At 59.3% G+C, this 229,099-nt stretch carries 206 protein-coding genes and 5 pseudogenes (2 of these 211 running past the window's edge); 96 read left to right on the top strand and 115 right to left on the bottom strand.

Annotation, left to right across the window (positions count from 1 at the left end; all coding sequences use genetic code 11):
- A protein-coding gene (locus AC1RPZ_RS04790) for a glutathione S-transferase family protein (RefSeq protein WP_493135358.1) crosses the window boundary here: on the bottom strand, positions 1-350 show its 5' portion. 310 nt of this gene lie to the left of the window's left edge; 350 of the gene's 660 nt are visible here — the first part of the coding sequence; its start codon is at positions 348-350; its stop codon lies beyond the left edge, outside the window.
- A 124-nt stretch (positions 351-474) separates the two neighbouring features.
- Here AC1RPZ_RS04790 and AC1RPZ_RS04785 point away from each other — a divergent pair, with 124 nt between their 5' ends.
- From AC1RPZ_RS04785 to AC1RPZ_RS04775, 3 genes are all read left to right on the top strand, one after another.
- A complete protein-coding gene (locus AC1RPZ_RS04785) occupies positions 475-774 on the top strand; it encodes a hypothetical protein (protein WP_493135356.1) in 300 nt (99 codons plus the stop codon).
- A 127-nt stretch (positions 775-901) separates the two neighbouring features.
- Positions 902-1,147 carry a TIGR02647 family protein gene (locus AC1RPZ_RS04780; RefSeq protein WP_493135354.1) on the top strand — a complete coding sequence of 82 codons (246 nt, stop codon included), beginning with the start codon at positions 902-904 and terminating at the stop codon, positions 1,145-1,147.
- A gap of 184 nt (positions 1,148-1,331) precedes the next feature.
- Complete coding sequence (locus AC1RPZ_RS04775; protein WP_493135353.1) at positions 1,332-4,181, top strand: class I adenylate cyclase; 2,850 nt, start codon at positions 1,332-1,334, stop codon at positions 4,179-4,181.
- Between the two features lie 6 nt (positions 4,182-4,187).
- Here AC1RPZ_RS04775 and rnk read toward each other — a convergent pair whose 3' ends face one another.
- The 3 genes from rnk to cyaY form a co-directional block, all read right to left on the bottom strand.
- On the bottom strand, positions 4,188-4,598 hold the full coding sequence (rnk, locus tag AC1RPZ_RS04770; protein WP_493135351.1) for a nucleoside diphosphate kinase regulator: 411 nt from the start codon (positions 4,596-4,598) through the stop codon (positions 4,188-4,190).
- A 297-nt stretch (positions 4,599-4,895) separates the two neighbouring features.
- Entirely contained in the window at positions 4,896-5,120 is a 225-nt protein-coding gene (locus AC1RPZ_RS04765; protein ID WP_493135349.1) for a DUF1289 domain-containing protein, read from the bottom strand.
- A 4-nt stretch (positions 5,121-5,124) separates the two neighbouring features.
- Positions 5,125-5,457 carry an iron donor protein CyaY gene (gene cyaY / locus AC1RPZ_RS04760; RefSeq protein ID WP_493135347.1) on the bottom strand — a complete coding sequence of 111 codons (333 nt, stop codon included), beginning with the start codon at positions 5,455-5,457 and terminating at the stop codon, positions 5,125-5,127.
- Between the two features lie 234 nt (positions 5,458-5,691).
- Between cyaY and lptM the strand changes: the two genes are divergently transcribed.
- From lptM to AC1RPZ_RS04730, 6 genes are read left to right on the top strand one after another with little or no spacing between them, the layout of a single operon-like run.
- Positions 5,692-5,865 carry an LPS translocon maturation chaperone LptM gene (lptM, locus tag AC1RPZ_RS04755; RefSeq protein WP_019694236.1) on the top strand — a complete coding sequence of 58 codons (174 nt, stop codon included), beginning with the start codon at positions 5,692-5,694 and terminating at the stop codon, positions 5,863-5,865.
- Positions 5,866-5,874: 9 nt separating this feature from the next.
- Positions 5,875-7,122 (top strand): diaminopimelate decarboxylase, encoded by a 1,248-nt coding sequence (lysA, locus tag AC1RPZ_RS04750; RefSeq protein ID WP_493135345.1) that lies wholly within the window; start codon positions 5,875-5,877, stop codon positions 7,120-7,122.
- A 4-nt stretch (positions 7,123-7,126) separates the two neighbouring features.
- A complete protein-coding gene (dapF, locus tag AC1RPZ_RS04745) occupies positions 7,127-7,957 on the top strand; it encodes a diaminopimelate epimerase (protein ID WP_493135343.1) in 831 nt (276 codons plus the stop codon).
- 13 nt (positions 7,958-7,970) lie between these two features.
- Positions 7,971-8,696: a DUF484 family protein gene (locus AC1RPZ_RS04740; protein ID WP_493135342.1), complete on the top strand. Its 726-nt coding sequence runs from the start codon at positions 7,971-7,973 to the stop codon at positions 8,694-8,696.
- A gap of 2 nt (positions 8,697-8,698) precedes the next feature.
- Positions 8,699-9,598, top strand: a complete 900-nt coding sequence (gene xerC / locus AC1RPZ_RS04735) for a tyrosine recombinase XerC (RefSeq protein WP_493135340.1) — start codon at positions 8,699-8,701, stop codon at positions 9,596-9,598.
- Entirely contained in the window at positions 9,595-10,302 is a 708-nt protein-coding gene (locus tag AC1RPZ_RS04730; protein ID WP_401119933.1) for an HAD family hydrolase, read from the top strand. The genes xerC and AC1RPZ_RS04730 overlap by 4 nt, the downstream gene beginning before the upstream one ends.
- A 146-nt stretch (positions 10,303-10,448) precedes the next feature.
- Here the strand turns inward: AC1RPZ_RS04730 and sutA are convergent, their stop codons facing one another.
- The 4 genes from sutA to glnK all read right to left on the bottom strand — a co-directional run bounded on the left by sutA (position 10,449) and on the right by glnK (position 13,226).
- Positions 10,449-10,775, bottom strand: coding sequence for a dormancy-specific transcriptional regulator SutA (gene sutA, locus AC1RPZ_RS04725; RefSeq protein ID WP_019694242.1), 327 nt, complete (start codon positions 10,773-10,775; stop codon positions 10,449-10,451).
- 103 nt (positions 10,776-10,878) lie between these two features.
- Positions 10,879-11,304 (bottom strand): secondary thiamine-phosphate synthase enzyme YjbQ, encoded by a 426-nt coding sequence (locus AC1RPZ_RS04720; RefSeq protein WP_493135337.1) that lies wholly within the window; start codon positions 11,302-11,304, stop codon positions 10,879-10,881.
- Between the two features lie 212 nt (positions 11,305-11,516).
- Positions 11,517-12,854, bottom strand: a complete 1,338-nt coding sequence (locus AC1RPZ_RS04715; protein ID WP_493135335.1) for an ammonium transporter — start codon at positions 12,852-12,854, stop codon at positions 11,517-11,519.
- Positions 12,855-12,887: 33 nt separating this feature from the next.
- Positions 12,888-13,226 (bottom strand): P-II family nitrogen regulator, encoded by a 339-nt coding sequence (glnK, locus tag AC1RPZ_RS04710; RefSeq protein WP_002555808.1) that lies wholly within the window; start codon positions 13,224-13,226, stop codon positions 12,888-12,890.
- Between the two features lie 414 nt (positions 13,227-13,640).
- Here glnK and AC1RPZ_RS04705 point away from each other — a divergent pair, with 414 nt between their 5' ends.
- On the top strand, positions 13,641-13,898 hold the full coding sequence (locus AC1RPZ_RS04705) for an accessory factor UbiK family protein (RefSeq protein WP_493135333.1): 258 nt from the start codon (positions 13,641-13,643) through the stop codon (positions 13,896-13,898).
- A gap of 244 nt (positions 13,899-14,142) precedes the next feature.
- Positions 14,143-15,636 (top strand): YifB family Mg chelatase-like AAA ATPase, encoded by a 1,494-nt coding sequence (locus tag AC1RPZ_RS04700; protein WP_493135331.1) that lies wholly within the window; start codon positions 14,143-14,145, stop codon positions 15,634-15,636.
- 6 nt (positions 15,637-15,642) lie between these two features.
- Here AC1RPZ_RS04700 and AC1RPZ_RS04695 read toward each other — a convergent pair whose 3' ends face one another.
- Both AC1RPZ_RS04695 and AC1RPZ_RS04690 read right to left on the bottom strand, forming a co-directional pair.
- A complete protein-coding gene (locus AC1RPZ_RS04695) occupies positions 15,643-16,857 on the bottom strand; it encodes an aldose 1-epimerase family protein (protein WP_493135329.1) in 1,215 nt (404 codons plus the stop codon).
- A gap of 154 nt (positions 16,858-17,011) precedes the next feature.
- Positions 17,012-17,932 (bottom strand): LysR substrate-binding domain-containing protein, encoded by a 921-nt coding sequence (locus tag AC1RPZ_RS04690; RefSeq protein ID WP_477769180.1) that lies wholly within the window; start codon positions 17,930-17,932, stop codon positions 17,012-17,014.
- Positions 17,933-18,090: 158 nt separating this feature from the next.
- Between AC1RPZ_RS04690 and AC1RPZ_RS04685 the strand changes: the two genes are divergently transcribed.
- Positions 18,091-19,488, top strand: a complete 1,398-nt coding sequence (locus AC1RPZ_RS04685; protein ID WP_493135327.1) for a NorM family multidrug efflux MATE transporter — start codon at positions 18,091-18,093, stop codon at positions 19,486-19,488.
- Between the two features lie 48 nt (positions 19,489-19,536).
- On the opposite strand, the gene AC1RPZ_RS04680 is transcribed toward AC1RPZ_RS04685, so the two are convergent.
- The gene (locus AC1RPZ_RS04680) at positions 19,537-21,207 is read right to left on the bottom strand and encodes a putative bifunctional diguanylate cyclase/phosphodiesterase (protein ID WP_493135324.1); all 1,671 of its coding nucleotides are present in this window, start codon (positions 21,205-21,207) and stop codon (positions 19,537-19,539) included.
- 265 nt (positions 21,208-21,472) lie between these two features.
- Here AC1RPZ_RS04680 and rep point away from each other — a divergent pair, with 265 nt between their 5' ends.
- A complete protein-coding gene (gene rep, locus AC1RPZ_RS04675) occupies positions 21,473-23,482 on the top strand; it encodes a DNA helicase Rep (RefSeq protein WP_493135322.1) in 2,010 nt (669 codons plus the stop codon).
- 56 nt (positions 23,483-23,538) lie between these two features.
- The gene (locus AC1RPZ_RS04670) at positions 23,539-24,111 is read left to right on the top strand and encodes a xanthine phosphoribosyltransferase (RefSeq protein WP_493135320.1); all 573 of its coding nucleotides are present in this window, start codon (positions 23,539-23,541) and stop codon (positions 24,109-24,111) included.
- A gap of 168 nt (positions 24,112-24,279) precedes the next feature.
- Here the strand turns inward: AC1RPZ_RS04670 and AC1RPZ_RS04665 are convergent, their stop codons facing one another.
- The 6 genes from AC1RPZ_RS04665 to dadA all read right to left on the bottom strand — a co-directional run bounded on the left by AC1RPZ_RS04665 (position 24,280) and on the right by dadA (position 30,410).
- Positions 24,280-26,205, bottom strand: a complete 1,926-nt coding sequence (locus AC1RPZ_RS04665) for an acetyl-CoA hydrolase/transferase C-terminal domain-containing protein (protein ID WP_493135318.1) — start codon at positions 26,203-26,205, stop codon at positions 24,280-24,282.
- 134 nt (positions 26,206-26,339) lie between these two features.
- Positions 26,340-26,756, bottom strand: a complete 417-nt coding sequence (locus tag AC1RPZ_RS04660) for a c-type cytochrome (RefSeq protein WP_493135698.1) — start codon at positions 26,754-26,756, stop codon at positions 26,340-26,342.
- A 183-nt stretch (positions 26,757-26,939) separates the two neighbouring features.
- Positions 26,940-27,488 carry a cupin domain-containing protein gene (locus AC1RPZ_RS04655; RefSeq protein WP_493135316.1) on the bottom strand — a complete coding sequence of 183 codons (549 nt, stop codon included), beginning with the start codon at positions 27,486-27,488 and terminating at the stop codon, positions 26,940-26,942.
- Between the two features lie 127 nt (positions 27,489-27,615).
- A complete protein-coding gene (gene alr / locus AC1RPZ_RS04650) occupies positions 27,616-28,689 on the bottom strand; it encodes an alanine racemase (RefSeq protein WP_493135314.1) in 1,074 nt (357 codons plus the stop codon).
- Positions 28,690-28,780: 91 nt separating this feature from the next.
- Positions 28,781-29,134 carry a RidA family protein gene (locus tag AC1RPZ_RS04645; protein ID WP_493135312.1) on the bottom strand — a complete coding sequence of 118 codons (354 nt, stop codon included), beginning with the start codon at positions 29,132-29,134 and terminating at the stop codon, positions 28,781-28,783.
- The gene (gene dadA, locus AC1RPZ_RS04640) at positions 29,106-30,410 is read right to left on the bottom strand and encodes a D-amino acid dehydrogenase (protein ID WP_493135310.1); all 1,305 of its coding nucleotides are present in this window, start codon (positions 30,408-30,410) and stop codon (positions 29,106-29,108) included. The genes AC1RPZ_RS04645 and dadA overlap by 29 nt, the downstream gene beginning before the upstream one ends.
- Positions 30,411-30,566: 156 nt before the next feature.
- On the opposite strand from dadA, the gene AC1RPZ_RS04635 reads away from it, so the two are divergent.
- On the top strand, positions 30,567-31,055 hold the full coding sequence (locus AC1RPZ_RS04635) for an Lrp/AsnC ligand binding domain-containing protein (RefSeq protein WP_003206849.1): 489 nt from the start codon (positions 30,567-30,569) through the stop codon (positions 31,053-31,055).
- 163 nt (positions 31,056-31,218) lie between these two features.
- On the opposite strand, the gene AC1RPZ_RS04630 is transcribed toward AC1RPZ_RS04635, so the two are convergent.
- Complete coding sequence (locus tag AC1RPZ_RS04630; protein WP_007894729.1) at positions 31,219-31,572, bottom strand: YkgJ family cysteine cluster protein; 354 nt, start codon at positions 31,570-31,572, stop codon at positions 31,219-31,221.
- Positions 31,573-31,721: 149 nt separating this feature from the next.
- Between AC1RPZ_RS04630 and AC1RPZ_RS04625 the strand changes: the two genes are divergently transcribed.
- A complete protein-coding gene (locus AC1RPZ_RS04625) occupies positions 31,722-33,035 on the top strand; it encodes an NAD(P)/FAD-dependent oxidoreductase (RefSeq protein WP_493135308.1) in 1,314 nt (437 codons plus the stop codon).
- Between the two features lie 144 nt (positions 33,036-33,179).
- Here AC1RPZ_RS04625 and AC1RPZ_RS04620 read toward each other — a convergent pair whose 3' ends face one another.
- Positions 33,180-33,425 carry a DUF1127 domain-containing protein gene (locus tag AC1RPZ_RS04620; RefSeq protein WP_493135306.1) on the bottom strand — a complete coding sequence of 82 codons (246 nt, stop codon included), beginning with the start codon at positions 33,423-33,425 and terminating at the stop codon, positions 33,180-33,182.
- Between the two features lie 178 nt (positions 33,426-33,603).
- On the opposite strand from AC1RPZ_RS04620, the gene AC1RPZ_RS04615 reads away from it, so the two are divergent.
- A complete protein-coding gene (locus AC1RPZ_RS04615; protein WP_493135304.1) occupies positions 33,604-35,046 on the top strand; it encodes an aminotransferase-like domain-containing protein in 1,443 nt (480 codons plus the stop codon).
- A 220-nt stretch (positions 35,047-35,266) separates the two neighbouring features.
- Here the strand turns inward: AC1RPZ_RS04615 and AC1RPZ_RS04610 are convergent, their stop codons facing one another.
- Positions 35,267-36,760, bottom strand: a complete 1,494-nt coding sequence (locus AC1RPZ_RS04610; RefSeq protein WP_493135302.1) for an aldehyde dehydrogenase — start codon at positions 36,758-36,760, stop codon at positions 35,267-35,269.
- Between the two features lie 226 nt (positions 36,761-36,986).
- Between AC1RPZ_RS04610 and AC1RPZ_RS04605 the strand changes: the two genes are divergently transcribed.
- A complete protein-coding gene (locus tag AC1RPZ_RS04605) occupies positions 36,987-37,349 on the top strand; it encodes a cupin domain-containing protein (protein WP_493135300.1) in 363 nt (120 codons plus the stop codon).
- Between the two features lie 72 nt (positions 37,350-37,421).
- On the opposite strand, the gene rpmG is transcribed toward AC1RPZ_RS04605, so the two are convergent.
- Entirely contained in the window at positions 37,422-37,577 is a 156-nt protein-coding gene (gene rpmG, locus AC1RPZ_RS04600; RefSeq protein ID WP_007894709.1) for a 50S ribosomal protein L33, read from the bottom strand.
- An 11-nt stretch (positions 37,578-37,588) separates the two neighbouring features.
- Positions 37,589-37,822, bottom strand: coding sequence for a 50S ribosomal protein L28 (gene rpmB / locus AC1RPZ_RS04595; RefSeq protein ID WP_007894701.1), 234 nt, complete (start codon positions 37,820-37,822; stop codon positions 37,589-37,591).
- A gap of 489 nt (positions 37,823-38,311) precedes the next feature.
- Between rpmB and AC1RPZ_RS04590 the strand changes: the two genes are divergently transcribed.
- Complete coding sequence (locus tag AC1RPZ_RS04590) at positions 38,312-39,898, top strand: ABC transporter substrate-binding protein (RefSeq protein WP_493135298.1); 1,587 nt, start codon at positions 38,312-38,314, stop codon at positions 39,896-39,898.
- A 134-nt stretch (positions 39,899-40,032) separates the two neighbouring features.
- Here the strand turns inward: AC1RPZ_RS04590 and radC are convergent, their stop codons facing one another.
- Positions 40,033-40,707, bottom strand: a complete 675-nt coding sequence (gene radC / locus AC1RPZ_RS04585; protein WP_493135296.1) for a RadC family protein — start codon at positions 40,705-40,707, stop codon at positions 40,033-40,035.
- Between the two features lie 137 nt (positions 40,708-40,844).
- Between radC and coaBC the strand changes: the two genes are divergently transcribed.
- The 4 genes and pseudogenes from coaBC to argB all read left to right on the top strand — a co-directional run bounded on the left by coaBC (position 40,845) and on the right by argB (position 45,119).
- The gene (gene coaBC, locus AC1RPZ_RS04580; protein WP_493135696.1) at positions 40,845-42,053 is read left to right on the top strand and encodes a bifunctional phosphopantothenoylcysteine decarboxylase/phosphopantothenate--cysteine ligase CoaBC; all 1,209 of its coding nucleotides are present in this window, start codon (positions 40,845-40,847) and stop codon (positions 42,051-42,053) included.
- 5 nt (positions 42,054-42,058) lie between these two features.
- The gene (gene dut, locus AC1RPZ_RS04575; protein ID WP_493135294.1) at positions 42,059-42,514 is read left to right on the top strand and encodes a dUTP diphosphatase; all 456 of its coding nucleotides are present in this window, start codon (positions 42,059-42,061) and stop codon (positions 42,512-42,514) included.
- Positions 42,515-42,770: 256 nt separating this feature from the next.
- Positions 42,771-44,174, top strand: a pseudogene (locus tag AC1RPZ_RS04570) (phosphomannomutase/phosphoglucomutase); the annotation flags it as partial.
- 39 nt (positions 44,175-44,213) lie between these two features.
- Positions 44,214-45,119: an acetylglutamate kinase gene (gene argB / locus AC1RPZ_RS04565; protein WP_123426174.1), complete on the top strand. Its 906-nt coding sequence runs from the start codon at positions 44,214-44,216 to the stop codon at positions 45,117-45,119.
- A 169-nt stretch (positions 45,120-45,288) separates the two neighbouring features.
- Here the strand turns inward: argB and pyrE are convergent, their stop codons facing one another.
- Entirely contained in the window at positions 45,289-45,933 is a 645-nt protein-coding gene (pyrE, locus tag AC1RPZ_RS04560; RefSeq protein ID WP_123426173.1) for an orotate phosphoribosyltransferase, read from the bottom strand.
- Positions 45,934-46,014: 81 nt separating this feature from the next.
- On the opposite strand from pyrE, the gene crc reads away from it, so the two are divergent.
- Positions 46,015-46,794, top strand: coding sequence for a catabolite repression control protein Crc (gene crc, locus AC1RPZ_RS04555; RefSeq protein WP_003176915.1), 780 nt, complete (start codon positions 46,015-46,017; stop codon positions 46,792-46,794).
- A 114-nt stretch (positions 46,795-46,908) separates the two neighbouring features.
- On the opposite strand, the gene AC1RPZ_RS04550 is transcribed toward crc, so the two are convergent.
- Positions 46,909-47,277 (bottom strand): DUF4870 domain-containing protein, encoded by a 369-nt coding sequence (locus AC1RPZ_RS04550; protein ID WP_019694276.1) that lies wholly within the window; start codon positions 47,275-47,277, stop codon positions 46,909-46,911.
- A 43-nt stretch (positions 47,278-47,320) separates the two neighbouring features.
- Positions 47,321-48,043: a ribonuclease PH gene (gene rph, locus AC1RPZ_RS04545; RefSeq protein WP_493135292.1), complete on the bottom strand. Its 723-nt coding sequence runs from the start codon at positions 48,041-48,043 to the stop codon at positions 47,321-47,323.
- Between the two features lie 270 nt (positions 48,044-48,313).
- Between rph and AC1RPZ_RS04540 the strand changes: the two genes are divergently transcribed.
- From AC1RPZ_RS04540 to AC1RPZ_RS04515, 6 genes are all read left to right on the top strand, one after another.
- Complete coding sequence (locus tag AC1RPZ_RS04540) at positions 48,314-49,177, top strand: YicC/YloC family endoribonuclease (RefSeq protein WP_493135290.1); 864 nt, start codon at positions 48,314-48,316, stop codon at positions 49,175-49,177.
- A gap of 12 nt (positions 49,178-49,189) precedes the next feature.
- Positions 49,190-49,810, top strand: coding sequence for a guanylate kinase (gene gmk / locus AC1RPZ_RS04535; RefSeq protein WP_493135288.1), 621 nt, complete (start codon positions 49,190-49,192; stop codon positions 49,808-49,810).
- A gap of 168 nt (positions 49,811-49,978) precedes the next feature.
- Positions 49,979-50,242: a DNA-directed RNA polymerase subunit omega gene (rpoZ, locus tag AC1RPZ_RS04530; RefSeq protein WP_003177259.1), complete on the top strand. Its 264-nt coding sequence runs from the start codon at positions 49,979-49,981 to the stop codon at positions 50,240-50,242.
- A gap of 57 nt (positions 50,243-50,299) precedes the next feature.
- A complete protein-coding gene (gene spoT / locus AC1RPZ_RS04525) occupies positions 50,300-52,405 on the top strand; it encodes a bifunctional GTP diphosphokinase/guanosine-3',5'-bis pyrophosphate 3'-pyrophosphohydrolase (protein WP_493135286.1) in 2,106 nt (701 codons plus the stop codon).
- Positions 52,406-52,433: 28 nt separating this feature from the next.
- Complete coding sequence (locus AC1RPZ_RS04520; protein WP_003229509.1) at positions 52,434-52,814, top strand: RidA family protein; 381 nt, start codon at positions 52,434-52,436, stop codon at positions 52,812-52,814.
- 55 nt (positions 52,815-52,869) lie between these two features.
- On the top strand, positions 52,870-53,610 hold the full coding sequence (locus AC1RPZ_RS04515) for a putative periplasmic lipoprotein (protein ID WP_493135284.1): 741 nt from the start codon (positions 52,870-52,872) through the stop codon (positions 53,608-53,610).
- Between the two features lie 140 nt (positions 53,611-53,750).
- Here AC1RPZ_RS04515 and AC1RPZ_RS04510 read toward each other — a convergent pair whose 3' ends face one another.
- A complete protein-coding gene (locus AC1RPZ_RS04510) occupies positions 53,751-54,608 on the bottom strand; it encodes an SDR family oxidoreductase (protein ID WP_493135282.1) in 858 nt (285 codons plus the stop codon).
- Between the two features lie 189 nt (positions 54,609-54,797).
- Between AC1RPZ_RS04510 and exbB the strand changes: the two genes are divergently transcribed.
- From exbB to AC1RPZ_RS04480, 6 genes are all read left to right on the top strand, one after another.
- The gene (exbB, locus tag AC1RPZ_RS04505; protein WP_493135280.1) at positions 54,798-55,787 is read left to right on the top strand and encodes a tonB-system energizer ExbB; all 990 of its coding nucleotides are present in this window, start codon (positions 54,798-54,800) and stop codon (positions 55,785-55,787) included.
- A gap of 6 nt (positions 55,788-55,793) precedes the next feature.
- A complete protein-coding gene (gene exbD, locus AC1RPZ_RS04500) occupies positions 55,794-56,222 on the top strand; it encodes a TonB system transport protein ExbD (protein ID WP_054594656.1) in 429 nt (142 codons plus the stop codon).
- Complete coding sequence (locus AC1RPZ_RS04495) at positions 56,219-56,968, top strand: energy transducer TonB family protein (protein WP_493135277.1); 750 nt, start codon at positions 56,219-56,221, stop codon at positions 56,966-56,968. Before exbD ends, AC1RPZ_RS04495 begins: the two co-directional genes overlap by 4 nt.
- 315 nt (positions 56,969-57,283) lie before the next feature.
- On the top strand, positions 57,284-58,207 hold the full coding sequence (locus AC1RPZ_RS04490; protein ID WP_493135275.1) for a hydrogen peroxide-inducible genes activator: 924 nt from the start codon (positions 57,284-57,286) through the stop codon (positions 58,205-58,207).
- A gap of 9 nt (positions 58,208-58,216) precedes the next feature.
- The gene (recG, locus tag AC1RPZ_RS04485; protein WP_493135273.1) at positions 58,217-60,292 is read left to right on the top strand and encodes an ATP-dependent DNA helicase RecG; all 2,076 of its coding nucleotides are present in this window, start codon (positions 58,217-58,219) and stop codon (positions 60,290-60,292) included.
- Between the two features lie 78 nt (positions 60,293-60,370).
- Positions 60,371-61,771: an aminoacyl-tRNA deacylase and HDOD domain-containing protein gene (locus tag AC1RPZ_RS04480; protein ID WP_493135271.1), complete on the top strand. Its 1,401-nt coding sequence runs from the start codon at positions 60,371-60,373 to the stop codon at positions 61,769-61,771.
- Positions 61,772-61,865: 94 nt separating this feature from the next.
- Here AC1RPZ_RS04480 and AC1RPZ_RS04475 read toward each other — a convergent pair whose 3' ends face one another.
- Entirely contained in the window at positions 61,866-62,249 is a 384-nt protein-coding gene (locus AC1RPZ_RS04475; RefSeq protein WP_493135269.1) for an SCP2 sterol-binding domain-containing protein, read from the bottom strand.
- A 537-nt stretch (positions 62,250-62,786) separates the two neighbouring features.
- On the opposite strand from AC1RPZ_RS04475, the pseudogene AC1RPZ_RS04470 reads away from it, so the two are divergent.
- Positions 62,787-62,918 (top strand): annotated as a pseudogene (locus tag AC1RPZ_RS04470) (DUF6124 family protein); the annotation flags it as partial.
- A 103-nt stretch (positions 62,919-63,021) separates the two neighbouring features.
- Here the strand turns inward: AC1RPZ_RS04470 and AC1RPZ_RS04465 are convergent.
- The 16 genes from AC1RPZ_RS04465 to tssA form a co-directional block, all read right to left on the bottom strand.
- Positions 63,022-64,029 (bottom strand): serine/threonine-protein kinase, encoded by a 1,008-nt coding sequence (locus tag AC1RPZ_RS04465; protein WP_493135267.1) that lies wholly within the window; start codon positions 64,027-64,029, stop codon positions 63,022-63,024.
- The gene (locus tag AC1RPZ_RS04460) at positions 64,026-64,754 is read right to left on the bottom strand and encodes a PP2C family protein-serine/threonine phosphatase (protein ID WP_493135265.1); all 729 of its coding nucleotides are present in this window, start codon (positions 64,752-64,754) and stop codon (positions 64,026-64,028) included. Before AC1RPZ_RS04460 ends, AC1RPZ_RS04465 begins: the two co-directional genes overlap by 4 nt.
- Complete coding sequence (gene tssM, locus AC1RPZ_RS04455; RefSeq protein ID WP_493135263.1) at positions 64,754-68,287, bottom strand: type VI secretion system membrane subunit TssM; 3,534 nt, start codon at positions 68,285-68,287, stop codon at positions 64,754-64,756. The genes AC1RPZ_RS04460 and tssM overlap by 1 nt, the downstream gene beginning before the upstream one ends.
- Positions 68,288-68,301: 14 nt before the next feature.
- Entirely contained in the window at positions 68,302-69,177 is an 876-nt protein-coding gene (gene icmH, locus AC1RPZ_RS04450) for a type IVB secretion system protein IcmH/DotU (protein WP_493135261.1), read from the bottom strand.
- 5 nt (positions 69,178-69,182) lie between these two features.
- Entirely contained in the window at positions 69,183-70,514 is a 1,332-nt protein-coding gene (gene tssK / locus AC1RPZ_RS04445) for a type VI secretion system baseplate subunit TssK (RefSeq protein ID WP_493135259.1), read from the bottom strand.
- A 2-nt stretch (positions 70,515-70,516) separates the two neighbouring features.
- A complete protein-coding gene (gene tssJ, locus AC1RPZ_RS04440) occupies positions 70,517-71,017 on the bottom strand; it encodes a type VI secretion system lipoprotein TssJ (RefSeq protein WP_493135257.1) in 501 nt (166 codons plus the stop codon).
- Between the two features lie 5 nt (positions 71,018-71,022).
- On the bottom strand, positions 71,023-72,222 hold the full coding sequence (gene tagH, locus AC1RPZ_RS04435; RefSeq protein WP_493135255.1) for a type VI secretion system-associated FHA domain protein TagH: 1,200 nt from the start codon (positions 72,220-72,222) through the stop codon (positions 71,023-71,025).
- Between the two features lie 17 nt (positions 72,223-72,239).
- Positions 72,240-72,380: a type VI secretion protein gene (locus AC1RPZ_RS04430; protein ID WP_092276060.1), complete on the bottom strand. Its 141-nt coding sequence runs from the start codon at positions 72,378-72,380 to the stop codon at positions 72,240-72,242.
- Between the two features lie 93 nt (positions 72,381-72,473).
- A complete protein-coding gene (locus tag AC1RPZ_RS04425) occupies positions 72,474-73,991 on the bottom strand; it encodes a sigma-54 interaction domain-containing protein (RefSeq protein WP_493135253.1) in 1,518 nt (505 codons plus the stop codon).
- Between the two features lie 10 nt (positions 73,992-74,001).
- Positions 74,002-76,656 carry a type VI secretion system ATPase TssH gene (gene tssH / locus AC1RPZ_RS04420; protein ID WP_493135251.1) on the bottom strand — a complete coding sequence of 885 codons (2,655 nt, stop codon included), beginning with the start codon at positions 76,654-76,656 and terminating at the stop codon, positions 74,002-74,004.
- A gap of 13 nt (positions 76,657-76,669) precedes the next feature.
- On the bottom strand, positions 76,670-77,677 hold the full coding sequence (gene tssG, locus AC1RPZ_RS04415) for a type VI secretion system baseplate subunit TssG (protein WP_493135249.1): 1,008 nt from the start codon (positions 77,675-77,677) through the stop codon (positions 76,670-76,672).
- Positions 77,641-79,428 (bottom strand): type VI secretion system baseplate subunit TssF, encoded by a 1,788-nt coding sequence (gene tssF, locus AC1RPZ_RS04410; protein ID WP_493135246.1) that lies wholly within the window; start codon positions 79,426-79,428, stop codon positions 77,641-77,643. Before tssF ends, tssG begins: the two co-directional genes overlap by 37 nt.
- A gap of 18 nt (positions 79,429-79,446) precedes the next feature.
- The gene (tssE, locus tag AC1RPZ_RS04405) at positions 79,447-79,854 is read right to left on the bottom strand and encodes a type VI secretion system baseplate subunit TssE (protein ID WP_493135244.1); all 408 of its coding nucleotides are present in this window, start codon (positions 79,852-79,854) and stop codon (positions 79,447-79,449) included.
- A 15-nt stretch (positions 79,855-79,869) separates the two neighbouring features.
- Positions 79,870-81,345, bottom strand: coding sequence for a type VI secretion system contractile sheath large subunit (tssC, locus tag AC1RPZ_RS04400; RefSeq protein WP_493135242.1), 1,476 nt, complete (start codon positions 81,343-81,345; stop codon positions 79,870-79,872).
- A gap of 28 nt (positions 81,346-81,373) precedes the next feature.
- On the bottom strand, positions 81,374-81,877 hold the full coding sequence (gene tssB / locus AC1RPZ_RS04395) for a type VI secretion system contractile sheath small subunit (protein ID WP_493135240.1): 504 nt from the start codon (positions 81,875-81,877) through the stop codon (positions 81,374-81,376).
- 32 nt (positions 81,878-81,909) lie between these two features.
- Positions 81,910-83,466, bottom strand: a complete 1,557-nt coding sequence (gene tssA, locus AC1RPZ_RS04390; protein WP_493135238.1) for a type VI secretion system protein TssA — start codon at positions 83,464-83,466, stop codon at positions 81,910-81,912.
- 733 nt (positions 83,467-84,199) lie between these two features.
- On the opposite strand from tssA, the gene AC1RPZ_RS04385 reads away from it, so the two are divergent.
- From AC1RPZ_RS04385 to AC1RPZ_RS04360, 6 genes are all read left to right on the top strand, one after another.
- Positions 84,200-86,227 carry a type VI secretion system Vgr family protein gene (locus tag AC1RPZ_RS04385; protein ID WP_493135236.1) on the top strand — a complete coding sequence of 676 codons (2,028 nt, stop codon included), beginning with the start codon at positions 84,200-84,202 and terminating at the stop codon, positions 86,225-86,227.
- Positions 86,224-87,072: a DUF4123 domain-containing protein gene (locus tag AC1RPZ_RS04380; protein WP_493135234.1), complete on the top strand. Its 849-nt coding sequence runs from the start codon at positions 86,224-86,226 to the stop codon at positions 87,070-87,072. The genes AC1RPZ_RS04385 and AC1RPZ_RS04380 overlap by 4 nt, the downstream gene beginning before the upstream one ends.
- On the top strand, positions 87,069-87,860 hold the full coding sequence (locus AC1RPZ_RS04375) for a hypothetical protein (RefSeq protein ID WP_493135232.1): 792 nt from the start codon (positions 87,069-87,071) through the stop codon (positions 87,858-87,860). Before AC1RPZ_RS04380 ends, AC1RPZ_RS04375 begins: the two co-directional genes overlap by 4 nt.
- 41 nt (positions 87,861-87,901) lie before the next feature.
- Positions 87,902-88,699 carry a hypothetical protein gene (locus AC1RPZ_RS04370; protein ID WP_493135694.1) on the top strand — a complete coding sequence of 266 codons (798 nt, stop codon included), beginning with the start codon at positions 87,902-87,904 and terminating at the stop codon, positions 88,697-88,699.
- Entirely contained in the window at positions 88,696-91,026 is a 2,331-nt protein-coding gene (locus AC1RPZ_RS04365; RefSeq protein WP_493135230.1) for a lipase family protein, read from the top strand. The genes AC1RPZ_RS04370 and AC1RPZ_RS04365 overlap by 4 nt, the downstream gene beginning before the upstream one ends.
- A 120-nt stretch (positions 91,027-91,146) precedes the next feature.
- Entirely contained in the window at positions 91,147-92,094 is a 948-nt protein-coding gene (locus AC1RPZ_RS04360; RefSeq protein WP_493135228.1) for a transposase, read from the top strand.
- A gap of 185 nt (positions 92,095-92,279) precedes the next feature.
- Here AC1RPZ_RS04360 and AC1RPZ_RS04355 read toward each other — a convergent pair whose 3' ends face one another.
- From AC1RPZ_RS04355 to AC1RPZ_RS04345, 3 genes are all read right to left on the bottom strand, one after another.
- Complete coding sequence (locus AC1RPZ_RS04355; protein ID WP_003213368.1) at positions 92,280-92,555, bottom strand: HU family DNA-binding protein; 276 nt, start codon at positions 92,553-92,555, stop codon at positions 92,280-92,282.
- Between the two features lie 188 nt (positions 92,556-92,743).
- Positions 92,744-93,892 (bottom strand): NAD(P)/FAD-dependent oxidoreductase, encoded by a 1,149-nt coding sequence (locus AC1RPZ_RS04350; RefSeq protein ID WP_493135226.1) that lies wholly within the window; start codon positions 93,890-93,892, stop codon positions 92,744-92,746.
- Positions 93,893-93,926: 34 nt separating this feature from the next.
- The gene (locus AC1RPZ_RS04345; protein WP_123427432.1) at positions 93,927-94,097 is read right to left on the bottom strand and encodes a rubredoxin; all 171 of its coding nucleotides are present in this window, start codon (positions 94,095-94,097) and stop codon (positions 93,927-93,929) included.
- A gap of 201 nt (positions 94,098-94,298) precedes the next feature.
- On the opposite strand from AC1RPZ_RS04345, the gene AC1RPZ_RS04340 reads away from it, so the two are divergent.
- Complete coding sequence (locus AC1RPZ_RS04340; RefSeq protein ID WP_493135224.1) at positions 94,299-94,862, top strand: chorismate--pyruvate lyase family protein; 564 nt, start codon at positions 94,299-94,301, stop codon at positions 94,860-94,862.
- Positions 94,862-95,752 (top strand): 4-hydroxybenzoate octaprenyltransferase, encoded by an 891-nt coding sequence (gene ubiA, locus AC1RPZ_RS04335; RefSeq protein WP_493135222.1) that lies wholly within the window; start codon positions 94,862-94,864, stop codon positions 95,750-95,752. The genes AC1RPZ_RS04340 and ubiA overlap by 1 nt, the downstream gene beginning before the upstream one ends.
- Before the next feature lie 73 nt (positions 95,753-95,825).
- Here the strand turns inward: ubiA and AC1RPZ_RS04330 are convergent, their stop codons facing one another.
- Positions 95,826-96,203 carry a COG4315 family predicted lipoprotein gene (locus tag AC1RPZ_RS04330; protein WP_493135220.1) on the bottom strand — a complete coding sequence of 126 codons (378 nt, stop codon included), beginning with the start codon at positions 96,201-96,203 and terminating at the stop codon, positions 95,826-95,828.
- 151 nt (positions 96,204-96,354) lie between these two features.
- On the opposite strand from AC1RPZ_RS04330, the gene phoB reads away from it, so the two are divergent.
- The 3 genes from phoB (at position 96,355) to AC1RPZ_RS04315 (ending at position 99,877) form a co-directional block, all read left to right on the top strand.
- Complete coding sequence (phoB, locus tag AC1RPZ_RS04325; RefSeq protein WP_007896474.1) at positions 96,355-97,044, top strand: phosphate regulon transcriptional regulator PhoB; 690 nt, start codon at positions 96,355-96,357, stop codon at positions 97,042-97,044.
- An 81-nt stretch (positions 97,045-97,125) separates the two neighbouring features.
- Positions 97,126-98,412, top strand: a complete 1,287-nt coding sequence (gene phoR, locus AC1RPZ_RS04320) for a phosphate regulon sensor histidine kinase PhoR (RefSeq protein WP_493135692.1) — start codon at positions 97,126-97,128, stop codon at positions 98,410-98,412.
- Positions 98,413-98,536: 124 nt separating this feature from the next.
- Positions 98,537-99,877, top strand: coding sequence for a hemolysin family protein (locus tag AC1RPZ_RS04315; protein ID WP_493135218.1), 1,341 nt, complete (start codon positions 98,537-98,539; stop codon positions 99,875-99,877).
- Positions 99,878-100,018: 141 nt separating this feature from the next.
- Here AC1RPZ_RS04315 and AC1RPZ_RS04310 read toward each other — a convergent pair whose 3' ends face one another.
- From AC1RPZ_RS04310 to AC1RPZ_RS04265, 10 genes are all read right to left on the bottom strand, one after another.
- On the bottom strand, positions 100,019-100,915 hold the full coding sequence (locus tag AC1RPZ_RS04310; protein WP_493135216.1) for a M23 family metallopeptidase: 897 nt from the start codon (positions 100,913-100,915) through the stop codon (positions 100,019-100,021).
- Between the two features lie 121 nt (positions 100,916-101,036).
- The gene (locus AC1RPZ_RS04305; protein ID WP_493135214.1) at positions 101,037-101,354 is read right to left on the bottom strand and encodes a helix-turn-helix domain-containing protein; all 318 of its coding nucleotides are present in this window, start codon (positions 101,352-101,354) and stop codon (positions 101,037-101,039) included.
- A gap of 5 nt (positions 101,355-101,359) precedes the next feature.
- Positions 101,360-101,683: a type II toxin-antitoxin system RelE/ParE family toxin gene (locus tag AC1RPZ_RS04300; RefSeq protein WP_493135212.1), complete on the bottom strand. Its 324-nt coding sequence runs from the start codon at positions 101,681-101,683 to the stop codon at positions 101,360-101,362.
- A 243-nt stretch (positions 101,684-101,926) separates the two neighbouring features.
- Positions 101,927-102,871, bottom strand: a complete 945-nt coding sequence (locus tag AC1RPZ_RS04295; RefSeq protein ID WP_493135209.1) for a response regulator — start codon at positions 102,869-102,871, stop codon at positions 101,927-101,929.
- A gap of 165 nt (positions 102,872-103,036) precedes the next feature.
- Positions 103,037-103,798 (bottom strand): phosphate signaling complex protein PhoU, encoded by a 762-nt coding sequence (phoU, locus tag AC1RPZ_RS04290; protein WP_493135207.1) that lies wholly within the window; start codon positions 103,796-103,798, stop codon positions 103,037-103,039.
- Between the two features lie 74 nt (positions 103,799-103,872).
- Positions 103,873-104,706 carry a phosphate ABC transporter ATP-binding protein PstB gene (pstB, locus tag AC1RPZ_RS04285; RefSeq protein WP_493135205.1) on the bottom strand — a complete coding sequence of 278 codons (834 nt, stop codon included), beginning with the start codon at positions 104,704-104,706 and terminating at the stop codon, positions 103,873-103,875.
- Between the two features lie 144 nt (positions 104,707-104,850).
- Complete coding sequence (gene pstA / locus AC1RPZ_RS04280) at positions 104,851-106,521, bottom strand: phosphate ABC transporter permease PstA (RefSeq protein WP_493135203.1); 1,671 nt, start codon at positions 106,519-106,521, stop codon at positions 104,851-104,853.
- A gap of 15 nt (positions 106,522-106,536) precedes the next feature.
- Positions 106,537-108,570 carry an ABC transporter permease subunit gene (locus AC1RPZ_RS04275; protein WP_493135690.1) on the bottom strand — a complete coding sequence of 678 codons (2,034 nt, stop codon included), beginning with the start codon at positions 108,568-108,570 and terminating at the stop codon, positions 106,537-106,539.
- Between the two features lie 465 nt (positions 108,571-109,035).
- Entirely contained in the window at positions 109,036-110,040 is a 1,005-nt protein-coding gene (locus AC1RPZ_RS04270; protein ID WP_493135201.1) for a phosphate ABC transporter substrate-binding protein PstS, read from the bottom strand.
- A 232-nt stretch (positions 110,041-110,272) separates the two neighbouring features.
- Entirely contained in the window at positions 110,273-111,571 is a 1,299-nt protein-coding gene (locus tag AC1RPZ_RS04265) for an MFS transporter (protein ID WP_493135199.1), read from the bottom strand.
- A 364-nt stretch (positions 111,572-111,935) separates the two neighbouring features.
- On the opposite strand from AC1RPZ_RS04265, the gene AC1RPZ_RS04260 reads away from it, so the two are divergent.
- Both AC1RPZ_RS04260 and AC1RPZ_RS04255 read left to right on the top strand, forming a co-directional pair.
- Positions 111,936-112,340, top strand: coding sequence for an acyl-CoA thioesterase (locus AC1RPZ_RS04260; RefSeq protein ID WP_019694314.1), 405 nt, complete (start codon positions 111,936-111,938; stop codon positions 112,338-112,340).
- Between the two features lie 56 nt (positions 112,341-112,396).
- The gene (locus AC1RPZ_RS04255; RefSeq protein WP_493135197.1) at positions 112,397-113,296 is read left to right on the top strand and encodes a D-hexose-6-phosphate mutarotase; all 900 of its coding nucleotides are present in this window, start codon (positions 112,397-112,399) and stop codon (positions 113,294-113,296) included.
- A 149-nt stretch (positions 113,297-113,445) separates the two neighbouring features.
- On the opposite strand, the gene AC1RPZ_RS04250 is transcribed toward AC1RPZ_RS04255, so the two are convergent.
- The 5 genes from AC1RPZ_RS04250 to AC1RPZ_RS04230 form a co-directional block, all read right to left on the bottom strand.
- Complete coding sequence (locus tag AC1RPZ_RS04250; RefSeq protein ID WP_493135195.1) at positions 113,446-113,982, bottom strand: DUF3299 domain-containing protein; 537 nt, start codon at positions 113,980-113,982, stop codon at positions 113,446-113,448.
- 87 nt (positions 113,983-114,069) lie between these two features.
- Positions 114,070-114,315: a GlsB/YeaQ/YmgE family stress response membrane protein gene (locus tag AC1RPZ_RS04245; protein ID WP_493135193.1), complete on the bottom strand. Its 246-nt coding sequence runs from the start codon at positions 114,313-114,315 to the stop codon at positions 114,070-114,072.
- A gap of 111 nt (positions 114,316-114,426) precedes the next feature.
- Positions 114,427-115,509, bottom strand: a complete 1,083-nt coding sequence (locus tag AC1RPZ_RS04240) for a 5-(carboxyamino)imidazole ribonucleotide synthase (protein ID WP_493135191.1) — start codon at positions 115,507-115,509, stop codon at positions 114,427-114,429.
- Between the two features lie 11 nt (positions 115,510-115,520).
- On the bottom strand, positions 115,521-116,012 hold the full coding sequence (purE, locus tag AC1RPZ_RS04235) for a 5-(carboxyamino)imidazole ribonucleotide mutase (RefSeq protein WP_019694319.1): 492 nt from the start codon (positions 116,010-116,012) through the stop codon (positions 115,521-115,523).
- A gap of 331 nt (positions 116,013-116,343) precedes the next feature.
- Entirely contained in the window at positions 116,344-117,261 is a 918-nt protein-coding gene (locus AC1RPZ_RS04230) for a LysR substrate-binding domain-containing protein (RefSeq protein ID WP_102673733.1), read from the bottom strand.
- 180 nt (positions 117,262-117,441) lie between these two features.
- Here AC1RPZ_RS04230 and AC1RPZ_RS04225 point away from each other — a divergent pair, with 180 nt between their 5' ends.
- The 7 genes from AC1RPZ_RS04225 to AC1RPZ_RS04195 all read left to right on the top strand — a co-directional run bounded on the left by AC1RPZ_RS04225 (position 117,442) and on the right by AC1RPZ_RS04195 (position 130,267).
- Complete coding sequence (locus AC1RPZ_RS04225) at positions 117,442-118,866, top strand: aspartate ammonia-lyase (protein ID WP_493135188.1); 1,425 nt, start codon at positions 117,442-117,444, stop codon at positions 118,864-118,866.
- A 488-nt stretch (positions 118,867-119,354) separates the two neighbouring features.
- Entirely contained in the window at positions 119,355-120,806 is a 1,452-nt protein-coding gene (locus AC1RPZ_RS04220) for an alanine/glycine:cation symporter family protein (RefSeq protein ID WP_493135186.1), read from the top strand.
- 127 nt (positions 120,807-120,933) lie between these two features.
- Complete coding sequence (locus AC1RPZ_RS04215) at positions 120,934-121,938, top strand: asparaginase (RefSeq protein ID WP_493135184.1); 1,005 nt, start codon at positions 120,934-120,936, stop codon at positions 121,936-121,938.
- Positions 121,939-122,100: 162 nt separating this feature from the next.
- Positions 122,101-123,093 (top strand): AraC family transcriptional regulator, encoded by a 993-nt coding sequence (locus tag AC1RPZ_RS04210; protein ID WP_493135182.1) that lies wholly within the window; start codon positions 122,101-122,103, stop codon positions 123,091-123,093.
- 318 nt (positions 123,094-123,411) lie between these two features.
- Positions 123,412-124,443 (top strand): histone deacetylase family protein, encoded by a 1,032-nt coding sequence (locus tag AC1RPZ_RS04205; RefSeq protein WP_493135180.1) that lies wholly within the window; start codon positions 123,412-123,414, stop codon positions 124,441-124,443.
- 12 nt (positions 124,444-124,455) lie between these two features.
- Positions 124,456-125,571, top strand: a complete 1,116-nt coding sequence (locus tag AC1RPZ_RS04200; RefSeq protein WP_493135178.1) for a polyamine ABC transporter substrate-binding protein — start codon at positions 124,456-124,458, stop codon at positions 125,569-125,571.
- 148 nt (positions 125,572-125,719) lie between these two features.
- Positions 125,720-130,267: a dermonecrotic toxin domain-containing protein gene (locus AC1RPZ_RS04195; protein ID WP_493135176.1), complete on the top strand. Its 4,548-nt coding sequence runs from the start codon at positions 125,720-125,722 to the stop codon at positions 130,265-130,267.
- A gap of 31 nt (positions 130,268-130,298) precedes the next feature.
- Here the strand turns inward: AC1RPZ_RS04195 and pdxR are convergent, their stop codons facing one another.
- Positions 130,299-131,852: a MocR-like pyridoxine biosynthesis transcription factor PdxR gene (gene pdxR / locus AC1RPZ_RS04190; RefSeq protein WP_493135174.1), complete on the bottom strand. Its 1,554-nt coding sequence runs from the start codon at positions 131,850-131,852 to the stop codon at positions 130,299-130,301.
- A 90-nt stretch (positions 131,853-131,942) separates the two neighbouring features.
- Here pdxR and AC1RPZ_RS04185 point away from each other — a divergent pair, with 90 nt between their 5' ends.
- From AC1RPZ_RS04185 to AC1RPZ_RS04175, 3 genes are read left to right on the top strand one after another with little or no spacing between them, the layout of a single operon-like run.
- Positions 131,943-132,572: an FMN-binding negative transcriptional regulator gene (locus tag AC1RPZ_RS04185; protein ID WP_493135172.1), complete on the top strand. Its 630-nt coding sequence runs from the start codon at positions 131,943-131,945 to the stop codon at positions 132,570-132,572.
- A 2-nt stretch (positions 132,573-132,574) separates the two neighbouring features.
- The gene (locus AC1RPZ_RS04180) at positions 132,575-133,021 is read left to right on the top strand and encodes a GNAT family N-acetyltransferase (RefSeq protein ID WP_493135170.1); all 447 of its coding nucleotides are present in this window, start codon (positions 132,575-132,577) and stop codon (positions 133,019-133,021) included.
- A gap of 17 nt (positions 133,022-133,038) precedes the next feature.
- On the top strand, positions 133,039-133,710 hold the full coding sequence (locus AC1RPZ_RS04175) for a GNAT family N-acetyltransferase (RefSeq protein WP_493135168.1): 672 nt from the start codon (positions 133,039-133,041) through the stop codon (positions 133,708-133,710).
- 47 nt (positions 133,711-133,757) lie between these two features.
- Here the strand turns inward: AC1RPZ_RS04175 and AC1RPZ_RS04170 are convergent, their stop codons facing one another.
- Entirely contained in the window at positions 133,758-134,048 is a 291-nt protein-coding gene (locus tag AC1RPZ_RS04170) for a hypothetical protein (protein ID WP_493135166.1), read from the bottom strand.
- Positions 134,049-134,428: 380 nt separating this feature from the next.
- Between AC1RPZ_RS04170 and AC1RPZ_RS04165 the strand changes: the two genes are divergently transcribed.
- Positions 134,429-135,919 (top strand): autotransporter outer membrane beta-barrel domain-containing protein, encoded by a 1,491-nt coding sequence (locus AC1RPZ_RS04165; RefSeq protein WP_493135164.1) that lies wholly within the window; start codon positions 134,429-134,431, stop codon positions 135,917-135,919.
- Between the two features lie 68 nt (positions 135,920-135,987).
- On the opposite strand, the gene oadA is transcribed toward AC1RPZ_RS04165, so the two are convergent.
- Together oadA and AC1RPZ_RS04155 are read right to left on the bottom strand one after the other, a co-directional pair.
- The gene (gene oadA / locus AC1RPZ_RS04160; protein ID WP_493135162.1) at positions 135,988-137,811 is read right to left on the bottom strand and encodes a sodium-extruding oxaloacetate decarboxylase subunit alpha; all 1,824 of its coding nucleotides are present in this window, start codon (positions 137,809-137,811) and stop codon (positions 135,988-135,990) included.
- An 11-nt stretch (positions 137,812-137,822) separates the two neighbouring features.
- Positions 137,823-139,238 carry an acetyl-CoA carboxylase biotin carboxylase subunit gene (locus tag AC1RPZ_RS04155; protein ID WP_262111323.1) on the bottom strand — a complete coding sequence of 472 codons (1,416 nt, stop codon included), beginning with the start codon at positions 139,236-139,238 and terminating at the stop codon, positions 137,823-137,825.
- A gap of 189 nt (positions 139,239-139,427) precedes the next feature.
- On the opposite strand from AC1RPZ_RS04155, the gene AC1RPZ_RS04150 reads away from it, so the two are divergent.
- Complete coding sequence (locus AC1RPZ_RS04150) at positions 139,428-140,390, top strand: LysR family transcriptional regulator (RefSeq protein ID WP_493135159.1); 963 nt, start codon at positions 139,428-139,430, stop codon at positions 140,388-140,390.
- Here AC1RPZ_RS04150 and AC1RPZ_RS04145 read toward each other — a convergent pair.
- Positions 140,332-140,541, bottom strand: a complete 210-nt coding sequence (locus AC1RPZ_RS04145) for a PA3496 family putative envelope integrity protein (protein WP_493135157.1) — start codon at positions 140,539-140,541, stop codon at positions 140,332-140,334. The genes AC1RPZ_RS04150 and AC1RPZ_RS04145 overlap by 59 nt on opposite strands.
- 214 nt (positions 140,542-140,755) lie before the next feature.
- Positions 140,756-141,622 (bottom strand): transcriptional regulator HexR, encoded by an 867-nt coding sequence (hexR, locus tag AC1RPZ_RS04140; protein ID WP_123427501.1) that lies wholly within the window; start codon positions 141,620-141,622, stop codon positions 140,756-140,758.
- A 422-nt stretch (positions 141,623-142,044) separates the two neighbouring features.
- Here hexR and AC1RPZ_RS04135 point away from each other — a divergent pair, with 422 nt between their 5' ends.
- The 5 genes from AC1RPZ_RS04135 to AC1RPZ_RS04115 all read left to right on the top strand — a co-directional run bounded on the left by AC1RPZ_RS04135 (position 142,045) and on the right by AC1RPZ_RS04115 (position 147,188).
- A complete protein-coding gene (locus AC1RPZ_RS04135) occupies positions 142,045-143,523 on the top strand; it encodes an RHS repeat domain-containing protein (RefSeq protein WP_493135155.1) in 1,479 nt (492 codons plus the stop codon).
- Between the two features lie 17 nt (positions 143,524-143,540).
- Positions 143,541-144,032: a hypothetical protein gene (locus AC1RPZ_RS04130; RefSeq protein WP_493135153.1), complete on the top strand. Its 492-nt coding sequence runs from the start codon at positions 143,541-143,543 to the stop codon at positions 144,030-144,032.
- Between the two features lie 10 nt (positions 144,033-144,042).
- On the top strand, positions 144,043-146,232 hold the full coding sequence (locus AC1RPZ_RS04125; protein ID WP_493135151.1) for an RHS repeat-associated core domain-containing protein: 2,190 nt from the start codon (positions 144,043-144,045) through the stop codon (positions 146,230-146,232).
- The gene (locus AC1RPZ_RS04120) at positions 146,216-146,752 is read left to right on the top strand and encodes a hypothetical protein (protein WP_493135149.1); all 537 of its coding nucleotides are present in this window, start codon (positions 146,216-146,218) and stop codon (positions 146,750-146,752) included. The genes AC1RPZ_RS04125 and AC1RPZ_RS04120 overlap by 17 nt, the downstream gene beginning before the upstream one ends.
- 121 nt (positions 146,753-146,873) lie before the next feature.
- A complete protein-coding gene (locus tag AC1RPZ_RS04115; RefSeq protein ID WP_493135147.1) occupies positions 146,874-147,188 on the top strand; it encodes a hypothetical protein in 315 nt (104 codons plus the stop codon).
- 89 nt (positions 147,189-147,277) lie between these two features.
- Here the strand turns inward: AC1RPZ_RS04115 and AC1RPZ_RS04110 are convergent, their stop codons facing one another.
- Entirely contained in the window at positions 147,278-150,145 is a 2,868-nt protein-coding gene (locus tag AC1RPZ_RS04110; RefSeq protein WP_493135145.1) for a putative bifunctional diguanylate cyclase/phosphodiesterase, read from the bottom strand.
- A 260-nt stretch (positions 150,146-150,405) separates the two neighbouring features.
- Between AC1RPZ_RS04110 and uvrD the strand changes: the two genes are divergently transcribed.
- From uvrD to AC1RPZ_RS04090, 4 genes are all read left to right on the top strand, one after another.
- Positions 150,406-152,589 (top strand): DNA helicase II, encoded by a 2,184-nt coding sequence (gene uvrD, locus AC1RPZ_RS04105; RefSeq protein WP_493135143.1) that lies wholly within the window; start codon positions 150,406-150,408, stop codon positions 152,587-152,589.
- Between the two features lie 170 nt (positions 152,590-152,759).
- Positions 152,760-153,200 (top strand): EamA family transporter, encoded by a 441-nt coding sequence (locus tag AC1RPZ_RS04100; protein ID WP_071552707.1) that lies wholly within the window; start codon positions 152,760-152,762, stop codon positions 153,198-153,200.
- Between the two features lie 177 nt (positions 153,201-153,377).
- Positions 153,378-154,259 (top strand): Tim44 domain-containing protein, encoded by an 882-nt coding sequence (locus AC1RPZ_RS04095; RefSeq protein ID WP_493135141.1) that lies wholly within the window; start codon positions 153,378-153,380, stop codon positions 154,257-154,259.
- A 136-nt stretch (positions 154,260-154,395) separates the two neighbouring features.
- Complete coding sequence (locus AC1RPZ_RS04090; protein ID WP_019694340.1) at positions 154,396-154,803, top strand: SMI1/KNR4 family protein; 408 nt, start codon at positions 154,396-154,398, stop codon at positions 154,801-154,803.
- Positions 154,804-154,824: 21 nt separating this feature from the next.
- On the opposite strand, the pseudogene AC1RPZ_RS04085 reads toward AC1RPZ_RS04090, so the two are convergent.
- Positions 154,825-155,082 (bottom strand): annotated as a pseudogene (locus AC1RPZ_RS04085) (cation:proton antiporter); the annotation flags it as partial.
- 308 nt (positions 155,083-155,390) lie between these two features.
- On the opposite strand from AC1RPZ_RS04085, the gene AC1RPZ_RS04080 reads away from it, so the two are divergent.
- A complete protein-coding gene (locus tag AC1RPZ_RS04080) occupies positions 155,391-155,873 on the top strand; it encodes an acyl-CoA thioesterase (RefSeq protein ID WP_493135139.1) in 483 nt (160 codons plus the stop codon).
- A 91-nt stretch (positions 155,874-155,964) separates the two neighbouring features.
- On the opposite strand, the gene pdxY is transcribed toward AC1RPZ_RS04080, so the two are convergent.
- Positions 155,965-156,837, bottom strand: a complete 873-nt coding sequence (gene pdxY, locus AC1RPZ_RS04075; RefSeq protein ID WP_493135137.1) for a pyridoxal kinase PdxY — start codon at positions 156,835-156,837, stop codon at positions 155,965-155,967.
- A gap of 115 nt (positions 156,838-156,952) precedes the next feature.
- Between pdxY and AC1RPZ_RS04070 the strand changes: the two genes are divergently transcribed.
- Positions 156,953-157,351 (top strand): DUF3301 domain-containing protein, encoded by a 399-nt coding sequence (locus AC1RPZ_RS04070; protein ID WP_493135135.1) that lies wholly within the window; start codon positions 156,953-156,955, stop codon positions 157,349-157,351.
- Positions 157,352-157,364: 13 nt separating this feature from the next.
- Here the strand turns inward: AC1RPZ_RS04070 and AC1RPZ_RS04065 are convergent, their stop codons facing one another.
- Positions 157,365-158,336: a CobW family GTP-binding protein gene (locus tag AC1RPZ_RS04065; RefSeq protein WP_493135133.1), complete on the bottom strand. Its 972-nt coding sequence runs from the start codon at positions 158,334-158,336 to the stop codon at positions 157,365-157,367.
- 27 nt (positions 158,337-158,363) lie between these two features.
- On the opposite strand from AC1RPZ_RS04065, the gene AC1RPZ_RS04060 reads away from it, so the two are divergent.
- Complete coding sequence (locus AC1RPZ_RS04060; protein ID WP_493135131.1) at positions 158,364-158,720, top strand: NADH:ubiquinone oxidoreductase; 357 nt, start codon at positions 158,364-158,366, stop codon at positions 158,718-158,720.
- Between the two features lie 27 nt (positions 158,721-158,747).
- Here AC1RPZ_RS04060 and zigA read toward each other — a convergent pair whose 3' ends face one another.
- Positions 158,748-159,956 carry a zinc metallochaperone GTPase ZigA gene (gene zigA, locus AC1RPZ_RS04055; RefSeq protein WP_493135129.1) on the bottom strand — a complete coding sequence of 403 codons (1,209 nt, stop codon included), beginning with the start codon at positions 159,954-159,956 and terminating at the stop codon, positions 158,748-158,750.
- Positions 159,957-160,093: 137 nt separating this feature from the next.
- Here zigA and AC1RPZ_RS04050 point away from each other — a divergent pair, with 137 nt between their 5' ends.
- Entirely contained in the window at positions 160,094-160,471 is a 378-nt protein-coding gene (locus AC1RPZ_RS04050) for a glutamine synthetase (RefSeq protein WP_493135127.1), read from the top strand.
- Here the strand turns inward: AC1RPZ_RS04050 and AC1RPZ_RS04045 are convergent.
- Complete coding sequence (locus AC1RPZ_RS04045; protein WP_493135125.1) at positions 160,468-161,679, bottom strand: N-acetylmuramoyl-L-alanine amidase; 1,212 nt, start codon at positions 161,677-161,679, stop codon at positions 160,468-160,470. The genes AC1RPZ_RS04050 and AC1RPZ_RS04045 overlap by 4 nt on opposite strands.
- Positions 161,680-161,765: 86 nt before the next feature.
- Between AC1RPZ_RS04045 and folE2 the strand changes: the two genes are divergently transcribed.
- Genes folE2 through AC1RPZ_RS04025 form a run of 4 tightly spaced genes read left to right on the top strand, consistent with a single transcriptional unit; the run spans position 161,766 to position 165,086 of the window.
- Positions 161,766-162,662: a GTP cyclohydrolase FolE2 gene (folE2, locus tag AC1RPZ_RS04040; RefSeq protein ID WP_493135123.1), complete on the top strand. Its 897-nt coding sequence runs from the start codon at positions 161,766-161,768 to the stop codon at positions 162,660-162,662.
- Positions 162,659-163,327 carry a metal ABC transporter ATP-binding protein gene (locus AC1RPZ_RS04035; protein ID WP_493135121.1) on the top strand — a complete coding sequence of 223 codons (669 nt, stop codon included), beginning with the start codon at positions 162,659-162,661 and terminating at the stop codon, positions 163,325-163,327. The genes folE2 and AC1RPZ_RS04035 overlap by 4 nt, the downstream gene beginning before the upstream one ends.
- Positions 163,327-164,190: a metal ABC transporter permease gene (locus tag AC1RPZ_RS04030; RefSeq protein ID WP_493135119.1), complete on the top strand. Its 864-nt coding sequence runs from the start codon at positions 163,327-163,329 to the stop codon at positions 164,188-164,190. Before AC1RPZ_RS04035 ends, AC1RPZ_RS04030 begins: the two co-directional genes overlap by 1 nt.
- 11 nt (positions 164,191-164,201) lie before the next feature.
- The gene (locus AC1RPZ_RS04025) at positions 164,202-165,086 is read left to right on the top strand and encodes a metal ABC transporter substrate-binding protein (protein ID WP_493135115.1); all 885 of its coding nucleotides are present in this window, start codon (positions 164,202-164,204) and stop codon (positions 165,084-165,086) included.
- A 42-nt stretch (positions 165,087-165,128) separates the two neighbouring features.
- On the opposite strand, the gene AC1RPZ_RS04020 is transcribed toward AC1RPZ_RS04025, so the two are convergent.
- A complete protein-coding gene (locus tag AC1RPZ_RS04020) occupies positions 165,129-165,650 on the bottom strand; it encodes a DUF3617 domain-containing protein (protein ID WP_493135112.1) in 522 nt (173 codons plus the stop codon).
- Between the two features lie 131 nt (positions 165,651-165,781).
- Between AC1RPZ_RS04020 and cls the strand changes: the two genes are divergently transcribed.
- Positions 165,782-167,221, top strand: coding sequence for a cardiolipin synthase (gene cls / locus AC1RPZ_RS04015; RefSeq protein ID WP_493135109.1), 1,440 nt, complete (start codon positions 165,782-165,784; stop codon positions 167,219-167,221).
- 10 nt (positions 167,222-167,231) lie between these two features.
- Here the strand turns inward: cls and cfaB are convergent, their stop codons facing one another.
- The 7 genes and pseudogenes from cfaB to AC1RPZ_RS03980 form a co-directional block, all read right to left on the bottom strand.
- The gene (cfaB, locus tag AC1RPZ_RS04010; RefSeq protein ID WP_493135106.1) at positions 167,232-168,419 is read right to left on the bottom strand and encodes a C17 cyclopropane fatty acid synthase CfaB; all 1,188 of its coding nucleotides are present in this window, start codon (positions 168,417-168,419) and stop codon (positions 167,232-167,234) included.
- Between the two features lie 85 nt (positions 168,420-168,504).
- A pseudogene (locus AC1RPZ_RS04005) lies at positions 168,505-168,642 on the bottom strand (HvfC/BufC N-terminal domain-containing protein); the annotation flags it as partial.
- A gap of 4 nt (positions 168,643-168,646) precedes the next feature.
- The gene (locus AC1RPZ_RS04000) at positions 168,647-170,557 is read right to left on the bottom strand and encodes a cation-translocating P-type ATPase (protein ID WP_493135104.1); all 1,911 of its coding nucleotides are present in this window, start codon (positions 170,555-170,557) and stop codon (positions 168,647-168,649) included.
- A complete protein-coding gene (hflK, locus tag AC1RPZ_RS03995; protein ID WP_493135101.1) occupies positions 170,554-171,612 on the bottom strand; it encodes a protease modulator HflK in 1,059 nt (352 codons plus the stop codon). The genes AC1RPZ_RS04000 and hflK (AC1RPZ_RS03995) overlap by 4 nt, the downstream gene beginning before the upstream one ends.
- Complete coding sequence (gene hflC, locus AC1RPZ_RS03990; protein ID WP_493135099.1) at positions 171,609-172,637, bottom strand: protease modulator HflC; 1,029 nt, start codon at positions 172,635-172,637, stop codon at positions 171,609-171,611. The genes hflK (AC1RPZ_RS03995) and hflC overlap by 4 nt, the downstream gene beginning before the upstream one ends.
- Entirely contained in the window at positions 172,634-174,607 is a 1,974-nt protein-coding gene (gene hflK, locus AC1RPZ_RS03985) for a protease modulator HflK (protein ID WP_493135097.1), read from the bottom strand. The genes hflC and hflK (AC1RPZ_RS03985) overlap by 4 nt, the downstream gene beginning before the upstream one ends.
- 180 nt (positions 174,608-174,787) lie before the next feature.
- Positions 174,788-175,261: an Lrp/AsnC family transcriptional regulator gene (locus tag AC1RPZ_RS03980; protein WP_054594814.1), complete on the bottom strand. Its 474-nt coding sequence runs from the start codon at positions 175,259-175,261 to the stop codon at positions 174,788-174,790.
- 143 nt (positions 175,262-175,404) lie between these two features.
- On the opposite strand from AC1RPZ_RS03980, the gene AC1RPZ_RS03975 reads away from it, so the two are divergent.
- Positions 175,405-176,034, top strand: coding sequence for a LysE family translocator (locus AC1RPZ_RS03975; protein ID WP_493135095.1), 630 nt, complete (start codon positions 175,405-175,407; stop codon positions 176,032-176,034).
- A 304-nt stretch (positions 176,035-176,338) separates the two neighbouring features.
- Here AC1RPZ_RS03975 and AC1RPZ_RS03970 read toward each other — a convergent pair whose 3' ends face one another.
- The 5 genes from AC1RPZ_RS03970 to AC1RPZ_RS03950 all read right to left on the bottom strand — a co-directional run bounded on the left by AC1RPZ_RS03970 (position 176,339) and on the right by AC1RPZ_RS03950 (position 182,227).
- Positions 176,339-177,547 (bottom strand): acyltransferase family protein, encoded by a 1,209-nt coding sequence (locus AC1RPZ_RS03970; protein ID WP_493135093.1) that lies wholly within the window; start codon positions 177,545-177,547, stop codon positions 176,339-176,341.
- Positions 177,548-177,640: 93 nt separating this feature from the next.
- A complete protein-coding gene (locus AC1RPZ_RS03965; RefSeq protein WP_493135091.1) occupies positions 177,641-178,480 on the bottom strand; it encodes a class I SAM-dependent methyltransferase in 840 nt (279 codons plus the stop codon).
- Positions 178,474-179,367, bottom strand: coding sequence for a class I SAM-dependent methyltransferase (locus tag AC1RPZ_RS03960; protein ID WP_493135089.1), 894 nt, complete (start codon positions 179,365-179,367; stop codon positions 178,474-178,476). Before AC1RPZ_RS03960 ends, AC1RPZ_RS03965 begins: the two co-directional genes overlap by 7 nt.
- A complete protein-coding gene (locus tag AC1RPZ_RS03955; protein ID WP_493135087.1) occupies positions 179,364-180,668 on the bottom strand; it encodes a glycosyltransferase in 1,305 nt (434 codons plus the stop codon). Before AC1RPZ_RS03955 ends, AC1RPZ_RS03960 begins: the two co-directional genes overlap by 4 nt.
- Entirely contained in the window at positions 180,662-182,227 is a 1,566-nt protein-coding gene (locus AC1RPZ_RS03950) for a glycosyltransferase (protein WP_493135085.1), read from the bottom strand. The genes AC1RPZ_RS03955 and AC1RPZ_RS03950 overlap by 7 nt, the downstream gene beginning before the upstream one ends.
- A 434-nt stretch (positions 182,228-182,661) precedes the next feature.
- Between AC1RPZ_RS03950 and AC1RPZ_RS03945 the strand changes: the two genes are divergently transcribed.
- Genes AC1RPZ_RS03945 through AC1RPZ_RS03910 form a run of 8 tightly spaced genes read left to right on the top strand, consistent with a single transcriptional unit; the run spans position 182,662 to position 191,650 of the window.
- Positions 182,662-183,576 carry a GDP-mannose 4,6-dehydratase gene (locus AC1RPZ_RS03945; protein WP_493135083.1) on the top strand — a complete coding sequence of 305 codons (915 nt, stop codon included), beginning with the start codon at positions 182,662-182,664 and terminating at the stop codon, positions 183,574-183,576.
- Positions 183,573-184,544, top strand: a complete 972-nt coding sequence (gene gmd / locus AC1RPZ_RS03940; protein WP_493135081.1) for a GDP-mannose 4,6-dehydratase — start codon at positions 183,573-183,575, stop codon at positions 184,542-184,544. The genes AC1RPZ_RS03945 and gmd overlap by 4 nt, the downstream gene beginning before the upstream one ends.
- A 3-nt stretch (positions 184,545-184,547) precedes the next feature.
- A complete protein-coding gene (locus tag AC1RPZ_RS03935) occupies positions 184,548-185,990 on the top strand; it encodes a mannose-1-phosphate guanylyltransferase/mannose-6-phosphate isomerase (protein WP_493135079.1) in 1,443 nt (480 codons plus the stop codon).
- Entirely contained in the window at positions 185,991-186,788 is a 798-nt protein-coding gene (locus AC1RPZ_RS03930) for an ABC transporter permease (RefSeq protein WP_493135077.1), read from the top strand.
- Positions 186,788-188,041 (top strand): ABC transporter ATP-binding protein, encoded by a 1,254-nt coding sequence (locus tag AC1RPZ_RS03925; protein ID WP_493135075.1) that lies wholly within the window; start codon positions 186,788-186,790, stop codon positions 188,039-188,041. Before AC1RPZ_RS03930 ends, AC1RPZ_RS03925 begins: the two co-directional genes overlap by 1 nt.
- Entirely contained in the window at positions 188,038-189,405 is a 1,368-nt protein-coding gene (locus AC1RPZ_RS03920; protein ID WP_493135073.1) for a glycosyltransferase family 4 protein, read from the top strand. Before AC1RPZ_RS03925 ends, AC1RPZ_RS03920 begins: the two co-directional genes overlap by 4 nt.
- Complete coding sequence (locus tag AC1RPZ_RS03915) at positions 189,389-190,519, top strand: glycosyltransferase family 4 protein (RefSeq protein WP_493135071.1); 1,131 nt, start codon at positions 189,389-189,391, stop codon at positions 190,517-190,519. Before AC1RPZ_RS03920 ends, AC1RPZ_RS03915 begins: the two co-directional genes overlap by 17 nt.
- Positions 190,520-191,650, top strand: coding sequence for a glycosyltransferase family 4 protein (locus tag AC1RPZ_RS03910; protein ID WP_493135070.1), 1,131 nt, complete (start codon positions 190,520-190,522; stop codon positions 191,648-191,650).
- Between the two features lie 11 nt (positions 191,651-191,661).
- Here AC1RPZ_RS03910 and AC1RPZ_RS03905 read toward each other — a convergent pair whose 3' ends face one another.
- The 6 genes and pseudogenes from AC1RPZ_RS03905 to AC1RPZ_RS03880 form a co-directional block, all read right to left on the bottom strand.
- Complete coding sequence (locus tag AC1RPZ_RS03905; RefSeq protein WP_493135068.1) at positions 191,662-191,868, bottom strand: 2Fe-2S iron-sulfur cluster-binding protein; 207 nt, start codon at positions 191,866-191,868, stop codon at positions 191,662-191,664.
- A pseudogene (locus tag AC1RPZ_RS03900) lies at positions 191,805-192,686 on the bottom strand (pyridoxamine 5'-phosphate oxidase family protein); the annotation flags it as partial. The gene AC1RPZ_RS03905 and the pseudogene AC1RPZ_RS03900, both read right to left, overlap by 64 nt.
- A 64-nt stretch (positions 192,687-192,750) precedes the next feature.
- Positions 192,751-193,374 carry a glutathione S-transferase family protein gene (locus tag AC1RPZ_RS03895; protein WP_493135066.1) on the bottom strand — a complete coding sequence of 208 codons (624 nt, stop codon included), beginning with the start codon at positions 193,372-193,374 and terminating at the stop codon, positions 192,751-192,753.
- A gap of 130 nt (positions 193,375-193,504) precedes the next feature.
- Positions 193,505-194,407, bottom strand: coding sequence for a LysR family transcriptional regulator (locus tag AC1RPZ_RS03890; protein ID WP_493135064.1), 903 nt, complete (start codon positions 194,405-194,407; stop codon positions 193,505-193,507).
- Positions 194,408-194,450: 43 nt separating this feature from the next.
- On the bottom strand, positions 194,451-195,773 hold the full coding sequence (locus AC1RPZ_RS03885) for an ABC transporter ATP-binding protein (RefSeq protein ID WP_493135062.1): 1,323 nt from the start codon (positions 195,771-195,773) through the stop codon (positions 194,451-194,453).
- Positions 195,774-195,787: 14 nt separating this feature from the next.
- Entirely contained in the window at positions 195,788-197,530 is a 1,743-nt protein-coding gene (locus AC1RPZ_RS03880) for an ABC transporter permease (RefSeq protein ID WP_493135060.1), read from the bottom strand.
- A 1,315-nt stretch (positions 197,531-198,845) separates the two neighbouring features.
- Between AC1RPZ_RS03880 and AC1RPZ_RS03875 the strand changes: the two genes are divergently transcribed.
- The 4 genes from AC1RPZ_RS03875 (at position 198,846) to AC1RPZ_RS03860 (ending at position 205,058) form a co-directional block, all read left to right on the top strand.
- On the top strand, positions 198,846-200,486 hold the full coding sequence (locus tag AC1RPZ_RS03875; RefSeq protein WP_493135058.1) for an Nramp family divalent metal transporter: 1,641 nt from the start codon (positions 198,846-198,848) through the stop codon (positions 200,484-200,486).
- 633 nt (positions 200,487-201,119) lie between these two features.
- Positions 201,120-202,583, top strand: coding sequence for an OmpA family protein (locus AC1RPZ_RS03870; protein ID WP_493135055.1), 1,464 nt, complete (start codon positions 201,120-201,122; stop codon positions 202,581-202,583).
- A gap of 37 nt (positions 202,584-202,620) precedes the next feature.
- Entirely contained in the window at positions 202,621-204,225 is a 1,605-nt protein-coding gene (locus AC1RPZ_RS03865) for a hypothetical protein (protein WP_493135053.1), read from the top strand.
- Positions 204,222-205,058 (top strand): hypothetical protein, encoded by an 837-nt coding sequence (locus AC1RPZ_RS03860; protein ID WP_493135051.1) that lies wholly within the window; start codon positions 204,222-204,224, stop codon positions 205,056-205,058. Before AC1RPZ_RS03865 ends, AC1RPZ_RS03860 begins: the two co-directional genes overlap by 4 nt.
- Positions 205,059-205,229: 171 nt before the next feature.
- On the opposite strand, the gene glmS is transcribed toward AC1RPZ_RS03860, so the two are convergent.
- The 21 genes from glmS to rpmH form a co-directional block, all read right to left on the bottom strand.
- Positions 205,230-207,062, bottom strand: a complete 1,833-nt coding sequence (glmS, locus tag AC1RPZ_RS03855) for a glutamine--fructose-6-phosphate transaminase (isomerizing) (RefSeq protein ID WP_493135049.1) — start codon at positions 207,060-207,062, stop codon at positions 205,230-205,232.
- A 1-nt stretch (position 207,063) separates the two neighbouring features.
- Positions 207,064-207,843: a DeoR/GlpR family DNA-binding transcription regulator gene (locus tag AC1RPZ_RS03850; RefSeq protein WP_493135688.1), complete on the bottom strand. Its 780-nt coding sequence runs from the start codon at positions 207,841-207,843 to the stop codon at positions 207,064-207,066.
- A 228-nt stretch (positions 207,844-208,071) separates the two neighbouring features.
- The gene (glmU, locus tag AC1RPZ_RS03845; RefSeq protein WP_493135047.1) at positions 208,072-209,439 is read right to left on the bottom strand and encodes a bifunctional UDP-N-acetylglucosamine diphosphorylase/glucosamine-1-phosphate N-acetyltransferase GlmU; all 1,368 of its coding nucleotides are present in this window, start codon (positions 209,437-209,439) and stop codon (positions 208,072-208,074) included.
- A gap of 115 nt (positions 209,440-209,554) precedes the next feature.
- On the bottom strand, positions 209,555-209,980 hold the full coding sequence (locus AC1RPZ_RS03840) for a F0F1 ATP synthase subunit epsilon (RefSeq protein WP_493135045.1): 426 nt from the start codon (positions 209,978-209,980) through the stop codon (positions 209,555-209,557).
- A 45-nt stretch (positions 209,981-210,025) separates the two neighbouring features.
- Positions 210,026-211,405: a F0F1 ATP synthase subunit beta gene (gene atpD, locus AC1RPZ_RS03835; protein ID WP_092275736.1), complete on the bottom strand. Its 1,380-nt coding sequence runs from the start codon at positions 211,403-211,405 to the stop codon at positions 210,026-210,028.
- Between the two features lie 27 nt (positions 211,406-211,432).
- Complete coding sequence (gene atpG / locus AC1RPZ_RS03830; RefSeq protein ID WP_019694392.1) at positions 211,433-212,293, bottom strand: F0F1 ATP synthase subunit gamma; 861 nt, start codon at positions 212,291-212,293, stop codon at positions 211,433-211,435.
- 50 nt (positions 212,294-212,343) lie between these two features.
- Positions 212,344-213,888 (bottom strand): F0F1 ATP synthase subunit alpha, encoded by a 1,545-nt coding sequence (gene atpA, locus AC1RPZ_RS03825; RefSeq protein WP_054594853.1) that lies wholly within the window; start codon positions 213,886-213,888, stop codon positions 212,344-212,346.
- Between the two features lie 21 nt (positions 213,889-213,909).
- Positions 213,910-214,446: a F0F1 ATP synthase subunit delta gene (locus AC1RPZ_RS03820; protein WP_493135043.1), complete on the bottom strand. Its 537-nt coding sequence runs from the start codon at positions 214,444-214,446 to the stop codon at positions 213,910-213,912.
- 12 nt (positions 214,447-214,458) lie between these two features.
- Positions 214,459-214,929, bottom strand: coding sequence for a F0F1 ATP synthase subunit B (locus tag AC1RPZ_RS03815; RefSeq protein WP_019694394.1), 471 nt, complete (start codon positions 214,927-214,929; stop codon positions 214,459-214,461).
- Positions 214,930-214,987: 58 nt separating this feature from the next.
- Complete coding sequence (gene atpE, locus AC1RPZ_RS03810; RefSeq protein ID WP_019694395.1) at positions 214,988-215,245, bottom strand: F0F1 ATP synthase subunit C; 258 nt, start codon at positions 215,243-215,245, stop codon at positions 214,988-214,990.
- Between the two features lie 133 nt (positions 215,246-215,378).
- Positions 215,379-216,248 carry a F0F1 ATP synthase subunit A gene (gene atpB, locus AC1RPZ_RS03805; protein ID WP_493135041.1) on the bottom strand — a complete coding sequence of 290 codons (870 nt, stop codon included), beginning with the start codon at positions 216,246-216,248 and terminating at the stop codon, positions 215,379-215,381.
- A 16-nt stretch (positions 216,249-216,264) separates the two neighbouring features.
- Entirely contained in the window at positions 216,265-216,672 is a 408-nt protein-coding gene (locus AC1RPZ_RS03800; protein WP_493135039.1) for a F0F1 ATP synthase subunit I, read from the bottom strand.
- Between the two features lie 148 nt (positions 216,673-216,820).
- The gene (locus AC1RPZ_RS03795) at positions 216,821-217,693 is read right to left on the bottom strand and encodes a ParB/RepB/Spo0J family partition protein (protein ID WP_493135037.1); all 873 of its coding nucleotides are present in this window, start codon (positions 217,691-217,693) and stop codon (positions 216,821-216,823) included.
- A 9-nt stretch (positions 217,694-217,702) separates the two neighbouring features.
- On the bottom strand, positions 217,703-218,500 hold the full coding sequence (locus AC1RPZ_RS03790; RefSeq protein WP_019694399.1) for a ParA family protein: 798 nt from the start codon (positions 218,498-218,500) through the stop codon (positions 217,703-217,705).
- An 18-nt stretch (positions 218,501-218,518) separates the two neighbouring features.
- Complete coding sequence (rsmG, locus tag AC1RPZ_RS03785; protein WP_123584336.1) at positions 218,519-219,163, bottom strand: 16S rRNA (guanine(527)-N(7))-methyltransferase RsmG; 645 nt, start codon at positions 219,161-219,163, stop codon at positions 218,519-218,521.
- Complete coding sequence (gene mnmG, locus AC1RPZ_RS03780; RefSeq protein ID WP_493135033.1) at positions 219,160-221,052, bottom strand: tRNA uridine-5-carboxymethylaminomethyl(34) synthesis enzyme MnmG; 1,893 nt, start codon at positions 221,050-221,052, stop codon at positions 219,160-219,162. The genes rsmG and mnmG overlap by 4 nt, the downstream gene beginning before the upstream one ends.
- 637 nt (positions 221,053-221,689) lie before the next feature.
- Positions 221,690-223,060: a tRNA uridine-5-carboxymethylaminomethyl(34) synthesis GTPase MnmE gene (mnmE, locus tag AC1RPZ_RS03775; RefSeq protein ID WP_493135031.1), complete on the bottom strand. Its 1,371-nt coding sequence runs from the start codon at positions 223,058-223,060 to the stop codon at positions 221,690-221,692.
- A gap of 79 nt (positions 223,061-223,139) precedes the next feature.
- On the bottom strand, positions 223,140-224,822 hold the full coding sequence (gene yidC / locus AC1RPZ_RS03770; RefSeq protein ID WP_493135029.1) for a membrane protein insertase YidC: 1,683 nt from the start codon (positions 224,820-224,822) through the stop codon (positions 223,140-223,142).
- A 2-nt stretch (positions 224,823-224,824) separates the two neighbouring features.
- A complete protein-coding gene (yidD, locus tag AC1RPZ_RS03765; RefSeq protein WP_052966011.1) occupies positions 224,825-225,070 on the bottom strand; it encodes a membrane protein insertion efficiency factor YidD in 246 nt (81 codons plus the stop codon).
- Positions 225,063-225,464: a ribonuclease P protein component gene (gene rnpA / locus AC1RPZ_RS03760; RefSeq protein ID WP_493135686.1), complete on the bottom strand. Its 402-nt coding sequence runs from the start codon at positions 225,462-225,464 to the stop codon at positions 225,063-225,065. Before rnpA ends, yidD begins: the two co-directional genes overlap by 8 nt.
- A gap of 16 nt (positions 225,465-225,480) precedes the next feature.
- Positions 225,481-225,615, bottom strand: coding sequence for a 50S ribosomal protein L34 (gene rpmH / locus AC1RPZ_RS03755; protein WP_003213577.1), 135 nt, complete (start codon positions 225,613-225,615; stop codon positions 225,481-225,483).
- A 565-nt stretch (positions 225,616-226,180) separates the two neighbouring features.
- On the opposite strand from rpmH, the gene dnaA reads away from it, so the two are divergent.
- The 3 genes in view from dnaA to recF are tightly spaced (at most 39 nt apart) and all read left to right on the top strand, a layout consistent with a single transcriptional unit that may run on beyond the window.
- The gene (gene dnaA / locus AC1RPZ_RS03750) at positions 226,181-227,698 is read left to right on the top strand and encodes a chromosomal replication initiator protein DnaA (RefSeq protein ID WP_493135027.1); all 1,518 of its coding nucleotides are present in this window, start codon (positions 226,181-226,183) and stop codon (positions 227,696-227,698) included.
- Between the two features lie 39 nt (positions 227,699-227,737).
- Positions 227,738-228,841: a DNA polymerase III subunit beta gene (gene dnaN / locus AC1RPZ_RS03745; protein ID WP_044460382.1), complete on the top strand. Its 1,104-nt coding sequence runs from the start codon at positions 227,738-227,740 to the stop codon at positions 228,839-228,841.
- A 20-nt stretch (positions 228,842-228,861) separates the two neighbouring features.
- Positions 228,862-229,099 carry the 5' end (the start) of a DNA replication/repair protein RecF gene (gene recF / locus AC1RPZ_RS03740; protein ID WP_019694407.1) on the top strand. 866 nt of this gene lie beyond the right edge of the window, so 238 of the gene's 1,104 nt are visible here — the first part of the coding sequence; it begins with the start codon at positions 228,862-228,864; its stop codon lies beyond the right edge, outside the window.

Below are 229,099 nucleotides of genomic sequence, written 5' to 3'. Positions count from 1 at the left end.
ACCGGCATGCCGAAAAAGGCCTCAGCGAAACAGGCGCGAGCCGGCAGTTCGATGTACAGCTCGATTTCCTTGGCCAGCGCCAGAACCTGAGCCCGCTCGAACGGTGTTTTAGGCAGAAGCGCTGGACCTGTTTGCGTGTCTTCGAGGTACTGAAGAATCACGCTGGTCTCGTTGACGAACCCTTGTTCGACACCCAACACCGGAACCTTGCCGCGCGGGCTGATGGCCAGCGCTTCAGGGCTTTGACCGGCGTAAAACGCTACTTCCTCAAAGGGCAGGCCCTTCTCCAGCAACGCATGTTTAACCATGTTGTAGTAGTTGCTGACGGAAAATCCATAAAGCTTGAGCATCACATAGCCTCCAGGCCGTGCAGGGGTTGGCAGCGACTGTTATAGAACGTCGGGGGCACTCTCGCCAGCAGCATCGCACTGCTGAATGCAGGTAAACTGGCGACCTTTCCTTGAGGAGCCTGCCATGAGCGAGCCAACCCCCGGCACCAACAAAGACGACGATATCGACGACGAAGAGTTCGCCGAAACCACCCTGATCGAAGCGATCGAAAACCAGATCGAAAGCGACAACCCGCCAGCCGCCAAGGCGACGTTCAACAAACTGACCCTGGTCGGTTACGAGCGTGAAGAAATCCTGCAATTGATGGCCCACGTTTTGGCCGTTGAAATCGACGCCATCCTCGAAGAAGACCGTGCGTTCAATACCGAATGGTATGAAACCGCGCTGCGAGCACTGCCAGAGTTGCCGCCAGAAAAAAAGTAAACCATCAGATCCGTAGGCGCGCACTCGCGCCTGCGGCGAAAAGCTCTAAGCCAACACTGGACAGCTCGCCCGAGTGCGTTCACCTTAGGGACGCTATCGTCTAATTCCTAGAAAGTCTGGAGTCCTTATGTCGCTTACCCCTGAGCTGGTTGCCGAACTGGAAATCCTTGCACTCTTCAACCTGGACAGTTCCCAGGAAGGTTTGAAAATCCATCAGACCGCTGCCCCGAAAGCCATTGCCGCCGCACAACGCCTGTTCGAAAAGGAGCTGATCACCCAGCCCGATGGCGGTTATCTGACCAGCCTGGGTCGCGATGCCGCACAGAATGTGCAGTCCGTTCTGACCATCCTGTCCGTTAAAGAAACCGCATAATCGCCACCGTATCGCCCACGGAAACCCCTGCTACGGGATTTCCGCGGGCAGACTGTCGCCCATCGATAGAAAATTGACGTCAGAAACCAAAATTCAGCTTAAAAGTCCTGAGCGTCAGGCTGTAAACTGCCCGCTGCCCTGAGACTTTCCCACGTTCGAGCACTGCGAGCTGGTTTGAGCTGACATGACCCGCACCCATGAAATCCGCCCCGACCTGGACGAAGGAATCGATCGCAAGGTTCTCAGCCAGTTGCGCGCGCGCTTTCTCAAGCTCAATGACGGCCGCCTGGCCCGAGCCATGGAAGGGTTGTCACCCCGCCAGCAAGGGGTGCTGACGCTGCTGCCGCTGTTCTTCCACGTCAATCACCCGCTGTTGCCAGGTTACGTTTCGGGCAGTACGCCGGCCGGGCTGTCAAACTTCGAGCCTGACACCACGGCGCTCGCCGAAGCGCAACGCCTGACCCGCTCCTTCTCCTACAAGCCCCGCCACGGCAATCCGCCGCGGCCGATTCATGGCTTGTTCCTGATGGGCAGTCTCGGCACCCTCGCTCAGGCCGATCAGAGCGACATGGACGTGTGGGTCTGCCACGCCTCGGACTTGAGTGAAAACGAACTCGCCGAACTGCGTAAAAAGTGTCAGTTGCTGGAAGTCTGGGCCGCCAGCCAAGGCGCCGAGGCGCATTTCTTTCTGATCGACCCGCAACGTTTCGTCCGTGGCGAACGCGACACCCAATTGAGCTCCGACGACTGTGGCACCACCCAGCATTACTTGCTGCTCGATGAGTTCTATCGCACCGCCATCTGGCTCGCCGGGCGCACGCCGATCTGGTGGCTGGTGCCGGTATACGAAGAGGCCGGCTACGACCAGTACACCCATACGCTGCTGTCTAAACGCTTTATCCGCGCCGACGAAACCCTCGATCTCGGCCACCTGGCGCACATTCCGCCCGGCGAGTTCATCGGGGCCGGGCTCTGGCAGTTGTTCAAAGGCATCGAGTCACCCTACAAGTCGGTGCTCAAACTGCTGCTGACCGAGGTCTACGCCAGCGAACACCCGAATGTCGAATGCCTGAGTCTGCGCTTCAAGCACGCGGTGTTCGCCAACCGCCTCGACCTGGATGAGCTGGACCCGTACATCGTCGTCTACCGGCGCATCGAAGAGTACCTCACGACCCGCGGCGAGCCGGAACGTCTGGAGCTGGTTCGGCGTGCCTTGTACCTCAAGGTCAATCGCAAGCTGACCGACACCCGTGGCCAGCGCAGCAAAAGCTGGCAGCGCCTGCTACTGGAGCGACTGGCTCAAGAATGGGGCTGGGATCACCGACAACTGGCGATGCTCGACAGCCGCAGCCAATGGAAAGTCCGCCAGGTCAGCTCTGAGCGCCGCGCACTGGTCAACGAATTGAACTACAGCTATCGCTTCCTGACCCAGTTCGCCCGCACCGAACAAACCGTCAGCCTGATCAACAAGCGCGACCTCAACGTACTGGGTCGCAGGCTGTACGCGGCCTTCGAACGCAAGGCCGACAAGATCGAGTTCATCAACCCGGGCATTGCGCCAGACCTGGCTGAAGACACACTGACACTCGTCCAGTCAGCGAACAAGAAAGAACCGGGGCAGACCCACTGGGGTTTGTACAACGGTAACCTGAGTAATCTGGAGTGGGAGCATTTCGCGCCGATCAAGCGCAGCCGCGAACTGCTGGAACTGCTGACCTGGTGCCACCGCAACGGCGTGATCGACAGCAGCACGCGCCTGGCCTTACACCCCGGCAGCAGCGACTTGAGCGAATTCGAACTGTTCAACCTGCTGGGCAGCCTGCAACAGACCATCGCCCTGCCCCTGACCAGCGTCAACGAAGAACAACTGCTGCGCCCCAGCGTGCCGAGCGAAGTGCTGATCCTGGTGAACGTTGGCGTCGACCCGCTCAAGCATCACCGCGACCTGAATATCCTGATGACCACCGAGCGCACCGACTCGCTGAGCTACGCCGGGGTGCGCGAGAACCTGGTGCTGACCCTCGACCAAGTCACGCTCAACAGCTGGAACGAAGTGCTGGTCAGCCGCTACGACGGCGCCCACGCCCTGCTCGACTGCCTGCGCGATTACCTCAACAACCTGCCGAGCGGCCCGGAGCAACCTCGACTGCGAGTGCGCTGCTTCTGCCATAACCGTGCGCAGTTCATCGCCCAACGTGTCGAAGAAGTCCTCGATACCGCGCAGAACCTGCTGCTCAGCCAGCTCAATCATCGCTACCTGATTCAGGTCCAGCAGCATTACCACGTGCTGGAACTGGTGCCCGGTCAGGTCAAGCATGTCGCGCTGGCCAGTCTGCCGGCGCTGCTCGATTACCTGAGCGAAGACCTGACACGCTATAGCCCGCTGCAACTGGACCCGATGGCACTGGAGGATCACGATCTGGCGTTGATCCTGCCGATGGGGCAGCCCGACTGCATTCAGGTGTTCTACCGCATCTACGATGCCTGTGCCGAGTTGTACGTGCTGGATGAGTTCAATGCCCTGTGGCAACAGCGCCAGCCGTATCACGACGAGCAAAGCCTGCTGGTGCCACTGCAACGTTTCCTGCAATCGATCCTGTATCGCCGTGACGCGCTGCTGCCGATGGATGCTGCTCAACCGGTGACGGTGCTGGAAACCCTGTACTACCAACTGCTGCCGTCGGGCACCCAACGTGCACGCCGGGTCGAGCCACGGCCGGCGCCACGGACACCGGTGAACAAGCCGTTCTACGACGTGCAGGCGATTGTCGGCAAAGCCGTACCAGGGCAAGGACAGGTCACCCTGTATTGCAATCAGCGAGAGTTTTCCGAGCTGGAGCACGGCGACCAGCTTTTTGCCGTGGTGGCGCAGGAGATCGTCGGGCAGCGTCGCGAGGCGCAACACTATCGCTGCTACATCACCGACCTGGACCTGTCCGGCCTGCTCGGTGATGGTCAGAGTTCAAGCAATCTTTACCTGCGCTACAAGGCAGACCTGGAGCGCGCACTGAACAAGGCGCTCGAACAGGTCTGAGGCGTTTCAGAACGTGCAGTCGCCGCCATTCTTGGGCTGCGACTCAACCTCAAGCAGTGTCAGCTTCAGGGTTTTGCCGCCCGGTGCCGGCCAGTCAATGTGCTGGCCAACCTTCAAACCGAGCAATGCGCTGCCGACCGGCGCAAGAATGGAAATCCTGCCTTCGTCGGCATTGGCATCCCGTGGATAAACCAGGGTCAGGTGATAGTCCTTGCCGCTGCTTTCTTCACGGCAATGCACACGAGAGTTCATGGTCACGACATCGGCAGGCACTTCATCGTGACCGACCAGCGTATCGGCGCGATCCAGCTCGGTTTGCAGCGCGATAACACCTGGCAGCGAGTCATCCAGGCTGTCGATCAAACGCTCCAGACGTTGCACGTCCAGACGGGTAAGGATGATGGAAGGTGCGGTCATGATTAAGGCAGACTCCTTTTTTCTGCACGACAAAAGCAAAACCCCGCCAGAAATAGGCGGGGTTTTCACGGGCCTCGATGAGTTGAGGCGTATCCGGACACTATCACAGCTCAAAAAATATACAAGCCAGCACCGGACAGCCCGCACAATCCCTGTAGGAGCTGCCGCAGGCTACGATCTTTTCAGGCATCACGATTTCTGTAGGAGCTGCCGAAGGCTGCGATCTTTCCGGCGCGTCGCGATTGGTGCAGAAGTCTGTAAAGGGCAAGATCAAAAGATCGCAGCCTGCGGCAGCTCCTACGGGTGGCTTGCAGCCTTGCGCTGTTGAGCCTGGGCGCAAATCACCCGACGTCGATCGTCGTCGGCCGAACGCCATTCGCGGATGTCTTCGACGTGGCGAAAACAACCCAGGCAGACTTTCTGCTCGTCCAGTCGACAGACGCTGGTGCACGGCGAAGGCACCGCCGCGCTGACGTTGCTGTACAGCGGCTTTGGCGGGCGGGCGGGCGCAGCCTCGTTCACAAGATCACAGCCCTTCGAAATCGAGTTCGACGTCAGCCTGCTGCTTGACGATGCGCTCAAGCATCTCGCCGAGTTGCTCTTCGCTCTTGTCACACATCCAGCGCTCGCTTTCTTCGTCATAGTCGAAGTGGAAACCGCCAGACACGGCCGCCAGCCACAGCTGACGCAGCGGTTCCTGACGACTGAAAATCAACTGGCTACCGCTTTCGAACTTGACGGTGAGTACACCGGCCGAGCTTTCCAGATCAACATCCAGGCCACTCTCATCGAAAATATCTTCCAGCGTCTGCTGGGTGGCATCGACCAGATCGTGGAAACGGGCTTCAGTCAAACTCATTGCAGGAACCTCAAAAAGTGTCTACTCACGCTCAAGCGCCGCAAGATACGGCCGAGCCCCAGCGATTGCAAAGGATACCGACCCCAGACAAGGGTGGGAAATATCCGCGCGCCTCGCGCCGATTGACCACCTGCCGCAGGCTAAGGCCCGCCGGACGGGTGGTCCGTCGCATAGGCAAGCTGCCGGGTGGCCGGTATACTCCGGCGCAATTAACGCATTTTCAAGGATTTCGCCATGAAGCGCCTGATCTCTTCCCTTGCTGCGCTCGTCGCGGTTGCCTGCCTTGTCACTGCCTGTGGTCAAAAGGGTCCGCTGTATCTGCCCGATGACAGCAAATCTCCTGAAGAGCAGGCGAAGTCGTCGCAGTCCAAAGCGCACCAGCACAGCACCAGTACCAGCACCTACTAAGGGAACATCATGGACGCTTTTAACTACCGTGACGGTGAGCTGTTCGCGGAAGGTGTTGCCCTGTCCGCCATCGCCGAACGCTTTGGCACACCGACCTACGTCTACTCCCGCGCACACATCGAAGCCCAGTACCTGGCGTACGCCGACGCCCTGGCCGGCACGCCGCACCTGATCTGCTTTGCAGTCAAGGCCAACTCCAACCTGGGTGTATTGAATGTCCTGGCGCGTTTGGGCGCTGGTTTCGACATCGTCTCCCGTGGCGAGCTGGAACGTGTTCTGGCCGCCGGTGGCCAGCCCGACAAGATCGTGTTCTCTGGCGTCGGCAAGACCCGTGAAGACATGCGTCGTGCCCTGGAAGTCGGCGTGCACTGCTTCAACGTCGAATCCACCGACGAACTCGAACGCCTGCAAGTCGTCGCTGCCGAACTCGGTGTTCGCGCGCCGATCTCGCTACGCGTGAACCCGGATGTCGATGCCGGTACTCACCCGTACATTTCTACCGGCCTTAAAGAAAACAAGTTCGGCATCGCCATCGCTGACGCCGAAGACGTGTACGTCCGCGCCGCGCAATTGCCTAACCTGGAAGTGGTCGGCGTCGATTGCCACATCGGCTCGCAACTGACCACCCTGCCCCCATTCCTCGATGCCCTCGACCGCCTGCTGGCGCTGATCGACCGTCTGAGCGATTGCGGGATCTACCTGCGCCACATCGACCTCGGTGGTGGTTTGGGCGTGCGTTATCGCGATGAAGAGCCGCCATTGGCTGCCGACTACATCAAAGCCGTCCGCGAACGCATCGAGGGTCGCGATCTGACGCTGGTGTTCGAGCCGGGCCGCTTCGTCGTCGCCAACGCCGGCGTGTTGCTGACTCAGGTCGAGTACCTCAAGCACACCGAACACAAAGACTTCGCCATCGTCGACGCGGCCATGAACGACCTGATCCGCCCAGCGCTGTATCAGGCCTGGATGGACGTCACGGCCGTGCGCCCGCGTGCAACCCCGGCGCGCGCCTACGACATCGTCGGGCCGATCTGCGAAACCGGCGACTTCCTTGCCAAGGATCGTCAACTGGCGCTGGAAGAAGGCGACTTGCTGGCCGTGCATTCGGCCGGTGCCTACGGGTTTGTCATGAGCTCCAACTACAACACTCGCGGCCGCGCCGCCGAAGTGCTGGTGGACGGTGATCAGGCCGTTGAAGTGCGTCGCCGCGAGACGGTAGCCGAGTTGTTTGCTGGCGAAAGCCTGCTGCCGGAGTAAACCCATGCTGCTGCGTTTTACCAAGATGCACGGCCTGGGCAACGACTTCATGGTCCTCGACCTGGTCAGCCAGCACGCGCACATTCTGCCCAAGCACGCCAAGCAATGGGGCGACCGGCACACCGGCGTCGGTTTCGACCAGTTGCTGATCGTCGAAGCGCCGAGCAACCCGGACGTGGATTTCCGTTACCGGATCTTCAACGCCGACGGTTCCGAAGTGGAGCAATGCGGTAACGGTGCGCGCTGCTTCGCGCGCTTCGTTCTGGACAAGCGCCTGACCGCCAAGCGGCAGATTCGCGTCGAGACCAAAAGCGGCATCATTGAGCTGGATATCCGCAGCGACGGCCAGATCAGCGTCAACATGGGTGCACCGCGCCTGGTGCCGGCTGACATTCCGTTTCAGGCGCCGGCTCAGGCCTTGAGTTATCAGGTCGAAGTCGATGGTCAAACCGTCGAGCTCGCCGCAGTATCCATGGGCAACCCCCACGCCGTAGTGCGGGTCAGTGACATCAACAATGCACCGGTGCATGAACTGGGACCGAAGATCGAAAACCATCCACGCTTCCCGGCGCGGGTCAATGTCGGTTTTCTCCAGGTCATCGACCGGAGCCGCGCGCAGTTGCGCGTCTGGGAACGCGGTACCGGGGAAACCCAGGCCTGCGGGACCGGCGCCTGCGCCGCCGCAGTGGCCGCGATCAGCCAGGGGTGGATGGATTCGCCGCTATTGATCGACCTGCCCGGCGGGCGCTTGTCCATTGAATGGGCAGGTCCTGGCCAACCGGTGATGATGACCGGCCCGGCAGTGCGCGTATACGAAGGACAAGTGCGTCTTTGAGTGAGCGAAATACATGACTGATCAGCCTCAGGTTCCAGCCCCACAGCCCGACGAATCCTCTTCCGAAAGCCTGGAGGCGGCGGCGATTGCCGCGTACCTGGAGGCTCATCCGGATTTCTTCGTCGAGCACGAAGAACTGCTCCCGGCACTGCGCATTCCGCACCAGCGCGGCGACACCATCTCGTTGGTCGAGCGCCAGATGAAAATCCTGCGCGAACGCAACATCGAGATGCGCCATCGCCTCTCGCAGCTGATGGACGTCGCCCGTGACAACGACCGGCTGTTCGACAAAACCCGCCGACTGACGCTCGCGTTGATGGACGCCAGCAGCCTGGACGACGTGGTCATCAGCGTCGAAGACAGCCTGCGCCAGGACTTCCAGGTGCCCTTTGTCAGCCTGATCCTGTTCAGTGACGAACCCTTGCCAGTCGGCCGCTGGGTGACCGCTGCCGACGCGCAAAAGGCGATCGGTGGCTTGTTGTCGGAAAACAAATGCGTCAGCGGCAGCCTGCGCGAACACGAGCTGGACTTCCTGTTCGGCGAAGAACAGCGCAAGCAGATCGGCTCCACCGCCGTGGTCACCATCAGCCATCAAGGCCTGCACGGTGTCCTGGCGATCGCCAGTCGCGATCCTCAGCACTACAAAAGCTCGGTGGGCACGTTGTTCCTCAGCTACATCGCTGAAGTCATGGGCCGCGTACTGCCACGGGTCAACACTTCGCTACGCTCGGTACGCTGACCATGGAACGACAACTGGACGCCTACTGCGAGCACCTGCGCAGTGAGCGTCAGGTGTCGCCTCACACACTGGAAGCCTACCGTCGTGACTTGAACAAGGTCCTGGCGCACTGCAATAAACAGAACATCGACAGCTGGACCGCGCTGGACATCCAGCGCCTGCGCAGCCTGATCGCCCGCTTGCACTCACAAGGACAATCCTCGCGCAGCCTGGCGCGGCTGCTCTCGGCGGTACGCGGGCTTTATAACTACCTGAACCGCGAAGGCCTCTGCGACCACGACCCGGCCAACGGCCTGGCGCCCCCCAAGGGCGAACGCCGCCTGCCAAAAACCCTCGACACCGACCGTGCGCTGCAACTGCTCGATGGCGCCGTTGAAGACGACTTCATGGCCCGTCGTGACCAGGCGATTCTTGAGCTGTTTTACTCGTCCGGTTTGCGCCTGTCGGAGCTGACCGGGCTCAACCTTGAACAGCTGGATCTGGCGGACGGTCTGGTGCAAGTGCTCGGCAAGGGCAGCAAGACCCGGGTGCTGCCGGTCGGCAAGAAGGCCCGCGAAGCCCTGGAATTGTGGCTGCCGCTGCGGGCTATGGCGAACCCGGTGGACGATGCGGTATTCGTCAGCCAGAAGGGCCGACGCCTCGGCTCACGGGCCGTTCAGGCACGGGTCAAAGCCGTCGGCGAGCGCGAACTGGGGCAAAACCTGCACCCGCACATGTTGCGACACTCCTTTGCCAGCCACTTGCTGGAGTCCTCGCAAGACCTGCGCGCGGTGCAGGAATTGCTCGGCCACTCGGACATCAAAACCACGCAGATCTACACCCACCTGGACTTCCAGCACTTGGCCACGGTCTACGACAGCGCCCATCCACGGGCCAAACGCATCAAAGGCGATGAGCAATGACAATCCAATTGATCACCTTCGACCTCGACGACACCCTGTGGGACACCGCCCCGGTGATCGTCAGCGCTGAAGCGGTGCTGCGCCAGTGGCTGGCCGAGCACACGCCGAACCTCGGTGCCTTGCCGGTAGATCATTTGTGGACCATTCGTGAGCGGGTATTGAGCCACGAACCCCACCTCAAGCACCGCATCAGCGCCCTGCGTCGCCGGGTGCTGTTCCACGCCCTGGAAGAAGCCGGTTACGCCCACGAACACGCTACCGAACTGGCGGATCAGGGCTTCGAAGTGTTTTTGCATGCACGGCATCAGCTGGAAATCTTCCCCGAGGTGCAACCGACGCTGGAGATTCTGGCCAATCACTACGCTTTGGGCGTGGTCACCAACGGCAATGCGGATGTGCGGCGGCTGGGGCTGGCGGATTACTTCAAGTTCATCCTGTGCGCAGAGGATATCGGCATCGCCAAACCCGATGCCCGACTGTTCCACGAAGCCCTGAAACGCGGCGGTGCGACCGCAGAGACCGCAGTGCATATCGGCGATCATCCAGGCGATGACATTGCCGGCGCCCAGCAGGCAGGGTTGCGGGCCATCTGGTTCAACCCGGCGGGCAAGGTGTGGGAAGCCGACAAGGCGCCAGATGCCGAGATTCGCAGTTTGACCGAGTTGCCAGCGTTGTTGGCGCGGTGGAACACGGCCAAGATTTGAGTGGTACCTGAAAAGATCGCAGCCTTCGGCAGCTCCTACGCCGATCAATGTAGGAGCTGCCGAAGGCTGCGATCTTTTGACTTCGTTTCACCCATGAAAAAGCCCGCAGCGACGGCGGGCTTTTTCAGCAATCACGTAGCAGGCGCTTAGATAGGCCGGCTGCCGTACTTGTTATCAGGCTTCTTTGGCGGATCCGCCACCACGTTGGCCTCGACTTCCTGAACCTTGCCGCCTTTGGCAAGGAACTCTTCCATCGCGCGCGCCAGAGCATCGCGCTCTTTGTTCTTGGCTTCGACACTCGGCAGCTCGTCTACCGACACCGCAGCCTTGGCCTTGCCTTTGGCGGTCGGGACCGGTGTGTCATCACCGCCATCGTCGTCAGCAACGTCTTCCGCCGCTGCTTCCAGGCCTTCTTCGGTCTCGTCTTCGTCGCCTACTTCGAGGTCGTCGTTTTCCAGATCATCGTCGCTCATGTTCTACCTCATGACTTGCGAAAAGCAGATTAGTTATAGCCCAGCTTCGTCGTCTGTCGACGACTGCCGGAAAAAATTCAACATCCACTGGTGACCAGCGGGTTTATGCCTCTTCACCGTGCACGGTGGCGAGGACTTTGCGAGCACCGCCATGATCGCGGTGCTCACCCAGATAAACACCTTGCCAGCTACCTAACGCCAATCGGCCCGCCGTTATCGGCAAACTCAATTGACAGCCTAGCAAACTGGCCTTGAAGTGCGCCGGGAGGTCGTCCAGGCCTTCGTCGTTATGCTCATAGCCGGCTGTTCCTTGTGGGATCAGCCGATTGAAAAACCGTTCGAAGTCGCGACGTACCGCCGGATCAGCGTTCTCGTTGATGGTCAACGACGCCGAGGTATGCTGCAGCCACAAATGCAACAGACCGACCCGACATGCCTTGAGTTCAGGCAGGCCGGCGAGTAACTCGTCCGTTACCAGATGAAAGCCCCGGGGCCGTGCCCGCAGGGTTATCAGAGTCTGTTGCCACATACAGTTCTCCGCACGTTCGGGGCGCATTCTAGCGCGCTCTGGGAAAAAACAAAGGCCCTAATATTCCTGCAATGCTGTAAGCCATTGGCCCAATAAAAACCATCACCGTAAACACTGCTGATGGCGGATGAAAAATCCTTTCAGCTGTTTCTACAATGACAAATCCCGGACAAAAAAATGCCCGGCAAGCCGGGCACTTTTTTTTCGCGAACTTACATGTTGTAGCCGCGCTCGTTGTGCAGAGCCAGGTCGATGCCGACCGCTTCTTCCTCATCGGTGATTCGCAGACCCATGACGGCGTCCAGCACCTTGAGAATGATGAAGGTGGCGATCGCGGTGTAGATCACCGTGAAGCCCACGCCTTTGCACTGAATCCAGACTTGTGCCGCGATGTCGGTCACGGTGCCGAAGCCACCCAGCGACGGAGCCGCGAATACACCGGTGAGGATCGCGCCGAGGATACCGCCGATGCCGTGCACGCCGAAGGCGTCGAGGGAGTCGTCGTAACCCAGTTTGCGTTTCAGGGTGGTGGCGCAGAAGAAGCACACCACGCCTGCTGCCAGACCGATAATCAGCGAGCCCATCGGGCCAACGGTGCCCGCGGCCGGAGTGATCGCAACCAGACCGGCAACCACACCCGAAGCGATACCCAGTGCGCTAGGTTTGCCGTGGGTCAGCCACTCGGCGAACATCCAGCCCAGGGCCGCTGCGGCGGTAGCGATCTGAGTCACCAGCATGGCCATACCGGCAGTGCCGTTGGCGGCTGAAGCGGAACCAGCGTTGAAACCGAACCAGCCGACCCACAACATCGCGGCGCCCATCAGGGTGTAACCGAGGTTGTGCGGAGCCATCGGCGTGGTCGGGAAGCCTTTGCGCTTGCCCAGTACCAGGCACGCCACCAGACCGGCGACACCGGCGTTGATGTGGACCACGGTGCCGCCCGCGAAGTCGAGCACGCCCCAGTCGCCCAACAGTGAACCCGGACCGCTCCAGACCATGTGCGCGATCGGCGCGTAAACCAGGGTGAACCAGATGCCCATGAACACCATCATCGCGGAGAACTTCATCCGCTCGGCGAACGCACCGACGATCAGCGCCGGGGTGATGATGGCGAAAGTCATCTGATAGGTGACGAACACCGCCTCGGGAAACAGCGCCGTAGGGCCGGTAATACTGGCAGGCGTGATGCCGGCGAGGAAAGCCTTGGCGAAGCTGCCGACAAAGGAATTCAGGTTGACGACGTTTACTTCCATGCCAGTCGTGTCAAACGCCATGCTGTAGCCATAAAGGAACCACAGGATGGTGACCAGGCCGGTAATGGCGAAGCACTGCATCATCAACGAAAGAACGTTTTTGGAACGAACCATGCCGCCGTAGAACAGCGCGAGGCCTGGAATAGTCATGAACAGCACGAGGGCAGTAGAGGTCAACATCCAGGCGGTATCGCCGGAGTTGAGGACTGGAGGCGCCACCGGGTCTGCCGCCATGGCCAGGCTGGGCATTACGATGGACAACAGGGCTCCTAGTCCTGCGAATTTACGCAGAGTCATATTGTTTTCTCCTGGGGCGTTGGGTTTGGTGGCTTAGATTGCGTCGGTATCGGTTTCGCCGGTACGGATGCGAATAGCCTGTTCCAGATTGACTACGAAGATCTTGCCGTCACCAATCTTGCCGGTGTTGGCCGCCTTGGTTATCGCCTCGATAACCCGGTCAAGATCCTTGTCGTCAATAGCGACATCAATCTTCACCTTGGGCAGAAAATCGACCACGTACTCCGCGCCGCGATACAGCTCGGTGTGACCCTTCTGCCGACCGAAGCCTTTGACCTCAGTGACGGTAATGCCCTGCACGCCGATCTCGGACAACGACTCGCGTACATCGTCCAGCTTGAACGGCTTGATGATGGCAGTGACTAGTTTCATGAAAACTCTCTCCCGAATTGGTGGACTTGCCCCAGGAAAACAAACCCGACTCAAGTCTAAGCGCAGTGCCTGGCTTTGTAACGCATCGTCGGCCCTACTCGCCCGACTGACGCCAGTTAACCGCTCCTGACGAAACTCCCCGCTCCGCCTGCCGCACTGCATTCGTCACAGCGACTGCATCAGTGCATAGGTCACAAGAGACTAAGCAGAAAGCTTGCCATCTCGTAAAAAACCAATGATTTCAATCCCTTGGTCGATGCCACGGGCGCCAATGCCCAATCGCCACCACCAATACGCACAACAACGGTGCAACAACGCCCGACAACATGCGCGAAAAGCGTGCATCCGTGCCCGCGCCATTGACTATAGACACTGCGTGATACACTGCCGGCCATTGTTTCCAGGACATTTCCCATGCTCGCGCCCAAAGACTTCCTCGACGCCCTGAGCGGCCACGCCTCCCGCCTGTTCAGCGGCGAAACCCCGCTGCCAAAAAGCGAAATCGAAAGCCAGTTCAAAGCCCTGCTGCAAAGCGGCTTCAGCAAGCTTGATCTGGTGAGCCGGGAAGAATTCGACAGCCAGATGGTCGTCCTGGCGCGCACCCGGGCACGGTTGGAGAGTCTTGAGACGAAAGTCGCCGAGTTGGAAGCCAGGCTGAATCCACCGGTGTAACAACTGTGTTCATCACGCCTAAATTTTCTTTGCATAGAGAACCGCCTGACTGGCGGTTTTTTTTGCATTCAAATCAATCGAGTGCCTATTGAACAGGCCTAAAAGGAATTGATACTTCAGGATCCGCCGACGCTCGCAACATCCTGCGAAAGTTTGGTTCCACTGCCAGCGCGCTAAAACACTACGCCGCAACTACCCTTCAAAAAACCGCAGGAAGCGGTTCTCGCAAGCTCAAGGAATGATCATGTCTCTGGCCATCGTCCATAGCCGCGCCCAGGTCGGTGTGGAAGCGCCCGCCGTCACCGTAGAAGTCCATTTGGCCAACGGCTTGCCGTCGCTGACGATGGTGGGCTTGCCGGAAGCAGCGGTGAAGGAAAGCAAGGATCGGGTGCGCAGTGCGATCATCAATTCCGGGCTGCAATTTCCGGCAAGGCGCATCACCTTGAATCTCGCCCCGGCCGATTTACCGAAAGACGGTGGACGCTTCGATCTGGCGATCGCCCTTGGGATTCTGGCGGCCAGCGTACAGGTGCCGACGCTGACGCTGGATGACGTGGAGTGCCTGGGCGAGTTGGCGCTGTCAGGCGAGGTGCGAGCGGTTCGTGGTGTATTGCCGGCAGCACTCGCGGCGCGCAAGGCCGGACGATCACTGATGGTGCCGCGGGCGAATGCCGAGGAAGCGTGCCTGGCCTCAGGATTAAAGGTCATTGCGGTGGATCATCTGTTGGAGGCGGTCGCGCATTTCAATGGCCACACGCCCGTAGAACCGTTTGTTTCCAACGGCTTGCTCTACGCCAGCAAACCCTACCCTGATTTAAATGAAGTGCAGGGCCAGACTGCGGCCAAGCGTGCATTACTGATTGCTGCTGCAGGGGCTCATAACCTGCTGTTCAGCGGGCCACCGGGAACGGGGAAAACCCTGCTGGCGAGTCGTTTGCCTGGGCTGCTGCCGCCACTGGCCGAGAGTGAAGCGCTGGAAGTCGCGGCGATTCAATCGGTCACCAGTTGTGTGCCGTTGAGCCATTGGCCTCAACGACCGTTCCGCCAGCCGCACCATTCGGCGTCCGGCCCGGCACTGGTGGGCGGAGGCTCGAAACCACAGCCCGGTGAAATCACCCTCGCCCACCATGGCGTGCTGTTCCTCGATGAGCTGCCGGAGTTTGATCGCAAGGTGCTGGAGGTGCTGAGAGAACCGCTGGAATCGGGGTGCATCGTGATTTCCCGAGCTCGTGACCGCGTACGTTTTCCCGCGCGCTTTCAACTGGTGGCCGCAATGAACCCGTGCCCCTGTGGATATCTTGGCGAGCCGAGCGGACGCTGCTGTTGTTCTCCAGACCAGATTCAGCGTTATCGCAACAAACTGTCGGGGCCGCTGCTGGACCGAATTGATCTGCACCTGACGGTTGCCCGCGAAACCACGGCGTTGAATCCGGCACTAAAACCCGGCGATGACACCGTAACCGCCGCAGCCTTGGTCGCGGATGCAAGGGAGCGGCAACACAAACGCCAGGGCTGCGCCAATGCCTTCCTCGACCTGCCGGGCCTGCGCCAACACTGCACGTTATCCACAACCGACGAAAACTGGCTGGAAACCGCGTGCGAGCGATTGACCTTATCGTTGAGGGCCGCGCACCGACTGCTCAAGGTGGCGCGTACCCTGGCGGACCTTGAGCAGGTTGATGCAATCACCCGTGAGCATTTGGCCGAAGCGTTGCAGTATCGACCGACCACAAACTAGTCGAGGTTATTCCTTGGTGAGATCCACCAACGGTGTTTGCCGCACTTCAGTCTCCCGCCCACCCTGAATCTCGCTCACCCGCGTCAACGCTTTATCCACAGCCGCTTTATCCGCCAGCAAGCTATAGCTGATCTGGAACTGCTTCTGTTCCTTGGCCGCAATCGTCGGCACCAGATTCAGTGGCCGCTGATACCTGCGGTTGTAGGAAAAACTCGTCCCCGGCTCCAGCCCCGTGACATAGCCCTGCCCTTGGGTATCGGTATTTTTCCACAGTGAGAACACCGGCAATTGCCGGGTATTGAAGCCAACCGACACACCGAGGTTGCTCGCTTTGTTATGCAGCACCGTCAGCGTGTTGCCCTTGGCATCGGCATACGGCACGACGTTGTAGACGGTTTCGTCGTAGTCCTTGGTCGGCGCGCGATAGGTCTGCCAGTTGGGCAAATCCCCCTTGGCCTTGTCGTTGAACGGCGACACCTGTTTCACCGGCGCGGCGAAACGAGCGCCCTGTTCCAGGAAGGGGGTGCTGAAGTTGCTGTGGTAGAGCGCCTGGTACTCCTTCGGATAGTCGCCGTTGTTGGTCAGGGTGTCGTTGAGGGAGAAACGCACGCTGCCAGGTTCGGTGACCAGTTCGGTCATCACCGAAAAATCGACTTTCTTGAACGCCTGCTCTTTCAGCTCGCCGCGCAGGCTGATGGCGTAGGGCGGCTTTTCATCGATGTGCAGAGTGACTTTGCTGGCGGGAATGTTCGCGGCGCGGCCATGAAGGGTCAGCAGTTCGCCGTTGTCCATGCCGGGGTGGCCAACCCATTCGTATCCGCAGCGGGCGACCAGTTCGTTGAAGCCTTCGAGCCAGCCCAGTCCGCCGCGGCCGTTGAGTTCGATGAAGGACGGATTGACCACGTCCTTGACCGGTGAATCCCAACCCATGCGCACACTCCCTACCGACGCCTGTAGGACGTTCATGCCACGAGTTGGCACTACCGAGAGTTTCATCGTGCCATTATCAATGTCGACGATGCTGACGCCCTCCTGTCGACCGCCGTGCAAAGTACGCAGGGTTACGGAGAAGGGTTTGTCGGTTTTCACACCGAGCTGCTGGCTGGTGATTTGCTGGTTCTGGGCAGCCTTGTCGGTGTCGAGCAACACGTAATCCCAGGCCATGACGTGGGAGGCAGCCGTCAACGTGCTGAGGGCAACGATCAGTTTGAGCGGGGTCATGAGAAGCGCCTTTCTTGGAGTTGTGCATTTTTTATACCGCTGATGAAACGTTTCAGCAAGCTTAAAAACGGCACAACACAGCGCAAACCATCATTTGGTTCATTCCCACTCGATCAGCGGCTAACGCAGCCGCCATTGCGGCGATCACATCGATTCAGCCGAGGCGCTCGACATCCGGCAATTCCATGGCCTGGACCTCGCCCTGGAGGAAGTCGCTAAGGCGGCGCAAACGTTCGCCGCCGGGGCGGGTTTTCGGCCAGACCAGGTAATAATTCAGACCGCTCGCAACGGCGGTCGGCCACGGCAAACTCAGCCGTCCCTGAGCCACATCTTCGGCGACCATCAGCAAGTCACCCATCGACACCCCGTAACCTCGGGCGGCGGCGATCATCCCCAGCTCCAGCGTATCGAACACCTGCCCGCCCTTGAGCGACACCTGCTCGGACAGGCCCATGCACTCGAGCCAACTGCGCCAGTCACGCCGATCGGGAGTCGGATGGAGCAATTCAGTGCTGGCCAGCCGCTCGACATCCCACGGCTGATCATTCAACAGATTCGGCGAACCGACCGGGATCAACAACTCTGGAAACAGATAACTGGCTTCCCAGTCCGGCGGAAAATGCCCGTTGCTCAGCAACACGGCGCAATCGAACGGTTCGTGATTGAAGTCCACCGAGTCGACGTCCATCCAGGCGCTGGTCAGCTGCACCTCGTTACCCGGCTGCAAATGCCGGAAGCGGCTGAGTCGCGCCAGCAGCCAGCGCATGGTCAGGGTCGACGGGGCTTTCATGCGCAAAACGTCATCTTCGGCGCGCAAGGTATTGCAGGCCCGTTCCAGCGCGCCAAAGCCTTCGCGCACGCCCGGCAACAGTAAACGTGCGGCCTCGGTCAGTTGCAGATTGCGCCCGCTGCGCTGAAACAGCCGACAGGCAAAATGCTCCTCCAGCGTACGCACATGGCGGCTGACGGCGCTTTGGGTAATCGACAGCTCTTCAGCCGCACGGGTAAACGAACTGTGCCGTGCCGCGGCTTCGAAAGCGCGAAGGGCATAAAGCGGAGGAAGACGACGAGACATCAGGAAAGCTCCTATAGCGCGACCCTGAAACCCTATCAGAAACTCTCCAGCATGAGTTTTAATCATGCGAGCAATCGTTTTTATCCCTTTGTGCAAACACTTGCGAGCGCCGAGAATCAGCCCTTCCCACTTTGTCAGACTAAATGAGCGTGATGATCATGCAGCATCCAGCACGTACCGAACTCTGGGCCATCCTGCGGCTGGCAGGGCCGTTGATCGCCTCGCAGTTGGCGCACATGCTGATGATCCTCACCGATACCTTGATGATGGCCCGGCTCAGTCCGGAAGCCTTGGCCGGTGGCGGCCTGGGCGCGGCGACTTATACGTTCGTGTCGATTTTCTGTATCGGCGTGATCGCGGCGGTCGGCACGCTGGTGGCGATCCGGCAGGGCGCCGGCGACATAGAGGGCGCTACTCGGCTGACCCAGGCCGGACTCTGGCTGGCGTGGTTGATGGCCATAGTGGCGGGTTTGTTGTTGTGGAACCTCAAACCGGTGTTGCTGCTGTTCGGCCAGACCGAAAGCAACGTGCACGCGGCCGGCCAGTTCCTGTCGATTCTGCCGTTCGCCCTGCCCGGCTACCTGAGTTTCATGGCCTTGCGCGGCTTTACCAGCGCCATCGGCCGGACGACGCCGGTGATGGTCATCAGCCTTGTCGGGACCGTGGCCAACTTCCTGCTCAACTATGCGCTGATCACCGGTATGTTCGGCCTGCCGAAAATGGGTTTGATGGGGATCGGTCTGGTCACGGCCATCGTCGCCAACTGCATGGCACTCGGCCTGGCCTGGCATATTCGCCGGCATCCGGCTTACGACGCGTATCCGCTGCGCAAAGGGCTGTCACGGCCAAACCGCCAGTACCTGCGTGAGCTGTGGCGTCTGGGCCTGCCGATTGGCGGCACCTACGCGGTAGAAGTCGGCCTGTTCGCGTTTGGCGCGTTGTGCATGGGCACCATGGGCAGCACGCAATTGGCGGCGCATCAGATCGCCCTGCAAATTGTCTCGGTGGCGTTCATGATTCCGGCGGGGCTGTCGTATGCCATCACCCTGCGCATCGGTCAGCATTACGGTGGCGGGCAATTACTCGATGCGCGCTTGGCCGGGCGGGTCGGCATCGGCTTTGGGGCGGTGGCGATGCTGGGATTTGCCATGGTGTTCTGGCTGCTGCCGAACCAGCTGGTGGGGCTGTTCCTGGACCAAAATGACCCGGCGTTTCGCGAGGTGATCAACCTCGCGGTGAGCCTGCTGGCGGTGGCGGCGTGGTTCGAGCTGTTCGACGGTACCCAGACCATCGCCATGGGCTGCATACGTGGCCTGAAGGACGCCAAGACTACGTTCCTGGTTGGCCTCGTTTGCTATTGGCTGATCGGCGCGCCAGCTGCGTGGTGGATGGCTTTCCACCTCAATGGGGGACCGACCGGTGTCTGGTGGGGCCTGGCGCTGGGACTGGCCTGCTCGGCAGTCAGTTTGACGCTGGCATTTGAATGGAAGATGAAGCGGATGATCCGGCGCGAGCCGTCAGCACAGGTGGGTTTTCAGGTCATTCAGCCAGATTAAGATCAAAAGATCGCAGCCTGCGGCAGCTCCTACACCGGCTGCGATCTTTTAAATGGCCTGAACAATCGCCTGCTGGCTGCTACCGAAGGTCAGGTATTCGACCAGTTCCGCCAGCGGCAACGGTTTGCTGATCAGGTAACCCTGCACCTGATCGCAACCAAAGCCACGCAGCAGCTCAAGCTGTTCAGGGGTTTCAACGCCCTCGGCGACCACTTCCAGGTTGAGGTTGTGGGCCAGGTTGATCATGGCGTGGACCAGCTTGCGATTTTCCTCACGCATCTCCATGCCACCGACAAAGCTTTTGTCGATCTTCAGCAAGGCAATCGGCAGGCTGTTGAGGTGCACGAACGATGAGAAACCGGTACCGAAGTCGTCCAGGGAGAAACGCACGCCCAGACGTCCCAAAGCATCCATGGTCTGTTTGACCAGATCGCTGCGACGCATCACTGCGGTTTCTGTCAGTTCGAATTCCAGCCACTGCGCTTCAACGCCGCGCTCGGCAATCAACCGGCTCAAGGTCGACAGTAACTGACTGTCCTGGAACTGCCGGAACGACAGGTTCACCGCCATGTGCAACGGCGGCAGACCGCGTTCGCGTAACGCCTGCATGTCGCGCAAGGCGCGGGAAATGACCCAATAGCCCAACGGCACGATCAAACCGCTCTGCTCGGCCAGCGGCACGAACTCGCTCGGCGGCAACAGCCCGCGCTCGCCATGGCGCCAACGCACCAGCGCTTCGAGGCCGACGATTTGCCCGTCGTCCAGGTTCAGTCGCGGCTGGTAATGCAATTCCAGCTCATCGCGACGCAAGGCCCGGCGCAGTTCGCTTTCAAGATCGGCGAGGCTGCGGGCATTGCGGTTGATGCGTTCATTGAAGATATGAAAGGTGCAGCCTTGGGTGCTTTTGGCTTGCTGCATGGCGATGTGCGCGTGCCACATCAACGGGTCGGCGCCGGCCTGCGCACGGGCGTGGGCGATGCCCAGGCTGCAACCGATCAACAGGCTTTCGCCATCGACCCAGTAGGGTTCGGCCATGACTTCGGTGATGCGTTCGGCCATCCACTCGGCGCGTTGCGGTGCGCGACGGGTGTCGATGAGCAAGGCGAATTCGTCGCTGCCCAGACGCGCCAGTTGATCACCGGCCTCAAGCTGGCTCTTGAGCCGCGAGACCACTTGCAGGATCAGCCGGTCACCGGCCTGATGGCCTAGAGCGTCATTGGCGTGCCGGAAGTTATCGAGGTCCAGATGCCCCAGCGCCAGACCGCGTCCGTCGTTTTCCGCCAGACGCGCCGCCAGCAGGGTCTGAAAACCCTGGCGGTTGGCAATACCGGTCAGCGGATCTTGCTCGGCGAGACGCTGCAAGGTGTTTTCGAGCACACCACGCTCGCGCACGTGGCGCAGGCAGCGGCGCAATGTATCCACATCCAGTACATCACGTACCAGCCAGTCGCTGACACCGTCCGGTGGGATGGGCGGTTCATGTTCGAGCAACAATACCGTCGGCAGGCTGCAACGGCCCGGTTCCGGTTGAAGTGCTGGAATGGTCAACAGCACCGCGCTGCGGTTGTCAGCAAATAGACTGCTCACCGACTCCCAGGTCGGTGCACTGATCAGCACAGCCGAGCTCCCCATCGGAGCCAGACACTCGCGCAACAACGCTGCCCACACTGGCTCTTCGGCCAGTAGCAGCAAACGCAAGGGTTCGACAGGCGTAGACAAGCTAGCTCCCTAGACTCTGCAAAAGATGTTGGCGGCGGGCATTATGACGCGCAGATAAACAATGACCCATGATATTGATTATCAAACATTCTGTTGTACCGCTCTAAATCGAACATTAGATGCAAATTCAACACGCATCCTGCGGGAAAGTAACAAAACCGGCAAATTTAGATAGCGTGCTGCGTCACAAGTCGGAGAGAGGCGGCAGAATCTGTGCATCCTGTTAAAATGCCGGCCCTTTTCGCAATCGACTCCTTTTTCCGTCATGTCCCGACTCAATCCCCGGCAGCAAGAAGCCGTGAGCTACGTCGGCGGCCCTCTTTTGGTGCTCGCCGGTGCTGGCTCCGGCAAGACCAGTGTCATCACCCGCAAGATCGCTCACCTGATCCAGAGCTGCGGCATTCGCGCGCAGTACATCGTCGCCATGACCTTTACCAACAAGGCCGCGCGCGAGATGAAGGAGCGGGTCGGCACCTTGCTCAAGGGGGGTGAAGGACGCGGCCTGACGGTGTGCACGTTCCACAACCTGGGGCTGAACATCATCCGCAAGGAGCATGTGCGGCTGGGCTACAAACCCGGTTTCTCGATTTTCGACGAGACCGACGTCAAAGCCCTGATGACCGACATCATGCAGAAGGAATACTCGGGAGACGACGGCGTCGACGAGATCAAGAACATGATCGGCGCCTGGAAGAACGAGCTGATCCTGCCGCCCGAAGCCCTGGAAAACGCACGCAATCCCAAGGAACAGACCGCCGCCATCGTCTACACCCACTACCAACGCACGCTCAAAGCGTTCAACGCGGTGGACTTCGACGACCTGATCCTGCTGCCGGTGAAGCTGTTCCAGGAACACACCGACATCCTCGAAAAGTGGCAGAACAAAGTTCGCTACCTGCTGGTGGACGAATACCAGGACACCAACGCCAGCCAGTATTTGCTGGTCAAGCTGCTGATCGGCATCCGCAACCAGTTCACCGTGGTCGGCGACGATGACCAGTCGATCTACGCCTGGCGCGGCGCCCGCCCGGAAAACCTGATGCTGCTCAAGGACGACTATCCGTCCTTGAAAGTGGTGATGCTGGAGCAAAACTATCGCTCCACCAGCCGCATCCTGCGTTGCGCCAACGTGCTGATCTCGAACAACCCCCACGAATTTGAAAAACAGCTGTGGAGCGAGATGGGCCACGGTGACGAAATCCGCGTGATCCGCTGTCGCAACGAAGACGCCGAAGCCGAACGCGTGGCCGTGGAAATCCTCAGCCTGCACCTGCGCACCGACCGCCCGTACAGCGATTTCGCGATCCTCTACCGCGGTAACTACCAGGCCAAGCTGATTGAGCTGAAGCTGCAACACCACCAGATTCCTTATCGCCTGTCCGGTGGCAACAGCTTCTTCGGACGTCAGGAAGTCAAAGACCTGATGGCCTATTTCCGCCTGATCGTGAACCCGGATGACGACAACGCCTTCCTGCGGGTGATCAACGTCCCACGCCGGGAAATCGGTTCGACCACGCTGGAAAAACTCGGTAACTACGCGACCGAACGCAAGATCTCGATGTATGCCGCGACCGATGAAATCGGCCTGGGCGAACACCTGGACAGCCGCTTCACGGATCGTCTGGCACGCTTCAAGCGTTTCATGGACCGCGTGCGCGAGCAGTGCGCCGGCGAAGACCCGATCTCGGCCCTGCGCAGCATGGTCATGGACATCGACTACGAGAACTGGCTGCGCACCAACAGCTCCAGCGACAAGGCCGCCGACTACCGCATGGGTAACGTCTGGTTCCTGATCGAAGCGCTGAAGAACACCCTGGAAAAAGACGAAGACGGTGAAATGACCGTCGAAGACGCAATCGGCAAACTCGTTCTGCGGGACATGCTCGAACGTCAGCAGGAAGAGGAAGACGGCGCCGAAGGCGTGCAGATGATGACCTTGCACGCCTCCAAGGGTCTGGAATTCCCCTACGTGTTCATCATGGGCATGGAGGAGGAAATCCTCCCGCACCGCTCCAGCATCGAAGCCGACACCATCGAAGAAGAACGGCGTCTGGCCTACGTCGGGATTACCCGCGCGCGTCAGACCTTGGCCTTCACCTTTGCCGCCAAGCGCAAACAGTACGGCGAAATCATCGACTGCTCACCGAGCCGTTTCCTTGATGAGCTGCCGCCGGACGACCTGGCCTGGGAAGGCAACGACGATACCCCGACCGAAGTCAAAGCCGTGCGTGGCAATAGCGCACTGGCGGATATACGCGCGATGTTAAAGCGCTAGAATCGACTACTTTTTAACCGACTTTTGGCGCTCAATGCGCTTGATGAGGAAACCTCATGGAAGCACTGCACAAGAAAATTCGCGAAGAAGGCATCGTGCTTTCCGATCAGGTCCTGAAAGTCGATGCCTTTCTGAACCACCAGATCGACCCGCAACTGATGAAGCTGATCGGCGACGAATTCGCCACGCTGTTCAAGGATTCGGGGATCACCAAGATCGTCACCATCGAAGCATCGGGCATTGCGCCAGCGATCATGACCGGTTTGAACCTGGGCGTGCCGGTGATTTTCGCCCGTAAGCATCAGTCCCTGACGCTGACCGAAAACCTGCTGTCGGCGACCGTTTACTCGTTCACCAAGCAAACCGAAAGCACCGTGGCCATTTCCCCACGTCACCTGACCAGCAGCGACCGCGTGCTGATCATCGACGACTTCCTGGCCAACGGTAAGGCTTCGCAGGCGCTGATCTCGATCATCAAACAGGCCGGCGCCACCGTGGCAGGCTTGGGTATCGTGATCGAAAAATCGTTCCAGGGCGGCCGCGCCGAACTGGACGCGCAAGGCTATCGCGTCGAATCCCTGGCCCGGGTCAAGTCCCTGACTGACGGCATTGTGACCTTTATCGAATAAGAGCAGCTGCCAGTTTTAAGCTTCAAGCTGCAAGCCCGCTCCAACAAGTACACCGCTGTACCTGTGGGAGCGAGCTTGCTCGCGATGAGGCCATAACATTCAGCATCAATGTCGGCTGTTACACCGCCATCGCGAGCAAGCTCGCTCCCACAAGGTTCACTTGTCTGGTCATTGCTGCGCGGTGGCCTTCAGGCCTGCCAGCAACAGCCGCTGATACAAATCCTCCTTCAAGCCCGCAGGCTTCGTCAGCTGCATCCGCTCCAGCTGCACCGGGTACTCCGACGGCTCCGGCGCATCCAGTGCGGCTTTGCCCAGTTCCAGAATCTCCGTGAGTTTGAACTTGCTCTTGAGCCAGTTCAGCGCGCGCAACACATCCCGCTCTTCGCTGCTGAAATCACTGCCCAACGGATACTCCGGAAACAACCGAGGGTGCCGTGCAGCAATCGCCTGCAAGCGCTGTGGGCTGTTGTCGGTGAAACGCGGATCGAGGCAAAAATCCTTCGGCAGTTTGCCGGCTTTCTGCGCCTGCTCGATCAAGCCCGGCTGGAAGCGTGAGTCACTGATGTTCAGCAACGCTTCGATCACCTTGGCGTCGGTCTTGCCGCGCAAATCGGCAATGCCGTATTCAGTGATCACAATGTCGCGCAAGTGCCGTGGAATCGTGCAGTGACCGTACGCCCAGACCATGTTCGAGCTCACTTCACCGCCCGACTCACGCCAGCTGCGCAGGATCAGAATCGAGCGTGCGCCTTCCAGCGCATGGCCTTGGGCGACGAAGTTGTATTGCCCGCCCACACCGCTGAGCACCCGCCCATCTTCCAGCTGATCCGCGACCCCGGCACCGAGCAGGGTCATGGTGAAAGCACTGTTGATGAAGCGCGCATCCAGGCGCTGCAAACGTTTGAGCTCTTCCTGACCGTACAACTCGTTGATGTAGCTAATGGCGGTCATGTTGAATTCAGCGAGCTTGCTGTGGGGTAAATCCCGCAACCGCTGATAGAAACTGCGCGGTCCGAGGAAAAATCCGCCGTGTATCGAAATGCCGCCTACCTGAGACGACTCATCCAGAGTGCCGGCATTGGCTTGCTGTTGCAGGGCGACACTCGGATAAACCTTACGCCGCACGATCCCGGCGTCAGACAACACCAGCAGACCGTTGACGAACATCTCGCTGCAACCATAAAGCCCCTTGGCGAAGGGCTTCACGCCGCCTTCACGGCTAATCAGTGGCGCCCAGTAATGCGCATCAAGGTCCGTCAGCAGTGCACGATAGCCGTCGTTATCCGCCTGCCGAGCCAGCAACGCGGCGGTCAGTGCGTCGCCCATGGCACCGATGCCGATTTGCAGGGTTCCGCCGTCCCGCACCAGAGTACTGGCGTGCAGGCCGATGAAGTGATCCTGAACGCCCACCGGCATATTCGGTGTGGAAAACAGCGTGCTGCCCTCCTCCTCGTCGATCAGCAGATCGAACGCCGCGCGCTCGACTTCCGAGTCTCCCGGCATGTACGGCAGATCGCGGTGAACCTGACCGAGCAGCAGAATGGTTTCTCCGGCAGCGCGACGCTTGGCGATCATCGGCAGCAGGTCGAGGGTGATGTCCGGGTTGCAGCTCAAACTCAACCGCTCCGGCTGCTGCGGGTCATGGGCCAGCAGTTGCGCCACGAGGTTCAATCCGGCGGCGTTGATGTCGCGGGCGGCGTGGCTGTAGTTGCTGCTGACGTAGTCCTGCTGCGCCGATGCGCTGTGCAGCAAGCTGCCGGGCTGCATGAAGAACTGTTCGATGCGAATGTTCGCCGGGAGGCTGTCACGGTGCAGGTCGGCGAGAAAATCCAGCTCGGGATAGTCGCCAAATACTCGCTCGATGAAGGGCTCCAGAAAGCGCCGCTGCAAGCCATCGCCCAATGACGGACGACCCAGGCTCAACGCGGTGTACACCGTCAGTTGCCGCTCGGGCAGTTGGGCAATGCGCTGATAGAGCGCGTTGACGAAACGGTTGGGCTTGCCCAGCCCCAGCGGCAGGCCGAGGTGTATATGCGCGGGCAAACGCGCGAGCACATCATCGACTGCCTGTTCGATTGATACCGACTGCACCATCAGACCCTCCCGACCTGTCCATGAATTGAGGTAGGTCCGAGCTTGCCGCGTCCTGATGGTTATGACCAGTCTCGAGGTCAAATCCCGGGTACAAAAAAGCCGCTCGCAAGCGGCTTTTTCGCTGAAGAGGAGGCTTATTTCAGGCCGGACATCTTCTGGATGGCGCCTTCAAGGTCTTTCAATTCGCAGTCACTGCACGTGCCTTTTGGCGGCATCGCATTGAGACCGGTCAACGCTACCTTCGCCAGGCCAGCAGCAGTGCCGCCTTCTTTGTCGGCGCGTTTTTTCCAGTCTGCAGCATCACCGATTTTCGGTGAGCCCAGCAGACCGGTGCCATGGCAAGCATTGCAATGCTTGGCAATGATTTCATCAGGGGTTTTCGCCCCACCGCCGCCTGCCGAAGCAGCGACTTCCATCCCCTTGCACTCTTGACCTTGTACACAGACCTTGCCGACGGGTTCAAGGCGCTTGGCGATATCGTCAGTGGTCGACGCTTGAGCGCTGACTGCCCAAAGGGCCAATACGGTTGCTGGTGCGGCCAGCATTTTCATAATTAGGTTCACGCGTACACCCTCAATGGTGGCTAGTCACGCCCACGGCCACGGTTTCGCAGGCGGGCGCAAGTATAACGGTTAGCCCGCCACACTGAAACAACCCTAAAGTCCAAGGGGAATTAAGTCGTGGCGAAATACAGCATAGGGCGACTCGCAAAACCTTGCCGGACGCCTCTTTTCTTAGAAATTCGCCGGTGTGGCTGCGCTGATTAGTCGCGCAGGCGCATCGAACGGATTTCGGAACCGGTGCGGTTTGGTGCTTTCGAAATAGTAGCTGTCACCGGCTTCAAGCACGAAGGTCTCAAGCCCGACCACCAATTCCAACCGACCTTCGAGCAAAATCCCGGTTTCCTCGCCCTCATGGGTGAGCATCTCTTCACCGGTATCGGCGCCTGGCGGGTAGATCTCGTTGAGGAACGCAATAGCACGGCTCGGATGCGCCTTGCCGACCAGTTTCATGGTCACGGCGCCATCGGAGATATCGATCAGCTCATGAGCTTTGTAGACGATCTGCGTGGGTTTTTCCTGGAGAATTTCTTCGGAAAAGAACTCGACCATAGACATGGGGATGCCGCCAAGTACCTTCCTCAGCGAACTGATCGAGGGACTGACGCTGTTTTTCTCGATCATCGAAATGGTGCTATTGGTAACACCCGCGCGCTTGGCGAGCTCTCGCTGGGATAGACCTTTCAGTTTACGGATCGATTGCAGTCGTTCACCGACGTCCAATGCATTAGCCTCCCAGGATTCAGATTGTGTGGATAGTGAGCGTTATCATGGCGACAGCGTTCAGTATTTACAACACTTGGGTCTGAATCCCGTTCAGCAAAGCGACTTCTGGTCTCGACAGCCCGCCTCAGCTCCCGGAATAGAGCAGTGGCGCGCGACGCAGGTTGCAAAAGATCTGATAGGGAATGGTCCCGGCAGCCATGGCTACGTCGCTGGCGAGGATGTTTTTACCCCACAGTTCGACGGTAGAACCAAGACCGGCCTGCGGCACGTCGGTCAAATCGATGCAGAGCATGTCCATCGACACTCGTCCCAGCAGCTGGCTGCGCTGCCCGGCCACCAACACTGGTGTGCCGGTAGGTGCCTGACGCGGATAACCGTCGGCATAGCCCATGGCGACCACACCGATACGCATCGGCCTCTGGGTGATGAACTTCGCCCCGTAGCCCACCGGTTCACCGGCCGGCAGTTCGCGCACGCTGATGACTTTCGATTCCAGGGTCATCACCGGCTGCAAGCGCGCCGCCACCGGATTGGCTTCTTCGAAAGGTGTCGCGCCATAGAGCATGATGCCCGGACGAACCCAATCGCTCGGCACCTGCGGCCAACCCAGCACCGCCGGCGAGTTACACAAGCTGACCTGCGCCGACAAGCCCTGGCGCGCTGCTTCAAACACTGCAACCTGCTCCGCCGCGCTGCTGCTATGCAGCTCATCGGCACGCGCAAAGTGGCTCATCAGCACGATCTTCGAGACCTTGCCGCTGGCCAGCAAACGCTGGTAGGCCGCCTGATAATCCGCCGGATGCAGGCCGACCCGGTGCATGCCCGAATCAAGCTTGAGCCAGACCGTGATCGGCTTGCTCAACGCGGCTTTCTCGATTGCTTCGAGCTGCCACAGCGAATGCACCACGCACCAGAAATCATGCTCAACGATCAGCGACAGCTCATCGGCTTCGAAAAAGCCTTCGAGCAGCAAAACCGGCGCACGAATGCCGGCGGCGCGCAGCTCCAGGGCTTCTTCGATGCAGGCTACGGCAAAACCATCCGCCTCGGCCTCCAGGGCCATGGCGCAGCGCACCGCGCCATGGCCATAGGCATCGGCCTTGATCACCGCGAGGGCGCGAGCCCCCGAGACTTCTCGGGCCAGTTGGTAGTTATGACGCAGGGCTTGAAGGTCGATCAGGGCACGGGCAGGACGCATGGCGGCAGACTTCTAGGCGGTCATGGGGAAGAAAAAACCGGCGCTGGCTGACGGCGTGAACCGCCAGTAGCACCGGGAGAGGGATCGCTTCTTAAGGAAGAGCAGCCACTACCGACAGCTCAACCAGGATTTCCGGTTCGCACAATTTGGCTTCGACCGTCGCACGGGCAGGCGCGACGTTCTTTGGCAGCCAGGTATCCCAGACACTGTTCATGCCCTCGAAATCGGCATCAATGTCTTTCAGGTAAATCGTCACCGACAGCAGCCTGGTTTTGTCGGTCCCGGTCAGATCCAGCAAGCGCTCGATGTTGGCGAGGGTTTCACGAGTCTGCTGTTCAATCCCGGCACTCATATCGTCGCCGACTTGCCCTGCCAGATACACGGTACCGTTATGGACAACGATCTGGCTCATGCGCTCATTGGTGAGCTGGCGCTGGATTGACATTTTTTGCGGACTCCTGATTGGTCTTGTCATAACGGGAAATATCGAGGCCTTCGGCACTGATCTGTGGCGCTTTCTTCGCCATCAGGTCAGCCAGCAAGCGGCCAGAGCCGCACGCCATGGTCCAGCCGAGTGTGCCGTGACCGGTGTTCAGGAACAGGTTCTTGAACGGTGTGGCGCCGACAATCGGCGTGCCGTCCGGCGTGGTCGGACGCAGACCGGTCCAGAAACTCGCCTGGGCCAGGTCGCCGCCCTGAGGATAAAGATCGTTGACGATCATCTCCAGCGTTTCGCGTCGACGCGGGTTCAGCGACAGGTCAAAACCGGCGATCTCAGCCATGCCGCCTACGCGAATGCGGTTGTCGAAACGGGTGATCGCGACTTTGTAGGTCTCGTCGAGAATAGTCGACGTCGGGGCCATCGCCGGGTTGGTGATTGGCACCGTCAGCGAGTAGCCCTTGAGCGGGTACACCGGGGCCTTGATGCCCAGCGGCTTGAGCAACTGCGGCGAGTAGCTGCCAAGTGCCAATACGTAACGGTCAGCGGTTTCCAGCTTACCGTCGATCCATACGCCATTGATTCGGTCACCGGCGTAGTCGAGGCGCTGAATGTCCTGGCCGAAGCGGAATTCCACGCCCAGTTTGATGGCCATTTCGGCCAGGCGCGTGGTGAATATCTGGCAGTCGCCAGTCTGGTCGTTCGGCAGGCGCAGGGCACCGGCGAGGATGTCGGTCACGTTGGCCAGCGCCGGTTCGACGCGGGCAATGCCGGCGCGGTCGAGCAGTTCAAACGGTACGCCGGACTCTTTCAGGACGGCGATGTCTTTTGCCGCGCCATCCAGCTGCGCCTGAGTGCGGAACAGTTGAGTAGTCCCCAGACTGCGGCCTTCGTAGGCAATGCCGGTTTCAGCGCGCAGCTCGTCGAGGCAGTCACGGCTGTACTCGGACAGGCGAACCATGCGCTCTTTGTTCACCGCATAACGGCTGGCGGTGCAGTTACGCAGCATCTGCGCCATCCACAGGTATTGGTCGATATCGGCGGTGGCCTTGATCGCCAGCGGTGCGTGGCGCTGCAACAGCCATTTGATAGCTTTGAGCGGCACGCCCGGCGCGGCCCACGGCGAGGCGTAACCCGGCGAGACCTGGCCGGCGTTGGCGAAACTGGTTTCCATGGCAGCAGCCGGTTGACGGTCGACGACCGTTACTTCGAAGCCGGCCCGAGCCAGATAGTAGGCACTGGCGGTACCGATGACGCCGCTACCCAAGACCAGAACGCGCATTTTCATATCCCTCATCGCGGCTTACCGCTGACGTTTGTTGTTCAAATCACAGATGTGCGCAGTGTAAAAAACATTGGCCAGTGCTTTTCACTATATAAGCACCTATATTTGGCGACAATTCTCGGCAAAATCCCTTTTCACGGAGGCGCATCCCCTATGCGGACCAATACTCAGACCAAACGCGAGCTGGACAAGATCGACCGTAATATCCTGCGCATCCTTCAGGCAGACGGGCGGATTTCGTTCACGGAGCTTGGGGAAAAAGTCGGGTTATCGACCACGCCCTGTACTGAGCGGGTGCGACGCCTGGAGCGCGAAGGGATCATCATGGGCTACAACGCCCGACTCAACCCGCAGCACCTCAAGGGTAGCCTGCTGGTGTTCGTCGAGATCAGCCTCGACTACAAGTCCGGCGATACCTTCGAAGAGTTCCGACGCGCGGTGCTGAAACTGCCGCATGTACTGGAATGCCATCTGGTGTCAGGAGATTTCGACTACCTGGTGAAGGCGCGGATTTCCGAGATGGCCTCGTACCGCAAACTGCTGGGCGACATCCTGCTCAAACTGCCCCACGTGCGTGAGTCCAAGAGCTATATCGTGATGGAAGAAGTGAAAGAGAGCCTGAACCTGCCGATTCCGGATTGAAGTCAGCTCTGAGGAAATAGTTGCCTGAGCGGGCGCCATCGCGAGCAAGCTCGCTCCCACATGGGGTCCTGCCGTACACAAAACTGTGCCCACTGAAAATCTACTGTGGGAGCGAGTTTGCTCGCGATTGAAGCGACTCGGTCTAGCTGAAGCAACGGCGCCTCTAAACCAGGACTTGCCGGGTGCTGGCCATGTATTCATGAATCTGCTTCTCGACCCGTGGATGAATCAACTCCACCGGGCGGCGGCCGTTGGGACACGGCAAGGTCTTCGTGGTGCCGAACAGCCGACAGATCAGTGGTCGTTCGTCATACACGGTGCAGCCATTGGGGCCCAGGTGCACACAGTTCAGTTCATCCATCGCGGCGTCCTGCTCAGCCCTGGTCTTGCGCGGCAGGCGGGACATTTCTTCCGGCGAAGTGGTCACCGGACCACAGCAGTCATGGCAGCCGGGCACGCACTCGAACGAGGGGATCTGCTGGCGAAGAGTGCGAATTTTCTGGCTGTTGCAGCTCATCGAAGCGCGTACCGGGATAGTGAACGGAATGGGATTTTGCCCTAAAAGCCTCGATCCAGACAGCACCAGCCGACCAGTGTTGCCCAGGCCGAAAGGTCCGGCTTATGCTCCGTAAAATTTACTCAACACACGAGATCAGGATGACGCACATGCACCCCCGTGTTCAGCAACCTGTCCCGAGCCATCTGCACGCCGCTTCTTACTACGCCGCCAGCAGCCTGCCGCAGCCCGATCATCCGGTGCTCAAAGGCGAACTGCTGGCGGACGTGTGCGTGGTGGGTGGCGGGTTCTCAGGGCTGAACACCGCCATCGAACTGGCCGAACGCGGGCTCCGTGTGGTGCTGCTCGAAGCGCACAAGATCGGCTGGGGCGCCAGTGGCCGCAATGGCGGGCAATTGATTCGTGGGGTCGGCCATGGCCTCGATCAGTTTGCCAATGTGATCGGCACGGACGGTGTCCGTCAGATGAAACTCATGGGACTGGAAGCAGTGGAAATCGTCCGGCAACGGGTCGAGCACTTTCAGATCGCCTGCGACCTGACCTGGGGTTACTGCGACCTGGCCAACAAACCTCGCGACCTCGACGGTTTTGCCGAAGACGCGGCCGAACTGCGCAGCCTCGGCTATCGCTACGAAACCCGGTTGCTGCAAGCCAATGAAATGCACAGTGTGGTCGGCTCCGACCGCTACGTCGGTGGTTTGATAGACATGGGTTCCGGGCATCTGCACCCGCTGAACCTGGCCTTGGGCGAAGCCGCCGCGGCGCAGCAACTGGGCGTGAAGCTGTTCGAACAATCGGCCGTGACCCGCATCGACTATGGCAGCGAGGTCAAGGTCCACACCGCACAAGGCTCGGTCCGCGCCAAGACCCTGGTGCTGGGCTGCAACGCCTACCTCAACAACCTGAACCCCGAGCTCAGCGGCAAAGTACTGCCCGCCGGCAGTTACATCATCGCCACCGAACCCTTGAGCGAAGCACAGGCGCACGCATTACTGCCGCAGAACATGGCGGTCTGCGATCAGCGAGTGGCGCTGGACTACTACCGGCTCTCGGCGGATCGGCGCTTGTTGTTCGGCGGCGCCTGCCACTATTCCGGCCGCGACCCGTCGGACATTGCCGCGTATATGCGACCGAAGATGATCGACGTCTTCCCGCAGCTGGCCGGGGTGAAGATCGACTATCAATGGGGCGGGATGATCGGCATCGGCGCCAACCGCCTGCCGCAGATCGGCCGGCTCAAGGACCAGCCGAATGTGTATTACGCCCAGGCCTATTCCGGTCATGGAGTGAACGCCACCCACCTGGCCGGCAAGCTGCTGGCCGAGGCCATCAGCGGTCAGCAGAGCGGCGGCTTCGACCTGTTCGCCAAGGTGCCGCACATTACCTTCCCAGGCGGTAAGTACCTGCGCTCGTCGTTGTTGGCGTTGGGGATGTTGTGGCATCGGATGAAAGAGCTGGTCTGAAAGATTTCAGGCGCCCGTGCCGACGCCTTCGCGAGCAGGCTCGCTCCCACAGGGGTTCATCTGTGAACACACGTCTTGTGAACAACAGAGATCAAACGTGGGAGCGAGCTTGCTCGCGATTCGATCGAGAGGGCGCTATCACACTCAAAGCCGCCAGAACGGTTTGAGCCCCTCCTCCCGCGCCTGCTCACGACTCAACCCCACATCGCGCAACTGCTCAGGCGACAGCTCAAGCAAGGCCTTGCGCGTGTGCAGACGATGCCAGAACAGACTCCAGCGACCGAGACCGGACGGGGCATTGCGGTTTTTTACCGCACGCATGCCCTTGTCCTGCCCTGCCACCAGTTCCTGACTGTGTAACGTCAGCCGCACATCGCTCAAGCCGTTCATTTTGATTGCTCCTGTTTACTTGGGTCGCCAGAGATTCCATGATGCGCGGGCAGGCGAAACCGTTACAGATTCAACGTGGCTGTATTATTTCAATACAGATTTTCCATTTTACCGACTGAATCCTGTATTTTTGCCCCATCTGTACTGGTTCCCTGAATCTCCTCACCGAGGCTGCACCATGACTCTCTACGTCAACCTCGCCGAATTGCTCGGCACGCGGATCGAACAGGGCTTCTACCGACCTGGTGACCGACTGCCGTCAGTCCGGGCATTGAGCGTCGAGCACGGGGTCAGTCTGAGCACGGTGCAGCAGGCCTATCGGGTACTGGAAGACAGCGGGCTGGCGATGCCGAAGCCGAAATCCGGCTACTTCGTACCCGCCGGGCGCGAGTTGCCGGAGCTGCCGGTCGTTGGCCGCCCAGCCCAGCGCCCGGTGGACATTTCCCAGTGGGATCAGGTGCTGGAGCTGATCCGCGCCGTCCCGCGTAAAGACGTCGTGCAGCTCGGTCGCGGTATGCCGGATGTCACCACGCCGACCATGAAACCCCTGCTGCGCGGGCTGGCGCGGATCAGCCGGCGGCAGGACATGCCCGGCCTGTATTACGACAATATCTACGGCACCCTGGAACTGCGCGAGCAGATTGCCCGCTTGATGCTCGATTCCGGCTGTCAGCTGAGCGCCAACGATCTGGTGATCACCACGGGTTGCCACGAAGCGCTGTCCACCAGCATTCGCGCAATCTGCGAGCCGGGAGACATCGTTGCCGTGGACTCGCCGAGCTTTCACGGCGCCATGCAGACCCTCAAAGGGTTGGGCATGAAAGCCCTGGAGATTCCCACCGACCCGATTACCGGGATCAGCCTCGAAGCGCTGGAACTGGCCCTGGAACAGTGGCCGATCAAAGCCATACAGTTGACCCCAAACTGCAACAACCCGCTGGGCTACATCATGCCGGAGTCGCGCAAACGGGCGCTGCTGACCCTGGCACAGCGCTTCGACGTGGCAATCATTGAAGACGATGTGTATGGCGAACTGGCCTACACCTACCCGCGTCCCCGCACGATCAAATCTTTCGACGAAGATGGCCGCGTCCTGCTCTGCAGCTCGTTCTCCAAGACCCTGGCGCCGGGTCTGCGCATTGGTTGGGTCGCGCCGGGCCGGTACCTGGAACGGGTGCTGCACATGAAATACATCAGCACCGGCTCCACTGCGCCGCAACCACAGATCGCCATCGCCGAGTTTCTCAAAGGCGGTCACTTCGAGCCGCATTTGCGGCGGGTGCGCACTCAATACCAGCGCAATCGCGACCTGATGCTCGACTGGGTCAGCCGCTACTTTCCCGCCGGCACCCGCGCCAGTCGCCCGCAAGGCAGCTTCATGCTCTGGGTCGAACTGCCAGAAAGTTTCGATACCTTGAAACTGAATCGTGCGCTGATCGACCAAGGCGTACAGATTGCCGTCGGCAGCATCTTTTCCGCCTCGGGCAAGTACCGCAATTGCCTGCGCATGAACTACGCGGCCAAGCCGACACCGCAGATTGAAGAGGCCGTACGCAAAGTCGGCGCGGCGGCGATCAAACTGCTGGCCGAGCACAACGACAGTGCTGAATGGGACAAATGACGCCAAAACTGCGAAATAAGTCGCCCAACGCATTTCCACGCTGCTGTGGATAATTATTTTTCAGGCACAGCACAAAGCACTGTGGGAGCGAGCTTGCTCGCGATGACGGACCAACATTCAACATTAACGTCGACTGTCATACCGCTATCGCGAGCAAGCTCGCTCCCACAAGGGTTCTACGTTGTCTTGAGCCCCAGATGCGACCGGGGCCCGTAACAATTTACAGCTTGATCCAGGTCGCCTTCAGCTCGGTGTACTTGTCGAACGCGTGCAGCGACTTGTCACGACCGTTGCCCGACTGTTTGAAACCACCAAACGGTGCGGTCATGTCGCCGCCATCGTACTGATTGACCCACACGCTACCGGCGCGCAGGGCCTTGGCAGTCAAATGACCCTTGGAGATATCCGAGGTCCAGACTGCAGCGGCCAGGCCATACGGCGTGTCGTTGGCGATCTGAATCGCTTCCTCGACGCTGTCGAAGGTGATGACCGACAGTACCGGGCCAAAGATCTCTTCCTGGGCGATCTTCATCGCGTTGCTCACGCCATCGAAAATCGTCGGTTCAACGTAGGTGCCACCGGTTTCCTGGAGAATGCGTTTGCCGCCAGCCACCAGTTTGGCGCCATCGGCGTGACCGGATTCGATGTAGGACAGCACGGTGTTCATCTGTTGCGTGTCGACCAGCGCGCCGACGTTGCTGGCCGGATCCAGCGGGTTGCCCGGCTTCCAGGCCTTCAGGGCCTCGATCACCAGCGGCAGGAACGTGTCCTTGATCGAACGCTCGACCAGCAGACGCGAACCTGCGGTGCAGACTTCGCCCTGGTTGAACGCGATGGCACTGGCCGCCGATTCGGCCGCCGCTTGCAGGTCCGGTGCATCGGCAAACACGATGTTCGGGCTCTTGCCACCGGCTTCTAGCCAGACGCGCTTCATGTTCGATTCGCCGGAGTAGATCATCAGTTGCTTGGCGATCTTGGTCGAACCGGTGAACACCAGCGTGTCGACATCCATGTGCAGGGCCAGCGCCTTGCCAACGGTGTGACCGTAGCCTGGCAGCACGTTCAGCACGCCTTTCGGGATACCGGCTTCAACGGCCAGCGCCGCGAGGCGGATGGCGGTCAGCGGGGATTTTTCAGACGGCTTGAGGATCACCGAATTACCGGTGGACAGCGCCGGGCCGAGTTTCCAGCACGCCATCATCAGCGGGAAGTTCCACGGCACGATAGCGCTAACCACACCCACTGGTTCACGGGTCACCAGACCCAGTTGGTCGTGCGGGGTAGCGGCCACTTCGTCGTAGATCTTGTCGATGGCTTCACCGCTCCAGCTCAGCGCTTGCGCCGCGCCCGGAACGTCGATGTACAGGGAGTCGCTGATCGGCTTGCCCATGTCCAGGGTTTCAAGCAGCGCCAGCTCTTCGGCGTGCTGCTTGAGCAGGCCCGCGAAACGAATCATGGTGGCTTTGCGCTTGGCCGGAGCCAGACGCGACCAGACGCCGGAGTTGAAGGTGGCGCGGGCGTTGTCGACGGCATACTGGGCGTCGGCGGCATCACAGCTGGCGATCTTGCCCAGCAGACGGCCATCGACAGGGCTGATGCAGTCGAAGGTCTCGCCGGAGACGGCTGCGGTGTATTCGCCATTGATGTAGGCACGGCCTTCGATTTTCAGGTCGCGGGCGCGTTGTTCCCAGTCAGTACGAGTCAGGGTGGTCATACAAGTGTCCTCCTCTTATTGAATATGAGCGCCACGCGATCTACGCAGGCACCTTCAGGAATTCTGCCCGGCCAGCCTACAAATCGGCCCAAGGCAACTGCCACCCTAAACCAGCGGCCCCTCATGTTTCAATATATTTGACACAAAGCCAGAAAACAGCCTTGCGATGTTCATTTTAATAAACATAGACTTTGGCTTTACCAGGCAATCACGGGGGATTACACGAATGAGCATCCAGGACATCGTCGACTTCAGCCAGGCCACCACACCCGCCGAACGTTACCGCCCGGACGCCGCAAAAGTCCTCAAGGGCGACCCCGAGCAAGCCGTCTACAACCACTACAACAGTCCCTGCGGCCAGCTGAGCGCGGGGGTGTGGGAAGGTGAAGTCGGGCAATGGACGGTAAACTTCACTGAACACGAATACTGCGAAATCGTGCAGGGGGTTTCGGTGCTGCGCGACCACGACGGTAATGCCAAAACGCTACGTGCTGGCGATCGCTTTGTCATCCCGGCCGGCTTCCGGGGCACCTGGGAGGTGCTGGAGCCGTGCCGCAAGATCTATGTGGCGTTTGAACAGAAGGCCTGAGGCTTTTCTGACCACAACGAAAAAGGCCCGTATCTTGCGATACGGGCCTTTTTCTTAAGAGGGAAAAATCAATTACTTGATTTTGCCTTCTTTGTAGATCACGTGCTTGCGAACAACCGGATCAAATTTCTTGATCTCGATTTTGTCCGGAGTAGTACGCTTGTTCTTGTCGGTAGTGTAGAAGTGACCAGTACCGGCGCTCGAAATCAAACGAATCAATTCACGCATGATTAGCTCCCTTAGATCTTGCCAGCTTTGCGGATTTCGGCCAGCACGACAGTGATGCCACGCTTGTCGATGATACGCATGCCTTTGGCAGATACGCGCAGACGCACGAAACGTTTCTCTTCTTCAACCCAGAAGCGGTGATGCTGCAGGTTCGGCAGGAAACGACGACGGGTTTTGTTGTTTGCGTGGGAAATGTTATTCCCAGTCACCGGACCCTTACCGGTAACTTGACAGACTCTCGACATGCCTCAGCCCTCTAAAACCACATGCCCAACCCGGCATGGGTTGGCCGCTTAATCTCTCAGTCATTTGGCGCCAGGCGCCGCGTTTCTTTAGAGGTCTTACCGGCTACACCTACAGTGAAGGAACCGGGCCCCTAGAAAAGAGCGCTGCTTTATACCAGAAAGACCCCGTAGCAACAACTATCGGTGTGAACAGACTTTTTCAAATCCCCGGTTTTGCGGCGCCAGACGCCTTGGACAAAGGCTGTCGATGGCCGCGACCGCTCGTCGCAGAGTACCGACATCCACGTCCGCACAAGCGATTTGCCCGAGCCAATTTACGCTGATTCACCCTGCACAAGGGGTTAAACAGCGCAAATCTTGCCTAAAAACACCCCGGGCGCACGCCACAAAGTGAAAAAGGGGATAGTCATTTGCAAAAGAGCCCACTAGGGTAAGCCTTTTCCAGACTGCACTCGCAGATGGGCCTTCGATCTGCACAGGAATCCACACATGCGCCTCGCTGCCCTACCGCTGTTGCTCGCCCCACTCCTGCTGAGCCCATTGGCCCAGGCTGCCGCTTTAAGCGTCTGCACCGAGGCCAGCCCGGAAGGGTTCGATGTCGTTCAATACAACTCGCTGACCACCACCAACGCCTCGGCCGACGTGCTGATGAACCGCCTGGTGGACTTCGACACCGCCAGTGGCAAAGTGGTCGCCAGCCTGGCCGACAGCTGGGAAGTCTCGACCGACGGCCTGACTTACATCTTCAAACTGCACCCACAGGTGAAATTCCACCACACCGAGTACTTCAGCCCTACCCGCGACCTGACCGCCGAAGACGTGAAATTCAGCTTCGACCGCATGCTCGACCCGGCCCACCCTTGGCACCAAGTCGCCCAAAGCGGCTTTCCTCACGCTCAATCGATGCAATTGCCTGCGCTGATCAAGAAGATCGACGCGCTGGACCCACTGACCGTGCGCTTCACCCTGGACCACCCCGACTCGACCTTCCTCGCCACCTTGACCATGGGTTTTGCCTCGATCTACTCGGCGGAGTATGCCGACCAGTTGCTCAAAGCCGGCACACCCGAGAAGCTCAACAGCCAGCCAATCGGCAGCGGCCCGTTCATCTTCGGGCGCTTCCAGAAAGATGCGTCGATTCGCTACAAGGCCAACCGCGACTACTTTGCCGGCAAACCCGCGGTCGACAGCCTGGTGTTCGCCATCACTCCGGACGCCAACGTGCGCTTGCAAAAACTGCGGCGCAACGAGTGCCAGATTGCCCTGTCGCCCAAACCACTGGACGTGCAGGCCGCCGCCCAGGAACCAACCCTCAGGATCGAAAGCACGCCGGCGTTCATGACCGCCTTCGTGGCCATCAACAGTCAGCACCCACCGCTGGATAAACCCGAGGTGCGCCAGGCGATCAACCTTGCCTTCGACAAGGCCAGCTACCTCAAGGCCGTTTTCGAAGACACCGCGCAAGCCGCCAACGGTCCGTACCCGCCCACCACCTGGAGCTACGCCAAGGACCTGCCGGGCTATCCAAAAGACATCGCCAAAGCGCGCGCACTGCTGGCCAAGGTCGGGCTCAAGGAGGGCTTTAAAACCACCATCTGGACCCGCCCTTCCGGCAGTCTGCTCAATCCAAACCCAAGCCTTGGCGCCCAGCTGTTGCAGGCGGACCTGGCTGAAATCGGGATTCAGGCGGAAATCCGGGTGATTGAATGGGGCGAGCTGATCCGCCGCGCCAAGGCCGGCGAACACGATCTGCTGTTCATGGGCTGGGCCGGCGACAACGGCGACCCGGATAACTTCCTCACGCCGCAGTTCTCCTGTGCGGCGGTCAAGTCCGGGACCAACTTCGCCCGCTACTGCGACCCAGGCCTGGACAAGGTCATCAGCGCCGGCAAGACCACCACCGAACAAGGCGTGCGCAGCAAGCTCTACGAACAGGCCCAGGCGCAGATCCAGCAACAGGCACTGTGGCTGCCACTGGCGCACCCGACCGCCTACGCGCTGACGCGCAAGGAAGTTCAGGGCTACCAGGTCAGCCCGTTCGGCCGCCAGGATTTTTCGAAGGTCAGCCTCCAGTAATAGCGTCGCCGCAAAACCTGTGGGAGCGGGCTTGCTCGCGAAAGCGATCTGTCAGCCAACATTTATGCCGACTGACACGGCCTCTTCGCGAGCAAGCCCGCTCCCACAGGGGTTTTATACTCGTCGCGCCTCCCTCACATCCACCCGTACTCGGCCATCGATAGCGGATCGCCGTCGCCGACGATGAAATGGTCGAGTACCCGCACATCGATCAGGTCCAGCGCCTCTTGCAGCCGCTTGGTCAGCGCTCGATCCGCCTGACTGGGTTCAGCACTCCCTGAGGGATGGTTGTGGCACAGGATCAGCGCCGCGGCGTTGTGCGTCAGTGCGCGCTTGACCACCTGACGCGGGTAGACGCTGGCGCTGTCGATCGAGCCGCGAAACAGTATCTCGAACGCCAGCACCCGATGCCGGGAGTCCAGAAACAGGCAGCCGAAGACCTCATGCGGCTCATGGCGCAACATCGCCTTCAGGTAATTGCGCACTTCGATCGGACTCTTGAGCACCGAGTCGCGACGCAAGCGTTCTGCCAGATGCCGCCGCGCCATCTCCAGCACGGCTTGCAATTGGGCGAACTTCGCTGGCCCGAGCCCAAGCTGACTGCCGAACGTCTGCTGGTCTGCCTCCAGCAACGTGCGCAGGCTGCCGAATTGATGCAACAGGTGTCGCGCCAGATCGACCGCGCTTTTGCCGGTCACCCCGGTCCGCAGGAAGATGGCCAGCAATTCGGCGTCCGAAAGACTCGCCGAACCCTGCTCCAGTAGTTTCTCCCGCGGGCGCTCCGCCGCCGGCCAATCGCGAATGCTCATAGCACCTCCATGTGTGTGTGGGCGCCGCTGTTCCGTAGCGGTCGCTGTGATATCGTAGCCCATCTTTTTTGCGGGCGAATTCATCCCTGGGGAGGGGGTTTCGCCATGCAGTCATCAACGAAATGAAAGGCAGACCTATGCAGCGGCTGTATCGGAAACGCATCGTTCTCGGCGTCGGCGGTGGCATTGCTGCCTACAAGAGCGCCGAGCTGGTTCGCCGACTGATCGACCAGGGCGCCGAAGTGCGGGTGGTCATGACCCGCGGCGGCAGTGAGTTCATCACCCCGCTGACCATGCAGGCCCTCTCCGGGCACCCGGTCCACCTCGACCTGCTGGACCCGGCGGCCGAAGCTGCGATGGGCCATATCGAGCTGGCCAAATGGGCCGACCTGGTGCTGATCGCCCCGGCCACCGCCGACCTGATCGCGCGCCTGGCCCAAGGCATCGCCAACGACCTGCTGACCACCCTGGTGCTGGCCACCGACGCCACTGTCGCGCTGGCGCCGGCGATGAACCAGGCGATGTGGCGCGATCCGGCCACCCAGGCCAACACCCAATTGCTCGAAAGCCGTGGTTTCAAGGTCTTCGGCCCGGCGTCCGGCAGCCAGGCCTGCGGTGACGTCGGCATGGGCCGCATGCTCGAAGCCAACGATCTGGCGCAGTGCGCCGCCGATTGCTTTCAGCGCCAGGCGCTGACCGGCAAACACGTGCTGATCACCGCAGGTCCGACTCAGGAAAACATCGACCCGGTGCGCTACATCACCAACCACAGCTCCGGGAAAATGGGCTTTGCCCTGGCCGAAGCCGCGGTTGAAGCCGGCGCCCGAGTGACCTTGATCACCGGCCCCGTACACCTGCCAACCCCGGATCGCGTCACCCGGATCGACGTGGTCAGCGCCCGCGACATGCTCGCCGCCTGTGAAGCCGCGATCCCTTGCGACCTGTTCATCGCTTCCGCCGCGGTCGCGGACTATCGCCCGGAAGTCGTCGCCCCACAAAAACTCAAGAAAGACCCTACGAACGGCGACGGCTTGTTGCTGCAAATGGTCCGTAACCCAGACATTCTGGCGACCATTGCCACGCGCCCCGACCGTCCGTTCAGTGTCGGTTTCGCTGCCGAAACCGAACACTTGCTCGACTACGCTGCCCGCAAACTGAAAGACAAAAACCTCGACCTGATCGTCGCCAACGACGTGGCCAACCCGAGCATTGGCTTCAACAGCGAGGAAAACGCTTGCAGCGTGATCGACCGAGCGTTGCACGCAACGCTCTTCGCCCAGACCAGCAAGGGCAAAATCGCCCGCCAGCTGATCACTTTTATCGCCGAACGTCTGAACCAGGTTTAATTCGCATGCACGCTTTACAAGCCAAAATCCTCGACCCACGCATTGGCCACGAATTCCCGCTGCCGCAGTACGCCACGCCAGGCTCCGCCGGCCTCGACCTGCGGGCGATGCTGGAACGGGACACCGTCATCAAGCCGGGTGAAACGCTGTTGATCCCGACCGGTCTGTCGGTGTATATCGGCGATCCGGGCCTTGCCGCGCTGATCCTGCCGCGCTCGGGCCTGGGCCATAAGCACGGCATCGTGTTGGGCAACCTGGTCGGGCTGATCGACTCCGATTATCAGGGCCCGCTGATGGTCTCCTGCTGGAACCGCGGCCAGACCGACTTCAACATCGTGGTCGGCGAACGCCTTGCCCAACTGGTGCTGGTGCCGGTAGTGCAAGCGCACTTCGAACTGGTCGAAGAGTTCGACGAAACCCAACGTGGCGCCGGTGGTTTCGGTCACTCGGGCAGCCACTGATCACCCCCATCAAGGCCCGGCACCCTGCCCGGCCTGAACACAACGCTTTGCATTTCAGGATGAATAGTGCACAGACCTTAACTGTAAGGTTTACCGGTCAAAATCACGGCAGTAGACGACCCCGCGCAGGCTGAGGCCCCAGGCAGGCATTTGCGCACCACGAACTCTCTGCCAAAAACACCGTCATACCTTTCAGTTTGAACCCGCCGACGACCCGTTCGTCGGCCCGTCCAGCAACCTTTGAGTTGGAGCAGCCCCAGTGATGAGCAACGCAGCCCGAGTCGCCCCCGCGTTCCCCGACAGCATCTTTCGCGCCTACGACATTCGTGGCGTCGTCCCGGAAACCCTGACGGCTGAAACCGCTTACTGGATCGGTCGCGCCATTGGCTCCGAAACGCTGGCCAAGGACGAGCCGAACATCTCTGTCGGCCGTGACGGTCGCCTGTCCGGCCCGGAACTGGTCGAGCAGTTGATTCAGGGTCTGCACGACAGTGGCTGCCACGTCAGCGATGTCGGACTGGTGCCAACCCCGGCGCTCTATTACGCGGCCAACGTACTGGCCGGCAAGTCCGGCGTGATGCTCACCGGCAGCCACAACCCGTCGAACTACAACGGCTTCAAAATCGTCATCGCTGGTGACACCCTGGCCAACGAACAGATCCAGGCACTGCATGACCGCCTGAAAACCAACAACCTGAGCAGCGGCAAGGGCAGCATCACCAAAGTCGAGATCCTCGACCGCTACACCACCGAAATCGTCCAGGACATCAAACTCGCCCGCCGCCTGAAAGTGGTGGTCGACTGCGGCAACGGTGCCGCCGGTGTTATCGCGCCTCAGTTGATCGAAGCACTGAACTGCGAAGTGATCCCGCTGTTCTGCGACGTCGACGGTAACTTCCCGAACCACCACCCGGATCCGGGCAAGCCCGAGAACCTGGTGGACCTGATCGCCAAGGTCAAGGCAACCAACGCCGACCTGGGCCTGGCCTTCGACGGTGACGGCGACCGCGTCGGCGTGGTGACCAATACCGGCGACATCGTCTTCCCGGACCGCCTGCTGATGCTGTTCGCCAAAGACGTGGTGGCGCGCAACCCGGACGCGGAGATCATCTTCGACGTCAAATGCACCCGCCGCCTGACTCCACTGATCAAGGAATACGGCGGTCGCCCACTGATGTGGAAAACCGGTCATTCGCTGATCAAAAAGAAGATGAAGCAAACCGGCGCCCTGCTCGCAGGCGAAATGAGCGGGCACATCTTCTTCAAGGAGCGCTGGTTCGGTTTCGACGACGGCATTTACAGCGCCGCGCGGCTGCTGGAGATCCTCAGCAAGGAAAAATCCAGCGCGCAGGAGCTGTTCGAGACCTTTCCGAACGATATTTCTACGCCAGAAATCAATATCCATGTGACCGAAGAGAGCAAATTCAGCATCATTGATGCACTGCACGATGCCCGCTGGGGCATCGGTGCCGAATTGACCACCATCGACGGTGTGCGAGTCGACTACACCAAAGGCTGGGGCCTGGTTCGTGCGTCCAACACCACACCGGTGCTGGTCCTGCGTTTCGAGGCCGATAACGACGCCGAACTGCAGCGCATCAAGGACGTGTTCCACACCCAACTGAAACGTGTTGCACCTGACCTCCAACTACCATTTTGATTTTTTGAAGCGCCTTTTATTGAAGTGCCGGAGCCCTGAATGACCCTCGAACGCGAAGCCGCCGCCAACACCGCCAAGGTCCTGTCCGAAGCGCTGCCTTACATTCGCCGCTATGTCGGCAAGACCCTGGTGATCAAATACGGCGGCAACGCGATGGAAAGCGAGGAGCTGAAAACCGGCTTCGCCCGCGACATCGTGCTGATGAAGGCCGTCGGCATTAACCCGGTGGTGGTTCACGGTGGCGGCCCGCAAATCGGCGACCTGCTCAAGCGCCTGTCGATCGAGAGCCACTTCATCGACGGCATGCGCGTCACTGACGCCCAGACCATGGACGTGGTGGAAATGGTCCTCGGCGGCCAGGTGAACAAAGACATCGTCAACCTGATCAACCGCCATGGCGGCAGCGCCATCGGCCTGACCGGTAAAGATGCCGAGCTGATTCGCGCGAAGAAGCTCACCGTCACCCGTCAGACACCGGAAATGACCCAGCCGGAAATCATCGACATCGGCCAGGTCGGCGAAGTGGTCGGGATCAACACCGACCTGCTGAACCTGCTGGTCAAAGGCGACTTCATCCCGGTGATCGCGCCCATCGGTGTCGGCGCCAACGGCGAGTCGTACAACATCAACGCCGACCTGGTAGCCGGCAAAGTGGCTGAAGCACTGAAAGCTGAAAAGCTGATGCTGCTGACCAATATCGCCGGTCTGATGGACAAAACAGGCAAGGTTCTCACCGGCCTGAGCACCCAGCAGGTCGACGAACTGATCGCCGACGGCACCATCTACGGCGGCATGCTGCCGAAGATCCGTTGCGCGCTGGAAGCGGTGCAAGGCGGCGTGGGAAGCTCGTTGATCATCGATGGACGGGTTCCGAATGCGATTCTGCTGGAGATCTTCACCGACACCGGTGTGGGCACCCTGATCAGCAATCGCAAGCGTCCATAAGCAGCACACATAAAAAGACCCCGCTCAACCAGGTTGAGCGGGGTCTTTTTTTGCCTGCGATCCCTGCTACCCCTGTAGGAGCTGCCGAAGGCTGCGATCTTTTGACTTTGCTTTTCAGAAACAAGATCAAAAGATCGCAGCCTTCGGCAGCTCCTACGCGGAAATTGCGTTAGACGCCGAACTGCGCGCGGTAGGCTTCTACCGCCGGCAAATGCTGCTTGAGCTGCGGATCGTCGGCGAGAAATTCCAGCACCTGATTCAGCGAAACAATGCTGACCACCGGGATGCCGAAGTCGCGCTCCACTTCCTGGATCGCCGACAGCTCACCGTTGCCACGCTCCTGACGGTTTAGCGCGATCAGCACACCGGCCGCCTTGGCGCCGTCCTGGGAAGCGATAATCTGCATCACTTCACGGATTGCGGTGCCGGCGGTGATCACGTCGTCGATAATCAGCACTTCGCCGGTCAGCGGCGCACCGACCAGGCTGCCGCCTTCGCCGTGGGCCTTGGCTTCCTTACGGTTGAAGCACCATGGCAGATCGCGGTTATGGTGCTCAGCCAACGCCACGGCGGTAGTCGCCGCCAAAGGAATACCTTTGTAGGCCGGGCCGAACAACACGTCGAACGCAATGCCGCTCTCGACGATGGCCGCTGCGTAGAAACGACCTAGCTGCGCCAGCGCAGAACCTGAGTTGAAAAGACCGGCATTGAAGAAGTAAGGACTGGTACGCCCGGACTTCAGGGTGAACTCACCGAAGCGCAAAACGCCACGATCGATGGCAAAACGAATGAAGTCGCGTTGATACGCTTGCATGAAAAAACCCCAAATACCACGGATTTAGCTAATTAGGTAGACGCCGTGTATCATACACGCACGTGATTTTTGGGGCCATTTATGCGGATCATCAGTGTGAACGTCAATGGTATTCAGGCTGCAGTCGAGCGAGGTTTGCTCAGTTGGCTGCAAGCACAGAATGCCGACGTCATCTGCCTGCAGGACACCCGCGCCTCCGCCTTTGAACTGGACGATCCAGCCTTCCAACTGGATGGCTACTTCCTTTATGCCTGCGATGCCGAAGTTCCCGCCCAAGGTGGCGTGGCTTTGTATTCGCGGTTGCAACCGAAGGCTGTCATCAGCGGTCTCGGCTTCGAGACGGCCGACCGCTACGGGCGCTACCTGCAAGCCGATTTCGACAAGGTCAGCATCGCGACCTTGCTGCTCCCTTCGGGGCAAAACGGCGATGAAGACTTGAACCAGAAGTTCAAGCTAATGGACGATTTCGCCCGTTATCTGGATAAACAGCGGCGCAAACGTCGCGAGTACATTTATTGTGGCTCGCTGTACGTGGCGCAGCAGAAGCTGGATATCAAGAACTGGCGCGACAGCCAGCAATCCCCGGGCTTCCTGGCGCCAGAACGCGCCTGGATGGACGAGATTGTCGGCAACATGGGTTATGTCGACGCCCTGCGTGAAGTCAGCCGTGAAGGCGATCAGTACAGCTGGTGGCCAGACAACGAACAGGCTGAGATGCTCAACCTGGGCTGGCGTTTCGACTACCAGCTGCTGACCCCGGGCCTGCGCCGCTTTGTACGCAGCGCTCGTCTGCCACGTCAGCCGCGTTTCTCGCAACACGCGCCATTGATCGTGGACTACGACTGGACGCTGACTATCTAAGCGTCTTTTCGCAGCCGCAAAAAAGCCGACAGCGATGTCGGCTTTTTTGTGAGCAACGATTTATTCAATGTGGGAGCGAGCTTGCTCGCTCCCACAGGGGATTGGTGTCGTTGTTTATTTGATCAACCGCCAAGTGAAGGGATAGCGATACAGCTGCCCTTCATTGGCCTTTACCCCGGCAATGATCGTCAGCACCAGCGCACCGATGGCCACCAGACCGAACAGGAAGAAGCCGATCACCACCACCATCAGCAACAGGCAGATCGCCGAAGCAATGGCCACGCTGATCTGAAAGTTCAGCGCCTCTTTGCCCTGGTCATCGATGAACGGGTCCATCTCGCGCTTCAGTTGCCAGAGGATCAGCGGCCCGATCAACGAACCGAACGGCACCCAGATCCCCAGCAAGGCCGAGAGATGGCAGAACATGGCCCATTGACGAACCTCTCGGCTCGGCACTGGCAACGGGAGTTGCTCATCACTCATGACGCTCTCCTAGCTCGACATCGGCACCTGGACATTGGAGCAATCAGTCAGCCAACGCAGCTTTTTGCAGGTCGAAAATTTCGCTCATGCCTTTTTTCGCCAGCTCCAGCATCGCATTCAACTCTTCAGGCTGGAACGGCGCACCTTCAGCGGTGCCCTGCACTTCGATGAAACCACCGGTGCTGGTCATCACCACGTTCAGGTCGGTCTCGGCAGCCGAGTCTTCCAGGTAGTCCAGATCAAGCACTGGCTCACCCTGGTACATGCCCACGGACACCGCAGCAATCATCTGCTTGAGCGGGTCACCGCCTTTCAGGCCACCGCGTTTCTTGATGACTTTCAAGGCGTCGACCAGCGCAACCATGGCGCCGGTGATCGAGGCAGTACGCGTACCGCCGTCGGCCTGGATCACGTCGCAGTCGACGTACAGGGTAACGTCGCCCAGCTTGGACATGTCCAGCGCCGCGCGCAGGGAACGACCGATCAGACGCTGGATCTCCAGCGTGCGGCCACCTTGCTTGCCTCGGCTCGCTTCACGCTGGTTACGCTCGCCAGTGGCGCGCGGCAGCATGCCGTATTCGGCGGTCAGCCAGCCTTGGCCCTGCCCCTTGAGGAAGCGCGGCACACCATTTTCGACGCTGACAGTGCAAATCACCTTGGTATCACCGAACTCGACCAGTACAGATCCCTCGGCGTGTTTGGTGTAGTTGCGGGTAATGCGGATCGAGCGGAGCTGATCGGCAGCGCGACCACTTGGACGTTTCATAGAGGAACACCTGTACGGAGGACGGAAATCTGCCGAGCATTATAGGGCGACCGGGCGCGACTGGGCACTTCTAAAAAAACCGGGCGACGAGCGAGGGCTCTGAACCGCGCCCTGCGACGACCTGCAGCGCTTTGTCACACGCGCCATTTGGGAGCATCCGCCGCACTGAGCTACAATCCTGCGCCTTTGCAGCCTGTGGGCTTTAATTCATCCAATCAGGTCCGTTGAGCCCGCAGGGTTCGGCGCCGGCCTGAATCGCGAGGTACCTCCATGGTGCACAGCATGACCGCCTTCGCCCGCGTCGAAAAAGCCGGCAGCCAGGGCACCCTGAGCTGGGAGCTGCGCTCGGTCAACAGCCGATACCTGGAACCGCACCTGCGCCTGCCAGAGTCCTTTCGCGACCTCGAAGGCAACGTGCGCGAAGCACTGCGTCAGGGCCTGTCACGCGGCAAGCTCGAATGCACGCTGCGCTTCACCGAAGAAACCACCGGCAAATCGCTGCAAGTCGACCGTGAGCGCGCCGCGCAACTGGTCGCCGCCGCCGAAACCGTCGCCAGCCTGATCAAGAACCCGGCCGCCCTCAACCCGCTGGAAGTGCTGGCCTGGCCTGGCGTGCTGGTCGCCGATGCGAGCGACCCGCAAGCGCTCAACGCTGAAGCGCTGGCACTGTTCAATGAAGGTCTCAAAGAACTCAAGGCTGGCCGCGAGCGCGAAGGCGCGGAGCTGGCCCGGCTGATCAACGAACGCCTGACCTCCATTGAAGAAGACGTGGTGACCCTGCGCGAACTGGTTCCGCAGATGCTCGCCACCCAGCGCCAAAAAGTGCTCGACCGCTTCGCCGACATGAAGGCCGAACTCGATCCGCAGCGCCTGGAACAGGAAATGGTCATGCTCGCGCAAAAGAGCGACGTTGCCGAAGAACTGGACCGCCTGAGCACCCACATCATTGAAGTTCGCCGCGTGCTCAAGTCCGGCGGCGCTGCCGGTCGGCGCCTCGACTTCCTGATGCAGGAGCTCAACCGCGAAGCCAACACACTGGGCTCCAAAGCCTTCGACCCGCGCAGCACTCAGGCTGCGGTCAACCTCAAAGTGTTGATCGAACAAATGCGCGAACAAGTGCAGAACATTGAGTAAGGCTACCCCGACATGACCCACAGCACTGGCACCCTGTACATCATTTCCGCCCCGTCCGGCGCTGGCAAAACCAGCCTGGTCAAGGACCTGATCAGCGATCTTCCACAGATCCGTCTTTCGATCTCACACACCACTCGCGCCATGCGCCCGGGCGAAGTAGACGGAGTGAACTACCACTTTGTCGACCGCACCCAGTTCGTGAAGATGATCGAGCACGGTGACTTCCTGGAGCGCGCCGAAGTGTTCGGCAACCTCTATGGCACTTCTCAGAGCCACTTGCAGCAGACGCTTGACGAGGGCCACGACCTGATCCTGGAAATCGACTGGCAAGGCGCCGAGCAGGTGCGCAAGTTGATGCCCCATGCCCGCTCGATCTTCATTCTGCCGCCTTCCCAGGAAGCTTTGCGCCAGCGCCTGAACAACCGCGGCCAGGACAGCGACGAGATCATTGAAGGCCGGATGCGTGAAGCCGTCAGCGAGATGAGCCACTACGTCGACTACGACTACCTGATCATCAACGATGATTTCGCCCTCGCGCTGGAGGACATGAAGGCGATTTTCCGCGCCAATCAGCTGCATCAGAAACGTCAGCAGCAGCGTTTCGGTAAATTACTCGCCGAATTGTTGGGCTGAATCAGCTCTTCCCAAAACCGCTGCCAGGGCTTTACATTGGTACTTGCAGCGCGTTGAAGGGCTTGGTTAAAAAATCAGCGCTTCCCTAATCGCTGGTGATTTTTTAAACTGTTGAGTCCGCTCGCCCAACCGGGCAGCGCGCATATTGCATTCGCTCCGAGGAATACCATGGCCCGCGTAACCGTTGAAGACTGCCTAGAACACGTGGAAAACCGCTTTGAGCTGGTCATGCTCTCTACCAAGCGTGCCCGTCAACTGGCCACCGGCGGCAAAGAGCCACTGGTCCAGTGGGAAAACGACAAACCTACCGTTGTGGCCCTGCGTGAAATCGCCGAAGGCCTGATGAGCTACGAGTTCATCGCCAATGCTGAAATCGTCGAAGACGAACCGCTGTTCGCAGCGTTCGAGGACGAGTCCAACGAGGCCGTCTAAGCCCATGCCTGGTCGACGTAGCACGGCGCAGGGTCACAGCCATCGGCAGGAGTCATCATGCCGAGCATAGACGCCCTCGCCGATCGCTTATCGACCTACCTCGGCACTGACCAGGTCAACCTGGTCCGCCGAGCGTACTTCTACGCCGAACAAGCCCACGACGGCCAACGCCGCCGTAGCGGTGAGGCGTACGTCACGCACCCGTTAGCGGTCGCGAACATTCTTGCCGACATGCACATGGACCATCAGAGCCTGATGGCCGCGATGCTGCATGACGTGATCGAAGACACCGGGATCGCCAAGGAAGCGCTCTCTGCGCAATTTGGCGAAACCGTCGCCGAACTGGTCGACGGGGTCAGCAAACTGACCCAGATGAACTTCGAGACCAAAGCCGAAGCTCAAGCCGAAAACTTCCAGAAAATGGCCATGGCCATGGCACGCGACATTCGCGTGATCCTGGTGAAACTGGCCGACCGCCTGCACAACATGCGCACGCTGGAAGTCCTGTCCGGCGAAAAGCGCCGGCGGATCGCCAAGGAAACCCTGGAAATCTATGCGCCCATCGCCAACCGCCTGGGCATGCACGCCATCCGCATAGAATTCGAAGACCTGGGCTTCAAGGCCATGCATCCGATGCGTTCCGCGCGGATCTACCAGGCGGTCAAACGCGCCCGGGGCAACCGCAAGGAAATCGTCAACAAGATCGAAGAATCCCTCAGCCACTGCCTGGCCATCGACGGCATTCAGGGCGAGGTCAGCGGTCGCCAGAAACACCTCTACGGCATCTACACGAAAATGCGCGGCAAGCGTCGGGCCTTCAACGAGATCATGGACGTCTACGCGTTCCGGATCATCGTCGACAAGGTCGATACCTGCTATCGCGTGCTGGGTGCTGTGCATAACTTGTACAAACCGTTGCCGGGCCGCTTCAAGGATTACATTGCGATTCCCAAGGCCAACGGCTATCAGTCGCTGCACACCACGCTCTTTGGCATGCACGGCGTACCGATCGAAATCCAGATCCGCACCCGTGAAATGGAAGAGATGGCCAACAACGGCATCGCCGCCCATTGGCTGTACAAATCCAGCGGCGACGAGCAGCCAAAAGGCACTCACGCCCGCGCCCGCCAGTGGGTCAAAGGCGTGCTGGAAATGCAGCAACGCGCCGGCAACTCGCTGGAATTCATTGAAAGCGTGAAGATCGACCTGTTCCCGGACGAGGTCTACGTGTTCACGCCCAAAGGCCGGATCATGGAGCTGCCAAAAGGCTCCACGGCGGTCGACTTCGCTTACGCGGTGCACACCGACGTCGGCAACAGCTGCATCGCCTGCCGGATCAATCGTCGTTTGGCGCCACTGTCCGAACCGCTGCAAAGCGGCTCGACGGTCGAAATCGTCAGCGCTCCGGGCGCACGGCCGAACCCGGCGTGGCTCAACTTCGTGGTCACCGGCAAGGCCCGCACGCATATTCGTCACGCGCTGAAACTGCAACGCCGTTCCGAGTCCATCAGCCTGGGTGAACGCCTGCTGAACAAGGTGCTCAATGGTTTCAACAGCTCGCTGGAAAAAGTCCCGGCCGAGCGCATCAAGGTGATGCTCAACGAATACCGCCTCGAACTGATCGAAGACCTGCTCGAAGACATCGGCCTGGGCAACCGCATGGCCTATGTCGTGGCGCGCCGCCTGCTCGGTGAAGGCGAACAGCTGCCAAGCCCGGAAGGTCCGCTGGCGATTCGCGGCACCGAAGGCCTGGTGCTCAGTTACGCCAAGTGCTGCACGCCGATCCCGGGCGACCCGATTGTCGGCCACTTGTCCGCCGGCAAAGGCATGGTCGTGCACCTGGACAACTGCCGCAACATCAGCGAAATCCGCCACAACCCGGAAAAATGCATCCAGCTCTCGTGGGCCAAGGATGTCACCGGCGAATTCAATGTCGAACTGCGTGTCGAGCTGGAACACCAGCGCGGCCTGATTGCCCTGCTGGCCAGCAGCGTCAACGCTGCCGACGGCAACATCGAAAAAATCAGCATGGACGAGCGCGACGGTCGTATCAGCGTGGTCCAACTGGTGGTCAGCGTGCACGACCGTGTACACCTGGCCCGCGTGATCAAGAAACTGCGCGCCTTGACCGGGGTGATTCGCATCACCCGTATGCGTGCGTAAGCCCCCCCCTCATAACAAGGAGTCATTCATGACCAAGACTGTTATCACCAGCGACAAGGCCCCGGCCGCCATCGGTACTTACTCCCAGGCGATCAAGGCTGGCAACACCGTCTACATGTCCGGTCAGATCCCGCTTGACCCAAAAACCATGGAACTGGTCGAAGGCTTCGAAGCCCAGACTGTCCAGGTGTTCGAGAACCTCAAAGCCGTGGCTGAAGCCGCTGGCGGTTCGTTCAAGGACATCGTCAAACTGAACATCTTCCTCACCGACCTGAGCCACTTCGCCAAGGTCAACGAGATCATGGGCAAATACTTCGACCAGCCTTACCCGGCGCGTGCCGCCATCGGCGTGGCTGCCCTGCCAAAGGGTTCGCAGGTTGAAATGGACGCCATTCTGGTCATCGAGTAATACGCACGGCGCGGCCTCCCAGGCTGCGCCGACTTCGTTCTGTAAGGATCTCCTCATGCGCAAAGCGCTAGCTCTCTCGTTGCTCGCGGTGTTTCTCGGTGGCTGTGCCAGCAACCCTGCCGACCGCGACATCAGTGGCACCTGGATCAACCAGTCAGCAATTAATGCTGCGTCCAAGGGCGGCCCGTTGCGTGAAGCACTGCAAGCCTATGGCCCGAACCTGGAGTGGGACGTCAACACCAAGGCCGGCCAGGCGCGCTACAGCAATGGCTTCGAGAAAATCGAAGGCAAGGTACTGGGCGAGCAGTCCGGCGCCTGGAACGTCGAAATTTATGGCAGCCCTGCCACCGTATTGAAGCGCGACGGCAAACAACTGCAGCAAGTGGCCAACGACAACGAGCCGGGGCAACTGTTTGATCGCGCCATAGATGCCGCTCCTGAAGGCGCGCCACTGGGCGCCAGCTTCGAGCGCGCGCTGTACTCAGCCTACCTGGGCGGTAGCTGGAAGATCGTCAACGGTCCAGGCGAAGGCAGCACCGTTCAGTTCCAGGCCGATGGTGCCGTTCAGGGCCTGCCCGGCGCTGACCGTTATGCGCTGTGCCTGGCGGGAGACTGCGCCTCGATGAGCGGCGGCCACGATACCGTCTGGCTGCAGCTGAGCGGCCAGGGCAACCCGTGGATCTTTACCCGCAACGGCAAGCAGATGGAGATCTTCCAGGCAGTCAACGGATCCCAGGCGGACGAAGTACCTTCGTTCTCCCCTGGCAATCGTCAATGGACACTGGAAAAACAGTGATCCTGCCCTGAGAACATCGCAAAACCAATGTGGGAGCGAGCTTGCTCACGATTAGGCCATAACATTCAACATTAATGCTGACTGTTACACCGCCATCGCGAGCAAGCTCGCTCCCACAGTTGTTGTGCAGCGCTTGAAAGTCAGCTGCGGCCTTCAAGAATCGCTGCATACCCTTCACGAAAGCTCGGATAACGCGGCGTCCAGCCCAGCGCTTTAGCGCGGGCATTGCTGCAACGCTTGCTGCCGGTACGGCGCACGCTGGCATCGTCGGCCCATTCGGTCACCCCAAGGTACTCGCGCAACCAGCCCACCACATCTGCCAGCGGCGCAGGCGCGTCGTCGACGCCGATATAGCAGTCATCCAGTATGGCACCCTGGTGATCCGCCTTGAGCAAGAAGGCCAGCAAGCCTGCGGCGTCGTCGGCATGAATCCGGTTGGCATACAGTGGCGGGTCGATAGCCACGCGATAACCCCCGCGCACCTGCGTCAACAGCCGCTCGCGGCCCGGACCGTAAATCCCGGTCAAGCGCACAACACTGGCAGGGATGCCGCTGTTTAAAGCAACCTGCTCAGCTTCCAGCATCACTCGCCCGGAATAGCCGTCCGCTTGAGTCGGCGAAGTTTCATCGATCCATTCACCGTTCTGCTGCCCGTACACGCTGCTGCTGGAGACGAACAGCAAGCGCTTCGGTGCCTGACCGTAATCGTTCAACCACTCCAGCACATGCTGCAAGCCCTGGACGTAAGCGGCACGGTAGCCGGCTTCATCGTGATCGGTGGCGGCCGCGCAATACACCAGGTAATCCACCGCACCGACGGGCCAGGTTGCCGGACAGTCTTCATTGAACAAGTCACCGGCAACGCCAATCACGGCCTCGGGCAGGCGAGAGATGTCACGCCGCAGGCCATGAACCTCCCACCCCGAGGCCAGCAATTGAGTGGCCAGACGGCCGCCGACATCACCACAACCGGCGATCAAAACAGATGGCGCGGACATCAAAATTCTCCCATCAGAAAGGTACAGGCTAGCCTCGACATTGGACGAGTGGCTAGCAATACAAGAAATAAAGCGACTCTATTACTTTTGTTAACGATAATTACTTGCAATAATGCCTGCCGCTTTTGTTCTCGGCCCACGAGGCCTGGAAGGACATTAAACCCTCTTTTTCTCTCAGGTCCGGCCAGCATGACACGTAATCCTCTCTCCGCTTCGCCAACCACGCTTGCTCGCCCAACTCGCGCCGTGCGCACGGTCGCCGCGCTGCTGTTCAGCTTGCTGCTGGCCCCGACCACTGTCTTCGCCGATCAGCCGACCGCCACCGCACCGACTGCAACAGCAGCCGCGCCTGCCGCTGCCGCTGCCGCTCACGCCAACGCTGACCACTCTGCCCCGGTCGTGCCCCCCGTTGCCACCGAAGACGCTGCCGCTGACGCACCCGAAGTCCTCGAAGCCGACAACACCCTGGGCATGGCCCATGACCTGTCGCCATGGGGCATGTACCAGAACGCCGACATCATCGTGAAAATCGTGATGATCGGTCTGGCCATCGCTTCGATCATCACCTGGACCCTCTGGATCGCCAAGGGCCTTGAGTTGCTGGGCGCCAAGCGTCGTCTGCGCGGTGAAATCGCCCACCTGAAAAAAGCCACCACCCTTAAAGAAGCCAGCGTCAGCGCGGCCAAGGAAGGCACCCTCGCCAACCTGCTGGTCCACGACGCACTGGAAGAAATGCGCCTATCGGCCAACAGCCGCGAGAAAGAAGGCATCAAGGAACGCGTGAGCTTCCGCCTCGAGCGCCTGGTGGCCGCCTGCGGTCGCAATATGAGCAGCGGCACCGGCGTGCTGGCAACCATCGGCTCCACTGCACCGTTCGTCGGCCTGTTCGGCACCGTTTGGGGCATCATGAACAGCTTCATCGGCATCGCAAAAACCCAGACCACCAACCTCGCCGTCGTCGCTCCCGGCATTGCCGAAGCCCTGCTGGCCACCGCCCTGGGCCTGGTGGCCGCGATTCCTGCGGTGGTCATCTACAACGTCTTCGCCCGCTCCATCGCCGGCTACAAGGCTCAGGTTTCCGATGCTTCGGCGCAAGTCCTGCTGCTGGTCAGCCGCGACCTCGATCACCTGCCGGCCGAGCGCACCGCCTCGCAACCGCACATGGTCAAAGTAGGGTAATCCGCCATGGGCTTGCACTTAAAGGAAGGCGCGGACGACGATCTCGCCGAGAACCACGAAATCAACGTCACGCCGTTCATCGACGTGATGCTGGTGCTACTAATCATCTTCATGGTCGCCGCCCCGCTGGCCACCGTGGACATCAAGGTTGACCTCCCTGCCTCGACCGCCAAACCGGCGCCGCGGCCAGAGAAACCGGTGTTCCTCAGCGTCAAGGCCGATCAGCGCCTGTACTTGGGCGAAGACGAAGTCAACGCCGAAACCCTCGGCGCGACCCTCGACGCGCGAACCCACGGCAAGAAGGACACGACCATCTTCTTCCAGGCCGACAAAGGCGTGGACTACGGTGACCTGATGCACGTGATGGACGCCCTGCGGGCCGCCGGCTACCTGAAAGTTGGCCTGGTCGGACTTGAGACGGCAGCCAAGAAATGATCACGACGCGCCAAAAGCTGACGCGTTACAGCGGTAGCCTGGCCGTGGTGCTGGGCGTCCATGCGGTCGCGATACTGCTCGCACTCAACTGGAAGTCCTCACCGCCCGTCGAGCTGCCGCCGATGGCGATGATGGTTGAGCTGGCGCCGGTTCCGACACCACTGCCGCCCGCACCGCCCAAGGTCGTCACGCCACCGCAACCACCGGCCCCGGTCGAAGAACTGCCGTTGCCGAAACTCGCGGAAGCGCCAAAACCGACGATCTCGGTGCCCAAGCCAGTCAAACCCAAGCCCAAGCCTCAACCGCCCAAGCCGGTGGAGAAAAAGCCCGAGCCGCCGAAGGAAAAACCGGCCGAGGAGAAACCGAGCGACGCGCCACCGACCAACACTCCGGCGGAGAAATCCGCGCAACCTGCCCCAGGCCCAACGCCGGCGCAGACTGCGGCCAAGGAAAGCTGGCAAGGCACGCTGCTGGCGCACCTGGCCAAGTACAAGAAGTACCCGCCAGCCGCCCAATCGCGTGGCAAGGAAGGCCTGAACCGTCTGCGCTTCGTGGTCGACGCTGAAGGCAACGTGCTGTCCTATGAGCTGGTCGGTCGTTCCGGCAACGCCGATCTGGACCGGGCCACCCTGGAAATGATCCGCCGCGCCCAGCCACTGCCCAAGCCACCGACTGACATGCTGAACAACGGCTCGATCGAAATCGTTGCACCGTTTGTGTACTCGCTGGAAAAGCGCCGGCGCTAAGACGCAACAGATTCCAATGTGGAAGATTCCCCTGTGGGAGCGAGCTTGCTCGCGATAGCGGTGTAACAGTCAGCGAAGATGTTGAATGTTATCGCCTAATCGTCGGAACGCCGCCCGGAGCAAGCTCGCTCCCACAGGTTCTCCAGCATTTGCAGAAATATCTGCGATCTTCAAAAAAGGCACCGAAAGGTGCCTTTTGCATACCTGCCAGCGCCAAACAGGCATTGCCCAGTGTCGCTCTCCGCCCTCTGTCTGATAACGTGCGTCTATCGATTGCAGCCGGTATGCTTGGCCGCATCATCATGGACGCCCGCTATGACCCTCACAGAATTACGCTACATCGTTACCCTCGCCCAAGAGCAGCACTTCGGCCACGCGGCCGAGCGTTGCCACGTCAGTCAGCCGACCCTGTCGGTGGGCGTGAAAAAGCTTGAAGACGAACTCGGTGTGCTGATTTTCGAGCGCAGCAAAAGCGCGGTGCGCCTGACCCCGGTCGGCGAAGGCATCGTCGCCCAGGCCCAGAAAGTCCTCGAACAGGCCCAAGGCATTCGCGAACTGGCCCAAGCGGGCAAAAACCAGCTGACCGCCCCGCTGAAAGTCGGCGCGATCTACACCGTCGGCCCGTACCTGTTCCCGCACCTGATTCCACAACTGCACCGGGTCGCCCCGCAGATGCCGTTGTACATCGAAGAAAACTTCACCCACGTGCTGCGCGACAAACTGCGCAACGGCGAGCTCGACGCGATCATCATCGCCCTGCCGTTCAACGAAGCCGACGTGCTGACCCTGCCACTCTACGACGAGCCGTTCTACGTCCTGATGCCGGCCCAGCACCCGTGGACCGAAAAAGAATCCATCGACGCCAGCCTGCTCAACGACAAGAGCCTGCTGCTGCTCGGCGAAGGTCACTGCTTCCGCGATCAAGTGCTCGAAGCCTGCCCGACCCTGGCCAAGGGTAACGACGGCGCCAAACACACCACGGTCGAATCCAGCTCCCTGGAAACCATCCGGCACATGGTCGCCTCCGGTTTGGGCATCTCGATCCTGCCGCTCTCGGCGGTGGACAGCCACCACTACGCCCCCGGCGTGATCGAAGTGCGCCCACTGTCGCCACCAGTGCCGTTCCGCACCGTGGCCATCGCCTGGCGCGCCAGCTTCCCACGGCCGAAAGCGATTGAAATCCTCGCTGACTCGATCCGCCTGTGCTCGGTGGCCAAGCCACCAGCGGTTGCGGGTTAAGCGTTAGCCATGACTGAGCTGTCGCAAGTGTCGGTCACGGCACTCAAGGGTGTCGGCGAAGCCATGGCCGAAAAACTCGCCAAGGTCGGCCTGGAAAACCTCCAGGACGTATTGTTTCATCTGCCGCTGCGTTACCAGGATCGCACCCGCGTGGTGCCGATCGGCCACTTGCGGCCGGGGCAGGACGCGGTGATCGAAGGCACCGTCAGCGGCGCCGACGTGGTCATGGGCCGGCGCCGCAGCCTGGTCGTGCGATTGCAGGACGGCACCGGCGGGCTCAGCCTGCGCTTCTACCATTTCAGCAACGCGCAAAAGGAAGGCCTGAAACGCGGCACTCGCGTGCGCTGCTACGGCGAGGCCCGGCCCGGTGCGTCGGGACTGGAAATCTACCACCCGGAATACCGATCCATCACCGGCGACGAACCGCCGCCCGTGGATGAAACCCTGACGCCGGTCTACCCGCTCACCGAAGGCCTGACCCAGCAGCGTCTGCGCCAACTGTGCATGCAAACCCTGACCTTGCTCGGCCCCAGCAGCCTGCCTGACTGGCTGCCACAAGAACTGGCGCGGGACTACCAACTGGCGCCGCTGGCCGACGCGATCCGCTACTTGCATCACCCGCCCGCCGATGCCGATGTCGATGAACTCGCCCTCGGTCATCACTGGGCGCAGCACCGTTTGGCCTTCGAAGAACTGCTGACCCATCAGCTGTCGCAGCAACGCCTGCGCGAAAGCATGCGCGCACTGCGGGCGCCAGCCATGCCCAAAGCCACCCGGCTGCCGGCTCAGTACCTGGCCAACCTCGGCTTCCCGCCGACCGGCGCGCAGCATCGGGTCGGCAATGAAATCGCCTACGACATGAGCCAGCACGAGCCGATGCTGCGGCTGATTCAGGGTGATGTTGGCGCCGGTAAAACCGTGGTTGCCGCCCTCGCGGCCTTGCAAGCGCTAGAGGCCGGTTATCAAGTCGCGCTGATGGCGCCCACCGAGATTCTCGCCGAACAGCACTTCATCACCTTCAAGCGCTGGCTCGAACCGCTGGGCCTGGAAGTCGCCTGGCTGGCCGGCAAGCTCAAGGGCAAGAACCGCGTCGCCGCACTGGAACAAATCGCCAGCGGCACGCCGATGGTGGTCGGCACTCACGCCTTGTTCCAGGACGAAGTGCAGTTCAAGAACCTCGCGCTGGTGATCATCGACGAACAGCACCGCTTCGGCGTCCAGCAGCGCTTGGCGCTGCGACAGAAAGGCGTTGGCGGGCGGATGTGTCCGCACCAACTGATCATGACCGCCACGCCGATCCCGCGCACCCTGGCCATGAGCGCCTACGCCGACCTCGACACCTCGATCCTCGACGAACTGCCGCCCGGCCGAACCCCGGTCAACACCGTGCTGGTCACCGACACGCGCCGGGTTGAAGTGATCGAGCGAGTGCGTGCCGCATGTGCTGAAGGGCGTCAGGCGTATTGGGTGTGCACGCTGATCGAAGAGTCGGAAGAGCTCACCTGCCAGGCCGCCGAAACCACCTATGAAGACCTCACCGCCGCCCTCGGTGAGCTGAAGGTTGGCCTGATCCACGGGCGCATGAAGCCCGCCGAGAAAGCCGAAGTCATGGCCCAGTTCAAGGCCGGCGCACTGCAACTGCTGGTGGCGACCACGGTGATCGAAGTCGGCGTCGACGTGCCCAACGCCAGCCTGATGATCATCGAAAACCCGGAACGCCTGGGCCTGGCGCAACTGCACCAGTTACGCGGTCGAGTGGGTCGAGGCAGCGCCGCCAGTCATTGCGTGCTGCTCTACCATCCGCCGCTGTCGCAGATTGGTCGTCAACGCCTCGGTATCATGCGCGAGACCAACGACGGCTTCGTGATCGCCGAAAAAGACCTCGAACTGCGCGGCCCCGGCGAGATGCTCGGCACCCGCCAGACCGGCCTGCTGCAATTCAAGGTCGCCGACCTGATGCGCGACGCCGACCTGCTGCCAGCGGTGCGCGACGCGGCCCAGGCATTGCTGGAGCGTTGGCCGCATCACGTCAGCCCGTTACTCGACCGCTGGCTACGCCATGGGCAGCAATACGGCCAAGTGTGAGCAGTGTCTCAGTTTCCCGGCGATGGTTTTAAACAAGCTGGTTATACTCCTGCAATTGTTTGAAAACGGATACAGACCATGACCGAAGTTGCCCTCGCACCCGAAGCCCCGCACGCCCCGTCTGTTATCCGGATGCTGCTCGGCAAGCTGGGCATCAGCTATGCCGAAGTGCTCGATCGCCCTGGCCTCAACTCCGCCCGCAAGGTGCAAGCGGTGTTGCTCGACGACGCCGTCGGCGCGCTCATGGTGCTGTTCCCGCAGAGCCAGTTGCTGGACCTCAACCGCCTCGCCGAACTCACCGGCCGCCGGCTCACCGCCGTGCCGCTGGATCGCCTGGAGCGCATGCTCGGCAAACACAACCTGAGCTTTCTGCCCGGCCTGCCGGCGCTCACCAGCTCGCCGTGCCTGTACGAAGAAAGCCTGCTGCGCGAACCGCAGTTGCTGATCAATTCGGGCGAGCCGGGCGTGCTGCTGGAAATCACCCGCGAAGACTTCAAAAGCATGCTGACCAAGGCCAGCGCCGCGAACTTTGGCGAAGCCCTGAGCAGCATCCGCCCGAACCTCGACCGCCCCGACGATGACCGCGAGGAAATCACCCAGGCCGTGCAAGCCTTCACCGCACGGCGCATCCAGCAACGCCTGGAAGCGACCATCGAGATTCCGCCGCTGGCCGAAACCGCACAGAAAATCATCAAGCTGCGGGTCGACCCCAACGCCACCATCGACGACATCACCGGCGTCGTCGAAACCGACCCGGCGCTGGCCGCGCAAGTGGTGAGCTGGGCAGCGTCGCCGTACTACGCCTCGCCGGGCAAGATTCGTTCAGTGGAAGACGCGATCGTCCGCGTGCTGGGCTTCGATCTGGTGATCAACCTGGCGCTGGGCCTGGCCCTGGGTAAAACCCTGAGCCTGCCCAAGGACCACCCGCAACACACCACGCCCTACTGGCACCAGTCGATCTACACCGCTGCGGTGATCGAAGGCCTGACCCGCGCCATGCCGCGCGCCCAGCGCCCGGAAGCCGGCCTGACCTACCTCGCCGGTCTGCTGCACAACTTTGGCTACTTGCTGCTGGCCCACGTGTTCCCGCCGCACTTCTCGCTGATCTGCCGGCACCTGGAGGTCAACCCGCACCTGTGCCACAGCTTTGTCGAGCAACACCTGCTGGGCATCAGCCGTGAACAGATCGGCGCCTGGCTGATGCGCTACTGGGACATGCCCGACGAACTGGCCACCGCGCTGCGCTTCCAGCACGACCCGTGCTACGACGGCGACTACGCCGAATACCCGAACCTTGTCTGCCTGGCCGTGCGCCTGCTGCGCAGCCGTGGCATCGGCTCCGGCCCCGACGAAGACATCCCCGACGCCCTGCTCGACCGCCTCAGCCTGACCCGCGACAAAGCCGAAGACGTCGTCAGCAAAGTCCTCGAAGCCGAAGTTCTGCTACGCGAACTCGCCTCGCAATTCACCCAGCCCTAAAAAAACCCGCTCCCACACTCAATCGAATGTGGGAGCGGGCTTTTGTGGGAGCGAGCTTGCTCGCGATGAATCCACCTCGGTCTAACTGACCACCTCACGCCTTAGCCTTCGCCTTCCTAGGCCTCAAATACTTGGTCAACCCCTGGAACCACATCACCAGCGCCGGGTTGCCCTTGATCTGAATCGACTTGTCCTGAATCCCGGTCATGAACGCCAACTGCTTGTTCTTCGCCTGCATCGTGGCAAAGCCGTAAGCGGCGTCTTTAAAAGCAATCGCAAACGCCGGCTCCGCATACACCCCGGCCTTGCTGCTAATGCGCTGATCCTTCACCACGAAGTGCCGCGCCACCTTGCCGTCCAGCGTCTGCAACTGGAACACCAACGCTTTATCACCCAACTGCTGCTGAAACGCCGGATTGGTCCGACTGGCCTTGCGCATCAGCAAGCCCATCATCCACAGAAGAAAACGAAATTTCATGCTCAAGCCCCAAAAGAAAAATGAACGCTGGCGCAGTGTAGCGGCTTAAAACCAGAACGCCACCGTTGCGCAGCGTTAGAGGAAGATGAAGCGCTTTTTACGTACGATGACCACCAAGTCACACTTCTCAAAGACCACCACACTCCCCCGTAGCAGCTGCCGAAGGCTGCGTTCGGCCACGCAGCGGTCGTAAAACCAGACAACCCGATCCCGGCTTCATCCCCGCCCCATTAGCCTCGGACATTTCCTTCAAGTTGTAGCGGTGTTCGGTAACTATCCCGGCCTGCGGCTCAGGGCTAGTCTCACCCTGTCACCAAAAAACGGTGACACGGACGTGCAAGTCCGGTGTGGAGCGCAATCGTTTATGGCTATTCATCGAGCGTTTTCTTATGCTCGCGAATCGTTATGGCGGCTGTGTGTCGGAGACCTTCGGGTCTGCCGGATTGCTCCTACCGGTCTTGCACACCTACGCACAGCTGCCACCTCTTTCGACGTGCAAGCGAACGGTGACAGCTCCTTAATTTAGGAGTAACACCAATGTTCAAAGCGACACCAAATCCACCAGAAGACCCAGCAACTTCCCCCTACGAATCCCCGGATTCGAAGAAACTCCACGAAGCCGCCGAACGCGCCCTCGACCACCACCTGGGCACGCCCCCACCCAAAATCCACCTCGCCGACGCCCGCAAAGGCCAACTTGAAAGTCAGCAACGGTCAGGCTGAAATGGGTTTCGTTAGAAGGGTTGAACATTGCTTGCTCCCTGTTCGGTAGTCATCCGTTGCGCCGATGCAGCCAGCGTTGCAGCCAGGAGGAAGTGGCGCCTAGGGCGTCACGCAGTTGTGCGGCAGTCACGGTGCGTGCCGCCGCATCGAAAGCCAGCGCCGTTCGCAACGCCGGCCAGCAGTGTTTCGGTAGATTTCTCGGTGCATGCAGCTCGCGTTCGAGGCCCCCGTCGCGGGCCTCGATAGACGGCAAGCGGCGGAACGGGTGTTTGCCGCCCGCCAATTCATAGATCACGCAGGCCACCGCGAAGAGGTCGGCGCTGGCGGTCAGCGGTGCGCCTTCCAGCAGTTCCGGCGCGGCGTAGCCTGGGGTCCAGGCGTTGAAACGGCTGCGGCTCAAGTGCGGCAGGCCGGGCAATACGCCCTCCTCGGCCTGGCCGAGGCCGAAGTCGAACAAGCGCACGCCCTCCTCGCTGAGCATCACGTTGCTTGGTTTCAAGTCGCCGTGCAGCACGCCGCGACCGTGGGCATAAGCCAACGCGTCGAGCAGCGGCAGCGCGATGTCACGCAATTCTTGCCACGGCAGGCCCAGTGGCCGTTCGCAGAGCAGTTTGTCCAGCGTCAGCCCGCGCATCAGTTCCATGGCGATGAAGGCGCGCTGGCACTCGGTGTCCACTTCAAAGGTGTGCAAACGCAGCACGTTGGAGTGGCGCAGACGCCGGGTCAGGGCGAACTCGCTGTAGAGCAAGGCACTGGCGTCCGGCGATTCGGCAAATTCTTCGCTGAGGATTTTCAGCGCTACATACGGGTCGGGGTCACCGAACTGTTCGTGCAGCAGGTCCCGTGCGCGATACACCGCGCCCATGCCACCGGCACCGAGCAACCGCTCGATGCGGTAACGCCCCGCCAGCACCTCCGGCAACGCGCCAACGCTGGCCCGGGTCGGCGCCACGGCATGCGGCGCTGCATGGGATTTGGCGAAGGCAAAGTAGGTCAGGTTGGCGGCCTCTTCATCGCTGACCAACAGCTCGTCGAGCACCGGTTTGAGTTCACTCATTGGCGGATCACCACGGCGGTCAGGTTGTCCCGCGCCGAGCCGCGCAAGGCGCCATCGAACAACCGCTCCAGCGCCACGTGCGGCGCAGTCAGACTCAAGGCGTTGCCCAGCGCGTCGCTGCTCAAGCCTTGATACAAACCGTCGCTGCACAGCAGAAACGCATCACCGGGATAAACCTCGAGTTCGAGCACGTCCAGGGTCAACTGCTCGCTGGCCCCGACCGCACGGGTCAAGGCACTGGCGGCCGGATGAGCCTTGGCCTGCTCGACGCTCATCTGTTGTTCGTCGATCAGTTGTTGCATCAGCGAATGGTCCTTGGACAGCTGATACAAGCGCTGCCCGCGCCACAGGTAACAACGGCTGTCGCCGGCCCAGATGCAGGCCGCGCGATTGCCGTCCACCAACAACGCCACCACCGTGCTGCCCATGATGCTGTCATGGCGCCCGGCGGTGACGGTCAATTCCTGGCCCAAGCGGCGGTTGAGCCAGTGCAGGCACTGGCGCACGCCTTTGAGCCGCTCGTCGAAGCTGTCTTCGACGGGCAATTCCGCCAGGCTGGCGACGATCAACTGGCTGGCGATGTCGCCCCCCTGATGACCGCCCATGCCGTCCGCGACCACCCACAATCCCTGCTGCGGGCTGTCGAGGAAAGCATCTTCGTTGCGCGCCCGAACCTTGCCCGGATCGGTACGCGCCGCGCTGCGCCAGGGGCTGGCAACCAGCATCAGAGCTGCACCGGCATACGGAAGGTGCGCAACACGCCCATGTCGAACGGGTTCGGTGTGCGCTGGCTCATCAGCAGGTAGTTGGCGCGCAGGCCACCCACATCAGCCTTGAGCACCAGCACGTCGCGACCGGTCAGGTATTCGGTCTGCATCAAATCGAACAGACGGAACAGCGACCATGGGCCGGAGTTTTTCTCGATGCCGATCGGGCGGCCGGCCATTTTTTCGAGGACCAGGCTGGTGCGGCCGTCTTCCGCGTCGGTTGGCCATTTGAAGGCCACCGGCACGATCGGACCATGGCGGTATTCCATGGTCTTGTCGCCAAAACGGAACTCGGAACGGCTGACAGCCGGGTCGAGGGTGTACGGCTCCAGTTTGAACTGCACCTGCGGCTCGGCCGGGTTTTCGGCAAAGAAGCTTTGGCGGATCACTTGGGCCGCGGCCATTTGGTCGAGGTAGACCTTGGACATCGGCAAGCTGTGACCGTCGATGCTGCGCAGGCGGTAGTTGCCCGGATCACCGCTGACGAAAGGCCGCATGTAGTTTTCGAAGAAACGATCGGCGATGCCCTGCGCCTTGAAGAACTCGCGGAAGTCGCTGATGGCGACGTCGCTGGTGCTGTGGGCGTTGAACGGATAACGCTTGTTGATCGCCTTGCCATAGAAGCTGTACAGCTCGCTCTGGTAGCGTTGGTTGAGGTACTGGTAGGAATCGTTGAGCACCAGACGCCAGGTGTCTTCGGCCAGGACGTTGAACCACACGCTGACCGGACGCGGCAGGCGGCCCGAAGCGTTGCGCAAGTTGCTCAGCGCATCGCGCTGGCCGCTCATGCGGGTCTTGGCCATTTCAAACGCAGCCTGATCCGGGGCACTGGCGCGTGCCAGGCTGGCCAGTTGCAGTTGCAGGTCGTTCAGCGCTTGCAGCGCCGGGGTCAGGTCGGCGGCCGGGCCGTTGTTGTCATCGAGCAAACGGTGCAGCGGTTCGAAGCGCCGTTGCAGGGATTTCTTCGCGGTGTCCGGCAGGTTTTTGGTGGCCAATGCATCGCCCGCCTTGCCGGCCACGGCTGCGGCGACCTTACCCAACGCGCCGCCCTTCTTGGCGAGCAGTTTTTCAGCCGCATCCGTTGCATCTTCAGTGTTGTCGACGGCGGCCGGGAAGCGCGTGTTCTCACGCACTTCCACCAGCATCTGCAGGATCGGCGAGTTGGCGGACGTCAGCCCGGCCAGTTGTTCAGCGCCTTCACCGGCGCTGTTGATCGGCTGCAACGCCACTTGGCCGACCGCTTCGCTCCAGAAGTTGGCGTAGTCGCGGAAGTACAGTTGCTCCAGTTCGACCATCAGGCGGCGCAAGTCCATGCCGCTCATGCCCGAGCCTTCGCCCAGCACCCAATTGTCACGCAGGATATCGGTGACCAGTGCAGAGCCCTGGACCGAGAAATACTGTTGATAACCCTGTTGGGTGTAGAACCCCGGGATCACGTAGTCGGTGCCGACGAACAACGCGCCCTGCGGACCGAGGTGTTGGCTGAAGCGGTATTCCGGCAGGTTACGCGCCTGCTCGCGCAGCATCCGGTAGACCACGGTGGCCAGCGATTCGCTGCGCAGAACCTGACGCGCTTGGGCAACCAATGCATCGTTGAGCGGGTAGATAAACGGCTGCTTGAGCAGGCGTTCGAAGTGCCCGTTCAGACCGTTTTGCACCGCCGTGTTGCCGGCGTAATGCACGGACCAGTCCTGCGCCAGCCAATCTTGCAGCCACGCCGGATCGCGACGGTCCTTCATGTTCAGCATCAGGTAGGCGCGCAGGCTGTTGAGCAGGCGATCGCGGTCCTTCATGTTGTTGCGGATCTGCCCTTCGAGCAGTTGCGCTACACGTGGCAGCAGCTGGGTTTCAAGTTCACGCTGATACGCGTCCTTGACCACCGGGTTGCTCTCGTTGCCCTGATACAGACCTCCGCGCTCGAACATCGACACGTCGCCTTTGGGCGGGAATACCTTGGTCGCTGCATAGCTGGTATCGAGGGTTTTGAGCACGCCCATCGCGTCATCGCGAGCGCTCAGCGCCGAGCGCTGCTGGTTCCAGGTTTGCGCCAGCGAACGCAGGTTTTCCAGGCGTTCGTAGTTGGCCGAGAAACCCGTGGCCCAGAGCAGACCGAACAGGCCCAGTGCCGCCAGAGCACCGACGTACAACGCACGCTGGCCCCAATGGATGCGACTGCGTTCGCGTTTGTCCAGACCGGCCAGATCGGCCTCGGGGAAAATCACCCGGCTGAGCACGTGGTGGATGAACCGCGAGCGACCGCCGCGCAAGGTCGGCAACACGCCGCTGTCGATGCCCAGGCTGGCGCCAATGCCGGCGGTGCTTTGGTCCATCTTTTGCTTCAAGTGCGGTGCGCTGGTCAGGTAGAAACCGCGCAACTGGCTGGCGCGCTGATAGCGATTGCCGGTGAACGCCATGTCGACGAACAGGCACAGCCGCTCGCCGATCTGCCCCAGTCGATGCGGGAAGTCGAGAATGCGACCACGGCGCTGGGTGTCGCGCTCCTGGTGCATGCGCATGATCACCTGGCTGTTGAGGCGACGCAGCAGCTCTTCGAACTCGGCACGCAACACCGTCACGTCAGTACCGCTCTGCTCTTTGCGGAAACTGGTGCCGAGCACCTGATCGCTTTCTTCGCGAGTCAGCTGATCGAAGAACTCGTCGAAGCCCAGCAACTGGTCGGCCTTGCTCAGCACCAGATAAATCGGCAGGTCGACGTGCAGTTTTTGATGCACCTCTTGCAGGCGCGCACGCACCAGATGCGATAGGGCTTTGAGGTCATCCTCGTTGCTCCCGATCAGCAGCTCCACCGGAAGGGTCACCAGCACGCCGTTCAACGGACGGTTGCGACGACGTTTGCGCAGCAGGTCGAGCAAGGTGGTCCAGGCGCTGCCGTCGACATCCACGCTCGGCTGGGTCAGGTAACGCCCGGCAGTGTCGATCAGCACGCCGTGGTCGGCGAAATACCAGTCGCAGTGGCGGGTGCCGCTGGTATCGCGGGTGAGTTTGCGCTCGATCTTGTTGATCGGAAACTCAAGGCCCGAGAAGTCCAGCAGGCTGGTTTTGCCGCTGCCCTGCGGACCGATCAGCAGGTACCACGGCAAATCGTTGCGCCAGCGTTCGCTGCGGCCGCGATACAGGCTGGAGGTTTTCAAGGTGCGCAGCGCGTCTTTGAAGCGTGCGCGCAGCTCCTTTTGTTCCTCGTCGATCAGCTCTTCGCGGCGAATACGATCCTGGCCGTCTTCGGTTTCTTCAACGGCTTTTTTGCGCACACCGGCGCGCCAGCTGACGAAGACCATGGTCAGGCCCCAGATCAGGAACAGCACGCTGATGGTCAACAGGCGCGAGGTCGAGCCTTCCCAGAATTTATAATCATCGACGGCCAGCAGTGGTCCGACGAACCACACCAGCAGCGCCACGAACAGCACCAGCAGCAGGGTCCAGACCCAGGTCTTGCGCAGGAACGCGCCGACTCTTTTGAAAAACTTTTTCATCTCACGTCCCTGTTTTACGGCTTCGACTGCGGCAGAACCGCGACCGGATCAAGCGGCTGATAAGGTTGCAGAACGGTGTCGCGCTGTTCGCCGAGTACCCAGGCGAAACCCGAATACATCACCACCAGGCACACCAGCGTAAACAGCGCCACCATCCACCACGGCACGATGCGCACCAGGCTGCGACGCTTGTCGTTGAGGCCTTCCCAGTGCGGCGACAGTTCACGCGGCACGTCGCCGCGCAGCTGACGAATCTGCCGATACAGCGCATCGCGAATGCCGTCGAGTTCCAGCATGCCGCGCGCCTGCACCCGGTACTTGCCCTCGAAACCGAGCGACAGGCACAGGTACATCAGTTCCAGCATCGGCAGGTGTTTGACCGGGTTCTTCGACAGACGATCGAGCAGCTGGAAGAATTTCTCGCCGCCAAAGGTCTCGTTGTGGAAGCTGCTGAGCAGGCTCATCTGCGACCACTCGCTTTCGTTGCCCCACGAGGTGGTGACCACCGCTTCGTCGACCACGGTGCAGAGCACGTAACGCGCGGCCATCACCTGGCTGCTCTCGGCACCGTTGTGCAGCGCACGGACTTCGAAGAGTTTCAGCGCAGCCGTCAGCCGCTCGTTGAGCGCGTGCATGTCTTCGCGGGTGGCGCTGTGCTTGAGCCGCACCACTTCCGACAGCAGGTCGGACGACGCCGCCACCAGCGAGTTGAGGCTGATGTTGAACGCTTCCGCCGGACGCAGGCGCGCGGCGTAGATCATCCGTTCTTCCAGTTGCTCGAAACGCGGCGGCGCGGCGAAATCGGTCAGCGGGCTCTGTGCCGGGCCATGGCCCTGGCGATCGAGCAGGACGGTTTTGTCGTCCTGGTTGTGATCCATTTCCTTGATCATATCGGTCAGTTCCTGATGGCCCAGAATTTCAGTTCAAGCTCGGCAAATTCGCCGGACACGTGGAACGCGAAGCCGCCGGAGCGCTCCAGTTGTGCCAGGTCTTCGGAACTGAGTTCGAGGATGAAATAGGTTTTGTTCGAGTGGAACGGGATCTGCCGCGGCGCCACCGGCAAGGGTTTGACCTTGATGCCCGGCAGGTGCAGGTTGACCAACTGACGGATGCGCTCCACCGGGCCGACCTTGAGGTGCGCCGGCAGGCGATGCCGCAGTTCTTCGGAGTCGCAGTTGGCACTGGCCGCCAGCACGAACGACGCCGTGCCCAGCAATTTGTGGTCGTGCAGCGGCGACACGGTGATTCCGTACTGACGCGCTTGCAGCACCAGCTCGATGGCGTGTTGTTCAAGCACCATCGACAGCACCTGACGAATCGCTTCCATCAGTTTGCGGAAACTCGCGCCTTGATCGCTGTGCTGATAGCGGCTGTCCAGACGCGGGCGTTTGCTGTCGCTGGAAAAGGTCGACAGATCGCCGAGCATCGACAGCAGCGTGCGGTACAACTCTTCCGGGTGAACCTGTTCCAGGCCCAGGTAATGGCGCAGAACCAGTTCGGTGCGGTTGATCAGTTGCAGCATCATGAAGTCGCCGACTTCCGCGCCACCGACCTTGCCGTTGGAACGAATCCGGTCGGCAATGGTGTCGCCACGGTGGCCGAGCATGCTGATGACTTCTTTGAGGCACGACAGCAGGTAGCCCGACGCGTGAGCGTGGATGAAGGTCGGGACGAAGTCCGGGTCGAGGCTGATCACGCCGTCGGGCGTGGTGTCGAGGACTTCGCAGATCTTCAGTTTGACGTAAGCCTGGTCGCTCTGCTGCTCGCCGAGCAACAAGCGAAAGTCCGGGCGCGCGCAACTGACCTGGCTGCTGGAATCGTCGCCGGCGTTGGAGTCAGCGACTTCCGCTTCGTACGCGGTGTAACGCGCCAGCACGTCGGATTGCTCCGGGCGACGGGACTCGATGTGGTTACCGGTGACCAGCGGCAAGGCCAGGTAGATCGGCGTGTTGCCGGTGTTCGGTGGGACGTCGAGGGCCAGCGGCTCGGTGTTGCCGCCGAGTTCGAACAGGCTGCCGTCCGGGAGAATCCCCGAAGCCTGGCTGATCACCACTTTGCCCATGTTGAGGAACTGCAAATCGATCTCGAGCCCGAGAAAACCCCAGGTGTAACTGCCCAGCAACTGGGTGCGGGTTTTCATCTGGTTGTCGTAGTAGCGATCGTTGTGCTGGAAGTGTTGCGGACGCAGCAACATGCCTTCCTGCCAAATGACTTTATGCACGTTCATGTTCAGTCATCCGCCTTGGCGAGCTTTTGGTTTTTGTCATGGATGCCGGTCTGATCGAGGGTCAATTCGGCCACGGTCAGATCGGCTGGGGTGACTTGAACCACGTAGCGCCATTGGGTTTCGCGCAGGTCACGATACGCCGCGAGCACGCCGACGTAGCGGCTGCCGCTTTCGACGCTGAGCTTGAACTCGACGGTGTCACCCGGACGCAGCTCCAGCTCTTCGCTGGCCACCAGGTCTGGCGACAGGGTTTCCTTGGCGCGCTCGTACAGGCTGAAGAAGTCAGCGTTTTGGAAGGCCACCGGGTGTTTGAGCTCAATCAGCCGCACGACAATCGGCGATGGTCGGCCGTTAAGGTCCGGGTTGACCTGATCGCTGGCGGTCAACGTGAGGTTGAGCTTGGTGACGGTGGAATACGGCGAAATCGACGAGCAGCCGGCCAGCCACACCAGGGCGGTGAGCGCTGTCAGCATCTTGATTAATACGGTCTTGCAGCCAGACATGCGCATCATCCTTGGTGTTCGGTGTGAAGGGTGGAAATCAAGCGAATCTGTTCTTCGTAGGCCTGGGCGAAGTCCCGCGCCAGCAGGCGTTCGCTCCAGTCATCGTCCTGACGCAGCGCCTGGTGATAACGGCCATAGGCTCTCCAGCGGCTGCCCGAGGTGGCGAGCAGCGGCTTGTTGCCGTCGCGCTCGAAGCGCAGGGTCAGTTGCTGTGGCGAGAAGTATTCGAGGGTGCCGCGTACCGCCGCGCGGCTGGCGGTGAGCAAGGCCACCTGGTGCGCCTGCAAATCACGGAACGCCCGCGAGATCGCCTGCCCGGCCGGCAACTGGCCGGGTTTGTCGCCCTGCAACAGAATGCCCAGCGCTTCACTGGCATCGACGGCAAATTTCAGCGGGTTTTTGCCAGTGCCTTGAACCGTGGTCTGCGCCAGACGCAGTTCGTTTTTCAGCTCCGAACGGGTGCGCAGGCTCTGCTGCAAACCGCCGACGCTTTGCTTGAGCAAACGCGCGGCGTTGATTGCCAGGGCTTCGCGGCTGTCGTGATCGAGGCCTTTGAGGTCGACGCCCAGCGCATCGCCGAAATGCTCCCAGAAGCCTTCGCTTTGACGCTCGACCGCCTTGGGCGCCGGCGCAGGTTCCGGCGCGGCAGGCGCGGTCACCAGCTCTGGCACCAGCAGGCTTTCCATGTCGATGCGCGCGTAGTCGGCGCGCTGGCGCGGCTCCTGACGCGGCGCGTTGAGGGCGCTCAGCTCGTCGATTTCCGAGTAGACCCGTTCCTGTTGATCGAGCGCGTTGAGCGGATCGAGGTCGAGGAACGCATCGTCTGGAATGATGCTGCCGGCGGCTTGCGGGCGGCCGACTTCGGTATCGAAGGTGGCCGGATCGCGTACCAGCCGCGCACGGATTTCAAAATCCCCCAGCACGTAGACGCTGCCGTGTTCAATGCGCTGTGCTTCACCCTTGCGCAGACGCGCACCGCTTTCGCTGGCCTGGATACCGTTGCTGCTGATATCGGTCAGGAAAAACGTGCCGTCGCGGTAGCTGATCAGCGCGTGATGGTTGGACAGGTGACGCTTGCGGTCCGGAATGATCCAGTCGCAATCCTCACCCCGCCCGATCACGCCGCCAGCCTGCTTGAAGGTCTTTTGGCACAAATCCGTGGGCACGAACTGCTTGGTGTTCAGCATTTCGAAAACCAGTTCCATGATGTCGCTCCTTGCGGTCACTTGCCGCGATTGACCGCCTGCGGATCGCCCAGTGGGCGATAGGTGTTGTCGTTGAATTTGTAATTGCCGCTACAACCGCCGAGGCCGCATAGAACGACGAGGGTCAGCAGGACGGCTTGCCAGTGACGAACAGGCATCAGAGGGTCTCCAGGGCTAAACAATGCACAAAGCACCGGCCCTTGAGGGCGGCGCTGACAGAGGCAAAAGGGGTGAGATGACGCGTCATGGGCCTATCCATCGAAATCGCCGAGATTGATGTTCAGGCGCCCGAGGCGGTACAGCAGCGTGCGCCGTGGCAGGCCGAGTTCGCGGGCGGCGAGGGTTTGGTTGCCGTCGTTCTTGCGCAGGCAATCGAGCAACAGACTGCGCTCGACCTGCTCCAGGCGCTCACGCAGGTTCAGGCTGCTTTCTTCTGGCGCTATATCGATGCGCAGCGAGAAATGTTCGGCCAGCAACTCGCCGCCTTCGCAGAGCAAAACGGCGCGTTCGACCAGGCCTTTGAGTTCACGGACATTGCCGGGAAAGGCGTAGCTCGACAGGTGATCGAGCGCCGCGTCGGACCAGCGCACCGCATCGCGTTGCAGGAAGGCGCAGGCCTTGTCGGCAAAGTGTCGGGCCAGGTCGAGGATGTCGCCTTCACGCTGGCGCAAGGCCGGCAGCTCAATCGGAAACTGCGCGAGGCGGTAATACAGGTCTTCGCGGAATTTGCCTTCGCTGACCAGCACCGCCAGGTCCCGGTGAGTCGCGGCAATGATGCGCACGTCGATCTTGTGGGTGTCGTTGGAGCCCAGCGGACGAATCTCGCCTTCCTGCAATACCCGCAATAGCTTGGCTTGCAGGGACAGCGGCATGTCGCCAATTTCGTCCAGCAACAAAGTCCCGCCGTTGGCCGCATCGAACAGCCCGGCGCGGTCACGGTCGGCGCCGGTAAAGGCGCCTTTGCGGTAGCCGAACAGCTCGCTTTCCAACAGGTTTTCCGGGAACGCCGCGCAGTTCTGCACGATGAACGCCTGCGAACGGCGCGGCCCGCAATCGTGGATGGCCCGCGCCACCACTTCCTTGCCGGTGCCGGTTTCGCCGCGCAACAACACGGTGTACGGACTGTGCAACACCTTGCTGATCAGTTGGTAGGTCTGGCGCATCGCCGAGCTCTTGCCGATCAGTCCATAACCGCTGGCACTCGGCACATTGCTGGTCATCGGCGACTCATCGCCCACCGGCCGGCGCAGGCGTTGCAACAGCTGCAATTGCCCGAGCACGAACGAGCCCAGTTGCCCGAGCGAATCGGCGAAACCCTGCAATTCAACCTGTTCGCGGCTGGCGCACAACAGCAGGCCGACCACCGCTTTTTGCGGGTTGACCAACGGCACGCACAGCAGTGACTGCCACGGCACGGCCTGAGCCGGCAGGAAACTGGTTTCGTGCAGGCTGCCACTGAGCCCCGTGAGGCTGAGCACGCGGTTCTGGCACAGCGAGAATTGCAGCAGTTGCTCGCCGTTGTAGTCGGCCGGCAGACTCGCGGTTTCCCGGGGTTGCAGGATGCCCTGCAAACACTCGGCGTTCAGCCCGAGGCTGGTGTGGGTGGCGTCGAGCAGGTACAGCTGACTCAACTCACAACCACTGAGCTCGGCCACCGCCCGCACGAAGTCACCCAGCAGCGCCGCGCCGTCAGCCGAGCGCGACAGGCTGGCGAACTGCGCCAGCAAGGCTTCAGCATAAATCAGCGGTTGTGGCACTCGAGTGAACATCACAGCCACCTCAGGCGAACTCGCAGGTCACGCATGCGGAGCCATCGAGCGTTGCGTGAACGCGCTTGAGGCTTTCACCGGTGGCCATCGCGTCGAGCAGACGATCCGCCACCAACGGCAGCACGTGCAGGTCGAGCAAGTGGTCGATCAGCCGCGCGCCGCTGTCGCTTTGGGTGCAACGCTCGGCCAGGTGATCGACGAGGTTCTGGCAATACGTGAAATCCAGCTGACGACGGTTCAGGCGTTCGCCCAGACGGCCCAGTTTGATTTCGATCAGCTCGCGCAGCACCGGGCCGCCGACCGGGTAGTACGGGACCACGCGCATACGCGCCAGCAATGCCGGTTTGAAGTGTTTGCTGAGTACCGGGCGAATGGTTTCTTCGAGGACTTCGGCGGTTGGTCGCGCACCGTTCTCGCAGAGTTCGCTGATGCGCTCGCTGCCCAGGTTCGAGGTCATCAGGATCAGCGTGTTGCGGAAGTCGATTTCACGCCCTTCCCCATCGTTGGCCACGCCTTTGTCGAAGATTTGGTAGAACAGGTTGAGCACGTCCGGGTCGGCCTTTTCGACTTCGTCGAGCAGCACGACGGAGTACGGTTTCTGCCGCACGGCTTCGGTGAGCATGCCGCCTTCGCCGTAACCGACGTAGCCCGGCGGCGCGCCGATCAGCCGCGAGACGGTGTGCTTCTCCTGGAACTCGGACATGTTGATGGTGGTGATGAAACGATCACCGCCATACAGCAAGTCGGCCAGCGCCAGCGCGGTTTCGGTCTTGCCGACACCGCTCGGACCGACCAGCAGGAACACGCCCACCGGCGCATCGGGTTTGTTCAGACCGGCCGCCGTGGCACGCATCGAGCGGTCCAGCGCGTGAACGGCTTGTTCCTGGCCGCGAATCCGGGTGCGCAGGTCGGTGGCGAAACTCGCGACCTTGGCGTTGTGCTCACGGGCCAGTTGCGCCAACGGCACGCCGGTCCAGGCGCTGATCACTTCAGCCACCAGACGCGGGCACACCTCGAAACTCACCAGCCGTTCTTTGACCTGGGCATCGGTCAGGGCGCGGTGGGTTTCGTTCAGCGCGGCTTCCAGGGCTTCGACGCTTTGCGCTTCGTCCACGGCCACTTCAAGGGTTTCGATCACCGTGCCTTCGGCGTCTTCTTCAACTGTGACGGTCGGCTCGACGGCAGCGGCTTCGCGAGCCTTGGCCAGTTGCTGACGCAGCTCCAGCAAACGCTCGGCCAATTCTTTTTGCTCGGTCCAGAGCGTTTCCAGGGCGACCCTTTCGTCTTCGGCGGCGGCCAGGCGATCTTCCAGAGCGTCGAGCGCTTCGTGGTCGATCAGCAAACCGGCTTCGGCATCGCGGCGCAGGGCCTGACGCTGACGCCCGCCTTCGGCCAGTTCGCCACGCAGGCGCTCGAGACTCTCCGGCGCGGCGGCGAGGCTGATGCGCACACGGGCGCAAGCGGTGTCGAGGACGTCGACGGCTTTGTCCGGCAACTGCCGGCCGGCCAGGTAACGCGCCGACAATTCCGCCGCCGCGACCACCGCGTCATCGCGCAGGTAGATGCCGTGGCTCTTCTCATAAACCTGAGCCAGGCCACGGAGAATGGTCACCGCTTCGCTGACGGTCGGCTCGTGCAACTGCACCGGCTGGAAACGACGGGCCAGGGCCGGGTCTTTCTCGAAGTATTTTTTGTACTCGGCCCAGGTGGTGGCGGCGATGGTGCGCAACTCGCCACGCGCCAGAGCTGGCTTGAGCAGGTTGGCCGCGTCCGATCCACCGGCATTGCCGCCGGCGCCGATCAGGGTGTGAGCTTCGTCGATGAACAGGATGATCGGTTTCGGCGAGGCTTTGACTTCGTCGATCACGCCTTTGAGGCGGCGTTCGAATTCACCTTTGACACTGGCGCCGGCTTGCAGCAGGCCCATGTCCAGCGACAGCAGTTCAACGCCCTTGAGCACTTGCGGCACTTCACCGGCCGCGATGCGCGAGGCCAGGCCTTCGACGATGGCGGTCTTACCGACGCCGGCTTCACCGACCACAATCGGGTTGTTCTTGCGCCGACGCGCGAGGATGTCGACCATCTGCCGAATCGCGCCATCGCGGCACAGCACCGGGTCGAGTTTGCCGTCGCGGGCTTGCTGGGTCAGGTTGTGGGTAAAGCGTTGCAACAGCGATTCGCCCGGTACGGCCGGTTTACCGGTCGCCGGTTGCTCCTTCTGCGACAGGGCAAAATCTTTCAGGCGATCAATATTCAGTTTCGCCAGCAATGGCTGGTAACGGCTGCCGGCATAGCGCATCGGATTGCGCAGCAAGGCGAGGATCAACGCGGCCTGTTCGACCTGGCTCTGGCCCAATTCAAGGTTGGCCACCAGCAACGCGTCTTGCAGCCACTGCACCAGTTCCGGGGCGAACACCGGGTTGCGCGAGGCGCTGTGCTCGACCCGCGATTGCAACGCAGCGCTGAGTTCACCAGCGTCGACTTCGGCGTCTTGCAGCGCGCGTGCGAGCAGGCCTTGCGGGCGCTCCAGCAGGCCCAGCAGCAAGTCTTCGACGAGGATCTTGCTGCCGCCACGGGCGACGCAGCGTTCAGCAGAACTTTCCAGGTCACGACGGGTTTCGGCGTCCAGCGCCTGGATCAGTTGTTGCAGGTCTACGTTGATCATTGGTCTCACGTCCTTAATGAATTTTGCTACCCAGGGTCACCACGCCGTCCGCGTGTTCGCGGCCCAGCCAACTGGTCCACCCCAGGCGACAGGCGTTCTGCTCACCGATGCGCAGTTCGCGGATTTCTTCCTGGCGCAGGACCAGGCGAATGTCGTAATCGAGCGGGTCACGCAGGGTGAACCGCACCAGCGCGCACAGCGGCTGGTAGCCGAAACCGATCGGCAGGAATTCGTGAAAGCGTTGCCAGTCGAGCTCGCGGATGTGAATCCGGAACTTGCCGCTGCGGTCGCGCACGCTCTCGCCCAGCACCAGGTCTTCACCGAGCGCGCTGTTGGCGCGGCCCAAGCGGTTGCGCTGTTCGTCGAGGATTTCGACTCGACGCTCGATGCACTGCTCGATGGTCAGTTCGGCGTGCTTGAAGTAGTAACGCAGCACCGCTTCGATCAACGCCGCCGAGTGCGCCCGCAAACTCAACAGGCCGAGGTACGGCAGCAGGCGTTTCCAGTTCAGTTCCTGGGCCTTGCGGATGTCTTCGCCACCCAGACCGATCAGCGCAAACAGCTGCGAGGAAAACGGGTCGAGGGCGCCGCTCTCGAAGCTGGCGCGGTAGCGGTACTTGCGCCAGATCGGCAGCATCAGCCGTTGCAGGCGATGGTGGAACAGGTCGAGGAAGTTGCGTGTCGGGTTGCCGTCTTCGCTGTCGCCCAGCGCTTGCTCACCATAGAACGCCGGCAGCGGCGAACCGGAACCCACCAGGCCGATCAGGTTGAAACGCAGGCGCGCGCGCAGCTGCCCGTGCTCGCGGAAAAACTCCACGCGATCGACGTCACTGCCAGGGAACCCCAGGCTCGGGTTGGCCTGGAATTCCAGCTGGTCGTACAAGTCCTCTTCGCTCAGATACGGGTGGGCCTCGCGCAGCCGATCGACGACCAGCAGCACGGCCTGAAACAGCGAGTACTCGCGTATTCCTCGGGTCAGCCCGCTTAAAGCAGAGGCTGCAGGCCCATACGTGGTGTCCATTGGTACACCTCTCCCTGTGTGCTTTTTACCCGCAGCTCGTGGTACGAATTGAGACTGGCGTAAAGCGCGAAAAACTCGTTAAGAACCGAAGCGAAGACGAACAGGTCGCCTTCGCCGATATAGCCTTCCGGGTCGATGGTCAGCTCGGTGCGCAACCCGCGCAGCGGCAATCCTCGGTGCAGCCGGTCGACGTGCTGGTGCTTGATCGACTTGAGCCCGCCCAGCAGGCGCTTGCTGACCTTCTGCGCGTGTTGGTCGTAGTAGCTCGGCAGGTCGTAGGTTTCGAGGATCACCTTGAGCGCGTCGACGTTGGCCAGCGACAGGTAGTTGAGCGACATATTGCTGATCAGCTTCCACAGAAAGTCGTGGCTCAGCGGCGGCGCGAAGCTCGACGTGGCCAGGGTGATGTTGCGGAAACTGAGGAACTCCGGGGTCTTTTCGCAGGCCATGCAGATGTCGCCGAGCTTGAGCCGGCGCGGCAGGTTCTGGTTGGTGCACATCAGCTCGATCGACAGGGTTTCGTGGGCTTCGGTGTGGCGGATGCCGAAGCTCAGGTAGGTGTCGAGGCCGTCGTGCAGCAGCGAGGTGCGCTGGCGAATGCTGTAATGCGGACGGCTTTGCGGCACGTCGAAACTCGGGTCGTGCTCGAAGGATTCGAACGGCACGTAGGCCTGATAACCCAGACCGCCGGGCTTCCAGCCAGTGACGCCTTCAACCGAAAACACCCCGCAGTTTTCCAGGTCATATTCGGCCGGCAGCAACAGGTATTCGTCTTGCTTGCCGTCAAGGCGAATCGGTAAGGCGTCGTGCTTGAACAGGTTGACGATGGGCGTGCAGTAGAGCTTCACGTTATCCAGCGTGGGACGCAGACGCTGGATGCCGCTCTTGCGAATGTCAAAGCGCAGCTCCAGACCGCGCATCTGCTTGAGGGTGTCTTCGGGCAGTGACTTGAGCAGATCCAGACCGTTCAAATCGACAAACAGGAACTTTTCCTGGAAGGCGAAATATTCCTGCAAGTAGCGATAGCCACGGAAGGTGTTCAGCGGATACGGGATCAACGCTTCTTCTTCGGCAAAACCCACCGGCTGCACGCGGTCGCCAGGCATCTTGAAGGCCATCGGCGTGCCGTTGGCGCCATTGAGCGGCTTGCCGGCCGCGTCCAGCGGAATCAGCTCGATACCTTCCAGATTGCGCAGCAGGCTCAGGTAAAGCATCTGGCTGATGTAACGCTCGCCGGCCAGGTGCAGGCGCAGACGACTCAGGTCCAGCTCACCAATATGCCCGTCGCAACTCATCTCCAGGCGCAGGCTCAACAGCGAACCGTCGCCCTTCACCGAGTACGTCAGCGCGGTCAAGTCCAGCGGCAGGACTTCAGTCGGGTAGCAGGTGCGAAACCGGCAACGCACATCATCGATCGGCACACTCTCGACCGGCGTATCACGCTCGACCTGCAACGCCGGCCCGGAACGCTTCAACGGATCGAACTGCAAAATGCTAAACGCCGGCAACGGCCGCATATAGTTCGGCCACAGCAAATGCATCAGCGAGTGGCTGAGCTCCGGCAACTCGTCATCGAGCTTCTGGCGCAGACGCCCGGTGAGGAACGCAAAGCCTTCCAGCAACCGCTCCACGTCTGGGTCACGCCCGGCCTGCCCCAGGAAAGGCGCCAACGCCGGACTGCGCTCGGCGAAACGACGACCCAACTGGCGAAGTGCGGTGAGTTCGCTTTGGTAGTAGTGGTTAAAGGACACGGGAATACCTGTTTGTCATTAGCTGACCTTGACTTGACCGCTGCCATCCAGGCGCGCGGCAAAACTGACCTGACGCTTGAAACCTTCAACTTCCAGCAGGCCTTCGATGCTGAAGGTCAGCCTGAGTTGATCGTTGTCTCGCGGCAGGGAAACGACACGCACGTTGGTGAGGCGTGGCTCGTAGGCTTCGATGAAGCATTCGATGGCCAGGCGGGCCTGACTCAGGGAGTCATGCAGGCTCAGGCGCATGTCGTTGAGATCGGGTAGCCCGTAATCGGACAGCGTTTGCACGCTGCCCGCACGGGTGCTGAGCATCTTGGCCAGATGGGCAGCCACCGACGCCATGGCGGAAACCTCGCGGCTCCAGCCGACGCGTTTGTCCGCGTCGCCACCCAGGCGTTCGAAAAGGCTGCCGTATCCAGTCATGACCCAGCTCCTTGGTTACTCTTTGTCCAGCTTGCCAACCAGCGACAAGGTGAAATCGGCACCCATGTACTTGAAGTGCGGGCGCACGTTCAGGCTGACGCGGTACCAGCCAGGCTCGCCTTCAACATCGCTGACGATGATCTGGGCAGCACGCAGCGGACGACGGCCACGGACTTCGGCGCTCGGGTTTTCCTGGTCGGCGACGTACTGGCGGATCCACTTGTTGAGTTCCAGCTCGAGGTCGGTACGTTCTTTCCACGAACCGAGTTGCTCGCGCTGCAGCACTTTCAAGTAGTGAGCCAGGCGGTTGACGATCATCATGTACGGCAGTTGGGTGCCGAGCTTGTAGTTCAGCTCTGCCGCCTTTCCTTCAGCGCTGATGCCGAAGAACTTCGGTTTTTGCACCGAGCTGGCGGAGAAGAACGCCGCGTTGTCGCTGCCTTTGCGCATGGTCAGGGAGATGAAACCTTCCTCAGCCAGTTCGTATTCGCGACGGTCGGACACCAGCACTTCGGTCGGAATCTTGGTTTCGATTTCGCCCATGCTTTCGAAGTGGTGCAACGGCAGATCTTCAACCGCGCCACCGCTTTGTGGGCCGATGATGTTCGGGCACCAGCGGAACTTGGCGAAGCTGTCGGTCAGCTTGGTGCCGAACGCGTAGGCGGTGTTGCCCCACAGGTAGTGCTCGTGGCTGTTGGCGACGGTTTCTTTGTACACAAACGATTTCACCGGGTTTTCTTCCGGATCGTACGGGTTGCGCAGCAGGAAACGCGGCACGGTCAGGCCGATGTAACGCGAGTCTTCGGACTGACGGAAGCTCTGCCATTTGGCGAATTGCGGGCCTTCGAAGTGATCTTTCAGATCCTTCAGGTCCGGCAGGCCGGTGAAGCTTTCCAGGCCGAAGAATTTCGGGCCGGCAGCGGCGATGAACGGCGCGTGGGACATGCAGGCAACGCTCGACACGTACTGCATCAGTTTCACGTCCGGGGAGCTTGGCGACATGAAGTAGTTGGCGATGATCGCGCCTACCGGCTGACCACCGAACTGGCCGTATTCAGCGGTGTAGATGTGCTTGTACAGGCCAGCCTGCATCACTTCCGGCGAATCTTCGAAGTCGTCCAGCAGGTCTTGCTTGGAGACGTTGAGGATTTCAATCTTGATGTTTTCGCGGAAGTTGGTGCGGTCGACCAGCAACTGCAGACCACGCCACGCCGATTCCAGCGACTGGAAGTCCGGGTGGTGGAGGATTTCGTCCATCTGACGGCTGAGCTTGGCATCGATCTCGGCGATCATGCGGTCAACCATGGCTTTCTTGACCGGCTCACCGTTGTTCTGCGGCTTGAGCAGTTCTTCGATGAACGCCGACACGCCGCGCTTGGCGATGTCGTAGGCTTCGTCGTCCGGGGTCAGTCGGGTTTCGGCGATGATGCTGTCGAGAATGCTGTATTCGCCGTTCTCGTTACTTTTTTGCTGCGCTGCACGGGTGCTCATAGTGTTGGCTTCCTTGGCTGATGGGGGCTCAGACGTCCTGAGCTGCGGCGTTCAGGCCCAGCTCACCCAGTACGCGACCGCGCGATTCGTCGTCGGCGAGAACGCCTTCGATGGCTTTGCGGAAGGCAGGTGCGTTACCCAGCGGGCCTTTGAGGGCCACCAGTGCGTCACGCAGCTCCATCAGTTTTTTCAGCTCAGGCACTTGCTCGACCAGGCTGGCCGGGTTGAAGTCCTTCATCGAATTGACGCGCAGTTTCACGGCCAGCTCTTCGGTGTCGCCCTCTTCCTGAAGACGGTTCGGCACGCTCAGCGTCAGCTGCAGTTCTTGCTTGGCGAGGACTTCGTCGAAGGTCATCTTGTCGATGCTGATCGGCTTGCGATCTTCAACTTTGCGCTCGTCCGCGCGGTGGGTGTAATCACCGATTGCCAGTAGTTTCAGCGGCAGTTCAATCTCTTCCTGAGCACCGCCGGTGGCGGGTTTGAAGGTGACGTTGATGCGTTCCTTGGGGGCTACCGAGCCTTCTTTGGCCATGGCTTTTCTCCTTGCGGTTGTGGCCCTGGGGCCTATTCGAGTACCACTTCGAGATCGAGGTGGCACAGCCTGCGATAAATCTCTTCCTTGCGTTCTCGCACTGCGTGGTTCTGCGGCAACAACTCACAGCAGCTATGCAGGAGGTGCAGCACTTCCAGCGCAAGATCAGGCTCCCAGGCGTGCAAGCCTGAGTTCTGTAATTCTGAATCGAGGGTTTCGAGTTGGATCTTGGCCAGTTCGTATTTCTTGGCCAGGAAGCACAGCCGCGCCAGGCTGAACTGCCAGAAGAACCGCACGCGCCCGCCGTGGGCGGCTTGCAGGCCTTGCTTGAGAATCTGCACCGCGGCCTTGAGGCCGTCCTTGCGCAGCACCGGCAAGACGTCTTCGAGCGCCAGCTCCCAGGCCGGTTGGCTGGTGCTGACTTCGACCTTGCGCGGCGCGCTGGCGGTTTGCAGATGGGGCATCACGTGGGCGCTGATCCAGGCGCGAGTGGCCGGATCAGCGAACGGCGCGCCATCGTGGTAACGCAATTCGACGATGCCGGGCAGGCGCTGAATCAACAACGCGAAGTGGATTTCCACTTCGCGCATGGCCAGGTCGGCGTTCAATCCCAGCAGACATTCCCAGACCAGCCGCTGGCCATCGAACCAGAACGGCGCCTTGGCGAGGCTGGCCTCCAGTTCCACCAGCAGGTCGGCGAATTGCCCCTGGTCAAAGCGGTCCTGGTAGATTTTCAGCTTGTCGGCCGGCAGCCCGCGCAAGGCGGTGATTTGCTCGGTGTTGCGCTCGGGGACGGCGTCGATCGGCAACCACAGCAGGGTGCGGTTCAGGCGCAGGGCGCGCAGGTCGGTGGCTTTCTGTTTCAGCCACCAGGCGCACAGCGGACGTGCATTGTCCTGCTGCGCGCGCAGGGCCTTGTGGGCTTCTTTTTCGTTGTCGATCGGCGCACCGGGGGTGAACAGCTGGGTCGCGGCTTGTTTGACCTGAGCCACCACCGCACCGACAGCGCCGGGCTCCGGCTGGTTGTCGGCGGCGCGCTGGACCATGTTTTTCAGACGGCGGGAGATCGGCAGCAGCAGCGGCGCGTCGTCGCCCAGATGCTCGGTGCAAGCGGCATCGAGACCTTCCAGATGCTCAACCAAGCGGCGGAACAGCGGCAGTTGCTCTTTGATCGCAACGTTTTCGTTCAGCACCTGCTCGAGACGCGGTACCAACCAGCTGATGGCAGCGGAGCGAGTGCGGGCCTTGTTCGGGTGAATTTCGGCCCAGTGGTGCTCGCACAGATGGTGCAGCAGGCCGAGACCGGCCAGCAGGCCCTGAAAGGATTCGCGCTGATACAACGCCCAGGTCAGCCACGCCCCGACCCGCAAATCCTTGGATTGGGTTCGCAGCAGCGCTTCACTGTTTTCGCGGATTTTCAGCCAGTCGATCTGACCGCTTTCATGCATGGATTGGGCTTTACCCAACTCGCTTTCCAATGCCTCATATTCGCTCGAAAAGCGAACATCCTCGCCCGCAAAACTCTCTTTGGAAACAGAGCACTTGGCGAGTTCAAGGTAATGAGCAGAAAGTTTGCTTGAATAAGACATCCCTGACCTTTAATAGTATTAGCGCCTGTGCGCTTTCCGGAGTTTCGGGAGCGCTGGACAGTATCAAGAGCATCGCGAAAGACTCATCCAATTGAGTACCGTGCTCTTTCAAGTGGTGCGCATCCTGCTCACGATGATGGCCACCAGCAAGCACCCGATTAAACAACAAGACGAAGAGTTCTCTACAGCGTGTAGGTAATCACCCTATATGTGACAGGGGATACCCTGATGTCAGTTTAATATTTCCGCTTTCGGCCAATCGCCATGAAACCGTTGAGCCAGAGCGCTCCAGCAAACCTGACCGTCATCATTGAACATCTGTCCTCTGGGGCAGGCACAGAGCATGACAAGAATCAAAAATGATAAATGTAGGACTTCTCTGAAAAAGTTACTTTCATCAATCTCCAAATCGATAGACGACAAAATCCAATTAAAAAGTGCCATCAAAGTGATGGCGCCTCATATTTCAGCAAACTCCTCAAATGCTGTTCTGCAAATGCGGCCATGCAGAGCGCAATGGCATCGAATGACCGTTCAATGGTGCGGAACTTACACTATCTCTGCCGTTTGCCAAGGCAACAGTTTGAAACGCGGAGCGGTCTTACTGAGGTTAGGGACTGTTCCTACATTATTTCGTTTATCGCCTTGTTAGCGTGCTCTGCAGTTCTCGCGAGCAAGACCAGGGACGGTTTGAATATCGCGCGTTATTTCCATCCAGCTAAAGGATAAGCGGATGTTCCAACCGTCCAATACGGCGCACTATTCACTGCATATTCCCGGTGTTCGCAACGACTTCAAGGTGCTGGCCTTCGACGGCACCGAAGCCATCAGCACCTTGTACGCCATCCACGTCGAACTGGTCAGCGAGTACCCGGATTTCGATCTGGAGAGCCTGCTGAGCCAACCCGCGTTTCTCCAGTTCGGGCTGAACGGCGAAGGCATTCATGGCCGTATTGAAGAGGTATTGGCGGGTGAAGCCGGCAAGCGCCTGACCCGTTATCAGCTGACCCTGGTGCCGGCGCTGCACTACTTGCAGCTCAGCCACAATCAGCGGATTTTCCAGCGCCTGACCGTGCCGCAAATCATTACCCAAGTCCTCAACGGCCACGGCATCCAGGCCGATGCTTTTACCTTCAATGTCAGCACTAGTCCCGAGCGCGAATACTGCACTCAATATGGGGAAAATGACTTCGAACTAGTCCAGCGCCTGTGCGCCGAAGACGGCATCGCGTGGCACCATCAGCATTCGCCCGGAGGCCACGTGCTGGTGTTCAGCGACGACCAGACCTGGTTTCCCAAACTGGGCGCAACCCCTTATCAGCAAGACGCCGGCCTGGTGGCGGAGCACCCGGTCGTCAGCCAGTTCTCCCTGCGTTTCAGCACCCGCACCAGCACGGCCACGCGCCGCGACTACGACCTGAAGCGCCCGAGCCTGTTGCTGGAAAGCCGCTTCACCGCCGAGTTCAGCCCTGAGCTTGAAGACTATCGCTATCCGGTGTTTATCGAGAACGAAAAACGCGGCAAACAGCTCGCCCGGCAGGCCCTGGAGCGGCACCGTACCGACTATCAACTGGCCGAGGGCAACAGCGACCAGCCGAGCCTGCGCAGCGGTCACTTCTTCGACCTGACCGAGCATCCGCGCAAATCGTACAACGACTTATGGCTGCTGGTCAGCGTTCAGCACGTTGGGCGACAACCTCAATCACTGGAGGAAGCGATCACCAATAACGCCAAACCCGAAGACGGCTTTACCCAAGGCTACCGCAACAGCTTTAGCGCCATTCCATGGGACGTGTTCTACCGCCCATCGCTGCCGCCCCGCAAACCTGTACTGGTCTGCCAGACCGCTCGTGTCACAGGCCCGCCCGGCGAGGAAATTTTTTGCGATGAGTACGGCCGGGTTCGTGTCGAGCTGCCTTGGGATCGGGCAGAACTCAATAGCGAAAAAAGCAGTTGCTGGTTACGGGTTGCATCCAGTTGGGCGGGCGAGGGTTTTGGTGCAGTGACCATCCCGCGTGTCGGGATGGAGGTGGTCGTGACTTTTCAGGAGGGCGACCCGGATCAACCGTTGATCACCGGTTGCGTGGTCAACAAGGTCACATCCGTCGCTCATCCATTGCCCGAGAACAAGACCAAAACGGTTCTGCGCAGCCAAAGCTCGCCGCGCAGTGGCGGCTACAACGAATTGTCGATTGAAGACCGCGCCGGACAGGAAAAAATCTACCTGCGCGCCCAGCGCGACCTCGAGCACCTGATCCTCAACGACAGCGACACCACGATTGGCAACGACCGCTTCGAGCAGGTGGACAACAACAGCACCAGCCTGATCAAGGGCGACGAACTGCACACCACCCAAGGCGCTCGTAGCACGTTGATCGGCGCTGATGAGCTGATCACCATCAACGGCACTAGCAGCACGACGGCGGTGGGTTCGCTGGTGATTCAGGCCGGTCAACAGGCTCACGTCACCGCCGCCAACGTGGTGGTCGACGCCGGCATGAGCCTGACGCTGACGGCGGGGGGGCACCACATCGTCATCAACGCAGCGGGCATCTTCAGCAGCGTGGCCATTGTCGAGGGCGGTGCGCCACTGGCAGGTATTCAGCCGCTACAGGCGCTACAGGCTTCGGCCAGCAACCCAAACCCCGTCATCGCCAGCCCACGGTCTATCGTCACCGGCGCCCGACAGCAGGCGGCGGACTACTGCCCGCTTTGCGAGGCTTGTCTCGCTGGCCAATGCAGCATTGGAGAAGCCGCATGAATACACTCGAACAATGGCTACACGAGCAATCCCGATCCGGGCGGGATCTCTATCTGATGCTCGACACTGACGGCCAGCTCGACGAACGCATTGCGCTGGCCAACGAACTGGGCGCCGATCAGTACCGCAATCTGTATGTGGGCACGGCGGCAAACTCACTGGCGCAAGCAGGCCCTTATCTTTTTCAGATTGGCACCGTCAAACATCCGGTCATCCAGGCGCTGCTCGACACGCCCGAGCGTCATTGGGGCTGGCTGGCAAGTGCCAGCAACGTTGACCTGGATGTTTTGGCCGCTCATTGGCGCGACCGTCTGGTAACCGGTGAACGCCCGAACCTGGCGGTGTATCGCGTGCACGACAACCGCGTACTGGGACGCGCCCTGGCCTATCTGCAACCTGAGCAGCACGCCGATTTTCTTGGACCGATCGCCAGCGTCTGTTACTGGCAGGCTGAGCAATGGACAGTCGCCAACAACCCTGACCCCGGCGCGCACCCGCTGCCGCTCGATCCGCCCTGGTTGAAAACCCCGACGCCGGACATTGTCTACGCGAACGTGCTGTTCGATAACACGCGCCGCTACCTGATCCGTGAGCACACCGAAGCCCTGGCGACCCTCGCCGAGCAGCTGAATGTGGATGACTGGTTATGGGGCCAGATTCAATTGGCCCGTTTATGGGGCTGGCAGCAACCCGAGCAAGTGCACTTTTTGCTGACCCAAAGCCTGCAAGCACCGGGTTACCTTCCGTCCAAATCCTGGCTACCCAAGCCCGAAGAAGACCCAACGGCACATTTTGAGCGGGTGTATCAGCAAGCGCTGTATTGGCAGGGAGATGCCCCCGTATGAAACGTGTCATTCAAGGCTTGACCCTCGGTAGTTGCCTTTCCCTGACCGTGGGTTGTGCAGCTGTCGGTAAGCCAGACAGCTTTACCTTCATTCCCGATTTTCCACCTGACTTCAAGTACGAACTGAAGGCCATCTACCTGCCCGCCAAAGGGCAGACGTGCAGCTTGCCCGGAGGGCGAAATTTTCAGGTCAGCTTCAACAAGCCCAACATGGAATACGTAGGCACTGCTGAGATTGAGCTGTACAGAACCGTGAGCGACTGCCCGATGGCATTGAACCTTGTGGAGCTCAAGGTCATAGGTGTTTTTGGCCCGGAACGAAGTGACAGCAGCTATGACTACGCCTCCTTTGCCGTGCGCCCGGAGTTGTTGGAGCGACACATGGGCACTTTCAGCGATGACGGCGTAGGCGAGTTCTTCGGCGAGTGCCAGTGGTTCTTTCGCACGGTGGGGCCGGAGCGTTACCTGATAAAGCTGCTCAGATGCAAAAAAATGGATGCACAGGGCAATGTCGGCCGAAGCCGGCCTTCCACGGCGTACACGCTGACTCAGCTACCGGGGAAAACTGTAAGGCTGAAGATCAAGTTGGCTGAACAGGAAAAACCAGCCTTTGGTGATACTTGGGTCAAGGTGCCTGGCGGTTGGAAACGCTGTATGGGGAAAGGCTTTGAAGACCAGGATGCGTTCTGCTTCGGCAATTACAAAGACTTCAGCAGCTTCAAGATGGTGGATGAACGGATCTGCACCATTTACCCAGGCTGCACGGAAAACAAGGACGTAACACCATGACGCATCAGAAAGCGCGGTATTGGCGGGGAGATACCCCGCACATCAAACGAGCCATTCAAGGCTTGACCCTCGGCAGTTGCCTTTCCCTGACCGTGGGTTGTGCGGCTGTCGGCAAGCCAGACAGCTTTACCTTCATTCCCGATTTTCCACCTGACTTCAAGTACGAACTGAAGGCCATCTACCTGCCCGCCAAAGGGCAAACGTGCAGCTTGCCCGGCGGGCGAAATTTTCAGGTCAGCTTCAACAAACCCAACATGGAATACGTCGGCACTGCTGAGATTGAGCTGTACAGAACCGTGAGCGACTGCCCGATGGCATTGAACCTTGTGGAGCTCAAGGTCATCGGGATCATTGGGAGAGATAACAAACGCAGCTACTCCGGCTATGACCATGCCTCATTTGCCGTACGCCCAGAGCTGTTGGAACGGCACATGGGCACTTTCAGCGATGATGGCGTAGGAGAGTTCTTCGGCGAATGCCAGTGGCTATTCCGCACGGTTGGCCCCAAGCGCTACATCACCAAAATCCTCACCTGCAAAAAGATGGATGCACAGGGCAATGTCGGTCGAAGTCGTCCTTTCACGGCGTACACGCTGACTCAGCTACCGGGGAAAACTGTAAGGCTGAAGATCAAGTTGGCTGAACAGGAAAAACCAGCCTTTGGTGATACTTGGGTCAAGGTGCCTGGTGGTTGGAAGCGTTGTATGGGCAAAGGCTTTGAAGACCAGGATGCGTTCTGTTTCGGCAATTACAAAGACTTCAGCACCTTCAAGATGGTGGATGAAAGGATCTGCACCATTTACCCGGGTTGCACGGAAAACAAGGATGAGACCCCATGAGCATTGAACCTTTGGCTGCCAGTGATGCGCCATTTATGCAAGGCAACATCCACGCCTGCCCTTTGCGTGGTCATTCGACGAGCTTTCAGTTAGTGGACGAATTTGGTGACGGCAAGCCCTATGCCGGTCTGACTTATGAAGTCATTGATTACGAAGACACTGTCTACACCGGCAAGCTGGATGCCACTGGCTCAGGCAAAGTCCTTAATCATTACTGCGGCCCGGTGACTCTAAAACTCAATCAGTTTTATCAGGGGAAAGAGGAAATATATGCCCGACTGAAGGAGCGACCGCACTACCCGCTCCCCATCACCGAACTCCAGGTACGCGCCGAAAAAACCCGTTTCTTCAACAAATCAGGCGTACGCACCCAAGCCAATCCAGCAAAAGACCTCGCTGATGCCACTGCCTATTACCAGGTCGAAGTCAGCGAATTGGTAAAACACGTAGCGCACTTGCCACCTCTGGCCCTGCGTCGCGATCCACCGAATATGGTGGTGCACAAACTGCTGCGATCCACTCCCAAAACCAGAGCTTTCACGATTGTCGATAAAAGCGCCCCGGATGGCGGGCTCAGCGCGGTCTTCAGTCAGGTGGACATGGCCACGGTCGAGTTGGGATTTTTCCCGCCACCGCCCAAGCCAAAGGGCATTGCCCTGCTGCCGAACAAACATCATGTGATGGAAGTGCGCCCCATGAGGGCGCTGCGCCCGATGTTGTCGACCGGCAGCGAGTTCTGCGCACTCAACCTCTATCAACTGGCGTTGATGGCGACCCTGAGTTACACCGATTTTGGTCAGGAACCGGACACCCAACCGGTCAAGACCGACAGTGTGAGCTTCCCCTTGCAACCCAGCAGCGGCAACTGGTTCGGCCATGCCCTGCCGCAGTTTGATGAGTTGTGGAAAGTCGATGCCACGCAGACGAAAAAGTACTACCCGCTGTATGAAGAGGTGCCTTACTCGAAACGGCTGGAAGTGGTGCCATTCGACCCGCAACTCTACCCCGAGGTCAACAACCCCGAATTGGGTGATGAGCAGGAGCACCCGGCCAAACTGCACTTTCTCGATGATCGCAACAAGGACAACAGCACGGACACCCAAGCCTTCATCTGCCATCACGACGAATTGATATTGGTTAGCGTGCGCGGAACCAATGAGCTGCTCGCCGACGGCCTGCGTGATGCGGATGCCCAGCAGGTTCCGTTTGAGGAAGGGGATGGAAAAGTGCACAACGGCTTCTACGGCGCCGCCAAAGTCGCATACTCGTTCGTTGTCACCTATCTGGAAAAATTCTACAGCGGGCAAAAACTGCTGATTACAGGACACAGCCTGGGCGGGGCGGTGGCACTGATACTGGCTGAAATGTTGCGACGCAATAAACGCTATCAACCGGACATCGTCCTATACACCTACGGCGCCCCCCGCGCCGGTGACGCCACCTTCATCAAAAACGCCCACCCCTTGAACCATCACCGGATCGTCAACCACAACGACCCCGTGCCGAGCGTACCCGCCACCTGGATGAACACGCCGTCCAAGCCGATGTATCTCGCACATGGGACGGTACTTGTCCTCAACCCGGCCGCTGGCTTGGCGCTCTTGATCGTGGGGATGGTCAACTTCAGGGGCGAGCCCTACGCGCACCACGGCAAGCTGCGCCACTTCATGCCGGTGGTATTCGGCAAAGAGCACAAGTCCTCCATCCTCTGGGAACCGGGTTGCAGCACGATCAATGATCATGGCTGCGCCGAGGCACTGCGACAGATCGATGGCCTGCCCAAACGCGGCTCATTCCTGCGTCAGGTGATGGAGTCCCCCGATCACTCGATGGTCGGCAGCTACATTCCCGGCTGCTGGGCCAGCCTGCGCCGTTGGCAGCAGGCGCAACAACTCAAGCGCTCACTGGTGACTGCTCAGGAGTTCGAACGGATCGACGACGCCTTGCGAAACATCAGCAGACAGCTGGACGACCTCCAGCAGAAACTCGAAAACAACCCCCCCGCACATGCCAATTACCATCAAGACGCGCAAAAGTCCGAGGCTCTCAAGGAAGAAAAGGGAAAGATTCAGATGACCCAGACTCGCCTGCTGGCCCTGCACAACCAGCGAGTCACCGAGACCGAAGTTTACGGCAGCTACGCCGACCAGCCCGAGTGGGTGCAGGAAAACCTGCTGCGCTGGAATGCCCATCCGGAGAACATCGCTCAGGAGCAGTTGGCGATGATTCCGCCAGTGCCCGAAGACCATGACGCGGCCATTGCCGCAATCACGGGAGGGCATGCTGTGGGCGCCCCTTTCAATCTGGATATTGATTCGATTTATTAGCACGCATGCCCACAGGCAGAGCGGCCCGGGATACGGCGACAGGAGAATCCCAAGGCAGGTCTTTCGCCTGCGACGTTGATCGGCCAACTCACTGCATCCTCCATGAGAGACTCAAACTCAATGGCTGATACCCATGTCCCACCCGACTACCACAGATGCCTGCCGGTCGAGTTGCACAGTCAGGCGGATGCCTTTATCCACTATCTGCACGAGCTACCCAAGAAATCACCGGTCCAATGCCCGCAGTGTGGTCATCCACGTTTTAGAGTGGAGGCCATTTCAAACACGCGTCTTCCGTTTTACCGCTGTGCAGCTTGCAATAAAGGCTTTAACTGTCTGTCGAAAACCCCATTTTCAGGGTACGGGCTTATGCACCTGTGGTCCGCCTACGGTCAGTACCTCCTGGCGGGCTGGTCTATGCCCAATGTTGCCAAAGCGCTGGGCATTTCCCCCAGCACCACATGGCGCTGGATTAAACCCTGCCGTGCGGTAATGGCTAAAGAGTTTCCAGCGTTGTACCACTGGTGGGCTGCGCGACAAGATCGAACCGACCTGGAACCACCAGCGCATATTGCGGCCCAGGCCCAGGCGTTCCTGAGTGGGTTAGAGCAGTTGCTGACCACTCAGCAGGCGGTCTGCTCGAAGTGTGGTTCGCCTCATATGCAGCGTATCGATGAGCGACGCCCCGATTTTCGGTGCCCTAGCTGTTGGAGCACGGTGAGCTTACTCCATGGCACGTTACTTTCCCGGTTGGGTTATCCAGAACATTGGTTGGGTTTTGCCCAAGGCCTGATTAATGGCGAAAGCGTGGTTGACCTGCAGCGACGTACAGGGCTTTGCGGGCCGGCGTGTAAGCGCTGGCAAGTGCGTTTCATGCAGATGCTTGAACAGCAGGGACACACCGAGTTGATTCAGTGGATTACTTGGCTGCGTAGCCGCCGGGTGAAAGAGGTAAATGATTTTGTGCGTGAAGGTGGGCAAATGGAGACAGTAACCGGTTCGCGCTATTCCGCTGATTCAAATCGGCGTTTTTCCGTTCCACCAAAGCGCTTGCGCAAGCAGTACTAAAGCACTTGTTTAAAAACCCTCAAGGTTACTTCGCGAAAGCTACAACACCTTGTGCCATATCGCCGGCAAGCCGGCTCCTGCAAAGACCGTCATTACCCTTGCCGCTCAAAAAAAATGGGCACCCATCCAAGTTGGCGTGCCCATTTTTTATCCCGCTCACCCGCTATGCGGGAAGTCGGTGTGTGTTACGGATTGACGCTGTCTTTCAACGACTTGCCAGGCTTGAACGCAACGGTGTTGCTGGCCTTGATTTTCACTGGCTCACCGGTTTGCGGGTTTTTGCCGGTGCGGGCGCCACGGTGGCGTTGCAGGAAAGTGCCGAAACCTACCAGGGTGACGCTGTCTTTACGGTGCAGAGCGCCGGTGATTTCTTCGAGGACGGCGTTGAGGACGCGGTTAGCCTGTTCTTTGGTGAGGTCAGCCTTTTCAGCGATTGCTGCGGCAAGTTCTGGTTTACGCATAGTGAAGCCTCTTTGACGGTTTTTTGTTGTTATGTCCGTGCTGTTCTTCCGGAACAGCGCCCAAGGCGCCGCAGGCTCTACTCTGCGGCAGACAGGAGTGAGGATGGCACGCGGTTACTTGCGACGCCAGTCTCGGGGCGACCTTTGTAGGGGCAAAAGCGGGGTGATTCCGACAGAACGACCGGTATTTACGCCAGAAGCGCCGGAAGTTCCTTGTTTAGAGCCAGTTTCTCCATCACCGCCGCCCCGGTGAGGGCGTAACCCAGCAGTTTTCCGCTGGCATCACGGCACAGCGCCTTGATGTCGGCGCCCTGCCCTTCGACGGTCCAGACACCCTCAAAACCCCGTGGCGGCGGGGAAACCACCAATGGGCAAACCGGTGTTTTCACGGTAATCGGCATCGCACCATAGCTGACCGCCGTCGGATTGCCGGCCAGGGTCTGAGCCAGCGCACGCGCACAGCTCATCAGAGGCATCACGTACAGCAAATTCAGCCCATCGACCTCGGCGCAGTCGCCCAAGGCGTAGATATTGGCGTGAGAAGTCTTCAGATGGCGGTCAACGACCACACCGCGATTGATCTGCAAACCGGCAGCGGCCGCCAGATCGATGCGCGGGCGCAAGCCAATGGCTGAAACCACGACGTCGCAGGGGATCACCTGGCCGTCGGACAAATGCCCTTCAAGCCCGTCATCGGTACGCTGCAAGCTGTTGAGTACCGGGCCTAAGTGGAACTGCGCGCCCAGGCTTTCCAGCCCGGCTTGCACTGCAGCGGCCGCCGCCGGGTGAAGCAGCGTCGGCATGACCTGTTCGCACGGCGCGACCAGTTGCACTTCATAACCACCGAGGATCAGGTCGTTAGCGAACTCACAGCCAATCAGGCCGGCGCCGAGCAGCAGCACCCGACGCTTGCCGGCCGCCGCTGCACGAAAGCGCGCGTAGTCTTCGAGGTCGTTGATCGGGAAGATGGCGTCAGGCGCATCGCCCTGTACCGGCACGCGCACGGTTTCCGCGCCCCAGGCGAGAATCAGGTCGCGATAGGCCACGGCTTCTTCGCCGATCCACAGGCGCTTGTGGCCTGGGTCGATGCCGCTGATGCGCGTGTGGGTGCGCACTTCAGCGTTCAATTGTTCGGCCATGGCGCCGGGTTCAGCCATGCTCAGGCCATCGGCGTCCTTGTTCTTGCCGAAACCGGTGGAGAGCATCGGTTTGGAGTAGGAGCGTCCGTCATCTGCGGTAATCAGCAGCAGCGGTGTTTCGCCATCGAGTTTGCGAAACTCCCGGGCCAGGTTGTAGCCAGCCAGCCCAGTGCCGACGATCACGACAGGTGCGTTCATTCCTTTGTCCTCTTCAATTCATAAAAAGCTGTGATCAGGCAGCGATTTCGATCATCTCGAAATCCATTTTGCCGACGCCGCAGTCCGGGCACAGCCAGTCTTCCGGTACGTCCTGCCACAAGGTCCCGGCGGCGATGCCATCATCCGGCCAGCCTTCGGCTTCGTTGTAGATCAGCCCACAGACCACGCATTGCCACTTCTTCATTACTTGCTTCCTCAGGTTCTCAGGCTTTTTCTGGCGCGAACGGTCGCCCGATAAAGGTCTGCCGTCCGGCTCAAGGCGTTTTGTACTGATCGGGCTCAATAGATGCAAGCCTGTTCGCGGCCAATACCCCACCCGATCAATCAATATCACCGACCGACATGGTAAGCTCGCCGCCTCATTTGCTGCCAATACTGACTCACTGTGCCGCACTCAAAACCCCTCGCACCTGCCCCGCTCTGGCTGCCACAAAGCCAGCTGACGCCCCTTCCTGACACGCAAACCCTCGACTGGCTATTCGATGAAGGCTCGCTCACCCGCCGCCTGACCCGTTTGTCGGATAACGGCTTCAGCATTAGGCCGTTGTTCGAAGGCTGGCAGCCGTTGCGCGCAGACGAATGCGCCGCACTGGCGTTGCCCGAAGGCAGTGAAGGCTGGGTACGTGAGGTGTATTTGCGCGGTCACGGTGAAGCCTGGGTGTTTGCCCGCAGTGTGGCGGCGCGCAGTTCGTTGCAGGACGGCGGGTTGAATATGGATGAGTTGGGCAGCCGCTCCCTGGGCGAGTTGCTGTTTTGCGATCAGGCGTTTCAGCGCGGTGCCATCGAGGTTTGTCACTATCCCGTCGAGTGGTTGCCGAGCGAATCTCAAGCGCCAGAACTGTGGGGCCGTCGTTCGCGTTTCGACCGGGGGAGCTTAAGCGTGCTGGTCGCGGAAATATTCCTGCCGACGCTGTGGCACGCTGTTTGCGCGAATGCGGAGAACTGCTGATGTACCAGAAGCTGCTCAAATCACTGAATCGCTTGAACCCGCGTGCCTGGGATTTCATTCAGCTGACGCGCATGGACAAGCCGATCGGCATTTATCTGCTGCTGTGGCCGACCTTGTGGGCGCTGTGGATTGCCGGTAAAGGTTCGCCGTCATTGGCCAATATTGCGATTTTCGTGCTGGGCGTGGTGCTGACCCGCGCGGGTGGCTGCGTGATCAATGACTGGGCTGATCGCAAGGTCGACGGCCACGTGAAACGTACCGAACAACGGCCATTGGTCAGCGGCAAGATCAGTTCGAAAGAAGCGCTGGTGTTCTTCGCGTTGTTGATGGGCGTGAGCTTCCTGCTGGTGCTGTGCACCAACGCGGCCACGGTCTGGTTGTCGTTCGGTGGCCTGGCGCTGGCCGCCACTTACCCGTTCATGAAGCGCTACACCTATTACCCGCAAGTGGTGCTGGGCGCGGCGTTCTCCTGGGGCATGCCGATGGCGTTCACCGCCGAAACCGGTGAACTGCCGGCCATTGCCTGGTTGCTGTGGATCGCCAACCTGCTGTGGACAGTGGGTTACGACACCTACTACGCGATGACCGACCGCGACGACGATTTGAAGATCGGCGTGAAATCGACGGCGATTCTGTTTGGCGATGCCGATCGGGTGATTATTCTCACCCTGCAAGGGCTGGCCTTGGGGTGCCTGCTGCTGGCCGGATCGAAATTCGAGCTGGGCGGCTGGTTCCACCTGGGGTTGCTGGCTGCGGCCGCATGTTTTGCCTGGGAGTTCTGGTACACCCGGGACAAGGACCGACTGAAGTGTTTTCAGGCCTTCCTGCATAACCACTGGGCCGGGTTGGCGATTTTTGTCGGGATCGTGCTGGATTATGCGTTGCGTTGAAGTTTGAAAAAGATCGCAACCTCCGAGCTGCCGGAGGCTGCGATCTTTTAGCGTTCAGATCATGTTGTATGGATCAGTGCTTCGCCATGTGCCACATATTCTTGAAACCATCACCCATCTTATCGCCAGGCTTCATGTCCATTTTGTAGGTGTACATCGGCTTGCCGTCATAAGTCCATTGCATCATTCCGTCGTCGCGCTTGATTGGCTTCCACTCCCCCATCGGCTTGGCATCCATCGGAGCCATCATCGGCGGCCAGGTCTTGGCACAATCAGCGTTACACATCGACATGCCGCCTGTGTCCTTGTCGAACGTGTACAAGGTCATGCCCTTTTGATCGACCATCATGCCGTTCTTCATCATTGCCGGCTCGGCAGCGAGCGCGAGTGTCGGTAATGCCAGGGCAGCGGCCAACACCAAAGCTTTAAAGGATTGCGCGTATTGAGTCATGGAAACCTTCTTTTGTGGTTGTCAGGAATCGAACTTAAAGCGTAGTTCAGGATTGTGCTGACCGCCGCACGACTAAAATACTGTCACACGACTGCAATAATTCCGTTATCTAATGCGGCGCAAGACAGTTAAATGACAAGAGGATTAAGGCATGGTTGGCAGGAGTATTCTGATCGTCGACGACGAAGCGCCCATTCGCGAAATGATCGCCGTTGCGTTGGAAATGGCCGGCTATGACTGCCTGGAGGCCGAGAACTCCCAACAGGCCCACGCCATTATTGTCGACCGTAAACCGGACCTGATCCTGCTCGACTGGATGCTGCCCGGCACCTCGGGCATCGAGTTGGCCCGGCGCCTGAAGCGCGATGAGCTGACCGGGGACATCCCGATCATCATGCTCACTGCCAAGGGCGAAGAGGACAACAAGATCCAGGGCCTGGAAGTCGGCGCCGATGACTACATCACCAAGCCGTTTTCCCCACGTGAGCTGGTTGCGCGTCTAAAAGCCGTGCTGCGTCGCGCCGGCCCTACCGATGGCGAAGCGCCGATCGAAGTCGGCGGCCTGCTGCTGGACCCGATCAGCCACCGCGTGACCATCGACGGCAAACCCGCCGAGATGGGCCCGACCGAATACCGCTTGCTGCAATTTTTCATGACACACCAGGAACGTGCCTACACCCGCGGGCAATTGCTCGATCAGGTCTGGGGCGGCAATGTGTATGTCGAAGAGCGCACCGTCGACGTGCATATCCGTCGTTTGCGTAAAGCGCTCGGCGATGCCTATGAGAATCTGGTACAAACCGTGCGTGGCACTGGTTATCGCTTTTCCACCAAAGCCTGAGCCGGCCCTTACTTGCTCGACAAGCTGACAAGGACGCATGTTTAAGTGAACCAAAACTGGCATGGCACTCTGATCCGCCACATGCTGTTGCTGGTCACCGGCTGCCTGGTGATCGGCCTGATCACAGGCGCATACGGCTGGAGCCTGGCCGCAGGCCTGGGAATTTATCTGGCCTGGACCCTCAAACAATTGCTGCGTCTGCACGAGTGGCTACGCCTGCAAAAACCCGACGAAGCGCCGCCCGATGGCTACGGCCTGTGGGGTGAAGTGTTCGACAGCATCTACCACCTGCAACGCCGCGATCAGCGCGTGCGCGGACGCCTGCAAGCGGTGATCGACCGGGTTCAGGAATCCACCGCAGCGTTGAAAGACGCAGTGATCATGCTCGACAGCGACGGCAACCTGGAATGGTGGAACCGCGCCGCCGAAACCCTGCTGGGCCTCAAGACCCCGCAGGACAGCGGTCAGCCGGTAACCAATCTGGTGCGTCATCCGCGCTTCAAGGAATACTTCGAGCAGGACAGCTACGCCGAGCCGCTGGAAATCCCCTCGCCGACCAACGACCGGATGCGGATTCAGCTGTACATCACCCGTTACGGCAACAACGAGCACTTGATGCTGGTGCGCGACGTCACCCGCATTCATCAGCTTGAGCAAATGCGCAAAGACTTCATCGCCAACGTCTCCCACGAACTGCGCACGCCATTGACGGTGATCTGCGGCTACCTGGAAACCCTGCTCGACAACGTCGAAGAAGTGAATCCGCGCTGGAGCCGTGCGTTGCAGCAAATGCAGCAACAAGGCGGGCGCATGCAGACGTTGCTCAACGACTTGCTGCTATTGGCCAAGCTCGAAGCCACCGATTACCCGTCGGACAACCAACCGGTGCCGATCGACAGCCTGCTGCAATCGATCAAGAGCGATGCCCAGGCGCTGTCCGGGCAGCGCAACCAGCGCATTACCCTGGAAGCCGATCCGTCGATTCTGCTCAAGGGCAGTGAAGCGGAGCTTCGCAGCGCGTTCTCGAACCTGGTGTTCAACGCGGTCAAATACACCCCGGACGGCGGCAATATCCGCATCCGCTGGTGGGGTGACGAGCAAGGCGCGCACCTCAGCGTGCAGGACTCGGGGATTGGCATCGACAACAAACACCTGCCGCGCCTGACCGAACGCTTCTACCGTGTCGACTCCAGCCGCAACTCCAATACCGGCGGCACCGGGCTAGGCCTGGCTATCGTCAAACACGTTTTATTACGACATCGCGCGCGAATGGAGATCAGCAGCGTGCTGGGTCACGGCAGCACGTTCACCTGCCATTTCGCGCCGGCACAGGTGACAAAATCGCAGGTCAACTCGTTGACCGACTAGCGCGAACGTTGACTGAACACTAGGCAATCGCCCTGTCAGCCGCTACATTGGCTGACTTTGGCCTGCCTTTCAGGCTCGGCAATCCCCCTTCTTTTCGAATATACGGAACCCGCAAAACTCCATCATGGACCCTTCCCCTGGCTTGACTCTCGTTTCACTCTTCGCCGATTTCGGCATGATTCTTTTTGCACTGATCCTGGTTTTGCTCAACGGTTTCTTCGTTGCGGCGGAATTTGCCATGGTCAAACTGCGCTCGACCAAGGTCGAGGCCATTGCCCATAAAAACGGCTGGCGCGGGCAGATCCTGCGCACCGTACACAGCAAGCTCGACGCCTACCTGTCCGCCTGCCAATTGGGTATTACCCTCGCCTCCCTGGGCCTGGGTTGGGTCGGTGAACCGGCGTTCGCACACTTGCTGACACCCCTGCTCAGTGCGGTGGGCGTAGAGTCCGCTGAAGTGGTCAAAGGCATATCGCTCTTTACCGCCTTCTTCATCATTTCCTACCTGCACATTGTGGTCGGCGAGCTGGCGCCAAAATCCTGGGCGATCCGTAAACCCGAGTTGCTGTCGCTGTGGACCGCAGTGCCGCTGTACCTGTTCTATTGGGCAATGTACCCGGCCATTTACCTGCTCAACGCCAGCGCCAACACCATCCTGCGGATCGCCGGCCAAGGCGAACCCGGCCCGCATCACGACCACCATTACAGCCGTGAAGAACTGAAACTGATCCTGCACTCCAGCCGTGGCCAGGACCCGAGCGACCAAGGCATGCGCGTACTCGCCTCGGCCGTGGAGATGGGCGAGCTGGAAGTGGTCGACTGGGCCAACTCCCGGGAAGACCTGGTGACGCTGGAGTTCAACGCGCCGCTCAAGGAAATCCTCGCGCTGTTCCGTCGCCACAAATTCAGCCGCTACCCGGTGTACGACAGCGAACGCCAGGAGTTCGTCGGCCTGCTGCACATCAAGGACCTGCTGCTGGAACTGGCGGCGCTGGACCACATTCCCGAGTCATTCAACCTGGCCGAGCTGACGCGCCCATTGGAGCGCGTATCGCGCCATATGCCGCTGTCGCAGTTGCTGGAGCAATTTCGCAAGGGCGGTTCGCACTTCGCCGTGGTTGAAGAGGCCGACGGCAATATCATCGGCTACCTGACCATGGAAGACGTGCTGGAGGTGCTGGTCGGCGACATCCAGGACGAACATCGCAAGGCCGAACGCGGGATTCTCGCTTACCAGCCGGGCAAGTTGCTGGTGCGTGGTGACACACCCCTGTTCAAGGTCGAACGCCTGCTGGGCATCGATCTGGACCACATCGAAGCCGAAACCCTCGCCGGGCTGGTCTACGAAACCCTGAAACGGGTGCCGGAAGAGGAAGAAGTGCTGGAAGTCGAAGGTTTGCGGATCATCATCAAAAAGATGAAAGGTCCGAAAATCATATTGGCCAAGGTGTTGATGCTCGACTAGTGCCCGGCACCTGATCGGCGTCGATCCCATCGCGAGCAAGCTCGCTCCCACACTGATTCGGTGTTACTCCGGTTTCCCGGCAAAACACAAATCCCCTGTGGGAGCGAGCTTGCTCGCGATAGCGCCAGCTCGGGCAACACATCATTGTTTGCCGAGCGCAAAGTTTGGCAAGCTGCCCACCGGCTGGTTGAACTGATACGGAATCGACACCAGCCCCAGCCCGCTATTGCGCTGCACCACGAAGTGCAGGTGCGGCCCGCTGCTGTTGCCGGTATTGCCCGACAGCGCCAACGCACTGCCGACCGCTACTCGCTGACCTTCCCGAACACACACCGAACCGCGCTTCAGGTGCAGGTACACGCCCATGGTCCCGTCATCGTGCAGCACCCGCACGAAATTGCCGGACGGGTCGGTGCCACGTCCGCTCTGGCTGTTTTCGGTCTTCACCACCACCCCGCCGCGCGCCGCAATGATCGGTGTGCCTTCAGGCATGGCGATGTCCATGGCGTAACGGTTCTTGACCCCAAAGTGGCTGTATCGACCATTGGGGCCTTGAGTCAGGTAAAACGGCCCGCCACGCCACGGCAGCGGATACCGGTAGGCCTGCGTGGTGCCTGCAGGGTCGCCCAGGGAATAACTGAACTTCGGGGTATAGACCAGCGGCCTGCCGGGCGCAATCGCCGTGAGCAACGCCAGACGTGTATTGCTGCGCGCTGGCAGCACACGGCGGATCGGCAACGACGGCGCCCCCCGGACATTCTTCAGCTCACCGAAACTCAACTCGACCTCTACCGGCGCATACAGATCATTGCGCGCGAACACGCTGTGCACGCCCTGCTGCTGCTTGATATCCAGATGAACCTGGCGCTCAAGGTGCTCGTCCATCCGGTCGCGGAACACAAATATCCGTGCGCCATGTGATGGGCGATCACTGTAGGAAACCACTCCGGTGACGCTCGTGGATTTATAAATAGTGATGGCCACGGCCGAGGTAGAGGCCATGAAAAGACCACAGAGGAACAGCAATCGCGCGAGCATGGGCAAAGTTCTGTCGAGGAAGGCCTTAGAAGCAGCCTAGCAGCCAGAATGGCCCCGTGTAGTCGGCAGATGTTTCAAATGATCGTTCCCAAGCCTTGTGTAAAACGATCAACTGACTGCATCAGGCCAGCTGAAGTGGCCCAGGTGGCTGCGGGTTGAAACAGATATCAACGCCCAATCGAGCGGCATCTGACAAATTTACCAGTGCATCCAGCGAGAACTTGTCGATCTTGCCGTTGAGCACATCATTGAGCCGGGGCTGAGTGATGCCCAGGCGTTTGGCCGCATCCTTTTGCGGCAACTCCCAGGCACGAATGGTTTTGCACAGTTCCTGCATCAGCCTGGAACGCAGGCGCATGTTGGCCGCTTGTTGTGGAGTGTCTTCCAGTGCATCCCAGACACTGGTGAAACGCTCGGCTTGAATCTGACGTTCGGTCATGGTGTTCAACCTATTTCCTGCAATCTGGCGCGTGCCAGTTCGATATCCCGAGTTTCGGTTTTTTGTGTGGTTTTACGCAGCGTATGCAATACATAAATCGCTTCCGGTCGGTTGACCACGTAAAACACCCGAAACGCCCCTGATTCTTCGGCAATCCTGACCTCATTGACGCCTCGCCCGACAGTTTTCATTGGCCTCCAGTCAAAGGGCTCTTCACCCTGCTGCAAGAGATCCAGTTGAAAACCGGCCGCGCGTCGCGCATCGAGCGGAAAAGCTTTGAGGTCCTTAAGTGCACTCCCTACAAACACCACATCCTTGTGTCTTGGCATCGACGCCTCCTGTTGCTGACAGGAAAAGCGTAATCACGATTACCCAAGACTGCCGCTTCGGGTTGTTTCAAGGCATGGCAGAAAAGCACGCCGACGCGAGGTCGTTATCAATAGCCTATATCAAAACAGATATAAAACAAGATGCACATCGGGAATCCGATGCACGGATGCACAGCAAAAAATCGCCACCTTCAACAGCTCACTCAAAAGCAGCCGAAGATAGCGATCTATTAGACGCGACGCTTACGCGCCCGGTACGAAATGCTTCTGCGCCGTACCACGGGCAATCAGGCGGGAAATGTAGTCGAGCTTTTGGGCGTCTTGGTCGACGAAGCGGAAAGTCAATTGCAGCCAGTCGCTGTCGGGTTTCGGCTCGTGGGCGACGATGGCGTGCAGGTAGCCATTCAGGCGTGCAACTTCGGCATTGTCGCCTTGCTCCAGGTCGAGCACGGCGCTGTCGAGCACTTGCGGCAGGGTGTCGGTGCGCTTAACGACCAACAACGCTTCCTTGAGGCTCAAGGCTTTGATCACGCATTGCTGAGTGCCGTTGGGCAAACGCAGTTGACCTTGGCCACGACCGCCGGCCGGGGCCGCGGCAGGCGCCTTGACCGGTGGGCTGTTGAGCAGGCCGCGAGAGGGCGCAGCAGCCGGGGCCGGTGCAGCGGCGGCAGGCTTGGCAAACGGATTGGCCGGGGCTGCGACAGGTGCAACAACTGCAGCCTTGCCGCCCGTGAGCGCGCTGAGGGAGTCGTTGCCGAACGCCGAATTCATCTTGGTGGGCGCGCTGTTCATCAAGGTGTCGAGTTTGCCGACCTTGTTCAGCGCCTGCTTGACCTTGGTCAGCAGCTGCTCGTTGGTGAAAGGCTTGCTGACATAGCCGGAGACGCCGGCCTGGATCGCCTGAACCACGTTTTCCTTGTCGCCACGGCTGGTGACCATGACGAACGGCATGCTCTTGAGATTGTCCTGCTCGCGACACCAGGTCAGCAGTTCGAGGCCAGACATTTCCGGCATTTCCCAGTCGCACAGCACCAGGTCGAACGTTTCACGCGCCAACAGGGCCTGAGCCTTTTTGCCGTTGACCGCGTCTTCGATCCGAATGCCCGGGAAGTAGTTGCGCAGGCACTTCTTCACCAGGTCACGGATGAACGAAGCGTCATCAACCACCAACACACTGACCTTACTCATCAACCACCCCTTTAAAAAATCCCGGCAAGCATAACGCCTTGCTGATGGCACTTTGCCAAAACTCTTCAGTCACGCCGGGACTTTTTTCGTTCGCGGGTGCTATGAATTGCAAAACCGCAAACAAAAACGCCCGGCCAAAGGGCCGGGCGCTTTACTTGGGCAATCTTACTTATCGTCAGCTTTGCCCGGAACATTAGCGCTTTCGGCACTTGTGCCTTCAACTTCTTCCTTCATGCGCTTGAGGCCCAGATGACGGACGTCGGTACCGCGCACCAGGTAAATCACCAGCTCGGAAATATTGCGCGCGTGGTCGCCGATCCGCTCCAGCGAACGCAGCACCCAGATGATGCTCAAGACCCGCGAGATAGAGCGTGGGTCTTCCATCATGTAGGTCGCCAGCTCGCGCAGTGCGGTCTTGTATTCACGGTCGATGATCTTGTCGTACTGGGCCACCGACAACGCCAGCTCGGCGTCGAAGCGAGCGAAGGCGTCCAGCGCGTCGCGAACCATGTTGCGTACCTGGTCGCCGATATGACGAACTTCGACGTAACCCCGCGGGGCCTCGCCTTCTTCGCACAGCTGGATGGCACGGCGGGCGATTTTAGTCGCTTCGTCACCGATGCGTTCCAGGTCGATGACCGACTTGGAGATGCTGATGATCAGCCGCAAATCGGACGCGGCCGGCTGACGACGGGCCAGGATGCGCAGGCATTCTTCGTCGATGTTGCGTTCCATCTGGTTGATCTGGTCGTCGATTTCGCGCACTTGCTGGGCCAGGCCCGAGTCCGCTTCGATCAGTGCAGTGACCGCGTCATTGACCTGCTTCTCGACCAGCCCGCCCATGGCCAGGAGGTGGCTGCGCACTTCCTCGAGCTCAGCGTTGAACTGCTGGGAGATGTGGTGGGTAAGGCCTTCTTTACTAATCATGTTGGCGTCCTTGGAGCGTCCGGTAAGGTGCGGTCTACCGCAGCGATGGTTAAGCGAGCAACGCTAGCGGCATCCTAGCCATAACGACCGGTGATGTAGTCTTCGGTCTGCTTCTTCGCCGGATTGGTGAACAGGGTATCGGTGTCGCCGAATTCCACCAGTTTGCCCATGTACATGAACGCCGTGTAGTCGGAAACCCGCGCGGCCTGTTGCATGTTGTGGGTCACGATGACGATGGTGAACTTGGATTTCAGTTCGTAGATCAGTTCTTCGACTTTCAGCGTCGAGATCGGGTCGAGTGCCGAGCACGGCTCATCGAGCAGCAGCACTTCCGGCTCCACCGCGATGGTACGAGCAATCACCAGACGTTGCTGCTGACCACCGGACAAGCCCAGTGCCGACTCGTGCAGACGGTCTTTCACTTCATCCCACAGTGCCGCGCCCTTCAACGCCCATTCGACCGCTTCGTCGAGCACACGCTTTTTGTTGATGCCTTGAATACGCAGGCCGTAGACCACGTTTTCATAAATGGTTTTCGGGAACGGGTTCGGCTTCTGGAACACCATGCCGACGCGACGACGCAGTTCGGCCACGTCTTCGCCCTTGCGGTAGATGTTGTTGCCGTACAGGTTGATCTCACCTTCGACACGGCAGCCATCGACCAGATCGTTCATCCGGTTGAAGGTGCGCAGCAGCGTTGACTTGCCGCAACCGGACGGACCGATGAACGCGGTCACGCGCTGCTTGGGAATGTTCATGCTGACGTCGTACAGCGCTTGTTTGTCGCCGTAGAACAGGCTCAGGCTCGGCACTTCGATGGCCACGGTTTCCTGGTCCAGGTTCAGGCTCTGCTTGTCGCGACCCAGGGCCGACATGTTGATGCCGTGGGTATGTGTTTCGTGCTGCATGGGAAACTCCCTGTGCTAACAAATTCGGTTCGGTTTTTGTGGGAGCGAGCTTGCTCGCGATTTGGGCAACTCGGTTCACTTGAAACCGCGGCGATGCCATCGCGAGCAAGCTCGCTCCCACAGAAAAATCAGTGCTGCATGAAATCAGCTATCCAAAGCTTTGTATTTCTCGCGCAGGTGGTTACGAATCCACACTGCCGACAGGTTGAGCGTAGCGATTACCAGCACCAGCAGCAGCGCCGTGGCGTACACCAGCGGCCGCGCGGCTTCGACGTTCGGGCTTTGGAAGCCGACGTCATAAATATGGAAGCCCAAGTGCATGATCTTCTGGTCAAGGTGCAGGTACGGGTAGTTGCCGTCTACCGGCAGCGACGGCGCCAGTTTCACCACACCCACCAGCATCAGCGGCGCCACTTCACCGGCGGCGCGAGCCACGGCGAGGATCATCCCGGTCATCATCGCCGGGCTGGCCATTGGCAGCACGATCTTCCACAGGGTTTCAGCCTTGGTTGCGCCGAGGGCCAGCGAGCCTTCACGCACGGTGCGAGGAATCCGCGCCAGACCTTCTTCGGTGGCTACGATCACCACCGGCACCGCCAGCAGCGCCAGGGTCAGCGAGGCCCAGAGCAGACCCGGCGTACCGAAGGTCGGCGCCGGCAAGGCTTCAGGGAAGAACAACCGGTCAACCGAGCCGCCGAGGACGTAAACGAAGAAGCCCAGACCGAACACGCCGTAAACAATCGCCGGAACGCCTGCCAGGTTGTTCACCGCGATGCGGATCAACCGGGTCATCGGCCCCTGGCGTGCATATTCACGCAGGTAGACCGCCGCCAGTACGCCGAACGGGGTGACGATCATCGCCATGATCAAGGTCATCATCACGGTGCCGAAGATTGCCGGGAAGATCCCGCCTTCAGTGTTGGCTTCACGCGGGTCGTCGCTGAGGAATTCCCAGACCTTGTTGAAGTAGAAGCCCAGCTTGGTCAGGTAGCTCATGGCGTTCGGCTGGTAGGCATGAACCACTTTGCCGATGCTGATTTCGAGTTCTTTGCCGTTGGCATCGCGAGCGGTCAGGCTGTCGCGGTTGAACTGCGTGTGCAGGTCACTCAAGCGCACTTCAACATCTTTATAACGGGCGTTCAGTTCAGCGCGTTCGGCGTCCATGTAGGCCTGCGCGGCCGCATCAAGCTTGCCTTCCAGCTCCAGTTTGCGACCGTGCAGGCGAACACGCTCAAGCCCGGCGTTGATCGCACCGATGTCGGTTTTTTCCAGGTTCTTGAGCTGCGCTGCGAGCCCGTTGACCCGGTCCACCCGCGCTTGCAGCTCTGGCCAGGCCGCTTCGCCTTCAGCGATGACCTTGCCGTCCTGTTTGACGTTGAGCAGGTAGCCGTAGTAATTGCCCCACTCACGACGCTCGATGGTCATCAACTCTGGCGGATTGCTCTGGTTGGTCAGCCACTCGCCGACGATCCAGGTGAAGTCGTTGCCGTTGATATCACGGTTACCGACCTTGATCAGCTCGCGGGTCATGAATTCCGGACCTTGATCCGGCACTGGCAAACCCGCGGTTTTCAGACGCTCACGCGGTACTTCTTCCTTCTGTACCACTTCGCCGATGACGACATGGTTGGCCTGGCCCGGCACGTCGTAGCTGGCGTGCATCAGGTCAGCCGGCCAGAAGTGACCCAGACCACGCACGGCAATCACCGCCAGCAAACCAATGGTCATGATGACCGCGATGGACACCGCGCCACCGCTGATCCAGACGCCGGGGGCGCCGCTCTTGAACCATCCTTTCAGGGAGTTCTGTTTCACAGACTTCTACCTTTCTTAAAGCGACGAGTATTTCTTGCGCAGACGCTGACGGATCAGCTCCGCGAGGGTGTTCATGATGAAGGTGAACAACAGCAGCACCAGCGCCGAGAGGAACAGCACGCGGTAGTGACTGCCGCCGACTTCCGATTCGGGCATTTCCACCGCGACGTTGGCGGCCAGAGTGCGCAGACCTTCGAACAGGTTCATTTCCATGACTGGGGTGTTACCGGTGGCCATCAACACGATCATGGTTTCCCCGACCGCACGGCCCATGCCGATCATCAGTGCCGAGAAAATGCCCGGGCTAGCGGTGAGGATCACCACGCGGGTCATGGTCTGCCATGGCGTAGCACCGAGGGCCAGGGAACCGAGGGTCAAACCGCGAGGCACGCTGAACACGGCGTCTTCAGCGATCGAGTAGATATTCGGGATCACTGCAAAGCCCATGGCCAGACCGACCACCAGTGCGTTGCGCTGGTCGTAAGTGATGCCCAGGTCGTGGGAGATCCACATGCGCATGTCACCGCCGAAGAACCAGGTTTCCATGTACGGGCTCATGTACAGCGACAACCAGCCCACAAACAGAATCACCGGGATCAGGATCGCGCTTTCCCAGCCGTCCGGCACTTTCAGGCGAATCGACTCGGGCAGGCGACTGAAGATGAAACCGGCCACCAGAATGCCAATCGGCACGAGCATCAACAGGCTGAAAATGCCCGGCAAGTGTCCTTCCACATACGGTGCGAGGAACAGGCCGGCGAAGAAGCCGAGGATCACCGTCGGCATCGCTTCCATCAACTCGATGACTGGTTTGACCTTGCGGCGCATGCCCGGAGCCATGAAGTAAGCGGTGTAAATCGCTGCCGCTACCGCCAGCGGTGCCGCCAGCAACATTGCGTAGAACGCGGCTTTCAGCGTACCGAACGTCAGCGGCGAGAGGCTCAGCTTGGGTTCGAAGTCAGTGTTGGCGGCGGTCGATTGCCAGACGTATTTAGGCTCGTCGTAGTTTTCGTACCAGACCTTGCTCCACAAAGCGCTCCACGAAACTTCCGGGTGCGGGTTGTCGAGCAGCAGCGGTTGCAGCTTGCCGCCCTGCTCCACGATGACGCGGTTGGCACGCGGCGACAGACCGAAGATGCCCGCACCATTGACCACCTGGTCCACCAGCAAGGTGCGGTGGGCGGTGCTGTGGAACACGCCGAGCTTGCCGGCAGTGTCGAGGGCGATGAAGCCTTTGCGACGTTCTTCGGCGGTGATTTCAATGATCGGCGTGGTGCCCATCTGGAAGGTACGGATCTGTTTCAGGCGTTGTTCGCCATCGGTATCGCGAGCCATGAACCACTGGGCCAGGCCACCCTTGGAGTTACCGATGATCAGCGAGATACCGCCCACCAGCTGGGTCGCGGCAGTCACTTGGGCTTCGCCGTCATCCAGCAGTTTGTAGCGACCGTTGAGGCTCTTGTCGCGCAGGCTGAAGACGTCGGCCTGGGCGCGGCCGTTGACCACATACAGCCACTGCTGACGCGGGTCGACGAAGATGTTCTTCACCGGCTCGGTCATTTGCGGCAGCTCGATACGCTTCTGCTCGTTGGTGACCTCACCGGTCATCATGTTTTCTTCGCTGCTCAGCGACAGTACGTGCAGCTGCGAACCGGTGGAGCCGGCCAGCAGCAGAGTCGATTCGGTCGCATTGAGGCTGACGTGCTCCAGGGCACCGCCCTGCTCGTTCAACGCAATCGGTGTTTCGCCGTATGGGTATTCGATGGCCGGCGAGATGGTTTTCTTGCCTTCCGGGTAACTGACTTTATAGGTGTGACGGAATACCAGTGCCTGGCCGTTGGACAACCCCACGGCTACCAGCGGATGACCGGGCTGGTCTTCAGCAATCGACGTTACGCTGGTGCCCGCCGGAATCGGCAGGTCAACGCGGCGCAGTTCAGCACCACTGTCGAGGTCAAAGAACAGCATCTGGCCTTTGTCGGAAACCCGCATGGCGACCTGGTTCTGCTCTTCGAGGGAGATCATCAGCGGTTTGCCGGCGTCTTGCATCCAGGCCGGGGTGATCGCGTCCTTGGAAGTCAGGCTGGCGCCCTGGAACAGTGGCGCAACGACGTAGCCAAGGAAGAAGAAGATCAGCGTGATCGCACCGAGGACGGCAAGGCCGCCGACGAAAACGTACCAGCGGGTCAGGCGATCCTTGAGCGCGCGCATACGGCGCTTGCGTTGTAGCTCAGGCGTATTGAAGTCAATGCGCTTGGGGGGATTGGTAGTCATGTTGGAATTGGCCAGATCATTCATGCGCACACCCTAGCGATCCTGTATGACAGAAAGATGACAATGCAGTGACGCAGCAAAGCCGCCGCCCGTGTGAACTGGCAGCGGACAGAAATTTGGGGGTGTAGGAGCCGGCTCGCCGGCAGTGCAATCGACCTGGTCGACTGGCTCACCGCGGTGAGGCCATTCACCGCCAAACCGGCTCCTACTGAGTCAGGACTTCAGCCCTGACTCAGGGTGTTACTTTTTTACGACTTCAGCGCCGCCTTCTTGCAGACCCAGGTCAGCCAGTGCCTTGGCGGCAACTTTGGCTGGCAGTGGGATGTAGCCGTCTTTCACGACAACTTCCTGACCCTGCTTGGACAGAACCAGTTTCACGAACTCGGCTTCCAGCGGGGCCAGAGGCTTGTTCGGGGCTTTGTTGACGTAAACGTAGAGGAAACGCGACAGCGGGTATTTGCCGTTCAGAGCGTTTTCTTCGCTGTCTTCGATGAACTCGGTGCTGCCTTTCTTCGACAGGGCAACGGTTTTCACGCTGGCGGTCTTGTAGCCGATGCCCGAGTAACCGATACCGTTCAGCGAAGAGCTGATCGATTGCACGACCGAAGCCGAGCCTGGTTGTTCGTTGACGTTTGGCTTGTAGTCGCCTTTGCACAGGGCTTCTTCTTTGAAGTAGCCATAAGTGCCGGATACCGAGTTACGGCCGAACAGTTGAACTGGCTTGTTGGCCAGATCACCCTTCACGCCCAGGTCGGCCCAGGTTTTGACTTCTTCTTTAGCGCCGCACAGACGAGTCGAGGAGAAGATCGCGTCGACCTGTTCCATGGTCAGGTGCTGGATCGGGTTGTCCTTGTGCACGAACACGGCCAGGGCATCCACGGCAACCGGGATAGCGGTTGGCTTGTAGCCGTACTTCTGCTCAAAGGCAGCCAGTTCGGTGTCCTTCATCTTGCGGCTCATCGGGCCCAGGTTAGAGGTGCCTTCAGTCAACGCAGGTGGCGCAGTGGCGGAGCCAGCGGCCTGAATCTGGATGTTTACGTTCGGGTATTCTTTTTTGTAGTTCTCAGCCCACAGGGTCATGAGGTTGGCCAGGGTATCGGAACCGACGCTGGACAGGTTGCCCGACACACCGGTGGCCTTTACATAAGGCTTAATAGCCGGGTCAACACCAGCAGCGACCGCATTGGCGGTTGCAACGCCAGCAGCGACAAAAGTCATTGCCACCATCAAACGCTTCAGTTTCATGCCTTACTCCTAGCAAATAGGGTGTGTTAAGTCGGGGCCAAGTATCGGCAGGCCGTATGAACACTCTATGACTCGAATGTGACAATTAGATGAAAGGCCAGCACTCCGTAAGAAGGCTGGCCTTTCAGGTGAGGCGTTGATGGTGATATCGCCAAGATCGCAGCCTGCGGCAGCTCCTACGCCAGATCGGTGAACGCCCTGTAGGAGCTGCCGAAGGCTGCGATCGTTTGATTCAGCGGTTCTTCTTCCAGAGGTAACCACCCACCACGATGCCGATGCTGCAGATGATTGCCACATAGTAGGCAGGCCCCATCGGACTTTCCTTGAGCAGCAAGGTGACGACCATCGGGGTCAGGCCGCCGAAGATCGCGTAGGCCAGGTTGTAGGAGAACGACAGGCCACTGAAACGCACCACCGCCGGGAACGCCTTGACCATCACGAACGGCACTGCGCCAATGGTGCCGACGAACAGGCCGGTCAGCGCGTACAGCGGGAACAGCCAGTCGGGGTGATTGAACAGGCTGTGGTAGAAGGTCCAGGAAGTCGTCAGCAGCGCCGCACTGCCAAACACGAACACCCGACCAGCGCCGAAGCGATCCGCCAGCGCGCCGGAGGCCACGCAACCCAGGCTCAGGCACACGATGGCCACACTATTGGCTTGCAGCGCGGTCGTGGCCGAGAAGTGATAGATGGTTTGCAGCACGGTCGGGGTCATCAGAATGACTACGATGATCCCGGCCGACAGCAGCCAGGTCAGCAGCATCGAGAGGGCAATGGCGCCGCGATGGTCACGCAACACCGCACGCAGCGGCACTTCTTCGGCCAGCGCCTTGCGCAGTTGCAGCTCGGCGAACACCGGGGTTTCGTGCAGCCAGCGGCGCAGGTAGACCGAGAACAGGCCAAACACACCGCCAAGCAGGAACGGGATCCGCCAGGCGTAATCGGTCACCTGCTCAGGGGTATAAATACTGTTGATTGCGGTGGCGACCAGCGAGCCGAGCAGGATGCCGGCAGTCAGGCCAGACGTCAGCGTGCCGCAGGCGTAGCCGATGTGCCGCTGGGGCACGTGTTCGGAAACGAAGACCCAGGCCCCTGGCACTTCACCGCCAATCGCCGCGCCCTGGATCACTCGCATCAGCAGCAACAGGATCGGCGCCCACATGCCGACCTGCGCGTACGTCGGCAGCAAGCCCATGATCAGCGTCGGTACGGCCATCATGAAAATGCTCAGGGTGAACATTTTCTTGCGCCCCAGCAGGTCGCCGAAGTGCGCCATGACAATGCCGCCCAGTGGCCGCGCCAGGTAACCGGCGGCAAAGATGCCGAAGGTCTGCATCAGCCGCAGCCACTCGGGCATGTCCGCCGGGAAGAACAACTTGCCGACGACCGTGGCGAAGAACACGAAGATGATGAAGTCGTAAAACTCCAGCGCCCCGCCCAAGGCAGATAGCGACAGCGTCTTGTAGTCGTTGCGGGTCAAGGGGCGTGCAGATTGCGCGGATGTCGCTAGGCTCGATGGCGCGGTGGTCATGGCAAGGGCTTCTCTTATAGTCAGATCCGCAACCCCAACAACGCTGGCAGGGGCTTGGGCAGGTTTGGCACGATAACAAATTGTTTGAAAAAGCACAGGGAAGCGCGTATTTGGCCGTCAAAATGAGAACCGGGTGGTCGTCGTGCGGTCTACCGACCGATATACTCGCAACTTGCAACACATTGAAAGGGTTGCTGTGCGAAAACGCCGTTGGCTTCAATCAGCCGGTTTCGCAGAGTTTCCCTGTTAGTGCGCCTTATGGAAAACGTGACGAACGTAGTATGTTCGGGCTGAATCGTTTTTCCCAAGACGGCTATTCACCCGCTGCACATTCGAAGAGTTACGGGTCAGAGGCACCCCCGGCATGATAGAGCTCGAACAAGAAGATCCTATTCCGCAAGGCGATCTGGCCCTGCAAATCACCGCGCTTCCCCGCGAAACCAACGGCTTTGGCGATATTTTCGGCGGCTGGCTGGTGTCACAGATGGACTTGGCCGGTACGGCGATGGCCAGCAAGGTCGCGGGCGGACGCGTCGCCACCGTGGCGATCGATCGCATGGCCTTCCTGGTGCCGGTCGCCGTGGGCGCGCAGCTGTCCTTCTATACCCAGGCAACGGAAATTGGCCGTAGCTCGATCAAGATGATGGTCGAGGTCTGGAGCGACGATCCGTTGTCCAGCGAATGGCGTAAAGTCACGGAAGCGGTGTTCGTGTTCGTCGCCATCGATGGCAGCGGCCGCACCCGTTCGGTTCCGCCTAGAGCTCGTTAAACCCGGCGGCCGTCTGCGGTCCATTGCTGTCATTGATCCTGAACGAGATGTGCAACATGCCTACTCCCAACGTTGAAGCCGTGAAACTGGATGAACTGAACTGCTGGCGGATCCGCCACGGTCAGGCCGAATTGCTGGTGGCCCAGCAAGGCGCGCACATCCTCAGTTATCAACTGGCCGGGCAACCGCCGCTGATCTGGCTCAACGATGAGGCGGTATTCAAAACCGGCAAGAGCATCCGCGCAGGTGTTCCCGTGTGCTGGCCGTGGTTTGGCAATCTGGACCGCAACCCGCCGAGCGTTCAGGCGATGCGCGTCAGCGATCAACCCGCTACCGCCCATGGGCTGGTGCGGGCGATGGACTGGGAGCTGGGCGCGATTGAAGCCGAAGGCGAAAGCCTGAAGGTCGAATTTGTACTGCCATACCCTGAAGCTGGTCTGCCGGGATGGCCGCATCAGGTCGATTTGACGCTGAGCATTCGTCTTGATGAGCAATTGCACATCAACCTGACCAGCCACAATCGCGGCGCTGACAACGTGAGCATCAGCCAGGCGCTGCACAGCTACTTCGCGGTCAGCGATGTACGCAACGTGCATGTCGAAGGCCTGGACGGGCTGAGCTACATCGAAACCCTCGATAACTGGAAAACCGTCACTCAGACCGGCGATCTGCGTTTTGCCGGGGAAACCGACCGGATTTACCTGGATACACCGACGCAATTGAGCATCGTCGATTCTGCCTGGGAACGGCGCATCGACCTGACCAGCAGCGGCTCGCGCTCGGCGGTGATCTGGAACCCGTGGATCGCGCGTGCAGCGCAATTCAGTGACATGGCCGACGATGGCTGGCAGCGCATGCTGTGCATCGAAACGGCGAATGTGATGGATGACATCGTGAATCTGGCACCGGGTGCGAGCCATACCTTGGGCGTGAGTATCGCCAGCAAACCTCTATAAGCAACACTACAAAACCATTGTGGGAGCGAGCTTGCTCGCGATGAGGCCATAACATCCAACATCCCTGTTGACTGTTAAACCGCCATCGCGAGCAATCGAGCGTCGACCGGCTGCTCCCACATTTGATCAGTGCCAAGCCAGCTGGCGCGTTACAAATCCGACTCTTTGACCACCCGCACTTTCGCCGCATCCAGCGCATAGGCCGCGTCGGCAAGGTCGTTGTTGACCTTCTCGATCTTCAGCGTGCCGGTGACCCAGAGCGGTGTGTAGATATCGTCCAGCTTCAAGCCCTTCGGATAACGTACCAACACCAACTGGTTAGGCGGTGGTGGCGGCACGTGGATGCAGGCGCCAGGGTAAGGCACCAGGAAAAACAGCGTGCTGCGACCCTTGCCGTCAGTTTCCAACGGCACGGGATAACCACCGATACGGATGTTCTTGTCGTTCATCGACGCCACGGTTTTGGTCGAATACATCACCGCCGGCAAGCCCTTGCTCTGCTTCATGCCACCCTTGTCGGTAAAGGTGCCGTTGGCTTCGGGCGAGTTGTGGTCGATTTCAGGCATGGCCTCAAGAGCTTTCTGGTCCGACTTGGGCATCAGTTCGAGCCAGTCGGTTTCCGGCAGTTCGCCGGCATGGGCCAGGCCAGTGCCCAGCAGAAGGAGAGTCAGCAGAAGACGGCGCATGAATGTGCTCGGCAAAAGGAAGTCAGTAAGTCGTCGAGCATTCTAGCCCTCCCCGCACGCAGAGCAGAGAGGGCTTTGTCGCTTGAATCAGCTCTTTTTGATGAGGCCGTAGATCACCAGCAGGATGATCGCACCCACCAGCGCACCAATGAAACCCGCACCTTGGCCAGCCTGATAGATACCCAGCGCCTGACCACCGTAAGTCGCGGCCAGCGAACCGCCGATGCCGAGCAGGATGGTCATGATCCAGCCCATGCTGTCGTCACCTGGTTTCAGGAAACGAGCCAGCAGACCAACGATCAAGCCGATGAAGATGGTTCCAATAATGTGCATGGCGTTTCCCTCTGAATGAACTGGACTGGATATGCCAAAGCCTAGTCAGACTTTGGCATCCTGCCATCAGAGAACGGCGGCGACCGAAGGTTCCGTCGCGGCCAGATGAAACTATTCGGCGATCAGCGCTTCGACCTTGAGGATCTGCTGTTCCAGCGTGGCCCTGTCGGTGCAACGCAGGTTGGCGTGACCGACCTTGCGGCCGACCTTGAACGCCTTGCCGTAGTGGTGCAGATGGCAATCAGCGATGGCGATGACCTTCTCCACCGGCGGCACAACGCCGATGAAGTTGAGCATCGCGCTCTCGCCGACCTTGGCGGTCGAGCCCAGCGGCAGGCCGGCAACGGCGCGCAAGTGGTTTTCGAACTGGCTGCACTCGGCACCTTCGGTGGTCCAGTGCCCGGAGTTATGCACGCGCGGGGCGATTTCGTTGGCCTTGAGGCCGCCGTCGACTTCAAAGAACTCGAATGCCATCACGCCGACATAGTCCAGTTGCTTGAGCACGCGGCTGGAGTAATCCTCGGCCAAGGCTTGCAGCGGGTGGTCGGTGCTGGCCACGGACAGTTTGAGAATGCCGCTGTCGTGGGTGTTGTGGACCAATGGGTAGAACTTCGTTTCGCCATCGCGGGCGCGCACGGCGATCAGCGAAACTTCACCGGTGAACGGCACGAAGCCTTCCAGCAAGCAGGCCACGCTGCCCAGTTCGGCGAAGGCGCCAACCACGTCGGCCGGCGTGCGCAGGACTTTCTGGCCCTTGCCGTCGTAACCCAGCGTGCGGGTTTTCAGCACCGCAGGCAGGCCGATGGTCGCTACCGCGGCTTCCAGATCGGCTTGCGACTGGATATCGGCGAAGGCCGGGGTTGGAATACCCAGGTCCTTGAACAGGCTCTTTTCGAACCAGCGATCACGGGCAATGCGCAGCGCTTCGGCACTCGGGTAAACCGGGACGAATTGCGACAGGAAGGCCACGGTTTCGGCCGGGACGCTTTCGAACTCGAAGGTCACCAGGTCGACTTCATCGGCCAACTGACGCAAGTGATCCTGATCGCCGTAATCGGCCCGCAGGTGCTCACCCAGCGCGGCTGCGCAGGCATCCGGCGCGGGGTCCAGAAAAGCGAAGTTCATTCCCAGCGGCGTACCTGCCAGGGCCAACATGCGACCCAACTGGCCGCCACCGATTACACCGATCTTCATCGTCAACAACCTCAGGCGATGCGTGGGTCTGGATTGTCCAGGACGCTGTCTGTCTGCTCGGCACGGAAGGTTTTCAGCACCGCGTGGAATTGCGGGTGCTTGGCGCCCAGGATACTCGCCGAAAGCAGCGCGGCGTTGATCGCGCCCGCCTTGCCGATGGCCAGGGTGGCAACCGGAATACCCGCTGGCATCTGCACGATCGACAGCAGCGAATCGACGCCCGAGAGCATCGACGACTGCACCGGAACGCCCAGCACCGGCAGGTGGGTCTTGGCCGCACACATGCCTGGCAAGTGGGCCGCGCCACCGGCACCGGCGATGATCACCTCGATGCCACGGGCCTCGGCCTCTTCGGCGTACTGGAACAGCAGGTCCGGGGTGCGGTGGGCAGAGACCACTTTCACCTCGTAAGGGATGCCGAGCTTTTCCAGCATATCGGCGGTGTGGCTAAGGGTGGACCAATCGGACTTGGAGCCCATGATCACGCCAACCAGTGCACTCATCGTCGTGCCTCTTCTCTCTGGGCGCCCGCAGGCGCGTCAAAAAACAACAAGCCACGCGGAATGCGTGGCTTGATTGTACGAATTATGGCCAGACGAGCCGGCCGAAGGCCGCGCAGTATACCGTAAAGAGGCAGATAAACAGCCCCCCGTGCGACCATCTGTCATGCGGCGCAAAGTGCCGGTTTTATTGACTTGAAGGTCAGAGAGATACAACACAAATCCACTGTGGGAGCGAGCTTGCTCGCGATGAGGCCATAACATCCAACATCCCTATTGACTGTTAAACCGCCATCGCGAGCAAGCTCGCTCCCACATTGGATCTATACCTGTCTCAAGAACCCGTCGTGCCCTGCGCCGCCCCACCTTCCAGCTTGCGCCACAACAACCGCACATTCGCCTTGCGCACCAACGCACAGCGGTACAGACGAATCTCCAGCGGCACATGCCATTGCGGGCCGCCGCAGACCACCAGTTCACCGCGCGCCAGTTCAGCGCGCACACTCAATTGCGGCACCCAGGCAATGCCCAACCCTTCGAGCGCCATGCTTTTCAGGCTGTCGGCCATGGCGGTTTCGTAGATGGTGGTGAAGCGCAGCGCACGCTGGCGCAGCAACATGTTCACCGAACGGCCGAGAAACGCACCGGCGCTGTAGGCCAGCAGCGGCACGCTGGCCTCGCCTTCGAGGTCAAACAGCGGTTTGCCATCGGCATCGGCCGCACAAACCGGGAGCATTTCGGTGTGGCCCAGATGCAGCGAGGGGAAAATCTCCGGGTCCATCTGCATGGCCGCATCCGGGTCGTAAAACGCCAGCATCAAATCGCAGCCGCCTTCGCGCAGGGCGTGCACGGCGTCGCCCACGTTGGTCGCTACCAGCCGCGTGGCAATGTTCAAGCCTTCGTTGCGCAGTTGCGCGATCCAGCGCGGAAAGAAACCCAAGGCCAGGGAGTGCGCGGCCGCGACTTGCATCACTTCGCCCTGCCCGCCTTCGAGGTGATGCAAATGCCGCAGCACTTCGCCGAGCTGCTCGACCACCGTGCGTGCCGTCACCAGAAACAGCTGCCCCGCCGCCGTCAATTCAATGGGCGTGCGCGAGCGATTGACCAGGGTCAGCCCCAGCGCGGCTTCCAGGCTGCGAATCCGCCGGCTGAACGCCGGCTGAGTCACGAAGCGCCGTTCGGCCGCCTGCGAGAAGCTACGGGTGGCGGCCAGGGCACTAAAGTCCTCGAGCCATTTGCTTTCCAGATTCATCACGTCCTCCCGGACACGCACCAATTTAGGTCACACGTTCACCGTGCACACGGCGTCACACGGGCATTATGCCGAATGTGCATAGGGCAGTGTTTAACAGCATTGGCCCAAAATTCTCCACAAGCCTAGCATTCGCAGCGTTCCGGCACAGACCGGGTCCATATCGAGATGATTTCTATCATGTCCTCCGCTGCATCTTTCCGCACAGAAAAAGACTTGCTTGGCGTACTCGACGTACCGGCTCAAGCGTATTACGGCATCCAGACCCTGCGAGCGGTGAACAACTTCCGCCTCTCCGGCGTTCCGATTTCGCATTACCCGAAGCTGGTTGTGGGCCTGGCCATGGTTAAACAGGCTGCTGCTGACGCCAACCGCGAACTGGGTCACCTGAGCGAAGCCAAGCACGCTGCCATCAGCGAAGCCTGTGCCCGTCTGATCCGCGGCGATTTCCACGAAGAGTTCGTGGTGGACATGATTCAAGGCGGCGCTGGCACTTCAACCAACATGAATGCCAACGAAGTCATCGCCAACATCGCGCTGGAGGCCATGGGCCACAGCAAGGGCGAATACCAATTCCTGCACCCGAACAACGACGTGAACATGGCGCAGTCGACCAACGACGCCTACCCGACGGCCATCCGCCTGGGTCTGCTGTTGGGTCACGACGCCCTGCTCGCCAGCCTCGACAGCCTGATCCAGTCGTTCGCTGCCAAAGGTGAAGAATTCAGCCATGTCCTGAAGATGGGTCGTACCCAGCTGCAAGACGCCGTGCCGATGACCCTTGGCCAGGAATTCCGCGCCTTCGCCACCACCCTGAGCGAAGACCTGGCACGCCTGAAAACACTGGCACCGGAACTGCTGACCGAAGTGAACCTGGGCGGCACCGCGATCGGCACTGGCATCAACGCCGACCCGCGCTACCAGCAACTGGCCGTTGAGCGTCTGGCACTGATCAGCGGTCAACCGCTGGTACCGGCCGCCGACCTGATCGAAGCCACTTCCGACATGGGCGCCTTCGTGCTGTTCTCCGGCATGCTCAAGCGCACCGCGGTCAAGCTGTCGAAGATCTGCAACGACTTGCGTCTGCTGTCCAGCGGCCCGCGCACCGGCATCAACGAAATCAACCTGCCAGCGCGTCAGCCAGGCAGCTCGATCATGCCAGGCAAGGTCAACCCGGTTATTCCGGAAGCCGTTAACCAGGTGGCCTTCCAGATCATCGGTAACGACCTGGCCCTGACCATCGCGGCCGAAGGCGGCCAGCTGCAACTAAACGTAATGGAGCCGTTGATCGCGTTCAAGATCTTCGACTCGATCCGCCTGCTGCAACGCGCCATGGACATGCTGCGCGAGCACTGCATCGTCGGCATCACCGCCAACGAAGCCCGCTGCCGTGAACTGGTCGAGCACTCGATCGGCCTGGTCACCGCGCTGAACCCGTACATCGGCTATGAAAACGCCACCCGCATCGCCCGTATCGCCCTTGAAAGCGGCCGCGGTGTGCTGGAACTGGTGCGCGAAGAAGGCTTGCTCGACGACGCCATGCTCGCCGACATCCTGCGCCCGGAAAACATGATTGCTCCGCGTCTGGTTCCGCTGAAGGCCTGACCAACGCTGTAGTACTGCTCACCAGGTCGAGGGACTAGACACCTCTCACCTTTTGAGGGCCTGGAGATTATTCTCCAGGCCCTTTTTTTTAACTCTTTTGCAACAACACAGAACCTGTGGGAGCGAGCCAGCTCGCGATGAACGATGACGCGGTTTTCCCGAAAAACCGCGGCGCCGGCATCGCGAGCAGGCTCGCTCCCACAAGAGCCTGACTCGAAAAAGTCAGGTGTTTCAAGGCTTCGTTTCATCGCTCGCACCACAACCGTGCAGACGGGCGCCGCACTGATAGGTATAGTGCCGCCCCTCTTCGCGTGAGCGGTCGTCGGTAACGAGGCCCAAACCCATGCGAAACCCGAACTAATAACAAACCCGCGATATGGAACCGGGACGAACTTCGCCCCACCTGTTGTGCCGTGCGCAGACTGGTGTAACGCGATGTATCTGACCGACCAGCATTTGCCTACACAAAAAACAGCGAGGAATACTCCATGCTCGAAGTCATTAACGACTTCCTCTCAGGGAAAGTACTGATCGTGCTCATTGTCGGGCTCGGTAGCTACTTCACGATCCGCTCGCGTTTCGTTCAGCTGCGTCACTTCTTCCACATGTTCTCGGTCTTCCGCGACAGCCTGCGCAGCAGCGCCGGTCAACTGAGTTCCTTCCAGGCCCTGATGCTCAGCCTTGCCGGCCGCGTCGGCGCAGGCAACATCGCCGGTGTCGGCATCGCCGTGACCCTTGGCGGTCCAGGTGCAGTGTTCTGGATGTGGGTGACCGCACTGGTCGGCATGTCCAGCAGCTTCTTCGAATGCTCCCTCGGCCAGCTCTACAAGCGCTGCGATTCCGAAGGCCAGTTCCGTGGCGGCCCGTCCTATTACATTCAGCACGGCCTGCAAAAACGCTGGCTGGGGATGATCATGGCATTCCTGCTGCTGGTCACCTTCGGCTTCGCCTTCAACGGCCTGCAAGCCCATGCCGTGACCCACTCGCTGAACAACGCCTTCGGCCTCGACACCACCTACACCGGCCTCGGTCTGGCGGTATTGCTGGGTCTGGTATTCGTCGGCGGGATCAAGCGCATTGCGGCGATCGCTGACCTGCTGGTGCCGGTCAAGACGCTGGTCTACATCGCCGTGACCCTCTACGTAATCGTGCTGCAGTTCGATCACGTGCCAGGCATGTTGATGACCATCGTCAAAAGCGCCTTCGGTCTGGACCAGGCCTTCGGCGGCCTGATCGGCAGCGCCATCATCATGGGCGTGAAGCGCGGCGTATTCGCCAACGAAGCCGGCCTGGGCAGCGCACCGAACGTGGCCGCTGTAGCCTCGGTCGAGCACCCGGTCGCACAAGGCGTGGTTCAGGCGTTCAGCGTGTTCCTCGACACTTTCGTGATCTGCACCTGCACCGCATTGCTGATTCTGCTGTCGGGTTTCTACACTCCAGGCTTCGAAGGTGACGGCATCGCCCTGACCCAGAACTCCCTGGCGGCAGTCGTCGGCGATTGGGGCCGGATGTTCATCAGCGTCGCGCTGGCGTTGTTCGTGTTCACCTCGATCCTCTACAACTATTACCTGGGCGAGAGCAACCTGCGCTTTTTGATCGGTGAAAACCGCAAGGCGTTGATCGGCTACCGCGCATTGGTACTGGTGCTGATCTTCTGGGGCGCTATCGAGAACCTCAGCACGGTGTTCGCGTTCGCCGACATCACCATGACCATGCTCGCGTTCGTCAACCTGATCGCGCTGTTCCTGCTGTTCAAGGTCGGCATGCGCATCCTGCGTGACTACGATGACCAGCGTGCTGCGGGCATCAAGACGCCCGTGTTCGATTCCAGCAAATTCCCGGATCTGGACCTGGACCTCAACGCCTGGCCAGCCAATCCGCCAGCCGCGACTCCCAAGGCAGAAGCCGAGCCGCAAGGCGTGACCGCAGCGCAACGCTGATCGGTAAACGACGGGCGCATCTCCTGCGCCCGTCAGCTAAAGTGAACTACTTGTGGGAGATTCTATGGTTGAGGGGAAGCCCTCAACCATAGAATCTCCCACAGTCATCTCTTGCGGAGACCACCTGATGATTTCCAATTCCTACCCTGCTGCGCAGCACGTCATGGTGCTCTACACCGGTGGCACCATCGGTATGCAAGCCAGCGCTCATGGCCTGGCCCCCGCGTCCGGCTTCGAAACCCGGATGCGCGACTACCTGCACAGCCAACCCGAGTTGGTGGTGCCGAACTGGCGCTTTCGCGAGATGTCGCCGCTGATCGACAGTGCCAACATGACTCCGGCTTACTGGCAGCGCCTGCGTGACGCTGTCATCGAAGCGGTCGAGGTCGACGGCTGTGACAGCGTGCTGATCCTGCACGGCACCGATACCCTGGCCTACAGCGCCGCCGCCATGAGTTTTCAATTGCTCGGCCTGCACGCGCGGGTGCTGTTCACCGGCTCCATGCTGCCGGCCGGCGTGCCTGACAGCGATGCCTGGGAAAACCTCGGCGGTGCGCTGGTCGCCCTCGGCCAAGGTCTGGCGCCGGGCGTGCAATTGTATTTCCACGGCGAGCTGCTGGACCCGACCCGCTGCGCGAAAATCCGTAGCTTCGGTCGTCATCCGTTTGCTCGTCTGCAACGCCAGGGGGGTGGCGTCAAGGCGCCTGCTCTGCCGACTGCGCTTGAGTATCGTCAGGGCAAGCAGCTGGCCAAGGTCGGCGTACTGCCGCTGTTCCCCGGCATTGGTGCGGAACAACTCGATGGCATGCTGAACAGCGGCGTCCAGGGTCTGGTGCTGGAATGCTTCGGCAGCGGCACCGGGCCGAGTGATAACCCTGAGTTTCTCGCCAGCCTCGCGCGGGCGCGGGACAAAGATGTTGTGGTGGTCGCGATCACTCAGTGCCATGAAGGTGGCGTCGAGCTGGATGTCTACGAGGCCGGCAGCCGCTTGCGTGGCGTCGGTGTGTTGTCCGGCGGCGGCATGACCCGCGAAGCGGCGTTTGGCAAATTGCATGCGCTGTTGGGGGCGGAACTGGACACCGCTGAGGTTCGACGGTTGGTCGAACTGGACCTGTGCGGCGAGTTGAGCTGACACACCACAAACCCTGTGGGAGCGAGCTTGCTCGCGATGACGGTGGGCCAGTCGACATTGATGTTGAATGATCAACCGCTATCGCGAGCAAGCTCGCTCCCACCAGATCGTCGTTGGGCACACAACTTGCTCCTTTCCAGCACTCCCAAGCTGGAACCGCCCATGCTCCACTCCCACCTCACCACCCTCAACGCCGTTTCCCTGGTGCTCGATGCCTTCAAGGCCGATGGGCTTTCAAGTGAAGCGTTGCTGGCTGGCAGCGGCATCAGTGCGGCGGATCTGAGCCGTGCCGACACCCGAATTACCACCAACCAAGAGATGCAGGTCTGCGCCAATGCGGTCGCACTCAAACGCGACATCGGTCTGGAGCTGGGTCGGCGGATGCACGTTTCGTCCTACGGCATGCTCGGTTATGCGCTGCTCACCAGTGCCACCTTCGGTGACGCTTTGCGTTTGGCGCTGCGCTATCCGGCGCTGTTGGGAACACTTTTCGAGCTAAGCCTTGAAGACGACGGCGAGCGCACCTGGTTCGTGGCCGCCGATTACCGGGAAAGCCCGGCGCTGGCAGTGTTCAACGCCGAGTTCTGCCTGGTCTCGCTGAAGGTCATTTGCGACGATTTGCTCGGCCATCCACTGCCGCTGCTCGGTGCTCGTTTCGAACATTCGGCACCGGATTATCAGGCCAGCTATGCGACACACTTTGATTGCCCGCTGCGCTTCGACCGCACCGATAACGCCTTCGCCTTCGATAAACGCTGGCTGGACCAGCCCTTGCCGCTGGCCGACACCATCACCCACCAGGCCATGGCCGAACGCTGTCGCAAGCAGAACACCGAATTCACCGGACGCCAGGCGTGGCTGGGACGGATTCGCCAACTGCTCGCCGCCCAACTCGACGCCGCGCCGGGCCTCGAAGGTCTGGCCGAACAGATGAACTGCTCGGCGCGAACGTTGCGCCGACACCTGAAAGATCTGGGGTGCAGCTATCAGGAATTGCTCGACGAACTGCGCTTTGAGCGCGCCAAACAGCTGCTTTACGAAGATCAGTTGCCGATCTGCCGCATCGCCGAAGCTTTAGGCTTCAGTGAAACAGCAAGCTTCCGCCATGCGTTTGTGCGCTGGAGTGGCGTGGCGCCGAGCCAGTTCAGGCCTTGAGTGCTGCGTTTCCGGGCTGCCGTCATCGCGAGCAAGCTCGCTCCCACATTTGACTTCAGCGAACGGAAAATTGGAGTACGACGCCAAATCACTGTGGGAGCGAGCTTGCTCGCGATGGCGTCCTCAAGAACACCCAAAGCCTCGCAGACAGCTCAGCATTCCATGCCCTGAGCTGGCGCATCCTCGTGCCAATAAGGGGCGAATTCAGGTCAAAGCTTTTGGCCATATCTATCCCCTTTTGGCCTTTCCTGCCGTTCTCTGAAACGCCGCACGCCGCAAGACTGTGTTCAACCGAATCAGCCTGCGGAGAACAAGAAAATGCTGACGATCTACTCGGACGATCACCACCTGCACCACGGACGCTGCGAATTGATGGACGGGCAACTGATGCCCTGCTTCGAAATGCCCTCGCGGGCCGACCACGTTCTGGCGCGCGTTCAGTCCCGTAGCCTCGGGCCGGTGGAAGCGCCGCAGGATTTTGGTCTGGAGCCGATCCAGCGCATTCACAGCGACGATTACCTGACGTTCTTCAAAGGTGCCTGGCAGCGTTGGACCGAGTTCGAGCGCGACGGTGATTTGCTGCCGTACACCTGGCCGGCGCGCACCCTGCGCACGGTCATCCCGAAAAGTCTGCATGGCCAGCTCGGCTACTACAGCTTCGACGGCAGCGCACCGATCACCGCCGGCACCTGGCAAGCAGCGTACAGCGCAGCGCAAGTCGCGCTGACCGCCCAAGCGGCGATCCAACGCGGCGCCCGCAGTGCCTTCGCCCTGTGCCGTCCACCGGGACATCACGCCGCCAGCGACTTGATGGGCGGTTATTGCTACCTCAACAACGCCGCCATCGCTGCCCAGGCCTTCCTCGATCAGGGTCACCAGAAAGTCGCGATCCTCGACGTCGACTACCACCACGGCAACGGCACCCAATCGATTTTCTACGAACGCAGCGACGTGTTGTTCACCTCGATCCACGGCCACCCGGAAGCCGAGTTTCCGTTCTTCCTCGGCTATGAAGATGAACGCGGCGAAGGCGCCGGCGAAGGTTTCAACTTCAACTACCCGCTGCCCGCAGGTTCCGGCTGGGACACCTGGAGCGCGGCGCTGGAACAGGCCTGCAAAGAGATCGAACGCTATGGCGCCGACATCGTGGTCGTGTCCCTGGGCGTGGACACCTTCAAGGACGATCCGATCTCCCAGTTCAAGCTCGACAGCCCGGATTACCTGGCGATGGGCGAGCGCATCGGCGCCCTCGGCAAGCCGACCCTGTTCGTGATGGAAGGTGGCTACGCGGTAGAAGAAATCGGCATCAATGCCGTGAACGTTCTCGAAGGTTTTGAAAGCGCCCAATGAGGAATTAGAACAATGAACAGACTCAAGCGTTTTATCGCGCCGGCACTCTTCACCACAGTGCTGTGCGCCACGGTACTCAGCAGCACCGTACACGCTGAAGAGCGCACCTTGCGGGTGTACAACTGGTTCGACTACATCACCCCCAAAGCGCTGGAAGATTTCAAAGCCCAGAACACCCAGACCAAACTGGTCTACGACATCTTCGACACCAACGAAGCGCTGGAGGCCAAGCTGCTCACCGGCAACTCCGGTTACGACGTGGTGGTGCCGTCCAACGTGTTCCTCGCCAAGCAGATCGAAGCCGGGGTTTTCCAGCCGCTGGACCGCAGCAAATTGCCAAACTGGAACCACCTCGACCCGAAGCTGATGAAGCTGATTGAAGCCAATGATCCGGGCAACAAGTTCGCCGTGCCCTACATGTACGGCACCATCCTGATCGGCTTCAACCCGGACAAGATCAAGGCCGCGCTGGGCGCCAACGCACCGGTGGACAGCTGGGACCTGATCTTCAAGGAAGAGAACATCAGCAAGCTCAAGCAGTGTGGCGTAGCGCTGCTCGACTCGCCGTCGGAGATTCTGCCGCTGGCCCTGCAACACCTGGGTCTGGACCCCAACAGCAAAAAGCCTGCGGACTACGACAAGGCTGAAGCGCTGCTGATGAAGATTCGTCCGTACATCACCTATTTTCACTCCTCCAAGTACATGGCCGACATCGCCAACGGTGACATCTGCGTTGCCGTCGGATATTCCGGCAGCTTCTCCCAGGCCGCCAACCGCGCCAAGGAAGCCAAAAACGGGGTGATCGTCGACATGCGCCTGCCGAAAGAAGGCGCACCGATCTGGTTCGACATGCTGTCGATCCCCAAAGGCGCGAAGGATCCGGAAGACGCCTACACCTTCATCAACTACCTGCTCCAACCGAAGGTGATTGCGCCAGTCAGTGACTTCGTCGGCTACCCGAACCCGAACAAGGACGCCACGGAAATGGTCGACCCGGCGATTCGCAACAACCCGAACCTGTACCCGACCGAAGCGGCGATGAGCACGCTTTACACCCTGCAACCGCTGCCTCGCGATGCGGAGCGGGCACGGACCCGGGCCTGGACCAAGATCAAGTCTGGAACCTGAAACCACTATCGTTTAGCCCGTCACCATAGACCCGCGCTCACGCGGGTCTTTTTTTCCCGCGGTATTTAGTTACCGCCAGGGGTATCGAGCCCCCCACTACCGTGCAACAAAAGCCCCGCTTCCAGAAACGTCAAAAAGGAAAATGACGATGATCGAAATACATGAGAACACCGACCTCACCCCACTCTTGAAAAAGAGCCTTGTGGTCCACCAGACCAGCCAGGGACCCAGCGTCAACACGGTGGCCGCGCAGCTTCTGCACCAGGCCTTGAAGGAGCGTTACCCCGAGCGGGATATCGATCCGGACCAAGCCATGATCGGTACTCCACAATGGCAAATCGTCGATGGCATGGCCGTCGCAAATACCACGCAATTCGAATCGCTGACCCAGGCGCTGGTCCGTCTGTTCTTCACCTCAACCACCGCCAACTACCTGGAGGGCGAACACTTCCTGACCTTGCACCCTCAGGCCACCCCGGTCGTCCACCTGGATATCGGCATCGAGGAGATCGCCGGGCTGCTCAACGACTACGCCCCCCTGTTGTTCGTTGCCTTCGCAGAACGCCAACTGGCCTTCTGGAACGACACGGGACACCGTGCTCCACGCTGGCAGGAGCTCTCCGATGCCTTGCGCAAAACCTTCGATGTGCAGCACATCAAAGGCTGGGACAACGACCAGTGCCGCGTGGCCCGGGCCGTGGCCCTGAACCCTGACAAGCAGGAGCGTCAAGCAAGAGCGCCGGCGTTTTCGGCTGTCCAGGTCTGCCTGATCGACATCGATACCGTCGATGCCGAGGGCACTACCCGGCACCTCATGCTGGGCGGTATCGCAGTGCTCACGGGGCGCTATGAACAGCGTGACCTGCTGATGCTGTACACCCTTGAAAACAGTTATGAGTCGTTCGACTCGCTGGAACAGTTGGGTGCTTCGTTACCTGCCCGCGTCGAGACTCGACTGGCCGGGCGTGATATGCAATGGCGCCTGTTCGAACCCGAGGGCAATTTCTTCGACCATATGGCCTGGGCCCTGGTGGCCGGCGAACTCGACACCATCGCGGCAATCAGCGGTAACAGGCCCTCAGCCGGAGCGGATACCGGTGCCGAACACTATCCGCTCCACACCGGGCCGGTGCGCGCCAGCGCCCAGAAAGAAACCACCCAGTCTCAGCTTGCTGACTCGACACCCGACTGGCTGCTCGACGCTTCGGCAGCCGACCTGGATGCCTACAGTCGGTACGTCAGCGATCTGGGCAAACTGCACAAACACGGTGGCAACAGCCTCTACAGGATTCCCGCGATCACCACCTTCGCCCAGGACCGTATGCGCGAAGCGATCGCCGCCGATCAAAACACGCTGCTGCCACTGGACGACATTGAGATCACCATCACCAACAGCTTCGAATCAGGCGGTTTGACACTGCCCAATCCGCTCGACATTCATACCGAAACCCTCGGCGAGTACGCCCTGGAAAACACCGCACCGTATCAAGCGACCATTCGCTTCAAACACGCAGAACCGGTTCCCGACTGGCTGACCCCCGACTACCTGACGACGATGGCTGCGCAGGTCAATATTGGCGAGGTGTATCCCAAGCTGATCCAAAACAAGCTGATCGACGACCCGGCGCAAGCAGCCTTGCAGGAGCATTTCTACATCAGCCAATTGCGCGCCCTGCTGCCGCTGATTGCACTGGAGTGCAAGATCCGTCACAGGGGAGGCGTCGATGAACAGGGCTATCGCTATATCCGTGAATGGCTCAACCCTACGCGGGGCAATCCGCAGCCGGTGGTCATTCGGCCCCTGACATTCATGCATGGCGCAGACGCTATCGGCGACACGGTTGCCAACATGTTCATCATCGGCCCGCACCAGCCAAACGCCGGGCCCTGCCTGCTGTACCGTCCTTTGCTCGAACACCCGTTGCTGCAGTTCCCCTCGCCGCAAAACCTGTTGTATGCCCTGCATCAGCCGGGCGAGCTGAGAGACTCGGTGCTGGCCTGGCTGCCCAACACGGCGTTGAGTTTCAAATACGCTCAGTACACCTTCCCCATCGGCCTGCCCTCGCCATGGCTGGCGACGCAGCTACTTTCCGAACCCTGGACACCCGTGGACTGGAGCAGCCCGGTCGAGCTCTCGTCCCTGGAGCTGACCGGCGACATCTTATCGACCCTGTTCAAGACTCATGCCCGGACCATGGCCGAACTCGCCGACCGGCAATCGCTATCCAACGCGCAACGACGCTGGGCACTGCTGCGCGATAGCGGCTGGGCCATTTTCAATGTCGCCGCGAACTTTCTCAGCGGTCCGGCCGGAGCTGCGGTCTGGGTCTGGCAAAGCATCAGCGATATCCAGCAAGCGCTGGATGCCCATGAGCGTGGCGATAGCCTCGTCGAATGGACATCGGTCGGCGATGTGCTGCTGGCCCTGGGAATAATCCTGGCCCATCGTGCCGCTACACGCCGCAAGACCGGTCCTCGCAAGGCACCACGACGCACCGACGACACGATGCTCGAGTCCGGCGTCCCCCCACAGGTCAAGCCCGCGACACCCGCCGTGACACTGATACCCACTCCCCTGACCGGTGAACTGCCACCCAGCCACTACTCCTCGCTCGAGGCTGGCGGATCAGTGCCACGTCGCTCCTCCACGGCGTTGGGTCTGTATCTCGACAGCTTGAAAGTGCCGCCCCTTGACCTGACCGCACAGACACTGGAGACCCTTTCAAGAGAATCTGCGTCCCTGTATCGGCTGGCAAATCGGACTTATGCAAAGGTCGGCGAGCGCTGGTTTGAAGTCGTGGAAAACGACAATGATGACGTGCAAATCGTCTACCCGGACACGCCCTCGAAAACCGGTCCGCTATTGATTCACAACCAGCAAGGCCAGTGGTTTGTGGACACGCGATTGCGGTTGCGTGGCGGTGCCGGAGGCACCAGCCTGAAAAGCAAACTCAAAGCACAGCGCCAGGAAAAGGAGCAGCAAAGAAAACAGCTGGAAAGTGCGCTGGACGCGTTCAAACGTCAGGAAGCAGCCAACCAAACGGCGTTGAAAAATGCTCAAGCCGAACTGATGGCCGCCTCCGGGCAAGCGTACGATCAGGCGTCGGAACGCTACCTCACGCAAGTGGAATCGCTCATCGGCGACTACGACCTGGCCCTGCAAAACCTGCAGCAATGGCGAAGCCTGGGCGGGAGAACCGCCTATCTCCACGATTTGCTGCGTATGACCACCGAGCTGCAAAAACACCTTAGTCTATGGTTCGTACTCAAACGAAACGCCTACGCACAGCTCAGCCAGTCACTCATCGAGCTCAATCTCCCGGATTCAACGGCATCGCTGCAAGAACACAACACCGGCGTCAGGCAACTCATACAGTTGAGTAACGACATGATTGCCCGCTTACAACTTGCTGAGTCATCGCTGCAGCGTCTCGACGCACTCGGAAGTTCCGGCCTGGACAAAACGCAGCGCCTGCGCAAACTGCTCCCGCGTTTCACCCAATGGGACTTGAAAGCCAACGAGATCGGCATGTCCCATGAGTTGTGTATGCAGGAACAGACCGCAGAGGACAATGAACCGGCACGTGACGCGGTCGGCAGGGTCATCGTGGAAGCGGCGAATGCCAGCCGCAGGCTGGCGCCCCTGATGAAGAGCAAAGCCCCGAGTGATACGGCAACGCAACGCATCGACACCTTGAGCACTCTGATCGATGTCTACACGGATGCCGATCAGCGTCTCCAGGATTTCCCGGCTGAATACCCCGGCAAGGTTCACCCTGCTGAACTTGAGCGGGTTCGCGGCTTGATCGTCGAGTTCAAGGAACTGGCTCAAGACCAACTGAGTGCACTGTTGCCGGACAGCCAGGAGCCCGCCACGCCCGCCGGTCCGCAGCCCGCCGTTGCCGGCCCCTCCAGGCCTGTGGGTAAAGTCACCAAAAGTCGGCCCCGCCAACCCAGCTCTTCCGAGGCGTCCGGGCCCGAGGAACAAAACCTCAAGGAAATCCTTCCCGCCAGGGCGCGTCCTGCTCCACTGCCCGAGCTGGACGATATCGACACCATCTCCAGCGGCCTTGAGCTGAACGAAGATGTGCGCGATTTCATCAAGCGAACACGCAAAGACGCCAGCAGACCCAATCGGATCCCGGCGGATATGCAGGACCTGTTCGATCAACAAGCCCGCCGTCTGGAACAGACCGCGATCGACGTCGACCAGGCCATGGCTCGTATCCGGGCTGCGGGCAGGACGCCGCCTCCGGTGGCAACCCTGAGCGCTGAACTCAATAGCGCCGCTGGCCGGTTACGCACAGAAGGCATTAGCACCCGTGCGAGCCTGCTCAAGGGTCGCCCGCCCCGGCAGGCCTATTTGCAGTGGTTGCTGGACAACGACCAGGTCAGGATCGTCAGAAACGAACAAGGCCGGATCAAGACCAAAAAACGCCGGGACTATTTTCAGGAATACCGGATTCTCGACACCGCAAACAACAATCAACCGTTGTGGCTGGCGCATTTTCACTACGACACCCTTGAGGCACCGCTGGACAGGTTCACCGCAGCCCACCTGAAAATCGCCGACGCACATCTGGAACAGTTCAGTGCGCAACGTCGTCAGGAACTCAGCACCTTGGCACCGATCGATTATGTACTGCGGCGCATTACCGACTCAGCGCCGTTCTTCAAACTCGAACCGCAATCCTGACGCACGCGGGCAGGCTGACAACCCGCCCGTTTCAGCGTTCACGCCAGACATCGCGCAAGCGCGCAAGCGCCGCCTCTATCGCCACTTCCGGCACCGCCGCGAAGCCCAGCACCAGCCCGGCGCGTTGATCCAGCGGGGTGCTCGAATCCGGTAGCCAGTAGTTGCTCAGGCCATTGATCTCGACATCGACGCTGGCGGCTTTTTCGATCAATTCACGCTCGCGGGCCTGAGTGCCGACCGGCACGGTCAAGTGCAGCCCTGCCGCGACACTCGGCAGGCTGCCAACGCCGGGGATATCCACAGGCCAACCAGCCAATAACGTGTTACGCCGACTCAAGGCCGCGCGCCGCATACGACGGATATGCCGCTGAAAGTGCCCGGCGGCCATAAACTCGGCCATCACCACCTGAGTGCTGACCTCGGAGTGCCGCACGTCCACCGCCCGACGCTGGGCAAACGCCTCCACCAGCCCCACCGGCAACACCAGGTAGCCCAGACGCAACGCCGGAAACGCGACCTTGCCGAAGGTGCCAACGTAGAGCACCCGACCGTGCCGATCCAGCGCCGCCAAGGGCGCCAAAGGCGCGCCGCTGTAGCGATACTCGCCGTCGTAGTCGTCCTCGATGATCCAGCCGTCGGTGCGCTCGGCCCAGGCGAGCAATTCCAGACGCCGAGCCAGGCTCATGATCACTCCGGTCGGGTACTGATGAGACGGCGTGACATAGGCCAGTCGGCAGTCACTCAGGCGATCGAGTTCGGCGCAATTAATGCCGTCGCTGTCCACTGAGACACCCTGCAACCGCGCACCGGCGACCGCGAAGGCATGCCCGGCGGCGCGATAGCCAGGGTTTTCCACTGCCACCCCATCGCCGGGCTCCACCAACAGCTGTGCACAAAGGCTAATCCCCTGTTGCGCGCCACTGGTGATCACAATTTGCTCAGCGCTGCACTGCATGCCTCGCGAACTGCGCAAATAGGCCGCGATCAACCCGCGCAAACGCTCATCACCCTCCGGCGCGCCGTAGCACAGTTGCTGCAAATCCGGCTTGCGCCAGAAAGCCGCATTCAGCTTGGCCCAGACCTCGAACGGGAACAGATCAAAAGCCGGCACACCCACCCGGAAAGCCCTCGGCGGACCACCCGCAGGCCTGGGCAAATGATGCTTCTCGACCCTCTCCAAGGCGCCACTGTGGATAACTTTGCTGGATGTAACCACAGGTAAATCCAGCCAATTTGTGGATAACCCTGTGGGTAAGCCTGTTGATAACCCTGTGGATATTTTTGTGGATAATTTTTTCGCGGGTAACGCGGTCTGCGGCAATTGCGCCACATACGTACCGTCGCCAACCCGGCCTTCGATAAAGCCTTCGGCATAGAGTTGGTCGTAGGCACGGACCACACTGTTGCGGGAAATCGACAAGGCGGCCGCCAGATCGCGACTGGCGGGCAAGCGCGTGCCACTGGCCAGACGGCCATCGAGCACACGCATTCGCAAGGCTTGATAGAGCTGGCGGCTCAGGCCCTGGCGGCGATCAAGTTCAATACCGGCGGGGTTGAACGACAAGGACAGCGGCAGGTTATTCATCACTTTGGACCTATTAAATGGGTCGGTAATGGCTCTTACAACAGACCAATAGCCTGCCTAGGATGCAGGCATTCGCCAAGGAAAATTTCCATGTATACGCCCAGCGCCTTTGCCATCGACGACCTCCCTTCCCTGCACCAGCAGATCCTCGACACGCGCCTGGCCATCCTGGTCACTCACGGTGCGCAAGGCTTGCAGGCCAGCCATCTGCCGCTGCTGCTGAGCCCCGAACAAGGGCCCAATGGCACGCTCTACGGCCACCTCGCCCGAGCCAATCCGCAGTGGCAGGATCTGGAGGCCGGGGCCGAGGCGCTGGTGATTTTTGCCGGGGCCGATGCTTACGTCAGCCCGTCGTTCTACCCCAGCAAAGCCGACCACGGCAAAGTCGTGCCGACCTGGAATTACGTAGCCGTGCACGCCTATGGCAACGCCGAAGTGTTCAGCGACGCCCATCGCTTGCGCAATCTGGTCAGCGCCCTGACCGATCGCCATGAGCGCGGCCGCGCCAAGCCGTGGAAAGTCGACGATGCGCCGCCTCACTACATCGATGGCATGCTCAAGGCCATCGTTGGCTTCGCCCTGCCGATCCAGCGTCTGGAAGGCAAGCGCAAACTCAGCCAGAACCGCAGTACCGCAGACATCGCCGGCGTGCGTGAAGGGCTGACCAAAAGCCCCGACCTGCACGACCAGGCCCTCGCCCACTTGATGCCCAAGGAATGACCATGAGCCAGATCGAGATTCGCCGTGTCACTGCCAACGACCACGCCGCCTGGCAACCGCTGTGGCAAGCCTACCTGCGCTTCTACGACACCGAGTTGCCGGATACGGTTTATCAGAGCACCTGGCAACGCTTGCTCGATCCGGAGGAACCGACCCACGCGGCCCTCGCCTGGGCCGATGGCAAGGCCGTGGGGCTGGTGCATTTCATCTATCACCGCTCGAACTGGAGCATCGAAAACGCCTGCTACCTGCAAGACTTGTTGGTGGCGCCTGAGCAACGCGGCACTGGTATCGGTCGATTGCTGATCGAATTCGTCTACGCCACCGCCAAGGCGGACGGTTGCTGCAAGGTCCATTGGTTGACCCACGAAACCAACGCCACCGCGATCCAGCTCTACGAGCGCATCGCCGAACGCCCTGGTTACATCCAGTTTCGTAAAACCCTTTAAGGTTCAAGGAGAGCAGCATGTCGACTTCACTCGCGGACTGGAAAGGCGTTCCGGCGCCCTCGGCTCAACGGATCGAAGGGCGCTTCATTCGCCTGGAAAAACTCGACCCGGCGCGTCACGCCGATGGCTTGTTCAAAGCCTTGCAAGGCCCGGGCGCCGACCCGAAGCTGTGGGACTACTTGCCTTACGGCCCGTTCCCGGAGCGCAGCGCGTTCAACGATTGGCTGAACAACCATGCGGCCAACAGCGACCCGTATTTCTTCAGCGTGATCGACCGCGCCAGCGGCGACGTGCAGGGTCTCCTCAGCCTGATGTCGATCGTCCCGGCCCAGGGCCGCATCGAGATCGGCCACGTCACCTTCGGCGCAGCGATGCAGCGCTCACCGAAAAGCACCGAAGCGGTGTACCTGCTGGCCAAGGAATCGTTCGCCCTGGGCTACCGTCGCCTGGAGTGGAAGTGCAACAACGGCAACGCCCGCTCCAAATACGCGGCCGAACGTCTGGGCTTCAGCTTCGAAGGCGTGTTCCGCCAGCATATGGTGGTCAAGGGCCAGAACCGCGACACCGCGTGGTACTCGATTCTGGATTCGGAATGGCCGGCGATTGGGGCGGGGTTTGAGAAGTGGTTGAGCGAGGAAAATCAGACGGAGTCGGGTCAGTTGAGAACGTTGGTGGAGTGCCGCGGTTGATCTTCTCTTGACGCAAAAATCCCAGGCTTGCCTGGGATTTTTATTTTTTATTGCGGCTCAGAACCCGCCGGCTTCGACTCTCGCTTCAACTTCCACCCCAGCGCATCCAACGCGTCACAACCGTCCTGAATCAACAAATGTGCAGCATTGGCGAAGTGCTCCAGATCGTAGCCTTCGGCATCCTTTACGCTCAGGCAGCTCACGCTGTTGAGCAGATTTCGACCGATCTTGAGACGGTGAATGGCGGTTTCGAAAAGATCACAGGCGTCAGCGTCGAGGTTGATGAACAGCGTGGAGTCGAGACTGAGGTTGCTTTGGAGAGGGGAAAAGTTGGGCATGATCTAGCTCCGGTAGTTTTTGAGGAATTGCTACTGGTGTTTGACCGGCTAAGATCAGTCACGGTTTGTGCGGTGACACGAGGACTATAGGCGAGCCAACAGCGATGCAAAACCCAGTTTCCGCATCTCGGAGCCGTCCTACGCTAAAGAGCGAAAGCGCAGTGGAAGACGAGTTTCCGAGCCTTCGCCAATCGATACATCCGAGAACGTCGTAAGAAAAAACGTCAGTAAAGGGAGGCCAATAGTCATGTGGCTTCGTGGACGGGTCCTTTGCTACAACCGAAGCTCCAGTACCTTGCAATAGAGCCGGAATCACCCGGCATCGGGGCATGTACCCGCCCTTTTAGAGTTCGACCTCCCCAAGGAAGAGGTCGCATTCAATGCCCATTCTGCACACTCATCGTCCACATCATCTCGCCCTGGCAATCGCCCTCGCCTTCGGCGGCATCGAAATGTCCCATGCTCAGCAAACAGAGCCCAAAGTAACCGAGACCAAGCCCCGTCCCGCAAAAGCCCGAAAACCTGCGAACCCCAAACCCGACGCCCAAAACTCCGCCGGGCAGCCCACACCTGACGTCCTCACCACCACAGCAGTGGGGTCGATCACAGCCGATAACACGCAACCGGTTCCCGTTAATGATCCGCTGCTCGTCGACACGATGTATGACGCAAAAGAACCCACGGCAAGTGATGGGTTGAGCGCTGCGCTGACGTCTGAACTCCCGGCAGAGGTGGCTACAAACGCCCGCGATGTGTCGCTGGAAAGCGCAGCCACCACCGACAATGCCCGTCAGGTCGCCAACAGTCTCGACTCCGATAAATCAACGCCGAAGACTGTTGCGAACAATGCCGCCATCAATGCCCTGCTCACCAGCAACATCGCGACTGCTGCGATAGCGTTTGAGCAATTGGCCGGCGTCAGCAACGCCAACCTCGCCACTGCCACCTTGAGCAGTGTCCGGCCGGTCAGCGCGAGCATGCTTTCGGCCATGCGCGAGCTGAGCAACGATGCAAGCCCGCAAGATCGCTCGGCAACTGGTCACGAGACCAACGGCAGGGTCTGGGTCCAGGCGCTGGGCAACTCCGCAACCCTCGATGACAAACTGGACGACAGCGCCCTGCGGCAACGCACTCACGGGGTTGTGGTGGGTGCAGACTGGTCACTCGACAGTGAATGGCGCGTCGGCGTACTCGGTGGCAAATCACAAACACGCCTGGACGGGGTGCTACTGGACGGCGATCTCGACAGCTGGCACCTCGGTGCCTATGCGCTGCGCCAAAGTGGTCCGCTGGCGCTACGGCTCGGCGCCACTTACGGCAGTCATGAAGGTACGACTGAACGCAATATTGCCTTCAGTCGTTACAGCGACAGACTCAAAGGCAGCTACGACGCCAGCAGCCAGCAGGTTTTCGCCGAAGTCGGTTACAACCTGAGCAGTGGCGCCCTGCAGGTCGAGCCTTTCGCACGCCTCGGGCATGAACATTATCAACGCGACAGCTACCGGGAAAAAGGTGGAGATGCTGCGCTGAAAGTCGACAAACAAACCCAGCGCAACATGAACAGCACCTTGGGATTGCGCCTGTCGCACCATAGCCAACTTGAGAACGGCATGCGCCTGACTCCACACACAAGCGCTGGCTGGAAACACACCTACGGCGATCTCACGGGTCAGGTACGCCAGACCTTTGTGGTAGGTGGTGAGACATTCGATATCGAAGGCACTCCACTGGATCGCAACAGCCTGACACTGGAAGTGGGGTTGGATCTTAGGGTCTCGAAGCAACACTCTCTGGGCGTTGCCTACAACGGCGAGATGGGCAGCAACAGCCGCGACAATGGCGTGATGGGGCAGTGGCGGATGAGTTTCTAAACCGCGGACAAAAAAAAGGGGAGCACATGCCCCCCCGAGGTAAAAGTGTTGCAGTCGAGGCTGTTAAATCAGCCTTCGATCTCGATCAGGATTTCGCCCGGGTTGACCCGGTCGCCCTTGGCCACGTGGATGGCGGTGACTTTGCCTGCGATGGCCGATTGCACTTCGGTTTCCATCTTCATCGCTTCGGTGATCAGTACAGCCTGGCCGGCTTTCACGGTGTCGCCTTCCTTGACCAGCACATCGACGATGTTGCCTGGCATGGTGGTGCTGACATGGCCCGGTGCACTGGCTTGCTTGCGCTTGCTGCCGCCGCCGCTGACGAATTCGTTGAGCGGCTCGAACACCACTTCTTCCGGCATGCCGTCGATGGACAGGTAGAAGTGACGCTTGCCTTCAGCCTTGACGCCCACACCGGTGATGTCGACGCGGTAGGTTTCACCGTGAACGTCGATGACGAACTCGGTCGGTACACCTTCGCCACCGGCTGACCGCACACCACCCACTTCCGGAATCGGCAACAGCACTTCCGGAATCAGGGTGCCGGCTTCGCGCTCTTCGAGGAATTTGCGCCCGATGTCCGGGAACATCGCATAGGTCAGCACGTCTTCTTCAGACTTGGCCAAGGCACCGATTTCGCCGCGCAGCTTGGTCATTTCCGGCTTGATCAAATCCGCCGGACGGACGTCAATGACTTCTTCGCTGCCGATCGCCTGACGACGCAGCTTCTCGTTAACAACACCTGGCGCCTTGCCGTAGCCGCCTTGCAGGTAGAGCTTCACTTCGTTGGTGATGGTCTTGTAGCGCTCGCCGGCCAACACGTTGAAGAACGCCTGAGTACCGACGATCTGCGAAGTCGGGGTCACCAGCGGTGGGAAACCGAGGTCTTCGCGGACCCGTGGGATTTCGGCCAACACTTCGCTCATGCGGTTCAGCGCGCCCTGCTCTTTCAGCTGGTTGGCGAGGTTGGAAATCATCCCGCCCGGCACCTGGTTGACCTGCACCCGGGTGTCGACGGCGGTGAACTCGCTTTCGAACTGGTGGTACTTCTTGCGCACGGCGTAGAAGTACAAACCGATTTCCTGCAGCAGCTCCAGGCTCAGGCCGGTATCGAACTCGCTGCCTTTAAGGGCGGCGACCATCGACTCGGTGCCTGGGTGGCTGGTTCCCCAAGCGAAGCTGGAGATCGCGGTGTCGATATGGTCGGCACCATTTTCGATACCCTTCAGTTGGCACATCGCGGCCAGGCCGGCGGTGTCGTGAGAGTGGATGAACACCGGCAGCGATTGTTCGGCTTTCAGCGCCTTGACCAGTTCGCCCGTAGCGTACGGGGTCAGCAGGCCGGCCATGTCCTTGATCGCCACTGAGTCGCAACCCATGGCTTCCATTTGCTTGGCTTGCGCCACGAACGCCTCGATGGTGTGCACCGGGCTGGTGGTGTACGCAATGGTGCCTTGGGCGTGTTTGCCGGCAGCTTTCACCGCTTCGATGGCCACCCGCAGGTTACGCACGTCGTTCATGGCGTCGAAGATGCGGAACACGTCGATCCCATTCACCGCCGCCTTGGCGACGAACGCTTTGACCACGTCGTCGCTGTAATGGCGATAGCCCAACAGGTTCTGGCCGCGCAGAAGCATTTGCAGACGGGTGTTAGGCATCGCCGCACGCAGTTTGCGCAGACGCTCCCACGGGTCTTCTTTCAGGAAGCGTACGCAGGCGTCGAAGGTCGCGCCGCCCCAGACTTCCAGCGACCAGTAGCCGACTTTGTCGAGCTTGTCGCAGATCGGCAGCATGTCTTCGGTGCGCATGCGGGTCGCGAGCAGCGATTGGTGGGCGTCGCGCAGGATCGTGTCGGTTACGTGGATACGCTTTGTAGGTAAAGAGTTAGTCATTGGAATATTCCTCACAGGCCTGCGTGAGCGGCGATGGCAGTGGCGATGGCCAAGGCCAGCTCTTCGGGTTTGCGCTTGATCGAGTAGTTGGTCAGCTCAGGATGGCTTTCAACGAAGCTGGTGTTGAACTGACCGCTACGGAATTCCGGGTTACGCAGAATTTCCTGGTAATAGGCGGCGGTGGTCTTGACCCCTTGCAGACGCATGTCATCAAGGGCGCGCAAGCCACGGTCCATCGCCTCTTCCCAGGTCAACGCCCAGACCACCAGTTTCAGGCACATGGAATCGTAGAACGGCGGGATGGTGTAACCGGTATAGATCGCCGTGTCGGTACGTACGCCGGGGCCGCCGGGTGCGTAGTAACGGGTGATCTTGCCGAAGCTCGGCAGGAAGTTGTTTTTCGGGTCTTCGGCGTTGATCCGGAATTGCAGCGCGAAACCGCGGTGCTGGATGTCTTCCTGCTTCACTGACAGCGGCAAGCCGGACGCAATGCGGATCTGCTCACGGACAATGTCGATGCCAGTGATTTCTTCGGTGATGGTGTGTTCCACCTGCACCCGGGTGTTCATCTCCATGAAGTACACCTCGCCCTCGGCGAGCAGGAACTCCACGGTACCGGCATTCTCGTAACCCACCGCCTTGGCCGCACGCACCGACAGGTCGCCGATGTAGGCCCGTTGCTCTGGCGTCAGTTGCGGGCTCGGGGCGATCTCGATCAGCTTCTGGTTACGACGCTGGATCGAGCAATCACGCTCGAACAGGTGCACCACGTTGCCAAAGCTGTCGCCAAGGATCTGCGCTTCGATGTGCTTGGGATTGACGATGCATTTTTCCAGGAAGACTTCCGCCGAACCAAAGGCCTTGGTCGCTTCGGAAATCACCCGCGGGAAGGCTTGCTCCAGTTCTTCGCGGCTGTTGCAGCGACGAATCCCGCGACCACCACCACCGGAAGTGGCCTTGAGCATCACCGGGTACCCGATGCGATCGCCTTCAGTCAGGGCTTCGGCGATATCGGCGACGTTGCCTTCAGTACCGGGCGTGACTGGCACGCCAGCCTTGATCATGCTGCGGCGGGCTTCGGTCTTGTCGCCCATGCGGCGAATGACTTCCGCCGACGGACCAATGAATTTGATTCCGCGTTCGGCGCAGATATCGGCCAGCTCGGCGTTTTCCGAAAGAAAGCCATAACCTGGGTGCAACGCGTCGCAACCGGTTTCCACCGCAAGATTCACCAGCTTGCGCGGGTTCAGGTAACCGGCCAGTGGCTCGGCACCAATGCTGTGGGCTTCATCGGCACGTTTGACATGCAACGCATGGCGATCGGCGTCGGAATAGATCGCGACCGAACGAATGCCCATCTCGGCGCAGGCACGTACGATTCGTACGGCAATCTCACCACGGTTGGCAATCAGGATCTTTTTTATCACTTGGAGGTTCCCTTGAGCCGGTTGCTACCCACGACCTTGGACTGGGTCGGCGCGTGACTAAATGTTTCAAGCCAGTCGCGTAGTCACACTAGCCCTCTCAAGGGATTAACAAAAATCAATAATAATTGGGTCAGGCATAAGCAAAGGCTTATAGTTGAGAGGCCCGCCTGCGACCAGAGTCTCTAGATAATGCGTAAGTCTTTGATGCGTATGACATTACGCCAGCTTCAGATCTTCAATGAAGTCTGCGATTTGCGTTCCTATAGCCGTGCAGCTGACGAAATGTCGCTCACCCAACCGGCCGTCAGCCTACAGATTCGTCAACTTGAAGAGCTGATTGGTCAGCCTTTGTTCGATTACGTCGGCAAAAAACTCTACATGACCGAAGCGGCTGAAGCGTTACAGCGCGCTAGTCGGGATATTTTCGGACGCCTGGAAAATCTCGATATGCAGCTCTCGGACATGCAGGGCTCGTTGCAAGGTCAACTGAAACTGGCAGTGGAATCCAGCGCCAAGTACTTCGTACCGCACTTGTTTGCCGCCTTCAAGCGTCAGCACCCGGAAGTGAACCTGCAACTGACGGTGGTCAACCGCGGACAGGTGATCCGGCGCCTGTCCGACAACCGCGACGATCTGGTGATCATGTCCATGGTGCCGCAGGATATGGGCCTGGAGTTTTTGCCGTTCCTCAACAACCCGATCGTCGCCGTGGCGCCACCGGATCATCCGCTGTGCCATATGGGCCCCCTGCGCTTGCAGGATCTTGAGCCCTACACATTGCTGCTGCGCGAACCGGGCTCCGGGACACGACTGGCGTGCGAAGAATATTTCAAAGAGAAGCGCGTGCATTTCAACCAGACCCAGGAAGTCTCGTCGGCCGAAGCCCAGCGTGAATGCGTGGTGGCGGGTCTGGGCCTGGCCTTGCTGACGCGCCACGCCCTGAACCTGGAGTTGGCGACCGGCGGACTCAAAGAGCTGCCGGTCGAAGAGCTGCCGTTGTTTCGCAGCTGGTGCCTGGTGCAGGCCAAAGCCAAACGCCTGTCACCGGTAGCGCATGCGTTCCTGGGGTTTATCCGCAGTGAACGGGTGCAGATCAGCGCGCTGGTTGAGCGTTTCGACGCGAAGCTGCCGGTGTTGCCTGCCAATAGTTGAGTTCCAGATCCGGATATTCACCGATCTCGGCCAGAAGCTGGCGGTGCTCGCAACGATCTTCAATCGCGCGGCGAAACGCCATGCGGCGCTGGTCTTCTTGCTGACGGCGGGTTTTGACAGCGCTGTTGCGTTCTTCGTAGGGCTGGGCCATTTCGAGTCTCCCAAGGCGAGTACGGGAGTTTCAAGGTAGGCGCGAGGGATGACGGTTTGGCGGCGGGTCGATGACAGAGTGATGAACGTTGCCGAGGTGTATTTGAGGACGCTATCGCGAGCAGGCTCGCTCCCACATTTAACCGTGTTCCCATGTGGGAGCGAGCCTGCTCGCGATAAGGCCGGAACGGCCTTCCAGCCGCTTCAGGTCAGAATCAATCGTCCAGCGCTTTCACCGACTTGGGCGACAGGCGCAGGCTGCGAAGGCTGCGTTTGACACTCTTGAGGTGGTTGACCAGGCTCGGCCCTCGCGCCATGGCCACGCCCATGGCCAACACGTCGATCACCACCAGATGCGCGATGCGCGAGGTCAGCGGCGTGTAGATCTCGGTGTCTTCATGCACATCGATCGCCAGGTTGACGGTCGACAGCTCGGCCAACGGCGTCTGGCTCGGGCACAGGGTGATCAGCGAGGCACCGCTTTCACGCACCAGATTGGCGGTGATCAACAGATCCTTGGAGCGGCCGGACTGGGAAATGCAGATCGCCACGTCCGTAGGCTTGAGCGTGACCGCCGACATCGCCTGCATGTGCGGATCGGAATAGGCCGCTGCGGTCAGCAGCAAACGGAAAAACTTGTGCTGGGCATCCGCCGCCACGGCGCCGGACGCGCCAAAACCATAGAACTCGACACGCTGAGCCTGCGACATAAGCGTCACAGCCTTCTGCAATTCCACCGGATCGAGTTTCTCGCGAACCTCCATCAGGGTGTGCAGAGTGGTATCGAAAATTTTCAGGCTGTAGTCGGCGACTGAATCATCTTCGTGAATTGCGAACTGCCCGAAGCTCGCCCCAGCTGCCAGGCTTTGCGCCAGTTTCAGCTTCAAGTCCTGAAAACCCGAACAACCGATGGCCCGGCAGAAGCGCACGATGGTCGGCTCGCTGATGCCCACACTGTGGGCAAGATCGGCCATAGAACTGTGCATCACAGCCGCAGGGTCAAGCAGCACGTGATCGGCAACCTTGAGCTCCGATTTGCGTAACAGGTGGCGCGACTGGGCGATGTGTTGCAACAGGTTCAAAGGGGTCGACTCTTTGTTATTGGCAGGTGCCGGGGATGTAGCACGCTTGTAGTTATACTACATGAATCGGCTTTTTGCCTGCTCAATGCGTAATTGAATTGCCTTGCTGCCCCCTGTTTTGGCCACGCGCATTCTATGTAGCGGTCCGAGCCTTGAGGCGAGGTGGACGGTGGGGCGTCTTGTGAACACTCCCCCTCTGCTCTTAGCCATACGGGGACAAATATCAAAATAATTTGCCGTAATTAGCCGCCCTAAAAAGCTCTCTTCCTGTGATCTTTATGAGGGTCAGACGGTAGTTATCACGCTATACATGTCACAAAATTTATCATTTACATTTTATTTCCAACCGATACAAAAACTACCAGACTTGTTATAAAACAGCGAACACCTAGAAACATAAAACATGACCAAGGAAGGTCTATATGCCCACCAAAATATACAGAACCATTTTTTTATTTTTAATGCTCGCTATAAATCGTGAATCACTAGGACAAGAGTATTACTGGAAGGTAAATGAAGGCGATATTCCATACTCTCAACAGCCAAAGCACTCTTCCCCAGATTCAGTTTGCAGATGGTTATATAAGGAATATGACGCCACATGGGTTTACACGCCAGCAAAACCCGGTGAAGAAAAAAATACGTGGGAGTGCCCCATGTTCTATATCGACGGAGACTACATGGGTGCGATAGGACTCGCACGCTTCGGAGACAAATGCGAGCAAGGTAAAAAATACAATCACCTAAACGGACAGTGCGAAATAAAAGCTTCTGGTGGAAGCTGTCCCTCAAGTATCGCTGGAAACCCTATAAATTTTTCAACCGGACAAAAAACTCAAATAGAAACAGATTATGCGGCTCCTACAAAGAACAATCAGCCTAATTCGGCCACATTCTCAAGAGCTTACTCCAGTGCTAATGTCCTATGGACTCATAATTATACGTCTCGACTTAACATAAACCCCACAGTCATTACGCTTTTTCATCCAGGTGGAGCGACCTCAACTTTTGACAGATTAGGCCAAAATTTATCTGCCCAACACCCCGAACGGGGAATTTTAACTCGTAAAAATAATCGCTGGCGCTATCAGTCTACCGACAACCATTTTTATGAATTCGATGATCGAGGGAGATTACTCACCATCGAATATCTAGGGGCAACGCAACACATAGAACGCGAAGAAAAAAATATCATCGTTACTGACAAATACGGGATGCGCTTTAAAATAGCTGAAGACGCACTCGGACAACCAATAAAACTCGAATCTAAAAACATCACAATTAAATATACCTATAATGAATATAAACAGCTAAAACAAGTTGCTCGGCATTACAAAGAAGGGACTGATAAAAAAGAGTATCTATACGAAGACGACAGAAATCCCATACTGCTGACCGCCATAATAGATGAGCGTGGTATTCGTTACGCCAGCTGGGTTTATGATAATCAAGGGCGAGCTATCTCGAGTGAGCACGGAGCTGGCGCGGAAAGAATACTAGTCGACTATAACACCGATGGATCAACTACTGTCATCAATGCACTGGGAAAAGCTACTCACTATACATTTGATTTCATCCAGGACGTCAAACACATTGTTTCGATCAACGGCCTACCCTCAGCGAATTGTCCTGATAGCAATTCTTCTTTCACATATGATGACCGCGGTCACCTAAAAACGAAAACAAACAACAACGGCAATGTCACAACTTACTCCTACAACGACCGAGGCTTGGAAACTTCTCGAACAGAAGCGAGCGGGACACCTGACTTCAGAACTATAACCACCGAATGGCACCCGGTTTTATTTTCTCCCGTGCGCATCACCGAACCGGACCGTTTAATTCAGTACACCTATGACGCCCAAGGACGACAACTTAGTAAAACCGTAACTTCACGCTGATTCAGAAGGATCTGATCATGAACACACTTATATTTAGGGTAGGGTTGTTAGCGCTCGCTCTGGGGGGCACTCTTGTTACCGTACCATTTTGGCAAGCCCCAGAGCGCGGCTGGTCATTCACCTACAACGCTGAAGGTTTGCTCGAGTCCTTGGATGGACCCCGAACCGATGTAAATGACATCACTCGCTACGAATACGACGCGAAGGGGCATCTGATACGCGTCATTAACGCGCTTGGGCACATCACTGAACTTTCGAATTTCGACTTTATGGGTAATCCACAAACCCTTGTCGATCCCAATGGAGTCGCGACCACCCTGACCTATGCACCGCAAGGCTGGCTAACATCAATAAGTACGACCGATAACACCACTCGGTTCGAGCACAATGCTGTCGGTGACATTACCAAGCTGATCGGTGGTGATGGTAGCTGGCTGGCCTACACCTGGGACGACGCCAGACGGCTCATGCGTATCACCAATAACCTGGGGGGAACAGGTCGAATTTGATCTTGATCCCATGGGTAATCGCACCGCAACACGGCTGAAAGACAATGTCGGCAATCTGACGAAACAGCATCGATGGGTGTATGACGAACTGGGCCGCCTACTGCACTCGGTGGGTGCTGCTGGCCAGACCCGTCGCATGCAATACGACCTGAACGATAATCCCACCACCTCTACCAATCCTCGTAATGACAGCAGTAGCAGCGCCTATGATCCGCTCGACCGGTTGGTGAAGAACACCGACCCGCTAAACGGCACCACTCGTTTTGATTACGACGCTCAAGACAACCTCACGCAAGTCAACGACCCGCGTGGAGTGATCACTCGATATCAATACGACGGCCTCGGTAATCTGACTCATCTGGTCAGCCCCGACAGCGGCACCCACATCTACAAGCATGACGCCGCTGGCAACATCACACAGAAGACTGATACCCGCGGCGTAGTCACGCTTTTCACCTACGATGCCCTCAATCGTTTGACCGCTCGCCGTTATCCGGCCAAGCCGCAACTGGATACCCAGTTCCACTACGACGCGATGGCCGAGGGTAACAAGGGCATCGGCCGATTGACTGCGATAGAAGACAGCAGTGGTGTGCTGAGTTACACCTACGATGAACAAGGCAACCTCGCAGGACAACAGCATCTCCTGACAACGAACGAAGTCGCTCGGTCCGATACCCTCGGCTATGGGTACGACGGCGCCAATCGACTGATTCGTATCGACTACCCGACCGGCTTCAGCATCGACTACCTGCGCGACTCTGCCGGCCAGGTCAGCCAGGTGCACATGCGGGTTGGCGCAGATGAGCCAATCGGCTTCGCCAGCAACCTTGCTTATCTCCCCTTTGGCCCGCTTAAAAGCCTGACCTGGGCCAACGGCGCCACGCTTGAACGTAGCTATGACCAGGACTATCGGTTGACAGCACAAACCGTCGCCGGCTGGAGCAACATTTATGACTATGATGCGAACGGCAACATCACCCAAATACAAAGTAGCCTGCTCGGCGATCTGAACTACAGCTACGACGCGCTGGATCGTCTGACAGAAGAGGCAAATGCCAGCCGACAGCAAACCTTCACCTATGACGCGGTGGGCAACCGCACGGACAAAACCCTCACGCCTCTAATCGAAGGTAAGGTGCAAGACAGTGCTGTCACGACGTACCGATATGGCGCCAGCAATAACCGGTTGACCCAAATCGACGACCAAGTGGTAATCGCTGATGCGGCAGGCAATCTGACCCAGGACCGCGTTGATCGCCAATTGGCCTACGACGTAGAAAATCGCCTGACCAGCGTGAAAAACGGCGACCTGACCCTAGCCGAGTTTCGCTACAACGCTCTGGGTCAGCGCACCCAGAAAATAACCCCCCAAGGTGTTACCACATTCCTTCACGGGCCTGAAGGGCAATTGCTGGGCGAAACCCTGCTCGACAGCGAAGGCAAAAAACTTACGAGTCAATACTATGTCTGGCTCGATGGTCTGCCATTAGGCGGTGTAAGCGTTAACTACGACGCGACAGGCGCACTCGCAAACAGCACCCCGTTTTATATCCACAGCGACCATCTCAACACGCCGCGCATTGCCACCAACGCCAGTCAGCACACGGTATGGCAATGGAAATCCGACGCCTTCGGTGTTGGAGAAGCCAGCGGCAGTCTGACCTTGAACCTCCGTTTTCCAGGCCAGTATTACGATGCTGAGAGTGGGCTGACCTATAATTACTTCCGAGATTACGATCCGCAATCCGGGCGCTATGTGGAGAGTGATCCGATTGGGCTCAAGGGTGGGTTGAATACATATGGGTATGTAAATGGTAATCCGCTGAAATACGTTGATCCATTCGGTTTGGAGTCCATTTTTGAATGGTCTGCAAAAGCCGAGGCCGTAGCGAAGAAGAGCGAGCTACCAGGAGAGCATAACGGGCCTCAGGATGCCTACAGGCATTGCGTTGCATCGTGCATGATTGCAGCATCAAACTGGGGAGAGTCAACGAGCCGATTTGCCGGATGGGCAAATGAAGTATCAAATTTTGGGCAGAACGGGAGTGAGAGGGCTATGGATGACTGGAACAACCAAGCTGGGTTATGTGCAGCCAAGGATAGCAAGACTCCTGACGACTGCCCAAAAAGCTGCATGACGCTTCTTGAAAGTAATATTTTAATAATCGAGGCAACATCGCATGGCGCGTACTATTAATTTAAAAATTTCAAAATTAAAAATGACTTCATTGATCGCTTTGATGCTTATGCTTTTTGCCGCCATTACGGCCAGATACTACAACCCTGTAGACATTGAGCGTACTTGCAGAGACAGCTCGCCATTACTAGTAAACAATATCAGCAGTTGCAGCCTTGTTGAACAAGTGGTAAGCAAACTTGAAGAAGAGGGTTACACACCCATTACTATGGAGGACTCAAAGCAAAGCAGAGGTTTATTCAAAGAAAAATTTGATCGGCAGATATTTGAAATAAGAAACTATAGAGTTCATGGCGACTCAAATATTGGAACTGCCCAATTTCGATTCATCAATGGGCGCTTATCTTCAATAACCTACATCCCCAAGACATCGGAGTCCGTGTTCAAGTTATATTCTGAAAAAGAATCGGACGAGACAAGCGTAAAACATCTAACCAATTACCAGGGACTAAAGTACGTATCGTGGTCAAATAAACACCTTGAAGCTTATATAACATGGTGGATATCAAGGTTTTCATAGACTCGCGACCAAACAATATAATCTTACAAGTTCACGCTAAATTTTTCACCCACAACCAAGTCAACTTAGATATATTGCTTGAGCAGGACGCAAACAATTTCAACTACAGGAGTTATACATTATGAGCATTAAAACTAAAGATTGGACCGCACAGATTGACCGGATGCCGGGCGCAGCCTCTTTCCGCGCCTTTGGTACCGTAACCGTTGCCCACACCGGCATCACGCCAAAACTGGTACTCAGTGACCTACAGGACAAATCCTTTGATCTGCGGCTTGATTTGAAACTGGAAAAATCCAATGAGGTTTCGTTGCAAGTCGTGACGGACAAGTTTGTCGAATATAAAGTATTAGGCGATTCCAATGTCGCCGGTGTCAGCATCTTCTTTGAAGACAAACTGCTGCACCATATTGATACAGTACCGATTACCCACTAATACCGTATTTGCCTCAGGCGCTACAGAGCTTCCCGTCAGACCGCCACAGTGTCTGGCGGGAAGCTCCTTCCGGACGTTGCGGTCCTCATTCAGCTTGTGCCTTGCTCTCGTAGAAGACCCGCCAGTCCATCCGCCTCAATCGGCCGACTAATCAGATACCCTTGCACCTCATCGCAGTGCTCGCCCTTGAGGAACTCAAGCTGCTCCGAACGCTCTACCCCTTCAGCCACCACTTTGAGCGACAGGCCGTGCGCCATGGCAATGATTGCCCGGGTGATCGCCGCGTCTTCACTGCCCTCGCCCAGTCCACGGATAAACGCCTGATCGATCTTTACGTAATCCACGGGGATGCGCTTGAGGTAGCTCAGCGACGAATAACCGGTGCCGAAGTCGTCGATCGCCAGTTTCACGCCCAAGTCGCGCAGCTGCTGAAAGGTCGCGATGATGTGCTCGACACTGTCCAGCAACTGGCTTTCAGTCAGTTCCAGTTCGAGGTAGTGCGGCGCCAGGCCAGTTTCCTCAAGCACCTGGCGCACCAGGCTGACCAGTTTGCCCTGACGCAACTGGTGGACCGACAGATTGACCGAAACCCGAATCGGCTCCAGGCCCTGACGCTGCCACTCGCACGCTTGCCAACAGGCCTGGCGCAGCACGAATTCACCAATTGGCCCGATCAGCCCCGTCTCTTCCGCCAACCCGATAAAGTCTCCCGGCGGCACCCGGCCCATCGTCGGATGGTCCCAGCGCACCAGCGCTTCGGCGGCGTTCAAGCGGCCAGTCGCGAGGCAGAGTTTCGGTTGGTAAAACACCTTCAACTGCTTGTCTTCGATGGCTTTGCGCAGGTGGTTCTCCAGCTGCAAGCGCTCAAGAGTGCTGGCCTGCAGGCTGTCGGTGTAGAACTGGAAATTGTTCCCCCCCAGATGCTTGGCATGTTGCATGGCCATGTTTGACTGGCTGACCAGCGCGGAAATTTCCCGCGCGTTGTCTGGCAACATGCTGATGCCCATTGACGCACTGACCACCAGCTCATGGCCTTCAACGGTCAGCGGCAAGCGCAGCTTGGTCGACAATCGGGTGGCGACCCGCGCCAGGCTCGACAGGTTGCCATAAGCATCGAACAGCACCGCGAACTCGTCGCCGGACAGGCGTGCAATGGTGTCCGCCTCCGGTAACGCGTTGACCAGGCGCCGAGCCATTTTCTGCAACATCTGATCGGCGACTTCATGGCCGAGGCTGTCGTTGAGCAATTTGAAACGGTCCAGATTGATGTGCAGCAGCGCCAGACTCCGGCCGCCCTGCCGCACCCGCTGATGGGCTTCATGCAGGCGCACGCGGAACAATGAGCGGTTGGCCAGCCCGGTCAGCTCGTCGTAGTGGGTCAGGTAGCGCATGCGCTCTTCAGATTCGCGCCTGGCTGATAGATCGGCGAAGAAGCCCACGATATGGCTGACATTACCTCGGATATCGCGCACCACATTCAGTTGCAGCCATTGCGGATAAAGCTCGCCGTTTTTGCGCGCCTCCACCAACTCGCCCTGCCAACTGCCGTGTTGCTCCAACGCCTGATGAATCGCCGGATGGTGCCGCCGCGCGTCACGACTGCACGGCAACTCGACCACATTACGCCCCAGCAAGTCTTCAATCTGATACCCGGTGACCCGGCTGAACGCTTGATTGACTGCGATCAACGCGTAATCCGGGTCGAAAATCACAATGCCTTCGCTGGCGGCTTCAAACACCGTCGCCGCCAGTTGCCGCTGTTCTTCAAGCCCTTTGCTGACGCTGATGTCACGCCGGGTGCCGACCATGCGGATCACCCGCCCGTTGGCACCACGTTCCACCGCCCGCCCGCGGTCTTCGACCCAGACCCAGTGACCATCGCCGTGGCGCACGCGGTATTCGATCTGATAATCCTCGGTGCGGCCTTTCAAATGCTCGACCAGCGCCCGCCGAAGCGGCGGCAAGTCCTGCGGGTGCAGCCGCGGCTTCAAGTGGCTGAGCATCGCCGTGACGAATTCCGGCTCAATGCCAAACAGCTCCTTGAGCTGGGTGTGGTGCACTTCATCGGTTTCCAGGTTCCAGTCCCACAGCCCCAACTCACTGGCCTTTAATGCCAGCGCCAGCCGTGCTTCGCTCTTGCTCAAGGCCTGGTTGGCGGCGTCCAGTTCGAGGCTACGCTGGGCTACCCGGCTTTCGAGCCCGACCTGAGCCTTACGCAGCTCGTCTTCAGCATGGCGGCGCTGTTCGATTTCCCGCGCCAGTTCCTGATTGAGCAGCTCGCTACGACTTTGCGCCTGCTGCAAGTGCTCGATCAGCGCCTGATTCTGGAAACGCCGCATCAGCTCGCGCTGAATCAACCGGTTGACCTGCCACGCGACCACGCTCAAGGAGCCCAGCAGAATCAGCCCGAGCCAGCCCCAGCCTTGCTGCTGCTCATCGCCGCCCCAGAATAAATAGCCGATCGCCGGTAACAGGCACGGCAAGGTAAAGGACAGGAAGGCCGGCAAGCTCACCGCGTAGGCGACGCTGGCCGAGAGGGTCGCCGCGCCGATCAGGCCGAACACCCAGGCTTGTTGCAGGAAGCTGTCAGTCGGTACCAGGGCAATGCCGGCAGCAGCCAGGGTCAGGCCGCTCATGGCCGAGCCCAGCAGAAACATTCGGCGCCAGATCGGCTGCGCCTGACGACTGGGTATCGCCGAGTCGAAGGCCGCGACCTGAATCACCCGCAACGCCACCAGCGACAGCAGCCAGACCAGCCAGACGCTCACCAGGAAGTAGCGCTGCGGGCTCCAGAGCAACCCGGCGCAGACCAGACCATTGATCAACATGAACAGTGTGGGCAGCAACGACCCCTGATACAGCAGACGCGTGCGCTCGACCGCCATTTCCATGGCGTACTGTTTGCGGATAACCCGAGGTTCCACAAGGGGGCCCGACAGGCTGGAGCTGAGGGTCATAGGCAATATTCTTGTTCTTATAATAGTGAGCGTGATGAGCCCGAAACGTCGACGGAGCATACACAAGCAATGGCCTGGACCAAACTACTCCAGATCATAAAATCGACAAAACAAATGGCCCGTTGCCACCGCTCAAAACCGCAGAAGCGCGGCCCATCAAGGCTTGCAACGAATGACTGACCGGTCGTCCCCGCGTTTCTTTCATCGGTAAATGCAAAGCTCGGTTTGCCCGGTGTGGCGCAGCACCCTAGAATGCCCCGATGCGCGATGATCTCTCCCTTCTGCTGAACTCTCTCAACGATGCCCAACGTCAGGCCGTAGCTGCCTCCGTGGGTCGTCAGTTGGTCCTGGCCGGTGCTGGCTCCGGTAAAACCCGTGTGCTGGTGCACCGTATCGCCTGGTTGATCCAGGTCGAGAATGCCTCGCCACACTCGATCCTGTCGGTGACCTTCACCAATAAGGCCGCTGCCGAGATGCGCCATCGCATCGAGCAGCTGATGGGTATCAACCCGGCCGGCATGTGGGTCGGCACCTTCCACGGCCTGGCGCACCGCTTGCTGCGGGCGCATTGGCAGGAAGCCGGCCTGAGCCAGACTTTCCAGATCCTCGACAGTGATGACCAGCAGCGTCTGGTCAAGCGAGTGATCCGTGAACTGGGCCTCGACGAACAGCGCTGGCCAGCCCGTCAGGCCCAGTGGTTCATCAACGGGCAAAAAGACGAGGGTCTGCGTCCGCAACATATTCAAGCCAGCGGCGATCTGTTCCTGGCCACCATGCGCAGCATCTATGAAGCCTACGAGGCCGCGTGCCTGCGCGCTGGCGTCATCGACTTCTCCGAACTGCTGCTGCGCGCCCTCGACCTGTGGCGCGACCACCCGGGCCTGCTGGCGCATTATCAGAAGCGTTTCCGCCATGTGTTGGTGGACGAATTCCAGGACACCAACGCCGTGCAGTACGCCTGGTTGCGTCTGCTGGCCAAGGGCGGCGACAGCCTGATGGTGGTCGGCGACGACGACCAGTCGATCTACGGCTGGCGCGGCGCGAAAATCGAGAACATTCACCAGTATTCAGCCGACTTCCCGGACGCGGAAGTCATTCGACTGGAACAGAACTACCGCTCCACCGCCGGGATCCTCAAGGCCGCCAACGCCTTGATCGCCAACAACACCGGGCGCTTGGGCAAAGAGCTGTGGACCGACGGCGGCGAAGGCGAAGCGATCAACCTGTACGCCGCGTTCAACGAGCATGACGAAGCACGCTACGTGGTGGAAACCATCGAAAGTGCGCTGAAAACCGGCATGGCCCGCAGCGATATCGCGATTTTGTACCGCTCCAACGCCCAATCACGGGTTTTGGAAGAAGCTTTACTGCGTGAACGTATCCCGTACCGCATCTATGGCGGCCAGCGCTTCTTCGAACGGGCTGAAATCAAGAACGCCATGGCCTACCTGCGTTTGCTCGAAGGTCGTGGCAACGATGCGGCGCTGGAACGGGTGATCAACGTTCCGGCCCGTGGTATCGGTGAAAAAACCGTCGAAGCGATCCGCGATCACGCCCGCCACAGCGATGTGTCGATGTGGGAAGCGATGCGTCAGCTGGTGGCCAATAAGGGCCTTACCGGTCGCGCGGCCGGCGCCCTGGGTGCCTTCATCGAGCTAATCGAGCACCTGGCGACCAAAACCGCCGAAATGCCGCTGCACCTGATGACTCAGACCGTCATCGAGCAGTCCGGCCTGATTGCCTATCACCAAGCGGAAAAAGGCGAGAAAGGTCAGGCGCGGGTAGAAAACCTTGAGGAATTGGTCAGCGCAGCGCGCAACTTCGAAAGCGCCGAAGAAGACGAAGACCTGACGCCGCTGGCCGCATTCCTCGGCCACGCCTCGCTGGAGGCCGGCGATACCCAGGCCGACGAGCACGAAGACAGCATTCAGCTGATGACCTTGCACAGCGCCAAAGGCCTGGAATTCCCTTACGTGTTCCTGGTGGGCATGGAAGAAGGCCTGTTCCCGCACAAGATGAGCCTGGAAGAGCCCGGCCGTCTTGAAGAAGAACGCCGCTTGGCCTACGTCGGCATCACCCGTGCCATGCAAAACCTGGTGATGACCTACGCCGAAACCCGTCGCCTGTACGGCAGCGAGACCTACAACAAGGTTTCACGCTTCGTACGCGAAGTGCCTAAAGGCTTAATTCAGGAAGTGCGGCTGTCCAACAGCGTCAGCCGTCCGTTCGGTGGCGGCCAGAAGCAAAGTTCGAGCAGCCTGTTCGCCGGCACGGAAATTCCGGAAACCGCGTTCAGCCTCGGTCAGCAAGTGCAACACGCGGTCTTCGGCGAAGGGGTGATCCTCAACTTCGAAGGCGCTGGCGCGCAGGCTCGGGTGCAAGTGAACTTCAGCGAAGGCAGCAAGTGGCTGATGCTTGGCTATGCCAAGCTCGAAGCCATCTAACGGCTACCCGAAGAGCTTTTCTGTGGGAGCGAGCTTGCTCGCGATGAACGATGACGCGGTGCTCCTGAACTCCGCGGTGTCGCCATCGCGAGCAAGCTCGCTCCCACAGAGTCTCGCGTTGCATCCAATGTAGGCTCCCACAGGTTGATCTGATAGAAGGCGTAATACACATGGGCTCAGGCTTCTTTTCTTCCTGGACATTCTGGGCCCTGTTGTCGGCGGCATTCGCGGCGCTGACTGCGATTTTCGCCAAGGTCGGCATCGAAAACGTCAATTCCGACTTCGCCACACTGCTACGCACGATCGTGGTATTGGTCAGCCTGGCCTTGATTTTGTACGCAACGGGCCAATATCAGTCATTAGGATCGATATCCGCCAAGAGCTACCTGTTCCTGCTGCTGTCTGGCCTGGCAACCGGTGCCTCGTGGATTTGCTACTTCCGTGCGCTGAAACTCGGGCCAGCCTCGCTGGTAGCACCTGTCGACAAACTCAGCGTGGTGCTGGTGGCCGTGCTGGGCGTAGTGTTATTGGGTGAGCGGCTCGACCTGCGCCAATGGGGCGGAATCGGTCTGATCACGGCCGGCGTGGTGATGTTGGCGTTGCGACGTTAAGCGGCTTCCCACAGAACCAATCCGCTTGTCCTACAGACAAAAGTACACGTGCCTCCTTGCACCAACGGAGCTGAACGCAACCTGTCAGGCAAAAGCCCGAAACACTCTGCTGCTAGCCAGTGTCACTTCACCTGTGCAACATGGCGCGCGTGCCATCCACAAATGGGAATTCCCTTTATGAAACGTTTTCTTAGCATCGCCCTGGCGTTGTGTATCGGCCTGACGATGAGCCTCGACGCCAACGCCAAGCGCTTCGGTGGCGGCAAAAGCGTAGGCGCCGCGCCGACCCACCAGACCAGCCAGATGGCGCCATCCTCGCCTGGCATGGGTTCTGCCGCCGCAACCGCCACAACCGCCGGTGCTGCGGGTGCCGCAGGCGCTGCCGCCAAAGCCGGCGGTGCTTCGCGCTGGCTCGGCCCTCTGGCCGGTATCGCTGCCGGCGGCCTGCTGGCCTCCATGTTCATGGGCGGCGGCTTCCACGGCATGCAGATCTTCGACATCCTGATCATGGCGGTCATCGCCTTCGTGATCTTCCGCTTCATCGCCGCTCGTCGCCGCAAGCAACAAGAGCACATGGCCCCCGCGGGCGCGCCAATGCAGCGTGAAGTGTTCGAACAGAAGCCGGCCATGGGTTCGATCTTCGGTGGCTCGGCTGCCCCTGCTGCCGCTCGTCCGGTGATCAACGCTCCGGCCTGGTTCAACGAAGAGCGCTTCATTGAAGCAGCACGCGGCCACTTCCTGTCCCTGCAACAGCACTGGGACGCCAACGAAATGGACAAGATTGCCGAGTTCGTGACCCCGCAAATGCTGGAGTTCCTCAAGCGCGAACGTGCCGATCTGGGTGACGGTTTCCAGTCCACCTACATCGACAACCTCACCGTTCAACTGGACGGCGTGGATGATCGTGCAGACAAGACCATCGCCACCCTGACCTTCAACGGTGTGTCGAAAAACTCGCGTTTCGACCAGGGCGAAGTGTTCAGCGAAAGCTGGAACATGGAACGTCCGCAAGGCGAGAACCAGCCTTGGCTGGTGGCCGGTATCCGTCAGAACGGCTAATACCGCCCTCGTTTCGCATGCTGTAATAAAAACCCCAGCCTCGGCTGGGGTTTTCTATTTCGCGGTTGCATCTATAGCGAGCTACTGTATAAACCGCCCCAACCAAACCGCGCCATTGAGCAAGAGGATCCCGGACGTGGAAGAAATCATCGAACAACTGCGTGAAGCCAACGAACCGGTACCGGTCCCCTTGGAGCTGCCTGACGAAGACCTGCTGGTGGAAATCGAAGAACAACTGTTCATCGATATCCCGTTCGTCTTCAGAGAATTCCTGCTGACCGTCAGCGACGTCGTTTACGGCAGCCTGGAGCCGGTGACTGTCACCGACCCGCAATCGCACACCTACCTGCCGGACGTTGCCGCCAACGCCTGGGACGCTGGCGTTGATCGCAGCATGATTCCGATCTGCCAGGACGGTGACAATTACTACCTGGTCGAAGAAGACGGCACCGTGGTGCTGTGGCTAGCCGAGGAAGAGCTGCTGGCCGAAGAAACCTGGGAATCGGTGTGGCACTGGGCGCGGGACGTCTGGCTGGAGAGCTGATCTGCCTGATGCCCCGCTGAGTCAATGCCCGGACGAATCCTTATGGTTCAGCAGGGCCACCTGCATCCGCGTGTGCACGCGGATGAACCAGCGCCAGAGCAGGGCCGCCACTTCGGCAGTCACGATGGCGATCAGCAGCAACTTGTTGGTCGGCAAGATACTGGCCGACAAGGCTGCCAGCAGCAGGAAAATCACCAGCAGCGAGAGGATCGGGATCACTTCGGCGATCACCCGACGCACTCGCTGCGTGTGCCGGCCGGCCATCTCCATCAACACGCCAAAAATCAGCTGGGCAAAGCGTTGGTTCTTCATCTTCAGGTCGTTGAGGGCCTTGACGAGGGCTGCTCGGTGGATGTGCTGACGTCGTTAAGCGATTACCAGATCGGATGAAAGGGCCCTTGAAGTAAGCTTTTGAAGGGTAACACCGCGACTTCGGGCGCAAAGGCGGTGCAATATATGGAAACAGATCGATCCGGGCGTGACGGCCGCCACTGGTTCGGCGTCCCGTTAAGGATGGTTTTGAAAAACTGACCAAGCGCCCGCAGAGGTGCTCCCGAAATCCCTGCCTAGAATCGTGAGTAGTTGCTATGGAACCCGGAAACGCCCAGCTGTCGATGACGGTATTGATGACCCCCGACATGGCCAACTTCTCTGGCAATGTCCACGGCGGCACCCTGCTCAAATACCTCGACGAAGTCGCCTACGCCTGCGCCAGCCGTTATGCCGGACGCTACGTGGTGACCCTGTCGGTGGATCAGGTGATTTTTCGCGAACCGATCCATGTCGGTGAGCTGGTTACCTTTCTGGCTTCGGTCAACTACACCGGCAACACCTCGATGGAGGTGGGTATCAAGGTGGTGACCGAGAATATCCGCGAGCGCTCGGTGCGTCACACCAATAGCTGCTTCTTCACCATGGTCGCAGTCGACGATCAGCGCAAGCCGGCGGCTGTCCCACCGTTGCAACCGCAGAACAGCGAAGATAAACGCCGATTTGCGCAGGCCAAACAGCGCCGGCAGATTCGTCAGGAGCTGGACCAGCGTTATCGCGAAATAAAGGCTGACGTTTAAAGCACAAGATCGCAGCCTGCGGCAGCTCCTGCATAGCAATACGTATCCCTGTAGCTGCCGCAGGCTGCGATCTTTTCCGCCGCGACGCCCGTTACAAACTGATCGCCGTCGCCTCGAACTTCACCCGAGGATGGGCAATACGGTCCTGGGCACGCACCAGTTCCAGCTCATAGCTTGCGCAGGCCTGGGTTTCCAGCAGCACTTCATGCACTGCGGACGCCGCGAATTCAAAGGCCGCGACCAAGCTGTCACCCAACAACACCCGTGCCAGGAACAGGCCCGACGTCAGGTCGCCGACGCCCACCGGCTGACGTGGAAACGCCAGCAATGGACGACGCAGATGCCAACTGCCTTCGGCCGTCACCAGCAACATCTCGAAGCCGTCCGGCAATTTACCGGGATAGTCCAGATGCTTGACCAGCACCGCCTTCGGGCCACGCGCCAATAACGCGCGGGCCATCGCCAGGCAATCGAACAGCGACTGCGGCTTACGCCCGGAAAAACTGTCCAGCTCCAGCTGGTTTGGACACATGAAATCCGCCACCGCCGCCGCTTCATCCAGTAGGAAATCGCTGACTTCAGCCGGTACGGTGCAGCCTTTCTCCGCATGCCCCATCACCGGATCACACAGGTACAAGGCGCTGGGGTTGATCGCCTTGATTCGTGCCACGCCGCTGAGGATCGCCCGCCCTTGAGCGGCACTGCCCAAATAACCGGACAGTACCGCGTCGCAGTTGCCGAGTTCACCAATGGCTGCGATCCCTTCCACCAGCTCGGGAATCTGCTGCGGCGCCAGCACTTCACCGGCCCACTGGCCGTATTGAGTGTGGTTGGAGAACTGCACGGTATTGAGCGGCCAGACGTTCACCCCGACCCGCTGCATCGGGAAAACCGCGGCGCTGTTGCCGGCGTGACCGAAAACCACGTGGGACTGGATGGCGAGCAGATGGGGAGAACGTTTCATGCGGGATTTCCGTAAAACGATTGAAATTCGAGCCGCGCAGTATGCGACTAATCGCGGCCTGTACGACAGACCAAATACGCAGTTAAGCTGACACTAATTTGTTGGAGCACTGTTCATGCTGACCCTTGGAAATATCTTTGTGCTGATGCTGCTGGCGACCGGTGCCGCCTGGCTTTGGCACAACCATGGCCTGCGCGAACTGGCGCTGGAACGGGTCAAGCGGCATTGCGCCAAACTCGACATTGAATTGCTCGACGGCAATGTGGCATTGAAAAAAATCGGCTTCGTGAAGGATGCCAACGGGAGGCGACGCCTGGCCCGCGTGTATAACTTTGAGTTCACCGTGACCGGCGAAACGCGCCACGCAGGCACTATCACCCAGTTCGGCGCCCACAGTGCACAAATCGAACTGGCGCCCTACCCGTTTCCGGTCGACGAAAAACCTGTGCTGCCCAGCGCCGAAGTGATCGAACTGAACCAATGGCGCCAGGACCACAACAAGTGGCGTAACTGACCCCTGAACCGCGTTAAATCAGGTTCACCCGGCAGCTCGCGAGTTTCCTCTGTAGTGATTCGGCATCCTGCGGCTTATCGAAAATAAGCTCCATGCGCGAATCCTGACGCCATTCACTCGGTTGCCAGTGCAGCGCGGCGTTATCCAGCGAGTTGGCCGACACCCAGCCCACGGCGCTGTGGATAACCAGCTTGGCCCGACGCCAGTGCAGTCCCTCCAGACAGCGCTGGATCAATGACAGGTCAAATGACTGACTCGGATGCCAGCGCCAGCCGATGCTCCAGCCACCGTCCTGCTGCTGACTTAGACAAATCGGCAGCATCGGGTCAGTCCAGACCGCCGGTATCTGCGCCAGACCTTTAGGCACACTGAAGTTATCCACACCCTCAACCGCTCGACTGTACACGCCCGGCAAATCACTCAGTGCCAGAGCGCCCTGCTGCGTCCAATACAGTGGGCATTCCGGCAATTGCGCGATGATCCGCTGGCGCTGTTCGTCGTTCAGTTGCTCGGCCTTGTTCAACAGCAACAGACCGGCGCTCGACAGCGCTGCCTGTTGCGCCGCCGGCAGCGGATTTCCGGCGGCCAGTGCCTGAGCATCGAGCACCAGAACGCTCGGCTGAATCGCCAGCACACCCCACCACGGCGCCTCGCCTAACTGCTTGAGCAGCTGCGCCGGATGTCCCAGCCCGGAGGGCTCGATAAACAATCGGTCCGGCCGTGATTTGCGCAGCAACCGCCCGAGGCCGATCTGAAACGGCGCACCATTGACGCAACACAAACAGCCGCCAGCCACTTCACCCAGTGCGATACCATCGGCGCCGGTGGTCAACAACGCGGCGTCCAGACCGATCTGGCCGAACTCGTTGATCAGCACCGCCCAGCGCTCGTTCGCCGGCCGCTGCGTCAGCAGATGCTTGATCAGGCTGGTTTTGCCGGCACCTAACGGTCCGGCAATAACGTGAGTAGGAATGTTCTGCAACATGTTCGACGGTTTCTTGGGAGGAAAAGGATGCGACTGATCGGCTTGCCATTGCTGCTGGCCTTCGCTTCGGGCGAGGCGCTGGCCCAGGCCTGCGTGGTTCATAGCCAGGCGGAGCGGCTCGACGTCAAAGTCTGCCAGCAGAATCGCAACATCCCGGAAAAACTGTTCCATGACGGCTTCTGTCAGCCAAACCTCGCGGGGCAGAAGGTCGAAGTCGCATTCCTCGATCAATGCCCCAGCGGTGCCTTCGGTGTGTGCAGCAACGCTCAAGTCGCCAATATGCCTTACCGGCAGGATATTCACTATTACGGCGTGGCCACAGACGCGGCGTACCTGAAGCCGTATTGCGAAAGCCAGAGCCAGGGCGCTTGGCTCACGCCTTGAATCAACCGAGCCATTCCAGGGTCAGGATCAGGCCGCGTCCTCTTCGATCCATGGACCAAACGGATCTGCCATCAGGCACCAACCTTCGACGCCCAAGGACATTTCGTCATCGTTGAGCAGGCAGTTGTCGAGGCGTGCGGTGAGCTGGGCGAAGTCAATATTCTGGCCGATGAACACCAGCTCCTGACGGCAATCACCCGTGGCCGAGGTCCAGTTTTCCATGATCGCTGCAGTACTTTCCTGATCCTGTGGCCACTCTGATTTCGGCACAAAGCGCCACCAGCGACCGGCGAACCCGTGACGCATCAAACCGCCGGCCTGGGACCAACTACCGGCGTCCTGGTGCTTACTGGCCAACCAGAAAAAGCCCTTGGAGCGCAGCAGTTTCCCATTCACCCACGGCCGACTGATAAAGCTGAAAAAGCGCTGCGGATGAAAGGGCCGACGCGCCCGATAAGCCATTGAAGCGATGCCGTACTCGGTGGTTTCCGGCACATGTTCGCCGCGCAACTCTTGCAGCCAACCGGGTGCCTGAGAGGCTTTTTCAAAGTCGAATCGACCCGTGTTGAGGATGTTTTTCAGCGGTACTTCACCCATGACCATCGGGATGATGTGTGCCTGAGCGTTGAGCCGTGTGAGGATCGCAATCAGCTCTTCGCGCTCCGAGCTGCTGATCAGATCAATCTTGCTGATCAACAACACGTCGGCGAATTCGATCTGCTCGATCAGCAGGTCAGTGATCGAGCGTTCGTCTTCTTCGCCAAGGGTTTCCCCCCGTGAAGCGAGACTTTCGGCGGCCTGAAAATCGAGCAGAAAATTCATCCCGTCGACCACCGTGACCATGGTGTCGAGTCGTGCGATGTCGGCCAGGCTTTGGCCGTCCTCGTCGCGAAAGGTGAAGGTTTCCGCCACTGGAAGAGGTTCGGAAATACCGGTGGACTCGATCAGCAGGTAATCGAAGCGACCGTCCCTGGCCAGTTTGCTGACCTCCTCCAGCAAGTCTTCGCGCAAGGTGCAGCAGATGCAGCCGTTGCTCATTTCGACAAGTTTTTCTTCAGCGCGGTTCAAGGTAACGTCGCGCTGAACTTCACTGCCGTCGATGTTGATTTCGCTCATGTCGTTGACGATCACCGCGACCCGAAGGTTCTCGCGGTTACGCAGTACGTAGTTGAGCAGCGTGCTTTTGCCGGCGCCGAGAAAGCCGGACAGCACGGTAACGGGGAGACGATTGGGCATCAGGTATTACTCATCAGGAGTGGCCGGTCAGGTGATCTTTTAATGTTATAGTATAACAACATAAAGACGCCAATCTCCTCTTGCTCCCAGTGACGAAGGACGCAATGCTTGAGCCCGCTCACCCCACGAGAAAGCCCATGCACAAGGCCTTGAAATGCACACTGTTGAGCCTTTCGCTGTTGGTCGCAGCAAACGCTTGCGCGCAGATGCCGAGCCTGGCGAAGTGCACGCGCAGCGCCAATCTGCTGGCCTGCGTAGACCCCGACGGCAATGCGTACAGCGTCGCCACAGTAGGCAGCACGACGTACTTGCGCGGGTTTGAAGTGAACGGCAAACGCTATTGGGCGCAGACCAGCAGCCGTTACGGCCAACTGACATTCTTCACCGGTTTGGCGTCCGACGGTGAAGCCTGGGTCGGCTACACCCGCCGCGTTGGCTGGACCACCCTCAATCGGTTTTCCAGCTCCGGCGGTTCCAGCGGCAAGTTCACCTGTAGTCGGTTGACTGGCTGCTAAACCTGCGATTTCTGCTGTGACTGCTGCCAGGCCATGTAGCTGTTCACCGGCGGATTCTTCTGAAAATAGCGCTGCAAACCCTCAAAAAGACTGTCGGCTACCGCCTTTTGGTGCCGCTCCGTGACCAATCGCTGACTGTCGCGGGCGTTGGACATGAAACCGGTCTCGACCAGGATCGATGGCACGTCCGGTGACTTCAGCACCGCAAATCCGGCCTGTTCCACGCGTTTTTGATGCAGTGTGGTAATGCTCGCCAGGCTGCCTAGCACCGTGCTACCGAGCTGCAAACTGGCGGCGATGGTGGCGTTCATCGACATGTCAAGGATCACTCCGGCGAGCATCGGATCCTTGTCCTTCAAGTTGAGCAGACTGGTCGCACCGAGCAAGTCGGCACCGTTTTCCCGTTGCGCCATGAAGCGCGCCGTGGCCGAGGTCGCGCCGCCTTCGGACAATGCGTAAACCGAAGCGCCAGAGGCCGTGAGCCGTGGTGCCGCGTCAGCGTGCACCGAGATGAACATGTCGGCCTTGTGCGTACGGGCGATCTCCACACGCTTGCGTAGCGGCACGAAGAAGTCGTCGTTGCGCACCAACTTCACATCGAAACCTTTCTCGCGCTTCAAACGCCTGGCCAGCAATTGTGCGATGGACAGCACCACGTCTTTCTCGCGCTCGCCTTTGGCGCCAATCGCGCCGGGGTCCTTGCCGCCATGGCCAGGGTGGACCACGACGATGATGTCGCGCTTGGGGTGAGCCTTGTCGATCGGCGTTTCACGCTGAACCAACGGTGCAGCCGCGGCGATCTGCACGGGTGCGGCGCTCAGTAGATCAAGTACCAGACGATGGCCCTGCCCGTCCTGTGGCGGCAGTAGAAAACTATTGAGCCGCACCGGACCAGTAAGGTCGAGGACGATCCGCGTATTGCCTTGCCCGAAGTGCCCTGAACGGATCGAACGAATCACCGTGTTGGTGAGCATTAATTGACTGAAGTCACCGCTGAGCTGCGCACCGCTCAAGTCGATGATCAGTCGCTCGGGCGCGCTCAACGAAAAAGCTTTGTACTGCACCGGTCCGCTCAGATCGAGTACCAGGCGAAGCTTGTCATCCGAACGCCAGAGCCGTGCATTGCGGATCTGCGTCGCCGACACGCCGAAAGGTAAAACCAGCGCAGCGCTGGCCAACAACAGGTTGAGCAATTGTCGCCTGTGCATAGTGAAAAACCGCTCGAGAAAAAGGCATCGTCGATTTGATCGTTATAATATAACATGGCAAAACATTTCCAACGATGGACCTGCTCATGAATGCGCTGACTCTGCCGGATATTGCCGCGCAGGCCTCACGCCAAGCCTTGCCACTCGAATGGGTGGGCATGTGCGGCATTGCTCTTCCTGTTGTGTTCGACGGCCAGCGATTGAGCGCGAAAGCCGACGCAGGCGTCAGTCTCGATGATGGCGAAGCGCGCGGCATCCATATGTCGCGGCTGTATCTGGCGCTGGAAATGCTTGAGCAGGAAAGCCTCACCCCGGCGTTGTTGCGGCAAGTTCTACAACGCTTCCTCGACAGCCACGAGGGTTTATCCAATGCCGCTTACCTGCGCATTCACGCCGATCTACTGCTCAAACGCCCAGCCTTGATCAGCCCTTTGGCCGGTTGGAAAAGCTATCCGATCACCGTCGAAGCACGATTGGAAAACGCCGTGTTCCACGTGGAACTTAAAATTGAAGTTTATTACTCGTCCACCTGCCCCTGTTCAGCTGCGCTTTCGAGACAACTTATTCAGCAGCAATTCATCGACGACTTTGCCAACAGGCCGTTGCAACACGCTGACGTTTTGGCTTGGCTCGGCTCTTCGAAAGGCATCGTCGCGACGCCCCACAGCCAACGCAGCAGTGCGCAATTGCGGCTACGACTGGATGACTATCTGGACGATCTGCCCTTGATCGCAGCAATCAATGACGCCGAAGCCGCGCTCGGCACCGCCGTTCAAACCGCGGTCAAACGCGCCGACGAACAAGCCTTCGCTCTCGCTAACGGTCAAAACCTGATGTTCTGCGAAGACGCTGCACGACGCTTGAATCTGGCGTTTAAACGCTCTCCCGGCATCAAAGCCTTTCAGTTGAGCGTGGCTCACGCCGAAAGTCTGCATGCCCACGATGCGGTGGCCGAAAGTCGTTGGAACTGGGAGGCCGCATGATTCATTGCCAAGGACTACGCTGGGGTGCGCCCGGCCACCCACTGACGCCCCCCGCCGATTTCGATTTACCCAGCGGCAGCCTGACGGCAGTCATCGGTGCCAACGGCTCGGGTAAAAGCAGCTTGCTGAAAGTTATCGCCGGCCTGCAAAAACCGTTGGCTGGCAAAGTCGTCCTGAATGTTTCACCACGGGGTGGTTTGTCCTTTTTGCCACAACAACAGCACCTCGATCGACAGTTCCCCATCAGCCTACAAGAGCTGGTCAGCGCTGGATTCTGGGGCAGCAAACAAACGCCGGACGTTCGCCGCCAACGTCTCGACAACGTGCTGAATGACTGGTGTCTGAACGGTTTGGAACAGCGCCCATTGATGGCGTTGTCGGGCGGCGAATTGCAACGTGCCCTGCTCGCCCGTTTGAGTCTCGCCGAAGCGCCCCTGTTGCTGCTCGACGAACCTCATGCGGCATTGGATGAACTCGGCCAGGCGCTGCTGTGGAAACACATCCACGCCTGGCACAACGAGGGCCGAACCCTGGTCGTGGTGTGTCATGACCTGGCTGCGGTTCGCCAGCACATTCCGCAAGCATTGCTGATCAAAAACACCGGCTGCGTTCTGGCGCCGAGCCGTGAACTGATCCTCCAGCAACCGCTCACGCAGGTGGCGTAATGGTCGTCGCACAACTTTGGCAACCCTTCCACGAATTCGTATTCATGCGCCGAGCCCTCATCGGCGGCCTGGTGTTGGCTTGCAGCACCGCACCGCTTGGGGTGTTTCTGATCCTGCGACGCATGAGCCTGATTGGCGACGCCGTGGCTCACGGCATCTTGCCCGGTGCCGCGTTAGGGTTTTGGTTCGCGGGCTTGAGCTTGCCAGCGCTAACCATCGGCGGCCTCGGTGCCGGACTGAGCATGGCCGGATTGGCGGCATGGATCACCCGCCGCACCGGCCTTCGGGAAGACGCGAGCCTGGCGGCGATCTACCCCATCTCGTTGGCCAGCGGCGTGCTGATTCTGGGGATCGCCGGCAAACGCCTCGACTTGCTCCACCTGTTGTTCGGCTCGGCATTGGCCGTCGACGGCCCGACTTTAACCGGCATGCTCTGGGTCTCGGGGATCAGCCTGATCGCCATGGCGTTGATCTATCGGCCACTGCTGCTGGACACCCTCGACCCGTTGTTTCTACAAACCGTCAGCCGTCTCGGCCCGTTGGCACATGGCGTTTTTTTGACCCTGGTGGTGCTGAATCTGGTGATCGGTTTCCAGGCCATCGGCGCGCTGATGGTGGTCGGTTTGATGATGTTGCCGGCCGCCGCTTCACGCTTCTGGAGCCGCCACTTGCCGATGCTGATGGTCATCGCCGGACTGCTCGGCTGCCTCTCGGTGTGGCTGGGTCTGTTGCTGTCGTTCTACTACTCGCTGCCCAGCGGCCCGGCCATCGTGCTGGTGGCCGGCGCGTTGTACCTGCTGTCCGTGGTGTTCGGTCCGGTGCACGGTTTGCTGCGCCGCCCGCCTTTGCTCACATCCCAATGAGGTGTTTCCCGATGCGCGCTCTACTCGTGCTGTTCAGTGTGTGGTTGTCGATGTCGCTTTCAACGGTATCGGCAGCCGAAAAGATCCCGGTGGTCACCAGCTTCAGCATCCTCGCCGATATGGTTCATCAGGTCGGTGGTGAGCATATTCAGATCACCAACATGGTCGGCCCGGATGCTGACGCCCACACCTATGAGCCCACTCCGGATGACGCCAAGGCCCTGCTCAAGGCCAAACTGATCTTCAAGAACGGCCTCGGTTTCGAGCCATGGCTGGACCGCATGGTAGCCAGCACCGCAACCAAAACCCTGGTGATCACCGCCAGCCGCGGAGTGATCCCCAGGACGATGGAAGAGGACGGTGAGACCATCCCCGACCCGCACGCCTGGCACAACCTGGCAAATACCGAACTCTATGTGAACAACATCACCAAGGCGCTGATCGCCGCAGACCCGACGAACAAAACCGACTACGAACACAACAGCCAGACCTACCTGAAACAGATCTACCGTCTGCTGGCCGAAGCCAAAGCCAAGCTCGGCGCATTGCCGCCGGGTAACCGCAAGATCGTTACGTCTCATGACGCCTTCGGCTATCTGGGTCAGGCGTACGGCATCGACTTCATGGCACCTCAAGGGTTGTCCACCGAACGTGAACCGTCTGCCGCCGAAGTCGCCGCATTGATCACCCAGATCCGGCAGGCCAAGGTCAAAGCAGTGTTCATGGAAAACATCAAGGACGCCCGGCTGCTCAAGCAAATCGCCGATGAAAGCGGTGCGCAAATTGGCGGCACCCTGTACTCCGACGGACTCGCCGCCGAAGGTCCGGCCAGCACCTTTGCCGGGCTGTTCGAATACAACCTCAACACGCTTTATGACGCCTTGAGCAAGCCATGATCCGCAAGAACCCGTCCGGCGATTTGACGCGGACGATAGAGATCAGGCGCGAGGTTTGACAGTCCCGCAATCCTGCCCCAGCCACACGGCGCGAGTGTCCATGCTGCCGTTTTGCTGGATACCGGTGGCGTTGAACGTGCCGTTGACCGTGGTGTTGAACTCGCGGTCGCTGAGGAACGTAGCAACACCGGCGCCCTGGGCTTTCGGGCAACTGAAGCGGAACTTCCACTGGTTGCCGCTGCGGTCAGTGATCTGCTGCTTGCAACCCGATTGCGGATCTTGCAGCGGAATGGTGTCGGATTGAACCTGTGCCTGGGTCAGGCACACACGAATCCCTTTGCCGCCCATCGTGATGCCCTGTTTCTCCAGTGCAGCCTTTTGTGCCGGTGTCATCTGGCTGCCCAACTGGTTGAGGATCAACTGCAGATCCGGCAGGTTCTGCTCATCGACCTTCATGTTGCTTGAGGTCAACTCCCACAAACCCGGTTGCAGCATCTGCGCCTGAGCGGCCATAGGAAGTGACAAGCCAACAGCCATGGCCAAACCCAGCAGACGTACGTTCATCGAGTAACTCCTAGACAATAGTGGTCGTTAGACGTCGCCAATCTACTTCGGTTGCATGTCTAATTAAATAGCGACATTCGCCGTGGAACATGGTCTGTTAAGCATTGAATTGTCAGGAGCACGGTTGCCCCATGGATTTTTTTGGACCCCATCTTTTCGCTTATCTGATCGCGCTCATCCACTCTCTGGGCACGATCGCTGCCATTCACGCCGTATTGACCGTCAGGACCGCTCAAGGCTCGATTGCCTGGGCCTTGTCGCTGGTATTCGTGCCTTACCTGACGCTCATCCCTTATCTGGTCTTCGGTCGCAGCACCTTCGACGCTTATATCAAGGCTCGTCGACAGGCTAACGAAGAGATGCGCAAGGCCATCGCCGACCTGGATTGGCGCCCATGGGTCGAGGAAGCACTGACCGCACGCGCTTCTAATGCCTATGCATCATTGCGAGCGATGCCAAAACTGGGGCGGATGCCGTGCCTGGCGAACAATCAGGTGCGCCTGTTGATTAATGGTCAGGCAACCTTTGAGGCGATTTTCGAAGCAATCTGTAACGCCCGCGAAGCGGTGTTGATTCAGTTTTTCATCATCCATGACGACCAACTGGGTCGGCGTCTGCAACAGCTGCTGATGGAAAAATCCGCACAAGGTGTCGCCATTTACCTGCTCTACGATCGGATTGGTAGTCACTCCCTGCCTCACAGCTACGTTCAACCCCTGCGCGATGCCGGGGTGCAGGTCGAAGCATTCGCCACACGCAGTGGCTGGCTCAATCGGTTCCAGGTGAACTTCCGTAACCACCGCAAGATTGTAGTAGTCGACGGTGTGCTGGGATTTGTCGGTGGGCACAACGTTGGCGATGAATACATGGGCGAGAAACCACCGCTGGCACCCTGGCGCGATACGCACATTGCCGCCAGCGGCCCGGTGGTTGCGTGCATGCAGGAGTCATTCGCGGAAGACTGGTTCTGGGCCTCCCGCAAACTACCACCGCTGATACTGCCGCAGAGCTACCCCGATGACGGCGTGCTCTGCCAACTGCTGGCCAGCGGCCCGGCGGACCCTTACGAAACCTGCTCACTGTTTTTCGTTGAAGCCATCCATTCCGCGACCGAGCGTGTGTGGATCACCAGCCCGTATTTCATCCCTGATGAGGCGGTGTTCGCCGCGCTACGCCTGGCCGTGCTGCGCGGTGTCGACGTGCGGCTGCTGTTGCCATCGCGACCCGATCACCGGATCGTCTACGCCGCCTCCAGCTTGTACGCCTTCGAAGCGGTACGCGCCGGAGTCCGGGTATTCCGTTACCAACCGGGTTTCCTGCATCAGAAGGTCGTGCTGGTCGACCGCGAAATCACGGCCATCGGCAGTGCGAATCTGGACAACCGTTCGTTCAGGCTCAACTTCGAAGTGATGCTACTGACCGTCGACAGCCTATTCGCCAAGGAGGTGGAACACATGCTCAACGACGACTTTGCTCAGGCCCACGAAATTGCCAAAGGCGAAAGCCGGAAGACCCACCGCCTGCAACAGCTCGGCATGCGGGTCGCCCGGCTTATCTCACCAATTCTTTAAGGCCGATACCTTAAGGGTTGTAGATGTCGTCGCGGGTCCACGGGAGCTCATGGCTGCCGTCGGCGTGGGCCTTGACCGCGAGGATCTGGTGCAAGTTGATCCAGCCCCGCGCGAACGCGTAGGCGCAGCCTGCCAGATACAGTCGCCAGATCCGCAACGCCTGCTCTGGAACCTCTTTGGAGGCAGCTTCAAGGTTGTCCTCAAGCCGTTCGCTCCAATGGTCCAACGTGCGCGCGTAATGCAGGCGCAGGCTTTCGACGTCGACGATCTCCAGCCCTGCTTCACTGATCTCGGCCGAAATCATCGACAGGTGCGGTAATTCACCGTTAGGGAATACGTAGCGCTCAATGAAATCGCCAGCTCCGCGCCCGACCGGCCGGCCATCGGTGTGCTTGGCGGTAATACCATGGTTCATCACCAGGCCGCCTTCGCGCACGGCACCGAACAAAGTCTTGCAGTACTCCGCAAGATTGGCGTGGCCAACGTGTTCGAACATGCCGACACTCACCACCTTATCGAACCGCCCATCCTGCGGCAGATCTCGGTAGTCGAGCAGCTGTAGCTCAACCTGATCCTGCAGTCCTTCGTCGATCACCCGTTCCCGGGCCAGGGCCAATTGCGCTTTACTCAGGGTGATGCCAAATACTTTCACCCCAAACTCCCGCGCGGCATAACGCGCCAACCCTCCCCAGCCGCAGCCGACATCCAGCAAATACTCGCCGGGTTGCAGCCGTAGTTTGCGACACAGGTGGCGAAATTTTGCTTGTTGGGCCTGTTCCAGGGTCTCGCTGCCGGTCTCGAAGTAGGCGCAGGAATACGCCATGTCACTGTCGAGCCAGAGCTGATAGAAAGCATTCGAGAGGTCGTAGTGATAGGAAATCGCCGCCGCGTCAGTGGCTTTGTCATGGACGGAGCGCACCGGTTGATTGTCGTCAGCTTCATTCAGCAATGCCTGGCTCCACTCATCACACACCCGGATCACATCGCTGATCGAGCCTTCGAGTTCGAGCTTGCCCTCAACGAAGGCGGCGCCCAACAGGTCGAGGCTTGGACGGGTGAATTGAGGCACCAATTGCGGGTCCTTGACCACAATCGTGACGCTGGGCGCGGGTCCCAGATTAATTTCATGGCCATCCCAGAGTCGCAAGCGAAGCGGTAATTGCAGATTCTGTAAGGCCGGTGGCAGTTGCGCGAGCATGAATAGTCCCCCCTTGTTTCAGACGTCTGATTTGAGGGTAGACCATCGTGGAAAATTAGCTGGCTATCGATTTAATAGCCTTTTCCTATGAGTCACGACGGAGCAACAAACTGTCGTAAACCCATTGTCTCAGCCAGGTGATGGCCTGAAGAGGTGCGCCCTCTCCACAGTTGACTGTCAATTGTGCGCACAGTTCGGCAAAGCTCCAGCCCTCATTGACCAGGCGCTCAACTCTCTTCTTTCAGCTTGAGCAGCGGCTCCTGGAACCGTAGCAAACGCCCGGCATTACCCAGCACCAGCAAAGTGCTGAGGTTGTGCAGGACCGCAGCAATCATCGCCCCTGCCGCCCCCAGCCAGCCAAACGCGGCGAACGCAACGATCGCCAGCGTCCAGCCCAGACCGATGATCACATTGACCTGCAAGGTCTGCCGGCACTGGCGACTCAGGCGTACGCAGGTGCCAAGCCGACGCAAATCGCTGCCAATCAATACGATATCGGCTGAGGCCAGGGCAATGTCCGCCCCGCCCGCGCCCATGGCCACACCGACCACGCCAGCCTTGAGCGCCAACGAATCGTTGATGCCATCGCCGACCACCATCGGCCGGAAGCCATTGTCGATTTCGGTCAGAACGCGGTTGAGCTTGTCCTCCGGCAAGGCCTGAGCCTCGACATCGCTGATACCGACTTCATGGGCCAGGCTGTGGGCGACGCTCTGTCGATCACCGGTCAACAGCAACTGTCGACCGAGCCCCAGCTCACGCAGTTCGCTCAAGGCAAAACGCGCTTCTGGTTTGACGCTGTCAGCCAGCAACAACCACGCGAGAAAACGCCCATTCAACGCTAGACCGGCAATCGGCCCGTCGTGCTCCGGCACCGTCGAGGTGGCGATGCCCAACTGCGCAAACAACTCTGGTCGGCCGAGCGCCGCTTCACCCTGCTCAGTCATCGCCACCACACCCAAACCCTGACGCTCGCGGATGTCCGACAACAGCAAAAAATGCTCCTGAGCGACCAACCCGGCCAACGCCCGACTGACTGGATGACTGCTGGCTGAGCCGAGGCTGGCAGCCAGTTTCAGCAAGGTGCTGCGGTCCTCGACCGGGCTGTCGATTGATTGCAAACGCAACGTGCCAAACGTCAGGGTGCCGGTCTTGTCGACCACCAGCGACGTCAGGTCTGCCAACTCTTCAAGGAACGCCGAGCTACGAATCAGGATACCGTGCCGCGCCGCCACTGCGATCCCGGCAATCGCCGTCGCCGGGGCCGACAGCACCAGCGCGCACGGGCACGCGGCAACCAACACCGCGAGCATCGCTTGCGCGTCATTGGTGACGAACCAGGTCACAGCGGCCAACAGCAACACCAACACCATGTAGCTGCCTGCATAGCGTTCCAGCAATCGAGTGATCGGTGGCTTGGAGCGCTCGGCACTTTGCATCAACGCGATGACTTTGCCGAGGGTCGATTCGTGGCCGGTGCGGGTCACTTCCAACCGCAACAAGCCATCGAGGTTGATCGCCCCGCCGAACACCTGCATGCCAACGGTGGCCTCAAGCGGCACCGATTCACCGGTAATCGGCGCGGTGTCCAGGCTCGCCTGGCCGGACAGCACCAGCCCATCGGCCGGTACTCGATCGCCTGCGCGCACTTCGACGATGTCTCCGGCCTTCAACGCAGCGTTGTCGATTTCGATAATCGAGCCATCGGCCTGAACCTTGCGCGCGTGGCTACGCGTCAGGCGGCCAAGTGCGTGGATCGCTTCCTGAGAGCCAATCACGCTGCGCTCTTCCAGCACGTGGCCGAAGATCATGATGATCGGCAACAAGGCCGCAGTCAGCAGATCGCCTGTGGCCCACGCACCCATCATCGCCAGAGCGATCAGTTGATCGGTGATCCCGTGCAGGCTCGGGTAACGCAGGCTGTACCAGGCCGAACGCATGACCGGAACGGCCACCAGCAATGACGCCAGCCCGAGCAATAACTGGCTGACACCGGCTTGCTCCGGCGACAACCAGCGCCAGACCAGCCCCAGACCGAGCAAACCCAAAGCGAGCATCGCCAAGGTCAATTGACGTGCGGCACTGCGTTGTTCGGCCGTGCTCAGCATGCTCGGCGTGGCGGCGGTTTGAGCTGTCATTGTTCGGCTCCCTGAATGATCAGGCGGGAATCGTCTTTAGGGTTGACCGTCGTGACCGAGCCGGCCTGACCGAGAATTTTCGGCATACGCTCGCGGTAGATCCGCAGAAGCATTTCCGGGTCGGTACCCTTCTGTTGCGCCTGCGCCAGGCTGAGTACGGTGGCGGTGTCGGCCGACGCTTTAGCCAGGCGTTCGCTGGCTTGAGCGTGAGCGACTTGCAGTGTGCGGTCAGCTTGTTCGGTGGCAGTCTGGGTCAGTTTTTCGGCTTCAGTACGTGCGTTGGCGACGGCTTTATCCGCTTGCTGACTGGCTGTCAGTACCGCGTTGAACGCGTTTACCGCAGGTCCGGGCAGACTCGATTGCACGTCGACCCTTGCCACCTCGATGCCCAGTCCCTGCCCCGTCGCGGCCAACTCGACCAAGCGTTGGTTGATCCCTTGCACCAGATCACCGCGCAGGCGTTCGCGACGTTCGGCGGCCGATTTGTCAGCACCGATCAACTCCGGCCGAGCGACCAGAATAGTGTCCAGGTCTCGCGCAGCCGTCAGCGCCACGGCACTGCGGGTCACCAAACGGTCCAGCGCCGGCAGCACATGTTCACCCTGCAGGACGAATGCGTAAGGTTCGGTCACTTTGTAAAACACCCGAACGTCCAGTTGCACAACACCCGAATCACCGGTGAGCAAATACCCTGAACCGGCCAGCGCATCGCTCAGCGGCCTAGCGAAACTCGCCACGCGCTCACCTTGCAGCGCGGCATCAGAGCGCAACAGATTCTCCACCCGCTGCTCGATCACCCGATCCGCCGCCGGCAACAAAATCACCTGTTCGAACGGACGCGGCCATGCCAGCAGCAAACCAGCGTTCTGAATGCGATCCAGCGCTCCGAAGTGCAAGACCACAGCGCGATTCTGCGGATCAATCTGCCGCACATTGGAGAAAGCCCAGGCCAACGCAGCCAGCACCGTTACGGCATAGAGTGCGAGAAATGTCAGGCGTCCTGCCTGAATCCACGGGCTGCTGAGTTCATGTGTTCCACGTGGAACCACACTCATGGCTGCGACCCAGACTTGTTATCCAGCGTCGGCGGTCCATCAACCAGCACCCGGAATGGCGCGGCATCGGTACGCAGAATCAGCTTGGTGCCGCGCGTTACCATCGTGTCCAAAGTGTCCAGCGAGCGCAGCAAGTTGTACAGCTGCGGCGAGCCGGCGTAAGCCTTGCCGTAGATTTGCGCGGCTTCAACCCGCGATTGAGCCTCGATATCCGCCGCCTTCACCATCGCGTTGGCCTGGACGATACGCGCATCGCGCTCGGCGGCCGAACGGATTTGCGCCGCTTCACGCTTGCCGATGGCCGTGCGTTCGGTGGCAATGGTTTCACGCTCGGCACGCATACGGTCGACGGTGGCGGTCAGGGTCACTGACGGTAATGTCAGCCGTTCGATGCCAACTTGCAGCACACGCACGCCGTAAGTGGTCAGCAGTTGCTGATCGATCTGCTTGCGCAGCTGTGCCTCGAAATCGGCGATATGCACTTGGTTGGCGTCGGTATTCACCAGGTTTGCCAGGTCGAAACTGCTGGCGGTGGTTTCCAGCGCAGAACCCACGAACGTACGAATCTGCCGCGCCGCTTCGTCCGGTTGGTTCTGCACTGCACGCATGAAGCGCTGCACGTTGTCCGGATCGCCCTGCACCTGCCACGCGACGTAAGCCTGAATAATGATCCGCAATCCATCGCGCGTGCCCACGTCCTGCAAACCGCTGGAGGTGGTGCGCAACCGCAGGTCTACCGGAATCGCTGCCTCGAACGGTGCCGGCCAACGCCAGCCAAGGCCTGGGTTCAGCAGCACCCGCGAAGGGTTGCCGAAACGGGTAATCACCGTCGCCTCGCCCGAGCGCACTTGCACCAGGCTGGCCGCGGCAATGGCAAACAGCACCAGCAGCGCCGCCCAACCCATACGCCGCCACGGAAACGGTCCCGCCTCTTGCGGGTCGCCAGGGTGATGATGGTGGTGGCCGTGATGATGCCCGACGTGGTCGTGATCATCATGCGGCTCGTGGGAATGCGACGGGCTCAATGGGCGGCTCCTGACTGAACGGGTTGACGTGACGGCGAAGTGTCAGTCGGTAAGGTGGCGGGTAACGTGTAGCTGCGTAAGTCGATGGTCGGCGTACTGTTGCCGCCCAGACGATGATCGAGAACCAGTACTTTGGCGTTGGCCAAACCTTGGGCCAACTGGGCGAAATATTGCTCCAGCACAAAGGCTCGACCGGCTACCGCGTAGGCCTTGCGCTCGGCAGCGAAACGCAGGTCGGCGGCCTGGGCAGTGGCGTTGACTTCGCGGGCCGTGGCCAGCGCCTGGTCATGGGCGACACTGGCTTGCAATTGCGCCTGATTGGTTTGCTCGGCAGCCGCACCGCGCTCGCGGGAAATCAATGCTTGCGCACCGATCTGCGCTGCTTGCACACCGTGATAGGCGTTGGCTGCACCCGCCGGCGGGTGAATCGCTTCGACCACCGTGGCGAGAATTTCCACGCCGCTGTCGAGTTTCTGCAAATCGGCCTGCACCGCACGACCAATATCTTCGGCGAGCCCTACCCGATCTGCGCCAAGCAACCCATCAAGGGTTCGCGAGGCGAAGTCGTGCACCAGAATCCGGCTGGCGGTGCTGCGAATCAGCGTCGGTACATCGGCACTGTTGTAGGTCGCCGCCAACGCGGCCTGATCGCTCAGACCAATGCGATAGACGAAACGCACGTCCATGTTAACGATCTGGAAGCTCTGTTTATCGTTGCTGCTACTGGCAATCACCTGAGATTTGTCATTCACGTGACTGGCGTCCCACAACCGGTTGGCAATCGCCGGCGCGGGCCCTTCCGCTGGATCGACCGCCGTCACCGCTGGCGCGTCACCGACGCTGGTCGCCAATTCGTGAACCACGCCATTTTCGACACTCAGCAGCCGGCCCAACGGCCAAGGAAAACCGGTGTGCAAACCCGGGCCAAACACCTGCACCGGTTTGCCGAAGCGCTCGTAGATCCCCCGCCCTTGCAGTGGTATTTCGTGAATCCCGGTCAGCAACCAACCCACCGCCAGCACCACCGCCAACACCGGCAAGAACGCCCGACGCATGTAAGTGAAAGCCCAGATCTGCCGCAGGTCGATGCCAAAACGGTTATGCAATTCGTGCTGCAACGCCAGCAAGGGTTGTGGCGGCCAACGCAACATATCCGCGACAAAACTGCGCGCCAGCAGCCTCGGTTCGAGCAGATCGCGACGAGGACTGAACAGCGACACTACCGCACGCAGCAGCAACTCCGCGGCGACCAACCCCGGCAGCAAACCGATCAACACCGCCAGACGCACCGGCCAGACGGCGGTTTCGCTGCTGAACAACAGGCAAAATGCGCTGATCACCAGACAGATGATCGCCACGCGAGTGAGTTGCGCCAACTGCCCGGCCTCGGGCCACTCGGCCGAATTTTCCTGGGCCAGTTGACGTTCGAACACCAGCAATCCGAAGGCCAGCAGCAACGAAATCGCCGCCCCAACGCTGGCCGAGAGGCCCAGCGCAGCAGCGGGTAATGTCAGGCTCCAGAACTGTTCGATGCTGAACAACGCCAGCAATGACCAACCGGCCAGCCACAACGTCGGCGCGCCGATCTGCGCCAGCAACCCGACCCAGCGCTCACCCATACGCGCCAACAGGCGTTCATACCCGCCGAGCGCCTCGGTGGATTCGGCCGGCTCTGCGGCCAGCACAACCACCGGTTCAACCAGCGCCCGCGCCCGCCATTGGGTGACCCACCAGGCTGACTGCAGACTGGCCACCACCACGATCAACGCCGAGGATTGACTGACCAATAGTGGCGCCCAGAGCGATTGCGGTGCAAACAGCCCGACAAAAAACGCCAGCAACAATCCTGCCGCCGCGAGACTCGCCAGACCGATGCCCATCCGCTTCAACCGACGTCCGTGAAACACCGCCTGCTGAAAACGCGGCAGTCCTTCCACGTTCGCCCCTTCAGCCTCCAGATCGACTTGCATACCACCTCAGTACTTGCTGTTACGTGAACCTGGCCTGTGGATAAGTCATCAGGCCGTTGCATTTTTTGCAAATCGTTACGATATAACGATGGTAGTGATTTTTTTGCTCCCCGCCCATCACCAATCCCGCACAAATGATGAAGCCGGAAGATGAAAGCGTAGCCGGGCTGAGCAAGGGCATCAGCTCGGCAAATGCCCCAGCGGCAATGGTCCTGGGGTTTTCACGGTGTGAATCGCAAAGTTGCTGCGGATATCACTCACGCCCGGCAACTTGAGCAGGCTGCCGGTCAGAAAGCGCTCGTAACCACGCAAATCCGGCACAACCACTTGCAGCAGAAAATCCGATTCGCCTGACACCAGAAACGCCGAAATCACCTCGGGCAACGCCGTCACCGCCAGACGAAAGGCTTCGGCCTCTTCGTCGTTGTGGCGCTCGACCTTGACCCCGACAAACACGGTCAACCCCAGCCCCACTTCATCGCGGTCCAGGTTGGCTTGATACCCGCGAATCACTCCGGCCTCTTCCAGCATCCGCACCCGCCGCAAACACGGCGAAGCCGACAAGCCGATCTCATCCGCCAGTTGCACGTTGCTCAGGCGACCGTCGCGTTGCAGCGCGGCGAGGATTCGGCGGTCGTAGGCGTCCAGTTTCATGGTTTGGCAGTTCCCGACTGTTTTGATTCATTGATTGGCAGAAGCTGCCAAGTCTAGCCGTTTCCGGGAGCGACTACGCAAGCACCTGCCCTGCCCTTCGGCCCTAGACTTTGATCACCGAATCGCTAACGAGTGGGTGCAACATGGCAGAGCTCTGGATGTTCTTTTTGGCCTTGGCAGTGGTTTACCTGTTGCCCGGTCCGGACATGATTCTGCTGCTGCAAACCGGCGCCAGGCAGGGTAAAGCCGCAGCGCTGGCTACCGCCATCGGCCTGGCGATCGCCCGGGGTTGCCACGTTGCGCTGGCCGCGCTGGGCCTGGCAACGCTGTTCAAGGCTGCGCCCTGGACCTTTGAAGTGGTGCGCCTGGCCGGTGCGGCGTATCTGCTGTGGCTGGGGATTCAATGCCTGCGCTCGAACATGCTGCCGAACCTGAACGCCGGTGCTACTGCACATTCGAAACTGGCGTGGCGCGAGGCAATCCAGCGTGGCTTGTTGACCAACCTGCTCAACCCCAAGGCGCTGTTGTTCTGCTCGGTGCTGTTGCCGCAGTTCATCGACCCGCAGGCAGGCCCCGTGCTGACGCAGTTCGCGACCCTGGGCGTGTTGCTGGTGGTGGCCGGTTTGCTGTTCGACAGCGGTTACGCACTGATCGGCGCCTGGCTCGGCCGTTGGCTGGAACGCAGCCCATCGGCGCAGCGCGTACAGCAATGGCTGTTTGGCAGCTTGCTGATCGGTTTTGCGCTGCGCCTGACGTTCGTTCAGCAGGCTTAAGGTTTCGCCTTGCGCTTGTGGCGATTGATCAGCCATAGGGCCAGCGCCGTGAATACCACTACAGAACCCATCTGCAGCCACTTTTTGTATGGCCGCAAGGTTGAGCGCACGGGTGCCGGGCACCTGGCGGTCGACAAACTGCTTGGGAGCGAGCCTGCTCGCGATGATGGCATTACATTCAACATCAACGTTGACTGATGTACCGCTTTCGCGAGCAAGCCCGCTCCCACATGGATTGCACTTAACTGACTGGCATTAGCCACTCAGGACCGTTTTTTCGTTACAAGCTGATGTCGAGCCGACCTTACTCTTTCACCGCGCCAGGGAGGATGTCAGGTGTTGACGGGCGAGACGGTTGGGGGGCGGACTCAGTTTCCAGGTGTGCCAGTTTGCGCCGGGCGATTTCCGCACCCCGGCGGCGCAAGGGCGTTTCGATGAAGCGGTAGTTCAACTCAGCGCATACCAGCATGATTGCCACCGCTGTCAGTAGCAGTTCGGTGGTGAACCCCTGAGCAAGCGTAAGTCCTTGTTCCGTGGCAACCCGCGACCATATTTCAGTGCTCAGGTGATAGGCAAACACATGAATTACGTACAGTGCGTACGAGCGCGAGCCTAGCCACTCCAGCACAAGAGACAGTGGCGAAGGGCCGAACACATAGCCTTTCTGGTAGCTGGCCAACCAAACGAGAATGACCGACACGATCGCGACCAGGCCGTAGGCAATCGGTGTCGAACGCAATTGCGCGCCCGCAGCACCGAGCATGTAAAGCAAGAACAGCGTCACACCCAGACGCTTGAGCGGGCTACTGCGCAGGATTATCGGTTCCATCTGCTTGTAGAGGTCGGTGCGGGTGAACATGCACAGTAAAATGCCCCACATCATGGCGTCCAGGCGGAATGAAAACAGCATGCCCGCAGGGGCAGGGGCGAACATGTTGCGATCAAGACCGAACTGCGCAGCAATCAGCAGCAGCAACACGGTGACTCGCCAGCGCTGCGAGGTGACCAACAATAGGAACAGGGGGAAAATGAAATAAAATTGCTCTTCCAGTGCCAGACTCCAGTAAACGGAATTGGGACCCAGCAACACGCCATACTGATTCGCCAGGTTGCCGCTGAAGGTGGCGACCGCAGTGAAACTGCGAACGTTGTTGAACCAGGTATCAAACGCGTTGGATTGGTTATAGAAAATCGAAAAGAACAGCGGAATCAGTACCCAGAGCCAAGCGGTAGGTAGCAGTCGGTATGCACGCCGCAGCCAGAAGGTAAAGGTCGCAAGACCGTAGCTCCCCTGTTGCCGGTGTTTGTCGAAGTAGTCCAGGTAACTTTTACTTACAACGAAGCCTGAGATGCAGAAAAATAAATCCACCCCAGACCCCATGGCATACAGATTGAACACACTGGAAAAAAAGTCTTTGTAGAACGGCAACAACATCGACAGGTGCGCGAAGAGGGTCAGGCCAATCGCCATGCCGCGCAGGTATTCGATTTCCAGGTTTTTCTTGCTACTCATCGAACGCTCTACATTCATTATTGGTTTTCATCTGCGGCCGCCAGTCAGCTTGACCGACTGGCATTTGTCATTCAGGACCCTTGTTGCTCAGTGCTAGGCAGACAGCGGCTTGCGGGCAATGATCACCTGACTTTTTGCCACGGCCGCATCCAGCGCCTGTTTGAGCTGCGGACCACGTGGGGAGTCCAGGATCAGCCGCCACATTTCAGCCCAGTGATTGAGCAGTGGATGATTGGCATTGTAGAGATCGACCTTAGTCTCCCAGAACAGCAGCATCCACATCGACCAGTAGAAGCCGGACTGGCTGTGACTGATCACTTCCAGGCCAGCATCACCAACCATCTGCTTGAACTGCTCTTCGCCGATGACCCGGATGTGATTGGGCTTCTGGAAATATTGCTCGGAGGCAATGTCCTTCTGCAGGTGTTCGGAGCTGGGGTGCGGAACACTGAGCAAGTACAAGGCGCCTGGCTTGCCAACCCGCACCAGTTCCGCGAGAAACTGCGCCGGATCGTCCACGTGTTCGATCACTTCGGTGGACACAATGCGCGTGGCAATGGCGTCAGGCAATGGCAGCGGGTTGCAGTCCGTGACATAGCATTCAACATCACGCGCCGGGGTGTCCTTGAGGCGCTCGCGGGTGGCGGCAATCTTCGCCGCGTCGATGTCAGCGACAATGATTTTCGCCCCGCTCATAGCGCAATAATGCACGTTGCCGCCGTCCCCACAACCGACATCCAACACCGTGTCCTCAGGGGAAATCTTGAACCCGGTAAACAGCTCGTGGGTTTGCTGATTGAACCAGCCACTGAGCATGGCATCTTCCAGGCCCAGCTGGTAGGAGTCGACCTTGGGCGGGGTGGGTGCCGCAACTTCTGTCTGCATCGGAGCGGGTGCTTTGCCCGCCGTAAGTTTTTTCAGAAGGCTCAGCATGAGGTGGCTCCAGTGTGGGGGTCGCTGCTTGCGTAGGGTTTACGGGCAATAATCACTTGGCTTTTGGGCATGAATCCGTCCAGCAACTGCTTGATCGCCAACCCGTCGGGTTGCGCCAGCAAGTCCTGCCAGGTACGCGCCCAACTCTCCATCAACGGTGAGTACGGTGGCGTGATCCGGTCACGCACTGCGCCGCCCAGGTCACGCCCGGCCGCACGTTCGCTGGCCCAGAAGAAGATCATGCCCATGACCCAGAAAAAGCCTGTGGCCTGACGATGTTCGATCACCAGACCAGCGTCTTCTACCAGCGCGGCAAAGCGTTCCCGGGAAAATATCTGCACATGGTTAGGTGACTGAAAGTAGCCCGGCGGGGCGATGCCCTGTTGCAGATGCTCGCCCACAGGGTCCGGAACGCTGAGCAAATACTGGGCACCAGGACGCCCCATTCGCACCAGCTCGGCCATGAACGGCTCGGGCTGATCGATGTGTTCGAGCACTTCCATGCACACCACTTTGCTCGCACAGCCATCGGCCAAGGGCAGCGGCAGGCTGTTGCTCACCAGCCCAAGATTCGGCTTGTCCGACTGTGCCTCCACCTGCCTGGCGAGGCTGCGGACCTTGTCGTGTTCACTGTCGGTGAAGATCACCGACGCGCCCTGACGTACCGCAAACAACGTCGCCACACCTTCACCGCAGCCGACGTCCAGCAAGGTGTCATCCGCCGTGATGGCGAAGCCCTTGAGCAACTCACCGCTGTCACCCAGAAACCAGCCGTCGAGCACGGCGTCGCGTAAACCCACATCCCTGGGTGACACCGGGCTAGGCACAACCGGTAACGGTTCGGCTTTCACCGCCGCAAGCAGGCGTTTCAACAGTGCACGGATCATGCCTCGGGGGTTTCCACGGCAGACACCGCACGGGTTTCGAACAGTCGGGCGAAAAATTCTCCAAGGCGTTGTTCCGCGGTGGCCTGACTACAGAAGGTTTCCAGACGGGCCACCGCGTGGGCGGACATCTGCGCATAACGCTCGGGATCTTCTTTGGCGACGTCATAGCTGGACCGATAAGCCCTGCACAACGACGCCCAGTTGGTAACGTAACGCAAGGTGCGGAACGCCCGACGCGGATCGTGGGGCCAGGCGGTCAGCTCATCGGTGGTGTCGATCAGGAATGCGTTGTCGACGTCCAGGTAATCGATCATCGCCGTGGTGCGCGGCGCGACTGCCGGTTTGCCGCAGGACATGAACTCCATCAACGGCAGGCACTGGCCTTCGCCGTAGGACGTGTTCACCACGTAACTCGTGGCCTGCACCAGCCGCTCGTAGTCCGCATCCGCGAGGTAGCCGTAAATCAGTACGATGCGGCAGCGGTAGGACTGATTCTTGTACAAATGATGAAGGATGTCGGTTAGCGCTTCTTCGGCATCGTGGTGGGTCAGTTTAAGCACCAGTGTCGCGTCTTCCACCGCGCGGAAGGTCACGCAGAAGGCACTGAGCATGTCTTCCCAGTTCTTGCGCCCGTCACTTGGGTTGAACACCGAAGTGTAGATCACACCATCGAGCACCAGCTCGTGCTCGCGAGCCGGCGCCTGGAAATCGATACCCTTGCCGGCGCGCAAATGCGCAGGGCCAAAGGCACGCAGGTCGAGTTGGCGACTGTCTGCCAGCAATCCCCTGATCGTCAGCCGCACCCGACGGGCCAGCGGCTGGCGCTGTAACTGCGCGCCGCGCGCGGCAAAGCGGTCCCACACCGGCGCCGGCACCGCGACGATCGGATAATCGGCGCCCATTGCCTCGCGCACGGCATTAACGGTGTAGCTGGAGTGGGTAATCGCAGCGCCTGACGCTCGCAATACGTTGCGCCAGTCGTTGCGTGGCTCTCCGGCAAAAGGCTCGTTGGGAATGGTGCTGAACTCCCAGGCAAACACCGCGAGAGTCGGACAGGCGAAGTGCACGGGTGTGCGATGAGGCGGCGAGAACGACAGGAACACGCAGTCTTCCCCACGGGACAGACAGTCGAGGTACAGGGCATCGACTTCGGTTGGCGGGTCGCTGACCTCCACCACCCGGCCCAACCGCTCCAGCACCGGACGGTACTCCTTGAGCACGAAGTAATAGCTGTACTCCGAGCGGCCGAGGTTCTGGGCAATGGTGTGCTGGTTGGTTTCCGAATGAATGATGATCAGCATAAGGCGTTATCCGTCACGGTCACTGCCTGCGAAGCCAGCGGTGCCAGCCCGAAAAAATCCGACAAGCGCTGTTGCACCGGGGCGAAGGCGCAGTAGTCGTGCATCCGTTCGATGGCGGCGCGGGACATACGCTGATACTCCTGCGGTTGCTCCTTGGCCATTCGATAGCTGTTTTCGTAAGCCGTTTTCAACGAGCCCCAGTCCGGTCGGTAACGCAGGGTGCGGTAGATGATGCGACTGTCCTGAGGCCAGATGGTCAGCTCTTCGCTGGACTCGACCACGAACGCCACGCGGTCGTCGATGTAGTCCTCCATGGCGGTGTGGTCCGGGGCAATCACCGGTTTGCCACTGGCCATGAACTCCATCAACGGCAGGCACAGGCCCTCGCAGCGCGAAGCGTTGACGTAATAGCTGGCGGCTTCGTAGAGCCTGGCGTATTGCGGATCGTCCAGATAACCGTGCATCACCACCACCCGACAAGCGAACGGCGACAGCTGCGCCAATAAGGTCATCAGTTCGGTGTAGTAGGACGACAGATCGTTTTGAGTAATCTTCAGCACCAGCGTGGCGTCCTCGGTTTCCCGGAAGGCCCAGCAAAACGCCGTGATCAGTCGATGCCAGTTCTTGCGACCGTCCTGGGGGTTGAACACGCTGACGTAGATCACGCCATCGACCCGGGTTTCGACCTGGGCCGTGGTATCGGGAAAATCCATCGGCGCGGGCTCGGGCACCACAACCGACTGCGGGCCGGCAATGGCCGGCAGGTGGTGGGCCAGTCGGTTGTGAGCAGCGTCCGATAACAGATCGCGAATGCCCTCCCAGTACCACTGGCTCAGGAAGTGCGTGCGATGGACCGGCACCGGTTGCGCCTTGCCCAGATCCAGCGCCCACAGGCGCAGATAATGGCGGGCAATGACGAAGCGGCGTTTCAGCGTCAGTGGCGGCGGCCGTAAAGCCTCCAGCTCAGCCAGTTGCTCGGCGGTCAGCGGTACGGGAATCAGCGAGTCGGCGGACAATCCGAGAACGCGGGTATCGAGGATGCAACCTTTGATGTCCAGGGACGAACCCGGATTGAGCGGCATACTTGCGTGCCGGCTACGAATGGCCGCGAAGTTTTCCCACAACGGGGTCGGCAATACCAACACCGGGAAATCTTCGCCCATGGCCCGGCGGATCGCCCGGGCGGTGTGACTGGAGAGCGTGATGACCCGCCCCTGGCGCGCCAGCATTTGCGTCCAGTCCTGTCGCGGGTCGTTATCCCACTGCTCGTCGGGAATCGAGTCGAACTCCCAGGCCACCACGCAGATCGTCGGGCACTCCAGGTCGTTCGGGGTTTTCTGCGGCGGCGTGAAGGACAGGAACAGGCTGTCTTCGCCGACGGCAAGCAATTGTCGATAGAGGGGGTCGACCTCGGCGGTGGAGGACACCACATGCACCCGCCCAAGGCTTTCGAGCACCGGGCGATAGGCCTTGAGCACGAAGTAATAGCTGTATTCGGGACGACCGAGGCTCTGGCTGATGGAGCTGTCGTTGACGTCCGAGTAAAGAATGAAATTCATGGCATCCCACGATGAAACCGCCGTCCCGGCAGCCTCACTCTATGACGGCAAAGCCACGGATCGAGTCGGTGTTTGCCGGCCCTCGTCCATCGTCTTCTTGCCCGTCTACGCTCTTGTTTTAGTGATCAGTTTCGCGGAGTTTCAGAACAACCCTGCCGAACCCTGGGCAATCGTGACGAGGGGCATTCTAAACACATCCGTTGAGCATTCGTGAACCGCCCGGCGAGAATAAATCGGGCTACGCTGACGAGAACTGACCGGTCACGGTAGGACCTGTTGAATTTACTGCGCAATTGGCACAGATTGGCTACCGAACAACTACAACAACAACGACTTCGTCCGTAAGACATTTCCGAGAAAGCAGTTAGCGTTTTCCGGTTTTATCCAGCAAAGACTGGAGGTCGCCGAAGTTTGCTCATTGAGGGGGCTGCTGTTTGAAAAAGCGTCTGTTCGTTACGGGTCTAAGTGGATTCGTAGGACGTTACATCCAATCCCGTCTGAACTCTTCTGACTCGGGTTGGGAATTGTCGCCCGTCCCATCCCGTTATGACCTTTGCGACCCCAAGAGCCTCGAGGGTCTGTGGCCGCACATGCCTGATGCCGTGATTCACCTGGCAGGACAAACCTTCGTCCCCGAAGCCTTTCGTGACCCGGCGAAGACTTTTCAGGTCAACCTGTTGGGCACTCTGAACTTGCTGCAAGCCCTCAAGGCGCGTGGCTTCAACGGCACCTTCCTGTATGTCAGCTCCGGCGATGTCTATGGCCAGGTCAGCGAAAACGTCTTGCCGATCGACGAACTCCAGCCGCCCTGCCCGCGTAATCCGTATGCCGTGAGCAAACTCTCGGCGGAACTGCTGTGCCTGCAATGGGGCATGACCGAAGGCTGGCCGGTGCTGGTCGCGCGGCCCTTCAATCACATTGGTGCGGGGCAACTGGACAGCTTCGTCATCGCCAGCGCCGCCCGGCAGATCTGCCGGATCAAGCACGGCCTGCAAGCGCCTGAACTGGAAGTGGGCGACATCGACGTGACCCGCGACTTTCTCGACGTCAGCGATGTCGTCTCCGCCTACCTGGCATTGCTTGAACGCGGTGCGCCCGGGCAGGTCTACAACATCTGCTCTGGGGTCGAGCAAAGCATCCGCGCCCTGATCGAGCAGCTGGCGGATCTGGCCCAGGTCGATATGCAACTGATTCAAGACCCGGCGCGCCTGCGCCGCGCAGAACAGCGTCGCGTCTGTGGCAGCCATGCCAAGCTGCACCGGACCACAGGATGGACGCCTGAACTTACAACACAACAATCCTTGCGGGCGATCCTGTCCGACTGGGAGTCACGGGTACGACAAGAATGACAAAAAGTGCACTGATCACTGGGATCACCGGTCAAGACGGCGCCTACCTGGCCAAGTTGCTGCTCGACAAGGGCTATAACGTTCACGGTCTGGTGGCGCGGCGCAGCAGCGATGCGCGCTGGCGTCTACGCGAAATGGGCGTCGAGGGCGACATCGTCTACCTGGACGGCGACATGGCCGATGCCTGCTCGGTGCAGCGTGCAGTGATCAGGTCGGCCCCCGACGAAGTCTATAACCTGGCAGCGCAAAGCTTTGTCGCGGCATCCTGGGATCAACCCGTGACCACCGGGATCGTCGACGGGCTGGGCGTGACCCACCTGCTCGAAGCGATCCGTCAATTCAGCCCACACACCCGTTTCTACCAGGCCTCGACCAGCGAAATGTTTGGCCTGATCCAGGCCGAGCAACAGGACGAAAACACCCCGTTCTATCCGCGCAGCCCGTACGGCGTGGCCAAGCTTTACGGTCACTGGATCACCGTGAACTACCGCGAAAGCTTCAACCTGCACGCCAGCAGCGGCATCTTGTTCAACCACGAATCACCGCTGCGCGGGATCGAATTCGTGACCCGCAAAGTGACCGACGCCGCAGCCCGCATCAAACAGGGTAAGCAACAGGAATTGCGCCTGGGCAACATCGACACCAAGCGCGACTGGGGTTTTGCCGGCGACTACGTCGAAGCCATGTGGCTGATGCTGCAACAGGACAAGGCCGATGACTTCGTGATTGCCACAGGCGTGACCACCACCGTGCGCGAGATGTGCCAGATCGCCTTCGAGCATGTCGGCCTCGATTACCGTGACTTCGTGAAGATTGACCCGGCGTTTTTCCGCCCGGCCGAAGTCGACGTGCTGCTGGGCAATCCGGCCAAGGCCCAACGGCTGTTGGGCTGGAAGCCAAAAACCGATTTGCAGACCCTGATCCGCATGATGATGGATGCGGACATGAAACGCGTCGCCAAGGAGTAGGCCATGCTGATTCCCGTGATTCTTTCAGGGGGTGCCGGAACCCGGCTGTGGCCGGTTTCGCGTGAAGGTCATCCCAAGCCGTTCATGACCTTGCCTGACGGCCAGACGCTGCTGGGCAAGACCTATCAACGCGCGGCCGGGCTGCTCGGCCCACACGGTGATATCGTCACGGTGACCAACCGTGACTACTACTTTCAAAGCAAGGATCACTATCAGGACGCCGATCTGGGTCATCACCGCGGACACTTCGTGCTGGAACCGGTGGGCCGCAACACCGCCCCGGCCATCGCCGCCGCCGCCCTGTCGCTGCAGGCGTTGCACGGCAATGAAGCGATTCTGGTGGTGATGCCGGCTGATCACCTGATCCAGAACGAAGGCGCATTCAAGGCCGCCGTCAGTCACGCCGTGAAACTGGCCGAAGCCGGGCATCTGGTGACCTTCGGTGTGATCCCGACGGCGCCGGAGACCGGTTTCGGTTACATCGAACGCGGTGAACCGCTGGATGAGCAAGGAGCGGCCAAGGTCGCACGCTTCGTCGAAAAACCCGACCTGCAAACCGCCACTCATTACATGGAAAGCGGCAGCTTCCTGTGGAATTCGGGCATGTTCTGCTTCTCGATCGGCACCTTGCTGGCGGAGTTGCAAACCCACGCCCCACAACTGCTCGAACAGGCCGACGCATGCCTCGTGGCCAGCGCCACAGTCGAGACCAGTGGCTGCCTGCAACAGGAATTGTCGGCGACACACTTCGCCGAGATGACCGATATCTCCATCGACTATGCCTTGATGGAGCGTTCCGACAAGGTGGTGGTGGTGCCTGCCGGTTTCGACTGGAGCGACATCGGCTCATGGGGTGCCGTCAGTGCCCTGGTTCCGGCCGACGCACAGAACAACCGCGCCAGCGGCGAAGCGCTGTTCATCGACAGCCACAACAACTTCGTCCAGAGCGATGGCCGCATGGTCGCGACCGTGGGTGTGGATAACCTGATCGTCATCGACACCGCCGACGCCGTGCTGGTGGCGCATGCCGACCGCGCGCAAGACGTGCGCAAGGTGGTCAAACAGCTCAAAGAAAGAGAGCATGAGAGCTATCGCCTGCACCGCACCGTCAGCCGGCCGTGGGGCACTTACACCGTGCTGGAGGAAGGTCCGCGCTTCAAGATCAAACGCATCGTGGTCAAACCGGGCGCCAAGCTATCGCTGCAAATGCATCACCACCGCAACGAGCATTGGGTGGTGGTCGAAGGCATGGCCAAGGTCACCAACAACGGTTCGGGGTCGCACCTGGTGGCCAAAAACGAGTCCACCTTCATTGCTGCCGGGCACAAGCATCGCTTGGAAAACCCGGGGGTGATCGACTTGGTCATCATTGAAGTTCAAAGCGGTGAGTATCTGGGAGAGGACGATATCGTCCGCTTTGAAGATCAGTACGGCAGGACGGTCTGAATGCTGCTGAATTTGCTTCGCTCGCTGTGGAGCTACCGGGGTTTCATCCTCGGTAGCGTCAAGCGAGAGTTCCAGTCGCGTTATCGCAATTCGCTGTTCGGTGCCCTGTGGACCGTGCTCAACCCGCTGTCGATGATCGTCGTGTACACGGTGATTTTTTCCCAGATCATGCGCGCCCGACTGCCGGGGGTGGATGACGGCATGGCCTACAGTGTCTACCTCTGCGCCGGATTACTGACCTGGGGACTATTTTCGGAGATCACCTTACGCAGCCAGAACATGTTTCTGGAAAACGCCAATCTGCTGAAGAAAATCAGTTTCCCGAGAATCTGTTTACCGGTGATCGTGCTGCTCAATGCCGGTATCAACTTCGCGATCATCATCGGACTGTTCCTGGGCTTTCTACTGATCACCGGGCGACTGCCGGGTATGGCCTTGCTGGCGCTACTGCCGCTTTTGGCCATGCAGATAATCTTCTGCGCCGGGCTGGGGATGATTCTTGGCGTGCTGAACGTATTCTTTCGCGATGTCGGGCAGTTCTTCGGCATCTGCCTGCAATTCTGGTTCTGGCTGACGCCGATCGTGTATCCGATGAGCATCCTGCCCGAGTGGGTCCAGCGCCTGCTGCAACTCAATCCCCTGACTAACCTGATCACCAGTTATCAGAACCTGTTCCTCTACGGCCACTGGCCGGTCTGGAACTCTCTGCTGCCGATCCTGGTGCTCGGTGTGTTGTTCTGCGTGATCGGGCTACGACTGTTTCGCCAGCGGGTCGGCGAAATGGTGGATGAACTCTGATGGGACACATACGCGTTACGGGCCTGGGCAAGGCTTACAAGCAGTACCCCACCCGCTGGAGCCGACTGGCCGAATGGCTGATCCCGTTTTCACCGATCCGCCATCGCCAGCACTGGGTGCTGCAAGGTGTGGAATTCGAAATTGCCCCCGGAGACGCGGTGGGCATCGTCGGGGTAAACGGCGCCGGCAAAAGTACCTTGCTGAAGATGATCACCGGTACCACCCAACCGACCTGTGGACAGATTCAGCTCGAAGGCCGGGTGGCCGCGCTGCTGGAACTGGGCATGGGGTTTCATGCGGACTTTACCGGCCGGCAGAACGCGGTCATGGCCGGGCAACTGCTGGGCATGTCGATCGAAGACATCGAAGCCCTGATGCCCGAGATCGAACGTTTCGCGGAAATCGGCGAAGCCATCGATCACCCCGTGCGCACCTATTCAAGCGGCATGCAGATGCGTCTGGCCTTCAGCGTGGCCACCGCCCGGCGCCCGGACATCCTGATCGTCGATGAAGCACTGTCGGTGGGCGACGCCTACTTCCAGCACAAGAGCTTCGAGCGCATCCGCAGCTTTCGCAAAGCCGGCACCACACTGCTGATCGTGTCCCACGACCGTTCGGCCATCCAGTCGATATGCGATTCGGCGATCCTCCTGGAAAACGGTCGCATGGCCATGCACGGCAAGCCCGAAGCGGTCATGGATTACTACAACGCCCTGCTCGCCGAACGGGAAGGCCAGACCGTGCGTCAGGAAATGCTCGCCGGTGGGCAAGTGCAAACCGTTTCCGGCACCGGCGAAGCCGGTATCCTCAGTGTGCGCTTGCTGGATGAGCGCGGACGCGCCATCGACGCCGCCGAAGTCGGTCAACCCGTGGTGCTGGAGGTGCAGGTCGAAGTCCGCCAGGACATCGAGCGGTTGGTATTGGGCTTCATGATCAAGGATCGTCTGGGCCAGGCCATGTACGGGATCAACACCCATCGCCAGGATCAGGCGCTGACCGACCTCCAGGCCTCTGAGCGGGTTACCTATCGCTTTGCCTTCGTCATGGGCCTGGGCAAGGGCAACTATTCCGTGGCCCTGAGCTTGTCTCGGCTGGACTCGCACCTGGACCGCAATTTTGAATGGCGCGACTACGGCCTGGTGTTCCACGTCATCAATAACCGCCATGAAGACTTCGTCGGCTGCTCGTGGCTGGGCGCGAAAACCAGCATCACACGCACCACCGCACAGACCGTTTCGGAGACCGCGCCATGACTCGTCTGCTGGTGGAATGCACCCATGTGTTCCAGCACCCCAAGATCAATTCGGGCATTCAGCGGGTAGTGCGCAACGTCATCAATCAACTGTCGGAAAACGTCGACGGCGCACAATGCATTCCCGTGGCGATGTTCAAGGGCAAGCTCTACCGAGTGCTGAAGCTGGGCCCTTTGAACATTCCGTTTTTCGATGGGTTTATGACATTCGGCGGGCGCCTGGAGCGCCTGGCGCACCGCTACAGCCAACTGCACCAGCGTCTCGACAAACGTTGCACTTCGCGATGGGCCCGGCGAGCGCTGTATGTGGCGTACCGCCTCACGGCACTGGCGAGCTTCAGCGTTCCGTTGCGCCTGATTGATCAAGTCAACCAGTATCAACTGCCCAAGCGTTGCTCGCCGTTGCAACACCAGCCGGGGGATCAACTGGTATTGCTGGATTCGTCCTGGCACGCGGATTTTTTCCCGTGGGTCGAACAGCTCAAACGCGACGGCGTAGGTATCATTTCGGTGATCTACGATTTGATTCCCCTGACCCATCCGCAGTTCTACGACACACGGCTGGTGCAGATTTATAACGAGTGGTTCGACTGGATCACCCAAACCGCCGACGGCTACGTGGCGATTTCCGCCACCGTGCGCGATCAGGTACGTGAGGAATTGCATCGCCGAATCGGCCCGGCGAAAGCCGACACGTTGTGGTTCGACTATTTCCACCTCGGCTCCGAGCTGGACTTGAGCGAAGCCAGCGCCGCCGTGGAACCGCGCCTGACCCGGTTGTTCGCAACGCCGGAGCCGGTGTTCCTGATGGTCAGCACCATCGAGCCGCGCAAGAACCACGACTATTTGCTGGACGCCTTCGAGCTTGCCTGGGCAGCGGGCTCCAAAGCCCGACTGTGCATTGCCGGCAGAATCGGCTGGAAGTGCGATGCCCTGCTCACCCGCGTGCGCGAACATCCGGAGCTGAACCAGCGGCTGTTCATGTTTAACGACCTGAGCGACACCAGCCTCGAACATGCGTACTCCCACGCCAGTGCACTGGTATTCCCCTCCTACGTCGAAGGTTTCGGCCTGCCACTGGTGGAAGCGATGCAGCGCGGCTTGCCGGCGATGGGTAGTGACATTCCGGTGTTCCGCGAGATTGGCGGCGATTTCATGGCCTATTTCGACCTCGCGTCCCCGCAAAGCCTGGTCGATCTGGTCACCCACATGGAAAACACCGGGACCTTCCCGGCCGCACGCACGGTGAACGAATGGCGCTGGCTCGGGTGGCGCGAGGCCAGTGCGCAATTGGTCGAGCGGGTCCTGCGCAACCGGAAGAAGAACCCCATGGCAGTTGAGAGGCAGCATGCAGATTGCCCTTAACGCACGAATTCTCCAGGCTCCGCGAACCGGCATCGGCCACTATTTGGCCGAGCTGGTCAGTGCCCTGGCCCATGAGCCGGACCTGGAACTGTCGTTGTTCCACGGTTGGGGTTGGAGTTCGTCGCTGCCAAAGGCAGCGATGCCTGGTTACTCACGGCTGACACCGTTGCTACGGCAAATCCCCGGCTCTTACCAGGCGCGGCGCTGGCTGGAGCAATGGCGCTTCGATCGAGGGCACTCGGCGGCCATCGACCTCTACCACGAACCGAGTTTGTGGCCTTTGGCATTCAAGGGCCCGACCATCATCACCCTGCACGACCTGACCCATCTGCACTACCCGTCGACCCAGCCAACAGCACGGTTGCGGGAGATTGAGAGGCGGCTGGGCCAGGGCGTGCAACAGGCGCGCCTGATCCTGACCGACTCACAGTTTGTCGCCGACGAGGCTCAGCGTTATTTCGGCCTCGGGCCTGAGCGTTTCATCGTTGCCCCACTGGGGGCCGCAGCGCGTTTTCATCCCCGTTCGAACGAGTCCTTGCAGCAGGCGCTGCAACCTCACGGCGTGCAGCCACAAGGGTACTTCCTGTGTGTCGGTACTCTGGAGCCGCGCAAGAACCTGTCGCTGGTACTGCGTGCTCACGCCGAGCTGCCTGAAGCACTGCGTCAGCACTTTCCTTTACTGGTGGTGGGAATGGCCGGATGGAAAGGTGAGCAGCTCGCCGATGAGTTACACCCGGCGCTGGCAAGCGGTCACGTCCGCCTGCTGGGGTACCTGCCTGATGAACAGGTCGCCCAACTGATGGCCGGCGCCCGAGCGCTGATTTTTCCGTCGATTTATGAAGGCTTCGGCCTTCCGGTTCTGGAGGCCATGGCCAGCGGTACTCCGGTGATATTGACCCGACGTTCGGCCATGCCGGAGGTCGCGGGTACTGCGGGTAACTATATCGAGCCTGATGATGTGCACGGATTGTGCGAAGCCATGACCCGTTTAGCCGACGATCAAGCGCATTGGCAGGTCTGCCGAGCAGCGGGATTGCAACAAGCCAAGCTTTTTTCCTGGGAGCGTTGCGCGGCGATTACAGCTCGCGCCTACCGTCAGGCTTTGGGAGGTTGAATGCGCGTACTCCATTTTTTCAAAACGTATCTGCCAGATTCAGTCGGCGGTATCGAACAAGTGATCTTTCAGTTATGTGAGAGTGGCGCCCAGCACGGCATCGAAAGCCAGGTTCTGACGTTAAGCGCTGACCCGAGCCCAGCTGTGATCCAACTGGGGGAGCATGAAGTTCATCGAGCAAAACTCGATGTGCAATTCGCGTCCACCGGTTTTTCCTACAGCGTCTTCAAACAGTTTCGGGAATTGGCCGCAGAAGCCGATGTGATCAATTACCACTTTCCGTGGCCGTTCATGGACCTGGTGCATTTCTTCAGCGGCATGAACAAGCCCTGCGTAGTGACGTATCACTCGGACATCATCCGTCAGAAACACCTGCTCAAACTCTACCAGCCGCTGATGAACCGTTTTCTCGCCAGCGCCGACCGGATTGTCGCGGCCTCACCGAACTACCTTCACACCAGCGACGTTCTACAGAGTTTTCCGGAAAAAACCCGGGTCATTCCCTATGGCCTGAACAAGTCCGGCTACCCAAAACCTGATGCCGAACGCATGGCCCGTTGGCGCGAGCGCCTGGGCGAGCGATTTTTCCTGTTTGTGGGCGTGATGCGCTATTACAAAGGCTTGCACATCCTGCTCGATGCGCTCAAAGACGTCGATTATCCGGTGGTGATTGTCGGTGCAGGGCCACTGGAAAACGAGCTGCACGCCCAGGCCGCAGCACTGGGTCTGCGCAACCTGCATTTCCTTGGGCGCCTGGACGACGAAGACAAAGTCGCGCTGCTGCAACTGAGCTACGCGATTGTGTTTCCGTCACACCTGCGCTCTGAAGCGTTTGGCATCTCTCTGCTCGAAGGGGCGATGTACGGCAAACCGATGATCTCCAGCGAAATCGGCACCGGCACCAGTTACATCAATATTCACGGTGAAACCGGGCTGGTGGTGCCTCCGAGTCATCCACAGGCGTTCCGCGAAGCCATGCGCACCCTCTGGGAAAACCCTGTCCGTGCAGCGGAAATGGGCGTGAAGGCTGAAGCGCGTTACCGGCAGCTGTTTACCGCGGATGAAATGGGTCGTAAATGGACCGAGTTGTACCAGGAGCTGCTGGAAGAAAAATCGCTGTCCTACGCTTGAGAATCTTTTTATTACAGGTCGAGCACCAGCGGTGTCTGGCCCTCAGCTGGAACCGCACAGCAAATCAGCACTTCCCCCGCGCCGGGTAACTCCGCCGGGGGCTGTGGATAACTCACCTGACCGCTGATCAATCGGGTTTTGCAGGTGCCACAGGAAAGCGCCAGCGCAACGCCAACGCTGCAGGTCGCCGCACGACGTGCTGTACGTGCAGCTTCCACAACCGTTCGGCGCCTTGAAAGGCTTCTACTTGCGGGCCCTCGAGGATGATTTCGGTACGACCGCTGACCTGCAACAGGTCACCCGAGGTGAAATCGATAAACAGCAACCCGGCCCGCGGATTGAGCAACAGGTTGCCCAGCGTATTGAAATGCAGATTGCCGGCAAAATCCGGGATGGTCAGGCAGTCGCCCTCGACCTGAACGAACCCCGTCAGGCCACCACGGTGGGAAATATCCACAGCCCTTGAGTTATCCACATCCACGTAACTGGCGACAAAGAAGGTGTCGGCACCCCGAATCATCGCCGTGGCCGCGTCATCCAGCGAATTCAGACGCTGTGCGATGCGCGTTGACGGATCGGCCAGCGGCACCGATTCGAACTGACGTAATTGAATGTACTTCGGGCAATTTCCGAAGGCCTGCTCAACCGCGACGCTCAGGCCTTGCGCGTCAATCGAGCGGACCCGGCCGTTAATCCGGTTACGCCTGCGGGTGTGCAACTCGATCCCTAGCAAACCAATCGCCGCCCCGAGCTGCAATTGTGCCGGGTCGTCTAGCGTGGGCAGGCTATTGAGTTGCAACAGCGCAGGTTCAGGGGAATGGGCGAAACCCGGTTGGCCTTCAAGGATGCTCGCCCAAGGGCTACCGTCGGCGTCCACGGCGCCGAACACCATGAACGGCAGCTGCCGATAGAACTGCCGATGCTGATCCGGCATTTCACTGCGAATCACCTTACGCCCGTGCGCCTCCATGCGCTCGGCAACGCCTACATGGGCGTGCAACTGTTTCTCGCCCGCGTGCCAAGGTGAAAGCTCCATTGCGGTTCTCCCCTGCGCACCCGGCGCAGTGTGAACGGCCCAACATCGCCGGGCCGTAAGCGCTTCAGGCGGTTTGCAAACCGGCCACGGTGCGTGGCATGCCGACGAAGCCGGGCAAGGCCTCGATCCGCGCCAGCCAGGCCCGCACATTGGCATAGTCGGCCAGCGACACGTTGCCTTCCGGCGCATGGGCGATGTAGCTGTAGGCGGCAACATCGGCGATAGTCGGCTCGTCGCCAGCCAGGTAGGTGGATGTGCTCAGTTCTTGATCGACCACCTTGAGCAGGTTGTGTGAGCGAGCAATCACGTCTTCGGCGTTGTGAGGCGCACCGAACACGGTGATCAACCGTGCAATGGCAGGGCCGAAGGCAATCGGCCCAGCCGCTATCGACAACCAGCGCTGAACCTTGGCGGCACCGACCGGGTCGGCAGGCAGCCAGCGGCCCTGGCCGTATTTCTGCGCTAGGTACACCAGAATCGCGTTGGAATCCGCCAGCACCACACCTTGGTCATCGATCACCGGGACCTGACCAAAGGCATTGAGTGCAAGAAAGTCTGGCTGTTTATGCGCGCCTTTCGCCAGATCGACGAAGATCAGTTCGGTTGGCAGCTTAAGCAACGACAGCATCAACTCCACACGATGGGCGTGGCCGGAACGTGGGAAGTTGTAGAGTTTGATGGCGTGCATGGTCGACTCCGCGGGTGGATTGCGCGGTTCAGGAGAGAATCGCGCTGAGTGGCGCTATCTTCCACCTGCTACCAAAACAACAGAATAACCAGAAAACACAATCGATCATTTCATCCTGTGCAATAACGCCTCAGGTGCGCAATGCCGGATGTTCACGCAATGCCTTCACCGTATAGTCCACGAAACTGCGTACCCGCGCCGGCGCGTTGCGCCCGCCCTGATACACCACATGGATGGGCAATGGAGGAAGTTCGAAGTCTTGCAGGACGATTTCCAGCTCACCGGCGGCGACCTTGCTCGCCACTTGATAGGAAAGAACCCGGGTCAATCCAAGACCCAGAGCGGCGGCGGTGATTGCCGCCTGATTCGCCGTCACCACCAGACGCGGTTCAGGGCGAACGCTCAGCGACTCCCCGGCCGCAATAAAGGGCCAGTTCCTCTGCTGCCCAATGGATGAAGTGGCGACAATCCGTGCTCGGCCCAAATCATCGGGATGCACAGGCCGGCCATGGCGCTTCAAGTAATCGGGAGACCCGCAGATAACCCGCCGCACCTCACCCACCAGAATGGCGTGCTGGTTGCTGTCAGGCAGTTCACCGATGCGCACGGCGACATCGATGCCCTCCTCGACCATGCTCACCACCCGGTCGACCAGCAACGCGTTGATGCTGATATCGGGAAACTGCTCAAGGTAGCCAACCATCACCGGCGTGACGAACAACTCACCGAACAGCACCGGTGCGGTGATCGTCAGTTGCCCACGCGGCTGTGCGTGACTGCCAGCAGCTGATGCCTCGGCTTCCTGAATGTCCGCCAGAATGCGTCGACAGTCTTCCAGGTAACGCTGACCGGCCTCGCTGAGATGCAGACTGCGCGTGGTTCGCGTCAGCAATTGAGTGCCGATGCGCGCCTCCAGCGCCGCCACCGCCCGCGTCACGCTGGCCGCCGACAACCCCAGGCGCCGCGCCGCCGCAGAGAAACCCTGCTCCTGCGCCACGGCGACGAATACCTGCATTTCCTGGAGTCTGTCCATGAGCTACCTGAAGAATCGTCGTGCCCAACCTCGTATCAGCCGCTTACAGACTGCCTTCGACATCTTCCAGACTGAAGGTCTCGGTGTTGTCGTCATAGGAGAATATTTCAGCGTATCGGCCCCAACTGATCACGTTCTCCAGGGTTTCTTCCACCGCGGCTTCATTGAGCGAATCTCCCAGTTCCTGCTCGAAACGGACACGCGGCGCCCAGTGTCCGCGACGTTCCTGCAGCACCTGGCGAATACGGGTGGCCAATGGCACATACCGGAGCAGGTGTTCAGCAAAAATGGCTTTGCGTTCCTGGGTGCCGTACTCATCGAACAACTTGCCCGCGTCGGTCAGCTTGATGTCCGCGCCCTTAAGCTCGGCAAACCCCAGATGCTCGAGCATTTCCGCCACTGGAAACAGGTCATCGACTTCCAGCAACAGACGCTCGGCGACATTGGAGAGGCTGTCCTGGCCAAAATACGGCTCGGCTGCCAGCGCCGAAATCAGACCGGCCATCAGGTTGGTCGACACGTCAGGCAACGGGCTGCCCAATTGCAGTTCAGCCTTGCCGGTTTTGGCGTCGGCACTGCGCCGGTTGGTCATCAGTGCATAGATGTCATCGACCATTTTGCGAAAGGCCGGGTCCAGACGGTTGCGCGGGTGGGCGAACGGTACACGGATTTGCGCCACGACCCGGCCAGGGTTCGACGACAACACCAACACGCGGTCGCACATCAACACCGCCTCTTCGATGTTGTGGGTCACGATCAGGATGGACTTGATCGGCAACTGACCGCCGCTCCACAGGTCCAGCAAGTCGGTTCTCAGGGTTTCCGCGGTCAGCACATCCAGCGCCGAGAACGGCTCGTCCATCAACAGCAAGGTCGGATTGACCACCAGCGCCCGGGCAAAGCCTACGCGCTGGCGCATGCCACCCGACAATTCCCGTGGGTAAGCGTTTTCGAATCCGTCGAGGCCGATCAGGTCGATCGCTGCCAGTGCACGCTTGCGCGCGGCCTTGGGTTCGACCTGCAACGCCTGAAGACCGGCTTCGACGTTTTCCAGAACCGTCAGCCAGGGAAACAGGGCAAAGGTCTGAAAGACCATGGCCACGCCCTCGGCAGGTCCGGTCAACAACGAACCGTTATAGCGAACCTCGCCTGAGGAAGGCAGGATCAGACCGGCAATGATCCGTAGCAGCGTCGACTTGCCGGACCCGGAGCGACCCAGCATGCCGACGATTTCGCCCTCGCGCAGGGTCAGATCGACATCGCTGAGTACCTGCAACTCGTCCTTGCCCTTGCCGAATCCGCGGCTGACGTTCTTGAGTGCATAAATTTCGGAGTGCGCGCCTGTTTTTTCAGTATGGCTATTCATCAGATCGACACCTGTTAATTCAGACGGAGTTTGTTTTCAGCAATGGCGTACATCGGCCGCCACAACAAGCGATTGAACGCCACGACAAAGAACGACATCACCACCACGCCCAAGGTGATTTTTGGAAAGTCGCCCGCCGCGGTGGTCTGGGCGATGTAGGCCCCCAAGCCGTGAGCGACCACCTTGTCCTGTCCCCAGGAAACGAATTCGGACACGATACTGGCGTTCCACGCCCCGCCCGAGGCGGTAATCGCACCGGTTACGTAATACGGGAAAATCCCCGGCAGCATTACCTTGCGCCACCACTGCCAACCGCGAATGCGGAAGTTGGCCGCAGCCTCGCGGAAATCGTTGGGAAAGGCGCTGGCGCCAGCGATCACGTTGAACAGGATGTACCACTGAGTGCCCAACACGATCAGCGGGCTCAGCCAAATGTCCGGGTTCAACTGATAGCGCAGAATCACGATGACAAACACCGGAAACAACAGGTTCGCCGGGAATGCCGCCAGGAACTGGGCCAGCGGCTGGATCTTCTCCGCCAGATGCGGGCGCAAACCGATCATCACGCCCAGCGGTACCCAGATCAGCGAGGCCACCAGAATCAACAGAACCACCCGCAGCAGGGTGATGGTGCCCAGACCGACAACATGCCAGAGCTCGCCCAGCGTCACCTCGCTGCCAACGTAAATCACGATGTGATACAGCGCATACAGGGTCATTAGCCCAATCGCCCCACCCCAGAGCCAATCGATAGCCCTTGAAACCGTCGGGCTGGCCTGAACCACCACCGCTTTGGAGCGTGGCAGGCTCAGGCGCATGTTGGTGATGCGCACGATGGCCCTGAGAAAAGGCCGCAACAAGCGCTGAACGACGCGGGTGCGCTGAATCAGATTCAGCACCCACGACTCAGGACTCCCGGCCTGGGAAGCGGTGTCTTCCATGCGGAATTTGTCTGCCCAGGCCACCAGCGGCCGGAACAGGAATTGGTCGTAAATCAGGATGACCACGATCATCGCCAGAATGACGTAACCCACGGCGTGCATGTCGCGCTGCTCAATGGCCGTCGCCAGATAGGAACCGACGCCCGGCAAGGTGATGGTCTTGTCGCCCACGGTGATTGCTTCCGAGGCCACCACGAAGAACCAGCCACCGGACATGCTCATCATCATGTTCCAGACCAGGCCCGGTATGGCGAACGGCACATCCAGTTTCCAGAACCTTTGCCAGCCGGAAAGCTGCAGATTGCTGGACACCTCTTCGAGATCCCGAGGCACCGTGCGCAGTGACTGATAGAAGCTGAACGTCATGTTCCAGGCCTGGGCGGTGAAGATGGCAAAGATTGCCGCGCACTCCGCGCCCAGTACTCGCCCTGGAAACAACAGCAGGAAAAATGTCACGGTGAACGAGATATAGCCCAGCACCGGCACCGATTGCAGGATGTCCAGCACCGGTACCAACAGCTTCTCTGCCCGTCGGCTCTTGGCCGCCAAAGTGCCGTAAACCAGGGTGAAAATCAGCGCCGCCACCATGGCCGCGAGCATGCGCAATGTCGTGCGGATTGCATATTCGGGTAAGTCGGCCGGGTCCAGCGAAATGGCCTGGGTCTGCAACGTCGAGATCGGGGCCCAGGTCTCGTGGGCGCCAATCGAGAAAAACAGCAGGAAGCCAATCACCAGCGGCATGGCAATCAGGTCCCAGCGGTTGGGAAGCAACCGTTGTGCCGTGGCCGGTATGTAATGACGCAATACCTTATTCATGTTCAGTGATTCCAGTAGCGTTCTGGAGGTGATCGTTGACCACCGATCAACAGTTTCTAGAGCGACCGCGCACTAAACAGCTCAACGGGCAGTTGCAGCACAGCTACGTACACTCTAGCGGGGTAATAAAACGACGGAGGGAGGCCACACAAACGAACGCTACGGGGGCGATGCAGAAAAGGGTTCAGTCGCTCAGAAATCTGTGGGTCTGAACACACCATTTACCCTCTGCGCCTCACTCGGCATCTCAATGGGTGACCCGCCGAGAATCGGCAGGATCCATGGCTGGAGTCTCCTGAACGGGAGTGAAAAGGACATTTTGGCAAGAAAAGCACGACGTCATCCGGCCGGCAGATTCTGCCCGCGGCGCAAACCATCGATATCGATGCCGACGCGCTGTTTTTCCGGGGCGGATTGTACGTTTCTAATTGTTACAGAAACATAAACTTGACGTATTTTTTACGTATTTGTGAATAGCCACCCTCCCATTGGCGGAATCGATTCCCATTGCCGCATCTCGACTCTACCGGCCATCAGGTAGCGAGCTGGGGGGCTCAATGAGCTGTGTTGACTTTCCCAACTCGGCACGCCAAAATTTACAACTTGTTACATCTGAGGTCATTTTTCTTTGGACAGTCATTGTTGTGAATCGGAGAAATTCTCCGTAAAAGCTTGGCACGACCTCAGCTAGATCCCCTTAGCCAACGTCTTGCCAAGTGCAGGACGTTGCGCGCATCAGTATCAAACTCCTTCGCGTAACTAAAACATGAAACCTGAGTGGGCAGATTTTTCTGTGCGCTCCTGATCCGTGCGTGCGTCTTGTGTTCGCTGCGGCCACAGGTTTCTGACCCATCGCCTGCCTTCATAGGTGCAGTAGCGAGTGTTTTAACGTGCTCGTACCGCCAGGTACGGAAAGGAGGGCGTCATGCCACCTGAAAATCATCAAAGGCCATCTAAATATTTGAAGCTGTGCCGCCACGAAAATCATGCAGGAGAGACCACTTATGGACCCCAGTAGTAGTAGTCCGGTCACTCTGACTGAAATGGCGGCGTCCAATGGGTAGTCAAACAACCATCACTGGCTGATCTCCCCCTCGATTTTCCGCATTTCTCTCCGCGTGACCTCTTCACGACTCCGACCGCTTTGGTCGACGGTTTAGTGCCCGTTTATTTCGCGCCCCTCAGCGCCAGGATGGCTGATTTCCCCCTCTGATACCGGCTATAGGCTGTGGTTTGGAGAGGGAAAGCACGTACACACCTGTCCGGCGGGAATCGAAAGCGGCATCCAGCGTTACGCTTTTGGAGAGATTTCGTTATGTCCAACATGAAGATTGACACTGCTGTTCTTGACAGTGCCCACGCCGGAGACATCCGCGGAGCATTCGGCACCATCCGTCATGACGACATCGCCCCTCGCAATGGTTGGTGGCAGCGCTTCAAAACGCTGCTGGCCATCCTGGGCCCCGGGCTGATCGTAATGGTGGGTGACAATGATGCCGGTGCATTCAGCACCTATGGCCAGGCTGGCCAGAACTACGGGACCATGCTGCTGTGGACCATGGCACTGTTGATCCCGGTGCTGTACGTCAATCAGGAAATGGTGCTGCGTCTGGGTGCCGTGACGGGTGTCGGTCACGCCCGACTGATCATTGAACGCTTCGGCAAGTTCTGGGGTGCGTTCAGTGCGATCGACCTGTTCATCCTCAACGCGCTGACCATTGTCACCGAGTTCATCGGCATCAGCCTCGGGATGGACTTCCTCGGTGTGCCCAAGGTGGCCGGTGTGTGTGTGGCAGCGGTGTTCATCATGCTCGCAGCCTGCACCGGCGACTTCCGGCGCTTCGAACGCTTCGCGTTGATCCTGGTGATTGGCAGCCTGCTCCTGGTACCCATTTTCGTGATGATCCATCCACCGATGGCACAAGTCGCTCACGACTTTTTCATCCCGCAACTGCCGACTGACGGCAAATTGTCGGAGGTGTTGCTGCTGATCATCGGCATCGTGGGCACCACCGTGGCGCCGTGGCAGCTGTTCTTCCAGCAAAGCTACGTGATCGACAAACGCATCACTCCGCGCTTCATCAAGTACGAACGCGCCGATCTATGGCTGGGTATTGCGATGGTGGTGATTGGTGCCGTGGCAATGATCGCCTTCACCGCGCAAGTTTTTGTCGGTCACCCAGAGTTTGGCCAGTTCACCGATGCCGGCGCCATCGCCACAGGTATCGCCAAATACCACGGGCGTCTGCCGGGCGTGCTGTTTGCGATCGCACTGATCGACGCCAGCATCATCGGTGCAATGGCGGTGTCGCTGTCGACTGCCTATGCACTGGGCGACGTACTGAACCTGAAACACTCGCTGCACCGTAAACCAAGCGATGCCAAGGGGTTTTACGTGATGTACTGCGGCCTGATTGCACTGGCCGCAGCGCTGGTGTTGATTCCGGGTGTGCCGCTCGGCCTGCTGACCAACGCGGTACAGACGCTGGCGGGTGTACTGTTGCCAAGCGCCACCGTGTTCCTGTTGCTGCTGTGCAACGACAAGGAAGTGCTGGGTCCATGGGCAAACAAGCGCTTCACCAACGTCATTACTGCGGTCATTGTCGCGGTGCTCGTACTAATGTCGGTCGTCTTGACCGCTGCGGTGGCCTTCCCGGATATGTCCGGTGAAACCATCACCAACATCCTCATCGGTGGTGGCCTGGTGGGACTCGTCATCGCCATTGCCGTGAATGTGCTGCACGCCCGCAAAGAAGTCGACGAAGGGATGCTGCCTGAGAACACCGTCACCTTCACCCCACAAATGATGCACTCCTGGCGGATGCCGCCACTGGCACAGCTGAAGCCAATGGTGCTGTCACAACGCAACCGTATCTGGATGGGCGTGCTGCGCGGCTACCTGGTGGTAGCGATGGGCATGGTGATTTACAAGGTCGTTCAACTGGCACTTGCATAATCTGTTAACAGGCAGGATGGATTGCGCAAGCTTTCATCCTGCCTGTACAGCCGCCCCCTATTCCCTCTCTGGAAAGCGTCCTCGCAGCCGCTTCGCGATGGAAAGGTGGAGGTCAGATAATAAAACCCCCTGACTCAGGGGGTTTTTGCATAGCGTCGAAACCGGTTGGCAAAAAACCAGCTCAGGTGATCCTAAGGAATAAAAACTGTCGCGCAATTGCCAAGCAGCTCTCTACGCCAATACCCGGCAGCGTCATCGCATCCTCCTGGCGAGCCTGTGGCCACGCAGGCTCGAATGAGAGGTTGTCCTCCCTCATCGTCACCGTCAGGAACATCTCTGGCTTAGCCATCGGCAAAGCAATGATAGAGACGCGTCTTCGCGCACTCAAAAATATAAGCACTCTTCACTTCTTGCCGAGTGAAAACCCAAGCGGTTTCAGGTAAAAGCTCCGTACGGCACACTACTCTCAAAATGCCATCATGCGGCCCAACGGATTAACGATTGAGAGTGGGCACACCGTCGCCCATCACGGGACAGGACATCACCAGAGTTCTGAAAGCTAACGTTCAGGAGCAACCGCCCAGCATTTCGGTGTAACGGCGTTTTATACAACAGCATTGAAATGGACTTGAGATGACCAACGTATTTCGTTTCACGACGCTTGCCAGTGCATTGCTGCTGGCTTCCGGGTGCTCTACTACCCAACTCGATCAACTGGGCAAAGACTACGGCACGGCGATTTTGTGCGGTGCCGGACTGGTTGCCGGTGGTGCGGCGGGTTATGCCCTCAATGGCAAGAAAGGCGCACTGATCGGCGCTGCGGCGGGCACGGCCGTTGGTTGCTACGCAGGATCGGTCTGGCAAAGCCGGATGCAAGAGTTGGATCGTATCGCCAAAGAAGAAAACCTGAAGATTCATTCAGAACAACTTCAGACCGCTCCGGCCACAACCAATGCCGCGCCAGTGGACGCAGGTCTCGTGACACAAATCGAAGACTCCGGAATGTTCGACACCGGCTCCGAGCAACTCACTGTCAGTGGCCAGCGAAGCGTCACCAAAGTGGCGGCAGCCTATGCCAATGTCGACCCCAAAGTGGCGAACACCCGGCGTTTACTGGTGGTAGGCCACACCGACGCCACGGGCAGCAGCGTCAACAACCAGAAGCTGTCCGAACGCCGTGCGCGTACCGTTGGCAAAGTCTTGATGGCCGCGGGCATTCCTTCGACCTCGATTTTCTATCAGGGCGCCGGCGCTTCGCGGCCACTTGCCGACAACAGCACCTTCGAAGGTCGGACCGAGAACCGCCGGGTTGAAATCGCGGAACTGACCTCCCAAGAAATGTTGGTGATGCGCGCCAAGGCCGAGCAATCGAACGCCAAATACCTGGCCCACGGCGCATCCACTGCCAAGCCGGTGAGCAAACCCACCACACCTGCGATCGCGACTAACTCGACATCGCCAACCCCTGCTCCCGTCGCCCCAGTGGAAACCATCAGCACCAAAAACAGCAACGGCGCGAAACCGACCGTGGACTTTGGTGGCGTGCCGACCGCCAGCATGCATTGGAACCTGGGTCAGAACATCACTCCGAAAAGCGGGGGCTTCAGCTTTATCAGCGCGGCAGCTGCCAACGACATTCCCGTCGGCAGCTGCCAGGACGACATGCCGCGGGAAAGCGGTGAAGTCATGAGCCTGGCCACTGACAAACCGCTCAACGGCGTTAAAACCCATGACTACCTGCCGGGCTACAACAACCGAGTCTGGGCCAACACTGTGAACGGCAACCTGGTCACCATCTCCCCGGTTTCCATCCTTCGCGAGGGCGCCGAAGTCGGCAAGCAACCCTTCATTCAAGTGGTGAAGGGTTATGGCGACGGCAACCGCAAGCCGCTGCCGAAAATGAACGCCGTCGCCAATACCTATGAAGGCGAGAAAGCAGTGCTGTACCGCGTGTTCATCAGCGAACCCAAAGCGCCTGTGGCCTGCATGGACGTTGTATTCAGCAAGGGCAATGCAACCGCTGAGCGCGGTGCGCTGTTCTACCCCGTCGGCGAGCAGAGCTACACCGTCGCCTACGCCCCTGTCAGCACTCAATAGTAGATAAACGGAGATATCGAACGTGCAAGAATCTGCGATGGCTGCTTTCAAAGCCTTTATTGCTGCAAACGAGATGGCGATCATCAGCATCACCGCTCTTTTCGTCCTAATGTGCCTACTGAAATTTTACTGGGAGAAGGTCGGCTACTTCGCCATGCGTATCTGGCACGGTGTGCCGCTGATAGGCACGGTATCGCGCTCGGCCAGCAAAGAGCCAACCATTCGCCCGGATGGCTGGACCAACTCCGAATACGATCTGTGCAACGACTACTACGAAGCATACGGCCAGGTCGACAAGAGCCCGGAGTTCTTTCGCCAGTGTCAGGATTACCTGAAAAAGATCGGCGAAGCCGGTCGCAAACCGCGTCCGGCCTGGGTGTTTATCCTGGCCGCCGTACTACTGGTGGTTGAAGCCGTCGGTTTTGGCTACGTGCTGTCGGGCTGGTTGAGCCTCGACGCGTCGGCCAGTGACAAACGCTACCAGGCCATCGGCGTGGCAATTCTGCTGGCGGTCATTTCCTGTGGTTTTGCCGAGGCGGCCGGTCATGCTATCCACCACAACAGCCTGATCAAGAAGGCCCGTGCGTGGTGGCGGGGCGACGCGTCCGATTCGCGCTCGAACCACCTCAAGCAAATCGACTCGATCAACATCGAAGACAGCTTCAGCGACAGCAACGACAAGGACTACAACCGCATCCTGTCGCGTATCTCCACCTCGGTCGACATCACACCCAAGTACCTGCTGATCGGTGCCTTCGTCGGCATCATCATGATCATGTCGGTCGCCGCATTCGTGGTTCGCGCCAAGACCCTCGACAGCATTCAGGATGAGATGGTCAATTCGCTGCGTGCCGAAAGCGCAAACAGCACCGGCTCCACCAAAGCCAGCCCGTTTGAACTGCCGGATGAATCCAAAGCGGTCAACGACTCGGCTAACAACAAAACCATTGACGACAAGATGGAAGCGATCCGAGAAGCATCGCTGACCACTTACCTGATCCTCTCGGTCATCTACATCGCCATCCAGTGCATCACTTGCTGGCTCGCGAGCATCTTTGGTTTCGCCGGTGTCCACTCGCGCCGCGCCTACGAATACACACATACATTCAACAGCGCGGACGAAATGGTTCGCTGGATGGAACGCGAGCGCACCAAAATCTCCGGCCATGCCGACCATAAGCTGAGCATGCTCCAGCAGAAGCTTTCCACCCGCGTGACCAACAATGCCGAGCACCTCAACGCGATGAAAGGCTCAGCCATTCAAAAGCGTGACTTCAACGCGTATGTAATGGTACGTCGTACCGCGGAAAAAGCGCTGAAACATGGCCAAGAGCGCATCAACGCCACGCCGGCGCCAGCGCCAGTGGTTGAAGCCGCACCGGTGATCCCCGCTGCTCAACCTGTCCCGGCCTTGCAAGCAGCTATTGTCGCGGCGTCCGAACCTGTAGCAGTGACACCCGTGGCCGTGCTGGCAGATATCGACGCCGATACCTTCCACGACCTCACGAGCGTCACGGATGAGCAATTGCCAACCCTGGCAAAAGCCCTGAAGCAAGACGAAGCCACGCTCAAGAGTGTCCGCGAACAACAGCTGCTGCTGAAACAACTGGGCATATTCAAGGTCGCAGGAGTCAGTGCATGAAGGCCCTCAAAGCACTGATGATCGCGGCCCTGGTGATGCCTTGCATCGCCTTGGCCAACGAGCGCAACGACCTGCAAAGCTGCTACGAAACCGCCCAACTGCCCGAACTGAAGCCTGCCTCGTCAGGCCGTGAACTGATCGTCGTGGTCGATGAGACCGTGCCTATTCCGGAAGATATCCAGAAGCAGGCCTGGGGTCAGATCACCCGCTTCGTGCAACCCGGTGACAGCATCAAGCTCTACAGTTTTTCGGCGTTCCTGCCGGGCGAATACCTGCGTTTGATCTACGCCGGCAAGCTCGACAAAAACGTCGGGGAGAACGCCCGCGACGACGCCAGCGCACGCAAGCTACGCACCCTGGACCAGTGCCTCGCCCGTCAGCCACAAGACTTCGAAGCCGGCTTCGGCAAACTGTTCGTGAAGAGCCTGCGCGATGCCCGTCAGGACATCCCGAGAAGCGAAATCATGAACGCTTTGCGCAAAATCGGCGACGACATCAAGACCGCCGAGAACCCCCACGATCACGTAGTGTTCCTGATCAGCGACATGCTGGAAAACAGCGACTACACCAGCTTCTACGCGAAAAATCAGATCAAGAACCTGGTGGTCGCCGACGAGCTTAAAAAAGCCCAAACCCACAACCTGTTCGCTGACCTGTCCGGCGCTCGCATCTATGTCACAGGCGCCGGCCTGATCACCGATGGCATCAAGCAAAGCTATCGCTCAGGCAAGACCATGGATGCGTTGAATGAGTTCTGGGCTGGGTACTTCAGCCATTCCAATGCTTCGCTGGCGGGTTTCGGTACGCCAAGTCTGGGTGGAGATTTGAAGTAATCAAGGAACCGCATGCAGGGGAATACCTATGTGCGGTAATTACGCCACCGAGCTTGGCGACGATAGTGCAAGGACCTGATCCAGGTAGAGGGCTTGGAGGCCCAGTAAGGGGCCTCCCACCTGCGACAGTTTTTATTCCCTGAAACCACAGGTTTCAGTCCTGTGGATAACTCACTCCACCGTTACCGACTTCGCCAGGTTACGCGGCTGATCAACGTCAGTGCCTTTGAGCACGGCAACGTAGTACGAGAGCAGCTGCAACGGAATGGTGTAGAGGATCGGCGACAAGATGTCGTGGATGTGCGGCATGTTGACCACATGTGTGCCTTCGCCATTGCTCATGCCGGCTTTCTCGTCAGCAAACACAATCAACTGACCGCCACGGGCACGAACTTCCTGCAGGTTGGATTTCAACTTCTCCAACAGCTCGTTGTTCGGTGCCACCGTCACCACTGGCATGTCGTCGTCGACCAGCGCCAACGGGCCGTGCTTGAGTTCGCCGGCCGGGTAGGCTTCAGCGTGGATGTAGGAGATTTCCTTGAGCTTGAGCGAGCCTTCCATCGCCACCGGGTACTGCGCGCCACGACCGAGGAACAGCGTGTGGTGCTTGTCGGCGAACAGCTCGGCGATTTTTTCGACGGTGCTGTCCATCGCCAACGCTTCGCCCAGACGAGTCGGCAAGCGACGCAGCTCTTCCACCAACTCGGCCTCCAGGTCTTTGGACAAGGTACCACGCACCTGACCCAGCGACAGAGTCAACAGCAACAGGCCCACTAGCTGAGTGGTGAAAGCTTTGGTCGACGCCACACCGATTTCGCGACCGGCCTGGGTCAGCAGGGTCAGGTCGGACTCACGCACCAAGGAACTGATGCCGACGTTGCAGATCGCCAGGCTGGCGAGGAAACCCAGCTCTTTGGCATTGCGCAGTGCGGCCAGGGTGTCGGCGGTCTCGCCAGACTGGGAGATTGTGACGAACAGCGAATCGGGTTGCACGACCACTTTGCGATAGCGGAATTCGCTGGCGACTTCGACCTGGCACGGGATCCCGGCCAGTTCTTCCAACCAGTAACGCGCGACCATACCGGCGTGATAGCTGGTACCGCAGGCGACGATCTGCACATTGCGGACTTTGGCGAACAGCTCGGCGGCTTGTGGGCCGAACGCTTGTACCAACACCTGATTCGGGCCAAGACGGCCTTCCAGGGTGCGTTGCACGACCAAAGGCTGTTCGTGGATTTCCTTGAGCATGTAGTGACGGAACTCGCCCTTCTCGGCGGATTCGGTGTTATCGCGGTACTGCACCGCTTCGCGCTCGACAACTTTGCCGTCGACATCCCAGATCTGCACGCTGTCACGGCGGATCTCAGCGATGTCGCCTTCTTCCAGGTACGTGAAACGGTCAGTGACCTGACGCAGTGCCAACTGGTCGGACGCGAGGAAGTTCTCGCCCAGACCCAGGCCGATCACCAACGGGCTACCACTGCGAGCGGCGACCAGACGATCCGGTTGTTGCGCGCTGATAACGGCCAGGCCGTAGGCACCGTGCAGTTCTTTGACGGTGGCCTTGAGGGCAACGGTCAGGTCAGGGAGCTCTTTGAGTTTGTGGTTCAGCAGGTGGGCAATGACTTCAGTATCGGTGTCCGAGGTGAACACGTAACCCAGCGTCTTGAGCTGCTCACGCAGGGCTTCGTGGTTTTCGATGATGCCGTTATGCACCACCGCCAGATCACCGGAGAAATGCGGGTGAGCGTTACGCTCGCAGGGCGCGCCATGAGTCGCCCAACGGGTGTGGGCAATACCCAGACGGCCGGTCAGAGGCTCGGTGGCCAGCGCTTGTTCCAACTCGCTGACCTTACCCGGGCGCCGCATGCGCTCGAGTTTTTCGCCGTTGGTGTAAACCGCCACACCGGCGCTGTCGTAGCCGCGGTATTCGAGGCGCTTGAGACCTTCGAGCAAAATGGCGGTGATGTTACGTTCCGCAACTGCGCCGACAATTCCACACATGCTATTTCTCCTGGCTGACTGCCGCGCAAATCAAATTAATGCCGCGGGCCTGAATCTGGTCGCGAGCCTCTTGCGGCAGGCGATCATCGGTAATAAGGGTATGGACACTGCTCCAGGGCAGTTCCAGGTTTGGAATCTTGCGGCCTATCTTGTCGGATTCGATCATCACGATCACTTCACGGGCCACATCGGCCATCACACGGCTAAGACCGAGCAGCTCGTTGAAGGTCGTGGTACCTCGCACCAGATCAATGCCGTCGGCACCGATGAACAACTGATCAAAATCGTAAGAGCGCAGCACCTGCTCGGCGACCTGTCCCTGAAATGACTCGGAATGCGGGTCCCAGGTTCCACCCGTCATCAACAACACGGGCTCATGTTCAAGTTCGCTCAGCGCATTGGCGACGTGCAGGGAATTGGTCATGACGACCAGACCCGGCTGTTGGCCAAGTTGCGGAATCATTGCGGCGGTGGTGCTGCCGCTGTCGATGATAATCCTCGCGTGTTCACGAATCCGCGTCACTGCAGCTCGAGCAATGGATTGCTTGTACTGGGAGACCGATTGGCCCGGATCACTGACCAACTCGTGCGGCATGGTGATCGCACCGCCGTAACGGCGTAGCAACAAGCCATTGCTTTCAAGCGCCGCCAGGTCTTTGCGAATCGTAACTTCCGAGGTTTCGAAACGCTTGGCCAGTTCATCCACACTGGCTTCGCCCTGTTCATTGAGCAAGGCAAGAATATTGTGGCGACGTTGTGGTGTATTGCGCTTTGACATGATTTGATAAGTTTCGATTAGAAAGATAACGAAAGCAATAAAAACCTATCGACGAAACTTCGTCAAGCCGGTGCACGAAAAAAGATCTGTGGTTAACCCATTCGCAAGCAAGCCCGCTCCCACAGAAATTGCGTATAACCTGTGGGAAGGGCCGGGCGACGTTCGCTTGCTCTCGAATGCGATGAATCAGGCTGTGAATAACTCCAGCCCGATCATTGATCTGTGGATAACTCAGTTCTTGTGGATTTTCACCGGACGCTTCCAGCCATCGATGTTCTTCTGCCGAGCCCGACCAACGGCCAACTGGGATTTATCCACATTCGAGGTAATCGTCGAACCCGCCGCCGTGGTCGCGCCGTCTGAGATATCCACAGGCGCCACCAACGAGTTGTTGGAGCCAATGAATACGTCTTCACCCAAGACCGTCTTCCACTTATTGACGCCATCATAGTTGCAGGTGATGGTGCCAGCGCCGATGTTGGTCCGTGCACCGATCTCGGCGTCGCCCAGGTAGCTCAGGTGACCGGCCTTGGCGCCTTCGCCAAGATGGGCATTCTTCAATTCGACAAAGTTACCCACATGGGCGCGGGCTTCCAGCACCGTGCCCGGCCGCAAACGTGCAAACGGACCGGCATCACTGCCCTCGCCCAGTACCGCGCCTTCGATGTGGCTGTTGGCCTTGATCACCACGCCTTTGCGCAGGGTGCTGTCCTTGATCACGCAGTTTGGACCAATGACCACGTCGTCTTCGATGACCACACGACCTTCGAGGATCACGTTGATGTCGATCAGTACATCACGGCCGACGGTCACTTCACCGCGCACATCAAAACGCGCCGGATCGCGCAGCGTCACGCCCTGGGCCATCAGGCGACGGCCTTCGCGCAACTGATAGTGACGCTCCAGCTCTGCGAGCTGCTTGCGATCATTGGCGCCCTGCACTTCCATCGCGTCGTGAGGTTGCTCGGTATCCACCACCAGGCCGTCGCTGACGGCCATGGCAATCACGTCGGTCAGGTAGTACTCGCCTTGGGCGTTGTTGTTGGAGAGCCGGCTCATCCAGTCACCCAGATGACTGGCCGGCACCGCCAGAATGCCGGTGTTGCCTTCAGTAATCGTACGCTCGGCTTCGCTGGCATCTTTGTGCTCGACGATAGCGGTCACGCGACCGTCAGCGTTGCGCACGATGCGACCATACCCCGTCGGGTCATCGAGCTCGACGGTCAACAGTCCCATCTGCAGCGGCGCCACAAGCTTGAGCAAGCGTCGCAGGGTTGGGACTTCAATCAGCGGCACATCACCGTAAAGAATCAACACGGTGTCGGCGGTGATGAACGGCACAGCCTGGGCCACTGCGTGACCTGTGCCAAGTTGCTGGTCCTGCAACACGAAGTTCAAGTCGTCTGCAGCCAGACGCTCGCGCACCGCGTCGGCGCCATGGCCGATCACCACGTGAATGCGCTGTGGATCAAGTTGGCGGGCGCTGTGGATAACATGGCCAAGCATGGAATTGCCTGCCACCGGGTGAAGCACTTTCGGCAGAGCCGAACGCATGCGAGTGCCTTGACCGGCAGCAAGAATAACGATTTCAAGTGACATGACTGGCTACCAATCCTGGGGGTCAGCGGCTGCGACCAAGAGATGAATTGCTGAAAAAGAAAAAGGGTAGCCGAGGCTACCCTTTTTAATCAATCACACAAAAGGCCGATGGCTGTTAGCCGCCAAACTTCTTGCGGATTTGCTGGACGGTGCGCAGCTGAGCTGTCGCCTCGGCCAGACGTGCGGCAGCGGAACCGTAGTCGAACTCGGCGCCTCTATCATGCAAGGCCTTCTCGGCAGCCTGAACGGCTTGCTGAGCGGAGGCTTCGTCCAGGTCGGCAGCACGTTGCACGGTGTCGGCAAGAACCTTGACCATGTTCGGCTGAACCTCGAGGTAACCACCGGAGATGTAAAACACCTCGGCTTCCCCGCCCTGCTTGATCAAGCGGATCGGACCTGGTTTCAGATTAGTGATCAGCGGAGCGTGACCCAGAGCGATACCAAGATCACCCAGCTCACCGTGCGCAATCACCATCTCGACCAGACCGGAGAAGATTTCCCCTTCCGCACTGACGATGTCGCAATGGACTGTCATAGCCATCTGCTTGCCTCAACCTAAATTAGCGCCCGTCACCGGGCGCCGGGATTACAGTTTCTTGGCTTTCTCGATCGCTTCTTCGATGCCGCCGACCATGTAGAACGCTTGTTCTGGCAGGTGGTCGTAGTCACCGTTGAGGATGCCTTTGAAGCCAGCAATGGTGTCTTTCAGGGAAACGTATTTACCCGATGCACCGGTGAAGACTTCAGCCACAAAGAACGGCTGCGACAAGAAGCGCTGGATCTTACGAGCACGGTTTACCAACTGCTTGTCGGCTTCCGACAGCTCGTCCATACCCAGGATCGCAATGATGTCCTTCAGTTCTTTGTAACGCTGCAGAACATACTGAACGCCGCGAGCGGTGTCGTAGTGGTCCTGACCAATCACGTTCGGGTCCAGCTGACGCGAAGTCGAGTCCAGTGGGTCTACCGCTGGGTAGATACCCAGGGAAGCGATATCACGGGACAGAACGACGGTGGCGTCCAAGTGGGCGAAGGTGGTCGCTGGCGACGGGTCAGTCAAGTCATCCGCAGGTACGTATACCGCTTGGATCGAAGTGATCGAACCGTTTTTGGTGGAAGTGATGCGCTCTTGCAGAGTACCCATCTCTTCAGCCAGGGTCGGCTGGTAACCTACTGCCGAAGGCATACGGCCCAGCAGTGCGGATACTTCAGTACCGGCCAGGGTGTAACGATAGATGTTGTCGACGAACAGCAGAACGTCGTTACCTTCGTCACGGAACTTCTCGGCCATGGTCAGGCCGGTCAGTGCTACGCGCAGACGGTTTCCCGGCGGCTCGTTCATCTGACCGTAAACCAGTGCCACTTTGTCCAGAACGTTGGAATCCTTCATCTCGTGGTAGAAGTCGTTACCCTCACGAGTACGCTCACCCACACCGGCGAACACGGAATAACCGCTGTGCTCGATGGCGATGTTACGGATCAGTTCCATCATGTTTACGGTTTTGCCTACACCGGCACCACCGAACAGACCGACTTTACCGCCCTTGGCGAACGGGCAAACCAGGTCGATAACCTTGATGCCGGTTTCCAGCAGGTCGTTGCCGCCAGCTTGTTCAGCGAAGGACGGCGCAGGACGGTGAATGCCCCAGCGTTCTTCGGTGTCAATCGGGCCAGCTTCGTCGATCGGGTTACCCAGTACGTCCATGATCCGGCCCAGAGTCGCTTTACCGACCGGTACGGAGATGGCTGCGCCAGAGTCAGTGACTTCCAGACCGCGCTTCAAGCCCTCGGTGGAACCCATCGCAATGGTACGAACCACACCGTCGCCCAGCTGCTGCTGAACTTCCAGGGTGGTTTCGGCCGCGCTCACTACTTTCAGCGCGTTGTAGATGCTCGGTACGCTGTCGCGTGGAAATTCCACGTCGATAACGGCGCCGATGATTTGAACGATACGTCCGCTACTCATAGCTGGATCCTCTGAATATTTGAACCGTTAAACCGCGGCAGCGCCGCCGACGATTTCCGAGATCTCTTGGGTGATCGCAGCCTGACGCGCCTTGTTGTAGATCAGCTGCAAATCGCTGATCAAGTCACCGGCGTTGTCGGTAGCGTTCTTCATTGCGATCATCCGCGCCGCTTGTTCAGCTGCGTTGTTCTCGACCACCGCCTGGTAGACCTGCGACTCCACGTAGCGGACCATCAAGCCGTCAAGCAGCTCCTTGGCATCCGGTTCGTAGAGATAGTCCCAGTGGTGCTTGAGTTCTTGATCCGGGGTCGCCACCAGTGGAATCAACTGCTCCACGGTAGGCTGTTGCGTCATGGTGTTGATGAACTTGTTGGACACCACGCACAGGCGGTCAATACGGCCGTCCAGGTAGGCATCCAGCATCACCTTGACGCTGCCGATCAGATCATTGATCGACGGCTCTTCACCCAGGTGGCTGATAGCTGCAACGACGTTACCGCCGAAGTTGCGGAAGAAAGCCGCACCTTTGCTACCAATCACACACAGATCGATCTCGACGCCTTGTTCGCGGTTTACCGCCATGTCCTTGACCAAAGCCTTGAACAGGTTGGTGTTCAAGCCACCACACAGACCACGGTCACTGCTCACTACGACATAACCAACGCGCTTGATAGCACGGTCGATCATGAACGGGTGGCGATATTCCGGGTTGGCGTTGGCCAGATGACCAATAACCTGGCGGATGCGCTCCGCGTAAGGACGGCTAGCCGACATGCGCATTTGTGCCTTGCGCATTTTGCTGACCGCCACTTTTTCCATGGCGCTGGTAATTTTTTGCGTGCTTTTGATGCTCGCAATCTTACTGCGAATCTCTTTTGCGCCTGCCATGTAACACCTATCAGGTTAGCAAGCGGGAGCCTCTCGGCCCCCGCTGCGGCTTACCAGGTTTGGGTGGCCTTGAACTTTTCGATACCGGCTTTCAGGCCAGCGTCGATTTCGTCATTGAAGTCACCCTTCACGTTGATCTTCGCCATCAATTCGGCGTGATCGCGGTTGAAGTAAGCAATCATGGCCTGCTCGAAGCTACCGATTTTTGGAATCTCGATGTCTACCAGGAAGCCACGTTCAGCGGCATACAGGGACAACGACATGTCGGCAATGGACATCGGCGCATATTGCTTCTGCTTCATCAGCTCGGTAACGCGCTGACCGTGCTCAAGTTGCTTGCGAGTGGCTTCGTCCAGGTCAGAAGCGAACTGGGCGAATGCAGCCAGTTCACGGTACTGAGCCAGAGCGGTACGGATACCACCGGAAAGCTTCTTGATGATCTTGGTCTGAGCGGCACCACCCACACGGGATACCGAAACACCGGCGTTCACTGCAGGACGGATCCCGGAGTTGAACATGGCGGATTCCAGGAAGATCTGACCGTCGGTGATGGAAATCACGTTGGTCGGAACGAACGCGGAAACGTCGCCAGCCTGGGTTTCAATGATTGGCAGAGCGGTCAAGGAACCGGTCTTGCCAGTCACGGCACCGTTGGTGAACTTCTCTACGTACTCTTCCGAAACGCGGGATGCGCGCTCCAGCAGACGGGAGTGGAGATAGAACACGTCGCCTGGGTAGGCTTCACGGCCTGGTGGACGGCGCAGCAGCAGGGAAATCTGGCGGTAAGCCACTGCTTGCTTGGACAGATCGTCATAAACGATCAGCGCGTCTTCACCGCGGTCGCGGAAATATTCGCCCATGGTGCAACCGGAGTACGGTGCCAGGAATTGCAGTGCAGCCGATTCCGAAGCACTGGCAGCTACGACGATGGTGTTAGCCAAGGCGCCGTTTTCTTCCAGCTTGCGAACCACGTTGGCGATGGTCGATTGTTTCTGACCGATAGCCACGTAGACGCAGAAGATGCCGCTGTCTTTCTGGTTGATGATCGCGTCGATCGCCAGAGCGGTTTTACCGATCTGACGGTCACCGATGATCAGCTCACGCTGGCCACGGCCGACAGGGATCATGGCGTCAACAGCCTTGTAGCCAGTCTGTACAGGCTGGTCTACCGACTTACGCCAGATCACGCCCGGAGCAACTTTCTCGACCGCATCGGTCTCGGTGTTGTTCAGCGGACCTTTGCCGTCAACTGGGTTACCCAGTGCGTCGACTACGCGACCCAGCAGTTCCTTACCCACCGGAACTTCGAGGATGCGGCCAGTGCACTTGGCGCTCATGCCTTCAGCCAGAGTCTGGTAAGAGCCCAATACAACGGCACCTACAGAGTCTTGCTCCAGGTTGAGGGCCATACCGTAGACGCCGCCCGGAAACTCGATCATCTCGCCGTACATGACGTCGGCCAGACCGTGAATCCGCACGATGCCGTCAGATACGCTGACGACAGTGCCTTCGTTACGGGCTTGGGAGGTCACATCGAGCTTTTCGATGCGGCCCTTGATAATTTCACTTATTTCGGAAGGATTGAGTTGCTGCATTGCTCTGCTGCCCCTTCAAACTCAAGATTTCAATGCTTCGGCAAGGTTCGCGAGTTTGCCGCGAATCGAGCCATCGATTACCAGGTCGCCGGCGCGGATGATGACACCACCAATAAGGGTGGCATCCTCCGCAGCGTGCAGTCGCACTTCCCGGCCGAGCCGTGCACTGAGAACCTTGGCGAGTTTGTCTTGCTGTTCTTGGTTCAATGCAAAAGCACTGGTGACATCCACATCTACCGATTTCTCTTGTTCGGCCTTGTACAGGTCAAACAGAGCGGCGATCTCCGGCAACAGCGGGAGACGGTCGTTTTCAGCAATGACGTGGATGAAATTCTGTGCCTTGGCATCGAACTTGTCGCCACACACGTCAATAAACGTGGTGGCCTTGTTTGCGCTCGTCAGTCGCGGGGCCTTGAGCACGCGCTGCATGGTGTCGTCTTGCGACACTGCTGCAGCCAGGCCGAGCATGGCTGACCAAGAGGCCAGTTGCTGGTGGGCCTGGGCGTGCTCGAAGGCTGCCTTAGCGTAAGGTCGGGCCAACGTGGTCAGTTCTGCCATGATCGCCCTCGCTTAAATTTCAGCAGCCAGTTTGTTAACCAGCTCCGCGTGCGCGTTTTGATCGATTGTGGCACCCAGGATCTTCTCGGCGCCGCCAACGGCCAGAGCACCCAGTTGGGCACGCAGCGCATCTTTGACACTGTTCAGTTCCTGCTCGATCTCGGCCTGAGCCTGCACCTTCACACGTTCAGCGTCGACACGGGCTTTATCAACAGCCTCTTCGACGATCTGATTACCGCGTTTCTTGGCTTGCTCAATGATTTCGGCTGCCTGAGCTTTTGCTTCGCGCAGTTGTTGACCCGCTTTATCTTGGGCCAATTCCAGGTCGCGAGCTGCTCGGGCGGCAGCGTCCAGTCCATCCGCGATCTTCTTCTGACGTTCGTGCAAAGCCGCGATGACCGGAGGCCACACGAACTTCATGCAAAACAGTACAAAAATGAAGAACGCAACGGACTGGCCAATCAGGGTTGCATTAATGTTCACGCCAACACCTCGCTCGTTCGTTGTCCATCAGACTTGCTCAACTCGAAAATCCGAGTGATTAGTGAGCGAGTTGACCAACGAAAGGGTTCGCGAAGGTGAAGAACAGAGCGATACCAACGCCGATCATGGTTACGGCGTCGAGCAGACCGGCAACGATGAACATTTTGACTTGCAGCATTGGAACCATTTCTGGCTGACGCGCTGCGCCTTCCAGGAACTTGCCGCCCAACAGGCCGAAACCAATTGCGGTACCCAGTGCGCCCAGGCCGATCAACAGTGCAACAGCGATAGCGGTTAGACCAACTACAGTTTCCATCTTTCCTCCCGACTTTTACGTCGTATGGTTTAGGTTTTTTAGATTTTAAAGCGGTAAAACAAATCGTTTCATAGCCCTGTTCGGGCACCCTCCCGTTTGACCGAGAGGGACATCAGACTAGTCGAGACTGGTCTTAATGGTTCTCTTCGTGCGCCATCGACAGGTAGATGATGGTCAGAATCATGAAGATGAACGCTTGCAGGGTGATGATCAGGATGTGGAATACAGCCCACGCCCATTGCAGCACAATGCCCAGACCGCCAAGCCAGAGCAGGCCGCTGCCGAACATCACGGCGATCAGGATAAACACCAGTTCACCCGCGTACATGTTGCCGAACAGACGCAGTGCCAGCGAGATTGGCTTGGCAATCAGCGTCACGAACTCCAGCAGGAAGTTCACCGGAATCAGCAGGGCTTGAAGGAAAATGTTCTTGCTGCCGAACGGGTGCAGGGTCAGTTCGCCGATGAAGCCGCCGATGCCCTTGATCTTGATGCTGTAGAAAATGATCAGCGCGAACACCGATAAGGCCATGGCCAGCGTTGCGTTCGGGTCGGTGGTCGATACGGCACGGAACGGGATCTCGTGGTTACCGGAAATGGCCGCGGCCAGTTGCGGGATCCAGTCGACCGGTACCAGGTCGATGGCGTTCATCATGAACACCCAGACGAAAACCGTCAGCGCCAGTGGAGCAACTACCGGGCTACGGCCGTGGAAGCTGTCCTTCACGGCGCTATCGACGAATTCAACCATCACTTCAACGAAGTTCTGCAAAGCACCCGGCACACCGGAAGTCGCCTTCTTCGCCGCCATGCGGAAAAGAAGAACGAAGATCAGACCCAACGCAACAGACCAGCCGAGGGTATCGACGTGGAATGCCCAGAAGCCCATTGCCTTGGCTTCTGCTGCGGTGTGGGCAAAGCCCCAGCCGCCGGTAGGTAACTGACCGAAGGTCAGGTTCTGCAAGTGGTGCTGGATATAGCCCGAAGCGGATTCTGCTGCCATGGTTGCCTCAAACGCCCTAAGGTCTCGAAAGTCTTGTTTTCATCAGCAGGGGTGCGAACCAGCTGACCAGTTGGGTCAGCACGAAGACGCCGAATACAGCTAGCGGCGCCAATGGCTTCACACCTGCGAACGTCAATGCAAAGAGCACTGCCGTCAAAATCAGTTTGCCCGCCTCGCCGGCATAAAAAGACCGGACGATGGCTTGAGCTGCTCGGGCGCCGGAAAACCGAAATGCCCTGTAAGCGAAATAAACATTGGGCAGCAAGGCTATCAGGCCTCCGCAAAGTCCTGAATATCCGGCTACGACTCCATGCCAGTACCAGAGCGCCAAAGCAGCCAGTACCAAAACGACAAATTGAGCCAGTAACACCGGAAATACCGCCAGGCGATGGAACGGCAAGCGGTTTGGCGTGCGGCTTTCCATCGTTATTGCTCCCCAATGATCGGCGGCCAGAACTCAATAACCTGGCATAATTTGTGCCGACAAAATGCGCGCAGAGTATAGGGGCGGTTCAGCCCCTATTCAACTGTCAGGTAGTGATTTCGAACTCCGCGCTACATGAGGAAATGTTTCAGCGGATATGTGCGAGGACGCCTTGAAGCTCATCGAGGGAGTTGTAACCAATCACCAACTGCCCTTTGCCCTTCTTCCCGTGGCGAATCTGCACCGCAGAGCCTAGGCGCTCTGCCAGGCGCTGTTCGAGACGAGCGATATCCGGGTCAGGTTTTGAGGGTTCGACAGGCTCCGGCTTACCACTCAACCACTGGCGAACCAGCGCCTCAGTCTGGCGCACGGTGAGGCCTCGTGCGACAACATGTCGCGCCCCCTCGACCTGTTGATTTTCCGGCAAACCGAGCAAAGCACGGGCATGCCCCATTTCCAGGTCGCCGTGGGACAGCATGGTCTTGATGACTTCCGGCAATGCAATCAGGCGCAACAAGTTGGCGATGGTCACGCGGGATTTTCCCACAGCATCGGCGACTTGCTGCTGAGTCAGCTGGAATTCCTGCTGCAAACGCTGCAGGGCGACCGCTTCCTCGATCGGATTGAGGTCTTCACGCTGGATATTCTCGATCAGCGCCATGGCGATCGCGGTTTCATCCGGCACATCGCGCACCATCGCCGGGATGGTTTCCTGGCCAGCCTGCTGGCTGGCGCGCCAGCGGCGTTCGCCGGCAATGATTTCAAAACGGCCAGCACCGATCGGGCGAACCACGATCGGCTGCATCACGCCTTGAGCCTTGATCGACTGCGCCAGTTCTTCCAGCGCCTGTGGGTCCATGTCCCGACGCGGTTGGTACTTGCCGCGCTGGATCAGGTCCAGCGGCAGGTGTTGCAGCTCACGCTGATCGGCCTGCACCGCTTGTTCTTCGAGCAAGCTGACAGTCGGACCACTCAGCAGTGCATCCAGTCCACGTCCGAGACCTCGTTTCTTGACGGCCATGGGGATTCCTTAAGTTGCCTGAGCAGCGGCAATGCGTGAATTTTTGCGTTGACGACGAACCATCTCGCCCGCCAGGGCCAGATAGGCCAGTGCGCCACGGGATTGTTTGTCATAGGCCAACGCCGGCATGCCATAACTTGGCGCTTCGGCCAGACGGATGTTGCGCGGAATCACAGTGTCATACAGCTGTTCACCGAAATGTTCCTTGAGCTGCGCCGACACATCGTTCATCAAACTCAGGCGCGGGTCATACATGGTCCGCAGCAGGCCTTCGATTTTCAGGTTCGGGTTCAGCAACTCGGCGATGCGCTTGATGTTATCCACAAGGTCGCTCAACCCTTCGAGCGCGAAGTACTCGCACTGCATGGGGATAATCACCCCGTCGGAGGCAACCAGCGCATTAAGCGTGAGCATCGACAGCGACGGTGGGCAGTCGATCAAAATGTAATCGTAGTTCTCACGGATCGGTGCCAAAGCGCTGCGCAGACGGCTTTCCTTCATCTGCATTTCCAGCAGAACGACTTCAGCCGCGGTCAGATCGCGGTTAGCTGGTAGCAACTGGTAACCACCGTGTTCGGAAAAGTGCATGGCCTGGGCCAGATCGCATTCGCCGATCAACAGGTCGTAGACCGAATTTTCCAGACCGTGTTTATCCACACCGCTACCCATGGTGGCGTTGCCTTGTGGATCAAGATCGATCAACAACACCCGGCGCTTGGTCGCGACCAGGGATGCTGCGAGGTTGATGCAGGTGGTGGTCTTGCCCACACCACCTTTTTGGTTCGCTATCGCGAATACCTTAGCCATTCTTGCTTGTGTTCCCAATCATGCCGTGCGGCGCAGTATCAGCAGATGGCGTTGGCCTTGGCAACCGGGTACGGCCAAGGCGTGTTCGCTATCGAGGTGGAAGTCTGCCGGCAATGCTACCAGCTCATCCGCGGGATGAACGCCCTTCATTGCCAGCCAACGTGTATCGCTATCACCCAAGTGGCGGGTCCAGTTGCTGAAGTTCTCCATGCTGCTGAATGCCCGGGAAATGATCCCGTTGAATGGCAGTTCAGGCGTGAAAGCTTCGACGCGACTGTGGATAACTTGCAGGTTATCCAGTTTGAGTTCGAGTTTGACCTGAGTCAGGAAGCGGGTTTTCTTGCCGTTGCTGTCCAGGCACGTCACTTGCGACTCGGGAAACAGGATCGCCAGTGGAATACCCGGCATGCCGCCGCCGCTGCCAACATCCAGCCAGCGGCCGTTTTCGATGAAGGACATCACGCTCAAGCTGTCGAGCAGGTGCCGTGAAACCATTTCGTCCGGATCACGCACGGCGGTGAGGTTGTAAGCCTTGTTCCATTTGATCAACAGGGCCAGATAACCCAGCAGCTGCGCATGCTGGGTTTCTGTAAGGTTGACGCCGAGCTGGCGAGCACCTGTGGATAACTCTTCGGCGTGTTGTGAGGTGACCAACGAACTCAAGCGCTTTGCTCCAACTGACGGCCCGCGCCGCGTTTTTTCAAATGAATCATCAACAGCGAAATCGCTGCCGGGGTCACGCCCGGAATACGCGAAGCCTGGCCCAGGGTCTCTGGACGGGTCGCGCCGAGCTTGCTCTGAATCTCTTTGGAGAGACCGGAGATGTTCGTGTAATCGATATCCACAGGCAATTTGGTGTCTTCACTGGCCCGTAGGCGAGCGATTTCATCTTGCTGGCGATCGATATAACCGGCGTACTTGGTCTTGATTTCGACCTGTTCGGCGACCTGTGGATCTTCTGCACCGGCGCCTGTCACCGAGATCAGAGCAGCGTAGTCGATTTCCGGACGGGTCAGCAGGTTCAACAAGTTGTATTCGTGAGTCAGCGGTGTGCCGAATTTTTCGGCGATCGCATCGCCCTGTTCAGTACCGGGGCGAACCCAGGTGCTTTTCAGGCGTTGCTCTTCCACTTCGATGCTTTCGCGTTTTTTGCAGAAAGCCGCCCAGCGCACGTCATCCACCAGACCCAGCTCGCGACCTTTTTCGGTCAAACGCAGGTCGGCGTTGTCTTCGCGCAGGATCAAACGGTATTCGGCGCGGGACGTGAACATCCGATACGGTTCCTGGGTACCCAGGGTAATCAGGTCGTCGACCAATACGCCGATGTACGCTTCGTCGCGACGCGGGCACCAGCTGTCTTTGCCCTGGGCACGCAATGCTGCGTTGGCCCCGGCCAGCAAACCTTGGGCGCCGGCTTCTTCGTAACCGGTGGTGCCGTTGATTTGTCCAGCGAAGAACAGACCGCCGATGACTTTGGTTTCCAGGCTGTACTTCAGGTCACGCGGATCGAAGTAGTCGTACTCGATGGCGTAGCCCGGACGAACGATATGGGCGTTTTCCATGCCGCGAATCGATTGCACGATCTGCAATTGCACGTCGAACGGCAAGGAGGTGGATATCCCGTTCGGGTACAGCTCATGGGTGGTCAAACCTTCCGGCTCGATGAAGACCTGATGGCTTTCCTTGTCGGCAAAGCGGTGGATCTTGTCTTCGATCGACGGGCAATAACGCGGGCCGATGCCTTCGATCACCCCGGAATACATCGGCGAACGGTCGAGGTTCGCGGCGATGATCTCGTGAGTACGGGCATTGGTGTGAGTAATCCAGCAGCTGACTTGCGCTGGATGCTGTTCTTTGGAACCCATGAACGACATCACCGGAATCGGCGTATCACCGGGTTGCTCGGTCATGACCGAGAAATCCACAGTGCGGCCATCGATACGCGGCGGCGTGCCGGTTTTCAGGCGACCCACGCGCAATGGCAGTTCACGCAGACGATGGGCCAGGGCGATCGACGGTGGATCGCCGGCACGACCGCCGGAATAGTTCTGCATGCCGATGTGGATAAGTCCACCGAGGAAGGTGCCCGTGGTCAACACCACGGAATCTGCGAAAAACCGCAGGCCCATTTGGGTGACAACACCACGCACTTGTTCCTGTTCGACGATCAGGTCGTCGGCCGCCTGTTGAAATATCCACAGGTTCGGCTGGTTCTCAAGAATCTCGCGCACAGCGGCCTTGTATAGAACGCGGTCGGCCTGGGCGCGAGTAGCGCGCACGGCTGGGCCTTTGCGGCTGTTCAAGACGCGAAACTGAATACCGCCTTTATCGGTAGCCATGGCCATCGCGCCGCCAAGGGCATCGATTTCCTTGACCAGATGGCTCTTGCCGATCCCGCCAATCGCGGGGTTGCAGCTCATTGCTCCGAGGGTTTCCACGTTATGCGTCAGCAACAGGGTTTTTGCCCCCATACGTGCTGATGCAAGTGCTGCCTCGGTACCGGCATGACCGCCGCCGATGACGATCACTTCAAAACGGGAAGGGAAATCCACCACGCACCTCGTGCCTGCTTCAGTTGGGTAATCAGGAATAGTTTGAGTTCAGGTTTTTGGACCTGGTCGACAAGTATAGGGACTTCACCCTTCCTAAAGAACCCTTTGCACAAAATTTAACCAGCTGTGGAGAAGTCGGGATAATAGAAATTAAAAAGAGAGAAATTTATTAAATCTTTGTTTTTATGTTTATTTCTACTGAGCTACCTTTCTGTGGATAGATTCATACAGCCCTTTGTTTTCAATATGTACAGAGATTCAAAACCCTGTGGTCATGTGCCAATGAGGCCCTTGGATAACCGGTGTAAGCCTGTGGATGAATGGGGTTGTTATCCACAGAGGTGGTTTTCCTCAGTTTTAAGGCCCTGTTATCAACTGTGCTCAGTGGCAGTTATTCACAGGGCTTAATCCACAGAAAAGCGCTGATCGAGGCAAATTGCGCCCATGGGGAAACCACCTGTGCGATGGATACGCATGGCAACGGAAGAAGAAAAAGGGATTTGATGCGATGCTCACCCTCGTAGGAGCTGCCGAAGGCTGCGATCTTTTAGCGGTTCATGCGCCTATGAAGCTCAAACGCACAGGGCAAAACATCAAAAGATCGCAGGCTACGCCAGCTCCTACGTGAAGGAATGGGCTATTTACCGATACAGAAGCTGGAAAAGATCCTGCCCAACAGGTCGTCGGAGCTGAATTCGCCGGTAATTTCACCCAGGGACTGCTGCGCCTGACGCAAATCTTCAGCCAGCAGCTCTCCGGCACCGGCCAGGGTCAGCTGCGCGCGACCATGTTCGAGCGAGGCACTGGCATGATGCAGGGCTTCCAGATGACGCCGGCGGGCGCTGAAGCTGCTTTCCGAGGTCTGCTCATAGCCCATGCAGGCCTTGAGATGGTCGCGCAGCAGCTCCAGCCCCTCGCCGGCCGACCTGGCACTCAAGCTGATGGTCACATGACCATCTTCACTGACTTCCAGGGCTATAGCTTCACCGGTCAGGTCAGCCTTGTTGCGGATCAAGGTTACTTTGGCCGGATCCGGCCGCTGCTCGAGGAATTCAGGCCACAAGGCAAAAGGATCAAGTGCCTCTGGCGCGGTGGCATCGACCACCAGCAACACCCGATCGGCCTCGCTGATGGCCTTCAATGCCCGTTCCACACCGATTTTCTCAACCTGGTCTTCTGTGTCGCGCAAGCCAGCGGTGTCGACCACATGCAGTGGCATACCGTCGATGTGGATATGTTCGCGCAGGATGTCTCGGGTAGTGCCGGCGATTTCGGTAACAATCGCCGCTTCACGGCCGGCCAATGCGTTCAGCAGACTGGATTTACCGGCATTCGGACGACCGGCGATCACCACGGTCATGCCATCACGCAGCAATGCGCCCTGCCCAGCCTCACGCAACACCGTGGATAATTCATTGCGCACAGCGTCGAGCATCTTCAGTACGTGGCCATCGGCAAGGAAGTCGATTTCCTCTTCAGGGAAGTCAATTGCCGCTTCAACGTAGATCCGCAACGCAATCAGTTGCTCGGTGAGGTTGTGCACACGCTGTGAAAACGCGCCCTGCAACGAACGCAAAGCATTACGAGCAGCTTGTGCAGAACTCGCTTCGATCAAGTCGGCGATGGCTTCGGCCTGGGCCAGGTCGAGTTTGTCGTTGAGGAATGCGCGCTCGCTGAATTCACCCGGCCGGGCCAGACGGCAACCCAATTGCAGGCAGCGCTGCAGCAACATATCCAGAACGATTGGACCACCGTGGCCCTGGAGTTCCAGCACATCTTCACCGGTGAACGAGTTCGGTCCCGGGAAATACAGGGCGATGCCTTCGTCCAGCACCTCTTCGTGTTCACTGAGAAACGGGCCGTAATGGGCAAACCGCGGTTTCAGTTCGCGACCACTGATGGCTTTGGCCGCCACGCTTGCCAGTGGCCCGGAAATACGGACGATACCGACACCGCCACGGCCTTGAGCGGTGGCGACGGCGGCGATGGTTTCACGAGGAGCGCTCATGATTCGATATCCAGATAAAAATGGCAGATAGCAAAACGCCCCACTAGGGGGCGTTTTGAGTGGTTATCCACAGGGTAAGTTATGCGGCGGCTTTTTTGGTAGCCGCTTCAATCTTACGAGTGATGTACCACTGTTGGGTGATGGACAGGCAGTTGTTCACAACCCAATACAGCACCAGACCCGCCGGGAACCACAGGAAGAAGAAGGTGAAGATGATTGGCATCAGCTTCATCACCTTGGCCTGCATCGGATCCGGAGGAGTCGGGTTCAGCTGCTGCTGGATGAACATGGTTGCGCCCATGATGATCGGCAGAATGAAGAACGGATCTTTGATCGATAGGTCGGTAATCCACAGCATGAACGGCGCCTGGCGCATTTCCACGCTTTCCAGGAGTACCCAGTACAGCGAAAGGAAAACCGGCATCTGCACGACGATTGGCAAGCAACCACCCAGCGGATTGATCTTCTCTTTCTTGTACAGCTCCATCATGGATTGCGACATTTTCTGCCGGTCATCGCCATGTTGCTCTTTCAGCGCAGCCAGTTTCGGCGCCACTGCACGCATGCGCGCCATGGATTTGTAGCTGGCAGCCGACAGCGGGAAGAAGATCCCTTTGATCAGCATGGTCAGGAAGATGATCGACCAGCCCCAGTTACCGACGATCGCGTGGATGTGTTGCAGCAGCCAGAAGATCGGCTGGGCAATGAACCACAGAATGCCGTAGTCGACCGTCAGTTCCAGACCTGGGGACAACTCTTTCAGTATCGCCTGGCTTTTTGGACCGGCGTACAACGTAGCGCTGGTTTCAGCCTTGGCGCCTGGCGCAACGGACAATACCGGGCCAGTAAAACCGATGATGTAGTTGCCTTGGCTGTCTTTGCGAGTCTGCACCACATTGCTGTCGTTCTTGGCTGGAATCCAGGCAGTCACGAAGTAGTGTTGCAGCCAGGCGACCCAGCCACCGTTTACGGTTTCTTTCAGCGAAGCCTTGTCGATATCTTTCATCGACACTTTTTTGTACGGCTCTGCACTTGTCCACAGGGCAGCGCCCAGGTAAGTCGCAGTACCGGTGGCTGTCGTGGAAGAAGGATCGGCACTTGCATCGCGCTTGAGCTGGGCAAACAGGTTGCCAGTCCAGGCCTTGTCGCTGGTGTTGTCGATCAGATAAGTGACTTTCAGATCGTACAGACCGCGAGTAAAGCTGAAGCGCTTGATGTAATTGACGCCAGCATCGCTGAATTTCAGGTCAACGTTGAGCTGGTTCTGGCCATCAGCCAGTTGATAAGTCTTCTGTTCGGTCGAGTAAACCGGACGACCGGTAGGACGGGCATCCGGACCGTTGGTACCGGTCAGTCCGCTTTGGGCCAGATAAGTACGTTCGCCGCCGTTATCAAACAGCTGGAACGGAATTTCCGGGTGGTCCTGACGACGTGGATACAGCGGCAGCATCAGCTGGGCGATATCACCACCTTGAGGATCGATAGCCAGTTCGAGCACATCCGTTTTGACGTGGATGAGATCTTTGTTGGCCACTACCGGAGTTGCGGTAGGGGTGCTGGTATCGGTATTCGCGCTGGGTACATCGGCACTGGCGGCAGCATTGTTACCAAGTGGCGTGTCCGGAATAGCCGGGGCAGCCTGATTGGTAGCAACATTCTGAGTCGGCAAGGCAGCCTGACCATAGTCCTGGTTCCATTTCAGAACCATAACGTAGGACACGATTGCCAGGGCGACGATCAGGATCGTGCGTTTAATATCCATGATTACTCGGCCATCGAAGAAGAACGGGAGGTAGGGATAGATGGAACCGGGTCATAACCACCGGGATTCCACGGATGACAGCGACCTAAACGACGAAAGGTCAGCCAGCCACCGCGCAGAAGGCCATGATTTTCAATGGCTTCATACGCGTAGCAGGAACAACTGGGGTAGAAACGACAGTGGCTGGCCATCAGAGGACTAATGGCATAGCGATAAAACTGGATCGGAACGAGTGCCAGTTTACGCATCAGTGCTGTCTACCCCTACAGTTTCGGCTTTGACTGCTGGTACCGGCGTGCTGCGTGCCAGACGCTTCCAGAGTTTGCCGAAATGCTGAATCAATTCGGGGTTTTCTACATCGCCCAAACCTTTGCGCGCGACGATAACGATATCCCAGCCAGCCAGAGAATCCTGGTTGAGGCGAAAGGATTCGCGCATCAGACGTTTGAGGCGATTGCGCTCAACGGAGAGCTTCACACTTTTTTTCCCGATAACCAGCCCTAGACGGGGGTGATCGAGATCGTTGGTGCGTGCAAGGAGCAGGAGATTTTTCCCCGGAACCTTGCCGGTAGGGGAGTCAAAGACTGCCTTGAAATGCCGGGGGGTAAGCAAACGCTTTTCCCGACTGAAGTCCTGACTCACCTCCAGTACCGGATTATCAAACTGCCAGACGCGCACGACCTTTGGCGCGACGACGCGACAGGACGGCACGGCCGTTCTTGGTAGCCATGCGAGCACGGAAACCGTGAGTACGAGCGCGTTTGATAGTGCTTGGTTGGAAAGTACGTTTCATGTCGTGTTACCTGGTTCGTCCACAACGGGCCGGAATGGCCCCCGTTTTAAGAGACCGGGGATTCTAGAGAAAGCAAGCCTCTAGGTCAATTTCCAACCAACGTTTCCTTTAAATGGATATCCAGGAGGTTCGTCCTTGAACGGTGGACAGCTAGATATAAAAATAAAGAAGGGAATTATTTAAAGCTTTTCTGTAAAGCTTATAAAAGCTAGGCACGCGATCCTCTGTGGATAACTACCTTAAGGCCTTCTACTACGGGCTGTACAGAGAATGACAACTACCGTGGAAAACGGTGTTCAGCCTGTGCTGCGCTGTCGGATAAGCTGTGTGTGGAATGGCTGGTTATCCACAGGCTGGTTATCCACCGAGTTTGCCCCCCACTTGTGCAACGACCTTAAGGGGGCTTATCCACAGAGCTTATGCACAGACCATTGGTCGTCTTTTTTCCGTATAAAGCGTTGATTCTTCGACACCCGTGAGCAACCTACGTGTGGATAAGTCGGCGTCTGGTCGCTACAATGGCCGCTTGTTTTTGCCTCACCGGCTTTCAACTTAGGGGATATCCGTGTCAGTGGAACTTTGGCAGCAGTGCGTGGAGCTTTTGCGCGATGAGCTGCCTGCCCAACAATTCAACACTTGGATCCGTCCACTACAGGTCGAAGCCGAAGGCGACGAGTTGCGTGTTTACGCACCGAATCGTTTTGTTCTCGACTGGGTCAACGAAAAATACCTGAGCCGCGTGCTTGAGCTGCTGGATGAGCACGGCAACGGTATGGCGCCCGCGCTTTCCTTATTAATAGGCAGCAAACGCAGTTCAGCACCTCGTGCTGCGCCGAATGCGCCGTTGGCTGCAGCGGCGTCTCAAGCCCAGGCCGCTGCCGCACCGGCACCGGTCAGCGCATCTGCGCCTGTCGCGCCGACCAAGCGTGCAACGCAGAAAGTCGCCGAGGTCAGTGAAGAGCCGTCTCGCGACAGCTTCGACCCAATGGCTGGCGCCAGTTCGCAACAGGCTCCGGTCCGTGCGGAACAACGCACGGTGCAGGTCGAAGGCGCGCTCAAGCACACCAGTTACCTGAACCGCACCTTTACCTTCGAGAACTTCGTCGAAGGTAAATCCAACCAGCTGGCCCGTGCGGCAGCCTGGCAGGTCGCGGACAATCCCAAGCACGGTTACAACCCGCTGTTCCTGTATGGCGGCGTTGGCTTGGGTAAAACCCACTTGATGCACGCTGTGGGTAACCACCTATTAAAGAAGAACCCGAATGCCAAGGTCGTGTACCTGCATTCCGAGCGCTTCGTGGCCGACATGGTCAAGGCCTTGCAGCTGAACGCGATCAACGAGTTCAAGCGCTTCTACCGTTCGGTCGATGCGCTGCTTATCGATGACATTCAGTTCTTCGCCCGCAAGGAACGTTCCCAGGAAGAATTCTTTCACACGTTCAACGCCCTGCTTGAAGGTGGCCAGCAGGTCATCCTCACCAGTGACCGTTATCCGAAAGAAATCGAAGGCCTTGAAGAGCGCTTGAAGTCGCGCTTCGGCTGGGGCTTGACGGTCGCCGTCGAGCCGCCGGAACTGGAAACCCGCGTCGCGATTCTGATGAAGAAGGCCGACCAGGCTAAAGTTGACCTGCCGCACGATGCTGCGTTCTTCATTGCCCAGCGTATTCGTTCCAACGTCCGTGAACTTGAAGGCGCGCTCAAGCGCGTGATCGCCCACTCGCACTTCATGGGCCGCGATATCACCATCGAGTTGATTCGCGAATCCTTGAAGGACCTGTTGGCGCTTCAGGACAAACTGGTCTCTGTGGATAACATTCAGCGCACCGTCGCCGAGTACTACAAGATCAAGATTTCGGATCTGCTGTCCAAGCGCCGTTCGCGTTCGGTCGCACGTCCACGGCAAGTGGCCATGGCTCTGTCCAAGGAATTGACCAACCACAGCCTGCCGGAAATCGGCGATGTGTTTGGCGGCCGCGACCACACCACTGTTTTGCACGCATGCCGCAAGATCAACGAACTTAAGGAATCCGACGCGGACATCCGCGAGGACTACAAGAACCTGCTGCGTACACTGACTACTTGATGAACACCAGCGCAGCTTATTAAGGCAAGGGACTAGACCATGCATTTCACCATTCAACGCGAAGCCCTGTTGAAACCCCTGCAACTGGTCGCAGGCGTCGTCGAGCGCCGACAGACCTTGCCGGTGCTTTCCAACGTGCTGCTGGTTGTCGAAGGCCAGCAGTTGTCGCTGACCGGTACCGACCTGGAAGTCGAGCTGGTCGGTCGTGTGCAACTCGAAGAGCCGGCCGAGCCGGGAGAAATCACTGTCCCGGCGCGTAAGCTGATGGATATCTGCAAGAGCCTGCCGAACGACGCGCTGATCGACATCAAGGTCGATGAGCAGAAGCTCGTCGTGAAAGCCGGCCGTAGCCGCTTCACCCTGTCGACATTGCCTGCTAACGACTTCCCGACGGTGGAAGAAGGCCCGGGCTCGCTGACGTGCAGTCTGGAACAGAGCAAACTACGTCGCTTGATCGAACGCACCAGCTTTGCCATGGCTCAGCAGGACGTTCGTTACTACCTCAACGGCATGTTGCTGGAAGTCTCGGCCGGCATCATCCGCGCCGTGGCCACCGACGGTCACCGTCTGGCCATGTGCTCAATGCAGGCTGACATCGGCCAGCCGGATCGCCACCAGGTGATCGTTCCACGTAAAGGTATTCTGGAACTGGCGCGTTTGCTGACCGAGCCGGACGGCAATGTCAGCATCGTTTTGGGTCAGCACCATATCCGCGCCACCACCGGCGAGTTCACCTTTACCTCGAAACTGGTCGACGGCAAATTCCCCGACTACGAGCGCGTTCTGCCGAAAGGCGGCGACAAGCTGGTACTGGGAGATCGTCAGGCACTGCGTGAAGCGTTTAGCCGTACCGCGATTCTGTCCAACGAAAAGTACCGCGGCATTCGTCTGCAACTGGCTAACGGTCAGCTGAAGATTCAGGCGAACAACCCGGAACAGGAAGAGGCGGAAGAAGAAGTGGGCGTTGAATACAATGGTGGCTCTCTGGAAATCGGCTTCAACGTGAGCTATCTGCTCGACGTGCTGGGCGTGATGACCACTGAGCAAGTGCGTTTGATCTTGTCTGACTCCAACAGCAGTGCGCTGGTGCAAGAGTCCGACAACGACGACTCGGCTTACGTTGTCATGCCGATGCGCCTGTAAACATGCTTAGCAGACGCTAGATGTCCCTCAGTCGTGTCTCGGTCACCGCGGTGCGCAATCTGCACCCGGTGACCTTCTCCCCCTCCCCCCGCATCAACATCCTGTACGGCGCCAACGGCAGCGGCAAAACCAGTGTTCTGGAAGCCATCCATCTGCTGGGGCTCGCCCGTTCGTTTCGTAGCACCCGCCTATTACCGGTCATCCAGTATGAGCAATTAGCGTGCACGGTGTTTGGTCAGGTTGAATTGGCCGAGGGTG

This window comes from Pseudomonas sp. GW822-FHT02D10 (assembly GCF_058802345.1).
The sequence above is the reverse complement of the archived record's forward strand: the minus strand, read 5'-3'. Positions and strand labels throughout refer to the sequence as shown.

What these genes read in the sequence shown, in the direction of transcription:
- AC1RPZ_RS04730 (WP_401119933.1), top strand. Translation starts at nt 9,595, where the DNA reads ATGACAATCCAATTGATCACCTTCGACCTCGACGACACCCTGTGGGAC.
- AC1RPZ_RS03865 (WP_493135053.1), top strand. Translation starts at nt 202,621, where the DNA reads ATGGCTGCTTTCAAAGCCTTTATTGCTGCAAACGAGATGGCGATCATC.
- hflK (WP_493135097.1), bottom strand. Translation starts at nt 174,607, where the DNA reads ATGCAAGTCGATCTGGAGGCTGAAGGGGCGAACGTGGAAGGACTGCCG.
- AC1RPZ_RS04080 (WP_493135139.1), top strand. Translation starts at nt 155,391, where the DNA reads ATGGAACCCGGAAACGCCCAGCTGTCGATGACGGTATTGATGACCCCC.
- AC1RPZ_RS04045 (WP_493135125.1), bottom strand. Translation starts at nt 161,679, where the DNA reads ATGCACAGGCGACAATTGCTCAACCTGTTGTTGGCCAGCGCTGCGCTG.
- atpG (WP_019694392.1), bottom strand. Translation starts at nt 212,293, where the DNA reads ATGGCAGGCGCAAAAGAGATTCGCAGTAAGATTGCGAGCATCAAAAGC.
- AC1RPZ_RS04540 (WP_493135290.1), top strand. Translation starts at nt 48,314, where the DNA reads ATGGTGCACAGCATGACCGCCTTCGCCCGCGTCGAAAAAGCCGGCAGC.
- lysA (WP_493135345.1), top strand. Translation starts at nt 5,875, where the DNA reads ATGGACGCTTTTAACTACCGTGACGGTGAGCTGTTCGCGGAAGGTGTT.
- uvrD (WP_493135143.1), top strand. Translation starts at nt 150,406, where the DNA reads ATGCGCGATGATCTCTCCCTTCTGCTGAACTCTCTCAACGATGCCCAA.
- AC1RPZ_RS03950 (WP_493135085.1), bottom strand. Translation starts at nt 182,227, where the DNA reads ATGAATTTCATTCTTTACTCGGACGTCAACGACAGCTCCATCAGCCAG.
- AC1RPZ_RS04475 (WP_493135269.1), bottom strand. Translation starts at nt 62,249, where the DNA reads ATGAAATTTCGTTTTCTTCTGTGGATGATGGGCTTGCTGATGCGCAAG.
- AC1RPZ_RS04515 (WP_493135284.1), top strand. Translation starts at nt 52,870, where the DNA reads ATGCGCAAAGCGCTAGCTCTCTCGTTGCTCGCGGTGTTTCTCGGTGGC.
- AC1RPZ_RS04225 (WP_493135188.1), top strand. Translation starts at nt 117,442, where the DNA reads ATGTCCTCCGCTGCATCTTTCCGCACAGAAAAAGACTTGCTTGGCGTA.
- AC1RPZ_RS04310 (WP_493135216.1), bottom strand. Translation starts at nt 100,915, where the DNA reads ATGCTCGCGCGATTGCTGTTCCTCTGTGGTCTTTTCATGGCCTCTACC.
- AC1RPZ_RS03925 (WP_493135075.1), top strand. Translation starts at nt 186,788, where the DNA reads ATGGGACACATACGCGTTACGGGCCTGGGCAAGGCTTACAAGCAGTAC.
- AC1RPZ_RS04300 (WP_493135212.1), bottom strand. Translation starts at nt 101,683, where the DNA reads ATGCCAAGACACAAGGATGTGGTGTTTGTAGGGAGTGCACTTAAGGAC.
- phoR (WP_493135692.1), top strand. Translation starts at nt 97,126, where the DNA reads ATGCTGTTGCTGGTCACCGGCTGCCTGGTGATCGGCCTGATCACAGGC.
- AC1RPZ_RS04315 (WP_493135218.1), top strand. Translation starts at nt 98,537, where the DNA reads ATGGACCCTTCCCCTGGCTTGACTCTCGTTTCACTCTTCGCCGATTTC.
- AC1RPZ_RS04305 (WP_493135214.1), bottom strand. Translation starts at nt 101,354, where the DNA reads ATGACCGAACGTCAGATTCAAGCCGAGCGTTTCACCAGTGTCTGGGAT.
- rpmG (WP_007894709.1), bottom strand. Translation starts at nt 37,577, where the DNA reads ATGCGTGAATTGATTCGTTTGATTTCGAGCGCCGGTACTGGTCACTTC.
- AC1RPZ_RS03890 (WP_493135064.1), bottom strand. Translation starts at nt 194,407, where the DNA reads ATGGACAGACTCCAGGAAATGCAGGTATTCGTCGCCGTGGCGCAGGAG.
- rep (WP_493135322.1), top strand. Translation starts at nt 21,473, where the DNA reads ATGTCCCGACTCAATCCCCGGCAGCAAGAAGCCGTGAGCTACGTCGGC.
- AC1RPZ_RS04715 (WP_493135335.1), bottom strand. Translation starts at nt 12,854, where the DNA reads ATGACTCTGCGTAAATTCGCAGGACTAGGAGCCCTGTTGTCCATCGTA.
- AC1RPZ_RS03965 (WP_493135091.1), bottom strand. Translation starts at nt 178,480, where the DNA reads ATGCTGAGCCTTCTGAAAAAACTTACGGCGGGCAAAGCACCCGCTCCG.
- AC1RPZ_RS04065 (WP_493135133.1), bottom strand. Translation starts at nt 158,336, where the DNA reads ATGTTGCAGAACATTCCTACTCACGTTATTGCCGGACCGTTAGGTGCC.
- AC1RPZ_RS04550 (WP_019694276.1), bottom strand. Translation starts at nt 47,277, where the DNA reads ATGAGTGATGAGCAACTCCCGTTGCCAGTGCCGAGCCGAGAGGTTCGT.
- AC1RPZ_RS04490 (WP_493135275.1), top strand. Translation starts at nt 57,284, where the DNA reads ATGACCCTCACAGAATTACGCTACATCGTTACCCTCGCCCAAGAGCAG.
- tssM (WP_493135263.1), bottom strand. Translation starts at nt 68,287, where the DNA reads ATGAAAAAGTTTTTCAAAAGAGTCGGCGCGTTCCTGCGCAAGACCTGG.
- AC1RPZ_RS04605 (WP_493135300.1), top strand. Translation starts at nt 36,987, where the DNA reads ATGAGCATCCAGGACATCGTCGACTTCAGCCAGGCCACCACACCCGCC.
- AC1RPZ_RS04165 (WP_493135164.1), top strand. Translation starts at nt 134,429, where the DNA reads ATGCCCATTCTGCACACTCATCGTCCACATCATCTCGCCCTGGCAATC.
- AC1RPZ_RS04070 (WP_493135135.1), top strand. Translation starts at nt 156,953, where the DNA reads ATGCTGACCCTTGGAAATATCTTTGTGCTGATGCTGCTGGCGACCGGT.
- AC1RPZ_RS04425 (WP_493135253.1), bottom strand. Translation starts at nt 73,991, where the DNA reads ATGTTCACTCGAGTGCCACAACCGCTGATTTATGCTGAAGCCTTGCTG.
- spoT (WP_493135286.1), top strand. Translation starts at nt 50,300, where the DNA reads ATGCCGAGCATAGACGCCCTCGCCGATCGCTTATCGACCTACCTCGGC.
- AC1RPZ_RS04170 (WP_493135166.1), bottom strand. Translation starts at nt 134,048, where the DNA reads ATGCCCAACTTTTCCCCTCTCCAAAGCAACCTCAGTCTCGACTCCACG.
- AC1RPZ_RS04510 (WP_493135282.1), bottom strand. Translation starts at nt 54,608, where the DNA reads ATGTCCGCGCCATCTGTTTTGATCGCCGGTTGTGGTGATGTCGGCGGC.
- AC1RPZ_RS04025 (WP_493135115.1), top strand. Translation starts at nt 164,202, where the DNA reads ATGCGCGCTCTACTCGTGCTGTTCAGTGTGTGGTTGTCGATGTCGCTT.
- gmd (WP_493135081.1), top strand. Translation starts at nt 183,573, where the DNA reads ATGACAAAAAGTGCACTGATCACTGGGATCACCGGTCAAGACGGCGCC.
- AC1RPZ_RS04270 (WP_493135201.1), bottom strand. Translation starts at nt 110,040, where the DNA reads ATGAAACTGAAGCGTTTGATGGTGGCAATGACTTTTGTCGCTGCTGGC.
- AC1RPZ_RS04695 (WP_493135329.1), bottom strand. Translation starts at nt 16,857, where the DNA reads ATGACCCCGCTCAAACTGATCGTTGCCCTCAGCACGTTGACGGCTGCC.
- pstB (WP_493135205.1), bottom strand. Translation starts at nt 104,706, where the DNA reads ATGCAGCACGAAACACATACCCACGGCATCAACATGTCGGCCCTGGGT.
- AC1RPZ_RS03795 (WP_493135037.1), bottom strand. Translation starts at nt 217,693, where the DNA reads ATGGCCGTCAAGAAACGAGGTCTCGGACGTGGACTGGATGCACTGCTG.
- AC1RPZ_RS04670 (WP_493135320.1), top strand. Translation starts at nt 23,539, where the DNA reads ATGGAAGCACTGCACAAGAAAATTCGCGAAGAAGGCATCGTGCTTTCC.
- rpmH (WP_003213577.1), bottom strand. Translation starts at nt 225,615, where the DNA reads ATGAAACGTACTTTCCAACCAAGCACTATCAAACGCGCTCGTACTCAC.
- AC1RPZ_RS04365 (WP_493135230.1), top strand. Translation starts at nt 88,696, where the DNA reads ATGAGCATTGAACCTTTGGCTGCCAGTGATGCGCCATTTATGCAAGGC.
- dnaN (WP_044460382.1), top strand. Translation starts at nt 227,738, where the DNA reads ATGCATTTCACCATTCAACGCGAAGCCCTGTTGAAACCCCTGCAACTG.
- AC1RPZ_RS04630 (WP_007894729.1), bottom strand. Translation starts at nt 31,572, where the DNA reads ATGAGCTGCAACAGCCAGAAAATTCGCACTCTTCGCCAGCAGATCCCC.
- AC1RPZ_RS04385 (WP_493135236.1), top strand. Translation starts at nt 84,200, where the DNA reads ATGTTCCAACCGTCCAATACGGCGCACTATTCACTGCATATTCCCGGT.
- AC1RPZ_RS04740 (WP_493135342.1), top strand. Translation starts at nt 7,971, where the DNA reads ATGACTGATCAGCCTCAGGTTCCAGCCCCACAGCCCGACGAATCCTCT.
- xerC (WP_493135340.1), top strand. Translation starts at nt 8,699, where the DNA reads ATGGAACGACAACTGGACGCCTACTGCGAGCACCTGCGCAGTGAGCGT.
- recG (WP_493135273.1), top strand. Translation starts at nt 58,217, where the DNA reads ATGACTGAGCTGTCGCAAGTGTCGGTCACGGCACTCAAGGGTGTCGGC.
- AC1RPZ_RS04230 (WP_102673733.1), bottom strand. Translation starts at nt 117,261, where the DNA reads ATGAATCTGGAAAGCAAATGGCTCGAGGACTTTAGTGCCCTGGCCGCC.
- AC1RPZ_RS03880 (WP_493135060.1), bottom strand. Translation starts at nt 197,530, where the DNA reads ATGAATAAGGTATTGCGTCATTACATACCGGCCACGGCACAACGGTTG.
- glmU (WP_493135047.1), bottom strand. Translation starts at nt 209,439, where the DNA reads ATGTCACTTGAAATCGTTATTCTTGCTGCCGGTCAAGGCACTCGCATG.
- AC1RPZ_RS04180 (WP_493135170.1), top strand. Translation starts at nt 132,575, where the DNA reads ATGAGCCAGATCGAGATTCGCCGTGTCACTGCCAACGACCACGCCGCC.
- AC1RPZ_RS04255 (WP_493135197.1), top strand. Translation starts at nt 112,397, where the DNA reads ATGCCTACTCCCAACGTTGAAGCCGTGAAACTGGATGAACTGAACTGC.
- AC1RPZ_RS03875 (WP_493135058.1), top strand. Translation starts at nt 198,846, where the DNA reads ATGTCCAACATGAAGATTGACACTGCTGTTCTTGACAGTGCCCACGCC.
- AC1RPZ_RS04060 (WP_493135131.1), top strand. Translation starts at nt 158,364, where the DNA reads ATGCGACTGATCGGCTTGCCATTGCTGCTGGCCTTCGCTTCGGGCGAG.
- pdxY (WP_493135137.1), bottom strand. Translation starts at nt 156,837, where the DNA reads ATGAAACGTTCTCCCCATCTGCTCGCCATCCAGTCCCACGTGGTTTTC.
- mnmE (WP_493135031.1), bottom strand. Translation starts at nt 223,060, where the DNA reads ATGAGCGCTCCTCGTGAAACCATCGCCGCCGTCGCCACCGCTCAAGGC.
- AC1RPZ_RS03870 (WP_493135055.1), top strand. Translation starts at nt 201,120, where the DNA reads ATGACCAACGTATTTCGTTTCACGACGCTTGCCAGTGCATTGCTGCTG.
- cls (WP_493135109.1), top strand. Translation starts at nt 165,782, where the DNA reads ATGGATTTTTTTGGACCCCATCTTTTCGCTTATCTGATCGCGCTCATC.
- AC1RPZ_RS04685 (WP_493135327.1), top strand. Translation starts at nt 18,091, where the DNA reads ATGCAGCATCCAGCACGTACCGAACTCTGGGCCATCCTGCGGCTGGCA.
- exbB (WP_493135280.1), top strand. Translation starts at nt 54,798, where the DNA reads ATGACACGTAATCCTCTCTCCGCTTCGCCAACCACGCTTGCTCGCCCA.
- AC1RPZ_RS03935 (WP_493135079.1), top strand. Translation starts at nt 184,548, where the DNA reads ATGCTGATTCCCGTGATTCTTTCAGGGGGTGCCGGAACCCGGCTGTGG.
- rph (WP_493135292.1), bottom strand. Translation starts at nt 48,043, where the DNA reads ATGAAACGTCCAAGTGGTCGCGCTGCCGATCAGCTCCGCTCGATCCGC.
- dut (WP_493135294.1), top strand. Translation starts at nt 42,059, where the DNA reads ATGCACGCTTTACAAGCCAAAATCCTCGACCCACGCATTGGCCACGAA.
- radC (WP_493135296.1), bottom strand. Translation starts at nt 40,707, where the DNA reads ATGAGCATTCGCGATTGGCCGGCGGCGGAGCGCCCGCGGGAGAAACTA.
- AC1RPZ_RS03860 (WP_493135051.1), top strand. Translation starts at nt 204,222, where the DNA reads ATGAAGGCCCTCAAAGCACTGATGATCGCGGCCCTGGTGATGCCTTGC.
- AC1RPZ_RS04720 (WP_493135337.1), bottom strand. Translation starts at nt 11,304, where the DNA reads ATGTGGCAACAGACTCTGATAACCCTGCGGGCACGGCCCCGGGGCTTT.
- rnk (WP_493135351.1), bottom strand. Translation starts at nt 4,598, where the DNA reads ATGACCGCACCTTCCATCATCCTTACCCGTCTGGACGTGCAACGTCTG.
- AC1RPZ_RS04130 (WP_493135153.1), top strand. Translation starts at nt 143,541, where the DNA reads ATGAACACACTTATATTTAGGGTAGGGTTGTTAGCGCTCGCTCTGGGG.
- AC1RPZ_RS04700 (WP_493135331.1), top strand. Translation starts at nt 14,143, where the DNA reads ATGTCTCTGGCCATCGTCCATAGCCGCGCCCAGGTCGGTGTGGAAGCG.
- yidC (WP_493135029.1), bottom strand. Translation starts at nt 224,822, where the DNA reads ATGGATATTAAACGCACGATCCTGATCGTCGCCCTGGCAATCGTGTCC.
- AC1RPZ_RS04660 (WP_493135698.1), bottom strand. Translation starts at nt 26,756, where the DNA reads ATGAAAATGCTGGCCGCACCAGCAACCGTATTGGCCCTTTGGGCAGTC.
- AC1RPZ_RS04520 (WP_003229509.1), top strand. Translation starts at nt 52,434, where the DNA reads ATGACCAAGACTGTTATCACCAGCGACAAGGCCCCGGCCGCCATCGGT.
- AC1RPZ_RS04360 (WP_493135228.1), top strand. Translation starts at nt 91,147, where the DNA reads ATGGCTGATACCCATGTCCCACCCGACTACCACAGATGCCTGCCGGTC.
- cfaB (WP_493135106.1), bottom strand. Translation starts at nt 168,419, where the DNA reads ATGCTCGCGCAACTGCCACCGGCCTTACAGAATCTGCAATTACCGCTT.
- icmH (WP_493135261.1), bottom strand. Translation starts at nt 69,177, where the DNA reads ATGATCAAGGAAATGGATCACAACCAGGACGACAAAACCGTCCTGCTC.
- AC1RPZ_RS04775 (WP_493135353.1), top strand. Translation starts at nt 1,332, where the DNA reads ATGACCCGCACCCATGAAATCCGCCCCGACCTGGACGAAGGAATCGAT.
- AC1RPZ_RS03975 (WP_493135095.1), top strand. Translation starts at nt 175,405, where the DNA reads ATGGCAGAGCTCTGGATGTTCTTTTTGGCCTTGGCAGTGGTTTACCTG.
- AC1RPZ_RS03980 (WP_054594814.1), bottom strand. Translation starts at nt 175,261, where the DNA reads ATGAAACTGGACGCCTACGACCGCCGAATCCTCGCCGCGCTGCAACGC.
- tssC (WP_493135242.1), bottom strand. Translation starts at nt 81,345, where the DNA reads ATGAGCACCCGTGCAGCGCAGCAAAAAAGTAACGAGAACGGCGAATAC.
- AC1RPZ_RS04265 (WP_493135199.1), bottom strand. Translation starts at nt 111,571, where the DNA reads ATGACCACCGCGCCATCGAGCCTAGCGACATCCGCGCAATCTGCACGC.
- crc (WP_003176915.1), top strand. Translation starts at nt 46,015, where the DNA reads ATGCGGATCATCAGTGTGAACGTCAATGGTATTCAGGCTGCAGTCGAG.
- AC1RPZ_RS03895 (WP_493135066.1), bottom strand. Translation starts at nt 193,374, where the DNA reads ATGCACGCCATCAAACTCTACAACTTCCCACGTTCCGGCCACGCCCAT.
- cyaY (WP_493135347.1), bottom strand. Translation starts at nt 5,457, where the DNA reads ATGAGTTTGACTGAAGCCCGTTTCCACGATCTGGTCGATGCCACCCAG.
- glmS (WP_493135049.1), bottom strand. Translation starts at nt 207,062, where the DNA reads ATGTGTGGAATTGTCGGCGCAGTTGCGGAACGTAACATCACCGCCATT.
- AC1RPZ_RS04200 (WP_493135178.1), top strand. Translation starts at nt 124,456, where the DNA reads ATGAACAGACTCAAGCGTTTTATCGCGCCGGCACTCTTCACCACAGTG.
- AC1RPZ_RS04375 (WP_493135232.1), top strand. Translation starts at nt 87,069, where the DNA reads ATGAAACGTGTCATTCAAGGCTTGACCCTCGGTAGTTGCCTTTCCCTG.
- dapF (WP_493135343.1), top strand. Translation starts at nt 7,127, where the DNA reads ATGCTGCTGCGTTTTACCAAGATGCACGGCCTGGGCAACGACTTCATG.
- tssK (WP_493135259.1), bottom strand. Translation starts at nt 70,514, where the DNA reads ATGAACGTGCATAAAGTCATTTGGCAGGAAGGCATGTTGCTGCGTCCG.
- alr (WP_493135314.1), bottom strand. Translation starts at nt 28,689, where the DNA reads ATGCGTCCTGCCCGTGCCCTGATCGACCTTCAAGCCCTGCGTCATAAC.
- AC1RPZ_RS04175 (WP_493135168.1), top strand. Translation starts at nt 133,039, where the DNA reads ATGTCGACTTCACTCGCGGACTGGAAAGGCGTTCCGGCGCCCTCGGCT.
- AC1RPZ_RS04110 (WP_493135145.1), bottom strand. Translation starts at nt 150,145, where the DNA reads ATGACCCTCAGCTCCAGCCTGTCGGGCCCCCTTGTGGAACCTCGGGTT.
- AC1RPZ_RS03790 (WP_019694399.1), bottom strand. Translation starts at nt 218,500, where the DNA reads ATGGCTAAGGTATTCGCGATAGCGAACCAAAAAGGTGGTGTGGGCAAG.
- sutA (WP_019694242.1), bottom strand. Translation starts at nt 10,775, where the DNA reads ATGAGCGACGATGATCTGGAAAACGACGACCTCGAAGTAGGCGACGAA.
- AC1RPZ_RS04150 (WP_493135159.1), top strand. Translation starts at nt 139,428, where the DNA reads ATGCGTAAGTCTTTGATGCGTATGACATTACGCCAGCTTCAGATCTTC.
- exbD (WP_054594656.1), top strand. Translation starts at nt 55,794, where the DNA reads ATGGGCTTGCACTTAAAGGAAGGCGCGGACGACGATCTCGCCGAGAAC.
- AC1RPZ_RS04125 (WP_493135151.1), top strand. Translation starts at nt 144,043, where the DNA reads ATGGGTAATCGCACCGCAACACGGCTGAAAGACAATGTCGGCAATCTG.
- dadA (WP_493135310.1), bottom strand. Translation starts at nt 30,410, where the DNA reads ATGCGCGTTCTGGTCTTGGGTAGCGGCGTCATCGGTACCGCCAGTGCC.
- pdxR (WP_493135174.1), bottom strand. Translation starts at nt 131,852, where the DNA reads ATGAATAACCTGCCGCTGTCCTTGTCGTTCAACCCCGCCGGTATTGAA.
- AC1RPZ_RS04000 (WP_493135104.1), bottom strand. Translation starts at nt 170,557, where the DNA reads ATGACAGCTCAAACCGCCGCCACGCCGAGCATGCTGAGCACGGCCGAA.
- AC1RPZ_RS04345 (WP_123427432.1), bottom strand. Translation starts at nt 94,097, where the DNA reads ATGAAGAAGTGGCAATGCGTGGTCTGTGGGCTGATCTACAACGAAGCC.
- AC1RPZ_RS03800 (WP_493135039.1), bottom strand. Translation starts at nt 216,672, where the DNA reads ATGGAAAGCCGCACGCCAAACCGCTTGCCGTTCCATCGCCTGGCGGTA.
- AC1RPZ_RS04135 (WP_493135155.1), top strand. Translation starts at nt 142,045, where the DNA reads ATGCCCACCAAAATATACAGAACCATTTTTTTATTTTTAATGCTCGCT.
- AC1RPZ_RS04665 (WP_493135318.1), bottom strand. Translation starts at nt 26,205, where the DNA reads ATGGTGCAGTCGGTATCAATCGAACAGGCAGTCGATGATGTGCTCGCG.
- AC1RPZ_RS03840 (WP_493135045.1), bottom strand. Translation starts at nt 209,980, where the DNA reads ATGGCTATGACAGTCCATTGCGACATCGTCAGTGCGGAAGGGGAAATC.
- atpD (WP_092275736.1), bottom strand. Translation starts at nt 211,405, where the DNA reads ATGAGTAGCGGACGTATCGTTCAAATCATCGGCGCCGTTATCGACGTG.
- tssG (WP_493135249.1), bottom strand. Translation starts at nt 77,677, where the DNA reads ATGGACACCACGTATGGGCCTGCAGCCTCTGCTTTAAGCGGGCTGACC.
- AC1RPZ_RS04050 (WP_493135127.1), top strand. Translation starts at nt 160,094, where the DNA reads ATGCACAAGGCCTTGAAATGCACACTGTTGAGCCTTTCGCTGTTGGTC.
- rpmB (WP_007894701.1), bottom strand. Translation starts at nt 37,822, where the DNA reads ATGTCGAGAGTCTGTCAAGTTACCGGTAAGGGTCCGGTGACTGGGAAT.
- AC1RPZ_RS04020 (WP_493135112.1), bottom strand. Translation starts at nt 165,650, where the DNA reads ATGAACGTACGTCTGCTGGGTTTGGCCATGGCTGTTGGCTTGTCACTT.
- AC1RPZ_RS04250 (WP_493135195.1), bottom strand. Translation starts at nt 113,982, where the DNA reads ATGCGCCGTCTTCTGCTGACTCTCCTTCTGCTGGGCACTGGCCTGGCC.
- tssH (WP_493135251.1), bottom strand. Translation starts at nt 76,656, where the DNA reads ATGATCAACGTAGACCTGCAACAACTGATCCAGGCGCTGGACGCCGAA.
- AC1RPZ_RS04705 (WP_493135333.1), top strand. Translation starts at nt 13,641, where the DNA reads ATGCTCGCGCCCAAAGACTTCCTCGACGCCCTGAGCGGCCACGCCTCC.
- tagH (WP_493135255.1), bottom strand. Translation starts at nt 72,222, where the DNA reads ATGGAACTGGTTTTCGAAATGCTGAACACCAAGCAGTTCGTGCCCACG.
- AC1RPZ_RS04785 (WP_493135356.1), top strand. Translation starts at nt 475, where the DNA reads ATGAGCGAGCCAACCCCCGGCACCAACAAAGACGACGATATCGACGAC.
- AC1RPZ_RS04495 (WP_493135277.1), top strand. Translation starts at nt 56,219, where the DNA reads ATGATCACGACGCGCCAAAAGCTGACGCGTTACAGCGGTAGCCTGGCC.
- AC1RPZ_RS04240 (WP_493135191.1), bottom strand. Translation starts at nt 115,509, where the DNA reads ATGAAGATCGGTGTAATCGGTGGCGGCCAGTTGGGTCGCATGTTGGCC.
- AC1RPZ_RS04035 (WP_493135121.1), top strand. Translation starts at nt 162,659, where the DNA reads ATGATTCATTGCCAAGGACTACGCTGGGGTGCGCCCGGCCACCCACTG.
- AC1RPZ_RS04620 (WP_493135306.1), bottom strand. Translation starts at nt 33,425, where the DNA reads ATGAACGGCTTGAGCGATGTGCGGCTGACGTTACACAGTCAGGAACTG.
- atpA (WP_054594853.1), bottom strand. Translation starts at nt 213,888, where the DNA reads ATGCAGCAACTCAATCCTTCCGAAATAAGTGAAATTATCAAGGGCCGC.
- AC1RPZ_RS04590 (WP_493135298.1), top strand. Translation starts at nt 38,312, where the DNA reads ATGCGCCTCGCTGCCCTACCGCTGTTGCTCGCCCCACTCCTGCTGAGC.
- phoU (WP_493135207.1), bottom strand. Translation starts at nt 103,798, where the DNA reads ATGATTAGTAAAGAAGGCCTTACCCACCACATCTCCCAGCAGTTCAAC.
- AC1RPZ_RS04275 (WP_493135690.1), bottom strand. Translation starts at nt 108,570, where the DNA reads ATGCAAGACGCCGGCAAACCGCTGATGATCTCCCTCGAAGAGCAGAAC.
- pyrE (WP_123426173.1), bottom strand. Translation starts at nt 45,933, where the DNA reads ATGCAAGCGTATCAACGCGACTTCATTCGTTTTGCCATCGATCGTGGC.
- AC1RPZ_RS04205 (WP_493135180.1), top strand. Translation starts at nt 123,412, where the DNA reads ATGCTGACGATCTACTCGGACGATCACCACCTGCACCACGGACGCTGC.
- AC1RPZ_RS04120 (WP_493135149.1), top strand. Translation starts at nt 146,216, where the DNA reads ATGGCGCGTACTATTAATTTAAAAATTTCAAAATTAAAAATGACTTCA.
- AC1RPZ_RS04480 (WP_493135271.1), top strand. Translation starts at nt 60,371, where the DNA reads ATGACCGAAGTTGCCCTCGCACCCGAAGCCCCGCACGCCCCGTCTGTT.
- AC1RPZ_RS04330 (WP_493135220.1), bottom strand. Translation starts at nt 96,203, where the DNA reads ATGACTCAATACGCGCAATCCTTTAAAGCTTTGGTGTTGGCCGCTGCC.
- AC1RPZ_RS04355 (WP_003213368.1), bottom strand. Translation starts at nt 92,555, where the DNA reads ATGCGTAAACCAGAACTTGCCGCAGCAATCGCTGAAAAGGCTGACCTC.
- AC1RPZ_RS03820 (WP_493135043.1), bottom strand. Translation starts at nt 214,446, where the DNA reads ATGGCAGAACTGACCACGTTGGCCCGACCTTACGCTAAGGCAGCCTTC.
- AC1RPZ_RS03885 (WP_493135062.1), bottom strand. Translation starts at nt 195,773, where the DNA reads ATGAATAGCCATACTGAAAAAACAGGCGCGCACTCCGAAATTTATGCA.
- AC1RPZ_RS04100 (WP_071552707.1), top strand. Translation starts at nt 152,760, where the DNA reads ATGGGCTCAGGCTTCTTTTCTTCCTGGACATTCTGGGCCCTGTTGTCG.
- AC1RPZ_RS04095 (WP_493135141.1), top strand. Translation starts at nt 153,378, where the DNA reads ATGAAACGTTTTCTTAGCATCGCCCTGGCGTTGTGTATCGGCCTGACG.
- AC1RPZ_RS04195 (WP_493135176.1), top strand. Translation starts at nt 125,720, where the DNA reads ATGATCGAAATACATGAGAACACCGACCTCACCCCACTCTTGAAAAAG.
- atpB (WP_493135041.1), bottom strand. Translation starts at nt 216,248, where the DNA reads ATGGCAGCAGAATCCGCTTCGGGCTATATCCAGCACCACTTGCAGAAC.
- AC1RPZ_RS04215 (WP_493135184.1), top strand. Translation starts at nt 120,934, where the DNA reads ATGATTTCCAATTCCTACCCTGCTGCGCAGCACGTCATGGTGCTCTAC.
- argB (WP_123426174.1), top strand. Translation starts at nt 44,214, where the DNA reads ATGACCCTCGAACGCGAAGCCGCCGCCAACACCGCCAAGGTCCTGTCC.
- AC1RPZ_RS04145 (WP_493135157.1), bottom strand. Translation starts at nt 140,541, where the DNA reads ATGGCCCAGCCCTACGAAGAACGCAACAGCGCTGTCAAAACCCGCCGT.
- AC1RPZ_RS04615 (WP_493135304.1), top strand. Translation starts at nt 33,604, where the DNA reads ATGACTCTCTACGTCAACCTCGCCGAATTGCTCGGCACGCGGATCGAA.
- purE (WP_019694319.1), bottom strand. Translation starts at nt 116,012, where the DNA reads ATGAGTGCACTGGTTGGCGTGATCATGGGCTCCAAGTCCGATTGGTCC.
- AC1RPZ_RS03930 (WP_493135077.1), top strand. Translation starts at nt 185,991, where the DNA reads ATGCTGCTGAATTTGCTTCGCTCGCTGTGGAGCTACCGGGGTTTCATC.
- atpE (WP_019694395.1), bottom strand. Translation starts at nt 215,245, where the DNA reads ATGGAAACTGTAGTTGGTCTAACCGCTATCGCTGTTGCACTGTTGATC.
- AC1RPZ_RS04780 (WP_493135354.1), top strand. Translation starts at nt 902, where the DNA reads ATGTCGCTTACCCCTGAGCTGGTTGCCGAACTGGAAATCCTTGCACTC.
- AC1RPZ_RS04645 (WP_493135312.1), bottom strand. Translation starts at nt 29,134, where the DNA reads ATGTCAATCCAGCGCCAGCTCACCAATGAGCGCATGAGCCAGATCGTT.
- AC1RPZ_RS04210 (WP_493135182.1), top strand. Translation starts at nt 122,101, where the DNA reads ATGCTCCACTCCCACCTCACCACCCTCAACGCCGTTTCCCTGGTGCTC.
- lptM (WP_019694236.1), top strand. Translation starts at nt 5,692, where the DNA reads ATGAAGCGCCTGATCTCTTCCCTTGCTGCGCTCGTCGCGGTTGCCTGC.
- AC1RPZ_RS04260 (WP_019694314.1), top strand. Translation starts at nt 111,936, where the DNA reads ATGATAGAGCTCGAACAAGAAGATCCTATTCCGCAAGGCGATCTGGCC.
- AC1RPZ_RS04635 (WP_003206849.1), top strand. Translation starts at nt 30,567, where the DNA reads ATGCGGACCAATACTCAGACCAAACGCGAGCTGGACAAGATCGACCGT.
- AC1RPZ_RS03910 (WP_493135070.1), top strand. Translation starts at nt 190,520, where the DNA reads ATGCGCGTACTCCATTTTTTCAAAACGTATCTGCCAGATTCAGTCGGC.
- tssE (WP_493135244.1), bottom strand. Translation starts at nt 79,854, where the DNA reads ATGACTGGATACGGCAGCCTTTTCGAACGCCTGGGTGGCGACGCGGAC.
- AC1RPZ_RS04465 (WP_493135267.1), bottom strand. Translation starts at nt 64,029, where the DNA reads ATGAGTGAACTCAAACCGGTGCTCGACGAGCTGTTGGTCAGCGATGAA.
- folE2 (WP_493135123.1), top strand. Translation starts at nt 161,766, where the DNA reads ATGAATGCGCTGACTCTGCCGGATATTGCCGCGCAGGCCTCACGCCAA.
- hflK (WP_493135101.1), bottom strand. Translation starts at nt 171,612, where the DNA reads ATGAGTGTGGTTCCACGTGGAACACATGAACTCAGCAGCCCGTGGATT.
- AC1RPZ_RS03970 (WP_493135093.1), bottom strand. Translation starts at nt 177,547, where the DNA reads ATGAGTAGCAAGAAAAACCTGGAAATCGAATACCTGCGCGGCATGGCG.
- AC1RPZ_RS04610 (WP_493135302.1), bottom strand. Translation starts at nt 36,760, where the DNA reads ATGACCACCCTGACTCGTACTGACTGGGAACAACGCGCCCGCGACCTG.
- tssA (WP_493135238.1), bottom strand. Translation starts at nt 83,466, where the DNA reads ATGTCTTATTCAAGCAAACTTTCTGCTCATTACCTTGAACTCGCCAAG.
- AC1RPZ_RS04245 (WP_493135193.1), bottom strand. Translation starts at nt 114,315, where the DNA reads ATGCACATTATTGGAACCATCTTCATCGGCTTGATCGTTGGTCTGCTG.
- AC1RPZ_RS03920 (WP_493135073.1), top strand. Translation starts at nt 188,038, where the DNA reads ATGACTCGTCTGCTGGTGGAATGCACCCATGTGTTCCAGCACCCCAAG.
- AC1RPZ_RS03960 (WP_493135089.1), bottom strand. Translation starts at nt 179,367, where the DNA reads ATGATCCGTGCACTGTTGAAACGCCTGCTTGCGGCGGTGAAAGCCGAA.
- rpoZ (WP_003177259.1), top strand. Translation starts at nt 49,979, where the DNA reads ATGGCCCGCGTAACCGTTGAAGACTGCCTAGAACACGTGGAAAACCGC.
- tssJ (WP_493135257.1), bottom strand. Translation starts at nt 71,017, where the DNA reads ATGTCTGGCTGCAAGACCGTATTAATCAAGATGCTGACAGCGCTCACC.
- AC1RPZ_RS04350 (WP_493135226.1), bottom strand. Translation starts at nt 93,892, where the DNA reads ATGAACGCACCTGTCGTGATCGTCGGCACTGGGCTGGCTGGCTACAAC.
- gmk (WP_493135288.1), top strand. Translation starts at nt 49,190, where the DNA reads ATGACCCACAGCACTGGCACCCTGTACATCATTTCCGCCCCGTCCGGC.
- AC1RPZ_RS04220 (WP_493135186.1), top strand. Translation starts at nt 119,355, where the DNA reads ATGCTCGAAGTCATTAACGACTTCCTCTCAGGGAAAGTACTGATCGTG.
- tssB (WP_493135240.1), bottom strand. Translation starts at nt 81,877, where the DNA reads ATGGCCAAAGAAGGCTCGGTAGCCCCCAAGGAACGCATCAACGTCACC.
- AC1RPZ_RS04115 (WP_493135147.1), top strand. Translation starts at nt 146,874, where the DNA reads ATGAGCATTAAAACTAAAGATTGGACCGCACAGATTGACCGGATGCCG.
- phoB (WP_007896474.1), top strand. Translation starts at nt 96,355, where the DNA reads ATGGTTGGCAGGAGTATTCTGATCGTCGACGACGAAGCGCCCATTCGC.
- AC1RPZ_RS04690 (WP_477769180.1), bottom strand. Translation starts at nt 17,932, where the DNA reads ATGTCTCGTCGTCTTCCTCCGCTTTATGCCCTTCGCGCTTTCGAAGCC.
- zigA (WP_493135129.1), bottom strand. Translation starts at nt 159,956, where the DNA reads ATGCCCAATCGTCTCCCCGTTACCGTGCTGTCCGGCTTTCTCGGCGCC.
- glnK (WP_002555808.1), bottom strand. Translation starts at nt 13,226, where the DNA reads ATGAAACTAGTCACTGCCATCATCAAGCCGTTCAAGCTGGACGATGTA.
- AC1RPZ_RS04625 (WP_493135308.1), top strand. Translation starts at nt 31,722, where the DNA reads ATGCACCCCCGTGTTCAGCAACCTGTCCCGAGCCATCTGCACGCCGCT.
- coaBC (WP_493135696.1), top strand. Translation starts at nt 40,845, where the DNA reads ATGCAGCGGCTGTATCGGAAACGCATCGTTCTCGGCGTCGGCGGTGGC.
- AC1RPZ_RS04185 (WP_493135172.1), top strand. Translation starts at nt 131,943, where the DNA reads ATGTATACGCCCAGCGCCTTTGCCATCGACGACCTCCCTTCCCTGCAC.
- oadA (WP_493135162.1), bottom strand. Translation starts at nt 137,811, where the DNA reads ATGACTAACTCTTTACCTACAAAGCGTATCCACGTAACCGACACGATC.
- yidD (WP_052966011.1), bottom strand. Translation starts at nt 225,070, where the DNA reads ATGCGTAAACTGGCACTCGTTCCGATCCAGTTTTATCGCTATGCCATT.
- ubiA (WP_493135222.1), top strand. Translation starts at nt 94,862, where the DNA reads ATGTACCAGAAGCTGCTCAAATCACTGAATCGCTTGAACCCGCGTGCC.
- AC1RPZ_RS03915 (WP_493135071.1), top strand. Translation starts at nt 189,389, where the DNA reads ATGCAGATTGCCCTTAACGCACGAATTCTCCAGGCTCCGCGAACCGGC.
- AC1RPZ_RS03955 (WP_493135087.1), bottom strand. Translation starts at nt 180,668, where the DNA reads ATGCTGATCATCATTCATTCGGAAACCAACCAGCACACCATTGCCCAG.
- AC1RPZ_RS04460 (WP_493135265.1), bottom strand. Translation starts at nt 64,754, where the DNA reads ATGCTGGTTGCCAGCCCCTGGCGCAGCGCGGCGCGTACCGATCCGGGC.
- AC1RPZ_RS04030 (WP_493135119.1), top strand. Translation starts at nt 163,327, where the DNA reads ATGGTCGTCGCACAACTTTGGCAACCCTTCCACGAATTCGTATTCATG.
- AC1RPZ_RS04430 (WP_092276060.1), bottom strand. Translation starts at nt 72,380, where the DNA reads ATGCCTGTTCGTCACTGGCAAGCCGTCCTGCTGACCCTCGTCGTTCTA.
- AC1RPZ_RS04295 (WP_493135209.1), bottom strand. Translation starts at nt 102,871, where the DNA reads ATGAGTAAGGTCAGTGTGTTGGTGGTTGATGACGCTTCGTTCATCCGT.
- AC1RPZ_RS04380 (WP_493135234.1), top strand. Translation starts at nt 86,224, where the DNA reads ATGAATACACTCGAACAATGGCTACACGAGCAATCCCGATCCGGGCGG.